This is a genomic window from Solimonas marina (assembly GCF_012241385.1).
GTDB classification, from domain to species: Bacteria; Pseudomonadota; Gammaproteobacteria; order Nevskiales; family Nevskiaceae; genus Solimonas; species Solimonas marina.
In genome coordinates this window covers 1-227,175 of record NZ_JAAVXB010000006.1, presented here as the reverse complement: position 1 = coordinate 227,175, position 227,175 = coordinate 1, and the positions used below count along the sequence as shown (strand labels likewise).

204 protein-coding genes, 3 tRNA genes and 1 other RNA gene (1 of these 208 only partly in view) are annotated in these 227,175 nt (G+C 65.5%); 118 read left to right on the top strand and 90 right to left on the bottom strand.

What is annotated here, in order from left to right; genetic code table 11:
- From ispH to G7Y82_RS12660, 3 genes are all read left to right on the top strand, one after another.
- Positions 1-162: the final stretch of a 4-hydroxy-3-methylbut-2-enyl diphosphate reductase gene (ispH, locus tag G7Y82_RS12670; RefSeq protein WP_168148491.1), read on the top strand. Its footprint begins 798 nt before the window's first position; only the last 162 of its 960 coding nucleotides appear in the window; its start codon lies beyond the left edge, outside the window; its stop codon occupies positions 160-162.
- Positions 163-197: 35 nt separating this feature from the next.
- Entirely contained in the window at positions 198-1,151 is a 954-nt protein-coding gene (locus G7Y82_RS12665; RefSeq protein ID WP_168148490.1) for an NAD(P)/FAD-dependent oxidoreductase, read from the top strand.
- Positions 1,152-1,344: 193 nt separating this feature from the next.
- Positions 1,345-1,875 (top strand): GspH/FimT family protein, encoded by a 531-nt coding sequence (locus tag G7Y82_RS12660; protein WP_168148489.1) that lies wholly within the window; start codon positions 1,345-1,347, stop codon positions 1,873-1,875.
- A gap of 47 nt (positions 1,876-1,922) precedes the next feature.
- On the opposite strand, the gene G7Y82_RS21725 is transcribed toward G7Y82_RS12660, so the two are convergent.
- From G7Y82_RS21725 to smpB, 8 genes are all read right to left on the bottom strand, one after another.
- A complete protein-coding gene (locus G7Y82_RS21725; RefSeq protein WP_168148488.1) occupies positions 1,923-2,378 on the bottom strand; it encodes a type IV pilin protein in 456 nt (151 codons plus the stop codon).
- Positions 2,378-6,229 (bottom strand): pilus assembly protein, encoded by a 3,852-nt coding sequence (locus G7Y82_RS12650; protein ID WP_206370644.1) that lies wholly within the window; start codon positions 6,227-6,229, stop codon positions 2,378-2,380. Before G7Y82_RS12650 ends, G7Y82_RS21725 begins: the two co-directional genes overlap by 1 nt.
- A gap of 11 nt (positions 6,230-6,240) precedes the next feature.
- Entirely contained in the window at positions 6,241-6,804 is a 564-nt protein-coding gene (locus G7Y82_RS12645) for a pilus assembly PilX family protein (RefSeq protein WP_168148487.1), read from the bottom strand.
- 26 nt (positions 6,805-6,830) lie between these two features.
- Entirely contained in the window at positions 6,831-7,877 is a 1,047-nt protein-coding gene (locus G7Y82_RS12640) for a PilW family protein (protein WP_168148486.1), read from the bottom strand.
- A complete protein-coding gene (gene pilV / locus G7Y82_RS12635) occupies positions 7,874-8,323 on the bottom strand; it encodes a type IV pilus modification protein PilV (protein WP_206370642.1) in 450 nt (149 codons plus the stop codon). Before pilV ends, G7Y82_RS12640 begins: the two co-directional genes overlap by 4 nt.
- Before the next feature lie 16 nt (positions 8,324-8,339).
- On the bottom strand, positions 8,340-8,912 hold the full coding sequence (locus G7Y82_RS12630; protein ID WP_240954273.1) for a GspH/FimT family pseudopilin: 573 nt from the start codon (positions 8,910-8,912) through the stop codon (positions 8,340-8,342).
- Positions 8,913-9,331: 419 nt separating this feature from the next.
- Positions 9,332-9,687: a transfer-messenger RNA gene (gene ssrA, locus G7Y82_RS12625) on the bottom strand.
- A gap of 227 nt (positions 9,688-9,914) precedes the next feature.
- A complete protein-coding gene (smpB, locus tag G7Y82_RS12620; RefSeq protein ID WP_168148483.1) occupies positions 9,915-10,391 on the bottom strand; it encodes an SsrA-binding protein SmpB in 477 nt (158 codons plus the stop codon).
- A gap of 75 nt (positions 10,392-10,466) precedes the next feature.
- On the opposite strand from smpB, the gene G7Y82_RS12615 reads away from it, so the two are divergent.
- Genes G7Y82_RS12615 through G7Y82_RS12605 form a run of 3 tightly spaced genes read left to right on the top strand, consistent with a single transcriptional unit; the run spans position 10,467 to position 12,581 of the window.
- A complete protein-coding gene (locus tag G7Y82_RS12615; protein ID WP_168148482.1) occupies positions 10,467-11,852 on the top strand; it encodes a sodium-dependent transporter in 1,386 nt (461 codons plus the stop codon).
- Between the two features lie 6 nt (positions 11,853-11,858).
- Complete coding sequence (locus tag G7Y82_RS12610) at positions 11,859-12,293, top strand: type II toxin-antitoxin system RatA family toxin (RefSeq protein WP_168148481.1); 435 nt, start codon at positions 11,859-11,861, stop codon at positions 12,291-12,293.
- Positions 12,294-12,296: 3 nt separating this feature from the next.
- On the top strand, positions 12,297-12,581 hold the full coding sequence (locus G7Y82_RS12605; protein WP_168148480.1) for an RnfH family protein: 285 nt from the start codon (positions 12,297-12,299) through the stop codon (positions 12,579-12,581).
- 24 nt (positions 12,582-12,605) lie between these two features.
- On the opposite strand, the gene G7Y82_RS12600 is transcribed toward G7Y82_RS12605, so the two are convergent.
- Entirely contained in the window at positions 12,606-13,049 is a 444-nt protein-coding gene (locus tag G7Y82_RS12600) for an outer membrane protein assembly factor BamE (RefSeq protein WP_168148479.1), read from the bottom strand.
- Between the two features lie 84 nt (positions 13,050-13,133).
- Here G7Y82_RS12600 and fur point away from each other — a divergent pair, with 84 nt between their 5' ends.
- Positions 13,134-13,544, top strand: coding sequence for a ferric iron uptake transcriptional regulator (gene fur, locus G7Y82_RS12595; RefSeq protein WP_168148478.1), 411 nt, complete (start codon positions 13,134-13,136; stop codon positions 13,542-13,544).
- Positions 13,545-13,603: 59 nt separating this feature from the next.
- Here the strand turns inward: fur and recN are convergent, their stop codons facing one another.
- Positions 13,604-15,283 (bottom strand): DNA repair protein RecN, encoded by a 1,680-nt coding sequence (gene recN / locus G7Y82_RS12590; RefSeq protein WP_168148477.1) that lies wholly within the window; start codon positions 15,281-15,283, stop codon positions 13,604-13,606.
- Between the two features lie 27 nt (positions 15,284-15,310).
- On the bottom strand, positions 15,311-16,213 hold the full coding sequence (locus G7Y82_RS12585) for an NAD(+)/NADH kinase (protein WP_168148476.1): 903 nt from the start codon (positions 16,211-16,213) through the stop codon (positions 15,311-15,313).
- A gap of 115 nt (positions 16,214-16,328) precedes the next feature.
- Between G7Y82_RS12585 and hrcA the strand changes: the two genes are divergently transcribed.
- The 5 genes from hrcA (at position 16,329) to dnaJ (ending at position 21,846) form a co-directional block, all read left to right on the top strand.
- Positions 16,329-17,372 carry a heat-inducible transcriptional repressor HrcA gene (gene hrcA / locus G7Y82_RS12580; protein ID WP_168148475.1) on the top strand — a complete coding sequence of 348 codons (1,044 nt, stop codon included), beginning with the start codon at positions 16,329-16,331 and terminating at the stop codon, positions 17,370-17,372.
- A 98-nt stretch (positions 17,373-17,470) separates the two neighbouring features.
- The gene (gene grpE / locus G7Y82_RS12575; RefSeq protein WP_168148474.1) at positions 17,471-17,998 is read left to right on the top strand and encodes a nucleotide exchange factor GrpE; all 528 of its coding nucleotides are present in this window, start codon (positions 17,471-17,473) and stop codon (positions 17,996-17,998) included.
- A 111-nt stretch (positions 17,999-18,109) separates the two neighbouring features.
- Positions 18,110-20,047 (top strand): molecular chaperone DnaK, encoded by a 1,938-nt coding sequence (gene dnaK / locus G7Y82_RS12570; protein WP_168148473.1) that lies wholly within the window; start codon positions 18,110-18,112, stop codon positions 20,045-20,047.
- Between the two features lie 77 nt (positions 20,048-20,124).
- The gene (locus tag G7Y82_RS12565) at positions 20,125-20,694 is read left to right on the top strand and encodes a TMEM175 family protein (protein ID WP_168148521.1); all 570 of its coding nucleotides are present in this window, start codon (positions 20,125-20,127) and stop codon (positions 20,692-20,694) included.
- Between the two features lie 21 nt (positions 20,695-20,715).
- Positions 20,716-21,846, top strand: a complete 1,131-nt coding sequence (dnaJ, locus tag G7Y82_RS12560; RefSeq protein WP_168148472.1) for a molecular chaperone DnaJ — start codon at positions 20,716-20,718, stop codon at positions 21,844-21,846.
- A gap of 129 nt (positions 21,847-21,975) precedes the next feature.
- Here the strand turns inward: dnaJ and G7Y82_RS12555 are convergent, their stop codons facing one another.
- The gene (locus G7Y82_RS12555) at positions 21,976-22,743 is read right to left on the bottom strand and encodes a ParA family protein (RefSeq protein WP_168148471.1); all 768 of its coding nucleotides are present in this window, start codon (positions 22,741-22,743) and stop codon (positions 21,976-21,978) included.
- 179 nt (positions 22,744-22,922) lie between these two features.
- Here G7Y82_RS12555 and G7Y82_RS12550 point away from each other — a divergent pair, with 179 nt between their 5' ends.
- Positions 22,923-23,663, top strand: coding sequence for an SDR family oxidoreductase (locus G7Y82_RS12550; protein WP_168148470.1), 741 nt, complete (start codon positions 22,923-22,925; stop codon positions 23,661-23,663).
- A gap of 72 nt (positions 23,664-23,735) precedes the next feature.
- Here G7Y82_RS12550 and G7Y82_RS12545 read toward each other — a convergent pair whose 3' ends face one another.
- The 13 genes from G7Y82_RS12545 to gspG form a co-directional block, all read right to left on the bottom strand.
- Positions 23,736-25,109, bottom strand: coding sequence for a hypothetical protein (locus tag G7Y82_RS12545; RefSeq protein WP_168148469.1), 1,374 nt, complete (start codon positions 25,107-25,109; stop codon positions 23,736-23,738).
- A 112-nt stretch (positions 25,110-25,221) separates the two neighbouring features.
- Positions 25,222-27,888 (bottom strand): aconitate hydratase AcnA, encoded by a 2,667-nt coding sequence (gene acnA, locus G7Y82_RS12540; protein WP_168148468.1) that lies wholly within the window; start codon positions 27,886-27,888, stop codon positions 25,222-25,224.
- A 225-nt stretch (positions 27,889-28,113) separates the two neighbouring features.
- Positions 28,114-30,708, bottom strand: a complete 2,595-nt coding sequence (acnB, locus tag G7Y82_RS12535) for a bifunctional aconitate hydratase 2/2-methylisocitrate dehydratase (protein ID WP_168148467.1) — start codon at positions 30,706-30,708, stop codon at positions 28,114-28,116.
- A gap of 204 nt (positions 30,709-30,912) precedes the next feature.
- Entirely contained in the window at positions 30,913-32,001 is a 1,089-nt protein-coding gene (gene mnmA, locus G7Y82_RS12530) for a tRNA 2-thiouridine(34) synthase MnmA (protein WP_168148466.1), read from the bottom strand.
- Between the two features lie 3 nt (positions 32,002-32,004).
- Positions 32,005-32,457, bottom strand: coding sequence for an NUDIX hydrolase (locus tag G7Y82_RS12525; RefSeq protein WP_168148465.1), 453 nt, complete (start codon positions 32,455-32,457; stop codon positions 32,005-32,007).
- A 43-nt stretch (positions 32,458-32,500) separates the two neighbouring features.
- The gene (locus tag G7Y82_RS12520) at positions 32,501-33,253 is read right to left on the bottom strand and encodes a type II secretion system protein N (protein WP_168148464.1); all 753 of its coding nucleotides are present in this window, start codon (positions 33,251-33,253) and stop codon (positions 32,501-32,503) included.
- Entirely contained in the window at positions 33,253-33,771 is a 519-nt protein-coding gene (locus tag G7Y82_RS12515; RefSeq protein ID WP_168148463.1) for a type II secretion system protein M, read from the bottom strand. Before G7Y82_RS12515 ends, G7Y82_RS12520 begins: the two co-directional genes overlap by 1 nt.
- Positions 33,768-34,970 (bottom strand): type II secretion system protein GspL, encoded by a 1,203-nt coding sequence (gene gspL / locus G7Y82_RS12510; protein ID WP_168148462.1) that lies wholly within the window; start codon positions 34,968-34,970, stop codon positions 33,768-33,770. Before gspL ends, G7Y82_RS12515 begins: the two co-directional genes overlap by 4 nt.
- Positions 34,971-35,921 (bottom strand): type II secretion system minor pseudopilin GspK, encoded by a 951-nt coding sequence (gspK, locus tag G7Y82_RS12505; RefSeq protein ID WP_168148461.1) that lies wholly within the window; start codon positions 35,919-35,921, stop codon positions 34,971-34,973.
- Entirely contained in the window at positions 35,918-36,619 is a 702-nt protein-coding gene (gspJ, locus tag G7Y82_RS12500) for a type II secretion system minor pseudopilin GspJ (RefSeq protein ID WP_168148460.1), read from the bottom strand. Before gspJ ends, gspK begins: the two co-directional genes overlap by 4 nt.
- A complete protein-coding gene (gene gspI / locus G7Y82_RS12495) occupies positions 36,619-37,023 on the bottom strand; it encodes a type II secretion system minor pseudopilin GspI (RefSeq protein WP_168148459.1) in 405 nt (134 codons plus the stop codon). Before gspI ends, gspJ begins: the two co-directional genes overlap by 1 nt.
- Complete coding sequence (locus G7Y82_RS12490) at positions 37,020-37,769, bottom strand: prepilin-type N-terminal cleavage/methylation domain-containing protein (protein ID WP_168148458.1); 750 nt, start codon at positions 37,767-37,769, stop codon at positions 37,020-37,022. Before G7Y82_RS12490 ends, gspI begins: the two co-directional genes overlap by 4 nt.
- Before the next feature lie 5 nt (positions 37,770-37,774).
- Entirely contained in the window at positions 37,775-38,230 is a 456-nt protein-coding gene (gene gspG, locus G7Y82_RS12485; protein ID WP_168148457.1) for a type II secretion system major pseudopilin GspG, read from the bottom strand.
- A gap of 54 nt (positions 38,231-38,284) precedes the next feature.
- On the opposite strand from gspG, the gene rrtA reads away from it, so the two are divergent.
- From rrtA to G7Y82_RS12430, 11 genes are all read left to right on the top strand, one after another.
- Positions 38,285-38,914 (top strand): rhombosortase, encoded by a 630-nt coding sequence (rrtA, locus tag G7Y82_RS12480; protein WP_240954256.1) that lies wholly within the window; start codon positions 38,285-38,287, stop codon positions 38,912-38,914.
- A 3-nt stretch (positions 38,915-38,917) separates the two neighbouring features.
- A complete protein-coding gene (gene fabD / locus G7Y82_RS12475) occupies positions 38,918-39,853 on the top strand; it encodes an ACP S-malonyltransferase (RefSeq protein ID WP_168148456.1) in 936 nt (311 codons plus the stop codon).
- 117 nt (positions 39,854-39,970) lie between these two features.
- A complete protein-coding gene (gene fabG, locus G7Y82_RS12470; protein ID WP_168148455.1) occupies positions 39,971-40,717 on the top strand; it encodes a 3-oxoacyl-ACP reductase FabG in 747 nt (248 codons plus the stop codon).
- Between the two features lie 147 nt (positions 40,718-40,864).
- Positions 40,865-41,113 carry an acyl carrier protein gene (gene acpP / locus G7Y82_RS12465; protein WP_168148454.1) on the top strand — a complete coding sequence of 83 codons (249 nt, stop codon included), beginning with the start codon at positions 40,865-40,867 and terminating at the stop codon, positions 41,111-41,113.
- 34 nt (positions 41,114-41,147) lie between these two features.
- On the top strand, positions 41,148-42,383 hold the full coding sequence (gene fabF, locus G7Y82_RS12460) for a beta-ketoacyl-ACP synthase II (protein ID WP_168148453.1): 1,236 nt from the start codon (positions 41,148-41,150) through the stop codon (positions 42,381-42,383).
- An 11-nt stretch (positions 42,384-42,394) separates the two neighbouring features.
- Positions 42,395-43,735 (top strand): aminodeoxychorismate synthase component I, encoded by a 1,341-nt coding sequence (locus G7Y82_RS12455; RefSeq protein ID WP_168148452.1) that lies wholly within the window; start codon positions 42,395-42,397, stop codon positions 43,733-43,735.
- Entirely contained in the window at positions 43,732-44,538 is an 807-nt protein-coding gene (gene pabC, locus G7Y82_RS12450) for an aminodeoxychorismate lyase (protein WP_168148451.1), read from the top strand. The genes G7Y82_RS12455 and pabC overlap by 4 nt, the downstream gene beginning before the upstream one ends.
- Before the next feature lie 10 nt (positions 44,539-44,548).
- Positions 44,549-45,565 (top strand): endolytic transglycosylase MltG, encoded by a 1,017-nt coding sequence (mltG, locus tag G7Y82_RS12445; RefSeq protein WP_168148450.1) that lies wholly within the window; start codon positions 44,549-44,551, stop codon positions 45,563-45,565.
- Between the two features lie 10 nt (positions 45,566-45,575).
- Positions 45,576-46,205 carry a dTMP kinase gene (tmk, locus tag G7Y82_RS12440; protein WP_436286674.1) on the top strand — a complete coding sequence of 210 codons (630 nt, stop codon included), beginning with the start codon at positions 45,576-45,578 and terminating at the stop codon, positions 46,203-46,205.
- Complete coding sequence (locus G7Y82_RS12435; protein WP_168148448.1) at positions 46,202-47,233, top strand: DNA polymerase III delta subunit-related protein; 1,032 nt, start codon at positions 46,202-46,204, stop codon at positions 47,231-47,233. The genes tmk and G7Y82_RS12435 overlap by 4 nt, the downstream gene beginning before the upstream one ends.
- Positions 47,234-47,280: 47 nt before the next feature.
- The gene (locus G7Y82_RS12430) at positions 47,281-47,646 is read left to right on the top strand and encodes a PilZ domain-containing protein (protein ID WP_168148447.1); all 366 of its coding nucleotides are present in this window, start codon (positions 47,281-47,283) and stop codon (positions 47,644-47,646) included.
- Between the two features lie 65 nt (positions 47,647-47,711).
- Here G7Y82_RS12430 and G7Y82_RS12425 read toward each other — a convergent pair whose 3' ends face one another.
- From G7Y82_RS12425 to G7Y82_RS12410, 4 genes are all read right to left on the bottom strand, one after another.
- Entirely contained in the window at positions 47,712-49,061 is a 1,350-nt protein-coding gene (locus G7Y82_RS12425) for a M28 family metallopeptidase (RefSeq protein WP_168148446.1), read from the bottom strand.
- Between the two features lie 68 nt (positions 49,062-49,129).
- Positions 49,130-50,176, bottom strand: coding sequence for a cyclic nucleotide-binding domain-containing protein (locus tag G7Y82_RS12420; RefSeq protein ID WP_168148445.1), 1,047 nt, complete (start codon positions 50,174-50,176; stop codon positions 49,130-49,132).
- Between the two features lie 100 nt (positions 50,177-50,276).
- Positions 50,277-52,154, bottom strand: a complete 1,878-nt coding sequence (locus G7Y82_RS12415) for an ATP-binding cassette domain-containing protein (RefSeq protein ID WP_168148444.1) — start codon at positions 52,152-52,154, stop codon at positions 50,277-50,279.
- Between the two features lie 50 nt (positions 52,155-52,204).
- Positions 52,205-53,470: a GGDEF domain-containing protein gene (locus tag G7Y82_RS12410; protein ID WP_168148443.1), complete on the bottom strand. Its 1,266-nt coding sequence runs from the start codon at positions 53,468-53,470 to the stop codon at positions 52,205-52,207.
- A gap of 196 nt (positions 53,471-53,666) precedes the next feature.
- Here G7Y82_RS12410 and glgP point away from each other — a divergent pair, with 196 nt between their 5' ends.
- Both glgP and G7Y82_RS12400 read left to right on the top strand, forming a co-directional pair.
- Entirely contained in the window at positions 53,667-56,240 is a 2,574-nt protein-coding gene (glgP, locus tag G7Y82_RS12405; protein ID WP_168148442.1) for an alpha-glucan family phosphorylase, read from the top strand.
- Entirely contained in the window at positions 56,237-56,584 is a 348-nt protein-coding gene (locus G7Y82_RS12400; RefSeq protein ID WP_206370639.1) for a DUF2834 domain-containing protein, read from the top strand. The genes glgP and G7Y82_RS12400 overlap by 4 nt, the downstream gene beginning before the upstream one ends.
- Positions 56,585-56,618: 34 nt before the next feature.
- Here G7Y82_RS12400 and G7Y82_RS12395 read toward each other — a convergent pair whose 3' ends face one another.
- Positions 56,619-57,581 (bottom strand): IS110 family RNA-guided transposase, encoded by a 963-nt coding sequence (locus tag G7Y82_RS12395; protein WP_168148441.1) that lies wholly within the window; start codon positions 57,579-57,581, stop codon positions 56,619-56,621.
- A gap of 494 nt (positions 57,582-58,075) precedes the next feature.
- Here G7Y82_RS12395 and G7Y82_RS12390 point away from each other — a divergent pair, with 494 nt between their 5' ends.
- Positions 58,076-58,384 (top strand): VOC family protein, encoded by a 309-nt coding sequence (locus tag G7Y82_RS12390; protein ID WP_206370638.1) that lies wholly within the window; start codon positions 58,076-58,078, stop codon positions 58,382-58,384.
- 149 nt (positions 58,385-58,533) lie between these two features.
- Here the strand turns inward: G7Y82_RS12390 and G7Y82_RS12385 are convergent, their stop codons facing one another.
- On the bottom strand, positions 58,534-60,822 hold the full coding sequence (locus G7Y82_RS12385) for a transferrin receptor-like dimerization domain-containing protein (protein ID WP_168148439.1): 2,289 nt from the start codon (positions 60,820-60,822) through the stop codon (positions 58,534-58,536).
- Positions 60,823-60,933: 111 nt separating this feature from the next.
- Here G7Y82_RS12385 and G7Y82_RS12380 point away from each other — a divergent pair, with 111 nt between their 5' ends.
- Positions 60,934-61,350 carry a hypothetical protein gene (locus tag G7Y82_RS12380; protein ID WP_168148438.1) on the top strand — a complete coding sequence of 139 codons (417 nt, stop codon included), beginning with the start codon at positions 60,934-60,936 and terminating at the stop codon, positions 61,348-61,350.
- 147 nt (positions 61,351-61,497) lie between these two features.
- Positions 61,498-62,127 carry an HD domain-containing protein gene (locus G7Y82_RS12375; RefSeq protein ID WP_168148437.1) on the top strand — a complete coding sequence of 210 codons (630 nt, stop codon included), beginning with the start codon at positions 61,498-61,500 and terminating at the stop codon, positions 62,125-62,127.
- Between the two features lie 56 nt (positions 62,128-62,183).
- Here G7Y82_RS12375 and G7Y82_RS12370 read toward each other — a convergent pair whose 3' ends face one another.
- From G7Y82_RS12370 to G7Y82_RS12360, 3 genes are all read right to left on the bottom strand, one after another.
- Positions 62,184-64,334 (bottom strand): phosphocholine-specific phospholipase C, encoded by a 2,151-nt coding sequence (locus G7Y82_RS12370; RefSeq protein ID WP_168148436.1) that lies wholly within the window; start codon positions 64,332-64,334, stop codon positions 62,184-62,186.
- Between the two features lie 336 nt (positions 64,335-64,670).
- A complete protein-coding gene (locus G7Y82_RS12365; protein WP_168148435.1) occupies positions 64,671-65,378 on the bottom strand; it encodes an LrgB family protein in 708 nt (235 codons plus the stop codon).
- The gene (locus G7Y82_RS12360; RefSeq protein WP_168148434.1) at positions 65,362-65,790 is read right to left on the bottom strand and encodes a CidA/LrgA family protein; all 429 of its coding nucleotides are present in this window, start codon (positions 65,788-65,790) and stop codon (positions 65,362-65,364) included. Before G7Y82_RS12360 ends, G7Y82_RS12365 begins: the two co-directional genes overlap by 17 nt.
- 74 nt (positions 65,791-65,864) lie before the next feature.
- On the opposite strand from G7Y82_RS12360, the gene G7Y82_RS12355 reads away from it, so the two are divergent.
- Complete coding sequence (locus G7Y82_RS12355; RefSeq protein ID WP_168148433.1) at positions 65,865-66,767, top strand: LysR family transcriptional regulator; 903 nt, start codon at positions 65,865-65,867, stop codon at positions 66,765-66,767.
- Here G7Y82_RS12355 and malQ read toward each other — a convergent pair.
- From malQ to glgC, 5 genes are all read right to left on the bottom strand, one after another.
- Positions 66,749-68,845, bottom strand: a complete 2,097-nt coding sequence (gene malQ / locus G7Y82_RS12350) for a 4-alpha-glucanotransferase (protein WP_168148432.1) — start codon at positions 68,843-68,845, stop codon at positions 66,749-66,751. The two genes, G7Y82_RS12355 and malQ, sit on opposite strands and share 19 nt — an antisense overlap.
- Positions 68,842-70,644 (bottom strand): malto-oligosyltrehalose trehalohydrolase, encoded by a 1,803-nt coding sequence (gene treZ, locus G7Y82_RS12345; protein ID WP_168148431.1) that lies wholly within the window; start codon positions 70,642-70,644, stop codon positions 68,842-68,844. Before treZ ends, malQ begins: the two co-directional genes overlap by 4 nt.
- On the bottom strand, positions 70,641-72,854 hold the full coding sequence (gene glgX / locus G7Y82_RS12340; protein WP_168148430.1) for a glycogen debranching protein GlgX: 2,214 nt from the start codon (positions 72,852-72,854) through the stop codon (positions 70,641-70,643). Before glgX ends, treZ begins: the two co-directional genes overlap by 4 nt.
- A 7-nt stretch (positions 72,855-72,861) precedes the next feature.
- Entirely contained in the window at positions 72,862-75,081 is a 2,220-nt protein-coding gene (gene glgB, locus G7Y82_RS12335) for a 1,4-alpha-glucan branching protein GlgB (protein WP_206370667.1), read from the bottom strand.
- Positions 75,082-75,244: 163 nt separating this feature from the next.
- Positions 75,245-76,504: a glucose-1-phosphate adenylyltransferase gene (gene glgC, locus G7Y82_RS12330; protein ID WP_168148428.1), complete on the bottom strand. Its 1,260-nt coding sequence runs from the start codon at positions 76,502-76,504 to the stop codon at positions 75,245-75,247.
- 239 nt (positions 76,505-76,743) lie between these two features.
- On the opposite strand from glgC, the gene glgA reads away from it, so the two are divergent.
- Both glgA and G7Y82_RS12320 read left to right on the top strand, forming a co-directional pair.
- Positions 76,744-78,204 (top strand): glycogen synthase GlgA, encoded by a 1,461-nt coding sequence (gene glgA / locus G7Y82_RS12325; protein WP_168148427.1) that lies wholly within the window; start codon positions 76,744-76,746, stop codon positions 78,202-78,204.
- The gene (locus G7Y82_RS12320; protein ID WP_168148518.1) at positions 78,204-79,181 is read left to right on the top strand and encodes a quinone oxidoreductase family protein; all 978 of its coding nucleotides are present in this window, start codon (positions 78,204-78,206) and stop codon (positions 79,179-79,181) included. The genes glgA and G7Y82_RS12320 overlap by 1 nt, the downstream gene beginning before the upstream one ends.
- A 176-nt stretch (positions 79,182-79,357) precedes the next feature.
- Here the strand turns inward: G7Y82_RS12320 and G7Y82_RS12315 are convergent, their stop codons facing one another.
- The 4 genes from G7Y82_RS12315 to G7Y82_RS12300 all read right to left on the bottom strand — a co-directional run bounded on the left by G7Y82_RS12315 (position 79,358) and on the right by G7Y82_RS12300 (position 82,721).
- Positions 79,358-80,134, bottom strand: a complete 777-nt coding sequence (locus G7Y82_RS12315; RefSeq protein WP_168148426.1) for an SDR family oxidoreductase — start codon at positions 80,132-80,134, stop codon at positions 79,358-79,360.
- A gap of 69 nt (positions 80,135-80,203) precedes the next feature.
- Positions 80,204-80,644, bottom strand: a complete 441-nt coding sequence (locus G7Y82_RS12310; RefSeq protein ID WP_168148425.1) for an ACT domain-containing protein — start codon at positions 80,642-80,644, stop codon at positions 80,204-80,206.
- Positions 80,637-81,701, bottom strand: coding sequence for a lactate/malate family dehydrogenase (locus G7Y82_RS12305; RefSeq protein ID WP_168148424.1), 1,065 nt, complete (start codon positions 81,699-81,701; stop codon positions 80,637-80,639). The genes G7Y82_RS12310 and G7Y82_RS12305 overlap by 8 nt, the downstream gene beginning before the upstream one ends.
- A 171-nt stretch (positions 81,702-81,872) precedes the next feature.
- Entirely contained in the window at positions 81,873-82,721 is an 849-nt protein-coding gene (locus G7Y82_RS12300; RefSeq protein ID WP_168148423.1) for a hypothetical protein, read from the bottom strand.
- Between the two features lie 317 nt (positions 82,722-83,038).
- Here G7Y82_RS12300 and G7Y82_RS12295 point away from each other — a divergent pair, with 317 nt between their 5' ends.
- From G7Y82_RS12295 to G7Y82_RS12250, 10 genes are all read left to right on the top strand, one after another.
- A complete protein-coding gene (locus tag G7Y82_RS12295) occupies positions 83,039-84,457 on the top strand; it encodes a 3-oxoacyl-ACP reductase (RefSeq protein WP_168148422.1) in 1,419 nt (472 codons plus the stop codon).
- A gap of 233 nt (positions 84,458-84,690) precedes the next feature.
- On the top strand, positions 84,691-85,293 hold the full coding sequence (ribA, locus tag G7Y82_RS12290; protein ID WP_206370637.1) for a GTP cyclohydrolase II: 603 nt from the start codon (positions 84,691-84,693) through the stop codon (positions 85,291-85,293).
- Between the two features lie 40 nt (positions 85,294-85,333).
- The gene (locus G7Y82_RS12285; RefSeq protein WP_168148421.1) at positions 85,334-86,356 is read left to right on the top strand and encodes a quinone-dependent dihydroorotate dehydrogenase; all 1,023 of its coding nucleotides are present in this window, start codon (positions 85,334-85,336) and stop codon (positions 86,354-86,356) included.
- A gap of 167 nt (positions 86,357-86,523) precedes the next feature.
- Entirely contained in the window at positions 86,524-87,777 is a 1,254-nt protein-coding gene (locus tag G7Y82_RS12280) for an OmpA family protein (protein WP_168148420.1), read from the top strand.
- A gap of 128 nt (positions 87,778-87,905) precedes the next feature.
- A complete protein-coding gene (locus tag G7Y82_RS12275) occupies positions 87,906-88,121 on the top strand; it encodes a DUF1289 domain-containing protein (protein WP_168148419.1) in 216 nt (71 codons plus the stop codon).
- On the top strand, positions 88,118-88,564 hold the full coding sequence (locus tag G7Y82_RS12270; RefSeq protein ID WP_168148418.1) for an acyl-CoA thioesterase: 447 nt from the start codon (positions 88,118-88,120) through the stop codon (positions 88,562-88,564). The genes G7Y82_RS12275 and G7Y82_RS12270 overlap by 4 nt, the downstream gene beginning before the upstream one ends.
- A 90-nt stretch (positions 88,565-88,654) precedes the next feature.
- On the top strand, positions 88,655-88,855 hold the full coding sequence (locus G7Y82_RS12265) for a hypothetical protein (protein WP_168148417.1): 201 nt from the start codon (positions 88,655-88,657) through the stop codon (positions 88,853-88,855).
- A complete protein-coding gene (locus G7Y82_RS12260; RefSeq protein ID WP_168148416.1) occupies positions 88,852-89,085 on the top strand; it encodes a hypothetical protein in 234 nt (77 codons plus the stop codon). Before G7Y82_RS12265 ends, G7Y82_RS12260 begins: the two co-directional genes overlap by 4 nt.
- 94 nt (positions 89,086-89,179) lie before the next feature.
- The gene (locus tag G7Y82_RS12255) at positions 89,180-89,605 is read left to right on the top strand and encodes a GNAT family N-acetyltransferase (protein ID WP_168148415.1); all 426 of its coding nucleotides are present in this window, start codon (positions 89,180-89,182) and stop codon (positions 89,603-89,605) included.
- A gap of 32 nt (positions 89,606-89,637) precedes the next feature.
- Complete coding sequence (locus G7Y82_RS12250; RefSeq protein ID WP_168148414.1) at positions 89,638-90,126, top strand: GNAT family N-acetyltransferase; 489 nt, start codon at positions 89,638-89,640, stop codon at positions 90,124-90,126.
- Positions 90,127-90,146: 20 nt separating this feature from the next.
- Here G7Y82_RS12250 and G7Y82_RS12245 read toward each other — a convergent pair whose 3' ends face one another.
- Together G7Y82_RS12245 and purB are read right to left on the bottom strand one after the other, a co-directional pair.
- A complete protein-coding gene (locus G7Y82_RS12245) occupies positions 90,147-90,668 on the bottom strand; it encodes a DUF7931 domain-containing protein (RefSeq protein ID WP_168148413.1) in 522 nt (173 codons plus the stop codon).
- A gap of 21 nt (positions 90,669-90,689) precedes the next feature.
- Positions 90,690-92,057: an adenylosuccinate lyase gene (purB, locus tag G7Y82_RS12240; RefSeq protein ID WP_168148412.1), complete on the bottom strand. Its 1,368-nt coding sequence runs from the start codon at positions 92,055-92,057 to the stop codon at positions 90,690-90,692.
- Positions 92,058-92,189: 132 nt separating this feature from the next.
- On the opposite strand from purB, the gene G7Y82_RS12235 reads away from it, so the two are divergent.
- The 4 genes from G7Y82_RS12235 (at position 92,190) to G7Y82_RS12220 (ending at position 96,858) form a co-directional block, all read left to right on the top strand.
- Positions 92,190-93,584 (top strand): class II fumarate hydratase, encoded by a 1,395-nt coding sequence (locus tag G7Y82_RS12235; protein WP_168148411.1) that lies wholly within the window; start codon positions 92,190-92,192, stop codon positions 93,582-93,584.
- Positions 93,585-93,599: 15 nt separating this feature from the next.
- Positions 93,600-94,016 (top strand): VOC family protein, encoded by a 417-nt coding sequence (locus G7Y82_RS12230; protein WP_168148410.1) that lies wholly within the window; start codon positions 93,600-93,602, stop codon positions 94,014-94,016.
- Positions 94,006-95,361: a glutathione-disulfide reductase gene (gorA, locus tag G7Y82_RS12225; RefSeq protein WP_168148409.1), complete on the top strand. Its 1,356-nt coding sequence runs from the start codon at positions 94,006-94,008 to the stop codon at positions 95,359-95,361. Before G7Y82_RS12230 ends, gorA begins: the two co-directional genes overlap by 11 nt.
- 177 nt (positions 95,362-95,538) lie before the next feature.
- A complete protein-coding gene (locus G7Y82_RS12220) occupies positions 95,539-96,858 on the top strand; it encodes a sigma 54-interacting transcriptional regulator (protein WP_168148408.1) in 1,320 nt (439 codons plus the stop codon).
- A 75-nt stretch (positions 96,859-96,933) separates the two neighbouring features.
- Here G7Y82_RS12220 and G7Y82_RS12215 read toward each other — a convergent pair whose 3' ends face one another.
- Both G7Y82_RS12215 and G7Y82_RS12210 read right to left on the bottom strand, forming a co-directional pair.
- Positions 96,934-98,199 carry a cytochrome-c peroxidase gene (locus G7Y82_RS12215; RefSeq protein WP_168148407.1) on the bottom strand — a complete coding sequence of 422 codons (1,266 nt, stop codon included), beginning with the start codon at positions 98,197-98,199 and terminating at the stop codon, positions 96,934-96,936.
- A gap of 6 nt (positions 98,200-98,205) precedes the next feature.
- Positions 98,206-99,465 (bottom strand): alkaline phosphatase family protein, encoded by a 1,260-nt coding sequence (locus G7Y82_RS12210; RefSeq protein WP_168148406.1) that lies wholly within the window; start codon positions 99,463-99,465, stop codon positions 98,206-98,208.
- 246 nt (positions 99,466-99,711) lie between these two features.
- On the opposite strand from G7Y82_RS12210, the gene G7Y82_RS12205 reads away from it, so the two are divergent.
- The 21 genes from G7Y82_RS12205 to G7Y82_RS12105 all read left to right on the top strand — a co-directional run bounded on the left by G7Y82_RS12205 (position 99,712) and on the right by G7Y82_RS12105 (position 122,655).
- On the top strand, positions 99,712-100,491 hold the full coding sequence (locus G7Y82_RS12205; RefSeq protein WP_168148405.1) for an SDR family NAD(P)-dependent oxidoreductase: 780 nt from the start codon (positions 99,712-99,714) through the stop codon (positions 100,489-100,491).
- Positions 100,492-100,536: 45 nt separating this feature from the next.
- Positions 100,537-100,884, top strand: a complete 348-nt coding sequence (locus tag G7Y82_RS12200) for a YciI family protein (protein ID WP_168148404.1) — start codon at positions 100,537-100,539, stop codon at positions 100,882-100,884.
- 139 nt (positions 100,885-101,023) lie between these two features.
- Positions 101,024-102,556, top strand: a complete 1,533-nt coding sequence (locus G7Y82_RS12195) for a fumarate hydratase (protein WP_168148403.1) — start codon at positions 101,024-101,026, stop codon at positions 102,554-102,556.
- A 22-nt stretch (positions 102,557-102,578) separates the two neighbouring features.
- Positions 102,579-103,094 (top strand): disulfide bond formation protein B, encoded by a 516-nt coding sequence (locus G7Y82_RS12190; protein ID WP_168148402.1) that lies wholly within the window; start codon positions 102,579-102,581, stop codon positions 103,092-103,094.
- On the top strand, positions 103,091-103,579 hold the full coding sequence (rraA, locus tag G7Y82_RS12185; RefSeq protein ID WP_168148401.1) for a ribonuclease E activity regulator RraA: 489 nt from the start codon (positions 103,091-103,093) through the stop codon (positions 103,577-103,579). Before G7Y82_RS12190 ends, rraA begins: the two co-directional genes overlap by 4 nt.
- 107 nt (positions 103,580-103,686) lie before the next feature.
- Positions 103,687-104,961 (top strand): CE1 family esterase, encoded by a 1,275-nt coding sequence (locus tag G7Y82_RS21195; RefSeq protein ID WP_206370636.1) that lies wholly within the window; start codon positions 103,687-103,689, stop codon positions 104,959-104,961.
- 68 nt (positions 104,962-105,029) lie between these two features.
- The gene (locus G7Y82_RS12175) at positions 105,030-106,397 is read left to right on the top strand and encodes an MATE family efflux transporter (RefSeq protein WP_168148400.1); all 1,368 of its coding nucleotides are present in this window, start codon (positions 105,030-105,032) and stop codon (positions 106,395-106,397) included.
- A gap of 344 nt (positions 106,398-106,741) precedes the next feature.
- A complete protein-coding gene (gene aceA, locus G7Y82_RS12170; protein ID WP_168148399.1) occupies positions 106,742-108,049 on the top strand; it encodes an isocitrate lyase in 1,308 nt (435 codons plus the stop codon).
- 475 nt (positions 108,050-108,524) lie between these two features.
- Complete coding sequence (uvrY, locus tag G7Y82_RS12165) at positions 108,525-109,184, top strand: UvrY/SirA/GacA family response regulator transcription factor (protein ID WP_168148398.1); 660 nt, start codon at positions 108,525-108,527, stop codon at positions 109,182-109,184.
- A gap of 101 nt (positions 109,185-109,285) precedes the next feature.
- Positions 109,286-110,482 (top strand): SH3 domain-containing protein, encoded by a 1,197-nt coding sequence (locus tag G7Y82_RS12160; RefSeq protein ID WP_168148306.1) that lies wholly within the window; start codon positions 109,286-109,288, stop codon positions 110,480-110,482.
- 67 nt (positions 110,483-110,549) lie between these two features.
- On the top strand, positions 110,550-112,358 hold the full coding sequence (uvrC, locus tag G7Y82_RS12155; protein WP_168148397.1) for an excinuclease ABC subunit UvrC: 1,809 nt from the start codon (positions 110,550-110,552) through the stop codon (positions 112,356-112,358).
- 52 nt (positions 112,359-112,410) lie between these two features.
- On the top strand, positions 112,411-112,974 hold the full coding sequence (pgsA, locus tag G7Y82_RS12150; protein WP_168148516.1) for a CDP-diacylglycerol--glycerol-3-phosphate 3-phosphatidyltransferase: 564 nt from the start codon (positions 112,411-112,413) through the stop codon (positions 112,972-112,974).
- Positions 112,975-113,069: 95 nt separating this feature from the next.
- Positions 113,070-113,145 (top strand) — tRNA-Gly (locus tag G7Y82_RS12145).
- A gap of 78 nt (positions 113,146-113,223) precedes the next feature.
- Positions 113,224-113,297 (top strand) — tRNA-Cys (locus G7Y82_RS12140).
- Positions 113,298-113,470: 173 nt separating this feature from the next.
- Complete coding sequence (locus tag G7Y82_RS12135) at positions 113,471-114,709, top strand: tyrosine-type recombinase/integrase (protein WP_168148396.1); 1,239 nt, start codon at positions 113,471-113,473, stop codon at positions 114,707-114,709.
- A 175-nt stretch (positions 114,710-114,884) separates the two neighbouring features.
- Positions 114,885-115,358, top strand: a complete 474-nt coding sequence (locus G7Y82_RS12130; RefSeq protein ID WP_206370635.1) for a JAB domain-containing protein — start codon at positions 114,885-114,887, stop codon at positions 115,356-115,358.
- A gap of 103 nt (positions 115,359-115,461) precedes the next feature.
- Positions 115,462-116,127 carry a hypothetical protein gene (locus tag G7Y82_RS12125; protein ID WP_168148394.1) on the top strand — a complete coding sequence of 222 codons (666 nt, stop codon included), beginning with the start codon at positions 115,462-115,464 and terminating at the stop codon, positions 116,125-116,127.
- 79 nt (positions 116,128-116,206) lie between these two features.
- Positions 116,207-116,410, top strand: coding sequence for a helix-turn-helix transcriptional regulator (locus G7Y82_RS12120; RefSeq protein ID WP_168148393.1), 204 nt, complete (start codon positions 116,207-116,209; stop codon positions 116,408-116,410).
- Between the two features lie 172 nt (positions 116,411-116,582).
- Positions 116,583-116,873: a hypothetical protein gene (locus tag G7Y82_RS12115; protein WP_168148392.1), complete on the top strand. Its 291-nt coding sequence runs from the start codon at positions 116,583-116,585 to the stop codon at positions 116,871-116,873.
- Positions 116,821-119,730, top strand: coding sequence for a DUF927 domain-containing protein (locus G7Y82_RS12110; protein WP_168148391.1), 2,910 nt, complete (start codon positions 116,821-116,823; stop codon positions 119,728-119,730). The genes G7Y82_RS12115 and G7Y82_RS12110 overlap by 53 nt, the downstream gene beginning before the upstream one ends.
- Positions 119,731-120,351: 621 nt before the next feature.
- Complete coding sequence (locus tag G7Y82_RS12105) at positions 120,352-122,655, top strand: phage tail tape measure protein (protein ID WP_168148390.1); 2,304 nt, start codon at positions 120,352-120,354, stop codon at positions 122,653-122,655.
- 47 nt (positions 122,656-122,702) lie between these two features.
- On the opposite strand, the gene G7Y82_RS12100 is transcribed toward G7Y82_RS12105, so the two are convergent.
- Positions 122,703-123,257 (bottom strand): DUF2939 domain-containing protein, encoded by a 555-nt coding sequence (locus tag G7Y82_RS12100; protein WP_168148389.1) that lies wholly within the window; start codon positions 123,255-123,257, stop codon positions 122,703-122,705.
- Positions 123,258-123,487: 230 nt separating this feature from the next.
- Between G7Y82_RS12100 and G7Y82_RS12095 the strand changes: the two genes are divergently transcribed.
- Positions 123,488-124,027: a hypothetical protein gene (locus G7Y82_RS12095; protein WP_168148388.1), complete on the top strand. Its 540-nt coding sequence runs from the start codon at positions 123,488-123,490 to the stop codon at positions 124,025-124,027.
- Between the two features lie 59 nt (positions 124,028-124,086).
- Here G7Y82_RS12095 and G7Y82_RS12090 read toward each other — a convergent pair whose 3' ends face one another.
- Positions 124,087-124,908: a type I restriction enzyme HsdR N-terminal domain-containing protein gene (locus G7Y82_RS12090; RefSeq protein ID WP_168148387.1), complete on the bottom strand. Its 822-nt coding sequence runs from the start codon at positions 124,906-124,908 to the stop codon at positions 124,087-124,089.
- A gap of 518 nt (positions 124,909-125,426) precedes the next feature.
- Positions 125,427-126,422: an aldo/keto reductase gene (locus tag G7Y82_RS12085; RefSeq protein WP_168148386.1), complete on the bottom strand. Its 996-nt coding sequence runs from the start codon at positions 126,420-126,422 to the stop codon at positions 125,427-125,429.
- 165 nt (positions 126,423-126,587) lie between these two features.
- On the opposite strand from G7Y82_RS12085, the gene G7Y82_RS12080 reads away from it, so the two are divergent.
- Positions 126,588-126,674, top strand: a tRNA-Leu gene (locus G7Y82_RS12080).
- A gap of 7 nt (positions 126,675-126,681) precedes the next feature.
- Here G7Y82_RS12080 and G7Y82_RS12075 read toward each other — a convergent pair.
- Positions 126,682-128,082 carry an aminotransferase-like domain-containing protein gene (locus G7Y82_RS12075; protein WP_168148385.1) on the bottom strand — a complete coding sequence of 467 codons (1,401 nt, stop codon included), beginning with the start codon at positions 128,080-128,082 and terminating at the stop codon, positions 126,682-126,684.
- A 337-nt stretch (positions 128,083-128,419) separates the two neighbouring features.
- Between G7Y82_RS12075 and G7Y82_RS12070 the strand changes: the two genes are divergently transcribed.
- The 8 genes from G7Y82_RS12070 (at position 128,420) to G7Y82_RS12035 (ending at position 135,009) form a co-directional block, all read left to right on the top strand.
- Positions 128,420-128,902, top strand: a complete 483-nt coding sequence (locus G7Y82_RS12070) for an MSMEG_0572/Sll0783 family nitrogen starvation response protein (RefSeq protein WP_168148384.1) — start codon at positions 128,420-128,422, stop codon at positions 128,900-128,902.
- A gap of 24 nt (positions 128,903-128,926) precedes the next feature.
- Entirely contained in the window at positions 128,927-129,973 is a 1,047-nt protein-coding gene (locus tag G7Y82_RS12065) for a Nit6803 family nitrilase (RefSeq protein WP_168148383.1), read from the top strand.
- Positions 129,973-131,127 (top strand): MSMEG_0568 family radical SAM protein, encoded by a 1,155-nt coding sequence (locus G7Y82_RS12060; protein WP_206370634.1) that lies wholly within the window; start codon positions 129,973-129,975, stop codon positions 131,125-131,127. The genes G7Y82_RS12065 and G7Y82_RS12060 overlap by 1 nt, the downstream gene beginning before the upstream one ends.
- Positions 131,128-131,236: 109 nt before the next feature.
- Complete coding sequence (locus G7Y82_RS12055; RefSeq protein ID WP_168148382.1) at positions 131,237-131,662, top strand: nuclear transport factor 2 family protein; 426 nt, start codon at positions 131,237-131,239, stop codon at positions 131,660-131,662.
- Between the two features lie 151 nt (positions 131,663-131,813).
- Positions 131,814-132,359 (top strand): MSMEG_0567/Sll0786 family nitrogen starvation N-acetyltransferase, encoded by a 546-nt coding sequence (locus G7Y82_RS12050; RefSeq protein ID WP_168148381.1) that lies wholly within the window; start codon positions 131,814-131,816, stop codon positions 132,357-132,359.
- Positions 132,360-132,456: 97 nt separating this feature from the next.
- Entirely contained in the window at positions 132,457-133,452 is a 996-nt protein-coding gene (locus tag G7Y82_RS12045; RefSeq protein ID WP_168148380.1) for a sll0787 family AIR synthase-like protein, read from the top strand.
- Positions 133,445-133,732, top strand: a complete 288-nt coding sequence (locus G7Y82_RS12040) for an MSMEG_0570 family nitrogen starvation response protein (RefSeq protein ID WP_168148379.1) — start codon at positions 133,445-133,447, stop codon at positions 133,730-133,732. The genes G7Y82_RS12045 and G7Y82_RS12040 overlap by 8 nt, the downstream gene beginning before the upstream one ends.
- Positions 133,733-133,740: 8 nt before the next feature.
- A complete protein-coding gene (locus tag G7Y82_RS12035) occupies positions 133,741-135,009 on the top strand; it encodes an MSMEG_0569 family flavin-dependent oxidoreductase (RefSeq protein ID WP_168148378.1) in 1,269 nt (422 codons plus the stop codon).
- Positions 135,010-135,066: 57 nt separating this feature from the next.
- On the opposite strand, the gene G7Y82_RS12030 is transcribed toward G7Y82_RS12035, so the two are convergent.
- From G7Y82_RS12030 to G7Y82_RS11980, 11 genes are all read right to left on the bottom strand, one after another.
- Positions 135,067-135,777, bottom strand: a complete 711-nt coding sequence (locus tag G7Y82_RS12030) for an SDR family oxidoreductase (RefSeq protein WP_168148377.1) — start codon at positions 135,775-135,777, stop codon at positions 135,067-135,069.
- 172 nt (positions 135,778-135,949) lie between these two features.
- Entirely contained in the window at positions 135,950-136,876 is a 927-nt protein-coding gene (locus G7Y82_RS12025; RefSeq protein ID WP_168148376.1) for a response regulator, read from the bottom strand.
- Positions 136,873-140,322 (bottom strand): ATP-binding protein, encoded by a 3,450-nt coding sequence (locus G7Y82_RS12020; protein WP_168148375.1) that lies wholly within the window; start codon positions 140,320-140,322, stop codon positions 136,873-136,875. The genes G7Y82_RS12025 and G7Y82_RS12020 overlap by 4 nt, the downstream gene beginning before the upstream one ends.
- Before the next feature lie 16 nt (positions 140,323-140,338).
- Positions 140,339-140,917: a HupE/UreJ family protein gene (locus G7Y82_RS12015; protein WP_168148374.1), complete on the bottom strand. Its 579-nt coding sequence runs from the start codon at positions 140,915-140,917 to the stop codon at positions 140,339-140,341.
- Positions 140,917-141,579 carry an urease accessory protein UreG gene (ureG, locus tag G7Y82_RS12010; RefSeq protein WP_168148373.1) on the bottom strand — a complete coding sequence of 221 codons (663 nt, stop codon included), beginning with the start codon at positions 141,577-141,579 and terminating at the stop codon, positions 140,917-140,919. Before ureG ends, G7Y82_RS12015 begins: the two co-directional genes overlap by 1 nt.
- The gene (locus G7Y82_RS12005; RefSeq protein WP_168148372.1) at positions 141,576-142,271 is read right to left on the bottom strand and encodes an urease accessory protein UreF; all 696 of its coding nucleotides are present in this window, start codon (positions 142,269-142,271) and stop codon (positions 141,576-141,578) included. Before G7Y82_RS12005 ends, ureG begins: the two co-directional genes overlap by 4 nt.
- A gap of 4 nt (positions 142,272-142,275) precedes the next feature.
- Positions 142,276-142,776, bottom strand: coding sequence for an urease accessory protein UreE (gene ureE / locus G7Y82_RS12000; protein ID WP_168148371.1), 501 nt, complete (start codon positions 142,774-142,776; stop codon positions 142,276-142,278).
- Between the two features lie 197 nt (positions 142,777-142,973).
- Entirely contained in the window at positions 142,974-144,686 is a 1,713-nt protein-coding gene (gene ureC / locus G7Y82_RS11995) for an urease subunit alpha (protein WP_168148370.1), read from the bottom strand.
- A complete protein-coding gene (locus tag G7Y82_RS11990) occupies positions 144,686-145,003 on the bottom strand; it encodes an urease subunit beta (RefSeq protein ID WP_168148369.1) in 318 nt (105 codons plus the stop codon). The genes ureC and G7Y82_RS11990 overlap by 1 nt, the downstream gene beginning before the upstream one ends.
- Positions 145,004-145,007: 4 nt before the next feature.
- Positions 145,008-145,310 carry an urease subunit gamma gene (locus tag G7Y82_RS11985; RefSeq protein ID WP_168148368.1) on the bottom strand — a complete coding sequence of 101 codons (303 nt, stop codon included), beginning with the start codon at positions 145,308-145,310 and terminating at the stop codon, positions 145,008-145,010.
- A 31-nt stretch (positions 145,311-145,341) separates the two neighbouring features.
- Entirely contained in the window at positions 145,342-146,220 is an 879-nt protein-coding gene (locus G7Y82_RS11980) for an urease accessory protein UreD (RefSeq protein ID WP_168148367.1), read from the bottom strand.
- A gap of 246 nt (positions 146,221-146,466) precedes the next feature.
- Here G7Y82_RS11980 and G7Y82_RS11975 point away from each other — a divergent pair, with 246 nt between their 5' ends.
- The 6 genes from G7Y82_RS11975 (at position 146,467) to urtE (ending at position 153,983) form a co-directional block, all read left to right on the top strand.
- Entirely contained in the window at positions 146,467-147,567 is a 1,101-nt protein-coding gene (locus G7Y82_RS11975; protein WP_168148366.1) for a porin family protein, read from the top strand.
- 91 nt (positions 147,568-147,658) lie between these two features.
- Positions 147,659-148,897: an urea ABC transporter substrate-binding protein gene (urtA, locus tag G7Y82_RS11970; protein ID WP_366515660.1), complete on the top strand. Its 1,239-nt coding sequence runs from the start codon at positions 147,659-147,661 to the stop codon at positions 148,895-148,897.
- Between the two features lie 241 nt (positions 148,898-149,138).
- Entirely contained in the window at positions 149,139-150,653 is a 1,515-nt protein-coding gene (urtB, locus tag G7Y82_RS11965) for an urea ABC transporter permease subunit UrtB (protein WP_436286673.1), read from the top strand.
- Between the two features lie 690 nt (positions 150,654-151,343).
- Positions 151,344-152,444, top strand: coding sequence for an urea ABC transporter permease subunit UrtC (gene urtC / locus G7Y82_RS11960; protein WP_168148363.1), 1,101 nt, complete (start codon positions 151,344-151,346; stop codon positions 152,442-152,444).
- Positions 152,441-153,250 carry an urea ABC transporter ATP-binding protein UrtD gene (gene urtD / locus G7Y82_RS11955; RefSeq protein ID WP_168148362.1) on the top strand — a complete coding sequence of 270 codons (810 nt, stop codon included), beginning with the start codon at positions 152,441-152,443 and terminating at the stop codon, positions 153,248-153,250. The genes urtC and urtD overlap by 4 nt, the downstream gene beginning before the upstream one ends.
- 31 nt (positions 153,251-153,281) lie before the next feature.
- Complete coding sequence (urtE, locus tag G7Y82_RS11950; protein ID WP_168148514.1) at positions 153,282-153,983, top strand: urea ABC transporter ATP-binding subunit UrtE; 702 nt, start codon at positions 153,282-153,284, stop codon at positions 153,981-153,983.
- A gap of 192 nt (positions 153,984-154,175) precedes the next feature.
- Here urtE and G7Y82_RS11945 read toward each other — a convergent pair whose 3' ends face one another.
- The 5 genes from G7Y82_RS11945 to G7Y82_RS11925 form a co-directional block, all read right to left on the bottom strand.
- Positions 154,176-156,413 (bottom strand): TonB-dependent receptor, encoded by a 2,238-nt coding sequence (locus G7Y82_RS11945; protein ID WP_168148361.1) that lies wholly within the window; start codon positions 156,411-156,413, stop codon positions 154,176-154,178.
- A gap of 500 nt (positions 156,414-156,913) precedes the next feature.
- The gene (locus G7Y82_RS11940) at positions 156,914-158,467 is read right to left on the bottom strand and encodes a carboxylesterase/lipase family protein (RefSeq protein ID WP_168148360.1); all 1,554 of its coding nucleotides are present in this window, start codon (positions 158,465-158,467) and stop codon (positions 156,914-156,916) included.
- 60 nt (positions 158,468-158,527) lie between these two features.
- Positions 158,528-159,301 carry a Crp/Fnr family transcriptional regulator gene (locus tag G7Y82_RS11935; RefSeq protein WP_168148359.1) on the bottom strand — a complete coding sequence of 258 codons (774 nt, stop codon included), beginning with the start codon at positions 159,299-159,301 and terminating at the stop codon, positions 158,528-158,530.
- A 122-nt stretch (positions 159,302-159,423) separates the two neighbouring features.
- Positions 159,424-160,584, bottom strand: a complete 1,161-nt coding sequence (locus tag G7Y82_RS11930) for a metallophosphoesterase (RefSeq protein ID WP_168148358.1) — start codon at positions 160,582-160,584, stop codon at positions 159,424-159,426.
- A 50-nt stretch (positions 160,585-160,634) separates the two neighbouring features.
- Positions 160,635-161,654 carry an SDR family oxidoreductase gene (locus G7Y82_RS11925; RefSeq protein WP_168148357.1) on the bottom strand — a complete coding sequence of 340 codons (1,020 nt, stop codon included), beginning with the start codon at positions 161,652-161,654 and terminating at the stop codon, positions 160,635-160,637.
- A gap of 111 nt (positions 161,655-161,765) precedes the next feature.
- On the opposite strand from G7Y82_RS11925, the gene G7Y82_RS11920 reads away from it, so the two are divergent.
- The 3 genes from G7Y82_RS11920 (at position 161,766) to G7Y82_RS21190 (ending at position 167,682) form a co-directional block, all read left to right on the top strand.
- Complete coding sequence (locus tag G7Y82_RS11920; RefSeq protein ID WP_168148356.1) at positions 161,766-162,185, top strand: winged helix-turn-helix transcriptional regulator; 420 nt, start codon at positions 161,766-161,768, stop codon at positions 162,183-162,185.
- A 158-nt stretch (positions 162,186-162,343) separates the two neighbouring features.
- Positions 162,344-164,506, top strand: coding sequence for a TonB-dependent receptor (locus G7Y82_RS11915; protein WP_168148355.1), 2,163 nt, complete (start codon positions 162,344-162,346; stop codon positions 164,504-164,506).
- A gap of 56 nt (positions 164,507-164,562) precedes the next feature.
- Positions 164,563-167,682, top strand: coding sequence for a WD40/YVTN/BNR-like repeat-containing protein (locus G7Y82_RS21190; RefSeq protein WP_206370632.1), 3,120 nt, complete (start codon positions 164,563-164,565; stop codon positions 167,680-167,682).
- Between the two features lie 66 nt (positions 167,683-167,748).
- Here the strand turns inward: G7Y82_RS21190 and G7Y82_RS11905 are convergent, their stop codons facing one another.
- Both G7Y82_RS11905 and G7Y82_RS11900 read right to left on the bottom strand, forming a co-directional pair.
- Positions 167,749-168,378 (bottom strand): response regulator transcription factor, encoded by a 630-nt coding sequence (locus G7Y82_RS11905; protein ID WP_168148354.1) that lies wholly within the window; start codon positions 168,376-168,378, stop codon positions 167,749-167,751.
- Positions 168,375-169,577, bottom strand: coding sequence for an ATP-binding protein (locus G7Y82_RS11900; RefSeq protein ID WP_168148353.1), 1,203 nt, complete (start codon positions 169,575-169,577; stop codon positions 168,375-168,377). Before G7Y82_RS11900 ends, G7Y82_RS11905 begins: the two co-directional genes overlap by 4 nt.
- 216 nt (positions 169,578-169,793) lie before the next feature.
- Between G7Y82_RS11900 and G7Y82_RS11895 the strand changes: the two genes are divergently transcribed.
- From G7Y82_RS11895 to G7Y82_RS11865, 7 genes are read left to right on the top strand one after another with little or no spacing between them, the layout of a single operon-like run.
- Positions 169,794-170,447 carry a hydrolase gene (locus tag G7Y82_RS11895; protein WP_168148352.1) on the top strand — a complete coding sequence of 218 codons (654 nt, stop codon included), beginning with the start codon at positions 169,794-169,796 and terminating at the stop codon, positions 170,445-170,447.
- Between the two features lie 21 nt (positions 170,448-170,468).
- The gene (locus G7Y82_RS11890; RefSeq protein WP_168148351.1) at positions 170,469-170,738 is read left to right on the top strand and encodes a DUF1427 family protein; all 270 of its coding nucleotides are present in this window, start codon (positions 170,469-170,471) and stop codon (positions 170,736-170,738) included.
- Complete coding sequence (locus tag G7Y82_RS11885) at positions 170,735-172,606, top strand: amidohydrolase (RefSeq protein WP_168148350.1); 1,872 nt, start codon at positions 170,735-170,737, stop codon at positions 172,604-172,606. The genes G7Y82_RS11890 and G7Y82_RS11885 overlap by 4 nt, the downstream gene beginning before the upstream one ends.
- Positions 172,606-173,034: a DoxX family protein gene (locus tag G7Y82_RS11880; protein ID WP_168148513.1), complete on the top strand. Its 429-nt coding sequence runs from the start codon at positions 172,606-172,608 to the stop codon at positions 173,032-173,034. The genes G7Y82_RS11885 and G7Y82_RS11880 overlap by 1 nt, the downstream gene beginning before the upstream one ends.
- The gene (locus G7Y82_RS11875) at positions 173,031-174,626 is read left to right on the top strand and encodes an MFS transporter (RefSeq protein WP_168148349.1); all 1,596 of its coding nucleotides are present in this window, start codon (positions 173,031-173,033) and stop codon (positions 174,624-174,626) included. The genes G7Y82_RS11880 and G7Y82_RS11875 overlap by 4 nt, the downstream gene beginning before the upstream one ends.
- 18 nt (positions 174,627-174,644) lie before the next feature.
- Positions 174,645-175,511: a hypothetical protein gene (locus G7Y82_RS11870; RefSeq protein ID WP_206370631.1), complete on the top strand. Its 867-nt coding sequence runs from the start codon at positions 174,645-174,647 to the stop codon at positions 175,509-175,511.
- A 16-nt stretch (positions 175,512-175,527) separates the two neighbouring features.
- The gene (locus tag G7Y82_RS11865; protein WP_206370628.1) at positions 175,528-176,916 is read left to right on the top strand and encodes an alginate export family protein; all 1,389 of its coding nucleotides are present in this window, start codon (positions 175,528-175,530) and stop codon (positions 176,914-176,916) included.
- Positions 176,917-176,927: 11 nt separating this feature from the next.
- Here the strand turns inward: G7Y82_RS11865 and G7Y82_RS11860 are convergent, their stop codons facing one another.
- Entirely contained in the window at positions 176,928-177,839 is a 912-nt protein-coding gene (locus G7Y82_RS11860; RefSeq protein ID WP_168148348.1) for a LysR family transcriptional regulator, read from the bottom strand.
- A gap of 117 nt (positions 177,840-177,956) precedes the next feature.
- On the opposite strand from G7Y82_RS11860, the gene G7Y82_RS11855 reads away from it, so the two are divergent.
- Together G7Y82_RS11855 and G7Y82_RS11850 are read left to right on the top strand one after the other, a co-directional pair.
- Positions 177,957-178,679 (top strand): pirin family protein, encoded by a 723-nt coding sequence (locus G7Y82_RS11855; protein WP_168148347.1) that lies wholly within the window; start codon positions 177,957-177,959, stop codon positions 178,677-178,679.
- Positions 178,680-178,747: 68 nt separating this feature from the next.
- Positions 178,748-179,569 (top strand): alpha/beta fold hydrolase, encoded by an 822-nt coding sequence (locus G7Y82_RS11850; RefSeq protein ID WP_168148346.1) that lies wholly within the window; start codon positions 178,748-178,750, stop codon positions 179,567-179,569.
- Positions 179,570-179,626: 57 nt separating this feature from the next.
- On the opposite strand, the gene G7Y82_RS11845 is transcribed toward G7Y82_RS11850, so the two are convergent.
- Positions 179,627-182,572: a sensor histidine kinase gene (locus tag G7Y82_RS11845; protein WP_168148345.1), complete on the bottom strand. Its 2,946-nt coding sequence runs from the start codon at positions 182,570-182,572 to the stop codon at positions 179,627-179,629.
- On the opposite strand from G7Y82_RS11845, the gene G7Y82_RS11840 reads away from it, so the two are divergent.
- From G7Y82_RS11840 to arsH, 5 genes are read left to right on the top strand one after another with little or no spacing between them, the layout of a single operon-like run.
- Positions 182,558-182,866 carry a hypothetical protein gene (locus G7Y82_RS11840; RefSeq protein WP_168148344.1) on the top strand — a complete coding sequence of 103 codons (309 nt, stop codon included), beginning with the start codon at positions 182,558-182,560 and terminating at the stop codon, positions 182,864-182,866. The genes G7Y82_RS11845 and G7Y82_RS11840 overlap by 15 nt on opposite strands.
- 4 nt (positions 182,867-182,870) lie before the next feature.
- Complete coding sequence (locus G7Y82_RS11835) at positions 182,871-183,203, top strand: ArsR/SmtB family transcription factor (RefSeq protein ID WP_168148343.1); 333 nt, start codon at positions 182,871-182,873, stop codon at positions 183,201-183,203.
- 2 nt (positions 183,204-183,205) lie between these two features.
- Positions 183,206-184,258, top strand: coding sequence for an ACR3 family arsenite efflux transporter (arsB, locus tag G7Y82_RS11830; RefSeq protein WP_168148342.1), 1,053 nt, complete (start codon positions 183,206-183,208; stop codon positions 184,256-184,258).
- 8 nt (positions 184,259-184,266) lie between these two features.
- Positions 184,267-184,707 (top strand): arsenate reductase (glutaredoxin), encoded by a 441-nt coding sequence (gene arsC, locus G7Y82_RS11825; protein ID WP_168148341.1) that lies wholly within the window; start codon positions 184,267-184,269, stop codon positions 184,705-184,707.
- The gene (arsH, locus tag G7Y82_RS11820) at positions 184,704-185,447 is read left to right on the top strand and encodes an arsenical resistance protein ArsH (RefSeq protein ID WP_168148340.1); all 744 of its coding nucleotides are present in this window, start codon (positions 184,704-184,706) and stop codon (positions 185,445-185,447) included. Before arsC ends, arsH begins: the two co-directional genes overlap by 4 nt.
- A 99-nt stretch (positions 185,448-185,546) precedes the next feature.
- Here the strand turns inward: arsH and G7Y82_RS11815 are convergent, their stop codons facing one another.
- The 3 genes from G7Y82_RS11815 to G7Y82_RS11805 all read right to left on the bottom strand — a co-directional run bounded on the left by G7Y82_RS11815 (position 185,547) and on the right by G7Y82_RS11805 (position 188,688).
- The gene (locus G7Y82_RS11815) at positions 185,547-186,002 is read right to left on the bottom strand and encodes a c-type cytochrome (RefSeq protein ID WP_168148339.1); all 456 of its coding nucleotides are present in this window, start codon (positions 186,000-186,002) and stop codon (positions 185,547-185,549) included.
- On the bottom strand, positions 185,999-187,603 hold the full coding sequence (locus G7Y82_RS11810; protein ID WP_436286672.1) for a flavin monoamine oxidase family protein: 1,605 nt from the start codon (positions 187,601-187,603) through the stop codon (positions 185,999-186,001). Before G7Y82_RS11810 ends, G7Y82_RS11815 begins: the two co-directional genes overlap by 4 nt.
- 83 nt (positions 187,604-187,686) lie before the next feature.
- Complete coding sequence (locus tag G7Y82_RS11805; protein ID WP_168148337.1) at positions 187,687-188,688, bottom strand: AraC family transcriptional regulator ligand-binding domain-containing protein; 1,002 nt, start codon at positions 188,686-188,688, stop codon at positions 187,687-187,689.
- A 145-nt stretch (positions 188,689-188,833) separates the two neighbouring features.
- Between G7Y82_RS11805 and G7Y82_RS11800 the strand changes: the two genes are divergently transcribed.
- The 6 genes from G7Y82_RS11800 to G7Y82_RS11775 all read left to right on the top strand — a co-directional run bounded on the left by G7Y82_RS11800 (position 188,834) and on the right by G7Y82_RS11775 (position 195,061).
- Positions 188,834-189,334 carry a 2,4'-dihydroxyacetophenone dioxygenase family protein gene (locus G7Y82_RS11800; RefSeq protein ID WP_168148336.1) on the top strand — a complete coding sequence of 167 codons (501 nt, stop codon included), beginning with the start codon at positions 188,834-188,836 and terminating at the stop codon, positions 189,332-189,334.
- A 33-nt stretch (positions 189,335-189,367) separates the two neighbouring features.
- Positions 189,368-190,396 carry an NAD-dependent epimerase/dehydratase family protein gene (locus G7Y82_RS11795; protein ID WP_206370624.1) on the top strand — a complete coding sequence of 343 codons (1,029 nt, stop codon included), beginning with the start codon at positions 189,368-189,370 and terminating at the stop codon, positions 190,394-190,396.
- Complete coding sequence (locus G7Y82_RS11790) at positions 190,396-191,202, top strand: SDR family NAD(P)-dependent oxidoreductase (RefSeq protein ID WP_168148335.1); 807 nt, start codon at positions 190,396-190,398, stop codon at positions 191,200-191,202. Before G7Y82_RS11795 ends, G7Y82_RS11790 begins: the two co-directional genes overlap by 1 nt.
- Positions 191,203-191,303: 101 nt before the next feature.
- Positions 191,304-192,224 (top strand): ABC transporter ATP-binding protein, encoded by a 921-nt coding sequence (locus G7Y82_RS11785; RefSeq protein ID WP_168148334.1) that lies wholly within the window; start codon positions 191,304-191,306, stop codon positions 192,222-192,224.
- Positions 192,221-193,555, top strand: coding sequence for a hypothetical protein (locus G7Y82_RS11780; RefSeq protein ID WP_168148333.1), 1,335 nt, complete (start codon positions 192,221-192,223; stop codon positions 193,553-193,555). Before G7Y82_RS11785 ends, G7Y82_RS11780 begins: the two co-directional genes overlap by 4 nt.
- 231 nt (positions 193,556-193,786) lie before the next feature.
- Positions 193,787-195,061, top strand: a complete 1,275-nt coding sequence (locus G7Y82_RS11775) for an acetyl-CoA C-acyltransferase (RefSeq protein ID WP_168148332.1) — start codon at positions 193,787-193,789, stop codon at positions 195,059-195,061.
- Positions 195,062-195,071: 10 nt separating this feature from the next.
- Here G7Y82_RS11775 and G7Y82_RS11770 read toward each other — a convergent pair whose 3' ends face one another.
- The 6 genes from G7Y82_RS11770 to G7Y82_RS11745 form a co-directional block, all read right to left on the bottom strand.
- Complete coding sequence (locus tag G7Y82_RS11770) at positions 195,072-196,439, bottom strand: FAD-binding oxidoreductase (RefSeq protein ID WP_168148331.1); 1,368 nt, start codon at positions 196,437-196,439, stop codon at positions 195,072-195,074.
- Between the two features lie 13 nt (positions 196,440-196,452).
- Complete coding sequence (locus tag G7Y82_RS11765) at positions 196,453-197,721, bottom strand: dihydrolipoamide acetyltransferase family protein (protein WP_168148330.1); 1,269 nt, start codon at positions 197,719-197,721, stop codon at positions 196,453-196,455.
- A gap of 151 nt (positions 197,722-197,872) precedes the next feature.
- Positions 197,873-198,889 (bottom strand): alpha-ketoacid dehydrogenase subunit beta, encoded by a 1,017-nt coding sequence (locus G7Y82_RS11760; RefSeq protein ID WP_206370622.1) that lies wholly within the window; start codon positions 198,887-198,889, stop codon positions 197,873-197,875.
- A 2-nt stretch (positions 198,890-198,891) separates the two neighbouring features.
- Complete coding sequence (locus tag G7Y82_RS11755) at positions 198,892-200,124, bottom strand: thiamine pyrophosphate-dependent enzyme (RefSeq protein ID WP_206370620.1); 1,233 nt, start codon at positions 200,122-200,124, stop codon at positions 198,892-198,894.
- Between the two features lie 115 nt (positions 200,125-200,239).
- Positions 200,240-202,453, bottom strand: coding sequence for a TonB-dependent receptor (locus tag G7Y82_RS11750; RefSeq protein ID WP_168148328.1), 2,214 nt, complete (start codon positions 202,451-202,453; stop codon positions 200,240-200,242).
- Between the two features lie 66 nt (positions 202,454-202,519).
- Positions 202,520-204,142, bottom strand: coding sequence for an alpha/beta hydrolase (locus G7Y82_RS11745; protein ID WP_168148327.1), 1,623 nt, complete (start codon positions 204,140-204,142; stop codon positions 202,520-202,522).
- A 215-nt stretch (positions 204,143-204,357) separates the two neighbouring features.
- Between G7Y82_RS11745 and G7Y82_RS11740 the strand changes: the two genes are divergently transcribed.
- The 4 genes from G7Y82_RS11740 to G7Y82_RS11725 are packed head-to-tail and all read left to right on the top strand — an operon-like array spanning position 204,358 to position 208,680.
- Positions 204,358-204,912 carry a TetR/AcrR family transcriptional regulator gene (locus G7Y82_RS11740; protein WP_168148326.1) on the top strand — a complete coding sequence of 185 codons (555 nt, stop codon included), beginning with the start codon at positions 204,358-204,360 and terminating at the stop codon, positions 204,910-204,912.
- A 53-nt stretch (positions 204,913-204,965) separates the two neighbouring features.
- Positions 204,966-205,862, top strand: coding sequence for an alpha/beta hydrolase (locus G7Y82_RS11735; RefSeq protein ID WP_168148325.1), 897 nt, complete (start codon positions 204,966-204,968; stop codon positions 205,860-205,862).
- A complete protein-coding gene (locus tag G7Y82_RS11730; protein WP_168148324.1) occupies positions 205,859-207,367 on the top strand; it encodes a mannitol dehydrogenase family protein in 1,509 nt (502 codons plus the stop codon). Before G7Y82_RS11735 ends, G7Y82_RS11730 begins: the two co-directional genes overlap by 4 nt.
- Positions 207,364-208,680: an MFS transporter gene (locus G7Y82_RS11725; RefSeq protein ID WP_168148323.1), complete on the top strand. Its 1,317-nt coding sequence runs from the start codon at positions 207,364-207,366 to the stop codon at positions 208,678-208,680. Before G7Y82_RS11730 ends, G7Y82_RS11725 begins: the two co-directional genes overlap by 4 nt.
- Positions 208,681-208,686: 6 nt before the next feature.
- Here the strand turns inward: G7Y82_RS11725 and G7Y82_RS11720 are convergent, their stop codons facing one another.
- Entirely contained in the window at positions 208,687-209,613 is a 927-nt protein-coding gene (locus G7Y82_RS11720; protein ID WP_168148322.1) for a carbohydrate kinase family protein, read from the bottom strand.
- An 11-nt stretch (positions 209,614-209,624) separates the two neighbouring features.
- Positions 209,625-211,091, bottom strand: a complete 1,467-nt coding sequence (locus G7Y82_RS11715; RefSeq protein ID WP_168148321.1) for a glycosyltransferase family 2 protein — start codon at positions 211,089-211,091, stop codon at positions 209,625-209,627.
- Between the two features lie 151 nt (positions 211,092-211,242).
- Here G7Y82_RS11715 and G7Y82_RS11710 point away from each other — a divergent pair, with 151 nt between their 5' ends.
- Positions 211,243-211,806, top strand: coding sequence for a cytochrome b (locus G7Y82_RS11710; protein ID WP_168148320.1), 564 nt, complete (start codon positions 211,243-211,245; stop codon positions 211,804-211,806).
- A gap of 9 nt (positions 211,807-211,815) precedes the next feature.
- On the opposite strand, the gene G7Y82_RS11705 is transcribed toward G7Y82_RS11710, so the two are convergent.
- The gene (locus tag G7Y82_RS11705; protein ID WP_168148319.1) at positions 211,816-213,000 is read right to left on the bottom strand and encodes an acetyl-CoA C-acyltransferase family protein; all 1,185 of its coding nucleotides are present in this window, start codon (positions 212,998-213,000) and stop codon (positions 211,816-211,818) included.
- Between the two features lie 233 nt (positions 213,001-213,233).
- On the opposite strand from G7Y82_RS11705, the gene G7Y82_RS11700 reads away from it, so the two are divergent.
- Together G7Y82_RS11700 and G7Y82_RS11695 are read left to right on the top strand one after the other, a co-directional pair.
- Positions 213,234-213,581 carry a c-type cytochrome gene (locus tag G7Y82_RS11700; protein ID WP_168148318.1) on the top strand — a complete coding sequence of 116 codons (348 nt, stop codon included), beginning with the start codon at positions 213,234-213,236 and terminating at the stop codon, positions 213,579-213,581.
- 57 nt (positions 213,582-213,638) lie between these two features.
- Positions 213,639-214,379: a hypothetical protein gene (locus G7Y82_RS11695; protein WP_168148317.1), complete on the top strand. Its 741-nt coding sequence runs from the start codon at positions 213,639-213,641 to the stop codon at positions 214,377-214,379.
- Between the two features lie 498 nt (positions 214,380-214,877).
- Here G7Y82_RS11695 and G7Y82_RS11690 read toward each other — a convergent pair whose 3' ends face one another.
- The 3 genes from G7Y82_RS11690 to G7Y82_RS11680 all read right to left on the bottom strand — a co-directional run bounded on the left by G7Y82_RS11690 (position 214,878) and on the right by G7Y82_RS11680 (position 220,193).
- The gene (locus G7Y82_RS11690; RefSeq protein ID WP_206370618.1) at positions 214,878-217,514 is read right to left on the bottom strand and encodes a hypothetical protein; all 2,637 of its coding nucleotides are present in this window, start codon (positions 217,512-217,514) and stop codon (positions 214,878-214,880) included.
- Between the two features lie 123 nt (positions 217,515-217,637).
- Entirely contained in the window at positions 217,638-218,888 is a 1,251-nt protein-coding gene (locus tag G7Y82_RS11685) for an MFS transporter (RefSeq protein WP_168148316.1), read from the bottom strand.
- 96 nt (positions 218,889-218,984) lie between these two features.
- On the bottom strand, positions 218,985-220,193 hold the full coding sequence (locus tag G7Y82_RS11680) for a permease (RefSeq protein WP_206370616.1): 1,209 nt from the start codon (positions 220,191-220,193) through the stop codon (positions 218,985-218,987).
- Positions 220,194-220,416: 223 nt separating this feature from the next.
- Between G7Y82_RS11680 and G7Y82_RS11675 the strand changes: the two genes are divergently transcribed.
- Positions 220,417-220,989, top strand: coding sequence for a DUF4142 domain-containing protein (locus tag G7Y82_RS11675; protein WP_168148315.1), 573 nt, complete (start codon positions 220,417-220,419; stop codon positions 220,987-220,989).
- On the opposite strand, the gene G7Y82_RS11670 is transcribed toward G7Y82_RS11675, so the two are convergent.
- The 4 genes from G7Y82_RS11670 to G7Y82_RS11655 all read right to left on the bottom strand — a co-directional run bounded on the left by G7Y82_RS11670 (position 220,990) and on the right by G7Y82_RS11655 (position 224,595).
- Entirely contained in the window at positions 220,990-221,181 is a 192-nt protein-coding gene (locus G7Y82_RS11670; protein ID WP_168148314.1) for a hypothetical protein, read from the bottom strand. It abuts the gene before it with no gap.
- Positions 221,182-221,272: 91 nt separating this feature from the next.
- The gene (locus tag G7Y82_RS11665) at positions 221,273-222,037 is read right to left on the bottom strand and encodes a copper resistance protein B (protein WP_168148313.1); all 765 of its coding nucleotides are present in this window, start codon (positions 222,035-222,037) and stop codon (positions 221,273-221,275) included.
- Positions 222,037-223,989: a copper resistance system multicopper oxidase gene (locus tag G7Y82_RS11660; RefSeq protein ID WP_168148312.1), complete on the bottom strand. Its 1,953-nt coding sequence runs from the start codon at positions 223,987-223,989 to the stop codon at positions 222,037-222,039. The genes G7Y82_RS11665 and G7Y82_RS11660 overlap by 1 nt, the downstream gene beginning before the upstream one ends.
- 66 nt (positions 223,990-224,055) lie before the next feature.
- Positions 224,056-224,595, bottom strand: coding sequence for a hypothetical protein (locus G7Y82_RS11655; protein ID WP_168148311.1), 540 nt, complete (start codon positions 224,593-224,595; stop codon positions 224,056-224,058).
- A 369-nt stretch (positions 224,596-224,964) separates the two neighbouring features.
- Between G7Y82_RS11655 and G7Y82_RS11650 the strand changes: the two genes are divergently transcribed.
- The 4 genes from G7Y82_RS11650 to G7Y82_RS11635 all read left to right on the top strand — a co-directional run bounded on the left by G7Y82_RS11650 (position 224,965) and on the right by G7Y82_RS11635 (position 227,058).
- Positions 224,965-225,435, top strand: coding sequence for a hypothetical protein (locus G7Y82_RS11650; protein ID WP_168148310.1), 471 nt, complete (start codon positions 224,965-224,967; stop codon positions 225,433-225,435).
- A gap of 304 nt (positions 225,436-225,739) precedes the next feature.
- Positions 225,740-226,366 (top strand): rolling circle replication-associated protein, encoded by a 627-nt coding sequence (locus G7Y82_RS11645; protein WP_168148309.1) that lies wholly within the window; start codon positions 225,740-225,742, stop codon positions 226,364-226,366.
- A 141-nt stretch (positions 226,367-226,507) separates the two neighbouring features.
- The gene (locus G7Y82_RS11640; RefSeq protein ID WP_168148308.1) at positions 226,508-226,783 is read left to right on the top strand and encodes a single-stranded DNA-binding protein; all 276 of its coding nucleotides are present in this window, start codon (positions 226,508-226,510) and stop codon (positions 226,781-226,783) included.
- An 11-nt stretch (positions 226,784-226,794) separates the two neighbouring features.
- Positions 226,795-227,058 (top strand): hypothetical protein, encoded by a 264-nt coding sequence (locus tag G7Y82_RS11635; protein ID WP_168148307.1) that lies wholly within the window; start codon positions 226,795-226,797, stop codon positions 227,056-227,058.
- The last annotated feature ends 117 nt before the right edge of the window (positions 227,059-227,175 follow it).

Below are 227,175 nucleotides of genomic sequence, written 5' to 3'. Positions count from 1 at the left end.
GCCGGCGCGTCGGCGCCCGAAGTGCTGGTACGCGATGTCGTCGAGAAGCTCAAAACCTACGGTGGCCTGCGCGTCAACGAGCTGAAGGGGCGCGAGGAGCATGTGGTGTTCTCGCTGCCACCGGCGCTGCGTCGCGCAACCAAGCCGGCTGTGTCGTCGTGAGCGGCGCCGCACGGGTGCGCTGAGCGGGCCGGACGGTGCGCGAAACCTTCGATGTCGCCATTGTCGGCGGCGGCGTGATCGGCATGGCTTGCGCCGAAGCGCTGAGCCGTGACGGTCGGCACCGTATCGGCCTCATCGAGCGCGACGAGCTCGGCCGTGCCGCATCGTGGGCCGGCGGCGGCATGCTGACGCCGCTGCCGCCTGACCACATTCCCGAGGCGGTGCGCGATCTGCTCGCAGAGAGTCTGGCGCTATACCCGCAGTGGTGCGCGCGGCTCCACGCCGAGTCCGGCATCGACCCCGAGTACTGGGACTGCGGTGCGCGCTATCGCAAGGACGACGGCACGCAGGTCGACTATCCGCGCATGGCGCAGGTTCGTAATCCGCGGCTGGTCAAGGCGCTGGCAGGCACGCTGCGGCGGCGCCGCGGCGTGACGATCTTCGAGCGAACTGCCGCCAGGGGCTGGGTGCTCGACGGCGATACAGTGATCGGCGTGCGCACCGACGACAAGGAGATTGCCTGCCGTCAGGCCGTGCTCGCCGCCGGGGCTTGGTCCGCGCCGCTCGGAGCCGACGGCGTCGGGCCGGCCAAGGGGCAGATGCTGTTGCTCGGGCCCGGCGAGCCGGTGCTGACGCGACTGCTGATCGGCGAGGACGTCTATCTGATCCCGCGCCGCGACGGCCAGATTCTGGTCGGCAGTACGCTGGAGGACGCCGGCTTCGACACGACCCCGACCGCCGCCGCCCGGCAGTCGCTGTTGGCGCGAGCGGCGCAGTTGTGGCCAGCGGTTCACGCTCGTCGCGTGGTGGCGCATTGGGCGGGCCTGCGACCGAGACCGGCCGGCGAGGGGCCACTGCTCGGCCCGCATCCGCGGCTGTCGGGCTTGCTGCTGGCGACCGGCCATTTCCGCATCGGCCTGACTCTGGCGCCCGGCACGGCGGCGCGGGTTGCGCATGCCCTGAGCCCCGAAAACGCCGTTCAGATTTGATCTACGTCACAGTTGGCGCCGTCAACTGAGAACTGGCGCACGGTTTTGACACGACTCGCTGCTTAGCATCTAAGCCATCGCCGGTCCGCAAGCGCGTCGCGCTGCAGTCGTCCGGCGCCGGGGAAGGTGGGCAATGCTAGAGAGGCGATTGAGGCCGCAGCGTGCCTCACAGATGTCTTGGCGCGGTGTGACCTTGTTAGAGCTGCTGGTCACACTGGCGGTGACGGCAGTTGTTGTCGCTATCGTCGTGCCTGCTTACTCGGCCCTCCTGTCTAGGTCGCGGTTGACGGCACAGACGAATCGGTTATTGGTGGCGATGGCACATGCACGGCAGGTCGCGGTCACGCATGGCACGTGGGTGACGTTCTGCGCTGGCAGCGTTGCTGGTGGTTGCGATGGCGACTGGAGTCGAGGGACGTGGATGGTCTTCATCGACCGCAACCATGACGGAGAGCTGGATTATGACGATCGTCCGCAATCGACGCGCTCGCAGCCATCGTGGCCGACCGACCTCAAGGTCGCTGGAAACGGACCGTTCCGCACTGCCGTAGTGTTCGGCCCCAGTGGGGCCGCCGCCTGGCGCAGTGGTGCGTTCGCGGCTGGTCGGCTACGGGTCTGCGTTGACGATGACATTGATCGCAATGCCCGCGATCTGGTGCTGATTGGCAGCGGTCGGGTCGTCAGCGAGCCGCATGACTTCGACGGCAGCTGCCCGCAGCCTTAGCTTAGGGTCGGAGCTGGTGCGCGGTACAGAAAAAAGCTGTACATCTGCTACCAACAGGTCGACAGGGCCGCGTCGCCGAGATTGTCCCGAGCGCCGGTCTGATCGAGCGTCAACGTCCCACAGGCGGAGTCCCGGCTCTGCTGGGCGCCGGCCGGCGCGGCCTGCAGCACGTACGTCGATGCGGTCGGTGTACCGCTGAAACCGTACTGGTAGTCGCCGCCCGTGTTGTCCGCCGACGCACAGTCAAGCGTCGGCAGGTCGATGGCATTGCCGTCGGCGTCGACGTAACGCAGATTGGTTGTGTAGTAGCGCTCCATGTACGTCGCGTAGCTCGACAGGCAGGCCTCCGCCGCACGGCGCTTCGACTTCGTGATCGAGCCGACGTAGGACGGATAGGCGATCGCCGCGAGGATGCCGACGATCAGCACGGCGATCATCAGTTCGATCAGCGTGAAACCGCATTGCAGGCGGTCACTGGATGTACGTTGGCTTCGCATGTCCATCACTGTGATTGTCCGAACAGCTCGCGCCAGGACAGCCGATCCAGCGCGTTCGGATTGCCAGCGGTGCCGATGCTGCTGGTCGTGGCGTTGTCGAAGCTGACGAGCATGGTATTGCCGACGAATATCGGATTGTTCGGCACCGATGAGAAGCCGACGCCGGCGACCACGTACTTGTTGCCATCGGCGTCGGTGATCATGTCGTCGTCGTCGAAGTCGCCGTCGCCGTTGGTATCGAAGAACGTTGAACCAGGAGCGGCGCCGGTGAACGGACTGATCGCCATGATCCAGCCGCTGCCGGATGGGTTGCAGGGGTCGCTCGATTCCGGGATGCGGGTGGTACCGAGCAGTAGACTGCCCTGGAACTGGTTCGGCGTCACCATGCGTTCGCCTTGCGCGCCGCTGGTCGGCGAAGTGAGATCGATGTACCAGCCCGAATAGCCGGCCATATCGTCGGGGTTGTCCGTCGAGATTGCGCGTGCGCCGAGTGATTCGGTATCCGTGTCGACCTCCTGTTCGGCGACGATGCTGCGTTGCCTGAGTGCATCGCGCCCGTTCGACAGATTCGTGACCAGGGTGCCTGGCTGTCCGGCACCGGCCTGAACGATGATGCCCCACCAGGTCTGCGTCGATTCGTCCTCGAGCTCGGATTGCGTGAGATAGCGTCCGGTGCCGAAGAACAGCCAGACATTGCCGGTGTCCGGATCCTTGCCGGCGAGCATGCCGGCGGTAATCGGCTGTGCCGCACTGCCGCTGCTCTCGGCGGTGAACAGCAACGATCCGGTGCTAGTGCCAGAGCTCAGATCGAATGACCAGACATGCCCTTTCAGATCGCCGGCATAGGCGGTCGTGCTGATGCCGTTTGTGGCACTGGCCATCCACACGGCTGGCGGGGCAAGGCCGTTGTCGGTGCTGCTATCCGTTGTCGTGTGGACGTTGAGGCTGCCGTCGCTGATCGCGAACTGCAGCAGCGCAGCCTTGCCCTGCGTACTGTTGTAGCCATTGCCGATCAGCACCGCCCAGCTGCCGTCGGCGACCTGGGCGATGACCGGTTTGCCCGTGATCTGGCCGATGTAGCTGCTGCCGCTCAAGCCGTCGCCAGAGCGACGCTCCCATAGCAGCGTCGGCGATGCCGGATTGGTGACGTCGAGCGCGTAGACGGCCTTCGACAGGCCGCGGCCGGTGGTGCCGACGACGACGCTGCGCCAGCCCTGGGTGCTGTCGAGATAGACGTCGGCGGCGGTGATTTCGCCGTCGTTGAAGTATTCGTGCGGGACGCTGTTGCCGCCGTAATTCGGATCCGACAGATCGGCAATACCGTCGAGAATGGTCGCTTCTGGCATGTAGGCGAACAGTTCCACGCCATCACTAGCGCGGAACGCGTGGAGCATGCCGTCATTGGCAGCGACCCAGATTGCGGCAGTGCGGGTGGCCTGCGTCGCGGCGAATGTCGCATAGGCGCTCGAACCGGTGAATGTCTTGCCGATGTAAAGGTTGGCATCTGGGGCGCCGACGTAAACCGGCTGTGAATCGACGATGTCGCCAAGCACGGCTTCACGAGTTCGGAAGGTGCCGCCGGTCTTGTTCTCTTCTTTACTGCTGTCGCCGCGCAAATAGCTAATGACGTTTTGCTGGATCGTCGATGTCGAGCCGAGGGCCGTCTGCTCGGCTGTCGACAGTGAACTGGGCAGCTTGAATTCAACGAATTTCGCGCCGCTGGCGCCACTGGAATTGTAGGTCCAGATATTGCGGCTGCCGGCGGCCGGCAGCGCATTCGACGCGGTCCACGATGCCGTCGATGCGATCGCGCCCGAGTCCGGATCGACGTTGAACGCCTTGAGATCGCCGCGCCAGGTGCCGGTGTAGTAGACCGCCTGATAGGTGACGGTACCGGTCTCGAGCTTGGTGCTGTTCGAGGCCAGGCTCGCGCCGGTGCCGACACGGGTGGCGACGCGCTTCAGCGCATCGGCGATGCCGCTCGAGAATGCCTGCGGACTTGTTGCTGAGTAGAATCCGCCATGGCCGTTGACCGCTGCGTGGGCCAGATCGGCGATGTTGGCGAGCGTACCGCCTGACCCGCGATTGTTGCCGTAATCCGGCTCTGGCCAGACGAAGTTCTGAATTGCCGTGCCGCCATTGGCCCAGGCGAAGACCTGATCGACTGGAATCGGCGTTGTATTGTCGGAATAGACCGGTGTGAAGCCGAGGCCGACGGTGAAGGTAGCCATATGCTGCCAGAACGCCGAATCCTCGGTGCTGGTTGGCACTTCATTGGCCATACCGGTACGGAGGTCAGAGTTCCAGTATTTCATCGCCACATCAGCCAGCGTATCGCTGTATGTCGTGCCGGTACTGGTTTCGGTATGCGTGCACTTGCCGGTACTGCTGCTGTATGCGTCGCCGTTATCGCAACTGGGCGTTGGGCTTCGGTCTGAATGTCCGTTTCGATGGCATAGGCCGTCGCTACCCAACGAATATCGATTCGGGCAATCGAGCTCGGGATCGTAGGTCGTCGTGGTTGTTGACGTGCCAATATTGCCACTGTCGGTATAAGGCTGGACCGGCGAATACGCATAGCTCTGGCTGTTGGGGCCGGTGATCGTTGCGCCGGCGCTGCCGTCGACGTCGCCGACGCCGGATGGATCGGGGCCATTGGCGAAGCCGTCGGTGGTCAGGATCGAATAGGCTTGACGGCAGGCGAGCTGCTCGGTGTTACTGCTCGATGTCTGCCAGGGCTGGTCGGTCATGTAGTACTGACCGATAGCGTTGAGCGCCTGACGCAGCGGCGTGCCGCCGGACACGCTGGCATTGACCAGCCAGTTCCAGAATTGGGCTTTTTGCGTCGAACTCGTCGAGCCATCACCGAATGGCTGGACCTTTGCAATATAGTTCGAGCCGCCGTTGAGGTTGTCCGTGTAGCTGTAGCGCGAGCTTGGGAGGCTCGAGTAGTTGCCGTTGCCGCTGCTGCCTCCGTCGATCGAGCCGAAGCCGAAGCGGATCGTCGGATCGAGTGACGAGAACGCACTCATCAGGCCGCTCTTGGCCATCAGGATGCGGGTGCGGTAGTACGAGAACCAGTTGGCGACGTTCTGCTGCGTCGCGGCGCTGTCGTCGCAGACCGCCTGATTTGCGGTCGACAGCAGGGCGCAATCGCCGGTCTGGCCGACGTAGTGGCGGGTATTGCCGGAGCCGGTCGTGTAGGTGAAGAAATACTTGTAGCTGCTGGCCGTGCAGGTGCCGCTCGACGAGCTGTAGCTGTAGCCGCTTGGACAGCTGGGTGTGGGCGTGTAATAGCTGTTATAGCAATAAGAACCGTAGCAATCTCTGCATTGTCCGGCGTGGGAGCCGGACGTCACCAGCTGGTCCCCGGTATCGCAAACGGCTGCCCCGGCGCCCGTCTGCGTCGTCACTGTGAACCGTGTGTAATACGGAAAGCTTCCGGATGGCGACGTGTAGGTCGTGATGTTCGTTGCTGTCGTGTCGAGGAAGCCGTCCTTGTAGGCGTTCGTCAACCCGGGGGAGTTCGAATAGCTGCCGCCGGCGGCATTCGGTGGCGGCGTGTAGGTCGTGTTCGGGTCGTAATAGACCTGATTGATGCTGGCGTTGCGTACGCCGTCATCGCTGGTATCGCTGAGGTAGCCCCAGTCCGGCATGTAGTCCCAGGCCATCGAGCCGGAGTCGTCGAGCATCAGCACGATGTTCGGTGCCAGCGATTGCTGGACGGTCAGCGGGCTCTGATCGATGGCGACGGCGGCCGAGGCGGACGGCGCGGTGATGATCGCGGCCAGCGCGGCGAGCCACCAGCGCGCGGCGCGTCCGGCTATCTTGTGTGCGCTGAGGTCGGAACGCTTCATGGCGACTCCCATCATTGCTTGTACATTGCCTGCAGAGTGACGACGGCACGCTCGCCGATCTCGTCCGGATCGCCGCTGCGCGCGGTGATCCGGTAATAGACGGCGGTCGTCGTGACGCCCTGCGCGCCGTATTGGGCGGCGTTGGCTGTTTGCCCAAAGCCCGTATTCGAATTCGGGTCCGAGTAGTTGCCCATGTTTTCGATGACGAACTGTGGCTGGCCCGTCGCATTCGCGGCATGCTCGAACTCACCGGTCGAGACGGTCTGTATCGAGTCCGATGGCAGATTGGGGTCGGCGAACGGGTTGGCCTGGCACACGGAGCCACCCTGTGCGCAATTCCTGGTGTACGAAGGCGCTCCAGCTGCCAGTGCAGCGGCGCCGGCCTCGAGGCCGGCCTCGGCGCTCTGGAAGGCCGTTTCGCGATCGTAGAAGTTCGCGGTCATTTTCTGCTGCGTCGTCGCACCGCGAATCGCCGCAAGGCCGATCAAGGTCACTAGAATCAGCAGGATCAGCGCCACGACAAGGGCGACGCCGGACTGCCGGTCGAGCGGTCGCCGGGGGCAAGTGCCCCACATGGAAACCGAGCTGGTGGAGCCTGGAGTCATATCCGATTGCGCAGCGTGACGGTGTACTGCAGCTGCCGGGACAGCGGGGCGGCGTCGGTACCGGCCTGTTCGGTACTGCTGAACTTCAGCGACAGCCGCACGGCGTCGACGGCAGCCCAGTCGCTCGTGCTCAGCGTGCTGGCGTCGGCGAAGGCGGTCTGGCCGTTGACGTGATACTGGATCTGCATGCCGGTGACCTCGCGCACCATTTCCTGGGCGACGGTCGTCGCATCACCACCGCTGGTGGTCAGCGCCATCCGGTACAGCGAGGTCGTGCCGACCGGGTTGTTGCCGACGTACCAGTCGACGGACTGCAGCTTCGAGACCTGCGAATTCGCAGCGAACTGATAGCTGTTGCCGGTCGCCGTGCATTGCGTCGGAAACCCGAGACCCTGCGAGCAGTTGCCCGGCGCTTGCGCATTCGGACTATTGTGCTCGACGGTTTGCGAGGAAGCTGTGTAGGCGCTGATCTGCGTGATTGCCGCGTGATCCGGATCGCAGACGATCACGATATCGCCGGCTTCCAGATCGGCCGATGACTCGTTCAGCGTGAACTTGTAATCGGCGGGCGTATCCGTGGCGATGCTCCAGCCGGTATTCGATGCGCCGATCAGTTGGACCGAATCGGTACCGTCGACGCGGTCCGCGGAACCGCTGCCGACGGCGACGGCCGGATCGGTCTGGTCACCGTCGTAGCCGTGCAGCGCATTGTCGAAATCGGCCCACCAGTCGGCCGTGCCGCCCGACTCGGCAGCTTTGGCGGTCCCGTTGTTCAGTGTGTTGCCGATACGTGCCGCGTTGCCGCATCCGGTCAGACCGGCCTGCCGGATGTCGCGCGCCATCAGCTCGAATGCGATGCGCGAGTTTTCCTGGATCTGGCTGAGCGCCGAGTTGGAACGGTACGACTGGCTGTTCGACAGGAACACCGCAGTGGCGGCGCCGATGACGAGCAGGCCGAGCACCATCGCGATCATCAGCTCGATCAGGCTGAAGCCGCGTTGCCAGCAAGGTGCGGGCGACGAAGTGCGGATCGGCGTCTTCACAGCATCGCCTTGGTGATGACGGACGTGGTCTGCTGCGTGCCGCTGCCGTTCTCGGCGGCCTTGCTGTCATCGAACTGCACGGTCACCGTGCAGATGCCCGTGTCGGCGCAGGCGATCGTGCCCTTCGTCGTGTCGGCGATACCCAGTGTCTGCCCGAGCTCGGCGCACCACTTGTGCAACTGCGTCTCGGCGAACGACCCTTCGTCCGGGCAGTCGTCCGCAGTGATGGTGCCGTTGTAGGTGCCGGCCGTGACGGCGTTGTCGCGGTCGGCGCGCATCGCATCGAGAATCGAGTAGCTTGCAACCGTCGCCATCGAACGGCCCATGGCGCTGTTGTTGTTGGCCAGCGCGCGGGTTTGCACCATCGCGATCCCCAACAGGCCGATCGACAGAATCAGTACGGCGACCAGCACCTCGATGAGGCCGATGCCTCGCTGGTTCCGCAAATGCAAATAACGGTAATCAGTGGCAGGTCGTCGGCTCACTGCTGGGGCACCCCTGATCAGTGCTGCTGAAGCTGCAGCTCGAAATGCTGCTGCCGGTCGCCATGTAGAGGCAACGATGATTGTTGTCGCTGATGCGCGACGAGGAGATGTCGGCAATCAAGCCACTGTAGGGCGCGCCGTCGCCGACAAGCGAGGCCAGTCCGTTGCCGCTGTAGGTGAGGGCGGTGACGGCATCATCGCCGGTCCCCAGCGAGAGATCGTCCGGTATGAGCGGTGCTTCGTACAGCGCTACAGGCATGGCGTCACTGTCGAGCACATACACCGCGCCCGCCTGGGAAATACAGGCGTTGCCGAGCACGCTAGTGCCGTTTTCGGCGCTGCTGTTGCTGCAGAAAATAACGGTCGTGTTGCGCCGCACCGCCTCGGCTCGCGCCTGATTGAGCGCCGCAACGAAGTCGTTGGCCGTGGTCGTCAGGCGCCCCGAGACCATGAGGTTCGTATACGCGGGCACGGCCACGGCGAGCAGAATCGCGGCGACCGCCAGCGTCACGACCAGCTCCACCAAGGTCAGGCCATTTTGTGTCGTCATGCCGTGCACGCTAGGGCCAGCGCGGTCAGGGAACTCCATGACATGCCGGCCGACGGCAACGGCCGGCCGATGAAAGGCGCACCTTCCCTGAGCTTTCCCCTCCCTGCGCATCTCGCAACGCTCCCCTGAGCGGCACTCGTGCCGATGTCATCGCGTAGTTTCAAAAGGTAGCACAAGCCGATGACTTGTATGGACTTGTACCGCAAGCTTTGTTCAAGGAACGTCCATGCGTCCTGGCGGATGGCAGCCGGGCGCACGCTTTGTTCATTTTTTGTTCGGATCGACGGCGTAGTCTCGAACCCGAGTCATTCCCAAGGACTCTTCTCAACTCTATTTGGCCCGCGCCGATCGGCGCGGGCTTTTTTTATCGCCAGAATGATCGAGACCCCACCGGCACTGCCGGCGGGGTCTCTTGGTGTTGGTGGAGCTGGCGGGAATTGAACCCGCGTCCGCCAGATCGTAGCCCTCAGATCTACATGCTTAGCCTCGTCTTTATTTTTCGTCGCCGGCTCCCGAACAGGCACGGATCGCCAGCGCTTATCCCCTTAAGGATTTAGCAGATCAGCCAAGGGCGGGCGTCACCACGAGCCGATAAGAGTCGACGCCCATTCCAGCCAGTATCGGCACTGAAAGGATGGACGCTCACCGGAGTTTAGGCGGCGAGGGCGTAGTTGGAATCGTTCGCAACTAGCTTGGTTGCCAAGAGTTTTACGAGGACCTGACACCTCGGCATGCACTTCGGGTTCCGTAGCCGGCGTCGAAACCGGTCAGCCCCGTTGTGAACCTTCAGTGTATCTCAGATGCGGCAGTTGGTGATGAATTCAAGCGGCGAGCGAGTCGGCGAAAGGGACTGGCGGGATGGACCTGTTCGGGAGACTCAGGCCGAGTGGCGCATGATCCGGTCTTTTTGGCGCTGCCAGTATCGCCGCGAGCCGCCAAGCCGCGTAGCAGCGGCGAGCGAGTCGGCGAAAGGGACTGGCGGGATGGACCTGTTCGGGAGGCTCAGGCCGAGTGGCGCATGATCCGGTCTTTCTGGCGCTGCCAGTCCCGCTCCTTGATGTCCGCGCGCTTGTCGTGTTGCTTCTTGCCCTTGGCGAGGCCCACCTCGAGCTTGGCGCGACCTTTCTCCCAGTGCAGGTCGAGCGGCACCAGGGTGTAGCCGGCGCGCTCGACCTTGCCGATCAGCGTCGCCAGCTCGCGTTCGTGCAGCAACAGCTTGCGCGTGCGCGTGGCATCGGCGATCTCGTGCGTCGACGTTTGCTTGAGTGGCGTCAGGTGCGCGCCGATCAGCCAGGCTTCGCCGCCCTTGATGACGACGTAGGCCTCGGCGATCTGCGCGCGGCCGGCGCGCAGGCTCTTGACCTCCCAGCCTTTCAGCACGAGGCCGGCCTCGTAGCGCTCTTCAATGAAGTATTCGTGGCGCGCCCGGCGATTGACGGCGATCGTCCGTTCCTGGCTGGCCGCTTCTTTTTTGCTCATGAGTCAATTATATAGTGCGCCCCCAACGGCAACGCAGTGATCGTCCAAGCTGCCAACAGGCCCTAGACTACGCCGATGAATATTCGCGAAAGCAGTTACGGCTACTGGAGTTCGCACCGCGCCTTCATGTGGGTGGCGGTTGGCGCGATGCTGGGCATCGGCAATGCGATCCGTCTGCCGTCGCTGATGGCCGAATATGGTGGTGTGCTGTTTCTGGCCGTGTACCTGCTTGGTCTGCTGCTGGTCAGCGCGCCGCTGCTGATTGCGGAGTGGATGCTGGGACGCTGGATGCGCGACGATCTGATCGCCGGCTTCGGGCGCCTGGTCGAGTCGGCGCACGCCAAGCGCATCTGGATCCTGATCGGCGGTTTGGCGCTGATCACGGCAGGCCTGGTGCTGTCGTATTACAGCGTCATCGCCGGCTGGAGCATCGCCTACGCGCTGCGTGCCGGCAGCGGCATGTTCGGCCATCTGACATCCGATGGGGCCAGCCAGGTGTTCTTGCATCTGGCCAAGGACCCCGAGCGCAGCCTGTCTTGGCACACCCTGTTTCTGCTCGCGGCCTGCGTGGTCGTGTCGCACGGCTTTCGCGAAGGCGTCGAGCGTGCGTCGCGGCGCTTGGTGCCGTTTGTGCTGGTGCTCGTGCTGCTGCTGTGTTGGTACGCGGTACGCCGCGGCGACGCCGGCGGGGCCCTTGATCTGGTCTTCACGCCGCGTTTCGACAATCTCGGCTGGCGCGGCGTCATGGAAGCGCTGCACCACGCGTTTTTCACGATGGGCCTGGGCATGGGCGTGATGATGGGCGTCGGCAGCTATTTGCCGATCGACGCCCCATTGCGCCGCGTGGCGCTGGTGGTGGTGATCGTCGACACGCTCTTCAGCCTGCTGGTCGGCCTGGCGGTGATGGCCGTGGTGCTGGCCGCCGGCCTGCAACCGACGTCCGGCATCACCCTGATGTTCCAGACTTTGCCGCGCGCGATCGGCGGTGATTTCGGCGGCTCGCTGTTCGCGGCCGGGGTCTATCTGATGACGTTCATCGTGACGATGACCTCGGCCACGGCGATGCTCGAGCCGCTGAGCCGTTACCTGATGGACCGGCTGCGCTGGACGCGCGTGTTTGCGGCAACCACTGCCGCACTGCTGATCTGGTTCATCGGGCTCGGCACGCTGGCGTCGTTCAGCGTGCTGGAGGATGCACGCCTCTGGGGGCGCAACTTCTTCGAATGGATACAGTGGCTGACCAGCAGCTGGTTCGCGCCGCTCGATGGGCTGCTGATCTGCGTCTTCGTCGTCAGCATCATGCCGCGCGACCTGCTGCGCCATCTGTGGGGCGACGGTCGGCAGTGGCTGTACCCCGTGTGGTTCTCGGCGCTGCGCTATCCGGCGCGCCTGGGACTGATCGCCGTACTCGTTTATTCGACCGGTCTGCTCGACTGGCTCGTCTCGTTGTGGGAGGGTTGAATCGCAATGCCGTCGTTGGAACGTTCCGCGCTACTCCGGCACTCGGCCCGCGACATGTTCGCGCTGGTCGGAGACGTCGAGGCCTATCCGCAATTCCTGCCGGGCTGCACGTCGGCGCGGATCGAGCATGCGCAGGGCCAGCAGGTCAGGGCGCGTCTGGGGTTTCGCGTGCGCGGCCTCAGCGACAGCTTCGCGACGCAGAACGAGCTGGGCGAACACGACATCCGCATGCGTCTGCTCGACGGGCCATTTCGTCAGCTGTGCGGGCAATGGCATTTCACGGCGCTCGACGAGCGCGCCTGCAAGGTCTCGCTGCAGTTGAGCCTGGAGTTCGGCAACCGTTTGCTGGAAATGACGCTGTCGCCGTGGATCGATCGCGCCGTCAACAACGTGATGGACGCCTTCCGTATCCGCGCCGATACGGTTTACGGCCGGGCCTGAGCGATGCGCGTGACGTGCGTCTACGCCACCCCGGAGCAGCAGTCGTTGCTTGATCTGGAGTTGCCGGACGGCTGCACGGTCGGGCAGGCCCTGCGCTACATCGACGCCGCCGCGTTTGGCTTGCAATCGATCGATGGCCTGCCGGTCGGGATATTCGGCGAGCGCGTGGAACTGGCGCAGCGGCTGCAAGACGGCGATCGTCTGGAGTTCTATCGGCCATTGCAGGCCGACCCCAAGCATGCGCGCCGCGAGCGTGTGCGCAGCGCAAGACAGGGCCGGGCGCGCTGAGCGTCCGGCCCTTGGCTTTGTGATTTAGCTCTGCTGGCCCGGCGGGGTGATCTTCACGCCGCCCGCCGGCGGCGCCGAGGTGTCGCGCTCATTCTTCTTGGAGCCCTTCTTCTCGCTGTCGACGACGCCAGTCACATCGGAGTTGTCGATGGCCTTGGTGTCGCCGTGCTGTTCCATGCCGTCCATGCGCGCCAGCACGTCGCCCTGGAAGTAGAGGCTGACGACACGTTCGGTGACCTGACCGCGCGGCGATTTGTAGTAGCCGACGTAGTCCCAGCGATCCGGCCGGAAGGCGCTGGCGGCGATCGGCGTGCCCATCAGGTAGTGCACCTGTTCGTGCGTCATGCCGAGCTTGAGCTGGTCAAGCTGCTTCTGTTCGATGATGTTGCCCTGGCGGGTCGGCAGCTTGTAAATGATCGAGCAGGCCGACAGCGCGAGCGCTGTCGAGAGAAGAAAAAGAAGACGCATCAGGATTGCCAGGCTTGCCGCGGGAAGTAGAGCAGCGATAATAACGGAAATCCCCGCCTCTAAAAGCGCCCAACGCCCCCGGACATGGAATCCGCTGACTTACGAAACGCCGGCCTGAAGGTGACGCTGCCGCGCCTGAAGATTCTCGAGATGCTCGAGACCAGCCAGGAGCGCCACCTTTCCGCAGAAGACATCTATCGCCGGTTGATCGATCTCAACGAAGACGTCGGCCTGGCAACGGTATACCGCGTGCTGACGCAGTTCGAGGCGGCGGGGCTGGTCCAGCGCCATAACTTCGAGGGCGGCCACGCTGTCTTCGAGCTCGATCGCGGCCCGCATCACGACCACATGGTTCGCCTCGACACCGGTGAGGTCATCGAGTTCGTCAGCGAGGAAATCGAGGCGCTGCAGAACAAGATCGCCGAAAAGCACGGCTTTCTTGTCGAAGAGCACAGCCTCGTGCTCTACGTCCGGCCGAAGCCGACCAAGGCCTGACGCCGGCGGCCCCAGGCCGCCGCTTCGGTATCCAGAAGGCCCGCCGTGCCGTCGGCCGTTCAGGCGCCGGCGCGCTGCAGCAACTCTCGCGCATGGTCGAGCGCCGCCTTGCCGATCTCCACTCCGCCTTGCATGCGCGCCAGCTCGGCGACGCGCGCATCGGTGTTCAGCGCCGTGATCCGCGTGTAGGTCTGCTGCTTTTGCACTTCCTTGTGGATCGCCAGGTGCGCGTGGCCTTGCGCGGCGACTTGCGCCAGATGCGTGACGCTCATGACCTGGCGGCTGGCGCCGAGCGTGCGCAGCTGCTGGCCAACGATTTCGGCGACGCCGCCGCTGATGCCGGCGTCGACCTCGTCGAAGATCATGGTTTGCGCGCCGTGCTGAGCCATTGCGGCGACCTGAATGGCCAGGGAGACGCGTGACAGCTCGCCGCCGGAGGCGACCTTGGCCAGTGGCCGCGGCGCTTGCCCGGGGTTGGCGGAGAAATCGTAGCGCACCGTGTCGCGACCGCTGGCGCGCGGCGGCGCTTCGGCATCGTGTTCGACGGCGACAATCAATTGCGCATTCGGCATGCCCAGCGTGCGCACGATCGCGCTGACCGCCTCGCCGAAGCGCTTGCCGGCTTTGCTGCGCTCGCTGCTGAGTTTGGCTGCCGCCTCGCTGTAGCGCTTCATTGCAGCCTCGCGCTCGCGCGCCAGCGCGTCCAGGCGATCAGCGGCATGCGTTGCTTCGTCGAGCTGCTCGCGCAGTGCGCGCAGATGCGCCGGCAGCTCGGCCGGCTTGAGGCGGTGCTTGCGCGCCAGATCGTGAATGGCGCCGAGCCGGCGTTCGAGCTCGTCGAGGCGTTCCGGGTCCAGATCCATGCGGTCGAGCACGCGGCGCGTGCCGTCGGCCGCTTCGCGGACCTGGGCCAATGCCGAATTGATCGCCTCCAGCGGATCGCGGAAGCCCTCGTGCAGTGGCAGCAGGCCTTCGATCAAACCCTGTGCGGTGCTGAGCTGGTCGTAGACGCTGTTTTCGCCGCCGTAGAGCAGCTCCTCGGCCTGCGCGCCCTCGCCAAGTAGACGCCCGGCATGCGCAAGCTGACGATGTTCGGCCTCCAGCGTGTCGAGCTCGTCGTCGCCGAGCGCCAGCGCTTCGAGCTCGGTGATCTGGAACTGCAGGAATTCGAGTTGCGCCGGGTCGCGGCTGCCGGCCGCACGCAGTCGTTCGAGTGCCGAATCGGCATCGGCGACCGCCTGTGCGGCAGCGGCCACGGACTTGAGTGTCGCGGCGCTGCTGCCGTAGTCGTCGAGCGCCTGGCGCTGGACGTCGCCGCGCAGCAGGGTCTGGCTCTCGGATTGACCGAAGACGTCGATCAGCATCTCGCCCAGCTCGCGCAGCGGGCCGGCATTGACCGGGCTGCCGTTGACGAAGGCGCGCGTGCGGCCTTCCGCATAAACGACGCGGCGTATCACCAGCAGGGCATCGTCGTCGGCGTCGATCAGCTCATGTTCGGCCAGCCAGCGCCGCGCCGGTGCATCGGCGGCCAGCTCGAAGCTGGCGCTGATCTCGGCCTTCTCCTGGCCGCTGCGGACCAGTCCGGCATCGGCGCGCAGGCCGATCACCAGGCCGATCGCGTCGATCAGGATGGACTTGCCGGCGCCGGTCTCGCCGGTCAGCACTGTGAAGCCGGCGGTGAAGTCGAGATCGACAGCGTCGATGATTGCGAGGTTCTTAATTGAAAGTGTTTTCAGCATCTTGTCGTGCTTTATTAAAGTACTTTCTCAGGTGTTTTCGAGTCGGTCGGACGATGCGGGGCCGCGGCCCCAGTGCAGCTTGTTACGCAGAATATTGAAGTACGAATAGTGCCGCGGGTGCACCAGCTGCAAGCGGAACGGCGCGGCACTGACCTCGACGGACTCGCCGGCGTGCAGGGTTTCGGCGGTCTGGCCGTCACCGGTCAGCATCGCCACGGTGTTCGGTGCGCCGCGCAGCGTGATTCGCACGCGCTGGCGGCTGTTGATGACGATCGGCCGGTCGGACAGCGTATGGGGACAGATCGGCACCAGGGTCAGCGCGTCGAGCCCCGGATGTACGACCGGGCCGCCGCCGGACAGCGCATAGGCGGTCGAGCCGGTCGGGCTGGCAACGATGAAACCGTCGGCGCGGTGCTGCGAGATGAATTCGTCGTCCAGCCAGCTCTCGAATTCGAGCATGCGGATCGCTGCCTGATTGCGGATCACGACGTCGTTCATCGCCAGAAAGGTTTGCGGCCGCTTTTCGCGCAGCAGCGTTGCCTGCAGCATCAGGCGGTCTTCGCGCACGTATTCGCCGGCAAAGATCGCCGCCAGCGTCTCGCGCATGTCGGCGGGTGGGACGTCGACCATGAAGCCAAGCCGGCCCTGGTTGACGCCGACCAGGGCGACGCCAGCCGGCGCCAGATCGCGCGCTGCCGACAGCAGGGTGCCATCGCCGCCGACCACGACCGCCAGGTCGCAGCGCCGCGCCAGTTCGGCGCGCGGCAGGCGCGGCACGCCCGCCGGCAGTTCAGCGCCGCTCAGTGTCATGTCCTCGACGCAGACCTCGCGGCCGAGCGTGCGCAGGATGTCGAGCAATTCCAGCAGCGTCGGCACGGCATTCGGGTCGCGCCTTTTGCCGATGATGCCAACAGTCGAAAACGTGGGCATGGGTGGGTCCGGAAAGTCGGCGCGCAAGGTATCACGAAAGCCACGACGCGCTGTGGACGTCACAGTAGCAAAATCACTATTGAAAACATCCGGAAAAAGCTTCATGTTGCCGCGCATGTCGCAACCCTTGGACGCACGCGCCGCAGAGCTGCTGAAGCTGCTGGTGGAGCGCTACATCAACGACGGCCAGCCCGTGGGCTCTCGCACTTTGTCGCGAATGGCCCAGCTCGGCCTGTCGTCGGCGACGATCCGCAATGTCATGGCCGATCTCGACGAACTGGGCTTCGTCGCGTCGCCGCATACGTCCGCCGGACGCATCCCGACCACGCGCGGCTACCGCTACTTCGTCGATGCGCTGCTGTCGCCGGAGCCGCTGAGCGACGAGGAGCATTCGCTGATCGCTGGCGAGCTGCTGCCGGGCAACCGCAGCGAGGCCGATCTGGTACGGGCGGCGTCGTCGCTGCTGTCGCGGATGTCGCGCATGGCCGGGGTCGTCACCGTGCCGCGTCGTAATCTGGCGGTGCTGCGCCGTATCGAGTTTTTGCCGCTGTCCGGCAACCGCGTGCTGACGATCCTGGTCGTCAATCAGCACGAAGTGCAGAACCGCATCATCAATACCGACCGCCCGTACGGTGCCGATGAGCTGGAGCGTTACGCGAATCTGCTCAACGAGCACTTCGCTGGCCGCGACCTCGTCGATCTGCGCAACGCGCTGGTCCAGGAAACGGCCGATGCGCAGGCGCGCGTCAACATGCTGCTGCGCGACGCGGTGGCGATTGCCGAGCAGGCACTGCGGCCCAGCGCCGGCGAGGCTGGGGACTACGTGTTTGCGGGCCGGCCGAATCTGATGGGTTTCCAGGAGCTGGCCGACGTACACCGCCTGCGCGGGCTGTTCGAGGCCATCGATACCAAGCGCGATTTGCTCGATCTGTTCGATCAGTGCCTGAATGCCGACCGCGTGCAGCTGTTCATCGGCGACGAATCCGGCTACCGAGTGCTCGACGAGTGCACCGTCGTCACCGCGCCGTACTACGTCGACGGCAAGGTTGCGGGCACCCTGGGCGTCATCGGCCCGACGCGCATGGCCTACCACCGCATCATCCCCATCGTCAGTGAAACGGCGCGCCTGCTGTCGGCGGGCTTGAAAGGCGAAAGCTGAGGCCCACATAGCGTCTAAGGGCGTGCGTGGCTATCATGTCGCCCCTTCGCGATCCGCCGTCCTGGCGGATTTTTGTCAAATCAGCCAAGCATTTCGACATGACGGATACGCCGGAACCCGCCGAAACCCCGACCGAACCGGGCTTCGACGAACTTGAAGCACTGCGCCAGCAGATCAACGACGCCGAAGCGCGCGCCGCGGCCGCCCAGGACGCGCAGCTGCGCGCCGTGGCCGATCTGGAAAATACCCGTCGCCGCCTCGAGCGCGACGCCGCCAACAGCCTCAAGTACGCGGCCGAAAAGCTGCTCGGCGAGTTGCTGGCGGTGGCCGACAGCCTGGAGCTGGGCCTGAAGGCCGCCGAAGGTGCCGATGGCTCGGTCAAGGCCATGGGCGAGGGCATGGAGCTGACCTATCGTCAGCTGATGAGCGTGCTCGAAAAGAACGGCGTCAAGCAGCTCGATCCGACGGGCCAGCCGTTCAATCCGGACTTCCATCAGGCGATGTCGATGGCGCCGAGCGCCGACGTGCCGGCCAACCACGTGCTGGCCGTCATGCAGAAGGGCTACAGCCTGCACGAGCGTCTGCTGCGCCCGGCGATGGTCGTCGTCGCGCGCGCGCCGGAATGAGTGGGCGATTGCCCGAAAATCCGCGGCAGATTGCCTAAACCTCTTGAATCCCTGCGACTTGCCTTCAGTTAGGCGGCAGGACTGAATTACAGAATTTTGGAGTCACCCATCATGGCAAAGATCATCGGTATCGACCTCGGCACGACCAACAGCTGTGTCGCGATCCTCGACGGCAACAACACCAAGGTCATCGAGAACAGCGAAGGCGAGCGCACCACGCCGTCGATCGTCGCGTACACCGACGACGGCCAGACCCTGGTCGGCCGCTCGGCCAAGCGCCAGGCGGTGACCAACCCGCACAACACGCTGTTTGCGGTCAAGCGTCTGATCGGCCGTCGCTTCGAAGACGCCGAGGTGCAGAAGGCGATCAAGCATTCGCCGTTCAAGATCATCAAGGCTGACAACGGCGACGCCTGGGTGCAGGCCAAGGACAACAAGCTCGCGCCGCAGCAGGTGTCGGCCGAGATCCTGATGAAGATGAAGAAGACCGCCGAGGACTACCTGGGCGAGAAGGTCACGGAAGCGGTCATCACCGTGCCGGCCTACTTCAACGACAGCCAGCGCCAGGCGACCAAGGACGCCGGCCGCATCGCCGGTCTCGAGGTCAAGCGCATCATCAACGAGCCGACCGCCGCGGCGCTGGCCTTCGGTCTCGACAAGGTGTCGGGCAGCGACAAGAAGGTCGCGGTCTACGATCTCGGCGGCGGTACCTTCGACATCTCGATCATCGAGATCGCCGATGTCGACGGCGAGAAGCAGTTCGAAGTGCTGGCCACCAACGGCGACACCTTCCTCGGCGGTGAGGACTTCGATCTGCGCGTGATCGAATACATCGCCAGCGAGTTCCAGAAGGAGCAGGGCATCGACCTGCACAAGGATCCGCTCGCGCTGCAGCGCCTCAAGGAAGCGGCGGAAAAGGCCAAGATCGAGCTGTCGAGCTCGACGCAGACCGACGTCAACCTGCCGTACATCACGGCCGACGCCAGCGGTCCGAAGCATCTGAACATGAAGCTGACGCGCGCCAAGCTTGAAGCGCTGGTCGACGATCTGATCGCCAACTCGCTGGAGCCGTGCAAGATCGCGCTGAAGGACGCGGGCCTGAAGGCCGGCGAGATCGACGAGGTCATCCTCGTCGGCGGCCAGACGCGCATGCCCAAGGTGCAGGAAGCGGTCAAGGAGTTCTTCGGCAAGGAGCCGCGCAAGGACATCAACCCGGACGAAGCCGTCGCCGTCGGCGCGGCCGTGCAGGGTGCGGTGCTGGCCGGTGACCGCAAGGACGTGCTGCTGCTCGACGTGACGCCGCTGTCGCTGGGCATCGAGACGCTGGGCGGCAAGATGACCAAGCTGATCGAGAAGAACACGACGATCCCGACCAAGAAATCGGAAACGTTCACGACCGCCGACGACAACCAGACGGCCGTGACGATTCAGGTTTTCCAGGGCGAGCGCGAGATCGCCAATGCCAACAAGTCGCTGGGCCGCTTCGATCTGACCGGCATTGCGCCGGCGCCGCGCGGCGTGCCGCAGGTCGAGGTCATCTTCGACATCGACGCCAACGGCATCCTGCACGTTACCGCCAAGGACAAGGCGACCGGCAAGGAGCAGAGCATCCGCATCACCGCCAACTCGGGTCTGTCGGAAGACGAGATCAACAAGATGGTGAAGGACGCCGAGGCGCATGCCGAGGACGACAAGAAGTTCAACGAGCTGATCGCGGCGCGCAATCAGGCCGACCAGATGATTCACGCCGTCGAGAAGTCGCTGAAGGACCTCGGCGACAAGGTCGAGGCGGACGAGAAGAAGGCCATCGAAGATGCCGTGGCCGGCGCCCGCGAAGCGGTGAAGGGCGACGACAAGGACGCCATCACGGCCAAGACCGAAGCGCTGGCGCAGGCCTCGGCGAAGCTGATGGAGCGCGTCTATGCCGAGCAGGGCGCGGCAGCCGGTGGGGCCGAAGGTGCGGCGCCGGGTGGCGCGCCGGGTGCAGGCGGCGCGCCGGAAGGCGATGTCGTCGACGCCGAGTTCACCGAAGTGAAGGACAAGAAGTAAGGCGTTGTGATCGCCATGCAGGACCCGAGCGCCCGGACCATCCGGGCGCTCGTCTTATTGGGGACGGACACGCGATGATCGGGAAGGGAAGACTGGAAGCGTTCAGCGACGGCGTGATCGCGATCATCATCACGATCATGGTGCTGGAGCTGAAAGTACCGCACGAGCCGACGCTTGAAGCCTTGCACGAGCTGTGGCCGACATTTCTCAGCTACGTGTTGAGCTTTGTCTACGTCGGCATCTACTGGAACAACCATCACCACCTGATGCACACCGCGCAGTCGGTCAGCGGCGGTGTGATGTGGGCCAATCTGCACTTCCTGTTCTGGCTGTCGTTGTTCCCGTTTACGACGGCCTGGATGGGCGAGAACCACTTCGAGGCGCTGCCGACGGCGCTGTACGGTGTGGTGTTGTTGATGGCGGCGGCTTCCTGGGTCGTGCTGCAGTTCGCGATCATGCGGCATGATGGTTGCGAATCGCCGCTGCGACGGGCTTTGGGGCGCGACCTCAAGGGCAAGCTGTCGCCGCTGTTGTATCTGAGTGCCATCGCGCTGTCGTTCTACCAGCGCTGGATCGCCGATCTGATCTATGTGGCGGTGGCGATGATGTGGCTCGTTCCGGATCGCCGGATCGAGTCCCCGGACTGACAAAGGCATGAGCAAGCGCCCGTGAGTAAACGTGATTACTACGAAGTGCTGATGGTCGAGAAGACCATCAGCGAAGATGGCCTGAAAAAGGCCTATCGCAAGCTGGCGATGAAGTATCACCCCGACCGCAATCCGGGCGACAAGGCGGCCGAGGATCAGTTCAAGGAAGTCAGCGAGGCCTATGAGGTTCTCAGCGACGAACAGAAGCGTGCGATCTACGATCAGTACGGTCACGAAGGGCTGAGTCGCGGCGGCGCTGGTGGTGGTGGCTTTGGTGGCGCCGGTGGCTTTGCCGACATCTTCGGCGACGTCTTCGCCGATATCTTCGGTGGTGGTGGTGGCGGCGGACGCGGTGGCCCGCGACGCGGCGCCGACCTGCGTTTCATCATGGAGCTGTCGCTGGAGCAGGCGGTGTTCGGTTCGGCCGAAAGCATCCGTATCCCGACCTGGGACGAATGCGAGAGCTGCAACGGCTACGGCACCGCAGACGGCAAGAAGGCGCCGACCTGTGCGACCTGCCATGGCAGTGGCCAGGTGCGCGTGCAGCAGGGCTTTTTCGTGCTGCAACAGACCTGCCCGAAGTGCCGCGGTAGCGGCACGCTGGTCACCGATCCGTGCCGCAGCTGCCGCGGTGTCGGCAAGACGCGGCGCGAGAAGACGTTGGAGGTCAAGGTGCCGGCCGGCGTCGATACCGGCGACCGCATCCGCCTGAATGGCGAGGGCGAGCCGGGCGATGCCGGCGCGCCGAACGGCGATCTGTATGTGCAGATCAACGTCAAACCGCACGAGATCTTCGAACGCGACGGCAATGACCTGCATTGCTCGGTGCCGATCTCGGTGGTCACCGCGGCGCTCGGCGGTCCGCTCGAAGTGCCGACGCTGGAAGGCAAGGTCGAGGTCGAAGTACCGGAAGGTTCGCAGAGCGGCAAGCAGTTCCGCCTGCGCGGTCGCGGCGTGCGCTCGGTGCGCACCTCAGGCCCGGGCGACCTGTATTGCACGGTCTACGTGGAAACCCCGGTGCGTCTGACCAAGCAGCAGAAAGATCTGCTCAAGCAGTTCGGCGAGACCCTGGGCCACGACAACAAGCACCACCCGGAAGGATCGAGCTGGCTCGGCAAGGCGAAGAAGTTCTTCGACAACCTGACGGCCTGAAGCCGAACGCAACAGCGCTTTAACCGCAGATTTCACGGATTGCACAGAAATGAAGGGCGAATACCTTCTATATCTGCGTAATCCGTGAAATCTGTGGTTCTGAAGCTTTTCCGCAGGGGACGGCGGGGCTCAGGCGCCGCTGAGGGCTTCGTACAGCGCGACGTATTCCTGCGTGACGCGATGGCTGCGGTCGAGGTAGATCATCGGCTTGTGCTGCTCGTGCGATTCCTTGACGCGCACCGAGCTCGAGATCGTTTGTTCCAGCACCGGCTTGCCCTCGGCGCGCAGTTCTTCGATCAACCGTGTCGGCAGCTTCGAGCGCGAGGTGTACTGGCTGGCGACGATGCCTTCGATGCGCAGATCCTCGTTGTGGTCTTCGCGAATCTCTTCGATATTGGTCAGCAGCGTGTACAAGGCCTGACGCGCGAATTCGTCGCAGTCGAACGGGATCAGCACGCTGTCGGCGGCGATCAGCGCTGAGCGCGCGTAGAAGTTCAGCGCCGGGGGTGTGTCGATGAAAATCGCGTCGTAGCCCTTGAGCTTGCGTAGCGCGTCGCGGAACTTGTAGATCTTCTGCTTGGCTTCGAGCTTGATCGCCAGCTCTTCGAGCTTGGGGTCGGCGGCAACGACGTCGAGGTTCTCGTAGGGCGTGTTCGTCACATAGGTCACGAATGGCGCCGGTGCCAGCGAAAAGCTCAGCGTCGATTCGAAGAAGTCGGCAATGGTCCGGTCGGTGCGCGAGGCGCGCTCGCCCAGCAGGTACTGCGTCGAGTTGCCCTGCGTGTCGAGGTCGATGACCAGTGTGCGCAGGCCGTTGGCGGCGGCGATCGCCGCAAGATTGCAGACGATGGTGGTCTTGCCGACACCGCCCTTCTGGTTGAACACGACGCGCTTCATGAACCCTCCATAGCCGCATGCCGCCGTCGCGGCTTGCATTCCCTGACAGCATCGATCATGCCAGTGACCGATGAATGAATGGCAAAATGCTAGCCGAAGCGCGGCGCCGCGGAACTGGCCGTACGGCCAGACGCCTCGCCGTTCGTCATTTGCTTACCCATTTCGATATGAGATCCCCCATGAACATCCTCGTCACCGGTGCCACGTCTGGCTTCGGCGCCGCCATTGCGCGTCGCTTCGTTCACGAAGGCCACCGCGTGGTCGCTACCGGCCGACGTGCCGAGCGTCTCGATGCGCTGGCGACCGAATGCGGCGAGCGCCTGCACCCGCTGGTGCTCGATGTGCGCGACCGCGCGGCCGTCGAGGCCGCGGTCGCGGCGCTACCGGCCGAATTCGCCCAGGTCGACGTACTGGTCAACAACGCGGGGCTGGCGCTGGGTCTGAAACCGGCCCACGAGACCGACATGGCTGATTGGGAGCAGATGGTCGATACCAACATCAAAGGTCTGCTCTATATCACGCGGGCGCTGACGCCAGGCATGGTCGATCGCGGCCGCGGGCACGTCATCAACCTGGGCTCGGTCGCTGGCGAGTGGCCGTATCCGGGCGGCAACGTCTATGGCGGCACGAAGGCCTTCGTTCGCCAGTTCTCGTTGAACCTGCGGGCCGATCTGGTCGGACTTGGCGTCCGCGTCAGCAATATCGAACCCGGCATGGCCGAAACCGAGTTTTCACTGGTGCGCTTTCAGGGCGACGCCGAGCGCGCAAAATCGGTCTATGCCGGCGTCCAGCCGCTGACAGCCGATGACATCGCCGACACGGTGTACTGGATCGCGACGCGCCCGGCGCACGTCAACGTCAACACGATCTCGTTGATGCCGGAGTGCCAGGCGTTCTCGCCGTTCAACGTCAAGCGCTAGAGCTGAAAGCCGCCACGACCATCACGCCGACGAACGGCGTGATGGTCCGCGCATGATGCGGCGTTGGCCCGGCTATGGCGTGCTTGGGACGGCCGCTGCGGGGGGCGCCTCGGTCTGGTCGGCCAGGCCGTCCTTGAGCAAGCTCTGCGGAGTACGCGGCGTCGACAGCAGCGTGAAGAACCAGCGCCAGCGCTCGGCTTCGGTTGCGTCCTTGCCGGCGCTGCGGTCGATCGCCTGCGCCACGACCTGTTTGCCGTAGCTGTAGTTGATGATGTAGGCGCCGTAGCGGTCAAAGAAGCGCAGGCGCTGCTGCGCGCGTGACGGCGTCGCCAGCGAGTAGGTCTGCAGCCACTGCAGGGTCTGCTCGGCCGTGGCCTGGCCATCGCGGTAACGGCGCGCGGCTTCGAGCGTCGCCGCTCCGGCTGGCTGCGCGGCGTCGACGATGGCGTTGTAGGTCGCGGCCTGGTCGGGATCGAAGCCCGCCGCCTCGAACAGCTTGCGCGTCAGTTCGTGGCGCGCGGCCGGCGGAAACGCCAAGTCGACACCATAGTCAGCCGAGCCCTCGGCGATGAACGACTGCGGCGAGAACAGCGCGTAAATCGAGAACTCCTGCCAGTGCCGGCCCTTCAGCAACTGATCTTCGAGCAGGCTGTTGTAGACGTGATGGCCCGGATAGCCTTCGTGCGAGGCCAGCTCGATCGCGCGCGAAATCGTGATCGGCTGGTCGGTATTGATCTCGATGCGGCTGACGGCCTTGCCCTGGTACCAGTTGTACGCGCTCCATGGCTGGTCGTGGACCAGCTCCAGATCGAAGTGCTCGCCGTTCGGTAGCTTGAACCAGTGCAGTGTGCGTGCGCGCGCCGCTTCAGTGGCGATCTTCATCACCGGCTCGATGCGATCGGCGGGAATCGCGAACTGCTCGGTGTAGCGGTTGTAGCGCTCGGACACGCTGCCGGGGCCGGGCGGCAGCAGCTTGTCGAGCGTCGCCAGCATCGGTTTGAAGTCGTCTTCCTTGTAATGCGGTGCGGCGATGTCGTAGAGCGCCAGCGACTCATCGTCGAACGACGGCTTCCAGCCCTGCAGCATGCGCACACGTGCGTCGAGCGCGGCGATCAAATCCTTCAGATTGCGGCGCCGCAGCTCGAACAAGGCGGCCGGCACTTTCGGGTCGGCCGGCGCCGTCTCGGCGTTCTGATAGAGGCGCGTGATGATGTTGCGCAGCGCGATCAGCGAGCGCTGCTCCTTGTGCGCCTGTTCGCGCCATTGCGCGGGCCCGTAGTAGGCGTCGACCTCATTAGGGTCGTGTTCGCCCACCGCCAAGACGGCGCGAACGTAGCCTTCTGCAATTTCATCGAATGTCATCGGCGGCGGCTGAACGGGGTGGCTGGCGCAACCACCAGCGAGCAACGCGACGAGCGCGGCCCAGATGCGCAGGGGACGTTTCAATGCGAATCCTCTCGTGGTTGGGTGTAAAAGTGTAAGACATGAAAAAGGCGGCTTGCGCCGCCTTCGTCGAAAACGGATGGGGCGGATCAGCCGATCCGCCCCATCGCGGCGATCAGGCCGCCATCTGTCGCAGCATGTACTGCAGCACGCCGCCGTTTTCGTAGTACTGCCATTCCATCGGCGTATTGATGCGGACCTTTGCCTTGAACTTGACGGTGCTACCGTCGGCTTTGGTCGCCGTCACGTCGACTTCGGCCGCGCCGGTCTTGAGGCCGTCGATATCGAAGGTTTCGGTGCCGTCAAAGCCCAAGCTCTGCGCGCTCTGGCCGTCGGTGAAGTTCAGCGGCAGGACGCCCATGCCGACCAGATTCGAGCGGTGGATGCGCTCGAAGCTCTCGGAAATCACGGCCTTGACGCCGAGCAGGATCGTGCCCTTGGCCGCCCAGTCGCGCGACGAGCCGGTGCCGTATTCCTTGCCAGCCAGCACCACCAGCGGCGTACCGTCCTTCTGATACTTCATCGCCACGTCGTAGATCGACTCGACGTCGCCGGCCTTGCCGCTGCTGTCGATGTACTTCGACACGCCACCTTCGACGCCCGGCGTCATCGCGTTCTTGATGCGCGTGTTGGCGAAGGTGCCACGCATCATGATCTCGTGATTGCCGCGCCGCGAGCCGAAGCTGTTGAAGTCGGCCTTCTGCACGCCGTGCGCTTCGAGGAACTTACCGGCCGGGCCGTCCTTCTTGATGTCGCCGGCCGGGCTGATGTGGTCGGTCGTGATCGAGTCGCCAAGCAACGCCAGCACGCGCGCACGCTTGATCGTCGGAATGCCGGGGACGTCCTTGGTCATGCCGACGAAGTACGGCGGGTTCTGGATGTAGGTCGATTTCTCGTCCCACGGATACGTCTCGGACTTGGCGACCTTGATGCCCTGCCAGCGCTCGTCGCCCTTCAGCACATCGGCGTAGCTGCTCTTGAACAGGTCGGCAGTGACGGCCTTGGCGATGGTGTCCTGGATTTCCTTGCTGCTCGGCCAGATGTCCTTGAGGAACACGTCCTTGCCGTCCTTCGACTTGCCGATCGGCTCCGACGTCAGGTCGATGTTGGTGCTGCCGGCGATCGCGAACGCGACGACCAGCGGCGGCGAGGCGAGGTAGTTCATGCGCACGTCCTGATGGACGCGGCCCTCGAAGTTGCGATTGCCCGACAGTACCGCCGAAACCGACAGCTTGCTGTCCTGAATGGCCTTGCTGATCGGCTCGTTGAGCGGGCCGGAGTTGCCGATACAGGTCGTGCAGCCGTAGGCGCTGACGTAGAAGCCCAGCGCTTCCAGATCGTCGATCAGGCCAGCTTTCTTCAGATACTCGGTGACGACCTTGGAGCCCGGCGCCAGCGACGTCTTGACCCACGGCTGCGAGCGCAGGCCCAGCTCGCGGGCCTTCTTGGCCAGCAGGCCGGCGCCAATCAGCACCGCCGGATTTGAGGTGTTGGTGCACGACGTGATGGCGGCGATGACGACCGCGCCGTCCTTCAGCGTGAAGGTCTTGTCGCCATCGACGACCTCGGTCGGACCGGCCGACGGGCGCAGCTTCTGCTCGCCGTCGAAGGCCGTCTGAAAATTGCCCTTGACGTCCGACAGCAGCACGCGATCCTGCGGACGTTTCGGGCCGGCCAGCGACGGCTGGATCGAGCCGAGGTCGAGGTGCAGCACGTCGGTGTATTCGGCTTCCGGCGCCTCCGGCGTCCACCACATGCCCTGCGCCTCGGCATAGGCTTTGACGACGGCGATCTGGTCTTCGCTGCGGCCGGTCAGGCGCAGGTAGTTCAGCGTCTCGTTGTCGATCGGGAAGATGCCGCAGGTGGCGCCGTATTCCGGTGCCATATTGCCGATCGTGGTGCGGTCGGCGGCGGCGAGGTTGGCCAGGCCGGGGCCGAAGAACTCGACGAACTTCTCGACCACGCCGCGCTTGCGCAGCATCTCGGTGACCGTCAGCACCAGGTCGGTGGCGGTGGCGCCTTCGGCGAGCTTGCCGGTGACGCGCACACCGATCACTTCCGGAATCAGCATCGACGACGGTTGACCGAGCATCGCGGCCTCGGCCTCGATACCGCCGACGCCCCAGCCGAGCACGCCGATGCCGTTGACCATGGTCGTGTGCGAGTCGGTGCCAAAGCAGCTGTCCGGGTAGAGCACGCCGTCGTCGTTCTCGAAGACCACGCGCGCCAGATACTCGATGTTGACCTGATGCACGATGCCGGTGTCGGGCGGCACCGCCTTGAAGTTCTTTAGGCCTTCCTGACCCCAGCGCAGGAAGCTGTAGCGCTCCTGGTTACGCTTGAATTCGACCTTGGCGTTGAGGTCCAGCGCGTCCTTGGAGCCGTAGTAGTCGATCATCACCGAGTGATCGATGACCAGCTCGACCGGGCACAGCGGGTTGACCTTGCCCATGTCGCCGCCGAGGGTCTTCATCGCGTCGCGCATCGCCGCGAGGTCGACGACACACGGCACGCCGGTGAAATCCTGGAGCACCACGCGCGCCGGCGTGAAGTTGATGTCCTGATTCGGAAGCTTCTTCAGATCGGCGCCGGCCAGAGCCTCGATGTCTTCCTTGGTGGTGTTCTCGCCGTCCTCGTAACGCAGGAGGTTTTCCAGAAGAATCTTGTGCGAGTAGGGGATGCGCGCGATGTCGAACTTCGATTCGAGCGCCTTGAGGCTGAAATACGAGTACGTCTTGGACCCGACTTTCAAGCTGGCTTTACTGTTGAAACTGTCCGTCATGGTTCGTTTCTCGGTATGGCTGCCTGCGCCTGCTGACTCGAGGCAGCGGTGGCTGGATTCGCAGGAGTTCTCGCGTCCTGCGAGCTGCAATCATCTTTCACATTATCGCCGATGCTGACGACTGGTGAAATGAAAGATGCCCGCCGAGCAGCTCGGCGGGCATCTTTTTGACTCGCTAGCTGAGCGGCAGCTTTCTGGGAAAGCCGTCGCCCGTGCATAAACCGCTTACGCCGTCGCAGCCGACTGGGCGGTCTGCGCGTACTCTTCGATCTGATCGAAGTTCATGTAGCGGTAGATCTCGGCAGCGCTCTTGGTCACGACGCCGATCTCGGCCAGGTACTCGGCCGGTGTCGGCAGCTGGCCCATCTTCGAGGCGACCGCCGCGAGTTCGGCCGAACCCAGGAACACGTTCGAGTTCTTGCCGAGGCGGTTGGGGAAGTTGCGCGTCGACGTCGAGATCACCGTCGCGCCTTCCTTGACCTGCGCCTGGTTGCCCATGCACAGCGAGCAGCCCGGCATTTCGGTGCGCGCGCCGGCGGCGCCGAAGGTGTTGTAGTAACCCTCCTTGGTCAGCTCGGCGGCGTCCATCTTGGTCGGCGGCGCGACCCACAGGCGCACCGGAATGTCCTTCTTGCCTTCGAGCAGCTTGCCGGCGGCACGGAAGTGACCGATGTTGGTCATGCACGAGCCGATGAAGGCCTCGTCGATCTTGGTGCCGGACACCTCGGACAGGAACTTGGCGTCGTCCGGATCGTTCGGGCAGCAGACGATCGGCTCCTTGATGTCGGCCAGGTCGATGTCGATGACGGCGGCGTACTCGGCATCCTTGTCGGCTTCGAGCAGTTCCGGCTTGGCCAGCCAGGCTTCCATCGACTGGATGCGGCGCTCCAGCGTGCGCGCGTCCTTGTAGCCGTTGGCGATCATGTTCTTCATCAGCACGATGTTCGAGTTCATGTACTCGATGATCGGCTCCTTATCGAGCTTGATCGTGCAACCGGCGGCCGAGCGCTCGGCCGAGGCGTCGGACAACTCGAACGCCTGTTCGACCTTGAGCGTCGGCAGACCTTCGATTTCGAGCACGCGGCCCGAGAAGATGTTCTTCTTGCCCTTCTTCTCGACCGTCAGCAGGCCGGCCTTGATCGCGTACAGCGGAATCGCGTGGACCAGGTCGCGCAGCGTCACGCCCGGCTGCATTTCGCCCTTGAAGCGGACCAGCACCGACTCCGGCATGTCGAGCGGCATGACGCCGGTGGCGGCGGCGAAGGCGACCAGGCCGGAGCCGGCCGGGAACGAAATGCCGATCGGGAAGCGGGTGTGCGAGTCGCCGCCGGTGCCGACCGTGTCCGGCAGCAGCAGGCGGTTCAGCCACGAGTGGATGACGCCGTCGCCCGGGCGCAGCGCGACACCGCCGCGGTTGCTGATGAACGCCGGCAGCTCGCGGTGCGTCTTGACGTCGACCGGCTTCGGGTAGGCGGCGGTGTGGCAGAACGACTGCATGACCAGGTCAGCGGAGAAGCCGAGGCAGGCCAGATCCTTGAGCTCGTCGCGCGTCATCGGGCCGGTGGTGTCCTGCGAGCCGACCGTGGTCATCTTCGGTTCGCAGTAGGTGCCCGGACGGATGCCGTGACCTTCCGGCATGCCGCAGGCGCGGCCGACCATCTTCTGCGCCAGCGTGTAGCCCTTGCCGGTATCGGTCGGCTGCTGCGGCAGACGGAACAGCGTCGACGCCGGCAGACCGAGGAATTCGCGCGCCTTGCTGGTCAGCGAGCGGCCGATGATCAGGTTGATACGGCCACCGGCGCGCACTTCGTCGAGGAGCACCGGGCTCTTCAGTGCGAATTCGGCGGCAACGGCGCCGTCCTTCTCGATCTTGCCGTCGTACGGGTAGATGTCGATGACGTCGCCCATCTCGAATGCCGAGACGTCGACTTCGATCGGCAGCGAGCCGGAGTCTTCCTGGGTGTTGAAGAAGATCGGTGCGATCTTGCCACCCAGCGTGACGCCGCCGAAGCGCTTGTTGGGCACGAACGGGATGTCGTCGCCGGTGGCCCAGATCACGCTGTTGGTCGCCGATTTGCGCGACGAGCCGGTGCCGACCACGTCGCCGACGTAGGCGACGGTGTGGCCCTTCTTCTTCAGGTCTTCGATGAACTGGATCGGGCCACGCTTGCCGTCTTCTTCCGGCTTGAAAGCGGCTTCGGCGCGCGTGTTCTTCAGCATCGCCAGGTAATGCAGCGGGATGTCCGGACGGCTCCAGGCATCCGGCGCCGGCGACAGGTCGTCGGTATTGGTTTCGCCCGGCACCTTGAACACGGTGACGGTGATCTTCTTGGCCACTTCCGGACGGCTGGTGAACCACTCGGCATCGGCCCACGACTGCACGACGGCTTTGGCGTTGGCGTTGCCGGCCTTGGCCAGCTCGGCGACGTCGTGGAAGGCGTCGAACATCAGCAGTGTCTTCTTCAGCGCTTCGGCGGCAACGGTGCCGACTTCGGCATCACCGAGCAGGTCGATCAGCGGCTTGACGTTGTAGCCGCCCACCATGGTGCCGAGCAGTTCGGTCGCCTTGGCCTTGGAAATCAGTGCAACGCCGAGATCGCCATGCGCGACGGCGGCGAGGAACGAGGCCTTGACCTTGGCAGCGTCGTCGACGCCCGGCGGCACGCGGTTGACCAGCAGATCCAGCAGGAAAGCCTCTTCGCCAGCCGGCGGATTCTTGATCAGCTCGATCAGCTCGGCGGTCTGCGCAGCGGTGAGCGGCAGCGGCGGAATGCCGAGGGCGGCGCGCTCGGCAACGTGTTGGCGGTAGGCTTGCAGCATGTGTTGGCGTTCCGATAGTGGTGAAAGATCAGGGGCCAGCCGCCGCCGCACGAAACCTTGCGATCCGCGTAAGTCCGGTAGAAGGGTTCGGAAGTGGTCGGCGCCTGGAGCGCCGCATATTCTAGCATTTGCGGCCCTCGCCGAAATGACGGTGGCGACACAATTTGCACGCCAATACCGCCATCGACGGCGGTCGTTGTTGGGCTAGGCCAGGGTTTTGACGTTGCCGATCTCACCGCCGCCGAGGCACCGCGCACCGTCATAGAGCACACAGAACTGGCCGTCGACCGCGGCGCGCTGCGGTTCGAGGAATTCCACGCGCAGGCCATCACGTTCGGCGCTGATCCGGCAGTCGGCGAGGGCGCCGCGGTGGCGGATGCGGGCCTGCAGCGGGCGCCCATCGGTCGGTAAAGGTCCCAGCGCATTGAACGGCGCGGCGAGCAGGCTGCGGGCCATCAGCTGCGGATGGGCCGGATCCTGCGCGACGATCAGCGCCTTGTCCGCCGGCGCTTTGCCGACCACGTACCACGGCGCCTCGCTGGCGCCCTTGGTGCCGCCGATGCCGAGACCGCGGCGCTGGCCCAGCGTGTAGTACATCAGCCCCTGATGGCGGCCGATCTCGCGACCGCGATCGTCGACGATCGGCCCGGGATCGGGCTTCAGGTAGTTCGCCAGAAAGTCGCGGAACTCGCGCTCGCCGATGAAGCAGATACCGGTCGAGTCCTTCTTGCGATGGACCGTCAGGCCGGCGCGCGTCGCGATCTGCCGGACCTCAGGCTTGCGCAAGCCGCCGAGCGGAAACAGTACGCGCTCGAACTGCGCGCGCTCGACGCCGGCCAAAAAATAGGTCTGATCCTTGTTGTCGTCGACGGCGCGTAGCAGCTGCGGACCGTCGTCGCGATGTTCGATCGACGCGTAATGGCCGGTGGCGATGTAGTCGGCGCCGAGGCGCAGCGCGTGCTCGCGAAACGGCGCGAACTTGACCTCGCGGTTGCACAGCACGTCGGGGTTCGGCGTCTTGCCGGCGGCGTAGTCGGCGAGGAAGTGCGCGAACACGCGCTCGCGGTACTCGCGCGAGAAATCGACGCGGTGCAGCGCAATGTCGAGCTCGGCGCAGACCGCGCGCGCATCCTGAAAGTCGTCGGCGGACGTGCAGTAGCCCTGTTCGTCCTCGGTCCAGTTGACCATGAACAGACCGGATACGCGGTAGCCCTGCTCCTTGAGCAAGTAGGCCGTGACCGACGAGTCGACGCCGCCCGACAGGCCGACGATGACGTGGGGAGCCGCCGCCACCGTTTACTCCGGCGACAGATGCGCGATGACGTCCAGCGGCAGGCGACGCCCGGCGAGGTAGTCGTCGACGCAGCGCATCAGCATCGGGCTGCGGTGACGCGCGCGGGTCGCCACGAGTTCGTCGCGGGTCATCCACACGGCACGCTCGATGCCCTTGTCGAGCGTGAAGTTGTCGCGTTCGCCAAGCGCTTCGGCGACAAAGGCGATGCGCAGAAAACCGTAGCCGAGCCCGATCGGCTCATGGTGGTAGATGCCGAGCACGTGGGTCAGGCGCACGTCCCAGCCGGTTTCCTCGAGCGCTTCGCGCACCGCCGCCTCGGGCAGGGTTTCGCCATGCTCCCAGTGGCCGGCCGGCTGGTTGAGCATCGGCGCACCGTTGATGCGCTCCTCGACGATCAGGAAGCGGCCGTCGCGCTCGACGACGCTGGCGACGACGATGTGGGTCGGTTCGCTCATGTGCCAACCCGCGCCCGGACTTCCACTGTGGCCATTGGCATGCTCATGGCTGGAGCTTGCCTTGCTGGCGCAGGTGGTAATAGCCCTGCGGATCCGGCTGGCCGAGCGAATGCAGCAAATTGACGATCAGCGGCGGCGCGTCGGGCTTGGCGCGCAGCTGCAGGTGCAGCTCATAGCTGTGGTCGGACTTGGCGCGGGCATCGCCGTTGACGTCGAGTGGGCCGCCCAGCGTGTGCACCAGCGCGACGATGTCATTGCCGTCGCGCTGAATGTCGGCCTGGTAGTCGCCGAGCACCAGCGGGTCGCGTGCCAGGGTCCAGGCCAGGTTCTGCACACGCAGCGTGCCGTCGGCGTCGCTGGGCCAGTTGCCGAGCAACTTGAGGTGCTTGAGGTCGAGGCTGGCCTGACCGTCGATCGGTGCGTACGCCTGACCGGCAACGGCCAGCAAGGGCTTGAGGCCGGACGACACCAGCAGGTTCGACGCGCGCAGCGCGCCGAAGCCGCGGCTGACATGGCCGGACAAGGTCACGGCGCCACGGCTGTCGAGGTCGACGCCAAGACGACCGAGCAGCAGCTCGCCGATGCTCAGGTGCCAGTGCAGGTCTTGCAGCAGCGGGCTGCCGCCGACCATGACCGCCGCCGCATCGCCTTCGTGCACGGTGCCGGTGACGCCGGCCAGTGCCACTTGACCGCCAAGTCGTGGGGCGATCCAGCCGTACAGCGTCGCCGCCGGTGCGAGGAGGATCAGGCCGGCGACGAAGGTCAGCGCGGCCGCGATGAGGTAGTACTTGCGCATCAGCGACTCAGCGTGAAACGGGCATTGACCAGGCCCGGCGCCGAGCCGGTGTCGATCTCGGTGCTGCTGACGTGGATGCCGTAGTGCGATTGCAGCTCGCCCAGCCAGCGCATGCAGTTGTCGAACGGCACGTCGTCGAACCACACGCGCACCTCGTGCTCGCCGCTGCCTTCCGGCTGGACCCGCGACGGCGCCTTGCCGAGCGTGCCGCTGCGCGTGGTCTGATCGACGACCGACAGCAGCGTCGCACTGCGGTCGACTTTGCCCTGGCTGTGGCTTTGCGCAAGGCTCGCCGCCATTTCGATGCGTGTCGCCAGTGCCCGCGACGACTGCAGCGCTTCGATGTCCTGCTTGCGCGAAACGACCAGCGGCTCCCAGATCGCCAGGTACAGGATCATGACGATGAGGACGGCGGCGCCGCTGAGCACGATGATGCGCTCGCGCGGTTGCAGCTGCTCATATGCCGCGGTGGCGCGGCTCTGCCACTGTTCGAGCGTGGCGTTGAATTTGGCGTTCATGCGGGTGACAGGCGAATACGGATTTGCACGCCGTCACTGCCGGAGTTGGCCGAGTCGACGCTGAACTGCGCGCCGCGGTCGGTGCCGAACCAGGTCTTGAGGCGGTCGAGCAGTTCGAGATTGGCGGCGGACAGGCCGGCGAACAGCGCACCATCGCGGAACTGCAGGGTCTGGACCTTGAGACCCGGCACCGCGCGCAGCGCCTGCGTCAGTACATCGACCATGGCCATGAACGGGTCGCCGTTGCCGCCGCGCAGTGCGGTGAGCTGCTGGTCGAGCTGATTCGTCAGATCGACGATGCGCTTTTCTTCGGGAAAGATCTGCTGGTAGCGCGTCACGTTGGCACTGTCCTGCGCGTCGATCGCGTGGCGCAGGCGCACGACGTCGAGGGTCTGCACGACCAGGCCGAGCGCAATGGCGACGCCGGCCAGGATCGCCGCGTTCTTCCACGGCGCCAGCCAGCGCATGCGGTTGCGCTTCTGCGAATAGCGGCCTTGCAGCAGGTCGATGGCATCGGCACTGCGCAGCTGCTGCAGCAGTGCTTCGAGCGGGCTGGCGAAGCCGTGCCGCGGCTCCAGCGGCCAGCCGATGCGGCTCAGGTCGAGGGGATTGCCACGCGGCACGACGACGCTGATGGTGCGGGCCTTGTCCGGATCGGCGATTTCCAGGCACAGCGGCAGGTCCTCGATCTGGCAGACGAAGCCGCTGCTGCGCTCGCTGCGCACCAGCACCTGGTCATCATCGATCAACGCTGTCGCGTGCTGCTCGTCCGGCACCTGCAGGGCCAGCAGGTCGGGGATCATCGCGTCAACGTGCAGCTGGCACTCGGCGAGCAGCGACAGCCAGGCCTGCATGCGCACATGCGAGATGATCGCCAGCGGCCAGCGGTTGTCCGGTTGGCGCGCGCCGAGCGCGAAGTGCAGGGCGTCGACGTCCTCGGCCAGCTGCTCTTCGAGCACGAACGGCGCAGCCTGCAGGACCTTGGCCGGTTGGCGTGCCGGAATCTCGGCCGCGGCCAGGCGCACGTCGGCCGACGGCACCAGGACCACGACGCGGCGATGGCTGCCGAGCGGGGCGATGGCGTCGAGCGTGCCGCGCTGGACGACGAACGAGGCAATCGCATCGGCCCGTGCCACGCAGTAGTCGACCGGTTCGGCCGGATCGGCCGAACGCAGGCGGATATAAAGGGTTTCTCGCATTTATTCGGTGAAGGTGCTGCGCCCGTAGACCTGCGGGTGGCCGCTCCCCGGGCGGTAATAGAAACTATACAGCTCGACCCGGCCGCTGCCTATGTAAGCCTCGACGTGCAGCTCGAAGAAGTTGCTGTCGACGCTCATCGCCGAGTTCTTCACGGCCTTGGCGTCAAAGACCTTGCGATCGTTGAACAGTTCGGAAACGCTCTCGGCTGGATCGCTGACCCGGTCGCTGATGAATTTCTCGAGGCCATCGCCGGGGCTGGACGTCAGCGACTGCAGCAGCAGCGGCGAGGCGGTGTTGACGTTGATCTTGGTGCCGATCTGCGGCAGGGCGCAGACGTAGGGCGCCAGCTTGGCATAGACCTTGGGCGTCATGCCCTTGACCGCGAGCAACTCGGTGGGCGAGGCCATCGGTCGGTTCGGCACACGGCGCGGCGGGTCCATGCCGAGATATTCGGCGTCTTCGCCGCCGTCGGTGCCGGTCGGGTCGCTGTCGGCGTCGACGTAGTCGCGGATCGCCGAGGCCAGCGCCTTCGCCTGATATTCGTCGCCTTCGGTGGCGGCTTCGTAAAGGCGCGTGAAGATGGTCAGCTGTTCCTGGTACGACTCGGTGTTGCTGACCGCCAGATTGTTGAGGTTGTAGCGGCCCTGCAGATCCGAAATGCCGCCGCGCAGGCCGCCCTGGTCGACCGGCAGAAAATCGACCGGCATCGCCCAGATATCGGCAAGCGAATCGTATTTGTTCATCTGCGTGTCGCGCTCGAGGATGGTTCGTCCCCAGGACTCGACACCGTCGTCATACCACCAGCCCAGCTCGGATTCGTTGAGGTTCTGCGTGCGGTGGATCGCCAGGCTGCCGGACGTCAGGATCGCCGCCGCGGCGATCGCCGCCAAGGCCACGACCAGGATCGCGGTGATCAGCACCACGCCGCGCTGCCGCTGGCGCCGGCTCATTGGCTGGTCTCCGTCGTGGTGGTGGTCGTGGTGGTCGTCTGGGTCGAATTGCTGAACGTGACCGGATCGACGCCGAGCCGGAACAGGAAGCGCAGCTTGCCGTAGTCTTTGGTCGTCAGGCTGATCTCGATGCCCAGCGGCGGCGGTACCGATACAGCCTGGGATTGCGTGGTCGCGGTGTTCAAGCTTGGCCAGCGGGTTTGCCACTGGCGCTGCTGATCCATGAAGCGCCATTGCAGGTCGGTGACGCCGGTCAGCAGCACCAGGTCGACCGGCTGGGTGTCCTGGGCTCGGTCGAGGATGCGCCAGCTCAGGCGGTGCAGGGCGCCATCTTCAAGTCGGTAGGAAACGCGCTGCAGCGACGCGCGCGGCAGATACAGCGGGTTCGGCCAGCCGCCGCGCGTGAATTCGACGGCGGCGTTGTCGGCGCCCTCGAAGCCCGGTTCGGTATCGCCATAGTTGTCGCGCACCGGTCGGTCGCGAACCTGCTGGAAGTCGTCGCGCAGGCGCACATAGGCCTTCTGCACCTCGGCCAGCCGCTGCTGCGCCGCCTCGACGCGCGTGCGCGTCTGCAGCACCGAGTCGAGGCCACCGTAGGCCAGCACCGCGAAGATCGCGAAGATCGCGACGACGATGATGATTTCGAGCAGCGTGAAGCCGCGCTGCCGGATCGGGGGGCGCTGTCGGGCGATGATCATCATTGGCGCCCGCTGTCCGCCAGGAAGCTGGACAGCTTCACCAGCGGCTCCTTGTCCGGGTCCGGCGTCTTGCCGTCGCGCGCCGGCTGGGCGACAACGATGTCGACGCGCCGCAGATGCTCGTCCTGAGTCTTCTGGATGGTCACACGCCACTTCCAGGTGACGCCGGCCATGTCGTTTTCGCCGTTGGTCGTGCCGACGTCGGGCCAGGCCTTCTGCATCTCGAGTTCGGTCAGCTGGTTGTGCGCGACCCACAGTGCGACGGTTTTTTCGCGCAGGTACGCGGCATTGGCGGCGTACCGTCCCATGCCGGCGATGATCGCGCCCATGGCGATCGCCACCACGGCGACCGCGACCAGCATCTCGATCAAGGTGAAGCCGCGCGTGCGGAGCCGGGCGCTCATTTCGTCTTGCTCGTGCCGCCAAGCATCGTCAGCTTGCTGCGCCCGAGGTTGTCGACATCGAGCTGGTAGCCGGTCGCCACGCCGGGCGCGGTGACCGTCAGGCTGACCGATGTCGCTTCGCCGCTGGACAGGAACAGGGCCTGTGGCTTCAGCGCCTCGGTGTCTTTGTCCTGGTCGCTGCTGTCGTCTTTCTTGTCCTGTGCGGCGGCCGCGGTGCCGCCCATCTTCACGCCGGACAGGTCGCTGCCCGCCGTGCTGCTGTCGCTGCTCTTGCTGTCGTCATCGGATGATGTGCCGGCGTCGGCTTCCTTCAGGGCTGCCTTGCCGGCTGCAACGAGGTCGGCGACCGGTGTCGGCGGCACGCTGCGGCCCTCGACCTTGAGCGTCAGCTCGATCGGCTCCTTGACCTTGCGCGGCCGCAGCGGACCGCTGGTAATGGGCACCCAGCGGCCGCTGGCGCCAGTCGTGACGAAGGCGTAGCCCTGGTCGGTGTAGACAAAGCCGATCTGCATGCCCTGCATCTCCGCGTCCTCTCCGGCCATCGCGAACAGCTGCTGCAGGCGCTTGGCCTCGGTCTCGATCTGGTCGGACTGCACGCGGTCGCCGATCGACAAGGTTGCGAACGTGACGATGATGCCGATGATGAAGATCACCACCAGAATTTCGATCAGCGTGAAGCCCCGCTGGGCGGCCTGACGGCCGCCGGCGGCGCGGGCGTTGCCGCCGGATAGCGGCAGCGTCGACATCGGACTTACTGGGACTGGGCCAGATCCCAGTTGCCGATGTCGGCATCGATCCCCTGACCACCGGGTTTGCCGTCGCGGCCCAGCGAGTAGATGTCGATTTCGCCGTGCGTGCCCGGGTCCAGATACTGGTAGTCGTTACCCCAGGGATCCTTGGGCAGGGACTTGATGTAGCCGCCGGTCTTGTAGTTCTTCGGCTCCGGATCGCCGCTGGGCTTGCGCACCAGTGCGTCCAGGCCCTGCTGGGTCGACGGATAGCTGAAGTTGTCGAGCTTGTAGAGCTCGAGCGACGACTCCAGCACGCGGATGTCCTGCTTGGCCTTGGTGACGCGGGCCTTGTCCGGGTTGTCCATGATGCGCGGGACGACGACCGCCGCGAGGATACCGAGAATGACCACGACCACCATGATTTCAATCAGGGTGAAGCCGCCCTGACGACGGCGGCGCGCGCAATGTGCGTTCATTAGGAGATAATGTCGAAACTTCGAAAGATTGAGAGGCGTCGTACGCCTTTCGCGATGATAACAAACTCGATTCGTCAAGCCCGTGACACCTGGGGCTGGCCCGTCGTCCTGATGCTGCTGCTGGTGATCCTCGAGGCGTTCGGTGCGCCGGTTCGTGCTGCGCTGCAGTTCGACCACGCGCAAATCGCCGACGGCCAGTGGTGGCGGCTGCTGAGCGGCAGCTTCGTGCACCTGGGCTGGTACCACCTGATGCTCAACGAGATCGGCATTGCCGTGCTCGTGCTGCTGTGCCCCGATCCGCTGCCGCTGAAGATCTGGCTGCGGCGCCTGCTGATCCTGTGCCTGGGCATGAGCCTGGGACTCTATTTTCTGGTGCCGGACCTGACGACCTACGTCGGGATGTCCGGCGTCATCCACGGCCTGTTCGTGCTCGGCCTGCTGCCGCAGGCGCGCAAGCGCGACTGGATCGCAATCGCCTGCCTGGCCTACCTGCTCGGCAAGCTCGGCTGGGAGGTCATCACCGGCACGCCGGTGTCCGACGAGCGCGAGATCGGCGGTCATGTGGTGACGCAGGCGCATCTGTTCGGCTCGATCGTCGCTTTCTTCTATGGTCTTGTCTTCGGCACGTTCAGCGGGCGCGAGATGCCCGCGAAAACGGCCGATCCATCCACCGCAACGACCTGAACCATGTCATCAAAGTACGTACTCCTATTCCCCGGCCAGGGCTCACAGTCGGTCGGTATGCTCTCCGGCCATTCGGACCCGCTGATTGCACAAACGTTCCAGGAAGCGTCCGACGCGCTGGGCTGGGACCTTGCCGGCCTGGTCCGTGAAGGTCCGGCCGAATCCCTCAATCAGACGGCGCGCACGCAGCCGGCGCTACTCGCCGCCGGCATCGCCGTCTGGCGCTTGTGGCAAGCGCAGGACTTGCCGGCGCCGGCGGCGCTGGCCGGGCACAGCCTCGGCGAATACACGGCGCTGGTCGCGGCCGGTGCGCTGGACTTCGCCGACGCGCTGAGGCTCGTCGAACTGCGCGGCCAGTTGATGCAGGCCGCGGTGCCGGAAGGCGTTGGCGGCATGGCGGCGGTCGTCGGCCTCGACGACGCGGCGGTCGAGGCGTTCTGCGCCGAGCATCCGGGCGAGGGCGTACTGGAGCCGGCCAATTACAATGCGCCGGGGCAGGTGGTCGTCGCCGGCAATGTGCCGGCGCTGGAGTGGCTGGAGGCGAACGGCAAGGCGCGCGGTGCGCGCATGATCGTGCGCCTGCCGATGTCGGTGCCGTCGCATTGCTCGCTGCTGCGCGGCGCCGCCGACAAGTTGGCCGAGCGCCTGGCGACGACGACGATTCACACGCCTGCAATCGAGGTTCGTCACAATCTCGACGCTACGTCGCGCGGCGACGCCGCCGCAATCCGCGACGCACTGCATCAGCAGCTGTTCCGCCCGGTGCGCTGGTCGATGACGATTGCGCAGCTGCGCGATGCCGGCATCGCGCAGGCGTTTGAATGTGGCCCCGGCAAGGTGCTGAGCGGTCTCAACAAGCGTATTGCCAAGGATTTGACGTCGATCGCCCTCGAGGACGCCGACGGCATGGCCAAAGCGACCGCGACTGTCAAGGCTTGACGCGCCATGGGGGCGCCCGGCTAAATGCGCTCCACGCACAAGACATACAACGCCTTCGGGCTGCCGTGATATGGCCGACGCGCCAGTTCCGGCCTTCAATGGATTCCCCAACCTGCAATGACCGAAACCTCCAAGACTCCTGATCCGCAAGCGACGGTAGCCTTGATTACCGGTGCCAGCCGTGGCATCGGCAAAGCCATCGCCCAGCGCCTTGCGCAGGACGGCGCCAAGGTCTACGGCACCGCGACCAGCGAGTCCGGTGCGGCGAAGATCAGCGAGGCGCTGGCGCCGTTCGGTGGCGAGGGCCTGGTGCTCGACGTGCGTGACGCCGCGGCCGTCGATGCAGCCCTGGCCAAGGTCGGAACGGTTTCGGTGCTCGTCAACAACGCCGGTGTCACGCGTGACACGCTGATGCTGCGCATGAAGGACGAGGACTGGGCGGATGTCATCGAGACCGATCTGACGTCGGTGTTCCGCCTGTCGCGCGCGGTGCTGCGCGGCATGATGAAGGCACGGTTCGGCCGCATCATCAGCATCGGCTCGGTGGTCGGCAGCATGGGCAATCCGGGCCAGGCCAACTACTGTGCGGCCAAGGCCGGCCTGATCGGCTTTTCGAAGTCGTTGGCGCAGGAGATTGGCTCGCGCGGCATCACCGTCAATGTCGTGGCGCCGGGCTTCATCGACACCGACATGACGCAGGCCCTGCCGGAGGAAACGCGCAAGGCGCTGATGGAGCGGGTGCCGGTACAGCGCCTCGGCGCGCCGGACGACATCGCCGCCGCGGTGGCCTTCCTGGCGTCGCGCGAAGCTGGCTATGTCACCGGCACGACGCTGCACGTCAACGGCGGTCTGTACATGGACTAAGGGCGCAGGTTTGCCGTCCGATTCGCCTGATCTCGCATTAAGGCACTGAATTTGCTTTTGTTATCGTTGGTGCTGTGACCATCTCGGCGTTTGTCTACAATACGCCGGCTTTATTTACTGACAACACGTTGTCCCCAGGAGTATTGAATGAGTACGTTGGAAGAGAAGGTCAAGAAGATCATCGCTGAGCAGCTGTCCGTGAGCGAAGATCAGATCACGCCGGAAGCTTCGTTCGTCGAGGATCTGGGCGCCGACTCCCTGGACACCGTGGAGCTCGTCATGGCGCTGGAAGAAGAGTTCGAGATCGACATCCCGGACGAAGAAGCCGAGAAGATCGTCACGTTCCAGGACGTGCTGACGTACATCAAGGCGCACGCTCCGCAGCAGGGCGGCTAATCGCGCCTTTTCCACCCCGTCCATAGGTATTCCGATGAGCCGTAGGCGCGTTGTCGTCACCGGCCTGGGCGTCATTTCCCCTGTAGGAAATGATGTGACCACGGCCTGGAACAACATCATCGCAGGCAAGTCCGGTATCGGGCCGATCACGTATTACGACGTGTCGGCCTATACCACTCGCTTCGGTGGCATGGTCAAGGACTTCAAGCCGGCCGACTGGCTGAGCGTGAAGGACGTCAAGCGGACCGATCCGTTCATCCACTATGGTGTGGCGGCGGCCAAACAGGCCGTCCGCGATGCCGGAGTCGAAATCAACGACGAGACGCGTGAGCGGATCGGCGTCTGCGTCGGCTCCGGCATCGGTGGTATCGGCACGATCGACGAGGAATGCACGGCGCTGCATAACGGCGGCCCCAAGCGCGTTTCGCCGTTCTTCGTGCCGAGCTCGATCATCAACATGATCTCGGGCTATATCTCCATCGACCTCGGCATCACCGGGCCCAACCTCGCGGTGGTCTCGGCCTGCACGACGGGTACGCACGCCATTGGTCTGGGCGCGCGCATGATTCAGGCCGGCGACGCCGAGATGTTTGTCGTCGGCGGCGCGGAAGCCGGTTCGGCGCCGGCGGGCATGGCGGGTTTCTGCCAGGCTCGTGCGCTGTCGACGCGCAACGACGATCCGGAACGGGCCAGCCGTCCGTGGGACAAGGACCGCGACGGTTTCGTACTCGGCGATGGCGCTGGCGTACTGTTCCTCGAGGAACTCGAGCACGCCAAGAAGCGCGGCGCCAAGATTTATGCGGAGCTGATTGGCTTCGGCATGTCGGGCGACGCGTACCACATCACGCTGCCAGGCAATAACGGTGCGCGCCGCGCGATGGCCAACACCCTGCGCGACGCGGGCCTGAACGCCGATCAGGTCGACTACGTCAACGCGCATGCGACCTCGACCAATGCCGGCGACGTCGGCGAGTCGAACGCGATCAAGGAAGTGTTCGGTGAGCACGCCTACAAGCTGTCGGTCAGCGGCACCAAGTCGATGACCGGGCATCTGCTCGGCGCGGCGGGCGGCATTGAGGCGATCTTCTCGATTCTTGCGCTGCGCGACCAGATCGTTCCGCCGACCATCAATCTCGACAACCCCGACGAGGGCTGCGACCTGGATTACACGCCGCACAAGGCGAAGGAACGCAAACTCGACATCGCCATCTCGAATTCATTCGGGTTCGGCGGTACCAACGGCAGCGTCGCCTTCAAGCGTTTCAGCTGAAGTCGGCCGCCGTGTGGCGCGCCGAACTCGCGCAGGCCGCGGACCTGCTGGCGTTGCATCGCCAGCATCCGCGGCTTTTTCCTTTTCTGCTGCAAAGTGTCGCCGGCCATCCGCGCTCAGGGCGTTGGGACATCCTGTTCGCAGGTCCCGGTGCTGCCTTGCGGCTCGACGCCGCTGGTCTGCAGCGGCCGGCCGGCGTCGATGGTGCGGACTTCTTCTCGGCGCTGGATGACTGGGCGGCGCAGAGCGGCCCGATGTCGCGTGACGCGCTGCCGTTCTGCGGAGGCTGGTTCCTCTATCTCGGCTATGAGGCGGTGCGCGACGTCGAGCCAACGCTGCGCCTGCCGCCTTCACCGTATCCGTTGCCGGACGCCTTGGCCGTACGATGCACGGCGGCCATCGTTCACGACCGTGAGACCGGCGCGTCGTACGCCGTCAGCGAGCGGAGCGCTGCGCAGCTTGATGAGCTGATCGCGCTGGCTGCGCAGGCGCCGCAGTCGCTGTCGGACGCCGCAGGTGGGCCGGTATCGCTGCACGAGGAGCCGGCCGATCGCTATCTCGGCGGCGTGACGCGCATCCTCGATTACCTGCGTGCCGGCGATGTGTTCCAGGTGAATTTGTCGCGCCGCTGGACGGCCGAGGTGGACGCGACACTCGATCCGGCGACCTTGTTCGCGCGGTTGCGGCGCAGCAATCCGGCGCCGTTCGCGGGCTTGATGCGCTGGGGCGATGCGGCGGTGGTCAGCTCGTCGCCGGAGCGTTTGCTGCAGATCGACGAGGGCATTGCGCAGACGCGCCCCATCGCCGGGACGCGGCGGCGCAGCCAAGCCGTCGACGAAGACGCGCAGTTGCGCGCCGTGCTGCGCGACAACCTCAAGGAGCGCGCTGAGCACGTCATGCTGCTCGATCTCGAGCGTAACGACCTCGGCCGGGTCTGCGTGCCGGGTACGATCGAAGTCGACGAGCTGATGGTGCTCGAAAGCTATGCGCATGTTCATCACATCGTCTCCAACGTTCGTGGTCGCCTGCGTGACGACGTGGGTCCGGGGGCTGCGCTGCGCGCGGTGTTTCCGGGCGGCACCATCACCGGTTGCCCGAAGGTGCGTGTGATGCAGATCATCACCGAGCTCGAAGGCGAGGGGCGCGGGCCGTACACCGGTGCGTTCGGCTATCTGTCGCGCGACGGTCGGCTCGATACCAATATCCTGATCCGCACCATGGTCTGGCAGCCGGGGCAGCTGTCGTTTCGCGCCGGCGCCGGCATCGTCGCCGATTCGCAGCCGCAGGCCGAGCTCGAAGAAACGCGAGCCAAGGCGCGCGGCATGCTGCTGGCGCTGGAGTCGGACGCGTGACGCCCGCCAGCCTCGTCGACGGCGCGCCGGCCGATACGGTCGGCATCGACAGCCGCGGCCTGGCCTACGGCGACGGTGTGTTTCGTACGCTGCGTCTGCAAGACGGTGGCGTGCTGCATGCTGACGAGCAGTGGCGCAAGCTTGCTGCGGACGCGCAGCGTCTCGATCTCGAAGTGCCGCCGCTCGACGTCTGGCTTGCCGATACGGCCATGCTGAATCACGGGCAGGCCACCGGCGTTGCCAAATGGCTGCTGGTCCGCCGCAGCGAGGGGCGTGGCTATCGGCCGACGACCCGCGCCGCGCAGCGCATCGTCCAGGTCTCGTCCTTGCCGCCGCGTGTGGCGAGCGCGGCGCTGACGATAGCGGCGCTGCGGCTCGCTGCGCAGCCGGCGCTGGCCGGCATCAAGCACTTGAACCGACTCGAGCAGGTGCTCGCCGCCCGCGAGCTGCGTCCCGGCACTGACGAATTGCTGATGTGCGATCATGACGGCTTCCTCGTCGGTGGCCTGCGCAGCAACCTGTTCTGGGTGCACGACGGTCGCCTGCTGACGCCGTTCGTCGATCGCTGCGGCATCGCCGGGACCATGCGCGCCCGTGTGTTGCGAATCGCCGCTGGGCTCGGCGTCGCGCAGGCCGAAGTGCGCGAGGGCGGCGCTGCGCTGATGGCGGCCGACGAGATATTCGTGACCAATGCGCTGGTCGGGATCTGGCCCGCGCATCGAGTCGAAACACGCGGCCTGCAGGCGCCGGGGCCGCTGACGCAGCGACTCGCGCGTGAACTCGGCCCCCCATTTTTGATCTGAACGCCTACCGATGCGTCCGCTACGTCATTTCTTTCGCGCTGTACTGCTGGTCCTGATCATTGCCGGCGCCTTGCTGTTCGACGGCTACCGCCAGCTGCATGCGCCGCTGGCCAAGGTCGAACCTGGCGCGACGCTGGTGCTCGTGCCCGGTGAAACGCTGTCGGGCGTACTGGTCGACATCGGCCAGCGGGGCTGGCTGCCGAGTGCCCGTGCCGCCAGCTATCTCAAGCTCTACGTGCGCTGGCACGGCGTCGGCGCGCGCATCCGCAGTGGCGAATACGCGATCAACGACCAGATGACGTTGATCGAACTGCTCGATCACTTCCTGGCCGGCGATGTCATCGTCCATGAATTGCGCATCGTCGAAGGCTGGACCTTCGCCCAGGCACTGGAGGCGATCCGTGCCGACCCGAAGATCAAGCAGACGCTCGCGCAGGCGACGCCGGACGAGATCATGACGGCGATCGGTCATCCCGGTGAAGCCGCCGAGGGTCGTTTCTTTCCCGATACCTATCGCTTCTCGATGGGCACGACCGACGTCACCCTGCTGCGCGAGGCCTATGCCCGGATGGCCAAGATCCTCGCCGAGGAATGGGCGCAGCGCGCAGCGGATCTGCCGTACGCCAGCCCCGACGATGCGCTGACGATGGCCTCGATCATCGAAAAGGAAACCGGTGCGCCGGTCGAGCGCGCGCAGATTGCCGGGGTGTTCGTGCGCCGCTTGCGGCTCGGCATGCGCCTGCAGACCGACCCGACGGTGATCTACGGACTCGGTTCGGCTTTCGACGGCAACCTGCACGTCAAGGATTTGCGCACCGACACGCCGTACAACACCTATACCCGCGCCGGCCTGCCGCCGACGCCGATCGCGCTGCCGGGGCGCGCGTCGCTGCATGCGGCGCTGCATCCGGACGACGGCAAGGCGCTATTCTTCGTTTCCAAGGGCGACGGTACGCACGCGTTCTCCGAAACGATCGAACAGCACGATGCGGCGGTGCGCCGCTACCAGCTGAAAAAGACCAAATGACGCCATGACCATGCGCGGACGTTTCATTACGCTCGAAGGCGGCGAGGGGGCCGGCAAGTCGACACAGGCCACCTATGTCCGCGACTGGTTGCTCGCGCAGGGCCGCGAGGTCGTGCTGACGCGCGAGCCCGGCGGTTCGCCGATGGCCGAGGCCATTCGTGCGATCGTGCTCGGCGACTGGGCCGAAGGCGTCACGCCACAGACCGAAGTGCTGCTGATGTTCGCGGCGCGCGCCGCGCACTGGCATGCCACCATCGAGCCCGCGCTGGCGGCGGGCAAAGACGTGGTCTGCGACCGCTTCGTCGATTCCAGTCATGCTTATCAGGGGGCCGGCAAGGGCATCGCCGCCGAGGGCATGGCGGCGCTCGAAACGCTGGCGATCGGCCGTCATCGTCCGGATCTGACGCTGTTGCTCGACCTGCCGCCGGACGAAGGTCTGAAGCGCACGCAGGCGCGCGGTGAGCAGAATCGTTTCGAATTCGAGACGCTCGAATTCATGCAACGCGTCCGCGAGGGCTTTCTGGAGCGCGCCCGTGCCGAGCCGGGGCGCTTTCGCATCATCGACGCGTCGCGCGATGCCGCCGCGATCAGTGCTGAAATCGCCGGCCTGCTCGCCGGCCTGCCGGACCAGGGCGCATGACCTCTGCACTGTGGCGGCCGCTGCCGTGGCAGGACGCGCTGTGGCTGGACCTCAGTGCGCTGGTCCTGCAGAAGCGCTTGCCGCACGCAATGCTGATGGTCGGCAGCGCCGGTGTCGGTAAGCGCTGGTTCGCGCGGGCGCTGGTCGCTTTCGCGCTCTGCGAGCAGCCCAGCGGCTACGCCTGCGGCCAATGCCGCAGCTGCGTGCAGCTTGCGGCTGGCAGCCATCCGAATGCCTTCGTGCTGAGCACGAGCGGCAATCTCGGCATGGCGATGACCGAAGACAGCATTGGCGAGCAGAGCCTGGTGCATTGGCAGCCGGACGGCGATCGCAAGCGGCGCGATATCTCGATCGAGGGCGCGCGCAGTCTGATCGGGCGCTTCGGGGTCGCCAGTCACTACGGCAAGGCACGCTTCGCGCTGATCGATCCGGCCGATCTGCTCAACGCCTCCAGCGCCAACGCGCTGCTGAAGACCATTGAGGAACCGCCGCCGGATACGCATCTGCTACTGGTCAGCGAGCGGCCGCAGGCGCTGTTGCCGACCTTGCGCAGTCGCTGCCAGCGTGTGCGCTTCCCGCTGCCTGAGACCGCCGCGGCGCAGGCCTGGATGGCCGCGCAGGACGTGCGTGACGACGACGCACTGGAGCTGGCGCTCGGGGCGCCTTTGCGTGCACTGGCGCTGGCGCGCGAAGACGGCATCGCCATCCGCCGCCAGTGGGCCGAACTGTGGACGGCCGTGGCCGGGTCCAAGAAAGACCCGCTGACCGCGGCGGCGGCGATCGACAAGGAACAGATCGGCGAGCATCTGCAATGGGCACAGCAGTGGCTGAACACCCAGCTACGCGGCCTGCTCCAGCGACGCGCCGCGGCCGCGCCGCGCGAGGCGGTGGCGTTGATGATGCAGGACGTCGGCGACGCGCAGCGTCGCGCCGCCGGCAATGCGCACCCGCAGTTGCTGATGGAATCGCTGTTCGTGCGCTGGCTGCGACTCGGCCGCGGCGTGCTCGGCAGTGCCGAGCTGCGTTAGAGTGTCAAACGAAACAACGTGATCGAAACGAGACGCCAGAGCGACTGATGAGTTCTTTGCCTCCACGCGCGGGCGGTGCGCCGCCGGGCATTCTGACGCTGCACATCAAGGACAAGTCCGCGCTCTATGTCGCGTATATGCCGTTCGTGAAGAACGGCGGCCTGTTCATTCCGACCAACAAGGAATACCGGCTCGGCGACGAGGTGTTCATGCTGTTGACGCTGATCGAAGACCCCGAGCGGCTGCCGGTGGCCGGCAAGGTCATCTGGATCACCCCGCGCGGCGCGCAAAACAAGCGCGTGCAGGGCATCGGCGTGCAGTTCAGCGCCCAGGATAACGGCGCCACGCAGAAGAAGATCGAAACGCTGCTGGCCGGCGCGCTCGGCGCCGACCGGCCGACGCATACGATGTAGTCGAGCGTCAGCGGATATCGCTGCGCAGAACGCCGCCTGTAGGCGGCGTTCTGCTGGGTGGGGTTTCAGAAACTGCCGGCGACACCCGGAAACACGACGGGACTGGCATAGCCTTCCGGCGAGACGCTGCTGACGCCGAAGAAATAATCGTCGATGACGACGTGCTTGAGCACGAGTTGGGTATCGTCGGCACCGGCGTCGCGGTGGTATTGCCACTGCGGTGCGGTGGTGTCGCGCCACCACACTCGATATGCGGCGGCGCCGGGCACGGCGGTCCACTTGACGGTGGTGTCGTCGGAGACCGCGCCTGCGATGTCGATGCCGCTCGGCGGTGCCGGCGCCCAGGCCATCTGCGCCATGGTGATGGCGTTCAGGCGCGTGACGTTGGCCAGATAGAGGAAGTCGACGCCGTCGATGGTGTCGCCGTAGCGAATCCCGTTTTCGGTACGCAGATCCTGATGCTGGCGCGTGTAGTTTTCGTGCGACTCGGTGACGCGTACCGCCGGGTAGCCTTTCTGCAGGAACGGCACCTGATCGCCGCCGCGGCCGTAGCGGTCGGTGCGGTAGACCATGCGCACGTGGAAGTTCGGCAGATAGCGTTCGGCCAGATCGGCCATGTAGCGTGCGACATTGCGCGACGGCGAATCGACCTCGCCGCCGTGATAGCGGCGGTACTTGGCCTCGTCGAGCGTCTCGTTGCTTTTCGTGCCCTCAGAGAACACGCGGACCACGGTCGTTTCGCGCGTGCCGTCCAGGCCTTCGCTGTTGCCGACGATGTCGTTGTTCAGGTCGGCCTCGACCTTCCAGCCCTGGGCTTGGGCATAGTCGGCGATGACCTTGCCGCCGTAGAGGCCCTGCTCCTCGCCGGACAGCGCGGCATAGACCAGCGTCGCGCGGAATCGGTATTTCGACAGCACCCGTGCGGTTTCGATGACGGCGGATACCCCGGAGGCGTCGTCGTTGGCGCCCGGTGCGTCGCTGGTGGTGTTCATGACATCGGTGACGCGCGAATCCATGTGGCCGGTGATGACGATGACGCGATCGGGATCGGTGGTGCCGCGCTGGATCGCCACCACGTCCATGACCTCGGCCGGCTGCGGAATGCGCTTGCCGGTAAAGGTTTGCGACGGCGTGACGACCTGCAGGCAACCGCCGCAGTCCTTGCCGATCGTCTCGAAGCGCTGTTTGACCCAACGCCGTGCAGCGCCGATGCCGCGGGTGTCTGACTGTGTGTCGGACAGCGTGTGCCGGGTGCCGAAGCCGACCAGCGTACTGATGGTGTCGCGCTGCTGCACTGGATCGACGGCGTCGGCGATGTCGAACAACACGTCGGGTTTGGGGATGGCCGGAGCGTTCTTTGCGAACGCGGCGGACGACACAGTGCAGAGCAGGGCGACGGTAAACCAGCGGATCATGGTGGACGCTTCGGCGTGAACGTGAAGCCGCAAAGATCGCGCGATCCGGCGCGCGACGCAATGCGTGTTCAGCGTTGCGGCGGCAGACCGCCGTCGAGCGTGCAGGCGTCGTAGCCGTGCTGGGCGAGGACGAATGCGGCCGCGGCGCTGCGGCGGCCGTCGCTGCAACAGACAATGTAGTGCTGCGCGCGATCGAGCTGCGCGAGCTTGGGGCGCAGCAGATGCAGTGGCAATTCGACGGCGCCGGGCAGGGGCTGTGCGCGGCATTCGCCGGGCAGGCGCACGTCGAGCCAGACGCTAAACCCGTCGCGTACGCGACGCTGCGCGCCGTCCCAGTTCAGACGCCACTCGACCGGCGCGCTCAGCAGCATGCGGAAATCGGCGCGCGACAGCCGCATCAGTTGTGTCGGTTTCAGCGCACGGACGCTGGCATTGCGAGGCTCATCGGCAAGCAGTGCTTCCTCGCCGAAACCCGCGCCAGGACCCAGCTCGGCGAGGTGCAAGGGTGACAGGCCCGGACGTTCGCGGATCACTTGGCAGCGCCCTGTGATGACGATGTAGAAGTAGTCGCCGATTGCCGCCTGTTCGACGATGTGGGCGCCAGTTTCGACGTCGATGGCTTGCATGCGTTCGAACAGGGTCTGCAGCTGCGCCGCCGGGATGCGGCGAAAGACGGGCTGCTGCAACAGGTGCGCCATCCAGTCGTCGTCAGCATCGACCGGTGCATCGTCAAGCTCGCGGACGACCAGGGCTTCATCGTGCTGGTCGTTGAGCAGGACATCGAGCAGATGGGCATCGACGGTGAGAATCCTGCACGGGGTTCGGCAGCGGGCGCTACAGCGGCGTGGCGATTCCGGGGCGAGCTGACGCGTGCTGCTGTCGTCGCCGGCGCGCACGGTCGCCATGAGGGCGCCGTCGGCATGCTCGAGCTGCAGCTCGCCCTCGATCAGAAACAGCGCGTCGCGCGCGTCGTCGCCACAGCGAAAGAGCTGGCTACCGGCCGGCACGCGCCGCAGGCGTGCATGGCGCGCCAGCTCTCGCTGGCGTCGGACATGCAGCGTGTTCAGCGGCTCCAGAGGCCGGAACAGCGTCGGATCGATGGCGTGCGGTCTCATGCGGCGACGGGGTCGGGCGGATGAAAGGCACGTCCGATGCTAGCGACGATGCGTCGGTCATTTTGTGATCAAAGTCCGCTCAGGCGCCACGATTTGCCGTTCAGGCACCGGCTTCGAGGCTTTCGAGCTGTTCGCTGGCGTCCAGCCACTGCGTTTCGGCATCGTCGAGTTGCTGGCGCAGTTGCGACTGACGCTGCTGCAGCTCGCGCAGCTCGGGGGCGCGCGCCGCTTCGTAGAGCGCATTGTCGGCCAGCTTGTCGTCGAGCTTGGACAGTTCGCTCTGCAGCTTGGCCATCTGCTTGTCGAGCTTGTTGATGGTATCGCGCAGGGGCTTGGTCAGCGTGCGCAATTCGGCGGTATCACGGCGCGGCGACGCCGCAGCGTTCGGGGTGCCGGCCGGGGCCGCGCTGTCGCGGTTGCGCAGCCAGCGCGTGTACTCGTCGAGATCGCCGTCGAACGGCTGTGCTTCGCCGTTGGCGACCAGCCAGAAATCTTCACAGGTGCTGGTCAGCAAGTGGCGATCGTGCGAGACCACGACCAGCGCCCCCGGATAGTCGAGCAGCGCCTGTTCGAGCGCATGGCGCATGTCGAGGTCGAGGTGATTGGTTGGCTCGTCGAGCAGCAGCAGATTGGGGCGCTGATAGACGACCAGCGCCAGCGCCAGCCGCGCTTTTTCGCCGCCGGAGAACGGGCCGACCGCTTCAAGCGCGCGGTCGCCGCGGAAGTTGAAGCTGCCGAGGAAGTTGCGCAAAGCCTGTTCGTTGGCCTGCGGGTCGACGCGCTTCAGGTGCAGCATCGGCGAGGCCTGCGGATCGAGGCTGTCGGTGGTGTGCTGTGCGAAGTAGCCGACGCGCAGATGCGGGTCGCGCATCGCGGTACCGGCTAGTGGCGGGATGGCGCCAGCCAGGGTTTGCACCAGCGTCGACTTGCCGGCGCCGTTGGGTCCGAGCAGGCCGATGCGGTCGCCTGGGCCGACCAGCAGTTTCAGGCCGCGCAGGATCACGGTCTCGCCGTAGCCGGCCTGTGCCTTGTCGAGCCGCACCAGTGGCGCCGGCAAGCGCTCCGGCTCCGGGAAGCTGAACGAGAACTCGGAGTCGGCGTGGACCGCGGCAACCAGTTCCATGCGTTCCAGCGCCTTGACGCGGCTCTGCGCCTGCGTCGCTTTGCTGGCCTTGGCCTTGAAGCGGCGAATGAAGTTCTGCAAGTGCGCAATCTCGCGCTGCTGGCGCTCGAACTGCGCGGCCTGCAGGGTCAGCTGTTCGGCGCGCTGGCGTTCGAACTGCGAGTAATTGCCGGTGTACAAGGTCGCCTTCTGGTTTTCCAGATGCAGCGTCTGCGTTGTGACGGCGTCGAGAAATTCGCGGTCGTGCGAGATCACCAGCAGCGTGCCGGGATAGGACTTCAGCCAGTCCTGCAACCAGATCACCGCGTCGAGGTCGAGGTGATTGGTCGGTTCGTCGAGCAGCAGCAGGTCGGAGCGGCACATCAGCGCACGCGCCAGATTCAGGCGCATGCGCCAGCCGCCGGAAAAACTGGCCACCGGTCGCGACTCGGCGCCGGGCGCGAACCCCAGGCCGTGCATCAGCGTCGCCGCCCGCGACCGTGCCGCATAGCCGCCGATCGTCGCCAGCCGCTCGTGGATGGCGGCGATCTTTTCGACGTCGCCGTTCGCTTCGGCCTTGCTCAGTCGACTTTCCAGTTCGCGCAATTCGACATCACCGTCGAGCACGAACTCGATCGCCAGGTCCGGCAGCGACGGGGTTTCCTGGGCGACGGTGGCAATGGCCAGTTCTTTGGGACGCGACAGCGAGCCCTGATCGGCGTCGAGTTCGCCGTGGATGGCGGCGAACAGTGTCGATTTGCCGGTGCCGTTGCGGCCGATGACGCCGACCCGCCAGCCGGGGTAGATCGTCAGTGTCGCGTTTTCGAGCAGGGTCCGGGCGCCGCGACGCAGCGTAAGGGCGTTGAGGGAAATCATGGGCGCGCAGTGTAACGGCGCGGCATCACCGTTGTGGCCGGCAGCGGCAATCAGATCGGTGGCAGCGGGTGCGCGTGAATGTCGAGGTCGTCGTAGCGCGCCGCCGCGTCGGGGTCTGCTTCGGGGTCGACGATCGCGGCATCGGCGATAGTGTCGGAGAACGCCGCCAGCCGGGCGCAGTTACGACCCTGCTGCTTGGCGCGGTATAGCAGGACGTCGGCCGCGCGCAGCAGGCGTTCGGGTGTTTCACCTTCGCGCGGCGTGGTCCAGCACAGCCCGGCGCTGGCGGTCACCGGTACCCGCACGCCGCTGCGCGGTTCGATGAAGTCGAGGTGGCGAATGCCGTCCAGCACGGTTTCCATCATCACCGGCAGAGACTCGACCTTGGGGTCATACCAGACCAGCGCGATTTCCTCGCCGCCGTAGCGCGCGCGCAGATCGAAGGGGCGCCGCGCGACTTTGGTCGTCAGCAAACGGCCGATTTCGCGCAGCACGTGATCGCCGAACAGGTGGCCGAAACGGTCGTTGATCGACTTGAAGTGGTCGAGGTCCAGCAGCGCCACCGCGACCGGCCGTTGGTCGCGAATGCCCTGCGCCAGCACGCGCTGCAGCATGCGGTGAAACTCATGGTGATTCGACAGGCCGGTGAGGCCGTCGGTCGAGGCCAGGGCGTCGGCATATCGCCAGTTCAGCCAGGCAAGGCGGAACAACAGTTCCTGGGTGTAAGAGCCGGCGACGGCGATGATGGCCGAGGCGATCAGCGTGTAGAGCGCAAACGCGATGTCGTCACCCGGCGACTGCAACTTGAGCTCGATGACGATGGTGGCAAAGCTGTAGATGAGGACACCCGCGACGATACGGTGCCAGGTGAAGCCACCGAACGTCGAAATGGCGATCAGCACCAGACCGACGATGCACGCCGGAAAGCGGTAACCATAGCTCAACGACAGCGCGTGCATGCCGACGATCGCGCACCAGTACAGGTTGACGAAGACGGTCATCAGCGCCCGGTGCAGAGAACCGGGCAGGCGGCTGCGCGCCAGCACGGCGCCAGCGACGGTGACGGGTACGATCACGCCCCAGGCGAGTAGCGACATGAGCGGCTGGGCCGCCGCCGGCGTCGCAAACAGCACGGAGCCGAAGAGGTCGCTCAGGATCGCGACGACGGCCAGTACGGCAAACAGGGCCGTGCGGCTCGTCGCATAGCGTCGGCGTTGCCAGTCGCGAAACGATGTTTCGAGTGCCAGCGTGCCGAACCGCAGTCGATAAAGGCGCAAGCCCCGCTGTTCAAGGCGCAGGCTGCTGAGCAAGTCCATTCCGGCCCTCCTGTCCGGACTGCTACTGCAAATTGCAGCATGCACCGATTGCGCCCGTGCAGAAAGGGGGAAAATTGACCACATCCCCGGTCCGGTTCGTGCTTGTCGATTTTCAGGCCGCTTGACGCCCGCGGGGCGGCCGCATGTACTCGGATCCGCGACGAGCTGCACGGCCTTATCACCACAGGAAACACCCGTGACGACGACACTGAGCCTGGAAACGCGACCGACCCTGCCGCCCGCACTGGCCCGGCTGGACGAGCTGGCCGGCAACCTCGCGTATGCCTGGGATCGCGACATCCGCCGCGTGTTCTGGCGGCTCGACCACCGCCTCTGGCTCGAGTGTGAGAACAACCCCAAGCTGGTGCTGCGCCGCATTCCGCAGGCGGTGCTCGAGCAGTTCGCCGAGGACCGTGACTTTCTCGAGGACTACTACCGTGCGCTGACTTCGTTCGACACCTACATGAGCAGCGGCGCCGGTGCCGACGTCGACGCGCAGCTCGATCCCGAGCGCGATCTGGTCGCTTACTTCTGCGCTGAATTCGGCTTGCACGAGAGCCTGCCGATCTATTCCGGCGGCCTCGGCATTCTCGCCGGCGACCACTGCAAGGCCGTGTCGGACCTCGGTGTGCCGTTCGTCGCGGTCGGCCTGTTGTATCGCCAGGGCTATTTCACGCAGACCATCGATGCCCAAGGCCGGCAGCAGGCCAATGCGCACACCGTCGACTTCGACGAGCTGCCGATCACCCTGTGTCGCGGTGGCGATGGCGCGGAACTGCGGGTTGGCGTCGAAATCGGCGAGCGCGATGTCCAGCTCCGCATCTGGCAGGCGCGCATCGGCAAGGCCACGCTCTACCTGCTCGACAGCGATGTCGACGGTAACGACGAGGCCGATCGCGCGATCACCTACCAGCTCTACGGTGGTGATTCGGACACCCGCATCCAGCAGGAAACCGTGCTCGGCGTCGGTGGCGTGCGTGCGCTACGTGCGGTCGGCCGGCAGCCGACCGTCTGGCATATCAACGAAGGCCATGCTGCCTTCCAGATTCTGGAGCGTATCCGCGAGCGGGTCGCAGGTGGCTTGCCGTTCGACGTCGCGCTCGAAGCCGTCGCCGCCGGCACCGTGTTCACCACACATACGCCAGTGCCGGCGGGGCACGACATTTTCCATCACGCGCAGATGCGCTGGTTCCTTGGCCGGCTGCTCGGCCAGTTCGGCGTCGACGAGTCGGTGCTGCTCGGCCTGGGCGTCGACCACAACGGTGGCGATCGCTTCAACATGACGACGCTGGCGTTGCGCGGCAGCCGCTTCCACAACGGCGTCTCGAAGATTCACGGCGGCGTCGCCAGCCGCATGGAAAGCTATCTGTGGCCGCAGGTTTCGGCCACCGAGAATCCGATTCGCTACGTCACCAACGGCGTACATCTGCACACCTTCATCGCACGCGCGTGGACGCGGTTGTTTCATGACAGCTTCCGCGGCTGGCGCATGCAGCTGCTGAGCACCGACCACTGGCAGTGCATCGACAGCATTGCCTATGACCGCTACGTCGCGGTGCGCCGCCAGCTCAAGCGCGACCTGCTGACCGATATCGCCGCGCGCGTGCGGCGCCAGCTACGACGCAATGGCGTGCCCGAAACCATCGTCTCCAAGGCCACGCGTTATGTCGATGACGGCAACAGCAAGGCCTTGGTGCTGGGTTTTGCACGGCGTTTCGCCACCTACAAGCGGGCGACGCTGATCCTCAAGGACGAAGCGCGCCTGGCACGCCTGCTCAACGATCCGCAGCGGCCGGCGATCCTGATTTTTGCCGGCAAGGCGCATCCCAAGGATCAGCCGGGGCAAGAGCTGATCCGCAAGCTCTACGAAACCAGCATGAAGCCGGAATTCATCGGCCGGCTGATCATGATCGAAGGCTACGACATGCTGCTCGCACGCAACTTGGTGCAGGGCTGCGATGTCTGGCTCAATAATCCCGAATATCCGATGGAGGCCAGCGGCACCTCGGGCGAAAAGGCCGGTGTCAACGGCGTGGTCAATGTTTCCGTGCTCGACGGCTGGTGGGACGAGGGCTATGTCGCCGACGGCCATGACGGCCCCAACGGGTATGCCATCGAACCGATCGACCCGCGCTATTGGTATTCTCTGCTCGGCGACGAGGTCGCGCGCCAGAAGCGTGACGAAGAGGAGGCCAAGCAACTGCTCGGCATTCTCGAAGAGCAGGTCATTCCGACTTATTACGGCGACGACAACGCCGGCTATGCGCCCGAGTGGATTCGTATCAGCAAGAATTCGATGAAGACCCTGATCCCGCGCTTCAATGCCGCGCGCATGGTCATGGATTATGTCCGTGGCTTCTATGGACCCGCCGCGCGGCAGACCGCACGTTTCACGGCCGACGATTGCGCGGTCGCCAAGACCTACGCTGCGTGGAAGCAGAAGGTCCGTCAGTGCTGGAACGGTGTCGGTCTCGACGTGCCGCAGGCACCCAAAATCTTGCCGCAAGGCGCAGCGCTGGAGCTGAGCGTCGGCGCCCGACTCAATGGGCTGTCACCGGACGACGTCATCGTCGAATGCCTGATCGGCCAGATGGACGGCGAGCGTTTCATCACCGAGCGCACATGCCCGTTACAAGCGACCGGTGACGGCACGGGGTTTCGCGCCAGCATCGATCCGCTGCCGGGCTTGCAACACCTGCGCGTCCGCATCCGACCGATACACCCGGCGATGTCGCATCCGTTCGAGCTGGGCGCCGCCGTCTGGGCATGACGCAGCCGGTGCGCGTCGCCATGCCGTTGTACGCGACGTTGTGTGTCGCGGGCACTGTGCTGCCACTGTTGTCGTTTGCCCCGTGGCTACGTGAACACGGCCTCGCCATCCCCTTGTTGTTGCAGCAAGCATTCGCCGAGCCGATCTCGGCCTTCGCCTGGATGGATGTGCTGGTCTCCGCCGCCGCACTGCTGGCGCTGATCGTCGTCGAAGGGCGCCGGCTCGGCATGCGCCACCTCTGGCTGCCCATCGTCGGCCTGTTCGCCGTCGGCGTCTCGCTGGGCCTGCCGCTGTTTCTGTTGCTGCGCGAGCTGCACCTGTGCGGCCTGAGGAAATCCGATTAAAGGGCCGCTGACCCCTCGTAGCAACCATATCGTCTCAGCCCCGGTTTTCAAGTAGCGAGGGGTCCCAGACAGCGCCATCGCGGACCATTGCATTGAGCGCAGTGAGGAGTTTTCTGGCAACGGCGACAACTGCAACCTTGTGTGGCTTTCCAGCGGCACGCAAGCGATCGTAGAACGCCTTGAGAGGCGGGTTCCAACGGCTGGCAATGAAGGCCGTCATGTAGAGCTGGTTGCGCACGTTTTGTCGTCCGCCCCAGATTCGGCGTGTGCCGCGATGTTTGCCGGAATCGGCGTTGAGCGGTGCAACGCCAACGAGCTTTGCGATGGCTTTCCGCTTGAGCGTGCCGAGTTCGGGCAGCTCGATCAGCAGTTGCCGCAAGGTTTGCGGCCCGACGCCTTTGACACCTTCAAGCAATGCGGCCTTCTCGGCCCAAACCGGGCTCTTGCGCAAGGTGCCATCGAGGTCGTCGTCGAGCTGTGCGATCTCGCGGTCCAGCCAGGCAATGTGCTTGTTGATGTTCTTGGCCACAGCAGGATTGGCACGGTGCAGTCGGTTCTTCTCGCCAGCCCGCATCTCGATCAACTGCCCACGCCGGGCCAAGCGATCCGACAACAGCAAGGCTTGCTCGCTCGGCAACACACGCACCTGCGGCTGCATGCGCAGGCCGAACAAGGCCAACACCTCGGCATCCAGGCGGTCCGTCTTGGCCAGCTGGCCGCTGGCTTTGGCGAAATCGCGAACCTGCCGGGGATTGACCACTGCAACCGCCTGACCCGCCGCAGCCAGCTTGGCGGCGATCCGTCGCTGCAATCCCCCGGTGGCTTCGAGCACGGCCAGATCCGGGCGCTCCGAGCGCACCGTTTCGAGTAGGCGATGGATGCCTGCTTCGTTGTACTCGACCGATTCCACGCGATGACTCGGCAACCAACAGAGATCCAGCCGCTCGGCACAGACATCGATGCCCAACGCTGACTGATATAGAGCTTGCGTATCCATTGCGCCCATCCTTGTAGAACGTGCGGACTCTCGCGTCCGACCAACCATTCGGGCTTCAATGGAAAAGAACAGCCTGATGCTCCACGTGCTACGCGACGGCCTCGTGTTAGGCCCAGGGCGGGTCAGGCTATCAGGCTGCAAGCCCTGCATCAACGACAATCACGATACGCTCGTTCTGATACACAAGGGCGGGATTCATCCCGCCTGTCGAGCCCCTCTGCTTCACGCTGTTGCCGACAACCCGAGCCAAGGCTCTCGTGACGGACATCACACACCACGGCGCCGGATCCGAATACAAAGCCGATGTATTTCGGCATAGTGAGGCGAGCTGGCCCGGCTTCATGTGTCGGCGAACAGGGCAAGGAAAATGAAAATCAAAAGCTCGACGATATTCGACGTCACATTTGGGAGGCACCGTGGCTAGCCCTGCGCGTAGCGGCGTGCTCATATACGCCAAGCAACTTGAAAGAGTCTCCCTTTTCTACGAGCAGGTATTGGGCGCCAGCCTGCTGCACGCCGATGACGAACACCGGGTTCTGCAATCGCCGGACGTGCAATTGATCATTCATGCCATCCCGCTGCAATTCTCCGAACGAATTGTCATCGCCAATCCGCCGGTGCCGCGCCAGGAACAGGCAATCAAGCCGTTCTTTACGGTCGAAAGTCTCGAGGCGATCGAGCGTGTCGTCGAGGAACATGGCGGCCAGCTGTGTGGGCCGCTATGGCCTGGGCCGGGGCTTCGTGTCCGCAATGTCTGTGACCCGGAAGGCAATATCGTGCACTTGCGAGAGCGCGTTGCCTGATGCGCGCCGCAAGGTCTGCGGCAGGGGATTCATTGCGCCGGTCGAGTCCAGCGGATCAAGCGCAATCCAGCCACGAGCGACTCTGCATGAGCGGCATCGCATGGCGCATCCTTGCGCCTCTGCGATTCAGGCCTCGAGTGCGCTCCGGCTTATTTCAACAGTGCCGTCGCCTGATCCAGTTGATGCGCATAGGCCTTGAGCACGTCGGCGTCGACCACCGCGTAGCGCTGCGCGTCGTCCCACTGCGCTTCCTCGATGGCTTCGCGCACGCCGGGTAGGGTCTTGACGCCATAGCCGGTGTACATGCCGGGCGCGTAGATCATGTGCTGGTACCAGGGGCGGCCGGGCAGACCTTGCTTGGCGATCAGTGTCTGCTCCATCCCCAGCAGCAAGGCGTTGAGCTGCTTGCGTGCCTGCGGCGCCGGAAGCGCTGCTTTGACTGCGGCGTCGTCATAGGCTTTTGCGCTGGCCTTCAATGCGACGACGGCGTTGTCCAGCGGCGCCAGGTCGAGATAGGGCACCGTGTCCTCGGCCAGCGGCGGCAACAGGGTCTTGGTCGGGTCGGCGGCGAGCTTGAAGTCGCCATTCTTGAGCAACTCATCCAGTGCCACGCTGTGCTCGCGCTTGTGATCGGCCAGCTCGTGCAGCTCGGTGACGTAGCGGCCGATGGTGTCGGCGAACTCGGTGAAGTGCATGGGCACGACATCGGCATCGGCCACGCGCAGCATCACATGGCCGGCGACCTTGGCCAGGGCGACACCGTAGGCGAAGCTCGGATCGCCGAAGCGCGCGTAGTGCTCGTAGGAGTCGTAGACCGAGTGGTAGATGCCGCCGTCGTCGTCCTCGCCACCAAAACCGAGGTCCAGCGAGGCCACACCCAGATGCTGCAGGAAGGGCGTGAAATCGGAGCCGGAGCCCAGCGCTTCGAGTGGAACGTCCTTGTCGCCCTTGACCTGTTTGGCCAGCATGCGCGCTTGCTCACTCGCGTTCTTGGCGAAACCGTCGACCAGGATCTTGGCGCGCATCCGTTCCAGGACGCTGACGCCGGTCTCCGGATCCTTGACGCCGCTGGCGACCTGGTTGACCAGCGCCTGCAGATCGTGGCTGCCGCCGGCGAACATGAAGCCGCGTCCGTTGGTGTCGGAGTTGACGTAGACGACCGCCTTGCGACGCAGCTCGTCGGCATGTTCTTCGGCCCATTCCGACGAGCCGAGCAGGCCCGGTTCTTCACCGTCCCAACTGGCGTAGACCAGCGTGCGCTTCGGCCGCCAGCCGCGCTTGAGCAGGGCGCCGATCGACTTGGCTTCGGCCATCAGGGCGACGTTGCCGGCCAGTGGATCCCAGGCGCCGAACACCCAGCCGTCGTGATGATTGCCGCGCAGCACCCATTCGTCCGGATACTCGCTGCCCTTGATCATGGCGATGACATCGTAGATCGGCTTCAGGCTCCAGTCCGAGGCGATCTTCATGTGCGCCTTGGCGTCGCCGTCGCCGCCGATGTGATAGGTCAGCGGCAGGCCGCCGCGCCAGCCTTGCGGTGCGACCGGGCCACCCAGCGCGGCGAGCAGCGGCTGCGCGTCGGCATACGAGATCGGCATCACCGGGATTTTCAGGATCACCTTGGCGTCGGCGATCTTCAGGCGTTTCGCCTTGGCGGTGGCGCCGACGCCGGGCGTCAGCGGGTCGCCGGAGTAAAGCGTCATGTCTTCGACCGAGCCGCGTTGCACGCCTTCGGGCGGGCGAAAGCCGCCTTTCGGATAGATATCGCCGGCGCCATAACCGTCGTTGGCCGGATCGGAATAAATCAGGCAGCCGACCGCGCCATGTTCCTGCGCGAGTTTGGGCTTGAGGCCGCGCCAGCCGCCGCCGTAACGGGTGATGACGATCTTGCCTTTGACGTCGATGCCGCGGCGCGCGAGCGCCTTGTAGTCGTCCGGCATGCCGTAGTTGACGTAGACCAGCGGCGCACTGACGTCGCCGTCGGCGCCGTAGACGTTGTAAGGCGGCAGGGCGTTCGCGGTATTCGCCGAGCTGGCATCGCCGGCCACCGGCGGCTCATGCAAGGCCGCCGTGAAATGCGTCGGCGCGATCAGCTCCAGCGACGTGCTCTTGGGCGTGGGGTAGAGCACCTGGAAGGTTTCGATATGCGCGTCCCAACCCCAGTTCTTGAACTGCTGGAGCATGAATTCGGCATTGGCCTTGTCGTGCGCCGATCCGACCTGGTTGGGTTCGGCGGCCATCTGCTTCATCCAGCCGCGCAGGTCTTCGGCATTCAGGCCGGCATCGAAGGCTTGCTCCAACTGGTGCTGGGCGGTGGCGTCGGCCGCGCCGTAGCCCGGCATCGTGGCGCTTGAGGCATCGGCAGCAGACGCGCTGCCCGCCATTACCGCGACGACGAACCCCAGCACGCCCGAGGCGCAGATCTTCTGATTGATCATTTCGAAACCCTCCCTTGCCAGCACGGTAAATCGCCGTGCTCAGCGAATCAAACGTGCCGGCATCGCGCGGCGGCAATGCGAGTGAGGGAAACGCGCGATAGGCTAGCGACCATGAACCGGATTCCGCTCGCAGTCGCTTGCCTGAGCCTTGCCGCATCATTGCCATGCTCGGCTGGCGGGACGTTGCGCACCGACGCGCTGAATCCGCTGCTGCAACAGAAGCCGGAGGTCTTCGCGGCGTTACACGATGCTTTCGAGCTTCGTGATTCTGCCTGGGCATGGATACGGATCGGCGATGCATACCCGGCACTCAGCGGCACGCGTCTCGGCCCTTATGAAATCGAGGCGACCAGCAGGCCGTCGCAGCAGCGGGTCGACGTCGTGCTTTGCACGAAAGCAACCTACTACGATTCGGCAGGCCGGGTGTTGTCGGGTGTCGCGGTCGAACAGGCCGTGCGCGTGACCGAGGTGCTGACAGCCGTCATGCTGCGCATGTGGCACTCCGATCAACCGCCCGTGTGCCCTTGATGCGCAACGCGTCGAAGCGTGGATGTTTACGCCGGGTCGTCGTGATCGCTGGGCGCTCCTCATCCTCAGAAGAACCAAAAAATTCCGCGAGCCCATAAGATCTTTGCGCGATGACAGTCCGGCGCGAAGCTGGATGGGAGGGATGCTATGAATTTTCTGGAAAGCTGGCGGCGATCATGGCGGGAGCTCGGGGTCGGCGAACCAGACGAGCCCTTGTTCAATCGGCTGCTGGACTGCTACGCCGAACCGCAGCGTCACTACCATACACAGCAGCACCTTGCGGAGTGTCTGCAGAACTTCGGCGTCGTTCGACAGCTTGCGGCGCGTCCGGCTGAAGTGGAGTTGGCGCTGTGGTTCCATGACGCCATCTACGACACGCGCGCGCATGACAACGAGGCGCGCAGTGCGGCATGGGCTCGCGAGCATGCCCTGTCGAGCGGATGTTCGGCGGCTGGTGCGGACCGCCTCTATCGGCTGGTGATGGCGACCCGGCACGATGCGGTTCCGGACGGCTTCGATGCGCAGATACTGGTCGACGTTGATCTGTCGATTTTGGGCGCGGCGCCGGCGCGCTTTGCCGAATACGAGCATCAGGTTCGAGCGGAATACGCATGGGTTCCCGACGCGGAATTCCGTGCTGGGCGGCGCAGGATTCTTCAAGCGTTTGCCCGCCGGCCGGTCCTCTACAGCACCGAGGCATTTCGTGCGAAGTACGAGCTGCAGGCTCGCGACAATCTGACGAGATCGCTCGCGGCGCTACTGGCGGACGCGCCTTAGCCCAGGCTGTGCGGCGCTAGGCGATTCCGGTCCGTGTGGACGTGTTGAAGGCCGAGCTAGGAGCCCCCTGAGGCTTGCCCCATCTCCGGATCCGAAACCGACGGTTCGCCGGTTTCGACGCGGCCGGCGAAGCGGCGGCTGAAGCGGCTGTCGTCTTCCAGGGTCACGGTGAAATCGTACCAGCGGAAGCTGTCGGTGAGCTCGCGTCGCCAGGTACCGCTGTCGCCGGCGGCGACCTCGATCGTGGCGGGCGCATCGTCGAAGTAGGCATTCGGCGTGACGATGAAGCGGCAGGCGCTGTCGCCGTGGTTGCGCAGGTCGAGATGTACGCCGCCCTGTTCGACGTCGTAGCAGATGCGGATTTCGGGATCGGCGCCGCTGGCGGTGGTTCGAAGGCCCGTGAAGTGGCGATGCCAGCCGTTGGGCCCGAGCAGCCAGAGGTCGTATTGGCCGTTGTCGGCGGCCAGCGACCATTCGGCTTCGAGTGCGGTGCCGGGCGCCAGGCCGTAGCGGCGCGGCGGCGCTTCGAGGTGCAGACGATCGTAGGCGTGGAACACGGCGGCGGCGCTGCCGCTGTTGGCGAACAGCAGCTTCAGCGTGTTCGTGCCGGTGTCGACGCGCGAGGTGGCGTGCAGCTCGTACGGCAGCGCGCGCGATGGGCGGGCCAGGCGTTGCTGCGTCGGTGCCTGCTGCACGGCTTCGTCGGGCACGGCGACCTGCGGGCGCAATTCCTGGGCGTAGCGCAGCGCGTCCGATTCGAGCTTGCTGCGCGCCGGTAGCGACGGCAGCGCCTCGTCGTTCGGGTTGACGAAGTTGAAGGCCGAGGTGAGGTCGCCGCAGACCGCGCGGCGCCACGGCGACTGATTCGGTTCGGCGACGCCGAAGCGCTTTTCGAGAAAGCGCAGCACCGAGGTGTGGCTGAAGGTTTCGCTGCAGACCCAGCCGCCGCGGCTCCACGGCGAAATCACGTACATCGGCACGCGCGGGCCGGGGCCGTAGATCAGGCCGTCGCTGTGGGTCTCGCCGTCGATGGCGATGGTCGCGCCACCGAGGCGTGTGCCGTTGTCGTCCAGCGACGGTGCGCACGGCGGCGGCACGTGGTCGAAGAAGCCGTCGTTTTCGTCGAAGTTCACGATCAGCGCGGTCTTGCTCCACAGCTCGGGATCCGCGGTCAGTGCGTCGAGCACCTGCTGCGTGTACCAGGCGCCCTGCACCGGACTCGACGGGCCGGGGTGCTCCGAATACGCGTCCGGCGCGACGATCCACGTCACCTGCGGCAGCGCGCCGGCGGCGATGTCGGCACGAAACTGCGCGAGCATGTTCGGGTTGGCGACATTGCCGCCGGGCAGGGTATTGGCGATGCCCTTGTACAGCGGATTGCCGACGTTGTCCGCGTCCTGATAGGCCGGATACGGCGAGCCGTCCGCATTGTTGCCATGCGCCTCATTGGCCTGGCGATACGGGACGAAGCCGGCCAGCGGATTGTCGGTGAAGTTGTTCGGCAGGTTCTGGTAGAGCTTCCAACTGACGCCGGCCGCTTCGAGCCGCTCCGGATAAGTCGTCCAGGTGTAACCCTCGGTCGACGCGGCCAGCCCGTCCCAGGTGTTGTCGATCGCCGGGCCGCCGTGGGTGCCGCGCGGATCGTTGCTGCCGGTCCAGTGGAAGATGCGGTTGGGGTTGGTGCTGCTGTGGATCGCGCAGAAGTACGCGTCGCAGACCGTGAAGGCGTTGGCCAGCGCGAACTGGAACGGCAGTTCGGCTTCGCTGTAATGGCCCATCGACTGTGGCTTCTTGTACGTCGGCCAGCGGCTCAGACGACCGCGGTCCCAGGCGCCGTGCGCGTCGGCCCAGCCGTGTGGCGTGCCGTCGACGCGCTGCGCGTTGCCCTGCGTCTGGTCGAGGTGGTAGGGCTGGATCAGGCGCGTGGCGCCGTCGCTTTCGTATTGCTGCTGCCAGACGCTGCGGCCGTCCGGCAGCGGAATCGTGAAACGGTCGCCGAAACCGCGCACGCCGGGCAGGGTGCCGAGGTAATGGTCGAACGCGCGGTTTTCCTGCATCAGGATCACGACGTGTTCGACGTCGTTGATCGTGCCGCTGCGGTTGTTGGCGGGAATCGCCAGCGCGCGGCGGATGCTGGCGGGCAGCGCGGCGGCGGCGGTGGCGCCGCCGGCGAGCTTGAGGAAGCGGCGACGGTCGATGCCGTTCATGCGCGCATCCCCGGCGCCGGGCCGCAGGCATGCGCGAGGCTGACGTTCGTTCCCGGTTCCGGTGCGCAGTGCAGCGCACTCGGGGTTGCCGGCGTTTCCGGTGCTGGCGAACTGCCGTCGTCGCGGATCGTACTGTTGTCGCAGGCGGCGAGGCCCAGTAAGCCAACGAAGGCGACAAGACACAGCGAGCGGTGGCAGCCACGGCGGTTACCCCGGCTCGAATGCAAGTGCGGCACGACCTGATCTCCTGCTGACGTGTGGCGCGCCCCCTGCGCGTACATCGTCGGCGGGAGCTTAGGGTCGCTATGGGTCAGGCGTATGAAACGCCGGCGACACTCAAGCCAGAACGTGCGAGATCAGCGGGGCGGAAAGTACACAGAGCAGGCCGGCCAGGACCATCGCCAGGCTGGCGATGGTGCCTTCCTCGGTGCCGACGGTGAAGGCCTTGGCGGTACCGGCGCCGTGCGCGCCGACGCCGAACAGCGTGCCGCGCGCCAGTGCCGAACGCAGCGGCAGGATCGCCAGCAGGATTTCGCCGAGCGCGGCGCCGGCGATGCCGGTGACGACGACGAACAGCGCGGTCAGTTCCGGCACGCCGCCGACATCGGCCGACACCACCATCGCCAGCGGCGTGGTGATCGAGCGGGCGACGAGGCTGCGGCGAATGTCTTCGTCGAGACCGAACAGCGAGGCCAGCAGCCAGGAGGTGGTCATGGCGATCGCGCAGCCGCCGATCACGCCGACGGTCAGCGCCAGCCAGTTGCGACGGATCAGCTGGCGATAGCGGAACACCGGCAGTGCGAACGCGACGGTGGCCGGGCCGAGCATCATCAGCAGCCAGTGCGTGTCACGGATGTAGGCGTCGTAGTTGTTGCCGATGATCAGACCCAGCACGAGCAGCACGATCGGTACGGTCAGCAGCGGCGAGGTCCACCAGCGCGGCAGGCGCGCGTAGACCGGCTTGAGCAGGTAGTAGCTGCCCACTGTGACGGCCAGCCACAGCAGCGACAGCCACTCCGGATGCCATTCAGTGGGCGACGGCACGCTGTGCCTCCCGGCGGCGGCTGAGGCGGAACACCATGTCGACCAGCAGCGCGGTGGCGACCATCACCATTGCGGTGCTGATCAGAATCACGGCGAAGATGCGCGGGCCGTCGAGGCGCACCAGCGGCAGATGCTTCCAGATCGCCATGACCGCCGGCACGAAGAACAGCAGCATATTGGCGAGCAGCCAGTCGGCGCCGAGGCGCAGGGCGCTGTGATGGATGCAGCCACTCAGGAGCAGCAACAGCAGGCTGCCCAGCGCGAGGATGCTGCCCGGAATCGGCAAGCCGAGCGCGCGTGACAGCGCGTCCCAGGCGTACCACCAGACCAGCATCGCGAAAATCTGCGTGACGCGCGCCAACTGCGGATGCTGACGGCTCGACAGGCGGATGGCGGCGTTGATCGTTGACATGCCGCCATCGTAGAGGCTTCCAATGAATTCCAGTAATGAATAGTATTCATTGTAAATATTCACATATCGAATAGATGGACGACCGCACGCTGCGCTATTTCGTACAGGTGGTTCGCCACGGCGCGTTTGCCCGCGCCGCCGAGCACGCACATGCCACGCAGCCGACGCTGAGCAAGGCCATCGCCCAGCTCGAATTGCTGTGCGGCGGACGCTTGCTGGAGCGCAGCCGCAGCGGCGTGCGGCTGACCCCGGAGGGCGAGGTCGTTTACCGTCATGCGCAACTGATCCTCGACGGCATGGACCGCATGCGCGCCGAACTGGACGCACTGCGCGGTTTGCAACGCGGCGAGCTGCGCCTGGGGCTGGCGCAACTCGGCAGCGAAATGCTGTTCGCACCGCTGCTGGCGCGCTATCGCCAGTTGTATCCGGACATCGTCATTACCTTGCGCGAGCGCGGTAGCCGCTTGCTCGAACAGGCGGTCGCCAGCGGCGAACTGGACGTGGCGACGACGCTGCCGCCGACCGATCCGGCACTGGACTGGCTGTGCGTACGCGACGATCCGCTGCTGGCCTGCCTGCCGGTCAGCCATCCGCACGCGCACGCCAAGGTCTTCCAGCTCAAATGGCTGACCGAGATGCCGCTGATCCTGTTCGAGGAGGGTTTTGCGCTGAACCAACTGATCCGCAAGGCGCTGGAACGCCGCGGTATCGCGCCGCGCGAGGTGATCCACAGCGCGCAGGCAGATTTCATCCTGGCGATGGTCGCATCCGGCAGCGGCGTCGTGCTGCTGCCCAAGCTGTCGGCCGCCGGCCGCTCGCTCAGCGGCGTGGTGACGATGCCGGTCGCCGACGCCAGCCTGCGCTGGCGCATGGGCGTCGCGTGGCGACGCGAATCGCAGTCGCCGGCCGCGCGCGCCTGGCTGGCACTGGTGCGCAGCACGGTCGAGGAACGCGCCGCTCAGTCGCCGGCGGCCTGACGCGCCTGCCCGATGGCATCGAGACGACGCCGGGCATCCGGCGTCGCCAGCAGGGTGGCGGCATCGGCCGGCAGACGCCGGCACCAGTTCGGGTGCTCGTCGACGGTGCCGGGCACATTCGGCTGTTCGACGAGGCCGGCGATGTCCTCGATCGGTACGATCGCCAGCGGTGACGGCGTTTTGCCGACGAAGCGTACGGCGGCGTCGATGGCGGCATCGGCATGTTCCGGGGCCGGCGGCACCGGCAGGTCGGTGACGCCGGCGTACTGGAACGCGCCCCACAGCCGCTTGCGGTCCTCATCGCGCTCGGCGCGGTCCTGTGCCTCGTCCATGCCCGGCGCATAAAGCTTGAGCCGGGCGCGCCAATCGATGTCGCGGCCTTGCCACCAACCGGCGACGGTCGGCAGATCGTGCGTCGTGGTGGTCGCCATCGCGCCGGTCGGCCAGCGTGACGGTTCGACGAACAGTCCGTAGTCGCGTTCGAACCACAGCACGCGCATGCCCATGATGCCGAGCCGGTAGAGCTCGTCGCGAAAGCCGTCAGGTACCGTGCCGAGATCCTCGCCGACGATCACCGCGCGGTGCCGATGCGATTCGAGCGCGATCAGCTGCAGCATGTCGTGCAGCGGAAATTGCAGATATGCGCCTTCAATCGGATCGGCGCCTTGTGGCACCAGCCACATGCGGCGCATGCCGAGAATGTGGTCGACGCGCAGGCCACCGGCGTGGCGCAGATTGGCGCGCAGCATTTCGATGAACGCGCCGTAGCCGTGCTGGCGCAGCGCGCGCGGCGAGAACGTCGACAGGCCCCAGCTCTGGCCGAGGGCATTGAGCAGGTCGGGCGGCGCGCCGACCGACAGGCCCGTGAGCATTTCACGCTGTCGGCTCCAGGCGTGGCTGCCGCCGTTCGAGGTGCCGACCGCCAGGTCGGCGATCAGGCCGATCGCCATGCCCGACTCGCGGGCGCTGGTCTGCACCGCGGCCAGGCCGCGTGCAGCCAGCCATTGCGCGTACAAATGGAATTGCACGGTGTCGGCGTGCGCATCGGCGAATGCGGCGACCGCTGCCGCGCGCGGATCGCGCAGTGCCGCCGGCCAGTCCAGCCACGACCAGCGGCCGTCGCGCACCTGCTCGGCATGCAAGGCCTCGAAGCGCGCGTGGTCGAGCAGGGCCTCGCCGCCATCGACGACAAAGCGGGCGAACGACGCACCGAGCGGATCGGTTGCATCGGCCAGCCGCGGCGCCAGCTGTGCGTGGCTGGCGCGCAGCAGCGCGAGGCGGGTGCGGCTGGCCGCCGGCCAGTCGACCATCGCCTGCGATTCCAGCCGCTGCAGCGTGTCGCCGACGCCAAGCTCGTCGATCAGTGCGCGCAAGGTATCGCTGCCGATCGCCAGCGCCGGGTCGGCGTGGAGGATGTTGAGGAACAGCCGGCTCGACGGCGAATACGGACTGAAATGCCCGGGGTCGGCGGCGAACAGCGCATGCACGGGACTGATGGCCAGCGCATCACCGCCGCGTGCCGCGACCTGCTCGACGAGATCACGCAGGGCCGTGAAGTCGCCCAGTCCGCCACCGCCGTCACGACGCAGGCCGTAGAGTTGGGCGGCGAGTCCCCAGACGCGACGTCCGCCACTGGCGTCCCGGACGCCGAACGCCTGGTTCGGTGCCACGGCCAGCGTCGATTCGCGTTCGCCGATGTGCAGGCGGTGATAGCCCGGTGGCAGATCGACCTGAGCGATGCGCAAGCCGCCATCGCGGGCTTCGGCCTGCAGTGCCTGCGTGCCTCCGTCTTCCCGCGTGACGGTCAGAGCCCCGCCGCCGTGCGCGGTGCCGCCGATCTGCAGACTCTGCCCATGGACCGCCGTCAGCAGCGGCGGAATGCCGTCGCGCTGCTGCTCGTTGGCGAGCCGCGCCTCGCTATCGGCGATCTGTGCGTCGCTTCCGCACGGCAGCTCCATGGCGTCGAGCACGGTGCGCAGCGTCTGTACGCCGACCACCCGCGGCACGCCACGGTAGTCGGTCCAGTTCGAAGCGATACCGGCACGTTCGGCCAGACGGCGCAGGGCGTCGTCGCTCATTCGGAGTCTCCGCGGGAGTCAGGCAGCAACAGACAGGCACATGCGCTGAGGCCGGGCATGCTGCCCGTGTTGACGACGGCGGACGCGACCCCGTCGCGGGTTTCGATCAAGGGGTGTCCTTCGACCGGCCATGCGACCGGCGCTGCGTCGGCGCCGATGTTGGCGACGATCGTCAGCAGTGCGCCATCACCCAGCGTCCACTGCGCAGCGACCGCGTGGCTGCCGAGTGCGTCCGCGCGCCGCGCACGCGCACCCACCAGTCGAGGAATGAGTTGCGCGTGGCGCAGCTGTAGCAGCTGGCGATACCAGGCCAGCCAGTCGGCGTGATCGCCGTGTGCGCTCTCGCGGGCGTCGGGCACGGAGTGGTGAAAGCTCAGCGGATCGTTCGGGTCGGGGATGCGTTCGCGTTGCGCGGGATCGCTGAATGCCGAGAAGCGCGCGAATTCGCGGCGGCGGCCGGCGGTGACTTTGGGCGCCAGCTCGGCGTTGTGATCGGTGAAGAACAGAAATGGGGTACGCGTTCCCCATTCCTCACCCATGAACAACAGCGGGATTTGCGGGCATAGCAGCTGCAGCAGCGTGGCGGCCCGCAGCGCCTGCGGATCGGCGAGTTCGATCAGACGCTGACCGAAGGCGCGATTGCCAATCTGGTCATGGTTCTGCAGGAAGAAGACGAAAGACGTCGGTGGCAACCGCCCACTCGGTGAGCCGCGCGGCTTGCCGTCGAGCGACGGCATCGGCTCGCCTTGATAGCAAAAGCCTTCGGCGAGCACGCGCGCGAGCTGGTCGGCCGGACGTTCGGCGTAGCTCAGGTAATAGCCTTCATGCTCGCCGGTCAGGAGCACATGCAGGGCGTTGTGTGCATCGTCGTTCCACTGCGCGTCGTAGCGGTCGCCGCCGAGCAGCTCGGCGCGGTTGTCCTCGTTTTCCAGTACCAGATGAACATGCCGGTGCGGCGCGATCGTGGCGCGGATGCGCTGGACCATTTCGGCGAGAAAGCCATCGTCCTCGATCGCATGCACGGCATCGAAGCGCAGGCCGTCGAGGCGATATTCGTGTAGCCAGTACAGCGCGTTGTAGATGAAGTAGTCGCGCACCTGCGGCCGACGAAAATCGATCGCCGCGCCCCACGGCGTGTGCCGGTCTTCACGAAAGAAGCGGGGTGCGTAGGCGTGCAGATAGGCGCCGTCGGGGCCGAAGTGGTTGTAGACCACATCGAGGAAGACCGACAGCCCGAGACCGTGCGCAGTGTCGATCAATTGCTTGAAATCATGCGGCGCGCCGTAGACCGCGTCAGGCGCATACGGCAGCACGCCGTCGTAGCCCCAGTTGCGCGCGCCCGGAAAGTCGTTGACCGGCATCAGCTCGATCGCGGTGATGCCCAGCGCGGCGAGTGCCGGCAGGCGCTCGATGATGCCGCGAAAGCCGCCGCAGGCGCCGGGGTGCAATTCGTAGAGCACCGTTTCGTGCCACGGCCGACCTTGCCACTGCGGGTGCTGCCAATCGTAATCGCGCGGATCGATGACGACGCTGTCGCCGTGCACGTCATCGGCCTGCGCGCGTGAAGCCGGATCCGGTACCGCCACGCCGTTGTCGAGGCGGTAGTGATAGCACGCGCCGGCGCCGCAAGATCCATAAGCCTCGAACCAGCCATCGTCGCTGCGCGTCATCGGCTGCGGCGGCTGTCCTTCGATCTCCAGCTGCAGCTGCGCTTCATCTGGCGCCCAGATGCGAAAGCGCGTGCGCCGTTCGTCGAGCACGGTGGCACCGAACGGCAGCGGGTAGGCGGCGCGCGTCATGCCGCCTGCTCCGCGCCATCGTCGGCTGCAGTGTTGTCGGGCTCGTCATCGGTCAGCGACTGGTTCGCGGCGCGGCGGCGTTCGCTGCTCAGTGCCGCACGCTCGGTCCGTGCGGCCAGCAACATCACGCTGTGCCCGGCAAGCTCGACGCTGCCGTCGATGGCATGCAGCTCGGTGCTCGACGGGTCGTTGCTGTCGAGCAACAGGCGGTAGTCCAGCATCGGCGGCGGCAACTCGAAGCGGAAGGCCGCGCCGTCGGCGTTGAACAACGCGACGACCACCTCGACCGTATCATCGTCCGCGGCCGGACCGACGCGACGCAGGCCGAGCAGGCGGGCGTTCGGATTGTTCCAGTCGTCCTCGGTCAGATCCTTGCCGTCTTCGTCGAACCAGAACACATCGCGCACGCCGGGTGCCAGTTCCAGCTGCGCATGCTGGAAGTACAGGCCCTGCAGCAACGGCTGCTCGCGACGCAAGGCGATCAGGCGCGCGACGAAGTCGTGCAGACAGGCGCCGCGCTCGCCGTCGAGCAGCGACCAGTCCAGCCACGCGATCTCGTTGTCCTGGCAGTAGACGTTGTTGTTGCCGTGCTGGGTCTGGCCGAACTCGTCACCGGCCAGCAGCATCGGCGTGCCGTGCGAGATCATCATCGTCGCCAGCATCGCGCGCTTGAGCCGATCGCGCTGGGCGACGATCGCGGTGTCGTCGGTCGGTCCTTCGACGCCCCAGTTGCTGCTGTCGTTATGGTCGCTGCCGTCGCGATTGTCCTCGCCGTTGGCGTCGTTGTGCTTGGCGTTGTAGCTGACCAGATCTTCGAGCGTGAAGCCGTCGTGCGCGGTGATGAAGTTGATGCCGGCCCACGGACGACGGCGGTGATGGTCGAACATTTCCGCCGATCCCTGCAGGCGCGCCGACAGCGCCGGCCGCAGGCCAGCGTCGCCTTTCCAGTAGCGACGGATATCGTCTCGGAACTTGCCGTTCCATTCGCTCATGCCGGCCGGGTGATTGCCGATCTGGTAGCCGCCGGGGCCGATGTCCCAGGGCTCGGAAATCAGTTTGACGCGCGACAGCATCGGGTCCTGCATCAGCGCGTCGAAGAAGCCCGCGCCAGGGTCGAAGCCGCCCGGCTCGCGGCCGAGCGTGACGCCGAGGTCGAAGCGGAAGCCGTCGATATGGAATTCCTGCACCCAGTAGCGCAGCGAATCCATGACCATGCGGATCACCGCCGGATGGCTGAAGTTGACGGTATTGCCGCAGCCGGTGTCGTTGATGTGATGGCGCGGCTGATCCGGCAGCAGGCGATAGTAGGCCTGGTTGTCGAGACCGCGAAACGACAGCGTCGGTCCGAGTTCGCTGCCTTCGCAGGTGTGGTTGTAGACGACGTCGAGAATCACTTCGATGCCGGCTGCATGCAGCTGGCGCACCGCCCATTTGATCTGGCCGAGCGTGCCGTCGGACAGATAGGCGTTGTCCGGCGCGAAGTAGGCGAGGGTGTTGTAGCCCCAGTAATTGGTCAGCTGCTGTTCGACCAGATAGCGGTCGCGTGCGAACGCATGGATCGGAAGCAGCTCGACGGCGGTGATGCCGAGGTGCTTGAGGTATTCGATGTTCCGTGCGTGACCGAGCGCCCCAAAGGTGCCGCGATCGTGTTCGAGAAACGCGTCGCGACGCTGGGTCAGCCCCTTGAGGTGTGCCTCGTAGATGACGGTTTCGCTCCACGGCACGCGCGGCGGCCGGTCGCCCGCCCAGTCGAAGCGATCGTGAACGACGATGCCCTTGGGGACGTAGGCGGCGCTGTCGCGGCGGTCGAACGACAGATCGCCGCGCGGTGAACCGACGCGATAGCCGTACAGCGCGTCATGCCAACGAATCTCGCCGGCCAGACGCCGCGCGTAGGGGTCGATCAGCAGCTTGTGCGGATTGAAGCGCAGGCCGTGCTTGGGATCGTAAGGGCCATACGCGCGGTAACCGTAGAGCTGTCCTGGTCCGACATTCGGCAGATAGCCGCGCCAGACCCCGTCGACGCAATCCGGCATCTCGAGGCGGGTCTCATGGCGGCCCGCGGCGTCGAACAGGCACAGCTCGATGAGTTCGGCGGACTCGGAAAAGATCGAAAAGTACGTGCCGCGCCCGTCCCAGTGCGCACCGAGTGGCCCCTGATCGTGATGCGGGTCGGGCGGCAGGAGTCGGTCGGGGAGGTCGTTCGACATGGAGCGTTCAGGGTTCGTGCCGCAGCCATACCACCGCCAACGGCGGCAGCATCAGCTGCACAGAGAAGGGCTGACCATGCGACGGCTGCGGCGCGGCATTGAGCATGCCGAGGTTGCCGCTGCCACTGCCGTCGTAATGTTGCGAGTCGGTGTTCAAGACTTCGCGCCAGCGACCGCTGCGCGGCACGCCGACACGGTAGCCGTTGCGCGGCACCGGCGTGAAATTGCAGATGGCGATCAGCGGCGGTTGCGCGTCGCTGCCGTAGCGTACGTAAGCGAACACGCTGTTGCCGGCGTCGTCGCCGATCAGCCAGTGAAAGCCTGCGCCGTCGCCGTCTTTTTTATGCAGGGCGGGTGTTTCGCGATAGAGCCGGTTGAGATCGCCGATCAGTCGCTGCATGCCAGCGTGCCGTGGATCACGCAATGCCGCCCAGTCGAGCTGGGTGTCGTGATCCCATTCGCGCTGTTGCGCAAGTTCGCCGCCCATGAACAGCAGCTTCTTGCCGGGGTGCGACCACATGAAAGCGTAGTACGCACGTAAATTGGCGTAGCGCTGCCAATCGTCGCCGGGCATCTTGCCGATCAGTGAGCCCTTGCCGTGTACGACTTCGTCGTGCGACAGCGGCAGGACGAAATGCTCGGAAAACGCGTAGACCAGGCCGAAGGTGATCTGGTTGTGGTGATAGCGGCGATGCACCGGGTCGCTGCGCATGTAGTGCAGCGTGTCGTGCATCCAGCCCATGTTCCACTTGTAGGTGAAGCCGAGACCGCCGTCGTGCGCCGGCCGCGTGACGCCGGGCCAGGCGGTCGACTCCTCGGCGATCATCAGCACGCCGGGACAGCGGTCGCCGACCACGGTATTGAGGTGACGCAGGAAGTCGACGTTCTCGAGATTTTCGCGCCCGCCATAGCGGTTCGGAATCCACTCGCCGGGTTGTCGCGAATAATCGCGATAGAGCATCGAGGCGACGGCGTCCACGCGCAGGCCGTCGATGTGGTAATGCTCGATCCAGTGCAGCGCGCTGGCCAGCATGAAGCCATGGACCTCGCGGCGGCCGAGGTTGTAGATCAGCGTGTTCCAGTCCTGGTGAAAGCCTTCGCGCGGATCTTCGTGCTCGTACAGCGCGGTGCCGTCGAAGCGCGCCAGGCCGTGTTCGTCGGTCGGGAAGTGCGCCGGCACCCAGTCGAGGATGACGCCGATGCCGGCCTGGTGCGCGCGGTCGACGAAGCGGCGGAACGCGTCCGGTGTGCCGAACGATGCCTGCGGCGCGAACAGGCCCAGCGGCTGGTAGCCCCAGGAGCCGCCGAACGGGTGCGACATCACCGGCAGCAGCTCGATGTGCGTGAAACCGAGCTCGGCAACATACGCAATCAGCTGATCGCCCAGCTCGTCCCAGCTCAGCGACGAATGCCCTGCATCCCAGCGACGACGCCATGAGCCGGCATGGACTTCGTAGATCGACAGCGGCGCCGACACCGCGGCGCGTTCACGGCGCGATTGCAGCCAGCCGTCGTCGGTCCATGCGAACGGCTGCGGTTCGGCGACGATCGACGCGGTCATCGGCGCCACCTGCGACTGCAGGGCGACCGGATCGGCCTTCAGCGGCAACAGGCCCTGCGGCCCGAGGATTTCGTATTTGTAGACGCTGCCCGGCTGCAGATGCGGGACGAAGATTTCCCAGACACCGGAGGGGCGTCGCACCCGCATGGAATGACGGCGGCCGTCCCAGCTGTTGAAGTCGCCCACCACCGACACGCGTCGAGCGTTCGGCGCCCAGACCGCAAAGCGCACGCCAGGCACCCCGTCGACGGTCAACGCTTGTGCGCCAAGGCAGCGACCGAGTTCGCGATGGCTGCCTTCGCCGATCAGATACAGGTCAAAGTCGCTGAGCAACGGACCGAACGCGTAGGGGTCTTCGGTTTCCTGCAGGCTGTCGCCCGGCCAGCGAATGCGCAGCCGGTAAGCTTGCCCGGCGCCGATATGGCCGGCGTACAAACCCGGCACTTGTAACGGCTGCAGCGTGCTCAGCAAGCGGCCGTCTTCGCGCGCCAGCACGTCCACGGCTTCGGCCTGAGGCAGATAGCAGCGAATCCGCACACGGCCGGCGCCTATCGAATGCGGGCCGAGTACGGCGAATGGATCGTCGCAGTGGCCGTCGACCAGCGCCGCCAGCGTCAGGGCATCCAGTTCGAGCGCCGGCGGCTCACGCATGCGCATCACCGTCATGGCAGACATCGAGCATGCTCCAATCTGATGGGCTGGCGCGCTCTACCGATGCGCCGGCCGGGCCGTGCAATGGGAGCGGTCTATGCATGATCCGCAAGGTGGCCGGCTCGTCGATGAATGCCTGCAGTGCGAGCGCTGCGGATCGCGGGACGTGTCGCACCGCTCAGGCTCGCAGCATCTCGCGTGTCACCAGCGTCACGCCGCCATCGCTGACGTGAAACAGCTGGCTGTCGCGCTCACGGTGCTCGCCGATCACCGTGCCGTCGGGGATGACGCAGCCCTCATCGATGATCGCCTTGCGGATGCGACAGTCGTGGCCGACGCGCACGCCGGGCAGCAACAGGCTCTCGCTGATCTCGCTGCCGGTGTCGACGCGTGTGTCGGAGAACAGCACGCTGCGGTTGACCTGGGCGCCGGAGACGATGCAGCCACCGCTGACGATGGAGTCCGTCGCGCAGCCGCGGCGATTCGGCTCGTCGAACACGAACTTGGCGGGTGGTGCATGCGGCGTGTGCGTCCAGATCGGCCAGTCCTCGTCGTACAGGTTGAGCTCGGGGGTGACGTCGATCAGTTCGAGATTGGCTTTCCAGTAGGCGTCGACGGTGCCGACGTCGCGCCAATAGCCTTGCTTCGTATAGTCGTACAGATCGGTCAGCTCATAGGCGTAGACGGCGCCATCCTCGATCGCCGACGGCACCACGTCCTTGCCGAAGTCATGGCTGGAATGGGCGAGCCCGGCATCGCGCTTCAGCCAGTTGAGCAGAAACATCGCGTCGAAGACGTAGATGCCCATGCTGGCCAGCGCGCTACCGGGCTTGCCCGGCATCGGTCGGGGTTGCCGCGGCTTTTCGTCGAAGCGCACGACGCGGGTGTTCTCATCAATGTCCATGACGCCGAAGGCGGTCGCCTCGGCGATCGGCACTTCGAGGCAGCCGACGGTGAGCTTGGCGCCGGTGCTGGCGTGGTGGGCGAGCATGCGACCGTAGTCCATCTTGTAGATGTGATCGCCGGCGAGAATCAGCACATAGGCGGGCTGGTGCTCGAGGATGAAGTCGATGTTCTGATAGACGGCATCGGCCGTGCCCGAATACCAGGACGGAATGTCGGAGCGCTGCTCGGCCGGCAGCAACTCGACGAACTCGCCGAACTGTCCGCGCAGAAAGCTCCAGCCCAGCTGCAACGGCCGGATCAGCGAATTGCTCTTGTACTGGGTGAGCACGCCGACGCGGCGGATGCCGCTATTGATGCAGTTGGATAGCGTGAAGTCGATGATGCGGAACTTGCCGCCGAACGGCACCGCCGGTTTGGCGCGTGCGGCGGTGAGCTGCATGAGGCGAGAGCCGCGCCCTCCGGCCATGACCAATGCCAGGGTTTCACGCGTCAACCGGCTGACGAAACGCGTATCGCGGGAAGTGCCGCTCATGCTGCCGCTCTCCATCTTGGGATTCCCGCTGCATCGATCGACGTCGCGGGTACAGCGACCGGTACCTTCCATGGCACCGTCAAGCCTCATCTTGATTCATGCCCCACGTTTGCATTGTGACGGGCGTCATCTGAAGGCGTCGTGAACTCGTTCCCCCTCACTTCGAATTCATCGTCACCGCCTACACTAGTCCAAGCACCGCATGGCACCGCCATGCACATTTCGAACCAAAGGCCGCGATGAAGATTCTGCATGCTGCATCCGAATGTCAGCCCCTGGCCAAGACGGGTGGTCTGGCTGATGTGGTCGGTGCCCTGCCGTCGGCTCAGCGAGTGCTGGGGCATGATGCGCGCGTCGCCATTCCCGGCTATCGCGGCCTTCGCGAGCGCTTGCACAAGCCAAAATTGATCGGTCGTTTAGATGCGCATGCCCAGCCGCTCGAAATCGTTAGCGGCGAATTACCGGATGGACTGCCGGTCTATCTGATCTGCAACGCGGCCTTGTTCGAGCGTGACGGTGATCCGTACCGGGCGCCGGACGGCCGCGAGTTCGTCGACAACATGCTGCGCTTCTCGGCATTCTGCGTGGCGGTGCGCGAGTTGGCGCTGGGCCTGGACCGTGACACGGGCTTCGTGGCCGATGTCGCTCATCTCCATGACTGGCAGAGCGCGCTGGCCGCCGCCTGGTTGCACGAGCAAGCCGTACGCCCGCGTATCGTCTACACCATCCACAATCTGGCGTATCAGGGCAGCTTCGAGCGCACACAGTTCGATGCGCTGAAGCTGCCACCACGCTGGTGGTCGATGGACGGCCTGGAGTTCTGGGGGCGCGCGTCGTGCATGAAGGCCGGCCTGGTCTACGCCGATGTGATCACCACGGTCAGTCCCAGCTACGCCGAGGAAATCCAGACGCCGGCCTATGGCTGCGGATTTGACGGCGTGCTGCGCTGGCGTCGCGGGGTGTTGCACGGCATCGTCAACGGTATCGACGAGCGCAGCTGGGACCCGGCGACCGACGCGCTGATCGACCGGCATTACAGCGCAGCCGATGTCGCGATCGGCAAGGCGGCCAACAAATACCTGCTACAGGCCGAACTGGGACTGGCGCCGGGCGACTGGCCGCTGATCGTTTTCATCGGCCGGCTCGCCGAACAGAAGGGCGCCGATCTGATCATCGCTGCCGCGAGCGAACTGCTGGCGCTGCCGGCGCAGTACGCGATTCTGGCGAATGGCGAGGCGCATCTGGAGGACGGGCTCAGGCGCTTTGCGGCCAACGCGCCGGCCGGACGTGTGGGCCTGCGGCTGGCGCACGACGAACGTCTCGCGCATCGCTTCAATGCCGCTGCCGATCTACAGCTGATGCCGTCGCGCTTCGAACCCTGTGGCCTCAACCAGATGTATGCGCAGCGCTATGGCGCGATCCCGGTCGTGCGCCGGACCGGTGGTCTGGCCGACACCGTGGTCGATGCCACCCCATTGACGCTCGCGGCCGGTACCGCGACCGGCGTGCAGTTCAACGATGCCGACGTCGGTGGCCTGTTGTACGGCGTACGTCGCGGGCTGGAATTGTTCGACGCCGCCGCGACGCGCGCGCAGCTGCGCGCCACCGGCATGGCCCGTGATTTTTCCTGGGGCGGTTCGGCACGTGCCTATCTCGATCTGTATGCTGCCCGGCCCGCCATCACGACGAGCAAGGCATGATGAAGACCGGCCAGATCCGCATCCACGAAACGGGTGGTCCCGACAAGCTGATCTGGGACCAGCAGACGCTCGGCACGCCCGGTGCCGGCGAGGCGCTGGTGCGGCAGACGGCGGTGGGTCTGAACTTCATCGACACCTACTATCGCAGCGGTCTGTACAAGGCGCCGCTGCCGAGCGGTATCGGCTCGGAGGGTGCGGGTGAGATTCTGGCGGTCGGCGAGGGCGTCGAAGGTCTGACGGTCGGCGATCGTGTTGCCTATGCGTCCGGTCCGCTCGGTGCGTATGCCGAGGCGCGGGTGATGCCGGCGCGCGTGCTGGTCAAGCTGCCGCCGGCGATCGACGAGCGCACTGCGGCGGCGATGATGCTGCAAGGCACGACCGTCGAATATCTGATCCGCCGCCTGTATCCGGTCCAGGCCGGGCAAACGGTGTTGCTGCACGCCGCGGCCGGTGGCGTTGGCCTGATCGCCGCGCAATGGCTGCGCCACCTCGGCGTCACCGTGATCGGCACCGCTGGCGGCCCGGAGAAAGCGGCGATCGCCCGCGCTCACGGCTGCACACATGTCATCGACTATCGCCACGAAGACGTCGCCAGGAAAGTTCGTGAACTGACCGGCGGCGAGGGCGTGCCGGTGGTCTACGACGGCGTCGGTCGCGACACCTTTGTCGGTTCGCTCGACAGCCTGGCGCGCCGCGGCTTGATGGTCAGCTTCGGCAATGCCTCGGGTGCGGTCGAACCGTTCGCGCCGGCCATGCTATCGGCGCGCGGTTCGCTGTTCGTCACACGCCCGACGCTATTCGACTACATCGCCACGCGCGCCGAACTGGAGGCCAGCGCGCAGGCGCTGTTCGACGTCGTCGCCTCCGGCGCGGTGCGCATCAACATCGGCCAGACCTATGCGCTGCGCGATGCTGCACAGGCGCACCGCGACCTCGAAGCACGCAAGACGACCGGCGCGACGGTGTTGCTGCCGTAGGTGCCGCGGTCGCGGTTCGCGCCGCGCCTACAAGACCGAGCCGTCTCCAGGCGCGGCGCAAGCCGCGACCTCGATCCGCCAGCGCAATCCCGACCCGTCTCGACGGGACCACAACCGATCGCGGCATTTTCATCCGCGAAATCTGCGGTTAACGCGCTTTTCGACCTCGCGGTTCGCTACAGCCCGCCGCAGCCGAGCAGGCCGCCGTCGACGGTCAGCGTGGTGCCGGTTACATAGCTCGCCGCGTCGGACGCCAGGTACAGCACGGCCGGTGCGATTTCCGTGGGCTGTGCGACCCGCGCGAGCGGAATGTGGGCGAGTGCCGGTTTGAGGATGGCGTCGTTCTGGGTCAGTGCCGAGGCGAACTTGGTTTCGGTCAGGCCCGGCAGCACGGCGTTGACGCGCACGTTCCACGGCGCGCATTCCTTGGCGAACGACTGCGTCATGTTGATGACGGCCGCCTTGGTCATCGAATAGATGCCCTGGAACAGGCCCGGCTTGATGCCGTTGACGCTGGCGATATTGACGATCGCGCCGCCGCCGTTGCCTTTCATCTGTTTGGCGGCCAGCGCCGACAATTCGAAGTAGCCGCGCAGATTGACCTGCACGGTCTTGTCGATCATTTCCATCGGCGTTTCGGTGACGTGGCCGAAGTGCGGATTGGTCGCGGCATTGTTGACGAGAATATCGAGGCGGCCGAGTTCGGCGACGCTGTCGGCGACCAGCTTGTGCAGATCGGCGCTGACGCCGGCGTGGGCGGCGATGACGCTGGCCTTGCCGCCGGACGCGACGATTTCGTCACGTACTTTTTCCAGATCGGCGGCCTTGCGTGATGCGAGCACGACGTGCGCCCCCTGTTCGGCCAGCAGTCGCGCGGTGGCGGCGCCGATGCCGCGCGATGCGCCGGTGACGATGGCCACGCGGCCGTCCAGATCGAATAGGCGGGTTGCCATTCGTATTCTCCTCATTGATGGGTCTGCCGCCTATTGTGGCAGCAGCGGCCCGGTGCCGCCGCGCGTCGTTCAGAGCACGGCGACGGTATGAAAGACGTCGAGCAGCGTGTCGTCGCGACGCAGCTGTTCGATCGCCCGTTCGATGTCGCCGTAGCTGCCGCTCAGTACCCACCGATCACCGGCGGCGTGAATGTCGATGCCGGGCAGATCCGGCGGCGGTGTCGCGAGGCTGCAGACGGCGCTGGCGCGCAGTTCCGGCGCGTCGGCCGGCAGCACGCGCAGATCACGCACGTGATGCAGGCGCGCGATGACTTGCTCGACCATCGTGCACTGGCGCTCGCTGCCGATGAACGGCACGAGGATGCGCGCCGGCTGGCGACTGGCGTCGGCGATCAGCGCGCGCATCGACAGACCGCGATGGGCGAAGACAGCGGCGATCGCATGCACGGTGCCAGGCCGGTCGGCGACTTCGGCGACGTAGACGACATGACGCATGTTCGATTCAGTCACGGCTCCAGTCCTCGATCTGACGCTGGATGCGGGCGGCGACGTCGAGCAACGTGCGATGTTCGTCGTCGTCCATGTCGAGATCGGTCGGGCGCGACCAGCCGCGCAGGCCGAACATCACCGGCACGCCGAGCACGCCCGGCGGTCCGAACCAGTCATGCGAGCCGAGCTGGACCTGCGCCGGAATCACGCTCTGGCCGCCGGACAGAATGGTTTCGACCAGTTCGGTGGTGACCGACGCCGTCGATACCGCGGTCTTGGCGCCGGAAACATGCGTCAGCACCGGCATCAGCACCGCGCGCAGATCGGCGGGCAGCGCTTCGGCGTGCAGGAAGGCTTCGGCAACGCGATTGTCGGCGAGGAAGCCACGCAGCACCTGCTTTTCGCTGGCGAGCCGTTCGGCAAAGGCGGCAACGCTGCGGCCGCCGCGCAGGCGGTCGCGTGCGAGCGCGTTCTCGGCATCGTCGAAGCCGTAAATCCAGACGCGCGACAGAATCGGCACCAGCGCATCGCCGTGCTCGCCGAGTGCGTAGGCCTGCACGCGCTGGCGGCGCACGCCGAGGTCGGTGGCGATCTCGCGGCGCAGGCGCATCGAGTCCTGATAGGCGCCCATGCCGATCACGCGGTGCGGGTCGAGGTGGCGCGCGAACACCGATACGCCGAGTTCGACCGGGTTGGTGACGACGACGACGATTTCCTCACCGTGGCCGCGCTGTGCGAGCGAACGCGCGTAGGACTCGAACACCGCGCGATTGGTCTTGGCCAGCTCGCGGCGATCGACCGAGCCATGCGGCGACGCGGCCGGTGTTGCGCCGGCGGCGAACAAAATGAGGTCGGCGGCGACGTCTTCGGGCGCGAGGCCGACGTCGATCTCCGGCGTGATTTCGGCGAAGGCGTCATAAAGATCGGCGCGCAGGCCGTGCAGCGCGCGTTCGCTGGCGCCGCCGCGGCGGCCGATCAGCTGTAAGCGGGCGCGCGGCGTGAGCAGGCGGCGGCCGACGATCTGCACGGCAAGCTGCCGGCCGACGTCGCCGTTGGCGCCGACGATGGCGATGTCCACGAGAGGAAAATCCCGAAAAAAGTGAGAGCCCCTAGCCATGCAAGGCGCGCGCCGCTCGGCGCGGGCAGGGAACACGACGGGCGGGGTGCCGCGTGGGCGGCACTGCCGGCGAAAAGGTCGGGATGGTACCGCGAGCGGGCCGGCCGCGCGTGGCGGCCGGCCCGCGTTCCGTCACTGAACGTAGACGACGCCCTGCATCGACGAGCCGACGGTCTTGCCCTGCGCATCGCGCAGCGTGCCGTCGATCTTGACGGTGTAGTTGCCGAGCGACTTGACCGGGAACAGCAGCATGCGCGGGTTCTTGTCGTTGAGCTTCCAGGTGCCGAACACCGCCTTGCCGCCGCTGCTGATATGCACCGACTGCTGGGCACTGTCGGCGCTGGCAAATGCCGAACCGGCGAGGATGGCGATGGCGCGCTCGAATGACGCCGAGCCAACGTAAACCACGTCGAGGCCGCCACTGGCGCCGGTCCACCAGACCTTGGGCGCAGCGGGCTTCTTCGGCGCCGGCTTGGGCTTGGCGACCGGTTTGGGTTTCGGCATCGGCTTCGGTGCGGCTGCTGCGGGCGCAGGTTCCGGCGCCGGCGCGGCGGCGGGCTCCGGTTCCGGTGCCGGTTCGGGCTCGGCCGCGGGTTCTGGCGCCGCAGCCGGCGCTGCACTGTCGGTGCTGGCGGCAGCGGCCGTTGCGTCGGCGGGCGGCTCGGCACTGCTGGCGTCGGCCGTATCAGCCGGGGCCGACGTACCGGTGGCCGGCGTGGCCGTGCTGTCGGCCATCGCGTCGTCGGTGCTCGGCGCGGCTTCGGCCGGAGCGCCGGCGGTACCGTCGGTGGCGCCCGGCGTCGCCGCGTCCGCGGCGGCGAGCTGCTCCGGCGCCTTTTCGCTGCTGCCGAACACCTTCTCAGACGGTACCAGACCGCTGAGCTTGACCTCGACCTCGTGGTGCGGAAGCAACAACTCCAACCCGAAATACGTGCCGACGCCGACCACGATGGCGGCAACCAAGATTTTCCAACCCTTCATGATGTAGATCCCAAGCGACTCGTTGGCATTTTGAATGATCTTCTAGGACGAATCCTTGTGCGGCCCTGGACCGTTTCCCCCGCTGCGGTCCTATTTTCGTCCCCCTGTTGCGCTCGGCGCGGTCTCCTCCTTGGATTCTCCGCGTCGCGAAGAACCCGACCGGCCATGGGCGCCTCACTATCGGTTCACCCAGCGTGTGCGTCAATGGCGTTTGCGTCGTGGCGCTCTGGTCAATCCGCGATGTTGATTGCCGTCGGAGGCGTCCATAATCACGATCCGACTTTTTTGCTATTCACGCGTCTCATTCGGGAACGAAGATGAACGACCGCTATTTCGAATTCACCCATTCCTCGCTCGGCAAGACCATTTCGGGCTTGATCGGGCTGCCGACGCCGCCGCGCCTGCGCCGTGCCGACGCCCCGTGGGCGATGCAGCCGCTCGACGGCCGCTACGTCCTGGTCGGTGCCTCCAGCGGCGCGACGCTCAGCCAGCCGATCCTGCGCGCCATCGCCGGTGCCGGCGGTGAAGTGCGCGTCATCACCGATCACGCCGGCCTGGGCCCGGTCAAGGCGGCCGGCGCGGCGCTGAACGTCAAGCTGCATACCAACCCGGGCGCCGAAGGTGGCACGCGCAACAATGCCATCGTCTTCGATGCCTCGGGCCTGAGCTCGCCGGCGCAGCTGCGCGAGCTATACGACTTCGTGCAGCCGGTCGTTCGCGGTGTGGCCAGCAATGGCCGCGTGCTGCTCGTGTCGCGCGCGCCGGAGTCGATTTCCGACGTCAAGGCCAAGACCGCGTCGACCGCGCTGCGCGGCTTCATCCGCTCGCTGGGCAAGGAAGTCGGCAAGAACGGTACGACCGCCAACCTGATCGAAGTGCCGGCCGGCGCCGACGATGCGATCGACGCGGTCCTGCGTTTCTTCCTGTCCGAGCATTCGGCGTTCGTTTCCGGTCAGGTGCTGCCGCTGAGCAAGCCGGTGACCGGTGCCGTGGCGCTGCCGGGCAGCCTCGAAGGCAAGATCGCACTGGTGACGGGCGCGGCGCGCGGCATCGGCGCATCGATCGCCGAGACGCTGGCCCGTGAGGGTGCCAAGGTGGTCGGCATGGACCATCCGTCGGCCGAGGGCGGGCTGGGCGAGACCATGGCGAAGATCGGCGGCGTCGGTCTGGCCATCGACGTGACGGCCCCGGACGCCGCCGCGCGCATCGCCTCGGAAGTCGGCAAGGACTTCGGCGGCCTCGATATCGTCGTCCACAACGCCGGCGTCACGCGCGACAAGATGCTGCGCAACATGCCCGCGCATTTCTGGGACATGGTCATCAACATCAATCTGGCGGCCATCCTCAACATCAACGAAGGGCTGCTGAAGAAGGGCTTCAACGACGGGGCACGCGTGGTCTGCATCTCGTCGATCGGCGGCATCAGCGGCAACGCCGGCCAGACCAACTACGGTGCGACCAAGGCCGGCATCATCGGCTACGTCGACACGATGGCGCCGGTGTTCGCCCAGCGTGGCGGCGCGATCAATGCCGTGGCGCCGGGTTTCATCGAGACCGCGATGACGGCGGCCATGCCGTTCGGCCCGCGTGAAGTCGGCCGCCGCCTGAACTCGCTGTCGCAGGGTGGTCTGCCGCAGGACATCGCCGAGGCGGTGACGTTCTTCGCCTCGCCGGCAGCCAGCGCCGTCAACGGCCGCACCATGCGCGTCTGCGGCCAGAACTACTTCGGCGCGTAATAGCAGGTCAGGCGGGCCCGCCGCGGCGGGGCTGTGATCGCGGTCTGTGTCGTCCCGATGAACAACGGGTAGGGGCGGCGCAGGCCGCGGTCGTTTCGGCTCGTTGCCGCCGGCGGTCGCAGGCCGGGCCATGCCGGCGAAATGCCGGCTTCGGGTATGATTTGCGCCCCCGGGCCGGGCGCGCCGGTGAAGGCCTGCCTTTTCCGCCGCCGTCCGCCGCACCAGAGAGTGTTTTGAAGTCCTCCGATTACCAGTTGGAGCGGATCGCGGAAGCGAAGCTGCCGACCCCATTCGCCGAGTTCCGGATCACGGTGTTCAAAGCACCGGACGGCAAGGAACATGTCGTGATCGCACTCGGCGATCTGTCCGGCGCGCCGCCGCTGATTCGTGTCCATTCCGAGTGCCTGACCGGCGATGCGCTGTTCTCGCTGCGCTGCGACTGCGGCGCACAGCTCAACATCGCGCTGCAGAAGATTGCCGCCGAAGGCCGCGGCGCGGTCCTTTATCTGCGCCAGGAAGGCCGCGGCATCGGGCTTGGCAACAAGATCCGCGCTTACGAGTTGCAGGATCTGGGCGCCGACACCGTCGAAGCCAACCACCAACTCGGCTTTCCGGCCGACGCGCGTGAATACGGTCTGGCCATTGAGCTGCTGCACCAGCTCGGCCTGTGTCATATCCGCCTGATGACGAACAATCCGCGCAAGCTCGATGCGCTGACGAAGGAAGGCATCGTCATCGACGAGCGGGTGCCGATCGAAAGCGGACGCAACCCGTACAACGAGAAGTACCTGGACGCCAAGGCCGCCAAGCTCGGCCATTTGTTCGAGTCACACTGAGGCGCCGCGCGGCGCCGCTCGCCCGACCGGGAGCCGGACGATGATCTACGACCTCGCGCGCTCGTTGCTGTTCACGCTCGACGCCGAGCGTGCGCACGAGCTGACGCTGGAAACCTTTGCGCGCCTGCCGAAGCTGGCGACCTTGCCGTTTTCGGCGCGAGCGGTCGACGATCCGGTCGAACTGCTCGGCCTGCGCTTCGCCAATCGCGTCGGCCTGGCGGCCGGCCTCGACAAGAACGGTGAATGCCTCGATGCCTGGGCGCGCCTCGGCTTCGGTTTCGTCGAAGTCGGCACGGTGACGCCGCGGCCGCAGCCGGGCAATCCGCGCCCGCGCATGTTTCGCCTGCCAGCGCAGCGCGCGATCATCAATCGCCTCGGCTTCAACAACAAGGGTGTCGACCATTTGCTGGCGCGCGTCGCCGAGAGCGATTACGCCGGCGTGCTGGGTATCAACATCGGCAAGAATTTCGACACGCCGATCGAGCGTGCTGCTGACGATTACCTGATCTGTCTGCGCAAGGTCTATGCCCGCGCCAGCTACGTGACGGTGAACATTTCGTCGCCGAACACCAAGAACCTGCGTGAATTGCAGGACGAGGCGAATCTGCGCGCGCTGTTGCAGCAGATCAAGCGCGAGGCCGAGGCGCTGGCACAGCAGCACGGCAAGCGCACGCCGATCCTCGTCAAGATCGCACCGGACGTCGACGACGAGCAGCTCGATGCCATTGCCCGCGTTGCACGTGAGTCGGGCATCGACGGACTGATTGCGACCAATACGACCATCACCCGGCCAGGGCTTGATGCCGAGCCGCTTGCACGCGAAACCGGCGGCTTGTCGGGCGCGCCGCTGGCGCCGCTGGCGGAACGCACGCTGCGCGGCCTGCGTCAGCGCGTCGGCGATGATTTCTTGTTGATTGGCGTTGGCGGCATCGGTGATGCAACGACGGCTGCGGCGCGGCGCGGCGCCGGCGCTGACCTGCTGCAGGTCTACACCGGCTTCATCTACCGCGGACCGACCTTGATCGGCGAGTGCGCCCGCGCAGCACAAAGCGGCGTGACCTAAAAATCCGCCACGTCACGGTTGTTGCTGTAAGGTTCTGTCTATAGAGTCGTGTCTTTCACGGGGCCGCAGGTCACTGGCCCTTCGTCCGGTGTGGGGAAGCTGTAGGTGCGCATAACGGGGATGCGTGCGGCGCCGGTCGTTCCATCGCAAGCAACGGGAGTCGAAGCATGCGTTTCAACGGTGGTCTCGCGGGCAAAGGCGCCTGCGTTCTCGCATTCGGGGCATTGCTGTGGGCGGGCACCGCGGCAGCCGTGACCAGTGACGACTACGACGATATTCCGTATGTCGGCGCCGGTTACCTTTACGAAATTCCGGACCCGACGCGTCATTCCGATGATGGCCAGGGCGCGCAGGTCCAGTTCGGCTTGCCGCTGTCGCAGTACGGTTATCCGGGCTGGTCGGCGGAAGCGACGCTACATCGTCTGGTGCGCGAGCGTGACATCGACGGCAAGAACGACTATCAGTCCGGCCTGATGTTCGACCTGGTCTACGACTTTGGTCACCAGGGCTTCGGCATGCTCGGCAACTATCGCTTCAAGCCGTTCGTGCTCGGCGGTCTCGGCGTCGTGCAGAACGACGTCCAGGGACATCGCAACGAGCATTTCGGCATTGACGTCGGTGGCGGTGCGCTGCTGCCGCTCGGTCCGCTCAGCTGGCACGGCTTGGCGGCACGCGTCGAGGCACGGGCGCTCGGACAGTTCGACCCCGATGACACCAACCGTAACTTCGTGATCGATTATCGCTTCACGGTGGGCCTGCAGATGCCGTTGTTCTTCCTGCACTCATCGGGTCACAGCGCGCCGCCGGAGCCGGCCCAGGAATGCCCGCTGGCGGTGGTCGACCCGGTTACGGGTCGCAGCGACTGCAAGGTCGACTCCGATCACGACGGCGTTCCGGACAGTGCCGATCTGTGCCCGGATACCCCGAGCGGCACGCCGGTCGACGGCACCGGTTGCCCGGTCTCGCAGGACGGCAAGTCGGCCGGCGACGAGGACGGCGACGGCGTGCCGGATGCGACCGACAAGTGTCCGGCGACGTATCACGACCTCGCTGTCGATGCGAACGGCTGCATGATCTCGCAGACGCTCAAGGTCGGGACCGTGCAGTTCGACACTGACACGGCCGTGTTGACCGATGCGGCGCGGTCGGTCCTCGATTCGCTGGCACAGACACTGAAGAATCAAGAGAACGTCGACGTACTGATCACTGGTAATACCGACACGGTCGGTACCGCCAACTACAATCAGGCTCTGTCGCTGCAGCGTGCGGAATCGGTGCGTCAGCATCTGATCCGTCGCGGCATTGCAGCGGCCCGGATGAAGGCGGTCGGCGCCGGCGATACCAACCCGGTGGCGCCGAACGACACCGAAGCCGGCCGTGCGCGCAATCGTCGTGTCGACTTTACGATGACGGTCAAATAAGCACGCCGTCAGGCTGTTCGTCGAAGGCGCGGTGACCGGGAGTCGCCGCGCCTTTTTTGCTGCGGAGCCTCGCTGTGTCGACCGCAATGCTTTCTCCGCGCGCCTGGGGATGCTAGCGTCGCGCGGATATGAAGCAGAACCCGATCATCGCCGACGACGTCGACGTGCCTTCGCCGTGCATCAAGCTGTGCCGGCTCGGCGCGCACGGTCATTGCCTGGGTTGCGGCCGCGATCTCGACGAGATTGCGGCATGGGCACGGGCGACATCGGCGCAGCGGCGACAGATTCGCGATCGTGCCGCTGCGCGCCTGCTGGATTTTCCAAACGACGAGGACGCTGCATGAGCGAACGCCCGACCGAGGCCGACTTCGGCTACTTCTTCGAGATTCCGACCCGCTGGTCGGATTGCGACATGCTCGGCCACGTCAACAACGCGCGCTATTTCACTTTCGATGAGTCGGCGCGGCTCGACTACTTTGCACCGCTGATCGGCAACGACGCGGCGTTCTGGCGCAAGGCGGGTTTCATCCTCGCGCGTATCGAATGCGATTTCATTGCGCAGGTGCATCATCCGGCGCAGATCCGCTTCGGTTTTCGCCTGCGCCGTATTGGCCGCAGCAGCATGAATACCGAGGGCGGCATGTTCATCGACGGCAAGCTGGTCGCGGTCACACGCGGCGTGCTGGTGTGGTTCGACTACGAGAACGCGAAAGCGGTGTCGGTGCCGGAGCACGTCAAGGCCTTTATTCGCTCGCGTGAGCGCATCGCGCCGGAAGAAGCGAGCTGACGCTGGCCTTGCATCGCAGCGGATGCGTCGCGAGGCCGCCGGGCGTAATCTGATGTCATGCTCGAGTGCCCGAGCCAAAGGAGGCGAGCCATGACCCGAGTCGTGATGCTGATGGCGCTGCTGTTGGCGGCGCTGTGCTGCTACGCGGTGGCCAGTACCACCGGGCTGCTGGCGGTGCTGGTGGCCGGTGTGCTGCTTGAAGTCGGTTTCTGGAGTGGTGTGCTGTCGTCGCGCCGATCGCTGCCACTGTACCTGCGCGTGCCGCGCGAGCAGCGTCGCCGCCGGCCATGAACGCGCGTTCCGATTACTGGTTTCCGCGCCGGCGCTTTGGCTGGGGCTGGGGCATGCCGGTGCGCTGGCAGGGTTGGATCGTGCTGGCGCTCAGTCTGGCGCTGTTGTTCTTGGGACTCACTTGGCTGCGGCCGCTCTACGGGCAGACCTTGTTTGTCGGCTACACCGCGCTGGTCTGCGCTGCGCTCGTCTTCATCTGCTGGCTCAAGGGCGCACCACCTGGGCACTGATGCCACGGCGCTGACGATACGCGCGGCGACAGTCGATGACGCGGCTGCGATCGCGGACGTACAGGTCCGCTCGTGGCGCGCGGCCTATCGTGGCGTGGTCGATGATGCCTACCTGGCGGCGATGTCGGTCGAGCAATACGCCGAACAATGGCGTCACGGGATCGCACGGCCGGGCTCGACGGTCTTGCTCGGCCTGCGCGATGGGGGCTTGCACGGCTGGGCCGCGTTCGGCGCCTGTCGCGACCCAGATGTTGCTGCCGATGTCGGCGAGTTGTGGGCGCTCTATGTGGCCCCCGAACATTGGTCGTCGGGCGCCGGCCGCGCGCTGTGGACGCAGGCGCGCGCACAACTGGCTGCGCATTACCGCAGTGTCCGGCTCTGGGTGCTGGCCGGCAACGCGCGTGCGCTGCGTTTCTATACGGCTGTCGGCTTCGTCGTCGAAATGGACAGCGTGCAGTCGTTCGAGCTTGGCGGTCAGACCCTGCAGGAGATTCGCTGCGTCATGGGCCTGCGCGCATGAGGCCATCCTGATGACCATACGATCCACCGCCAATGCCCACGACTGAAGCCGAAGCCGCACAGACTTTGAGCGTCCATTCCGCCGATCCCGCTGACGAGGACGCACGTGGTTTACTCGTCGCGCTGAGCCACGCGCTGCTGCACCTGACCGGTGATGGCGGGACATCGTCTTTCGCCGACGACGACGTACGAGTCGACGGTGCGGCGTTCGTGGTTGCGCGGGACGCGTCCGGCCGCGCGTGCGGCTGCGGCGCCTTGCGGCCGCAGGCCGACGGCGTTGCCGAAATCAAGCGCATGTATGCCGCGCCGGGAACGCGCGGTGTTGGCGCCGCTCTGTTGTTGGGGTTGGAGACTCGCGCGCGGGCCTGCGGATACCGCGCGATCGTGCTGTCGACGCGCATCGTCAACGAGCGCGCCGTGGCGTTCTATCACCGGCATGGCTATGCGGAGGTTGCGCCGTGGGGGAAATACATCGATAACCCGCGATCGATCTGTCTCGGCAAGACCCTGGCGGCGGTCTGAGGGCGCTGTTCGCTGCGCCGTCAGATGCGCAGCTCGGCGAGCTCACGTGCCGGCAGCGATTCGTCCCATAGCGCGTCGAAGCGGCGCCGCAAGCGGCGCGCTTCCATCGGGGCGTGGTCGTACCATTGTGCTTCGGCGTCGTCGTGACGACGCTTGCGCAGCACCGCCAGTTCGTCGCCGATCACATACTCCTCGAGGAACGAACGACGCTCTTCGCTGACTTCACGGATCCGGATACGGCTCGGCAGCCGCCGCGCCAACTCGACCAGTCGGTGCGAGGCCTGCGCGATGCGCTGCGGTCGGTGCACGAGAATACGAATCTCCGCGTGCGCCGACCGCAGGGCGAAGGCGCGCAATAGCTCAACCAGGCCGGGGTGGCCCCAGACACGACGGTCGAGTTCCGGGCTGAACAGGCACAGGCGCAGGTGCGTGCGCGTGATCAGCTTCAGCGCCGTCTGCGTGTACTCGGCATGCCCGTACAGGGCCGTCGCCGGCGGCGTCAGCCCCGTGCGTCCGGCATCCGGATCGCGAGCGTCGACCATGCCGGTTCGTCGGCAAGCCGTTTAGAGCTGTTGTGCTTGCGACACCGCGTTGCCGGTGTAGCTGCCCGGCGTCATGTCCAGCAGGCGCTGCTTCTCGGCGTCCGGCAGGTCGAGGCCGGACACGAAGTCGCGGATCGCTTCGCGGCCGACCTTCTGGCCGCGCGTCAGGCGCTTGAGTTGTTCGTACGGTTCCGGCAGGCCGTAGCGGCGCATGACGGTCTGGATCGCTTCGCCGAGCACTTCCCAGTTCTGATCGAGGTCCTGGCCCATCTTCCAGGCGTCGGCTTCGAGCTTGCCGATGCCCTTGAGCGCCGACTGGTAGGCGATCAGCGAATGCGCGGCGCCGACGCCGAGATTGCGCAGCACCGTCGAGTCGGTGAGGTCGCGCTGCCAGCGCGAGATCGGCAGCTTCTCGGCCAGATGCTGGAGCAGGGCATTGGCGATGCCGAGATTGCCTTCGGCGTTTTCGAAGTCGATCGGGTTGACCTTGTGCGGCATCGTCGAGCTGCCGACTTCGCCGGCGACGGTGCGCTGCTTGAAATAGCCGACCGAGATATAGCTCCAGACGTCGCGGCAGAAGTCGATCAGGATGGTGTTGAAGCGCGACAGTGCGTGGAAGTATTCGGCGATGTAGTCGTGCGGCTCGATCTGCGTCGTTGCCGGGCTCTGTTCGATGCCCAGGTCGGCGATGAAGGCCTGCGTGACGGCCGGCCAGTCGACGTCCGGATACGCCGCCAGATGCGCGTTCCAGTTGCCGACCGCACCATTCATTTTGCCGAGCAGCGGCACTGCGGCGAACTGTTCGCGCTGGCGGCGCATGCGCTGTGCGAATACCGCCATCTCCTTGCCGAGCGTGGTCGGCGAGGCCGGCTGGCCGTGGGTGCGCGACAGCATCGGCTGCTCGGCATAGGTCTGCGCGAGCTGGCCGATCGCGGTGATGACCTGGTCGATCATCGGCAGCAGCACCGCTTCGCGGGCTTCCTTGAGCATCATCGCGTGCGAGAGGTTGTTGACGTCCTCGGATGTGCACGCGAAATGGATGAACTCCTTGATGCCGGACAGCTCCGGGTGCGAGTTGATCTTTTCCTTGAGGTAGTACTCGACGGCCTTGACGTCGTGATTGGTCGTGTCCTCGATCGCCTTGACGCGCTGCGCCTCGGTCAGATTGAAGCCGGACGCGATCTTTTCGAGCTTGTCGCGCGACGATTCCGACAAGGCGTCGACCTCGGGGATGTCGGCGCGCGCGGCCAGCGCTTCGAGCCAGCGGATCTCGGCGAGGATGCGGTAGCGCATCAGGCCGTACTCGCTGAAGATCGCGCGCAGGCGCACGGTCTTCTCGGCGTAACGGCCGTCGATCGGCGAAATGGCGGATAAGGACGTCAGATTCATTAGCGGTTCGACTCGAATGTCGACGATGCGGCGGCGTGGTCCCCGGGCCAGCGTCGTCGGTGTAGGCTGGGGCGGCATTTTATCCGAGGCGGGGCCTGCTGCGCCGCCACGATCGACCATAAGGACAGCTCCATGGCCAAAAGCAGGGCGCAATTCCGCATCGAACACGACAGTCTGGGCGAGCTCAAGGTGCCCGCCGACGCGCTGTGGGGCGCGCAGACCCAGCGCGCGGTCGACAACTTCCCGGTGTCCGGCATCCCCATGCCGCGCGCCTTCATTCGCGCGCTGGGCCTGGTCAAGGCGACTGCGGCGCAGGTCAACCGGGAGCTGGGTCTGCTCGATGCCGGCCGCGCCGAAGCGATCGCGGTCTGCGCGCTGGACGTGGCGGACGGCCGGTACGACGCACATTTTCCGATCGACGTGTTCCAGACCGGCTCCGGCACGTCGACCAACATGAACGCCAACGAGGTCATCGCGCACCTGGCGACGAAGCGCCTGAAAAAGACCGTGCACCCCAACGATCACGTCAACTACGGGCAGAGTTCGAACGACGTGATCCCGACCACCATTCACGTTGCCGCCGCGTTGCTGGTGCACGCCGAACTCAAGCCGGCGCTCAAGTTTCTGGCGACGACCATCGAAAAGCGCGCGCGTCAGCTCAAGGGCGTGACCAAGACCGGCCGTACGCATTTGATGGACGCGATGCCGGTGCGCTTCGATCAGGAGCTGTCGGGTTGGGCGACGCAGATCCGCCACGGGATCGAGCGACTCGACGCAGTGCAGCCGCGGCTGCTGCAGCTGGCGCTCGGCGGCACCGCGGTCGGTACCGGCATCAATGCCGATCCGCGCTTCGGCAAGCGCTTCGCACGGGCACTGGCTGCGCGCACCGGCATCAAGTTCACGACCGCGACCAACTACTTCGAGGCCTTGTCGGCGCAGGACACCGCGGCCGAGCTGTCCGGCCAGTTGAAGACCATCGCCGTGTCGCTGATGAAGATCGCCAACGATCTGCGCTGGATGAATTCCGGTCCGCTGGCCGGCCTCGGCGAGATCGAGCTGCCGACGCTGCAGCCCGGCTCGTCGATCATGCCGGGCAAGGTCAATCCGGTCATTCCGGAGGCGACTGCGCAGGTCGCGGCGCAGGTGATCGGCAACGATGCGACGATCACCGTTGCCGCGCAGGCCGGCAATTTCCAGCTCAACGTCATGCTGCCGGTGATCGCGCTCAATCTGCTGCAGAGCATTTCGCTGGAAGCGAAGGTGTCGCGGCTGTTGGCGGAGCGCGCCATCGCCGGCTTTCGCGTGCGCAAGCAACACATTGGCGAGGCGCTGGCCAAGAATCCGATCCTGATCACGGCGCTCAATGCGCGGATCGGCTATGAAAAGGGCGCGGCGATCGCCAAGCGGGCCTACAAGGAAGGCCGGCCGATCCTCGATGTCGCTGCCGAGGCCACTGGCCTGCCGCGCGCCGAGCTGGCCACACTGCTGGACCCGGCGAAGCTGACGCTGGGTGGCGTTGGGCACTGACGAGAAAGGACAGACATGTATATCGAGAGGCTGGACCATCTGGTGCTGACAGTGCGCGACATCGACGCCACCGTCGCCTTCTACGTCGACGTGTTGGGCATGCGCGCGCTGAGCTTCGACGACGGGCGCCGCGCGCTCGGTTTCGGGCGGCACAAGATCAATCTGCATGCGGCCGACGCGCTGGGCACGCCGCACGCCAGGCACGCGATGGCCGGCACCGCCGATCTGTGTTTCGTCAGCACCACGCCGATGAAGGAAATCATCAGCCAGCTCGGCCGCTTCGGCGTCGCCGTCGAGCAGGGGCCGGTGGCGCGCACCGGCGTGCTCGGACCGATGATGTCGGTCTATTTCCGCGACCCGGACGGCAATCTGATCGAGGTAGCCAACGACGCGCAGCCGACCGACATGCCGGGGATCGCCGATGGCGCATGACCTCGATCTGTTCGTGATCGGCGCCGGCTCGGCCGGCGTGCGCGCGGCGCGCTTCGCCGCCAACTTCGGGGCGCGCGTTGCCGTTGCCGAGGACCGAGACCTGGGCGGCACCTGCGTCAATCTCGGCTGCGTACCGAAGAAGATGTTCGTTTATGGCGCCAGCTATGCCGACGACTTCGCGCAGGCCGCCAGCTACGGCTGGTCGGTCGATGATCCCGCGTTCGAATGGTCGACGCTGCTTGCCAACAAGAACCGCGAGATCGCGCGGCTCAATGGCATCTACGACAGCATCCTGCAAAAGGCCGGTGCGCGCCTGATCCGCGGTCGCGCGCGCATCGTCGGACCGCATGCGGTCGAGGTGGCCGGCGAACGCGTGACGGCCGACAACATCCTCGTCGCGACCGGTTGTCGACCGCTGCGGCCGGATATTCCCGGCGCCGAACTGGGCATCGTTTCGGACGACGTCTTTCACTTACCCGAACTGCCACGTCGCGCGCTGGTCGTCGGTGGCGGCTATATCGCTGTCGAGCTGGCCTCGGTGTTTCGCGGCCTCGGCGTCGATGTCGTGCAGATCTATCGCCGCGAGCTGTTCATGCGCGGCTTCGATGACGGCATCCGTGAGCATCTGCGCGATCAACTCAGGCTCAAGGGCCTCGATTTGCGCTTCAACACCGATCTGACGCGCATCGAGCGTCAGAACGACGGCGCGCTGCTGGCACACCTGAACACCGGCGAGACCTTGACGACCGATTGCGTGCTGTTCGCGACCGGCCGCGGACCGACCGAAACCGATCTGGGCCTCGACACCACGCGCGCGACGCGCGATGCACATGGTTTCGTCGAAGTCGACGATCACTACCGTACGGCCGAGCCGTCGATTTATGCGGTCGGCGACCTGATCGGCCGCGCGCAGCTGACGCCGGTGGCGCTGGCCGAGGGCATGGCGGTGGCTCGTCATCTGTTTCGCCCGAGCGAATATGCACCGGTCGACTACGAGCTGATCCCGACCGCCGTGTTCAGCCTGCCGAATGTCGGCACGGTCGGGCTCGGTGAGCAGGACGCCGTGCGTCGCGGGCACCGTATCGAGGTCTATGAGAGCCGCTTCAAGCCGTTGAAGCTGACGCTGACCGACGCCAAGGAGAGCTGTCTGCTGAAACTGGTCGTCGATGCCGACGACAACCGCGTGCTCGGTGCGCACATGGTCGGCGCGGATGCCGGCGAGATCATCCAGGGACTGGCGGTCGCGCTCAAGGCCGGCGCCACCAAGCGCCAGTTCGACGAGACCATCGCCATCCACCCGACCACCGCCGAGGAATTCGTGACGATGCGCCAGCCGCGCGCCTGAGCCGCGGGGCGGGGACGAGCGGTAGCCTGAAGACGATAAGCGTGCGCCTTGCAAGTCTCGGGCCGGGCCTGAATGCCGCCTGTCGGCAGCGTGGCCAGTTTCATCGGCCCTGGCGCGCTCTGGTACCGGCGGCGGCCTAAGGTGACGGTACGTACAGCGTATGAAGGGACTCGTCACATGTTCGGCATCACTCGCAAGGCGGATATCCAGTCGATGGTCGCGGATCGCGCCGCCGCACCATTCCTGCAGGTCTATGCATCGGAATTCCACGCGCGCGATCCGGAGTTGGGCCAGGGACTGGCCGAGTTGTCGCCGGACGACCGGCCGCTGCAGATGCGCAGCGCCGCCGAGCTCGGTCCGCAGATGCCGGCACCCGAGGCCGACTTCGTGCTCAGCATGCTGCTCGCACCGAGTCTGCTCGATGGCCTGGCCGATGCGGTCCTCGCGGCGCGTGCCAGTGGCCGCCGCACGACGCTGATCGTCGCCATCACGCATGCGCAGCTGACCGCCCTCGGCCAGTGGTTGACCAAGCGCGGCAACGAGAACCGGCTCGGCGGCATGCGCCTGCTGTTGGCCCCGAATGCCGAATCCGTGGTGCGCCAGCTGCCGCAGCGCCTCGGCGCGGTGATCGAGGAAAATTTGATCCGCATGCCGGTCTCGACCGAGGTCGAGAATTCGCCGATGCGCAATTTCTACGCTTTCAGCCCCGAGCTGCAGGCCTTGACCGCCCGTATCCGCGGTTACGCCGCCAACGGCATCCATCGTACTTACCTGCTCGGCGGGCCCGGCAGTGGCAAGACCACGTTGGCTTATTACTACTATCTGGTGCGTGATCGCGGCCGCTTCGTGTCGGTGAACCTCGCTGCTGAAAACACCGGCGACAAGGCAGCGGTCAAATCGCTGCTCTGCGGTCACGTGTCCGGCGCATTTCCGGGCGCCGGCAGCCGCACCGGTGCGTTCTCGCACGCGCGCGACGGCGTCTGCTTCATCGACGAATCGCACGGCATCACCGGTCCGGTGATGGAAGTGCTGATGGAAGCCTTCGACAATGGCCAGTTCCTGCCGTTTGGCGCCAGCGCCAAGCAGTCGCTGGAATGCGCCATCGTGTTCGCCACCAACCGCAGCTGGGAGTCGCTGCAGAACTCGGTGAACATCGACGAATTCACGCGTATCGGCGCAGCGACCTTGTCGGTGCCGGAGTTGTACAAGCGCGAAGAAGACATGATCGCCGTGGTCGCGACCACGCTGTCCAAGCTGGCGTCGCGCTGCACGACCTGGGCCGAGCCCAAGGGGCTGTCCGAGGACGCCTGGATGCGCGTCAAGAACTGCCGCTGGCACGGCAACATCCGTGCGCTGGTGCGCGTGCTCGAGTCGGCGTTCGTCGATTACGGCGTGCGCGGCGGCGACACGCTGTTGCAGGTCGACGAAATCGATGCCGGTATCCGCCTCTGGGAGCCGGCCAATCATCACAGCCATCAGATCTACGCGGTGGCTTGACGCTTGCAGTCCGTGGGAGCGGCGTGAGGCCGCGTCAAGGGCGGGCGGGGGCGTGTCCTCGCGGCGCCGCCGCTCCTACGGGGCTGCTCTTGCGACGTCTGCGTCGCTCAGGGTCTTCAGAAACGCGACGATGTCGTCGACCTCGGCGTCGTTGAGCGTCGCGCCGTGGCGGCGCTGGCCGGCGAACGGCACATTGACGATATCGACGTTGTCGCGCAGCGCAACCGGCAGATCGTCGTAACGCTCTACCTTGCCATCGTGCTCCGGGTACCAGCGCCCGGGGTCGCTGTCGCGCGTCGCATAAAAGGCGACGGCATCGCGCAGTGAACGGATGGCCCCGTTGTGGAAGAACGCGGCACGCGTCGCGACGTTGCGCAGACTCGGCGTTCTGAACATGCCGCAGTAGTCGCGGCGTTGCGTCTGGTCGCTGCGGATCGGCCCGCACAGCCCGAGATCGTAGTAATGCGCATCGACATTGGCGGCAATGCGAGCGTTGCGCGGCACGCCGAGCACATGAAAGCTGAAGTCCGTGAACAAAGGGTGTGAACCGTCGGCGCCCGGCGTGGCGATATGGCAGGACGCGCAGTTTCCCTTGTTCGGATCGACGAACAACGCATAGCCGCGCTGTTCGGCGTCGTTGAGTGTGGCCTTGCCGTCGAGAAACGCGTCGAAGCGGCTGCTGTATGGATGAAAGCTCGGATCGTCGAGCTCGAAGCGCGCCAGCGCGCGGCCGGCAGCGGCGAGCGTTTGCGTGGCGTCGTCCAGCGCGCCGGTCCCGAACAAGGCGGTGAAGCGCGATGCGTACGGCGCCCGACGAATCGCCGCCGCCACGGTCGCCGCATCGTGGTTGGCCATCTCGTTCGGCGCCAGCAACGGGAACGCGGCCTGCGCCGCGAGGCTGTCATAGCGTCCGTCCCAGGTGTAACCGCCGACCGGCTGATTGTCGCGGTCGGTCATGCGTTCGACTGCGCTCGACTGATATTCCTGCGCCCAGTGCGGGACGCGCGCCAGGTCGTAGCGCAGCGACGGTACGGCGCGCAGTCCGGATTGTTCCAGGCCCGGGCCGCCGCGTTCGAGCACACGGCCATCGGCCGGTGCGTAGGCGTGTGCCGGGTCGTGGCAAGTGGCGCAGGCGAGCCGGCCCGACGCGGACAGCGCCGGATCGAAGAACAATGTGCGGCCGAGAGCGGCCAGGGCTGCGCGGTCGGGGTGCGTCGCGGAGCGGGCGTCGGGCGCCGGCGCGGGCGCGCCGTCGGCGTCGTGTCGCTGGCAGGCGACGAGCGACAGAAGAAAACACAGCGCCGGCACGAGGCCGGCGCCTTGGGCATTGCGCAAGCGCATGCGACGTCAGAAGTTGTTGAAGATGTCGCTGCCGAACGGCGTCAGATCGGCCTGATCGGCGTAGCCGAGGTGGGCGAGGCCGAAGATGTCCTCGACGCTGCGCAGCATCGCGTAGTGGTTGTACGGCACGTCCGAGGTGGTATCGGCCTTGATGTACGGCGACAGCAGCAGCGCGCCGATGCGATCACCACCAACGCCCACGGTCTTCAGCACGTAAGTCAGCGACGACGAGGCCTCGAAGGTCTCCTCGCTCGGCCGCGTGATGTTCGGTCCGATCTGCTGGTTGCAGCACGACGCGCCGTCGAAGGTCAGCGTGTAGGTCGTCTTGCCGGTGTCCGCATCGGTGCTGACGTCGGTCGAGGCGTAGCTGCTCTCGTCGAAAGTGATGATCAGCAGGCCGTTCTGCTTGTAGGCATCGGATGCCATGATCTTCGGCACCCAGGTCTGCAGGAACGCGTCGGCGGACGACAGGCCGCCCGGCGCTCCGCCAACACAGCCTTTGCCGGCCGCACCGGTGCCGTCGCCATCGTGACCGTCGTTGCAGACGTTCGGCGTGATGAAGACGAAGTTCGGCGTGGTGTCGGCCGACGCCAGGTCGGTGTCGAGCTGGTCGAGGTTGACGACATTGGCGTCGCAGGTCGGCGAGTCGATGATCGAATGAAAGTAGACGAACGGATCGTGGCGCGTCGCGTACTGGTCCCCGGCCGGTACGCTCTCGCTGGCCGCCTCCGGGGTGTTGGTCAGATCGGCGCTGCCGATCTCGGGGTGGCCACAGGTCGCCGATTCGCGCGTCGGGTCATTGCCCATGTCTTGCATGTAGCCCTTCCAGCTCAGGCCGGCGGCCGTCATCTGGTCGGGCAGGGTCTTGATCGACGCCGGGTAGACGCAGCCGTCGCCGATCGCCTGGCCGTCCTCGGTCGTGCCGCTCATCGTGAAGTCGCTGTAGGTCGTGCAGTCGCTTTCGGTCGACTTCGATGAGGCCTGGCCGCTGATCATCGCAATGTAGTTGTCGAGGCTGACGTGGCCGGTGCCGAAATACTGCGTCAGCAGCGCACCCTGCGGCCGCAGGGTGTTGCGCAGATACGGATCCTGCGTGCTGGTTTCCCAGGTGTCCTGGTAGTTCTTGTTCTCCAGCACGATGACGAAGACATGCTTGATGTCCTGCTGGGTCGTGGCGTGATGGTTGTTGCTGCAGGCGGCGAACAGACTGACGCCGAGACTCAACGACAACGCGGCCAGCGCCGCAGTTTTCAGGTTCCTGATCATTTCGAGCGGTCTTCGGGATAGATGGCGGCGGAACCTTAATGAGGCTGGGTGACGGTTCCATGAAATCGATCTATCACGGGACATGCGCTTGGCTGACGGGCCGGAAAGCTGAATGCCATCAAGGTCGGCGCGCGCGAAATTGACGCAGCGCAATTTTGTGTCCGGCCTGCGCCTTTAAGCTGGCCGTGGCCGCCGCGGACGATGCTCCGCAGGCCATTGATCAGAATGGGATTTCAAGGAATTCAGATGCTCGACTTGCAGAATCGCGTGGCGGTCGTGACCGGCGCGGGCAATGGAATCGGTGCGGCGATCGCGCGTGAGCTGGCGCGCCGCGGGGCGGCGGTCGTGATCGCCGACATCGATGTGGTGGCCGCCGACCAGATCGCGGCCGAGGTGATCGCCGGCGGCGGCCGTGCCGCCGTCGCCGAGCATGACGTGACGAGTTGGGATTCGGCCTTTGCACTGGCGGCGTTCGTCGAGCGTGAATTCGGCGCCGCCGATATCGTCGTCAACAATGCTGGCGTCTCGCGGCGCATGCCGCTGACCGAAATGAGCGAGGACGAGTGGGACCGCGTGCTCGACATCAATCTCAAAGGCCAGTTCCTGACCTTGCGCGCATTGGTGCCGCAGATGATCGCGCGTGGCTATGGGCGCGTCGTCAACCTGTCGTCGGTGGTCGGCAAGATGGGTTACCCGAATTTTTCGCACTACTGCACGTCGAAGTTCGGTGTCATCGGCTTGACGCAAAGCCTGGCGATGGAATTGATCCCGCATGGCATCACGGTGAATGCCGTGTGCCCCGGCATCGTCATGACCCCTTTGCACGACCGCATCGTCGAGGAAATGGCGGCGGCCGACGGCCTGTCGTTCGATGAGGCTTTGCGCCGCTTCGTGTCGAACGTGCCGCAGGGCCGTCCGCAACAGCCCCTCGATGTCGCAAGGATGGTTGCATTCCTCGCCGACGAGAAGGCGGCGAACATGACGGGCGGCTCCTATCACGTTGACGGCGGCATGGTGATGGATTGACAGGCCATGGACGAGATGACGCCAGACGCGGAAGTCGAAGCGCTGATGCAGCAGATGCTGCGCCTGCCGCTGTACGTCGTACAAAGCCGGCCGCTCGGCGATGTGGCGGCGATGCGTGCGAAATTGCACGCGCATCTACGCTACATGATCGACCTCGAGGCCGCCGGTGTGCTGTTCGCATCGGGGCCTTATGTCGATGAAGCCGGCGGTATGGACGGCGCAGGGATGACCATCCTGCGCGCCATCAATCTTGAGGCCGCGACGGCCATTGCCCGCCGCGATCCGATGGTGGTTGCCGGCCTGCGCACCGTCGAGGTTCGTCGCTGGTTGATCAACGAGGGGGTGATCAGCCTCAACGTGCGATTTTCCCAGGGCAGCGCGTCGCTCAGTTAGCAGAGACTGCGGGCGAGGGTGAATGGCAGTTGGATGAAAGCGGCTTCATCCAGCGTGGCGGGCGATGTCAGGTCACGGATAGCGGTTTTCCGGTAGCATTCGCGCCCTGAAAACCCATCCCACGAACGCTCCGAGCCTCATGACCACGATTCGCCAGGAAGACTTCGTTCAGTCGATTGCCGACGCCTTTCAGTACATCAGCTATTACCATCCGCTCGATTACGTGACCGCGCTGGGCGAGGCCTACGAGCGTGAGGAAAACCCGGCGGCAAAGGATGCGATTGCGCAGATTTTGACCAATTCGCGCATGAGCGCCGAAGGGCATCGGCCGATCTGCCAGGACACCGGCATCGCCACCGTGTTTCTGAAGGTGGGCATGGACGTGCGCTGGGATTCGACGATGTCGGTGACCGACATGGTCAACGAAGGCGTGCGCCGCGCCTACAACGACGCCAACAACAAGCTGCGCGCCTCGGTGCTGGCCGACCCGGCCGGCAAGCGCCAGAACACCAAGGACAACACGCCGGCGGTGATCCATTACGAGATCGTCCCGGGCCATCACCTCGAAGTGATCTGCGCCGCCAAGGGCGGCGGTTCGGAAGCCAAGTCGAAGATGGTGATGCTCAATCCGTCCGACTCGATCGTCGACTGGGTGCTGAAGACGCTGCCGACGATGGGTGCCGGCTGGTGTCCGCCGGGCATTCTTGGCATCGGCATCGGCGGCACGCCGGAAAAAGCGATGCTGCTGGCCAAGGAATCGCTGATGGCGCCGGTCGACATTCACGACCTGAAGGCGCGCGGCGCGCAGAACCGCGCCGAGGAACTGCGCCTGGAGCTTTACGAGAAGGTCAACCAGCTCGGCATCGGCGCCCAGGGTCTCGGCGGTCTGACGACGGTGGTCGACGTCAAGGTCCTCGACTATCCGACGCATGCCGCCAACCTGCCGGTGGCGATGATCCCGAACTGCGCGGCGACCCGTCATGTGCACTTCCACCTCGACGGCACGGGCCCGGCCGAGCTGCCGGTGCCGACGCTTGAGGACTGGCCGAACGTCACCTGGGAGGCGAACACCGAGGTCGCGACGCGCGTCAACCTCGATACGCTGACCCAGGAAGAAGTGGCCAGCTGGAAGCCGGGCCAGACGCTGCTGCTCAACGGCAAGATGCTGACCGGCCGCGATGCCGCACACAAGCGCATTCAGGACATGCTCGCCAAGGGCGAGAAACTGCCGGTGGACTTCACCAATCGCGTGATCTACTACGTCGGCCCGGTCGATCCGGTCGGCGACGAGGTCGTCGGTCCGGCCGGTCCGACCACGGCGACGCGCATGGACAAGTTCACCGATATGATGCTGGCGCAGACCGGTCTGATCGCGATGGTCGGCAAGGCCGAGCGCGGTCCGACGGCGATCGAAGCGATCAAGAAGCACAAGAGCGCCTACCTGATGGCGGTCGGTGGTTCGGCCTATCTGGTCGCCAAGGCGATCAAGGCGTCGAAGGTCGTCGGCTTCGAGGACCTCGGCATGGAAGCGATCTACGAGTTCGACGTCAAGGACATGCCGGTGACCGTGGCGGTCGACGCCGGCGGCGAATCGGTGCACGAGACCGGGCCGAAGCTGTGGAAACAGAAGATCGCCGGCAAGATCGGCAATATTCCGGTGGCCCTGGCCTGAAGGCTCGACGCGGACGCACGACGTGAACCTGCTCAATTTTCGCTTGTTGTGCCTGCTCGGGTTTCTGGCGTGCTACGGGGCGCTGGGGTTCGCGATCCTGTATCTGCAGCAGACGCTGGGCTACGAGCCGTGCCCGTTCTGCATCTTCCAGCGCGTCGTCATGGCGGTGCTGGGACTGGTATTCCTGGTCGGTGTGATTCATGGCCCCAAGGCCGCGGGCCGCTGGGCGTATGCCGGGCTGGCGGCGCTGGTCGCCGTGGTCGGCATCGGAATTGCTTGGCGTCACGTCTGGCTGCAGGGATTGCCGCCAGATCAGGTGCCGGCCTGCGGGCCGACGCTGGACTACCTGCGTGAGATCATGCCGATCAACCAGGTGATCATCACCGTGCTCAAGGGTGACGGCAGCTGCGCCAAGATCGACGCGCAGTGGCTGGGCATCACCCTGCCGGGCTGGGTGTTGGTCAGTTTCATCGGATTTACGCTGTATTCATTGTTTCTGCCTTTGCTGGCACGGAAGCCGACTAGGAGCTTTTCATGACGTATGCGACAACCGATCTGTCCGACGCCCACCCCGAGGCGCAGGTCGCCGAGCCGATTTTCGGTGATTTCGGTGGTGCCACCGAGTTCTATGGCCAGGTCGTGACCGTCAAGGTCTTCGAGGACAACACCATGGTGCGCGCGCTGCTCGAAGAGCGCGGCAATGGCCAGGTTCTGGTGGTCGACGGTGGCGGCTCGGCGCGCTGTGCGCTAGTCGGCGGCAATCTCGGCCAGCTTGGCGTCGACAACGGCTGGGCCGGCATCGTCGTCAACGGCTTCATTCGCGATTCCGGCGAGATCGTCGAGCAGGCGATCGGCGTCAAGGCGCTGGGCACGCATCCGCGCAAGTCGGAAAAAGGTCTGCACAGCGGCCATCGCAATCGCACGGTGACGTTCGCCGGCGTGACATTCAAGTCCGGCCAGTGGCTGTACGCCGATGCGGACGGCATCGTCGTGTCGGACACCCCGATTCACGACGAGAAGTAGGACGGGATTTAGGGCGCCGCATCGGGGAGGGCCGACGGCGATCCGGTACATATCGACTTCACCATGAGCGCGCGGCGAGGCGCAGGTGGAGATAGCAGGGGTTGGGGATGATCAAGAGGTTGATGTGGGCCGCCGGATTGGCGCTGCTGCTGCTGGTCGCGGCCTGCGGTGGTTCGGGCGGCAGTGATGACGGCGGTGGCTCGAGCACCGGCGGCGAGACCACAGGTGGTGCGACGACGGGTGGCGATACGACCGGTGGCGACACCACGGGTGGTGATACCACCGGTGGTGACACGACCGGCGGCGATACCACGGGTGGAGACACGACGGGCGGTGACACCACCGGTGGCGACACGACGGGTGGCGAGACCGGCACCGAGACCAGTTGCCAGAGCGGCTTCTCTCCGGAAAAGGCTGCGGCCGACGTTGCCGACGGTACGGAAAATTGCGCGCCACTGGCCGGCACGATCTGCCCGGTCGACGCCGACGCCAATCTGTTGCAGCGTGATCCGATCGCCTGCGATGGCGTCGAGTACGCCGAGTACACCGCCAGTACGTCGGACTACACCTCGACCTACTACGCGATCAAGGCCAGCACGACCACCAGCTACGACGCGATCTACGTCGGCTTGCACTACCTGCTGGCCAACAAGGGAGCGTTTACCAACATCGTGCGCTTCCAGGAGCTGGCCAAAGCGCGTCATGTGCTGGTCCTGGTGCCGCAGGCTCCGTCGCTGACGCCGGGCGTGCAGACGTCGCGCTGGCCCAGCGGGACCGCGCTCGACAAGGGACAGGTTGACCCGACGATCACCTGGCTCAATCAGGTGGTCACCGACGCGCGGAGCAACTACAACATCGACAGCTCGGTGCCGATCTACGTCTCCGGCCTGTCGAACGGCGCGACCATGGCTTACCTGTATGGCTGCACGTACAAGCAGGTCAAGGCGGTGCTGGCGGTGTCGAGCGAAATCACCGAGAACTCGATGACCGGGCGCTGCACGAGCAGTCATCCACTCGGCTCGGTCATCGTGCACGGCACCAACGACACGACGACGCCTTATAACGGCGTGGCGCTGCTGACGACGGTGTCGATTCCGGATATCCACACGCACTTCAACAGCATCGATGGCTGCACCGCCACGGACGACAACGTGCAGATGCTGAACTACGTCGACGACATGACGGTGACGATCGACTACACACCGGCCGATACCTGCACTTACCGCAACTTCCTGGTGACCATCGATGGCGGCGGCCACAACTGGCCGGGCAGCGACCGCGAAACCAACGTCGGCCAGCTGGTGTTCGGCAGTCATACCGCCAACTTCGATGCGACGCTGGAGGGCTACGACCTGCTGCGTCTGGCCGCCGGCGACGAGTAAGCGCGCCCGCTGAGGGCGTGTGAAGCGTCGTCGGTGCGCTGCAGCAGCGCGATCGAGGCGATCCGAACATGGCGGCACAGGATCTGACCAGCGGCCCGGTACGCGGGCATCTGCTGCGCATGAGCGGCTTCATGCTGCTGACGATGCTGATGCAGACGCTGTACAGCATCATCGATCTGTTCTGGGTTGGTCGCCTCGGCCGCGAAGCGATCGCGGCCGTCGCGCTCGGCGGCAACCTGATGATGGTGGTGATGGCGGTCGGGCAGACGCTGGCGATCGGCGCTGCCGCGCTCATTGCCCAGGCTGCCGGGCGCAAGGACATGGCCGAGGCGCGGCGGCTGTTCACGCAGGCACAGAGCGTCTCCGGCGTGCTCGCCGTGCTGCTGTTGCTGCTGATGTACGCCGGCCGCGGCCTCTACGGCGACACGCTGGCTGGCGATCTGCGCACGGCGGCGTTGACGCGCGAATTCCTCGGTCCGTTCATTCCGGCGCTGGCCTTGCAGGTGCCGATGTTCGTGCTGTCCGCGGCGCTGCGCGGTGTCGGCGACGTGCGTACCGCGTCGATCGCGCAGCTGGTGACGGTCGTCCTCAACATGATGCTGGCGCCGGTGCTCATCTTCGGCTGGGGCAGCGGCCATCCCCTCGGTGTCGCCGGTGCGGCGCTGGCCACGTTGATTTCGATCGCGCTCGGCGTCGCGGGTTTGCTCTTGCACGTCGTGCGCAAGACGCAGTTCTTCAGTAGCGAATGGCGTCTGGCACCGCGGCTGGCCTGGCGCATGATGCGCATTGGCCTGCCGTCCGGTGCAGAACTGGCGCTGATGGCGGTCTACATGAGCTTCATCATGGCCATGCTGCAGCGCTTCGGGCCGGCGCCGCAGGCCGCATTCGGTATCGGCATGCGCATTTTGCAGGCCGGCATGATGCCGTGCATGGCGGTGACCTTCGCCACCGCCGCGATCGTCGGCCAGAACTACGGTGCCGGACATGGCGCGCGGATACGCGAGGCGTTCATGCATGCGCTGCGCTTCAATCTGGTGGTCGCAACCTTGTTCTGCATCGCCTTCCATGTGGCGCCGGCGGCGCTGATCCGGCCGTTCTCGCATGATCCCCAGGTGCTGGTGGCGGGCGCCGACTTCCTGCGCTGGATTGCCTGGAACCAGATCGCCGTTGCGGTGATCTTTGCCTGCAGCGGCGTATTTTCCGGCTTCGGCAACACGCTGCCATCGCTGATCGGCTCGGCGACCCGCATCGGAGCGGTGATGGGCGGCGGCCTGCTGCTGTCGCGCGATCCGCGCTTCTCGCCGGTCTGGCTCTGGGTGCTGTCGGTGAGCGCATCGGTCGGGCAGCTGATCATCAATGTCGTCCTGTTGCGGCGCGAGTTGCACCGGCGGTTGCCGCCGGCGCCCGAGGCGACGACGGCGGACGCGCCGCTCTGAATATCCGGCGGCCGCTGCCGCCGCGCCCTGAAAGCGTCGCGTGCGAGCCGCCGCGACCCGGTTGTGTAGCGTGCGTGACGCCTTGTCGCGTCGCCGATTCAGCGCTGTTTCATCGGCGTGACGCCCGCAAGCGCCGGGAAAATAAGGAAATCATGATTTCTCATTGCGCAGTGGCCGAAGTGACAACGGACACCTGATTCCTGAGTGCTGTGCTGCAACATGACGGTTTCTATAATTGCGGCCCCCAAGGGTCCGCCGCCTGATTCGACGCGACTTGCAACATCCGTCGGGCACCGCGCGGGCACTGAGGCCCCGTTTCTTTCATCCCCGTGAGGATCGATTCAATGACGCGCGAAGAGCAGATCAAGGCCCTTGAGCAGGACTGGGCGACCAACCCCCGCTGGAAGAACGTCAAGCGTGCATACACCGCTGCCGACGTCGTCCGTCTGCGCGGCAGCATGCAGCCGGAATACACGCTGGCCAAGCGTGGCGCCGAAAAGCTCTGGGACGCCATCAATGGCAGCGCCAAGAAGGGTTACGTGAACGCGTTCGGCGCGATCACCGCCGGTCAGGCGATGCAGCAGGCCAAGGCCGGCCTCGAAGCCGTCTACCTGTCGGGCTGGCAGGTCGCCGCCGACGGCAACACGTCGGAAACGATGTACCCCGACCAGTCGCTGTACGCGTATGACTCGGTGCCGACGATGGTTCGTCGCATCAACAACACGTTCAAGCGCGCCGACGAAATCCAGTGGGCCAAGGGCGTCAACCCGGGCGACAAGGAATTCGTCGACTACTTCCTGCCGATCGTGGCCGACGCCGAAGCCGGCTTCGGTGGCGTGCTCAACGCCTTCGAGCTGATGAAGAACATGATTGCCGCCGGTGCCTCGGGCGTGCATTTCGAAGATCAGCTGGCCGCCGTCAAGAAGTGCGGCCACATGGGCGGCAAGGTGCTGGTGCCGACCCAGGAAGCGGTCGAGAAGCTGGTTGCCGCGCGTTTCGCGGCCGACGTCATGGGCGTGCCGACCATCGTCCTGGCGCGTACCGACGCCGAAGCGGCCAACCTGCTGACTTCGGATCATGATCCGAACGACAAGCCGTTCATCACCGGCGAGCGCACCGCGGAAGGCTTCTACCGCGTCAAGAACGGCCTCGAGCAGGCGATCAGCCGCGGCGTCGCCTACGCGCCGTACGCCGACCTCGTCTGGTGCGAAACCGGCACGCCGGACCTCGGCTTCGCCCGCGAGTTCGCGCAGGCCGTGCTCAAGGAGAACCCGGGCCAGTTGCTCAGCTACAACTGCTCGCCGTCGTTCAACTGGAAGAAGAACCTCGACGACAAGACCATCGCCAAGTTCCAGGAAGAACTGTCGGCGCTGGGCTACAAGTTCCAGTTCATCACGCTGGCCGGCATTCACATCAACTGGTACAACACCTTCCAGTTCGCGTACAACTACGCGCGCGGTGAAGGCATGCGCCACTACACCGAAATGGTCCAGCAGCCGGAATTCGAGGCGCGCGAGAAGGGCTACACCTTCGTCTCGCACCAGCAGGAAGTCGGCGCCGGCTACTTCGACGATGTGACCACGGTCATCCAGGGCGGCGTTTCCAGCGTCAAGGCGCTGACCGGCTCGACGGAAGAAGAGCAGTTTCACTAAGCGGGTGTGTGGCGCGAGGCGCTCCGCCAGCGGGGCACCTCGTGTCGCAGCCCTGTTGAGATGAAACTTGAAAAGGGCCGCTTCGCGCGGCCCTTTTCGCTGATGAGAGAGGCCGCTTTCGGGCGGCCTCTTTCTATTGGGCCGCGATCGCCTTCGTCCGTGGCGCGGGGCTGTCGCATTTTGTTTGATGGCGAAGCGCGTGCAGTCCTTCACGGCACTGGAACGTCGGCATGGCTTCTGCACAGCCTGGGGTCCAGGTGCCGGTCAGGGGCGCTGCCGAATCCTGTTCGCGGCGCGTTAAACGCTCATCGAGGGGCGGCGACGCTGAGTTGTCGGGCGTCTTGACCGCTGGTCATGCCTTGACCACCCGCCGTCTGCCGGCAAGCTGGACGACGAATTTTTTTCGCACAGTGCGTACGAAAGTTCTTGTGTGCGTTGCAACAACGACTATCATGAATTGATCCAAGGAGTTCAAATGATTCGAATCATGCTGGTCGACGACCACCGTCTGGTTCGCGCCGGATTGCGTCGCGTATTGCAGGAAACTGCGGACATGGAAGTGGTCGCCGAAGCGAGCAGCGGCGAAGAAGCGCTGGAGCTGGTCCGCAATCAGGCGCCGGACGTGGTGCTGATGGACATCAACATGCCGGGCATCGGCGGTCTGGAAGCGACGCGGCGGATGATCCAGCGCAATCCCGAAATCAAGGTCATCGTGGTCTCGATGCACCTTGAAGAGCCGTATCCGAGCCGCATGCTCGCGGCCGGCGCGGCCGGCTACATCAGCAAGGACTCGGCAGCCGAAGAAGTGGTGGCGGCGATTCGTCGCGTGCACACCGGCGGTCACTATGTGGCGGCCGATGTGGCCGGCAATCTGGCTGCGAGCCTGGTCAAGGGGCCGAGTGGTGCGTCGCCGTTCGACCAGCTCTCGCAGCGCGAGACGCAGGTCATGCTGATGGTGACCAAGGGTTATTCAACGCAGGAAATCTCCGACCGCCTGCATCTGTCGCCGAAGACGGTCAGCACCTATCGCTATCGTCTGTTCGAGAAGCTCAATGTCTCGAATGACGTCGAGCTGACGCGCATGGCCATGCGCTATGGTCTGCTGGAAGACAAGGTCGAGCCGCCGACGCCATAAGTCGGTGTTGTGAGAAACCGCTGCAAGGTCGCGGCGGACGCGAATATTGGGGAAAGGTCATGTTGTTCGCGAAGCCAATGAAGGCTGGGGATCGTGGGTCTGTGATGGTTGTGGCGGTGTTGCTGGCGATGCTTGGCATCGGCGGTTGCGCATCGCAGGACGTGCTCGACGAAAAAGTCGCCAGCCGTATCCGCACGGTGGCACTGCTGCAGATCAGCGAACCGCAGGTCGAGCAGATCGACCATTACGGCAAGGACAACGAGAGCCATTCGACCGCTTACGCGCAGCTGCTGGCCAGTGCCGGCATCCAGTTCGCGCCGCTGCTGGCGGAGTCGATCAGCCGGCGCCTCGGCGACAGCGGCTATCACGTCAACTACCTCACCCAGGACTACAGTGGTTATGGCGGGCAGGTGACACCGGATTCGGCTGCCGCCCGCTCCGGCGCCGACGCGATCCTGTTGGTGCGCCTCAAGCGCATCGCTTACGTGTCGCCGGGCAAGGACGGAGCCCTGCAGCCCTGGGTGCAAGTCGACGTCCAACTGTTCGATCCCAATACGCACGACTCGCTTTACGCCCGTCAATTCAACGCGGGCTATGCCGGTGACGCCGGCAAGGCCGTGCGCCTGCCGGTCGACCCGAAGTATCGCTATCTGACGGCGTCCGCGCTGCACGCCGATGTCGACGCGTCGGCTGGTGGCTTGAAGGACGCGATGCTGGCGATCGGCGCCGCAATCGGCGAGGACTTCGCCAAGGGCACGCGGCCCATGCTGAAACCGAGCGAGGCGGCAATGGCCGCTGCGCAGGCCGCGCCCGCCGCGCCGCCGCAGACCGCCGAAGATCGCGATCGGGCGACGGCCGAGGCGCTGGCCGCGCAGTGGTCTGATCGCGCGCCGCCGGTTCCGGCGGCCCCGCCGCCCGTGGCGCCACCGGCCGATACGCTCAATGCGGTGCAGGCCGATGCGCAGGCCGACGAGGTGCCGACGCCTGCTGCTGTGCCTGCCGCACCGGTACAGCCTCCGGCTGCCGCTCCGCTGCCTGAAGCGCCGGTCCCGACCGCGCCGCCGCCCGTCGTCGCTGCGGCGGCGCCTGCCGAGCCGATCAGCGGCGCCTTCACCTTGCCGCAGGCGATCACGGTGCATGCGCAACCGCTCGATACCGCCGAGACCGTCGGCGAGTTGCCGGCCGGCGCCGCGGTCAAGGTCGATCCGCGCGTCATTCACAATCCGCTCGGCGACTGGCGCTACGTCACCGGCGACGGCGCCAGCGGTTGGGTGCAACAGTCGGCTCTGCAACCCTGAGGCGCGGCGCCGGCGGCGCCGTGCAGTCCGCTACCATGGCGGGCTTGCCGCAACCGCCGCCGATTCGATGTCCGAGCCTTTCGATCACCGACCGTTTCTACAGCAGCTGACGACGCAACCCGGCGTCTACCGCATGTTCGGCGCCGGCGACGAACTGCTGTACGTCGGCAAGGCGCGCAACCTGAAGAAGCGCGTCAGCACGTATTTTCTGCGCGCCAGCGGCAACCCGCGCATCGAGTCGATGGTCTCGCAGATTCGCCGCGTCGAAGTCACGGTGACGCGCACCGAAGACGAGGCGCTGCTGCTCGAAGCCAATCTGATCAAGGAGTTCGGGCCGCGGTACAACGTCATGTACCGCGACGACAAGAGCTATCCGTACGTGCGCTTTTCGGCGCATCGCTATCCGCGGATCAGCTACTACCGCGGCGCCAAGATCAACGGCGAGCGCTACTTCGGACCGTTTCCGTCCGCCAGTGCGGTGCGCGAGACGCTCAACACTCTGCAGAAACTCTTTCAGCTGCGACCGTGCCGCGACAGCTTCTTCGCACACCGTGACCGTCCGTGTCTGCAGCACCAGATCAAACGCTGCTCGGCGCCGTGCGTCGGCCTGATCAGCGAGGACGACTATCGCGCCGAACTGCGCAACGCTGCGCGCTTGCTGGAAGGCAAGGCCGATGAGCTGGCCGACGAACTCGGCACCTCGATGCAGAAAGCATCGGACGATCTCGAATTCGAGCTGGCGGCGCGCATCCGCGACCAGATCGCCGCCTTGAAGCGCGTGCGCGAGAGTCGCGTGATCAGCGGCGGTGCCGACGACCTTGATCTCATTGTCGTCGCCGAGCATCCCTCGACGAGTTGCGTCGTCGTCATGAGCGTGCGCGACGGCGTCAACCTCGGCCATCGCAGCCACTTTCCCAAGCATGCCGCCCATACCGGCGCCGAGGAATTGCTGGAGAGCTTCATCAGCCAGCACTATCTCGAGCAGCCGGCGCCGCCGGAGATTCTCATCAGTCATCCGGTCGGTGAGTCGGCGCTGCTTGAAGAAGCGCTGGGTCATCGTGCCGGGCGCAAGGTGTCGATCGCCGTGCCGCAGCGCGGCAGCAAGCGGCGCCTGCTCGACATGGCGATGAACAGCGCGACGCAGGCCCTGTCGACACGCCTGGTCGAGGCGGCGAGCATGGACGAGCGCTTGCTCGAATTGCAGCGCGCGCTCGATCTGGAAACGCCGCCGCGCCGTCTCGAATGCTTCGACATCTCGCACACCGGCGGCGAGAAAGCCGTCGCGTCGTGTGTGGTGTTCAACGAGGAAGGGCCGCTGAAAGCGGCCTACCGCAAGTTCAACATCGACGGCATCACGCCCGGTGACGACTACGCGGCGATTCGTCAGGCGGTGTCGCGACGCTTCGCGCGGGTCAAGAGTGGGGAAGTGCAGGCGCCCGACGTGCTGTTCATCGACGGTGGCCTCGGGCAGCTCAACTCGGCGCTCGAAGCGTTGGACGAACTGGAGATGACCGATCTGCGCGTGGTCGGTATCGCCAAGGGGCCGACGCGCCGTCCCGGCCTGGAAGAACTGATCGTACCCGAGCAGGACAGGGCCCTGCGCTTGCCGCCGGATTCGCCGGCGTTGCACCTGATCCAGCGCATCCGCGACGAGGCGCATCGCTTCGCGATCACCGGCCATCGGGGTCGGCGCGACAAGGCGCGCATCAGTTCCGACCTCGAATCGATCGAAGGCCTGGGGCCGACCCGCCGTCGAGCACTGCTCAAGGCTTTCGGTGGGCTGGCACAAATCAAACGTGCCGCGGTCGACGATCTGGCGCGCGTCGAAGGTGTATCCCGCACCCTGGCCGAGCGTGTTTACGCTCACTTCCATTGATTGGTTACTATCGACGCATCGACTCGACGGCACCAACAAGGAAAGCAACGGAGTGCGCCTCAATCTGCCGCTGATATTGACGATGGCACGCGTCGCCGTGATTCCCGTCGTCCTTGCGCTGTTTTACGTGCCGTGGGCGCACGCACGGCAGGTGGCGTGCGTGCTCTACGCCGCGGCCGCTTTCACCGATTGGCTGGACGGCTATCTGGCACGGCGCTGGAAACAGACCACGCGCTTCGGCGCGTTTCTCGATCCGGTCGCCGACAAGCTGCTGGTCGCAGTCTGTCTGGTGATGCTGCTGCGCGACGCGCCGGGTAGTGTGCTCGGCATCCTGGTTGCCATCATCATCGGTCGTGAAATCACGATCTCGGCGCTGCGCGAATGGATGGCCGAGCTGGGCGCACGCACCAGTGTCGCCGTCAGCTGGATCGGCAAATGGAAGACCGGCTTTCAGATGACGGCGATCGGCATGATGATCTGGAAGATCCCGCTGTTCGGCGTCCCGTGGTACGACATCGGCTATTGGCTGCTGTTCGTTGCCGCGGCGCTGACCATCTGGAGCATGGTGAACTACCTGCGCGCGGCCTGGCCGATGATGCGCGAGACCGGCGCCTGAGGCGCCGAAATCGAGGTCATGCGCAATTGCGCAAAAAATGACCTAATAAAATGCTTGACTTAGCGCCGGGCGCCCCTAAAATACGCGTCCTCGATGCGGGAATAGCTCAGTTGGTAGAGCGCAACCTTGCCAAGGTTGAGGTCGCGAGTTCGAGCCTCGTTTCCCGCTCCAAATCGAATAACCCCGGCGGTTCCGACCACGGGGTTTTTTAGTCTGAGGCGACAGCATCGCTGTCGTGTTCGGTTCAGAGGCTAGGTGGCAGAGTGGTCATGCAGCGGACTGCAAATCCGCGTACGCCGGTTCAATTCCGACCCTAGCCTCCATTTTAACGTTCGCCAACGTTCCAGTACGTCCGAAAACCTCGCTTTTTGCGGGGTTTTTTGTTGTTCTGTCGTTTTTTAACGTTCGCCAACGTGCGGGTACATCCGGCACTTGCAGCGGGTAACTTTGCGGGTAACTTGATTCGGGAGCACAGACGCCCCGGAAAGTTACCCGCATGTTCACCGATACGCAGATCCGCAACGCCAAACCGAAGGCGAAGCCGTACAAGCTGCCCCGCGAACGCGGCCTGATCCTCCTGATCAACCCGAACGGGGCCAAGTGGTGGCGATTCGCGTACCGCTTTGCTGGTCGTGAGCAGTTGCTGTCGTTCGGAACCTATCCTGAGGTGCCGTTGAGCCTGGCGCGAGAACGCCGAGACGACGCACGACGGCAGCTCGCGGTGGGTGTGAACCCCAGCGATGCACGCAAGGAGGCTCGCCGCGTTTCCGCTACCGCAACGCTCAGTGCTTTTGCCGCCGTCGTCGAGCGCTGGAAGGCTGACGAACTGTCGGGCGGGACGGCGGACTACCAGAAGCGAGTGATGCGTATGCTCGAACGTGACGTGCTGCCGCACATTGGCCAGCGCCCGATCGCCGACATCAAGCCGCGTGAGCTGATCGCCGTGTTCGACCGCATCCGGGAGCGTGGCGTCGAGGAAACCGCGCGCCGGGCTCGCACGGTGGTGGGCCAGGTCTTTCGCTACGCCATCCGTCGCGGCATCGCCGAGCTGGACCCCACGCAGCCATTGCGCGGCGAGCGGCGGGTAAAGCCGGTGAAGCACTTCGCGGCGTTCACCGATCCGGCCGACGTGGCGCGGCTGATGCAAGCGATCTACGGCTACCGCGGCACGATCGAGGTCCGCGCCGCGCTGAAGCTCTCCGCGCTTCTATTCCAGCGGCCCGGCGAGATTCGACAGATGCAGTGGAATGAACTGGACCTGGACGCGGCGCAGTGGCGCTACGTGGTCAGCAAGAGCCGGCGGCATACCTCGCACAGCCATATCGTGCCGCTGCCGGCGCAGGCGGTGGAGATCCTGCGCGAGCTGCAGCCGCTGACGGGGCAGGCTGTGAGCCTGCGGCCGGATGCGCCGCTCTACGTCTTCCCGTCGACCAAGACCCGCATGCGGCCCATGTCGAACAACGCGGTACGCACCGCGCTGCGAAACATGGGCTTCACCAATGACGAGATGACCGCCCACGGCTTCCGTGCCACGGCGCGCAGCCTGCTGGCGGAGCTGGGTTGGAAGACAGATGCGATCGAGCGCCAGCTATCGCACAAGGCCGCCGGTCCACTCGGCGCCGCCTATGACCGTGCCGCGTACCTCGATGAGCGCAAGGCCATGATGCAGGCGTGGGCGGACTACCTGGATGCGCTGCGCAGGCGCACAAGCGTGGTGCCGCTGCGCGCCGCCTGACGATTCACCGCGAAGCCCGGCGGCGGATCTCGGCCGGGCACTGAGGCGGGCCGGTGGCGTGCTGGAACCACGCTGCCGGCCCTGACTCGCAACATGGAGAGTGACCATGGCACGAGCTGCACAGAAGCGTAGCACCGCAAGAACGGTTACACCGCCCCCACCACCGCCGCAGAGCATGCTTCCGTCCGCATTGCCGGAAGACGCGACGCGTGAGGACAGAGCGATTTATCGGGCGCTCAAGATATTGGATAAACGCCTGCGAAAGCCCGGTCCAACGATGTGCGATCCTCTGGCAGTAGAGAGATACCTTCATCTTTGCTTGGCTGATGGGGATGTCGAGAAATTCGCATGCCTGTTCGTGAATGCTCAGCACCAAGTCATTGCTTTCGAAATTCTCGCGACGGGCACGCTCGACGGTGCTGCGGTATATCCGCGTGAGGTCGTAAAGCGCGCGCTGGCGAACAGCGCGGCCGCCGTGATTTTCGCGCACAACCATCCATCAGGGGTGACCAAACCATCGGTAAACGACCGCGTGCTTACTGATCGTCTGCGCCAAGCTCTGGCAACGATCGACGTACGGGTGCTTGATCACCTTGTCGTTGGCGGGCGTAATAGCCCCACGTCATTCGCAGCACATGGATGGCTATAGCTGACAACGATCACCACCACGCCTAGCCCGACGGGGCGAAAGGCCGGACCACCTTCACCGGCTTGGCGTGGCGGCTTTATGAAGGCGCGCATGAGGGTGCGCGATGAATGGGAAAAATCCAGATGGGTGGTTGGATTTCTATCCGGAGTTTGTGCGAGAGGCCACAGCCCGCCTTCTATCGCATGAAGACACAAAGGGATTTTGGCCTCTTGGCATAGATGATCCTGGTTTGCGCATGATCGCTGGTCAACTTGAGGTTGCTTTGTACGACAGCCCTTGGGACAAAAAAACCCAACGCGAGCGCCAACAATGGCTAACAAAGTTTGAGAAGACGCTCGACACACTGCTTCAACTGATGGATGAGGCGCCTTACCCGCCGAAGGATTGGGGGTTTCCAGTTCGAGATATTGTATTAATGGAAGCCGCATCCAAAATGGGCGTCTCGATTCCTCGTCGAGATGATGTTCCTGAGTTTTTTAGGGAAATGCTACGGCTTGAGGACGCAGTTTCCGCTGTAGATTGGACGCTTCGAGACTCACTTCAACATTACCGCGAACAACAGCTTAGCGATGCACGCGTGCGTCAAGCTTTGAAGAAGCCCCGAGACGCAAAGGCGAGCCGCGCGCTCTTCATTTTGAATATCAAAAGCAAGCGCACCGCACGCGAGGTCGCAGCCATAGCATCTGTTGCGTTCAACGATGATGCCATTGACGAGAGGTTGGTTCGCAGACTGGCATCGACGCGGGCAGATTCCTCAAAAATCAAATAAATCTGCCCTAGGCCGGTAGTACCCGCGCGCCCCATCGTTGCCACCGTCCGCACGCAAGCGGGCTCACTGGAACGCAACGATGACCGCAGAAGTCCACCTTCTCAGGCTGCCTGATGTCTGCCAGCGCACCGGCCTCAGTAAGACCACCGTCTACCAGCGCGAACGGGACGGAGCTTTCCCGAAAAGGCTGAAGCTGGGTGCGCGCCTGAGCGTCTGGCGCTCCGACGAGATTGCCGCCTACATTGAGAAGTGCACGGCCTCTGCACGTGGCGATGCGCAATGAATTGGCTCAAGCGCTGGATGCGCGGTCGCGCACCCAAGTCACGCGGACAGCTACCGCCGAAGGCGCCACCGACGCCGCGCGAGCAGCTTTTGCCGGCGCACACCTCGCCACCGTGCTCGTCTGCTGATGAGGCGTGCGCGAACTGCAAAGCAGCTGCGCATGGTGATGTGTCATGAGCAGCCAGCGCATGTTGCCTCTGCAGCGCGGAGCTTGGGACGCCGTATGGCGCGCGCTTCTTAATCGGCCGGCGCACACGCAACCGGAGCACGAACGCCAGAACGGCGAGCGTTGCGGCACGTGCAGTGAGCGCGAGTATTACCACTCAGACGACCATAGCTTCGTTTGTGGCCGGAAGCGCCGCGAAGGACAGCGCGATCTGTTCGCTGCGGCTGGCGATGAGTTCAAGGTCGATGCCGGTGGCTGGTGCAAGGGTTACCAGCATGACAACGCGCCCCATGACTGACCGCTCGCTGTCCCTTGGGGAGATCGTCGACCAGTTCATTGGAGCGATGTGCTCGGCCGGCGTGGTGCTGTCCGATCGCTCGGTCGTGACAGCCGATGGCGCGCTGCATCGCTTCCACGTGGAGGGCGATAAACGCGGCAGCCGCAATGGCTGGTTTGTGCTCTACGGTGATGGCTTGCCTGCCGGGGAATTTGGCTCATGGCGAGACGGCGGCACCTCGCATACCTGGCACGCCAACATCGGCCGAGAGCTGAGCACCACCGAGCGCGAGCAGCTGCGTAAGCGTATGGAAGCGGCGCGCGCCGAGCGTGCCGCAGCGCTCGAAGCCGAGCGCGCCAAGGCGAAGGCCAAGGCCGCGAAGCTGTGGGAACAGGCAAACCCGCGCGTTTCCGCCAAGCATCAGTACCTCATGGACAAGGGCGTCCGTGCATTCGGCATCCGCCAGCTACGCGAGCAGCTGCTGATCCCACTGCGCGACACAGCCGGCGAACTCCATGGCTGCCAGTTCATTCAGCCGAACGGCTCGAAGATGTTCGGCACCGGCACGGCGAAGGCCGGCCATTACCACGGCATCGGCAAGCCAACCGCTGACGGGGTGCTCGGCATCGTCGAGGGCTACGCCACGGGTGCCACCGTTCACGCGCTGACCGGCTGGCCTGTCGCGGTGGCATTCGACGCCGGCAACCTACGCCCTGTTGCAGAGGCGCTACGCGCGAAGTTCCCCGCTGCCCGCCTCGTGATCCTCGCCGACAACGATCACGGTTCCAGCGTCAATGCAGGCTTGACGAAGGGCCGCGAAGCCGCGGCCGCCGTCGATGGCCTGTTGTTGTTTCCCGCCTTCGAGCCCGGCGAGTCCGGCACGGACTGGAACGACTACGCGGCGGCGTGCGGCGCTGGCGCAGCGCGTGAGGCGCTTTTGCGTGGGGTAGAAGCATCAGCGGCCGCCGATACGTCAGACGTGCCGCAGACGGCCGCTGCGGTGCCCTCCGCCGCGCCCGCCGGCAAGGGGCGGAGCGCAGCCGCCCGCGTCGTGCAGCTCGACGAACACCGGGCCAAGCCAAACGCCAACAAGCGGATATCCCGCGACGACTACCCGGCCGGCTTCACACTTGATGAGGTCGGTGTGTGGTTTCGCGGTCGGCAGAAACAGGGCGACGACCTAGAGCCCCCTTTTCGCGTCTGCCCGCCACTGCGCGTCCTGGCCTACCTGCGCGACACCGATCAAGAGAACTGGGGGATCTTGCTGTCCTTCGACGACAAGGACCGCATTGAACATCGTTGGGCCTTGCCCTGGCGCATGCTCAGCGGCTCAGGCGAAGAGATGCGCAGCGAGCTGCTGCGACAGGGTTTCTTCGTTCCGCCTTCACAGCGCGCCCGCAATCTGCTGGTCACCTATCTGGCGGATGCGAAGCCGCCACAGCTCGCCCGCAGCGTGGAGCGCACCGGCTGGCACGGCGAAGGCGTGCATCGTGTGTTCGTACTGCCCGACCGCGCAATCGGCGATGCCGTCGAGCCGGTGTACTTCCAGTCCGAGAGCCTGCGCGATCGGGTCTACAAGCAAGCCGGCGAGCTGGCCGACTGGCGTAGCGACGTTGCCGATCTGTGCCGTGGCAATTCACGGCTGGCATTCGCCGTGTCGACGGCCTTTGCATCGATGCTGCTGCAGATCACCGGTGAAGAGCCTGGCGGCTTTCACTTCCGCGGCGGATCGAGCACCGGCAAGACGACCGCGCTACGTGTGGCCGCCAGCATTTTCGGGGGTACCGACTATCTGCGTCGCTGGCGCGCCACCGACAACGCGCTAGAGGCCGTGGCGTCGATGCACAACGACGCGCTGCTGATCCTCGATGAGCTGGCACAGGTTGACCCGAAGGTGGCCGGCAACGCGGCTTACATGCTCGGCAACGGCGAGGGAAAACAGCGCGCGCACCGCACGGGCACTGCGCGCCCCGTCCTGCGTTGGCGGCTGCTGTTCCTGAGCGCGGGCGAGATCAGCCTCGCTGAGCACATGCGCCAGGATGGCAAGACCGCGCAGGCCGGACAGGAGACGCGTCTGGCCGAGATCGGCGCCGATGCCGGTGCCGGCCTGGGCCTTTTCGAAGACATTCACGGCTACGCCGATGCGGCCGCGTTCTCGCGAGCAATCACCGCCGCCGCCGCGCAGCACCACGGGGCGGCAGCGCCCGCCTTTATCGAGGGGGTGATTCGCCAAGGCGACGAGCTGGCCGAGCGCCTGCGTGCCGAGCGTGCCGCCTTCTGCAAGCGCGAGCTGCCACCGCAGGCCGACGGCCAGGCATGGCGTGTGGCATCGCGCTTTGCGCTGGTTGCCGCTGCCGGTGAGCTGGCCACGCGGATGGGGATTACCGGCTGGGAATCCGGCGAGGCCGAGCGTGCGGCGCAGACCTGTTTCCGCGCTTGGATCGAGCAGCGCGGCGGTGCCCGCAATCTGGAGCCGGCGCGCATGGTTGCGCAGGTGCGCCAGTTCCTCGAACGGCACGGCGAGTCGCGCTTTGCGCCGTGGACCGACGACGGCGACAGCCAGTGGATCACCAAGGACCGCGCCGGCTTTCGCAAGGCGTTCGTGCAGAGCGGCACGCTCGAATCGGCAGACGGTTTCTACGTGCTGCGCGAGACCTTCCGCGAAGAGATGTGCACCGGCTTCGACCATCGCGACGTGGCGCGGGCACTGGCAGCGGCCGGCGCTTTGGAGCGCGACGAGAAGAGCCGCAAATTCACCAAGCGCGTACGGCTACCCCGCCTCGGCCTCACCTGGTGCTACGTGATCCTACCGAGCATCTGGCAGACCAGCGAGACCAGCGAAGGCGCCGACACCCCGAAGAGTGAGGCCGCGCAATGACGAGCTATCAAACGTGCGGGGTCAGCGGGGACAGCGGGGACACTCTGTGTTTCACCATGAATTCATTAAGGTTTTTTGTCCCCGCTTCTTGTCCCTGCTTTGTCCCCGCAAAACACAAAGCGGGGACAAATGATGCGCCGCGCATCTGTCCCCGCAGTCCCCGCACTGTCCCGCTGCGGTGTCAGCCATGCGGGGACAGAACAGCCTCATCCAATCAATGGGTTACGCGATCTGTCCCCGCTGTCCACGCTGACCCCGCAGATTCAAAGCAAGGCCCCATGGGGATCAAAAAACTTTCCAGGCCTATGAGCGGAAACCGTCGCCCAATCTTCGTGTGCAAAACCGCGAAATTAAGAGGGGGGGGTATTAACGCGCTCAGGGGTAGCGCCGCGATCACCCTCGCGATGTTGAGACGCGATGGATCTCGCGGATACCTCGACCGACAAGGCAGCGCCACTCATGTGGAGGAGCGGGCGTTCGTCTATCAATTTTCGGCGCGTCTAAAGCGGCCGCGCATGCCGCCGCGCTGCCCGCACGTAACCGCGACGCCTCCGCTGTCGCGGCTCATCGCTTGTTAACCACAGCCGCAGTTAATCAATCACGCATCAGGAGATACGCAACATGAATCTAGGGTCATTGGGATCGCTCTTCATCGACATGCGCGCGGACACCGCGCAGTTCGAAACCGATATGGGGCGTGCGCAGCGTGTGTCGCAGCAGCGCGCCGAAGCCATACAGAAAGGCATTCAGAACGCGGCGAAGAACATCGCGGCGGCACTCGCTGCGATCGATGTTGGCCGCAGGATGGGTGATGGGATCAAGAACGCTATCGATCAGGCTGACCAGCTCAGCAAGTCGTCACAGAAGCTCGGCATCGGCATCAAGGAATTGTCCGGGCTGAAGTTCGCTGCCGACTTCTCGGACGTTGATTTCGGATCGCTTGAGACCGGCCTGGCCAAGTTCAATCAGACCGTGCACATGGCGATCGAAGGCAGCCGAGAACAGAAGTCCGCCTTCGATGCGCTCGGCATTTCGTTGACCGATGCCGCCGGCCACTACAAGTCGACAGATCAGTACGTCAACGAGGTAGCCGACGCGTTTCAGCACAGCCAGGACACGGCGTCCAAGACTGCCGTTGCCATGGCACTGTTCGGCCGTGCCGGCGCCGACATGATTCCACTGCTCAATGGCGGGAGCCAGGGCATCGCCGACATGACGGCACAAGCTGAGCGCCTGGGACTCGTGATCGAGAAGACGACAGGCAAAGCCGCCGAGGACTACAACGATCATCTGAACATGATTGCCAAGACCACGGAAGGCCTCTACAACCGAGTGGCCGACAACCTGTTACCGACGCTCAATGACCTGGCGACGCAATATCAGGCGTGGGCCACGGACTCCAAGAATGTCGCGAACGCCACGGAGGTAATCAACACGGGGGTTCGCCTGGTCATCGTGTCGGCACTCGTCGCGAAGGGCGCATTCGTTGACCTGGGAACCGTGATCGGCGGCCTCGCAGCTGCCGGCCAACAGCTGCACCTGAACTGGTCCGACATGGTTGTTCCGGGCAAAGCAATCTACAAGTTCGCCAAAAACGGCGACGCGGCAATGGCCGTGATGAAGGAAGCCTTCAGCGACGCGCGCGACTCGACGTCGAAAGACATCGAGGCGATCGTCAAAGCATGGGAAGCTGGCAACAAAGCGATCGACAAAGCGAGCCAGACGCCAGCAGGCAAACCGCCGGGCAGCAAGGATGACGGGCGCAAGGTCATCAACTTCGGAAACAGCACTGCGGCATATCAAGCAGTAACTGATCAGGCGGCGCAAAAGAAGCGTGTCGACGACATGATTGCGTCGTTGGCCGACCAGTCCGCGACGCTCGGCTACAACGCTCGGGCGCTTGATCTGTATCGCGCCGCGGCCGAAGGGGCATCAAACGCACAGCTCGACATGATCAATCAGCTGCACGACAACATCGACGCGTTCAACGCCGCACAGAAAGCAGTCGAGGACTACCAGAAACAACAGGAACAGCTTCAGCAGATGGTGTCGAGCTTCAAGGATGCCCCTCAATACAGTGGCATCGATGCGGTCGTCGGCGGCTCATTCGGCGAGCTGGGCAAGATCGACGACGCCGGGCAACAGCTAGAAAAGTGGTACGACAACCAGTTGCAGATGCTCGACGAGTTCCGCAAGGACAGAGCGGACCTGCAGAGCCTATGGGACGACAAAGAAGCTCAGCTTGAACAAGAGCATCAAGACCACTTATTGGCGCTTGAGAAGGCACGCCAGATCGCGCGCCTCGACGTGCTGAGCGAGACGTTCAGCAACATTGCCACACTGAGTGAATCGGGGAACAAGAAGCTGGCCGCGATCGGCAAGGCGTCTGCCATCGCACAGGCCACGATCGACGGAATCCTTGCGGTGCAGAAGGCATTGGCGGCTGCGCCACCTCCGCTGAATTTCGTTCTCGCTGGGGCCGTGGGCGTCGCGCAAGCCGTCAACGTCGCCAAGATTTCAGGCGTTGGCTTCGAGTCTGGCGGCTATACCGGTGACTTCGGAACCAAGCAGGTAGCGGGCGTCGTGCACGGCCGCGAGTTCGTCGTCAATGCAGCGGCGACGGCACGCTATCGTGGCGTGCTTGAGGCGATGAACAGTGCGCCCAATGTGCCCGGTATGAGCGCCATGGCGAGCGGCGGCGGGAACCGTGATGTACGCGTGATCAGCGAGCTTGGCTTCCCGGTGCAGCCCGTACCGTTCGTGCGGCATGGAGAGCTGGCCGTGCGGCTCCGTTACACAGAAGATGTCGCTTCGGTCCGAGGCTACGCAATGGCTGTTCACGATGCGGAGAACAACGGCCCAATGACGAAAGCGCAAAACGACCGAACCGGCGTGCGGAGACTTCCGAAGGTGGCGCGGCGCTGAAGCGCCACATTGACCGGGGCGCCCCTCAGTGATGAGCGGCGCCCTTTTTATTGCTCAAACAACCCAGGCGGAAGCTGTATCGCGGTGAGTCGCCAGGTCAAATCCTGCCGGCGCAGGACCAGCCCAAGATCTTTGCCTTTGTCTCCGTGGATCGTCACCAGAAAACGGCTAGGTGTCTGAAAGCTCCAATCCGTTCGGCCACCGCGAATGAGATGGACGCGCTTGTCGGGCTCATCGTCGTGTTGCGTCTGGTCTGCCGGTGCCGCCGATCGTGCATCGTTCGCGAGCAGCGCAGTCAAACCTTCCGGCGTCACGAACTGATCAACTGCCTTGTCGACCATCAGCATCGCGAGGCCTGCGCCCAGCGCGGCAAACCCGTTGCTCTCGGTGTCGCTCTGCTTCATCTGCTGAGTCATCGCCGCCGTGAACTGCCCCTTCACGCTCTCGCGCAGCGCCGGAAAGTCGACATTGTCCCGTAGCGCTTCCGCATCCTTGTCGTTCACCGCCTGCTGGATGCCGTACAACGTAACGAACGGGCCAACGGCGACGTAGCCGACGACCAGCACCACGGCTACAGCTACGATTGCGAAGACTTTATTCATGCGCGCCACCCCTCCGGTTAACTTACACCGCCCGCCACATGACGGTCCGGCGGGATCGGGCCGCCTCTGACGCAATCTCGGACCGCTGTGCCGTTGCTGCAGCAATTGTCTGACGGCCACTGCCAAGTGATGTGATCTGGATCACAGACACCGGTGGATCTTGACCGGATTCTATATGCGCTTTTCCTTTCGGAAAGCATGGTGGCTGGGGAGCCAAGGGGAGGCTGACGATGTTCAAGGCAATCATCTTGTCGTGCTGCGCGATCACGCTGTCACAGCAGGCCATCGCCCAGTGCGTGCCGGTAACGCATGCTCTAGACGATCAACAGGCCCTCAACCAGTTTTGGGGCACGTCTGTTCCCATGTGCCAGGCCCCCGGGTCAAACGGAGCCTTTGCGAACCGAAGCGCTGGCGTCGTCCTGGTTGATCAAAACTGGCTGGACTATATGGCAAACACCTTCGGGCCTTGGGCCGCCTCCGGGATTGTTGCCCACGAATGGGGACATATGATTCAGGGCAACGTTTCCGGAACGGCAGCAGAGCTGCAGGCCGACTGCTTGGCCGGTGTATTTCTACGCGGCGCCGGAGTTTCTTGGGTCGCGGCAGAGCAGTTCGCGCGGTCGAACTGGTTTGCCGGGGATGCCGAATGGAGCTTCGGCGGTCATGGACTTCCGGCACAGCGTGCTAACGCAGCGCACCGTGGCTACTACGGATTCTCAGGGCAACCGCCGTATTTGCTGGCCGCACTTTGCCCCCTGAGCGCGTTCTGATCGAAGGCTGCAAGCGTGCATATGCGGGTGCGACATGTCGGCCGCGCTTGGTCGAAAACTTAGCCGGCCGGCGGTTCCTTGGACACTTCCTCGACGACTGTCTGGGGGATCACGATTTCCGCCTCTACCGATTTTTTCGGCGCTGCGAGCTTCTTGTGCACGCGGACGATGGTCTTCCTCGCTTCGGTCGCCTTCTCGCCGTCCAGGGTTTCGCGCTTCAGCACCTCAGCCTGCAGCACCTCGGAAATCTGCTCATTGGTGATCTTGATCCCGTTGTGAAGCCGCCGAAGCTCCTTTCGTAGGGAATCGACGATCGGGGCACTCATGATGAGCGCCGCGATGGTGTAGCGATTGACGGCCTGCCGCTGAGCGTGAAACTCACCGATCCGAGCTTTCTGCCACCCTTCCTTTGCGAGTAGCCATAGCAGTTCGAGGTGGTCTGAATTTCTTGGTGAGAGTTCGAGCGCTCGAATCTCGACGACAAGGTCGAATTGAAGTGGTTGCGCGAACACCACGCGGTAGACGCGCCAGACGACGCCATTGGTCAGCAACGCCCATTCGACCCCGAGGTGCGCTGCGTAGTCGACAGCCTGCTTCACGTGCTGGTCTTTGAGGTCGAGACCGATCGCCTTGACCTCGATTAGAAACGACACCTGTCCATCGAGCTTGATCGCGAGATCACAATATGTGCCGCGAATCGCGTGCTCGGACGTGACCTCCATGTACTTGTCGTACCCGAAGAGGTCCGCGAGAAGATCCTTGACGATCGTGACCGTGTCGGCCTCGTTGACGTCTCGCGCTTTTGCTTGCTCCAAGATGGGCTGGAAACGCTTCAATCCCGCGATCAGCCGGCTCTCTACCTTGCTCGGTATTCCTGCCATGGTGTGCTCCCCCTTGTTCCCTCGTCGAGGTTTACCGCGCCAAGCTGATATTGGCAACAGCGGTCGGCGGCGAAAATGAGCACTCGTTCACGAAGTCAGCTCAGAGGCAGGGCCGCTGCAAGATTCACGGCAAATCGGGAAAAGCTCCGGCTGGATACCGCGACGCTGCGCCACGGCACCGCGCAAAATAGGCCGCCATGTCGCGCATCTTTCGACCGTTCGTCGGAAAAGTGAAGGAAGAATGCCTATGGCGATCGAACGCCGGAGCGCCGAGTTAACCGAAAAATCCGGATCACTGCGAATAATGCGGGTAACTTTTCGGGTACGCCCCGTGTTATAAATTAAAAATTCCTTTTTTATTCAAAGGAATTTTATAACTTTTCGTGTGAGACCCTATTCGAACCCTGCCAGGCTTTTTGAAACCACGCCCATCGCGTGGTTTTTTGCTTTCTGGCATTTGCTTTCCGCCATGATGCTCACCACCCCGGCCGGGTCGGCCGGGGTGGTGATGCCACGTTTTAGCGATTGAGCGCGCGCATGCCGGCTTCCGGATAACGCGTACCGGCCGCGGCCCCGGCCGGGAACACGGCATCGATCGCGGCCAGGTGGTCGGCGCTGAGTTTGATGTCGAGCGCCGCCAGGTTTTCGTCGAGATACGCGATGCGCTTGGTGCCGGGAATCGGTACCAGATCGTCGCCCTGGGCGAGCACCCAGGCCAACGCCAGCTGACCCGGCGTGACGCCTTTGTCTGCGGCGATCGCGCGGACTTTCTCGACAAGCGCCAGATTGGCGGCGAAGTTGTCGCCCTGAAAACGCGGGTGATTGCGACGGTTGTCGTCGGCGTCGAAGTCGTCCGGCGTGCGGATCGCGCCGGTCAGAAAGCCGCGTCCGAGCGGCGAGTACGGCACGAAGCCGATGCCGAGCTCGCGCACGGTGGCGAAGATGCCGTTGTCCTCGGGATCGCGCGACCACAGCGAGTATTCGGTCTGCAGCGCCGTGATCGGGTGCACGGCATGTGCGCGGCGCAAGGTGTCCGGCGCGGCTTCGGACAGGCCCAGGTAGCGCACCTTGCCGGCCTCGACGGCGCGTGACATCTCGCCGACGGTATCCTCGATCGGCACGTCCGGATCGACGCGGTGCTGGTACCACAGGTCGATGTGATCGACGCCGAGGCGCTTGAGACTCGCATCGAGGCTGGCACGCACATAATCGGGCTTGCCGCTGACGCCGGTCGGACGCGCGGCACCGGGCGCGAACACGAAACCGAACTTGGTGGCGAGGAAGACCTGGTTGCGGCGGCCGGCGATGGCCTGGCCGACCAGCATCTCATTGGTGTGCGGGCCGTACATGTCGGACGTGTCGAGCAGGGTCACGCCGCGATCGAGCGCGTGATGAACGACCTTGATCGCACTCGCATCGTCGACACGGTTGCCATACGACATGCTCATGCCCATGCAGCCGAGGCCCAGTGCCGAAACGCTGGGGCCGTTGCGGCCGAGGTGACGAATTTCCATCGCGAAAACTCCTGGTCTGATGGAACGGGGGAGGGTTGCCGGCATAGCCGACCTCCACATTATCGGCTGATCTTCCACATCTACCGTGAACGTCGGCGATGTGTCGCGATGCGATGCGACGTCACGCTAGGCGCTGCCGCCACATCCGCGTAAGATCGCGGCCGCGCGCCCGTGGCGAAATTGGTAGACGCTGGAGACTTAAAATTTCCCGCCCGCAAGGGCATGCCGGTTCGACCCCGGCCGGGCGCACCATCTCCTCTCAGAAGACCGACGACGCGACCTCAGGTAGCTGATCCAACGCTTCGGCGATCAGTTCCAGCGAGTGCCGGCATTCGCGTCGCGTCGCGACACCGCCGAGGCAGACGCGGACCGCTTCGAGCGGCGTGGAACTGACGGTGAACGCGTCGCTGCCGACCACGCCGACGCCGCGTGCGCGCAGGTAGTTGGCGAACTCGCCACGGTTCCACGGCGGTGGCAACTTCAACCACAGGTGAAAGGCGTCGGGCTGCGTCGCGCAGTCTTCGATCGGCAGCAGCTCGGCGGCCAGTTTTTGTCGTGCCTGCGATTCGCGGCGGATGGCGTGCAATACCTGGTCGGCGCTGCCGTCGTTGATCCAGCGCGTCGCCAGCGACACGGTCAGCGGTGCGGCCATGATGGTGGTCACCCGCAGCGTCGACGTCAGGCGCTTGGCCGCGCGCACGTCGGGCGCGACGAGATAGGCGATACGCAGGCCGGCGCCGAGGTGCTTGGCCAGGCCGCTCAGGTAATAGGTCAACTCCGGGGCGCGCGTGGCGATCGGCGCGATCGGCGAGGTCGGCAGCAGGCCGTAGGCATCGTCCTCGATGATGGTCAGCCCGTACTGACGTGCGATGGCGGCGATGGTGTCGCGCCGCGCCGGCGACATCGTCATCGTCGTCGGGTTCTGGTAGGTCGGATTGCAGTACAGCACCTTGGGCCGATGGAGCCTGCAAGCTGCCTCCAGTTCCTGCGGGACGATGCCTTCTGCATCCATCGGCAGGCCGTGCAGGCGGATACCGAACTGCGCCGACAGCGCCTTGACGCCGGGATAGGTGATCTCCTCGCAGCACATCACTTCGCCGGGTCGCACCAGCGTACTGAACAGCGCCACCAGTCCGCTCTGAATGCCGGGGCAGACCAGTAATTGGTCCATCAACACGCCCGGCAGCAGCGGCGCCAGCCAGCGTGCGCCAGCGTCGCGGTCCTCGGCGCTGCCGCCGAACTCCTGATAGCGCAGCAGCGTCGGCAGATCCTCGTGCTCGGCCAGCTGGGTGAAGCCGCGGCGCAGGCGCGCCTGCAGCGTGCCGTCCTCCGGTTCCGGCGGCAGGTTCATGGTCATTTCGACGAGGCCGACGTTGCGCACGCTGCGGCTCGACAGCGCGGCGGTCGTGGCGCGGATGAAGGTGCCCTGGCCGGCTTTGCTGTCGATCAGGCCACGCGCCTGGGCCTCGGCGTAGCCGCGTGCGGCGGTCGTGTAGTGCAGCTCGAGTTCGGCGGCCAGCGTGCGCAGCGGCGGCAGTCGATCCATGGCCGACAGGCGGCCGCCGCGAATGTCTTCGGCAATGGCGTCGGCGAGCGCCAGGTAGGTCGGTTTGTCGCTTTCCTGCAGCGCGCGCTTCCAGCGGCGGACCTTGTCGGGCATGGCGACTCCTTGAGGTAATGATCGGATGCTATCCGATCATTGATGGTCGGTGTGTCTGATCCAGAAGCAAGCACGATGCCGTTCAATGTGGTGCAAATCCCCACGGGCAAACTGCAATGTCTGCACCGACATTGATCTGATGATGATCTTGATTGATCGCATTTATATCAGATCAATTGGGGTGCCGCGATCGCGGCGCCGACGAAAAATCGAGCAAAAGCACGCACTCAGCGCGTTGATCGGAAATTGATCGCATCGCCTTGGCATTGCGCGGTACAGCGGTTGCGGCAGCTAGCGGCGTTGCTCTCGTTTCCATTCGCTTCCGAGGAGTTTCGCTATGCCTGCAGTCTCGATGCCCGCCACCAAGAAAGGCGATTTCTTTGTCGACTACGAAGAGAAGGTCTTCGAGGACGTCAAAGCCAAGCCCGGCGAGAAGGCGCTGGTCACCTTCCACACCGTCGCGTTCGAAGGTTCGATCGGTCTCGTCAACATCCTTCAGGCCAAGCGTCTCATGCGCAAAGGCTTCGAGACGTCGATCCTGCTCTATGGCCCGGGCGTGACGCTCGGCATTCAGCGCGGCTTTCCGACGATCGGCGACGAAGCCTTCCCGGGCGCGCAGAACTTCGCCAAGCAACTCGAAGCGTTCATGGGCGAGGGCGGCAAGGTCTATTGCTGCCGCTTCGCGCTGCAGATGCTCTACGGTCACGGCGAGCATTCGCTGGTGCCGGGCATCCGTCCGATCAACCCGCTCGACGTGCTCGACCTGATCCTCATCCATCGCAACGACAACGCGTTCCAGATGCACACCTGGACGCTTTAAATCGTTCGCCACGAGGAAGCTGCCATGAGCGCAAAGCAGATCGTTCGTGCCGCCGCCGTCCAGCTCAATCCGGTGCTGGACAGTGCGGACGGCACGGTCGACAAGGTGCTCGATGCGATCGCCGCCGCCGCCGTGCAGGGCGTGCGGCTGATCGTGTTCCCGGAAACGGTCGTGCCGTACTACCCGTACTTCTCCTTCGTCACGCCGGCGGTGTCGATGGGCGCGGCGCACCTGCGTCTGTACGAGCAGGCGCCGACCGTGCCGGGACCGGTCTGCGATGCGGTCGCGGCAGCGGCGCGCGCGTACGGCATGGTCGTCGTGCTCGGCGTCAACGAGCGCGACCACGGCACGCTGTACAACACGCAGTTGATCTTCGACGCCGACGGCACGCTGGGGCTGAAGCGACGCAAGATCACGCCGACCTATCACGAGCGCATGGTCTGGGGCATGGGCGACGGCTCCGGCCTCAAGACCGTGTCGACCGCAGTCGGCACCGTCGGCGCGCTGGCGTGCTGGGAGCACTACAACCCGCTGGCACGTTATGCGTTGATGGCGCAGCACGAGCAGATTCACTGCAGCCAGTTCCCGGGTTCGCTGGTCGGGCCGATCTTCGCCGAGCAGATGGAAGTGACGATGCGTCACCACGCGCTCGAGTCCGGCTGCTTCGTCGTCAACGCCACGGCGTGGCTGACGCCGGAGCAGTGCAAAGCGCAGGCGCCGACGCCCGAACTCGAACGCGCGTTCGCCGGCGGTTGCTACACCGCGATCATCTCGCCGGAAGGCAAGCATCTGGCCGAGCCCTTGCGCGACGGCGAGGGCATGGTGATCGCCGATCTCGACTTCGCGTTGATCACCAAGCGCAAGCGCATGATGGATTCGGTTGGTCATTACGCCCGGCCCGAGCTGTTGAGCCTGCAACTCGACAGCCGCAGCGCTGCGCCGTTGCATGCCACCGCGGCCGATGCCGCCCATTCCGCCGCCCATTCCGCCACCGCGCCGACGACACGTGAGAGCGGCGGCATCGAGGCGGCGTACATGAGTGCGATCGCCTCGCTAATGGAGAAAAGCTGATGGACATGACGCTCGTCGAAGCGACGGCACAGGATGAGGCGCGCCGTTTGATCACCGAGCTGCAGGCCAGCGGCCTGCGTCTCGAAGATCCGAACGCCGGTGCCGCCGCACGTCGCGGCGGCGCCGGCCCGACCGACCACAAGGCCGTCACGGTCGGCGGACGCACGGTGATGGTGCCGGTGCACAGCGACCGCGCAACGCACTCGCCGTACATCGCCCGCGCGCCGGACGCGCGTGGACACAGCGTGCTTGAACGCAACGGCCTGACCGTCGCGCGCATCGAGTTCCCGCGCCAGCCGCGCTTCTACGGGCTGCAGACGCTGGACGGCGTGCCGTATTCGAAGATCGCGCAATTGCATGGTCGCGACGTGCTGGCGACGACGGTGCTGCAGACCTGCATCCGCTATGGCCGGCGCAGCACGTCATGCCAGTTCTGCGCGATCGGCGAATCGCTCAAAGGCGGCCGTACGATCAACCGCAAGACGCCGGAACAGCTCGGCGAAGTGGCACGCGCCGCGCTGCTGCTCGACGGCGTCAAGCACATGGTGATGACGACCGGCACGCCGAACTTCACCGATCGCGGCGCACAGCTGCTTTGTGAAAGTGCGTTCGGCGTCAAGGCGGCGGTCGCCCATCACGGCGGTCTGCCGATCCAGGGCCAGTGCGAACCGCCGGACGACGCACGCTGGTTCGCACGCATGAAGGACGCCGGTATCGACGCGCTGGGCATGCATCTCGAAGCGGTCACCCCCGAGGTGCGGGCGCGCATCATGCCGGGCAAGGCCAGCGTCGGCATTGATGAATATCTGCGCGCGTTCGCCGACGCCGTCGCCGTGTTCGGTCGCGGCCAGGTCAGCACCTACATCCTCGCTGGGCTCGGCGACAGCGATGAAGCGATCCTGGCGATGTGCGAAACGCTGATCGGCCTTGGCGTCTATCCGTTCGTGGTGCCGTTCGTGCCGGTCGGCGGCACGCCGCTGGCCGATCACCCGACGCCCGACGCGGCCCGCATGCGCGGCCTGCTCGCGCCGCTGGGGCGCATGCTGGTCGATGGCGGCCTGCGTTCGGCCGACATCAAGGCCGGCTGCGGCAAGTGCGGCGCGTGCTCGTCGCTGTCCGCATACGAGAACGACGCGCGGGAGCTTGCGGCATGAGCATGAGCATGAGCATGCGACACGGTGTGTTGCGCGTAGCGCAAACGGGTGCGGGAGCAGGCGCTCTCATGAGAACGACTGCGCTTGAAGTCACCGCGAGGGTGGACGCATGAGCGCGCCCCGTCCGCCGCTGCCGCCGTTCACCGCCGAGACCGCCGCGCAGAAGGTGCAGATGGCCGAGGACGCCTGGAACAGCCGCGACCCCGAACGCGTCGCGCTGGCGTACACCGAGGATTCGGAATGGCGCAATCGCGTCGAATTCCTCAGCGGCCGCGAGGCGATCAAGGACTTCCTGCGCCGCAAGTGGGCGCGCGAGCACGATTACCGCTTGAAGAAGACGCTGTGGGCCTACCTGGACCATCGCATCGCCGTGCGCTTCGAGTACGAATTCCATGACGCCAACGGCCAGTGGTATCGCGCGCACGGCAACGAGAACTGGGAGTTCACGGCCGACGGCCTGATGGCCAGGCGCTACGCCAGCATCAACGATCAGCGCATCGAGGAAGCGGAGCGCAAGTTCCGCTGGGCACGATGAACGTGGGGCTTTGCTCGGTTCTTCCTTCCGCTGCGGGGCGTGACGTGTCACGCGGCTGCAGCGTGCCTCGATACACCGCCTTCGGCGGCACTCGGCATGAACGGGCGGCCGGAACGTCATGCGGCCGCCGTGATGACGCGGGAGCACGGTCATGCTGATCGCCAGCACGCCCTTCGTGCCCAGCGAATACCGCGTCAAGCTGATCACCGAAGCGTGGGAGCAGCGCGAGGCAGCGGCTTTACGCGTTGCCGTGTTCTGCGACGAACAAGGAATCTTCGAACACGACGATCGCGATGCGCTCGACCGCAGCGCGACGACGCTGGTCGCGGTGTCCTGCCTGCACGGCATGCCCGAACAAGTGGTCGGCACCGTGCGCATTCATCAGCGACGCGACGACGCGACGCACTGGCAGGGCTCGCGCCTGGCCGTGCGTCCTGAATATCGCCGCGTCGCCTGGCTCGGCAGTGCGCTGATCCGTCTCGCGGTCTGCACCGCCCATGCACGTGGCGCGCGCTGCTTCACCGCGCACGTGCAGGCGGCGAATGTGCCGCTGTTCGAGCGCCTGCACTGGCACACGCTGGAGACGATCACGCTGTTCGGTCGGCCGCATCACCGCATGCAGGCGGACCTGGCGCACTACCCACCGTTCGCCGCCGGCGATTGGGGCTTCGTCGCCGGCGCGAGGTTGGCGGCATGAGCATGCGACACGGTGCTTTGCGCGCAGCGCAAATGGGTGCGGGAGCAGGCTCTCTCATGCGAACGGCTGCGCCTGAAGTCAGTGCGAGGGGGGATGCATGAGCACGCTGGCATCACTGATCGAAGGCCTGCACGCGTCTCGTGGCGTCGCGCACAAGCAGGATATCGCCGATGTGGTCGCGACCCTCGGCATCGCCGATCCGCAGGCAGCGATCGCGGTCGGCGACGACTGCGCGGCGATCCGCGATGGCGACGGCTGGCTGTTGCTGGCGATCGAAGGTTTTCTCAACGAGTTCGTCGCTGCCGAGCCGTACTTCGCCGGCTGGTGCGGCGTGATGGTCAATCTCAGCGACATCTACGCCATGGGTGGCCGGCCGATCGCGGTCGTCGATGCGCTGTGGAGTGCCGGCGCGGCGCGCGGCCGCACGGTGCTTGAAGGACTGGCCGACGCGGGACGTATCTATGGCGTGCCGGTGGTCGGTGGCCACAGCAACGCGCATTGCGACCGCGAGCAGCTGTCGGTGGCGGTGCTCGGTCGTGCCCGCGCCTTGTTGACCAGCTTCGACGCGCAACCTGGCGACGTGCTGTTGGCGGCGGTCGACCTGCGCGGCGGCTACCGCGCGCATTTTTCGAACTGGGACGCCAGCTCCGCCGCGCCGGCCCCACGCCTGCGCGGCGATCTCGAGCTGTTGCCGCAGCTGGCCGAAGCGGGGTTGTGCCGCGCGGCCAAGGACATCTCGCAGGCCGGTGTGCTCGGCACGCTGTTGATGCTGCTCGAATGTTCGGGCGTGGGCGCCGTCGTCGACGTCGGTGCGGTGCCCATGCCAGACGGTGTCGAACGTGCGCGCTGGCTGTTGCAGACGTTCCCGAGCTACGGCTTTCTGCTGTCGGTACGCGCGGCCGACGTGGCCGCCGTCCAGGCGCGCTTCGCCGCGCGCGGGATTGCCTGTGCCGCCATCGGCCGCGTCGACGCCTCGCCGCGACTGACGTTGCGCGATGCCTCAGAGGAGCGCACTGCCTGGGATTTTTCCGCACAAACGCTACTCGGCTGTGGACCTTCCGCCGCCACGCCCTATCGGAGTCTCCATGCCTGAAGTCCGTTTCGTGGTCCGCTGGCCGGACGCGCAGCGCGAGCGTTGCTACTCGCCGTCGTCGACCGTGCGTGATTTCTTCACGCCCGGCATCGCCTATCCGCTCGCCGAATTCGTCACCCGCAGCCGCAACGCATTGACGCTGGCCAGCGAGCGCGTGCGTCAGCGCTACGGCTATGCCTGTAGCAGTGCCGCCGAGCAACTGGCACAGATCGAACAAACCGCCGCGCGTTTCGCCGGGCAGCAAGATGCCCAGGTCACCGTCGAGGCCTTCGAAGAATGAGGATCGTCATGAGTCACGCATCACCGCGTCCCGCGGTTCACGTCAGCGTCGCCGTCATCGGCGGCGGTCAGGCCGGCCTGTCGATGAGCTGGCATCTGAAGCAGGCCGGCATCGACCACGTCGTGTTCGAGAAACGCGAGGCCTGCCACGAGTGGCGGCACGCGCGCTGGGACTCGTTCTGCCTGGTCACGCCCAACTGGCAGTGCCGGCTGCCGGGCTTTGCCTATGCCGGCGACGACCCGCACGGCTTCATGCTCAAGGATCAGATCGTCGAATACCTTGACGCCTATATCGCCAGCTTCGACCCGCCGCTGCACCAGGGCGTCGAGGTCACGCACGTCGCGCGCCGCGCCGAAGGCGGGTTCACGCTGCGCACCAGCGAGGGCGACTACAGCGCCGACCAGGTGGTCATTGCCAACGGTGTTTATTCGCAGCCGGTCATTCCGCGCGCCGCCGAGCGCCTGCCGAGCGATATCGCACAACTGCACTCATCGAACTACCGCAATCCGCAGCAGCTACCGGATGGCGCGACCTTGGTGGTCGGCAGCGGCCAGTCCGGCTGCCAGATCGCCGAGGATCTGCATCTGGCCGGACGCAAGGTGCATCTGTGCGTCGGCCGCGCGCCGCGATCGCCGCGTGTCTATCGCGGCCGCGAGGTCACCGACTGGCTGACCGAGTCCGGCTACTACGACATTGCGTACGAGTCGCACCCGCAGAAGGCGACGGTGCGCGAGAAGACCAATCACTACCTGACCGGCCGCGACGGCGGGCGCGAGATCGACCTGCGTCGCCGTGCGCTGGAAGGTATGGATCTGTACGGCGCGTTTCGCGACATCGACGGCACGACATTGCGGTTCGCGCCGGACCTGACGCGCAATCTCGACGAGGCGGACCGCTCGTACAACAACATCCGTCAGCTGGTCGATCAGCACATCGCCGCGCAGGCCATCGACGCGCCGATGGAGCCGCCGTACACGCCGCCGTGGGCGCCCCCGGCCGAGCGCGAGGCCCTGGATTTTCGCGACGCCGGTATTACCGGCATCGTCTGGGCGATCGGCTTCACGCCGGACTACCGCTGGATCGACCTGCCGCTGTTCGACGGTCGCGGCCATCCGGTGCATCGCCGCGGCGTATCGCCGGTGTCGGGAGCGTACTTCCTCGGCCTGTCGTGGCAGAACACCTGGGGCTCGGGCCGCTTCGCCGACGTCGGCAAGGATGCCGAGTATCTGCTCGGCGAGATTCAGGCGGTCCGTCAGGCGCCGCGCGCGGCGGCGTAGTGCGCCGACGACGACGATTCAGGTCGCGGTCAGCGCCGCGACCTGAGTGCGTGTCGCTCAGCCCTGATCCGGTGGATACAGATAGGCCGCCCGTGCGGACCCCAGGCTGACCTTGACCGTGCGTGTCGTACCGTCGGCCAGAACCTCCAGGTCGCCGTCTTCGAGGCTCTCGACCACTTGCGTGGCGACGTCCGCCGGCGAGACCTTGGGTACGTCGATGCCGGCGGTCATGTCGGTATCGACAAAGCCCATGTGCAGGCCGAGTACTTGCGTGTTCTGCGATGCCAGTTCGCTGCGAATGCCGTTGGTGAAGGCCCACACCGCGGCCTTGCTGGCGCTGTAGGCGGCGCTGCCAGAGATCGTCAGCCAGCTGAGCACGGAGTGCACATTGACCACAGCGCCGCCGCCATTGCGCTTCAAAATCGGCGCGAACGCACGCGTCATGCGTAGCGGCCCGAGCACATTGACCTCGACCTGCGACAGGAAGGTCTGCTCGACATCGTCGGCGAGGGTGGAGCCAGACAGCATGATGCCAGCGTTGTTGACGACGATCGTGACGTCGCCGCAGGCCGCTGCCGCGGCGAGAATGTCGGCGGGCTGGGTGACGTCGAGCTGCAGCGGCACCACGCCATCAGTCTTGATGCTGTCGACGGAACGAGCGGCGGCGTAGATCTTGGCCGCGCCGGCGACCTGAAAGGCTTGAACCAGCGCTGCGCCGATACCGCGATTGGCGCCGGTGACGAGCACGACAGCGTCTTTGACTTGCATGGGATCACTCCTCGATGAACGAACGGGCATGGGTCGATTCGCGATCGTTTCCATGATGTTTATAATATTATAATCGTCATTTTACAATTTCAAGCCGGGCAACAGGGAGCGCGTTTGGAAATGCAAGGCGGTGACATCGTCGCTGGCGCGCGTGCACGCCGCGGATCGCAATTCAACCGCTCAGCGCCCGTACCGCCTTGGCGGCGGCGGCGGCGCGGTTTTCGACGCCGAGTTTTTCGAAGACCTGTTCGAGATGCTTGTTCACGGTGCGGTGGCTGATGCCGAGAATCTCGCTCATGTCGCGGTTCGATTTGCCGCGGCTGACCCACAACAGGACTTCGGCCTCGCGGGCGGTCAGCATCAGATGTTGCTGCAACAGTTCGGCCTGCTGGCGCAACGCGTCTTCGCTGTCGCTGCTGGTTTCGGTCAGACGGAACAGGAACTCGTCGGCGCCGGTGGCGCTGACGAATGCGAACTCCAGCCGTCGCGGGCCGTTGTCGACCGTCGCGGTGCCGCCGTCGCTGCCGAGACGTGCCAGCTGTGCTTCGAGGGCTTCCGGCAGGCGCAACGGCGCCCCGTCGCCGGCGGCGAAGGCAGTGCGCAACAGTTGCTCGGCGCGCGGCGTACTCCAGCGCAGGCGGCCGTTGCGGTCGGTCGACAGCAGAAAGCGGCCGGTGGCGTCGAGGGCGACGCGCGAAGCCTGCGCGGTGCGCGCATTGGCCAGATGCACGCGGATGCGCGCCAGTAATTCCTCGACGACGATGGGCTTGGTCACGTAGTCGACACCGCCGGCCTCGAGTCCGCGCAGCACGTGCTCGGTTTCCGACAGGCCGGTCATGAAGATCACCGGCACGTGCGTCAGCATCTTGTCGTGCTTGAGTCGGCGGCAGGTCTCGAAGCCGTCGATGCCGGGCATCAAGGCGTCCATCAGAATCAGATCCGGCGTGATTTCGTCGACCAGCGCCAGCGCGCTTTCGCCGTCGATGGCGACCAGTACCGTGACGCCGGCACCGTCGAGCGTGTCGGTCAGAAAGCTCAGGCTGTCCGGCGTGTCGTCGACGACCAGCACGGTATCGCGGCGGCGGGTGGCGTCATTCACGTCGGAGTCTCCGCCGGCGGCTCGTCGAGCAGCGTCATGTATCCCTTCAGATCGAAATTGGCGACCATGCGCTGCAGGCGCGAGACGAAGCCGGCGTGCATGGGTTCGCTTTGCGCGATCTCGCGCAGCCTGGTTTCGATGGCGCGCACGTGGCCGATGCGGCCGAGCTGACGCAGCTCGTCGAGGTGTCGGACGAATCCGGACGGCATGCCGGCCTGCGGCTGCGGGGTTTCGCCGCCGCCGGCCTGATCGGCGTGCAGCCAGTCGAGACGCAGCAGCTCGCCGACGCGCTCCAGCAGGAAGTCGAAATCCCAGGGCTTCATCAGGAAGGCGTCGTGCGGGGCGTCGCCGTCGCCGCCGGCCTGATAGTCGTGGGCGTTGGCCGAGACCATCATGATGCGCGCGGTCGCGCCGTCGGTACGCAGCCGGCGCGCGACTTCCCAGCCGTCGATGCCGGGCAGGGCGATGTCCAGTGTCACCAGATCCGGCTTGAAGCGCGCCGCCAGTTCCAGCGCGCTTTCGCCGTCGCGCGCGGCCTGCATCTCGAAGCCGAGCCGCCGCAGTGGCTGCAGCAGCAGATCCAGGTGAGTGGGATCGTCGTCGACGATCAACACGCGGCGGCGGCGGCCGCCATAGCCGACCACACGGCGCCGCTCAGCCGGCTCTTCGCTGCCGCCCTGCGCCTCCGACAGCAGCAGACGCACGATGAAGGTGCTGCCTTTGCCCGGCTCGCTGTGCACGATGATCTCGCCGCCCATGATCTGCACCAGCACCTTGGTGATCGCCAGGCCCAGGCCGGCGCCGGGCGCGGCACGCGCCGCCGGCATGCCGCCGCGCTCGAAGGGCTTGAAGATCGCATCGAGGTCTTCGTGGCGAATGCCGATGCCGGTGTCGCTGATTTCGAACTCGGCGACCTGGCTGCGGTAGCGCAGCGTGAAGCTGACCTTGCCGTGGTCGGTGAACTTGATGGCATTCGACAGCAGGTTGATCAGCAACTGGCGCAGGCGCTTTTGATCGGTGTGTACGTAGAGTGGCAGGCGCGCCGGGCGCTGCCACTCGAAGTCGATGCCCTTGGCCGCTGCCTGCGGACGGAACATGTCGGCGATCTGTTCGAGGAAGTCCGGCAGGCGCACGCGGTCGCGTGACAGGCGCAGCAGGCCGCTTTCGATCTTGGAAATGTCGAGCAGGCCGTCGACCAGGTTAGACAGATGCTCGGCGCTGCGGCGGATGATGCGTACGGCGTTCTGCGGCGGCGCCGACGGCTCGCGTTCCAGCAGCTGCGCATAGCCGAAGATGGCGTTGAGCGGCGAGCGGATTTCGTGACTGATGCCGACCACGTAGCGGCTCTTGGCTTCGTTGGCCGACTCCGCCACTTCCTTGGCCTTCTGCAAGGCCGCGTCGGTGCGCTCGTGCGCCTCGATCTCGTCCATCAGCATCGCCGTCTGGCGCATCGTCTCCTGCTGCGCGGCATTGCGGCTCTGGTGGGCGAGCGCGATCAGCCACGAGGCGACGCCGGACAACATGAACAGGCTGACGAAGACGATCCACAGCGTCGTGCCGATCGCCGCCTGCGACGTCGCCGGCATGGTCGTGCCGAACTGCAGATAGATCAGCGACAGCAGCGCGCCGATGACGATGGTGATCAGCAGTTGGATGCCGATGAAGTGGCCGAGCGTGGTGTTGATCGAGCGCGACAGGCGCTGCGGCATGAGTCGCGCCAGCAGCGCGGAGATCTGCTGGCCGAAGCGGCTGTTGTCCTTGCAGATGTCGTGGCAGCGCGCTTCGAGCGTGCAGCACAGCGAGCAGATCGGCCCGTCGTAGGCCGGACACATCGCCATGTCGCTGCGCTCGAAATGGTTCTCGCAGATCACGCAGCGGATTTCCGAGGTCTCGGACGGCAGCGGATCGGCTTCGCGTGCCAGATACCAGCGGCCGCGCGTGGCGATCGCGATCAGCGGTGCCGCCACGAAGGCCGTGACCAGGCCGATGAACGGCGACAGCGCCTGCGACAGATCGCCGAGCAGGCCGACGAAGGCCGCCGACGAGGCCATGATCGACAGCGCCATCGCGCCGACGCCGACCGGATTGATGTCGTAGAGATGCGCGCGCTTGAACTCGATGTATGACGGCGACAGGCCCAGCGGTTTGTTGATGACGAGGTCGGCGGTCAGTGCGCCGATCCAGCTCACCGCGAAGTTGGCGTACAGCACCAGCACCGCTTCGATGACGCTGAAGATGCCCAGTTCCATCAGCAGCAGCGCCAGCAGCACGTTGAACACCAGCCAGACCACGCGGCCCGGATGCGCGTGCGTCAGGCGCGAGAAGAAATTCGACCAGGCGATCGAACCGGCGTAGGCATTGGTGACGTTGATCTTGAGCTGGCAGGTGACGATGAACAGCGCGGTGATCGCCAGCGCGATGCCGGGTGAACCGAGCATTTCGTTGAACGCCACGTAGAACATCTGCATCGGCTGCGTGGCGTCGGCGGCCGGCACGCCGTGGCGCAGCGCGAAGTACGCGAGGAAGGAGCCGGCGATGAGCTTGAGTCCGCCCATGAACACCCAGCCGGGGCCGCTGCTGAGCAGCGCGCTCCACCACGACCAGCCGCTGACGCGGCGTCGGTCGGGCAGAAAGCGCAGATAGTCCGCCTGCTCGCCGATCTGCGGCAGCAGCGACAGCAGTGTCGACGCGGCAAGTGCGAACAGCAGCAGATCGGGATGACCGTCGGCGCGGCCGCGCACGCCGCCGAATTGTGTCCAGTCATGCAGCTCGGTGCGGCCGGCGAACACGGTCTGCCAGACGATGTAGACGATCGGCGCCAGCTGCAGCAGCAACCAGATCGGCTGCGTCGCGATCTGCATGCGGTTGATCAGCGTGATGCCGTAGATGGCGATCGGAATCACGACCAGGGCGCTGATCAGGTGCGCGATCCATAGTGGGATGTGCAGCGCCATTTGCAGCGCCGCCGACATGATGCTGGCCTCGATCGAGAACAGCAGGAAGGTGAATGAGGCGTAGATCAGCGAGGTGATCGTCGAGCCCATGTAGCCGAAGCCGGCACCGCGCGTCAGCAGGTCGATGTCGAGCCCGTACTTCGCCGCATAGCGGGTGATCGGCAGGCCGATCAGGAACATCAGCACGCAGACCGCGATGATCGCCGGCACCACGTTGGCGAAGCCGAGCTGCAGCGTCAGGCCGCCACCGATCGCCTCGCAGGCCAGGAACGAGATCGCACCGATCGCGGTGTTGGCGATGCGAAAGCTCGACCAGCGCCGCGCCTTGTCGGCGGTATAGCGCAGCGCATAGTCCTCCAGCGTCTGCTCGGCCGCCCACTTGTTGTATTGGCGTCGTTCGCGAACGATGCGTTGATGACGGCCGCGCGCCGCCGGCGACCGCGAACCGGCGGCCGGCAAGGCATCGAGGCGCAGCGGCGCGTCGGCCGTCATCGTCGAGCGCGCGGCGTCAGGCGAACGCGAACGCGACGCCGGCGGCGGCCGTCAGCGCACCGGCGAGACGCGCGACATGGCCGTGATGGCGGCGCGACGCCAGGCCGATGCCGAGGCCGGCGCCGTGCAGCGCCGCGGTGGCGAGCACGAAGCCGATCGCATACGCCGCCGGGCTGGCCAGCGACGGCAGTTCCTGGCCATGCGCGGCGCCGTGGAACAGCGCGAACGCCGCGGTCAGCGACATCGCCGCCGGGGTCGGCATCTGGCCGCGCATCGCGACGAGGACGCCGAGCACCAGCAGCGACGCGGCGATGCCGGCTTCGATGTGCGGCGGCACGAAGCCGTTCATCGCGGCGATGCCGCCGACCGCCATCAGTGTCACGAAGCTGGTCGGCAACAGCCACAGCGCGCGGCCGCCGAGCTGCGCGGCCCAGACGCCGACGATGGTCATCGCCAGCAGATGGTCGATGCCGAGCAGCGGATGCAGCAGGCCGGCAACGAAACCGGCGCTGGCCGGGTCATGACCGGGGTGGGCGAGCGCCGGTGCGGCGAAGGCGAGCAGGGCGACGGCGAGGGCAGGACGGGCGAGGCGCATCAGATGGTCTCCGGCAGCGGACGGGCTTCGAGCCCGCCGGTTTCGATGATGAAGCCCGCGATCTCGTGCAGACCGCGGTTCTCCTTGAGGTTGCTGAACAAAAACGGTCGCGCACCGCGCATCCTCGATGCGTCGCGGTCCATGATCTCCAACGACGCGCCGACGATCGGAGCCAGGTCGATTTTGTTGATGACCAGCAGATCCGAGCGCGTGATGCCGGGGCCGCCCTTGCGCGGAATCTTGTCGCCGGCGGACACATCGATGACGTAGATCGTGATGTCGGCCAGCTCCGGCGAGAACGTTGCGGCGAGGTTGTCGCCGCCGCTTTCGATGAAGATCACTTCGAGCGTCGGGAAGCGCTCGACCATGTCGTCGATCGCCGCGAGGTTGATGCTGGCGTCCTCGCGGATCGCCGTATGCGGGCAGCCGCCGGTTTCGACGCCCATGATGCGCTCGGGCACCAGCGCGCCGGAGCGCGTCAGGATCTCGGCATCTTCCTTGGTGTAGATGTCGTTGGTGATGGCGGCGATGTCGTAGTGCTCGCGCAGCAGCTTGCAGAGGCGCTCGGTCAGCGAGGTCTTGCCGGAGCCGACCGGGCCGCCGATGCCGACGCGCAGCGGGCCGTGGCCGCGGGGAGCTTGAGGATTGACGGGAAGGTTCATGAGCGGAACAACCTCGTGTACTGGGTTTCGTGATGCATGGAGAAAAGGTCGAGCATCGGCGCCGCGCTGCCGAGATCGTCGAGTTCGCAGGCCGGTGCCCGGCGCGCGACGTCGGCGACGATCGGTGCCAGCCGTGCGGTCGCGATCTGGCCGTCGGTCTGACCGAGCGGCACCAGACGGACGCCGGCCGAGACCAGGTTGGCGGCGAAGCCGTGCAGATAGGCATGCAGGGCGGCCGTTAGCGCGATGCCGTGCGCGGCGCAGGCCAGCGCCATCACGACGGCGTGCGACAAGTGCCGACCGCGCTGACGTTCGGCGAACGCATCGAGCCAGGGATGCGGCCAGGCGCGACGCGTGACCTGCAAAAAAGCCTGCGCCTGCTGGCGGCTTTCGAGCGCGGTCTCGGCGGTGCCGCGCAGCGCCGCGGCCAGTTCGGAGATCTCGTCGAACGCCGCGTCGTCGTCGGCCGCCTGCCAGGCGTGCGAAAACAACACCGCGTCCATCCAGGCGCCGCCGTGTCGCAACACCGTTTCGATGTAGGCGACCAGGGTCGCGACGTCGCGCACGTCACCGCACTCGATCGCCCATTCCAGGCCGTGGCTGTAGCTGAACGCACCGACCGGGTAGCTCGGCGACGTCCAGGCCAACAGGCGATAGAGCGTGTCGCTGCCGGGGTCGAAGTCGGCGCTCATGCGCTCAATGCCCCTGACCATGGCCGTGATCGCCGACGAACACGAACGACGCCGTATCGCCGTGCGAGTGACCGCCGGCATAGGCGCCGGACTCCGGCGTGAACGGCGCCGACACCGCGCGCGTGGTCGCGCCGAGGCCGTGCAGCATCGCGACGATGACGTGATCGTCGCGAATCAGGATGCGCTCGGCCGACAACTGCGCCGGCAGATGGCGGTTGCCGATGTGCCAGGCCAGCCGCAGCAGCTCATGCGGGTTCGCCGCCGTGACTTCGATCAGTGCTTCGGGCGCCGCATCGACACGCACCACGCGGCCGTCGTCGAGCAGCAAACCGTCGCCATCGTGGATGACCGCGGCACGCGGCAGGTCGAGCAGGAATTCGGTGCCGGCGTCGGCGGTGTAGCGGAAGCGGCGGCGATGGCGCGCGTCGTAATCGAGGGCGATGTGATCGCAGGCGGTGGCGGCGGGCCAGGTGCCGGCGGGGAGGATTTGGTGAGCGTGGTTCATGAGGCAATGGGATCGATGGTGGCGATCAGGACGCCTCGATGGGGGAGTGCTGCGCGCACTGCTGCGTCTGGAGTTCGATTGAGCCTTGCCTTTCGCCTTGTGAGGCGACCTGCTGGGGAGCTTTCACAGGTCGCCCGACAGGGCGAAACAAAAAGCCCAACCGAGAGATGTCGATGACGTGCATGTACGCCATCACGTCAAAACAGAAAATACCGCTGTGCCATCGGCAGCACCTTCGCCGGCTCGCAAGTCAAAAGCTCGCCATCCGCGCGCACCTCATACGTTTCCGGGTTGACCTCGATGTTCGGCATCGCGTCGTTGAGCACCATCGAACGCTTGCCGATGCCGCCGCGGGTGTTCTTGACCGCGGCCATTGGCCTTGAGAGGCCGATGCGGCTGGCGCCGCCGACGTCGATGAAGGCCTGGCTGACGAACAGCAACGACGATTCGAGGCCGGCGCGGCCGAAGGCGCCGAACATCGGCCGGTAGTGAATCGGCTGCGGCGTCGGGATGCTGGCGTTCGGATCGCCCATGGGCGCCAGCACGATGCTGCCGGACTTCAGCACCATGTCCGGCTTGACGCCGAAGAAGGCGGGTGACCAGACCACGAGATCGGCGAGTTTGCCCGGTTCGACCGAGCCGACGTGCTCGCTGATGCCGTGCGCGATCGCCGGGTTGATCGTGTACTTGGCGATGTAGCGCCGCGCGCGGAAGTTGTCGGCACCGTTGCCGTCGGGACCGAGGCTGCCGCGCTGCACCTTCATCTTGTGCGCGGTCTGCCAGCAGCGGATCACCGTTTCACCGACGCGGCCCATGGCCTGCGAGTCCGAGCTCATCATCGAGAACGCGCCGAGATCGTGGAGGATGTCCTCGGCGGCGATGGTCTCCTTGCGGATGCGGCTTTCGGCGAACGCGACATCCTCGGCGATCTTCGGGTCGAGGTGGTGGCAGACCATCAGCATGTCGAGATGTTCGTCGAGCGTGTTGACGGTATACGGTCGTGTCGGGTTGGTGCTCGACGGCAGCACGTTCGGCAGGCCGGCGACGCGGATGATGTCCGGCGCATGGCCACCGCCGGCGCCTTCGGTGTGGAAGGCGTGGATGGTGCGGCCCTTGAACGCGGCGATGGTGCTTTCGACGAAACCCGATTCGTTGAGGGTGTCGGTGTGCAGCGTGACCTGCACATCGAGCGCGTCGGCGACCGTCATGCAGCAGTCGATCGCCGCCGGCGTCGTGCCCCAGTCCTCGTGCAGCTTCAGGCCGCAGGCGCCGGCCAGCACCATTTCCTCGAGCGCCGCCGGCCGGCTCGCATTGCCCTTGCCGAAGAAGCCGAGATTCATCGGGAAGCTCTCGGCGGCCTGCAGCATGCGCATCATGTGCCAGGGGCCGGGGGTGCAGGTGGTCGCCAGCGTGCCGTGCGCGGGGCCGGTGCCGCCGCCGAGCATGGTGGTGATACCGGCGGCCAGCGCCTCGTCGATCTGCTGCGGGCAGATGAAGTGAATGTGCGCGTCGATGCCGCCGGCGGTGATGATCTTGCCTTCGCCGGCGATCACTTCGGTGCCGGGGCCGATGACGATGTCGACACCCGGCTGCACGTCGGGGTTGCCGGCCTTGCCGAGCTTGACGATGCGGCCGTCACGAATGCCGATGTCGGCCTTGATGACGCCCCAGTGGTCAAGGATCACGGCGTTGGTGATGACGGTGTCGACGGTGCCGTCGCCGCGGCTGGCCTGCGACTGGCCCATGCCGTCGCGGATGACCTTGCCGCCGCCGAACTTGACCTCCTCGCCGTAGATCGTGCGGTCCTCGTCGACGCGAATGAACAGCTCGGTGTCGGCGAGGCGGATGCGGTCGCCCGTGGTCGGGCCATACATGCCGGCATAGGCGCGGCGGTTGATCGTTGTCGCCATTACTTGCCCCCGTCCAGTGCGCCCATGATCTCGCCGCGAAAGCCGAAGATGCGGCGCGCGCCGGTGTAGGCGACCAGCCGCACCTCGCGCGTTTGCCCCGGCTCGAAGCGCATCGCGGTGCCGGCGGCGATGTCGAGGCGCATGCCGCGCGCCGCGTCGCGGTCGAAGGCCAGCGCCGGATTGGTTTCGGCGAAGTGGTAGTGGCTGCCGACCTGCACCGGCCGGTCGCCGGTGTTCGACACGTTCATGGTCCGCGTCGGACGGTCGGCGTTGAGCGTGATGTCGCCGTCGGCGGGGAGGATTTCACCTGGGATCATGGGTTCACCGGATCGGCTGGTGGACGGTGACGAGCTTGGTGCCGTCGGGGAAGGTCGCTTCGACCTGAATCTCGTGAATCATCTCGGCGACGCCTTCCATGACCTGATCGCGCGTGACGACCTGCGCGCCGGCCTGCATCAGCTCGGCGACGCTGCGGCCGTCGCGCGCGCCTTCGACGACGGTGTCGGTGATCAGCGCAATCGCTTCCGGGTGATTGAGTTTGACGCCGCGTTCGAGGCGGCGCCGCGCGACGATCGCCGCCATCGCGACCAGCAGCTTGTCTTTTTCCCGCGGCGTGAGATTCACGTAAGCGTCCTCATGTCATGTCCTTCGATATTCAGCAGTACCAGACCTGCGGCAAGCGCGCCGGCAGGCCGCCGGCACGGGCACGCAACAGGCCGGCGACGGTCACCGCCGCATCGCGCAGCGCCATCGCATCGGTGCCGAGCAGGCGCACGATCAACAGCCCGTCCAGCGTCGTCGCGCCGCCGGTGACGGGCAGGGCGCTCAAGGTGTCGCGCACCGCGTCGAGCTGCGCCGCGGCCGTGGGGCCGATCAGCAACAGGGTCGCGGCGGCGGCAGCGCCGTGGTAACCGAGCCGCGCGTCGAGTCGGTCCTGCACATGGCCCGCCAGATGCTGGGCGTCGGCCCAGATCAGACGGCCGTCGCGGCGAATGCGCCAGACATCGTGCAAGAGTCCGGCGTCGAAGCGCTCGTTCATCGCGCGGCGCCCGAACACCACGCTTTCCAGGGCCAGGACGTGGGCGTCGCCGCCGAGGTTCATCGTCACCGAGCGGCGCAGGCGCGCGCGGTCGAAGAGGATGGTCTCCTGCGCCAGCCATTCGGCCCAGGCGGCGGCGCCGACGTCGAGCGTGACGTCAATGCGCGTGTCGTCCTCGTCATCGAGCGCGCGGTAGAGCTTTTCGGCGGCCTGCGTGCTGAACGTGGCGCGGGCTCGCGCGCCGACCTGCAAGGCGATGTCGAGGCGGTCGCCGCCGGTCAGGCCGCCACTGGTCGTCAGCAGCACCGCCTGCGGCGGCTCGCCGGCGTCGACGTCGGGAAACAGCACGCGGCACGGCGCGCGCTGATACAGATCGGCCAGTCGTGTGATGCCGTCGCGGTCGGCGCGATACGACAGGCGCAGGGCGCCGTCGACGCGCTGGCGGCGCAGCGCCGGCGCGCGCGGCAGATGCAGGTTGGGGAGGCTGGCGGTCATCGGTCCGGCGTCATGGCATGACGCATCGTCGCGATCTTGGCCCGACAGGGCAAGCTGCACGTATACGTCAAATACCCCATGGCGGTTTCGCGCGCACCGGGCGCCGCCACCATCTCCCGCCGCCACTACGTCAAACGCCCCATACCGGCAGCTTGCCGCGATCCATAGCCTGCAATGGCACGGTCGTTCGACTTGGGATCGCGACCTGCATCACTTGGGCGGCTTCACGCAACGAGGGGATTCACTATGAAGATGGGAGCGACGGCGCCAGGGCAGCGCCGCGTGTCACGGATGATGATCTGCGCGCCGGCACTGCTGGCGGCGATCGGGACCGGGTCGGCCTTTGCGGCCGAGGTGACGATTCCGCCGGTATCGGTCGGTGCCGGCATCCGGTCGAGCTTCGTCCATACCGACGCCGACGGCGCCGCGGAGAAGACCAACGACTTCACGCTGAATAGCGCGCGTATCTACATCAGCGGCGGCATCACCGATAACATCAAGTTCAGCTTCGATACCGAATACACCGATCCGGACGGCGCCGATGATCGCGTGCGTGTCATCGATGCGATCGGCCGCTTCGAGTTCTCGCCGCAGTTCAACGTCTGGGCCGGCCGCTTCCTGCCGCCGAGCGATCGCGCCAACCTGCACGGTCCGTACTACGCCAACAACTGGGGCTTCGCCGTCGACGGCATCGAGGACGGCTATCCGTTCTACGCCGCCGGCCGCGACGATGGCATCGCCTACTGGGGCGACTTCGACAAACTGAAGTTGTCGTTCGGTGTGTTCGACGTGCCGGCCACCGACGCGTCGTCCGGCGACGGCAAGCATGTCGTGACCGCCGGCCGCATCCAGTACGACTTCTGGGATGCCGAGCCGGGCTATTACCTCAACAGCACCTACTACGGCGACAAGGACATTCTGGCGCTGGGCGTGGCCGCGCAGCACGGCAACGGCGATACCGCCGTGACCGTTGACGGCCTGATGGAAAAGAAGATCCCCAGCAACGGCGGCGTGGTCAGCCTGGAGGGCGAGTACGCCAAGTACGACTACCCGTTCAGTGGCTACGGCTACGCGGGCCAGAAGTCGAGCAGCGGCTTCTTCGGTCTGGCGGCCTACCTGTTCCCGCAGAAGGTCGGTATCGGCCAGTTCCAGCTGCTCGGCAAGTACGCGTCGAACACCTACGACGTGCCGGGCCAGGACGTCGATCTCGATACGACGGAGTTCAACATCAACTACGTCATCAAGAGCTTCAACGCGCGCCTGAGCCTGTTCTACATCGACAGCGACTACAAGCACGCCGCCGGCGACAGCAAGCAGGTCGGTCTCGGCATGCAGCTGCAGATCTGACGCGTCGCCTCAATCCATACGGAGTGATAACACCATGCAACGCAGAAATTTGATACGCACGATGATCGCGGCCGTTGCCGCGCCACTGCTGATGGCGACCAGCCTGCAGGCCTCCGCCTTCGACGGCGAGATCAAGGTCGGTGTCCTGCACTCGCTGTCGGGCACGATGGCGATCTCGGAATCGACGCTGAAGGACACGGTCCTGATGCTGATCGACGAGCAGAACGCCAAGGGCGGCGTGCTCGGCAAGAAGCTGGTGCCGGTGGTCGTCGACCCGGCGTCGAACTGGCCGCTGTTCGCCGAAAAGGCGGCGGAGCTGCTGGAGAAGGACAAGGTTTCCGTCGTGTTCGGCTGCTGGACCTCGGTGTCGCGCAAGAGCGTGCTGCCGGTGTTCGAGAAGGACAACGGCCTGCTGTTCTATCCGGTGCAGTATGAAGGTGAAGAATCGTCGAAGAACGTCTTCTACACCGGCGCCGCGCCGAATCAGCAGGCGATCCCGGCCGTCGACTATCTGATGAACGACGTCGGCGTGAAGCGCTGGGTGCTCGAAGGTACGGACTACGTCTATCCGCGTACGACCAATAAGATTCTCGAAGCGTATCTGAAGGCCAAGGGCGTCAAGTCCGACGACATCATGGTCAACTACACGCCGTTCGGCTTCTCCGACTGGCAGAGCGAAGTGGCCAAGATCAAGGCCTTCGGTTCGGCCGGCAAGAAGACCGCGGTGGTCTCGACGATCAACGGCGACGCCAACGTGCCGTTCTACAAGGAACTCGGCAACCAGAAGATTTCCGCCGAGGACATCCCGGTCGTCGCGTTCTCGGTCGGCGAGCAGGAACTGTCCGGTCTCGACACCAAGCCGCTGGTCGGCCATCTCGCCGCCTGGAACTACTTCGAGAGCGTGAAGTCGCCGGCCAACAAGGCCTTCATCAAGGAATGGCACGCCTACAAGAAGGATCCGAAGGCGGTGACCAACGATCCGATGGAAGCGACCTATATCGGCTTCAACCTGTGGGTGAAGGCGGTCGAGAAGGCCGGTACCACCGACACCACCAAGGTCATCGACACGCTGCCGGGCCTGGAAACGCCGAATCTGACGGGCGGCACTGCCAAGGTGCTGCCGAACCACCACATCACCAAGCCGGTGTACATCGGCGAGATCAACGACGACGGCCAGTTCGACGTGGTCTGGAAGACCAAGACCGAAGTGCCGGGCGACGCATGGTCGGACTACCTGCCGGGCAGCAAGGATCTGAAGAGCGACTGGGTCACGCTCAAGTGCGGCAACTACAACACCAAGACCAAGCAGTGCGTCGGTCAGAAGAACTGAGCCTGTGATGACACGGACAGACCAAGTGGCAGTCTTGACCCCGGGCGTTCAGCCCGGGGTCTCTCTTGCGCAGCGCCTGCAGCGCGGTCTGTCCGCGTTGCTGCTGGCTACGTCGTTCGTCGTGGCGGCGCCCGCGTTCGCACAGGACGTGCAGGCGGACGCCGGTACGGCAACGGGTGCGGACGGCGGGGGCGAGGCTGCACCCGCCGCTCCGCACGACTTTGCGGGTGACGTGCAGAGCATGGCCGACGCCGGATTCAGCGAGAAGGAAGACCTGGCCGGACAGATCGTGCAGTCCGGCAATCCGCGGGCGATGACGGTGCTGCAGGCCCTGCTCGACGGCAAGCTGTATTCGAATTCCGATGACGGCAAGGTCTACATCGTCGGCGACGCGCCGGATGATGCGACCAGTCTGCCGGTCAGCGATGCGATCACGGGCGAGACGCTCAAGCCGATGTCGCCGGACGACATCGACCGCATCGGCACCAACAACGGGCTGCGCAAGACACTCAAGGTGCTGATCGCGCAGCTCAAGCTCAACGACCCCAGCGCGACCGTACGTCGCCAGGCGGTCAAGGAAATGATGCGCGACCTCGACGACTCGACGATCGCCGCGCTACGCGAACGCAAGGCGCACGAAACCGATCCGGGGGTGCTCAAGCGCATCGACGCCGGCCTGGCGCTCGGCGATCTTGGCGGTGCCGATGCCGACAAGCAGCTCGCCGCGGCCACGCTGTTGTACGGCGATCTCGACGACGAGGTTTACAACGCGCTCAAGCCGCTGTCGACCGGCAAGGACACCGATCCTCGGGTGCGCGCGGCGGCGCTCAAAGCGGTTCAGCATGTCGACTTCTGGCGTGACATCTACAACGCCGCGCAGACCCTGTTCTTCGGCCTGTCGCTGGGCTCGGTGCTGGTGCTGTCGGCGATCGGCCTGGCCATCACCTTCGGCGTCATGGGTGTGATCAACATGGCGCACGGCGAGCTGATGATGCTCGGTGCCTATACCGCCTACGTCATGCAGCTGCTGATGCCGAATCACATCACCGCCGCCGTATTGCTGGCGATACCGGCGGCGTTCTGCGTCTCCGGCCTGGCCGGCGTCGCGATCGAACGCGGCATCGTGCGCTTCCTTTATGGCCGGCCGCTGGAGACGCTGCTGGCAACCTTCGGCCTGTCGCTGGTGCTGCAGCAGTTGGTGCGCTCGATCTTCTCGCCGCTGAACCGTTCGGTGTCGACGCCGGACTTCATGAGTGGCGTCTGGCAGCTCAACGACCTGTTTTCGCTGACCTGGAACCGGCTCTACATCGTGCTGTTCGCGCTGATCGTGTTCGCCGCGCTGCAACTGGTGATGAAGCGCACGTCGCTGGGCCTCAAGGTCCGCGCAGTCTCGCAGAACCGCGCGATGGCGCGCGCCATGGGCGTACGCAGTCAGTGGGTCGACGCGGCAACCTTCGGCCTCGGTTCCGGTATCGCCGGCATCGCCGGCGTGGCGCTGTCGCAGCTGACCAATGTCGGTCCCAATCTCGGCCAGTCCTACATCATTGATTCGTTCATGGTCGTGGTGTTCGGCGGCGTCGGCAATCTGTGGGGCACGTTGATCAGCGGCATGTCGCTGGGTGTGGTCAACAAGCTGCTCGAACCGTATGCCGGCGCCGTGCTCGCGAAGATTTTCGTCCTGGTCTTCCTGATCCTCTTCATCCAGCGCCGGCCGCGCGGTTTGTTCCCGCAAAAGGGCCGGGCGGCGGAGGGCTGAAGGGATGAATCTCCACTTTCAGCCTTGCGGTGCGCGCATCGCTCCCACCTCACCCAACCCTCTCCGCCCCCGAGGGCGGAGAGGGCTCCATGCCGCGGACGACATCATCGACGCGCCTGCGCGACGTTGGCGATATGACTTTCCTTCATCGCCAGGCACGGATCGGATTTCGCTGCACGGCGACTCCCCGCCGCCCGTACACGGGGGGAGGGGCTGGGGGAGGTGGGCGCCCGCTCGCCGCACCGAGGTGAAAGCAACCATGCAACCATCATTCACCGACCGCCCGCGGCAAAGCGATCGCGACATCTTTCTCATAGCGCATTCGAAGTGTCTGCGCGGCGCCGGCGATGTGACTTTCCTTCGTCGCCAGGCGCGGATCGGATTTCGCTGCACGGCGACGCCCCTCCGCCCGCGTGCCGGGGGAAGGGGTTGGGGGAGGTGGGCGCCCGCTCGCCGCACTGAGGTGAAAGCAACCATGCAACCATCATTCGCCGGCTACCCGCGGCAAAGCGATCGCGACATCTTTCTCATAGCGCATTCGAAGTGTCTGCGCGGCGTTGGCGATGCGGCGCCCGTTCGTCGCCAGGCTCGGATCGGATTTCGCTGCACGGCGACTCCCCTCCGCCCGCACACGGGGGGAGGGGCTGGGGGAGGTGGGCGCCCGCTCGCCGCGCCGAGGTCGATGCGCCCATGAAGACTTCATTCATCAATCGCCTCCTGCAAAGCGACCGCGGCAGCGGCATTTTCCTTGGCGTGCTGCTGCTCGCCGCAATCCTGGTGCCGCTGCTCAATCTCGCGGTGCCGGAAGGCTCGGCGCTGCACGTGCCGACCTACACCGTGACGCTGCTCGGCAAATACCTGTGCTATGCCTTGCTCGCGATCGCCGTCGATCTGGTCTGGGGCTATTGCGGCATTCTGAGCCTCGGCCATACCGCGTTCTTCGCGCTCGGCGGCTACGCCATGGGCATGTATTTGATGCGCCAGATCGGCACGCGCGGCGTCTACGGTAATCCGATCCTGCCGGACTTCATGGTGTTCCTGAACTGGAAGGAACTGCCGTGGTTCTGGCACGGCATGAACCACTTTCCGTTGGCGATGCTGATGGTGGTTCTGGCGCCGGGTGTATTGGCCTTCGTATTCGGCTGGCTGGCGTTCCGCTCGCGTGTCACCGGCGTCTACCTGTCGATCATCACGCAGGCGCTGACCTATGCGCTGATGCTGGCGTTCTTCCGCAACGAGATGGGCTTCGGCGGCAACAACGGCCTGACCGACTTCAAGGATCTGCTCGGCTTCGATCTGCAAAAGGGCAGTACGCATGTCGCGCTGTTCCTGGCGACGGTCATCGCGCTGGCGCTGGGTTTCCTGGCCTGCCGCTACATCGTCAACTCGCGCTTCGGCCGCGTCATCGAAGCAGTGCGCGACGCCGAAAGCCGCGCGCGGTTCATCGGCTACAAGGTCGAGTCGTACAAGCTGTGGCTGTGGGTGTTCTCGGCGATGCTGGCCGGGATCGCCGGCGCGCTGTACGTGCCACAGATCGGCATCATCAATCCCGGCGAGTTCGCGCCGCTGAACTCGATCGAGGTGGTCGTTTGGGTCGCGGTCGGTGGGCGCGGCACGCTGTATGGCGCAGCGCTCGGCGCGGTGCTGGTCAATTACGCCAAGACCTATCTGACCGCGGCCTTGCCGGAGGTGTGGCTGTACGCGCTCGGCGGTCTGTTCGTGCTCGTCACGCTGCTGCTGCCGCAGGGTATCGTCGGTCTGCTGCGCAAGCTTCGGAAGCAATCATCATGACGGCCCGCCTTATCGACCGTGCGCTCGGCCGCGGCATCCGCTCGCAGCCGCTCAAGCCCGATGTGTCGCACAACATCATTTTGTATCTCGAAGACATCACCGTCAGCTTCGATGGCTTTCGCGCGCTCAACGCGCTGAACCTGTACATCGAAGCCGGCGAGCTGCGCTGCATCATCGGACCCAATGGTGCCGGCAAGACGACGATGATGGACGTCATCACCGGCAAGACGCGGCCAGACGCCGGGTCGGCCTGGTTCGGCCAGACCATCGACCTGTTGGCGATGCGCGAGCCGGCCATCGCCGAAGCCGGCATCGGCCGCAAATTCCAGAAGCCGACCGTGTTTGGCAGCCACACGGTGTTCGAGAATCTCGAACTGGCGATGGCCGGCGACAAGTCGCCGTGGAAGATTCTGTTCGCCAAGCTCAGCGGTGAGCAACTGGGCCGCATCGAGCAGGTGCTGGAAACCATTGGCCTGACGCACGAGCGCGACCGCGATGCCGGCAGTCTGTCGCACGGCCAGAAGCAATGGCTGGAGATCGGCATGCTGCTGATGCAAGACCCGCAGTTGCTGTTGGTCGACGAGCCGGTGGCCGGCATGACGCCGCAGGAAACCGAGCGCACCGCCGAGCTGCTGGTGTCGCTGGCCGGGCAACGCTCGGTGGTCGTCGTCGAACACGACATGGATTTCGTCCGCTCGATCGCGCGCAAGGTCACCGTGCTGCATGAAGGCAGCGTGTTGGCCGAAGGTTCGATCGACCAGGTGCAGAACGACCAGAAGGTCGTCGAGGTGTATCTCGGTGAATGATCCGATGAGCGAAACGACCCCGAACGACGCGCTGCTCGCGGTGCGCGGCCTTAACCAGTTCTACGGCGGCAGCCACACACTGTGGGATGTCGACATGCTGGTGCCGCGCGGCTCGCGCACGGTGCTGATGGGCCGCAACGGCATGGGCAAGACCACGCTGCTACGCACCGTCATGGGCCTGGTGCCGGCGGTCAGCGGCGAGATCGTCTACGACGGTCGCGAGCTGCGCGGCATCGCCGCCGAAACCCGCGCCGGCCTGCGCATCGGCTTCGTGCCGCAGGGCCGCGAGATCTTCTCGCAGCTGTCGGTCGAGGAAAACCTGCGCATCGGCATCTACGCACGCGCCGACAAAGCCAGGTTCGCCGACGTCATCGAGCGTATCTACGCAACCTTTCCGGTGCTCAAGCAGATGTCACGGCGGCGCGGCGGCGATCTGTCCGGCGGCCAGCAGCAGCAGCTGGCGATCGGCCGGGCCATGGTCCTCGACCCGCAGCTATTGATCCTCGACGAACCCTGCGAAGGCATTCAGCCCAACATCGTCCACGAGATCGGCGATCTGCTGCTGCGCCTCAACGAGGAACAGGGCCTGACGGTGCTGCTGGTCGAGCAGAAGCTGCCGTTCGCGCGCCGCGTCGGCAGCGAGTTCCGCATCATCGACAAAGGTCGGATGGTCGCCACCGGCGCGATCGGCGATCTTAGCGACGAGCTGATTCGCACGCATCTGACCGTCTGATTTGGCCGTATCAGCGTCACGATCCGGCACCCAACCGTGTTTCAAGGGGGAACGGCCTGGGCCGTCCTCGCAGCTGGGCACTGCGAGGGCGGCACAGTCTTGATCCTGCGCAGCGATGATCGGCTCCGGTCATCAGTTGCGGCGAGCGAAGTGGCCAGTCCTCCGCCGTGTGCGCTCGGTATGGCATCAAGTTCAGAACGAAAGGCTCAAACGTGCCGAGTACGCGCGTGGCATGTTGAGCTGGTATGAGGTGACCGAGGTCTGGACGATGGATATGTCCGTACCTCCGCCGACCACGGCGGTTTTGTCGAGGATGTTCGAGACATTGAACGCCAGCATCGGCTGCAGTGCCCAAGCACTGGAGCCCAAGGTAATGCCGGCGTTGAGCGTTCCATAATCATTGATGGTGACGCTGTGCACGATGTCGCTGTACCCCTTGCCGATATAGACGTAATTGAGACGGGCGCCGAGATCGAAGCTGCCGATGGGCACGAAGTAGTTGAGCTCGGCCGAGTACTGTGACTTCGCCGCGCCGGGCATCTGTGTGCCTGGCGACACTTCGTCGCCGTTGGACGCGGTGAACGGCTTGGTGGTTCGCGAGTCGGTCAGCGCGCCGTCCAGCGACAGCATCAGTCCGGGGATCGGTGTCAGCCATAGCACGCTTGCTTCAAGGCCCTTGCTGCGTGCACCGCCTACATTGTCGGTGTAATTGAATGGCAGGCCGGTCGTTGTCTGGCCGAGTTGCGGGTTCTTGTATTCGATGTCGAATGCGGTGAGGTCGGCGTGCAGGCGATTGCGCAGCCAAGCGGTTCGCAAGCCGATCTCGTAGTTCCACAAGGAATCCGATTTGTAGACCGGCGGCACATGGTTGGTCGGGGTTGACGGGACGCTCTGCAGACCGCCGAAGCGAAAACCACGTGCCGCCTGCGTGTAGACGGAAATATCGTGGGTGAAGTGCCAGGTCGCCGTGAATTTCGGGCTGATGCCGTTTTCCTTGATTTCGTTGTTCTCGTAGTGGATATCCTGGCCGCGGTTTTCGGCCAGCGCCAACAAGCCGGTGCCGTAGAACCCGCCTTTGACCTGCGTTGAGTAGATGCGCGCACCGGCCTCCAGTTCCAGCGTGTCCCAGAATGTGTCGCTGATGTCGAAGAACAGTGCGCGCTCCTGCGCCTTCGGCTTGCTCGATGCGTACAGCAGCGAGCTTTTGTTGTAGAGCTCATTGGGATCGAGGCTACCGCCTGCCAGCAGCGTGTCGAGAACGCTGTCATGGCCGATCAGAGTCTGGTGCAAAATCGTGTCGGCCAGAATGTCGAAGCGCACCGAGTAATCGTAGAAATAGGCGCCGATCAACCAGTCAAGCGGGCCGCTGCCGTTCGACTGCAGACGCAATTCCTGAGCGAAGGCCTTGGAGTCGTCGTGAAAGGTGCTAAAAGCCCCGAGCGCGGCGGGATAGCCCGGCGGCGGTTGACCAATGAGCGCAGACGTGGCGTCGGCCATCACCGATGCGTTCTTGGTCGTATACGAGCTGAGCGAGACGGCGCGCACGCTGTCGATGATGTCCCAGTTGATCTGCAGGCTGTCGAGCTGGAACTTGTTGTGGATCGGTGCCGGCAACACCTGATGGCTGTTCTCGCGACGATCGGGGTTGTCTGTGATGGGCGACGCGTTCGGCGCACCGTACGTCTGGCTGAGGTGCGTCAGCTTGAATTCCAATGCGTCGATGGGTTGCCAGGCCAGGATGGCGCGGTACTGGTTGCCGCTGCCGTGATCGACATTCTTCTCGGGCGTCGGATCGGTCAGGTCGATCACACCGGGGTAGTGACGCCTTACATAGCCCAGCCGCAATGCGAGGCTGTCTCGGTACAAGGGCAGATTGGCCATGACACCGCTACTCAGCGCGGAGCTGCCGCCCTTTGGTCGGTCGTACTGCGTGAACGCCCGGCCTTGCCACTCGCCGTAAACGGGATCGTTGAGGACGTAGCGGATCGCGCCGGCGAGCGCAGCGCCGCCGAACAGCGTGCCTTGTGGGCCTTTGAGTACATCGACGCTCGCCAGATCGAAGGCGGCAAGATCGGGCTGCACGTTGGAAATGTAAGGGTCGCTGAACGCGACATCACCGATAAAGATGCCGGTCGGCGAGGGCAGTGGCGACAGGCCGCTGGTATCGGTGCTGATGCCACGCATGGAAATGCGCGGGAAGCTCGGCGCGATCGACGTCAGCGTCACGCCCGGCGCCTGTTGCAGATAGTCGGTCAGATTCTGCTTGCCCTGTTCTTCGAGCGTGCTGCCGTCGAACTCGGTGATCGACGCCGGAATGTCGCGCAGTGACTTCTTGCGCTTGGTCGCCGTGACCACGACCTCGGCGATCTGATCATTGGCCGGCGGCGCGCGCTCGATCGACACCGGCGGCGGTGTGTCGGCGCCCGACACGGAAATCGTTGCGAGCGACTCGGAGGTCGCCGACGCCGCGTCCGCTGGATCATTCGTTTCAGCCGGGGATTCCCCGGGGGCCGTGCTCTCCTCGGGTGTCGACGCGGCAGTTTGTGCTGGTTCGGCCGACGCTGCGTCCATCGGCTGTGCCAGCACGTCCCGCGCATCGAGCGCCGTGCCGGCCAAAATCAAAATCGACATCAGGCCGCTAGCGGCCGTTCGTATGCTCTTTGGCATGTGGGTCTCCTCCCGATATGGGGCGGAGTCTGTGCCGTCGCGATGGCTAGCGCTGTCTCACTTGTGACAGGCAGAGTGGATTCATCATCGGCACATTCGGTGCGCCGGCGGAAGCGCAGGCAGCGCAGGCTGAAACGGCAGGCTCGCGGCAAGACGGAGCTGGGGTGTTGCGGCGCGGGCGTGCAGTCGTTCGCTGATGCCGGCCTGACGCCCGACGCCCTGGAAATAGCGGCATACGCACAACGCCGAGTGTGCCGAGCCGTTCAGGCCGTTGCCCAAAACGGGCGGAACTGACCCGCCCAGTCGCGCTCGACGCGGGTCGTGGCATCGAACACCATCGTCGCGCGGTCTACCTCATCGTACGCGGGCCAGGGCAGGTCGGGACTTTGCGGCGAGCCGCTGCGCGCGAAACGTGTCCAGGCGTCGAGCATCTGCTCGGATACGGCGCGCGTCTGCTCGTCGTCGTAGAGCGCGCGACGTGCCGGTGAGTCGAGTCCGAACAGCAGTGCGACATCGATGCCATGAATGGCGCGCAAACCGGGGATAGCGCACTGCAGACCGATTTCATAGAGCCAGGTACGGCCTGGATGGCCGATCGCATGCGCTTCCGCCGCGCGAATGGTCGGCATTCGGTAAAACGCGTCGTTGTTGATCTGATCGTAGCGACGCAGTCGGTCTGCACCCACCATCTGTCGGCGGTAGAACGCGCGTGCCGGGGCGGTCTTGTGTTGCGGAAACAGCCCGGAAAGGACGCTCATGAATACGCGTGCCGACAGCATTCGGAACGGGGGCAGCATCATGGAGAACAGCTGCCCGTCGTCAGCGCAGGTGCCGATCATCAAATCGATGTCGTTGGGCGTTCCGTCGCGATAGGTATCGAGCAGCGGCCGGGGCTGGAAGGGCGTGCCGACGGCAGTGCCCATGGCCCCGACCCGGGTCCGGCCTAGTGCGCCGTAGCGTTGCGGATCGCGGTTGAAGTAGATCGAACGCGTGATCAGGTCCTGCAGGCGCATGAGTTGCGGTTTTTCGAGCGCCGTCAATGCCTGTCGGTCGCCGACGGCAACCCCGACCTTGGGCAGCAATTCCCTTGTCAGTGCGTGATAGTCCTGTGCCGGTGCGCAGGTCGTGATCGAGCCGCCCATGGCGATGGCACGGTGCAACAGGCCCTTCGCCATCGGGCTCACGGATAGAGGATAGACGCTGAAGGCGCCGGCCGATTCGCCGAAGACCGTGACGCAGCCTGGATCACCGCCGAAGCGCTCGATATGTTCCTGAACCCACTGCAGGGCCAGCAACTGATCGAGGAAAGCACGGTTGTCGGCACAGAAATCGCCATCGAACAGGCCGCTGCCGTGCAGGAAGCCGGGCGGACCCAGACGATACTGGATGGCCACCAGCACGATGCCCTTCGCAGCATAGCGTTCGCCTGTATAGACCTCGTTGGCGCTGCCGATCGTAAAGCCGCCGCCGTGGATATAGACCATCACCGGCAGGCGTGCGTTGCGGTCGATGCTGGGCGTCCAGATGTTCAGCAGCAGGCTGTCGTCGCTTTCCGTCTGGGTCGGCCGCTCGCCGATCGCATTCAGGAACTCACGATGCACGCGTGACAGGAAGGGCGGCATCGGCTTGCGGAACTGCATGCCGCACGGACCGAAGTGGCGGGCGTCGAAAGTGCCGCTCCAGCGCGCCCGCGGTTGCGGGGGCAACCAGCGCGCGGCCCCCGAGAGTGCTTGTGCGTACGGGATGCCGCGGAACACATGCTGCTGGTCCTCGAGCGTGCCGCGCACGTCGCCGCAGGACAGATGAACGATGGTCATGAAGCGGCCCGGCAGGTATCGACCGCTACGGTAAGCGCTGTGCCCCGCAATGCGCTGTCACTATCGCGACACGTTCTGCAGTGCGTTGCCCTGCCAGCCGTAGTGCCACGCCGAAAGATAGCCATCCAGATCGAAGCCGGTCTTGCAGGCTTCGCTGCGTAGCGTGGCGACATCGCGCACCAAGATGCAGTCCTTGCTCACTTCGATGATGCCGCGACGCGTCCAGCTCGCGATCACGCCGTTGACGCGCTGGCGGGTGGCGCCGATGCGCGAGCCGATCTCCGACTGGCTTTCGTCATGGTCGATACGCACGCTACCGTCGGCCTCGGCACGGCCTCGTACCCGCGCCATGCGCAGCAGGTAAACGGCAAAACGCACATTCGTGTTGTGCAAGCTCAACAGTTCCAAGCGTGCGAAGACCGCAATCGCGCGAGCCGTGAATTCGTCGTACAGACCCTTGTAGTACTGCGGCCAGCGCTCGGCGAACTCGACGAGGACGAGGTGCGGGGCGACCACGACACGACCGGCGTGCTGACAAACGCAATGCAACAGGTGTCGGGGCTGCGGCTGCGGCGCGTAGTGGCTGAACCAGCCGCCGGCGACGACCTCCTCCATGGTGATTTCGTCACCGCGATGATTGATGAGGTAGATGCGAAACGAGCCGCTGATCACGCCGAACACGGCTTCCACGGCGTCGCCCGGTGAAAAGATCATCTTGCCCTTGGCGATCTCCCGCACGCTCGCGCGCTCGGCGAGCCACTGCCTGGCCTCGGGCGGCACATAAGCGAACCACTGCCATCCCTCGATGGTCTTGAGCACGATGTCGTCGGACATAGCGGCCGCGATGCTAGCCGAGTTTTGCTGCTGTGGACATCCTGACGGGCAGAACGGCTCGCTCATCCGTCGCCGGCTATCAGTACTGCCTCAAGCACCCGCCACAGTCCTGACGCGCGACATCAGCCCGCCGCCGGCACCAGCTTCAGCCGGGTGATTTCCGATGGCGCGCCGAAGCGTAGCGGCGGGCCCCAATAGCCGGTGCCGCGACTGACGTAGACCCACAGTTTTCCGACGCGGTGCAGGCCGGCGACGATGGGCTGTTGCATCGGCACGAACAGGTTCCACGGCCAGATCTGGCCGCCGTGCGTGTGGCCCGACAGTTGCACGTCGAAGCCGGCTTCGGCGGCAGCCTTCATCGACAAGGGCTGGTGTGCGAGCAGTAGTTTGACGGCGGCGGCCGATTCGCTGCGCACGGCGGCGGCCGGGTCGCTGCGATGCGACTCGCCGAAGTGATGGCCGTTGTAGTCGGTGACGCCACCAACCAGCAGTTGCGCGCCGTCGTGATCGACGACGACGTTTTCATTGAGCAACACACGCAGGCCGAGGCGTCGCGCTTCATCCAGCCAGTGATCGACGTCGCCGTGGTAGTACTCATGGTTGCCCGTCACGTAGTACGCGCCGTGTCGTGCCTGCAGTTCGGCCAGCGGTGTAACGTGGCGGCGGATGCGGTCGACGTGCGCGTCGGTGATGTCGCCGGTCAGCGCGACCAGATCGGCACCGAGCGCATTGACGCGGCGGACAATGGCGGCCAGGTAGCCGCGCTTGATCGTCGGTCCGACGTGGACGTCGCTGAGCTGCACGATGGTGAAGCCGTGCAAGGCCGCCGGCAGGCCGGCCAGGGGCAGTTCAACGTCGACCACGCGCGCGGTGCGCCGCGCATTGAACAGGCCGACGAGGCTGACCGCCGCCGCCAGCGCGACGACGATTTCGGCACTGTCGTGGCGCAGGCTCAGCACATTGAAGGTGCCGGGGCGCAACCATTCCGCAGTCAGCCAGCCGACCATCAGTACGTCGCGCAAGAGCGTGAACACGAACAGCGACGAAAACGCGCCCATGAACAGATAGCCGATCCACGCCAGGGTATCGGCGCCGCGCTCGGACAAACGTGTGAGGCGAACCAACAGCGGTGCCGGCATCAGTGCGGCGGACAGGACGAGATAGAACACGCCGGCCGTCGTCGCCCAACCGGGCCACGCCAGCGCCGGCAGCAGCCGGCAGCCGACATAGAGGTGGAGCAGGGCGATCAGGGCGGCGGCAACAAGCTGGGCATTTCGGCGCATCGCCGAGTTGTGGGCACGATTCCGCCCATTTCAAGAGCGATCAAACCCGATCAAACGCGTTCGGCGAGCAGGCTCTCGGCGGTGGCGATCAAGGCGGCCTCGCTGTTGCGCGGTGTCCAGCCGAGGCGTTGCCGGGCCTTGTCGGCCGTCGATTCACGGCGGATGCCGAGTTGCGGCAGGACGCCGCGCAAGGCGGCTTGCCGTCGCGCGGCGAGACGCACGAGCCCGTCCGGCATCTGCCAGCGCGGCACCTGGCGCGCCCGCGCGCCGAAATGCCGGCGCAGCAGACGCGCAACGTCGTGCATTGACAGCGTCGGACCGGCGACGGCGATGAAGCGTTCGCCGGCTGCGCCGGGATCGGTCATCGCCCGCAGGTGCAGATCGACGACGTCGCGCACGTCGACGACGCCGAAATAGATCCTCGGCACGGCCGGCATGCGGCCGTCGAGCAACTGTTCGACGAGCCCGATCGACGTGGCATGATCGCGGCTCAGTACCGGGCCGAAAATACCGACCGGATTGACGACGGCGAGTTGCAAGGCGCCACCTTCCCGGGCGATGAAGTCCCAGGCCGCGCGCTCGGCCAGCGTCTTCGACTTGATGTAGGGCTGGACGTCCGCTTGTGTGGGATCGGTCCAATTGCTTTCGTCGAACGGTGTGCTGCGTGGCGCGTGGCCGTAGCCGACGGCGGCGAACGACGAAGTCATGACGACGCGCCGCACGCCGGCATCGCGCGATGCGCGCAGTACGCGTAGTGCGCCGTCGCGTGCAGGTGCGATCAGCTCGTTTTCGTCGCGCGGCACGCTGGCCGGAAACGGCGACGCCACGTGCAGGACGGCGTCGCAGCCCTGGACGGCTTCCGGCCAGCCGTTGTCGTGCGTCAGATCGGCCATCACGAACGACAGGCGCCCCTCGGCAGCGACGCCGGCGCGTTCGAGCATGGCGTGCACGTCGTCGACGCGGCGCGGATCGCGCACTGTCGTGCGCACTTGATGACCGTTCTGCAGCAATGCCGCGATGGACCATGCGCCCACGAACCCGCTGCCGCCGGTGACCAGTACCGTACTCATCCGTTGCTCCATGATTCAAAGACGCCGCCGTTGTTGGCCAAGGCGCCGGGTGGGCGTAGGGTGTGAGCTCAGCCGAAGGGCATTCAAGTAGGACGAAAAAAGAGACCTGGTATGGAAAACCAGACCATTGCGACGGCGGGCACGCCGACGGCAGACCTGATCCGGGCGTCGGCCGGAAACTGCGACGACTGTGGACCGAACGGCGCTGACACGCGCGCCCTGCGCGTCGTTGCCCGGGCGATCACCGGCAAGTGGAAAATGGAGATCATCTCCTGCCTGATGGATGGTGCAATGCGCTTCGGCGCATTGCGGCGCGCATTGCCCGGCATCACCCAGCACATGCTCAGTGCCCAGCTACGCGAGATGACGGCCGATGGCTTGGTCATGCGCAACGCGTTTGCGGAAATTCCCCTGCGCGTCGAATACCAGCTCAGCGAGGCGGCGTGGTCGTTGATTCCGGTCCTGCGCCAGCTGCTCGCATGGGCGCGTGAGCATCAGGTCGCGGCGGCGCCGGGTCGCGACGGCAGTTGAGCCGCGCCTCCTGATCGACTCGCAGCGTGCGACCCTCGGTAATACCTTTGCGCAAACTCAAATAAGAATCTTTCTTTTTGAGGGTCTTGGGTGTTTTCCCGTCAATCCAGACAGGATTTTGTCATTTATCATGACATCTGGGTTCGGGGGAACTTTCAGTGTCAATCAATTTGCGCGCCTGGCTCGTGCCGGGCGGTTTTGCGGTGTCTGCGGCGCTTCCTGGGGCAGTGCTGGCGGCCGAGGCGGAGTCGAAGCCCGCCGATCTGGGTAAATACGTGGTCACGGCCAGCCGGGTCTCGAACGATCTCGGCTTCGTGCCGGCGTCGGTGACGGTGGTCGATGGCGATACGCTGCGGGCGCGCGGGGCGACGACGCTCAGCGAAGCGCTCGCTGGCGTTGCCGGCGTCGAGGTTTCGCCGGGCGGCGACGGTGGTCCGGCCGGTTCGGTGCCCGCACTCTGGGGACTGCGGGAGGTCGATGCCTTCCTGTTGGTGATCGACGGTGTACCGGCCGGTGGGGCGTTCAATCCGGCGCTGACCACGGTCGATCTCAATAACGTCGAGCGCATCGAGATCATGCGCGGGGCCGCGCCGGTCATGTACGGCGCGACCTCGTTCGTTGGCGTGATTCACATCATTCATTATCCGGCCGGCGAGTCGGCGCAGCGCGCCTGGATCAGCGGCGGCGGACCGGCTGGGCACCTCGGTTCGTTTTCGGTCGGCGGCACCACCGCCTTGCGCAATCGTGGGGCGACGCGACGCTCGATCAGTGGCTCGGTCGAGCAGACCAATCTGGCCGACGACGATGCCGGCTATCTGCGTGCGCATACGAACTATCGTTCGAGCCGCGACACCGATCAGGGTTCGAAGTGGATGGACGTGGACCTGGGGCTGGTGCACCAGAAGCCGGATAGTCCGGTGGTCTTCGAAAACGGCAAGCCCACGACCGCCACGCCGCTCGACGCCAACCACAATCCATCCGATGCGGTCTATGACGAGGCCCGGGCGCAGTTCAATTTCGGACGATCACGCCGCGAAGGCGATCGCAGCCACGAGAGCATGGTGTCGGTGGCGCTGAGCGGCGCGCACATCATCCGCGGCTTTCTCGAATCGCCGGAGAACCCGGCACCGAATGCCGACGGCTACGAACAGACGCGTGGCGAAGTCGATGTCTATCTCGATCACCACACCAGCTTGCCTTGGGGTCGCAAGGCACATCTCGTCTACGGCGCCGACGCGCTGCTCGGTTACGCCGGACAGAAGAATGATCTGTACGAGTACACGGTGTCGCTCGACGGCGGCGACCGTCCTTCGCTCAAGAGCGGCAACAAGACCAAGGGCGGCGAGGCCTATGATGGCCGAGCGTTCGGTGGCCTGTACGCGCAGTCCGACTGGCAGATCGCGCCCGAGCTGTCGCTGTTCACCGGCCTGCGCCTCAACCTGACGTACGAGGCGCGCAAGGGCGAGCGCGAGGAAGAACTCGACGGCAACGGCGTCGTCGACAAGCCGGACGGGGAGATCGAAGAAGAGGTGCACGACACCAATCTTCGGCTGACCGGTACGCTCGGCAGCAGCTGGCGCTTCTGGCACGACGGCCGTGATCAGCTCGTCGCCTTCGCCGATTACCGCAACAGCTTCAAGCCGGCGGCCTTCGAGTTCGCGCCGGAATCGGAAGCCGAGATTCTCAGCCCGGAGACCGCGAACAGCTACGAGCTCGGCCTGCATTCGCAGCTCGCCGGCGGCCGTCTCGGAATCGAGACGTCGGCGTTCTGGATGGACTTCGACAATGTGCTGGTGGCTGAATCCGGCGGCGCCTTCAATCTCGGCGCGACGCGTTTGCGTGGTGCCGAAATCGAGATCGACTGGCATTTGACCGAGCGCTGGCGCGTGCTCGGCAGCTATTCGTATCACGATGCGCAGATTCGCCGCGGCATGTCGCCGGACGGCGACGATCTGTCCGGCAAGCAGATGCCGATGTCGCCGCATCAACTGGCGTCCGCCGGCCTGATGTACGAGGGCGCCACCGGGTTGTTCGGCAACGTGATGATGAATTACGTCGGTGCGCGCGAGTTGGACGAGGACAACAGCGGCAAGGCCGGCGCCTACAAGACCGTCGATGCGCGCCTGGGCTATCGCCGCGGCGCGTGGACACTGGCATTGACCGGCCGCAACCTGTCCGACCGCCGCGATCTGGTGTCGCAAAGTGAATTCAGCGAGGTGACGACCACCGAAGCGCCGGAGACGCAACCGGCGGAAGGGGTCACCGCGCATTACCGTCTGCCGGCCCGCTCGGTCGAGCTGGGCCTGACGATGGCGTTCTAGACGTGCATCGCCGCAATACGTTTTCCAACACAGTTTCAGGGATCAGGGGATTTTTCATGGCTGAAACGAAAAACAGGTGGCTGTTGCCGGCCACCGCCGTCGTTATCATCGGCGGTATCGCCGCCGCAACAGCATGGTGGGCACCGCGCCACGGCGTGCACAACCCGGTGCAGGCCTATCAGCTGGCGCGCTTCGCCGTCACCGGTCTGTGCCCGGACGGCTACCGTCGCGAAGGTGGGGTACGCGAAGCCAACGGCGAGATGGAATCCGCCGCCTGCGTCCGCGGCCGCACCTTCGAATCGCCGCACGAGCGCATGGCCATGGAGCGCGACCGTTCGGCGCGCTTCGGCAACGATCCCAAGCCCGGCGCGATGCTGGCGGCAGTGCAGCGCAAGAGCGAACTGGTCTCCAAGCAGGATGCGGTGACCGGTGCCGCCGGCCAGTGGTCGGCCTACGGCAGCGGCCCGGTGATCTCCAATGACAGCCGTTATCCGGCCGTCAACGGCGAAGGCCTGGTCAACGTCAGCGGCCGTATCGACAGCTTCGACTACGATGCCGTCAACAAGCGTCTGTTCGCCAGCGTCGGTAACGGCGGCGTCTGGATGAGCCCGGACAAGGGCCAGACCTGGCAGTCGATCGGCGACAGCTTGCCATCGCAGACCATCGGCGCGGTCGCCTGGAGCTCGGCCGGCGGCGGCACCGTCATTGCCCTCGGCGGCGAGCCGAGCATGGGCGGCGGCACCTTCGTCGGTCTCGGTGCGTTCTGGTCGAACGACATGGGCAAGACCTGGACGCTGGCGTCGGGGGTGCCGGACGGCATCATGGGCTTCAAGGTCGCGGTCGATCATTCCGATCCGAACAAGGTCTATCTGGGCACCAGCAAGGGCCTTTACCGCTCGACCGACGCCGGTCGCAGCTACACGCTGATCAGCCTGCCGGTCGGCGGAAACTGCGACGGCCGTTACGACGCGGAGTGCGAGTTCGCCAACTTCGTCACCGACGTCATCGTCAAGGAGCCGGGCGGTACGACCGACGAAACCGGCGGCCAGGTGCTCGCCGCGGTCGGCTATCGCGCCGGCAACGGCGCCACCTTCCCGGACGCCGCGAGCACGCCGCATGCGCCGGGCAACGGCCTGTATTACTCGGATACCGGTGCCGACGGCAGCTTCACGCGCTGGGATACCGACACGATCAACACGCTGTCGCCCGCCGGCTTCGCCGTGCAGAATCGCATCGGCCGCATCGCCCTGGGACCGGTGATCGGCGCCGATCAGAACCACAACTACGTCTACGCGATGGTCGAGGACGCGGTGCTGTTCAACGGCGGCTATCCGATCCTCGACGCGCCGGAAGCGCTGTACGATCCGACCGGTCTGACCTCGCTGCTGAATTCGTCGCTGTTCAACGGCATCTACGTCTCGCCGGACTTCGGCAAGACCTGGACGCGGATGGCCGACACCACCGAAATCACCGCGCCGGGTACCGGCTCGGCACTGCTCGTCGAAAGCGCGCTCGGCTATGCGCCGGGCGTGCAGGCTTACTACAACCTGTGGGTCAACCCCGATCCCACGCGCCAGCTCAACGGTGTGCCGACGCGCCTGTTGTTCGGCCTCGAAGAAGTGTGGATGAACCGACTCACCAATGTGCCGCTCAACGGTCTGCTGCAGGCCGGCCCGAGCGACTTCAAGGTGATTGCCGACTACTTTGCCGGCGATACCTGCGGTGCGCTGACGCTGGGCCTGCCGATCTGCCCGCTGAGCAACGATCCGCTGCCGCACAACACTGCGCATCCCGACCAGCACGCCGGCATCTTCATTCCGGATGACGACGGTAGTGGCGGCGTGACGGTGGTGATCGGCAACGACGGCGGCGCCTACACGCAGCACGTCGATTCGAGCTCGGACTTCGGCAATGCCAACTGGGGCGATGGCGCCAACAACGGCTTCAACACCACGCTGCCATACGGCATTGCTGCGGCCAAGGACGGCGTCGTCTGGTGGGGACTGCAGGACAATGGTTCCGGCAAGATCGACACCGACGGCAAGTACTACATGACGTACGGTGGCGACGGCTTCTACGCCGCCGTCGATCCGGACAACAGCCAGACGGCCTACACCGAGTACACCTACGGCGACATTCGCGTCACGCAGGACGGCGGTGCCAGCTGGACCAGCATCGCGCCGTCGCTGACCAATGCGATGTTCGACACCGTATTCGTCATGGACCCGCTGAACGCCAACCACCTGATGACGGGCGGCCAGGAAATCGTCGAGCGCCTCGAAGGTCCGAGCGGCAGCTGGACGCAGGTCTTCGATCTCGGTACCGCGGACAGCGGCGCGACCAACACCATGTCGACCGTCGCGCTGCACGGCGATGCGGCCTACGTCGGTTATTGCGGCGTGTGCGACATCCTCAATCACACCGACCAGGGCTTCAAGAGCGGCATCGCGACCAACGTCGGCGGCGACGCCGCACCGCAGGCCGGCACCAGCGACGGCTGGCATTTCGCCACCGGCACCGGCCTGCCGAACCGCTATATCAGCGGCATCGCCATCGACCCCAACGATCCGAAGACGGTCTACGTGGCGCTGGCCGGCTACGCCAATCGCCAGTGGGTGACGCCGGATTCGTACCTCGATACCAACACGGACATCGGCAGCGGCCATGTCTACAAGTCCACCGACGCGGGCGAGACCTTCACCGATATTTCGGGCGATCTGCCGGACGTGCCGTTCCAGTCGATTGCGCTGCACGACGGCCAGGTGATTGTCGGTACCGATATCGGTGCCTTCATCTCGTCCGACGCCAACGGCAGCAGCTGGACCGTCCTGGGCGACGGCCTGCCGAGCACCGTCATCAGCTGGCTGCAGGTGGATCCGGCGGACGACACCGGGCTCTACGCGGCGGTCTACGGTCGTGGGGTCTATCGCTATACGTTCGGCGACAGCACCAGCGGCGGCAGTACCGGTGGCGACACCACAGGCGGTAGCACCACAGGCGGTAGCACCACGGGCGGCAGCACCACGGGCGGCAGCACGACTGGCGGCAGCACGACTGGCGGTACGACCAGCGGCGGCAACGGTGGCGGTGCGATGGAACCGGCAATGCTGGTGCTGCTGATGCTCGCGGCGGCGCTGCGCCGGCGCCGCTTCATCGGCCGGGCGCGCCGCGCCTGAGGCGAAAGCGGTTGAAGTGACGGGGCGGCGGTGCGCAGGCACCGCCGCCCCTTTTTTATGCGTCGCTCAAATCTGCAGGATTCCCCGCTTGAGCGCGAGCATGACCGCGTGCGTCCGGTCCTTGGCGCTGAGCTTGGCGAAGAGGTTCTTGAGATGCGCCTTGACGGTTTCCTCGGAAATGCCGAGCTGCCGTGCGACCTCGCGGTTGGTGTTGCCGACTGCGACGCGGCCGAGTACGTCGATCTCGCGCAGGCTCAGCGCGTCGTCGGCGACGTGCTCGGCGATCTCGCAGGCGATCTCGGCCGGCACGTGGCGGCGCCCGGCGTGCACGCTGCGAATCGTTTCGACCATCTCCTTGCGCAGCGTGCTTTTCAGCAGATAACCGGTGGCGCCGGCCTTGATCGCGCGTAGTGCCTGCGCGTCGCCTTTGTACGTCGTCAACACGACCATGCGCGCCGCCGGATGGTCGCGACGGATCGCAGCGATCGCGTCGATGCCGTTCATGCGCGGCATCTGCAGGTCCATCAGCGTCACGTCCGGACGATGCTGGCGGAACTGTTCGATCGCCTCGAGACCATCGGCCGCTTCAGCGACCAGCTCGATGTCGGTCTGCCGCGCCAGCACCGCGGCGATGCCTTCGCGCAGCAGCGGATGGTCGTCGACGACCATCACGCGGATCCGGGCCGGCCCGTTCATGGCAGCACGTCGTGGGCGACCGCGCGCCCGGCCAGCTCGCGCAGCCAGCGCCGCGCCGAGCGGTTGCAGTAGGCGGCCGCGGCCGGCACCCGGACCGTGACTTCGGTGCCGACGCCCGACTCGCTGCGGATCACAAACGTCGCTCCGATCTTGTCTGCCCGTTCGCGCATGTTCGACAACCCCCAGTGTCCCGGCCGTCCACCGGCCGCAAGAATAGCCCGATCGATGCCGCGGCCGTCATCGCGGATCAGCAGTTCCAGCTCCTTGCGACCGTAAGCGATCAGCACGTCGATGTGCCGGGCCTGGGCGTGCTGGAAGGCATTATTGAGCGCTTCGCGTCCAAGCTGCAGCAACTCGTCGCGCACCAGCGGATTCAACGGCCGGCGATGCTCGCGATCCGGCGTGACCCGGAACGGTACCGGGCGCAGCAACGCCAGCTCGTCTGCAATCTGCGTGTAAGCCTCCTCGAGCTCCTGAGCCGGCAGCGCCATCTCGCGCAGCAGACGGACACGCTCTCGGCCTTCGACGAGTACCGCGTCGGCGCGGTCCAGCGTCCGCTCGAACTGCGCTCGGGTGGCTGGATCGCGAATGTCCGCGGCAAAGGCCTCGAAGCGCAGGAGCAGTCCCTGGATGCTCTGCAGCAGGGTGTCGTGCAGTTCGCGGGCGATGCGTTCGCGCTCGCCGTAGCGTTCTTCAAGCCGCACGCGCAGGCGCAGCGTCATCTGCCGCAGGCGCAGCAGGTAGAGCAGCCACAAAGCCGCCAGCGCCGCGATCGTGCAGGCGAGCCGGAACCACCAGGTCTGGAAGTAGCGCGGCGCGATGCGAAAGTCGAGACGCGCCGCCTCGAACGGATCGCTGCCGTCGGCGTCGGTCACGGCGATGCGGAAGCGGTAGCTGCCCGGTTCGAGATTCGTGTAGGCCGCCTGCAGACGGCCGCCGGCAATGCGCCACTGCGGATCGACGTTGTCGAGCCGGTAGGCGAAATGCGCCAGCGGGTCGGTCAGCTCGTAGTCGATGCGCAGGCTGCGCGTCCCTGGCGGTAGCAGCAGGCCGCTGTGTGCCGCGTAGACATGGTCGCCGACGGTGACGGCGCGGATCGTCGCGCTGCCGAACACGGCGGGCGACGCGCCGGCGAGGCCGCAGAGCCAGAGGCCCAGCAGTCCGATCACGCCGGGAATGCCGACAGCTTCACGTTGCATTGCGTTCACCGCATGGGCCAGTGCTCCTTATCTCGTGCCGGCCGCGGCGGCGCATCCCCCGATCGGGTAATTCGGTGTCCGGTGGCAGCGACTCCCCCGGATGGGGGAGCGCAGCGTGGCCCGATCCGGGATGTTGCGCGCGGCGCCGACCGCTCAGCATTGCTCCAAGCCGCCGTCACCACCGGGGCTACCGCCACGCCAATCAGGGGAACCCAGATGACTGTCAATGCCACGCCGACGCCCGGCGCCAAACTGATCTCGCCGCAGGACCACGCGCTGATCCTGATCGACTTCCAGTCGCAGATGTCGTTTGCCACGCATTCGATCGACGCCGTCAATCTGCGCAACAATGCGGCGCTGATTGCCAGCGCCGCCGCCGGCTTCAAGGTGCCGACGATCCTGACGACGGTCGCCGAGAAAAGTTTCTCCGGGCCGATGTTCGACGAGGTGACCGCGCCGTTTCCGGGGCAGGCGCTGCTCGATCGCACGTCGATGAACACCTGGGAGGACGCACAGGTCATCGCCGAGGTCAACCGCATCGGCAAGAAGCGGCTGGTCTTCGCCGGCTTGTGGACGTCGGTCTGCATCGTCGGGCCGACGCTGTCGGCGCTCGATCAGGGCTTCGAGGTCTACGTCATCGCCGACGCCTGCGGCGACGTTTCGAGCGAGGCGCACGAACGCGCGATGCAGCGCATGGTGCAAGCCGGCGTGACGCCGATGACCTCGCTTCAGTATCTGTTGGAACTGCAGCGTGACTGGGCGCGCTCCGGCACCTACGACATGACGACCGGCATCGCCCGCAAGTATGGCGGCTCTTACGGCCTCGGCATCATTTACGCCAAGAGCATGTTCGGCGCCCACGAAGGCTGAGCCGGAGCGTCGGAGCCCACCATGAAACCGTATCTGCTGTCGCTGGCCGTCGGCGTCTTCGTCGGCCTGATCTACGGCCTGTTCGGGGTGCGATCGCCGGCGCCGCCGGTGATCGCGCTGCTCGGCCTGCTCGGCATCCTGCTCGGCGAGCAGGTGCCGCCGCTGGCGCGCCAACTGTGGTCGCGCGACACGCAGGTGTCGTGGATCGGTGAACAGGTCCGTCCCCACATTTTCGGCCAGATGCCGCAGGCCAGACGGCGCGCGGCCGTCGATGAGGAATCCCAACCATGAGTGAAACCCCCACAGCCGATCTGATCCTGCATCACGGCCTGTTCGCGACACTCGACCCCGAGCAGCCGCGCGCCACGGCGGTGGCGATCAAGGACGGCCGCTTTCTCGCCGTCGGCGACGACTACGACGCGATGCGTCACGCCGGCAGCCACACGCGCGTCATCGATCTGCACGGCCGCCGCGTGCTGCCGGGCCTGATCGACAACCATCTGCACCTGATCCGCGGCGGCCTGAACTTCAACCTCGAACTGCGCTGGGACGGCGTGCGCTCGCTGTCCGACGCGATGGCGATGCTCAAGGCCCAGGTGGCGATCACGCCGGCCCCACAATGGGTGCGCGTGGTCGGCGGCTTCACCGAACACCAGTTCGCCGAGAAGCGCCTGCCGACCATCGACGAACTCAATGCCGCGGCGCCGGATACACCGGTCTTCATCCTGCATCTGTACGACCGCGCCCTGCTCAATGGCGCGGCGCTGCGTGCGGTCGGCTACACGAAAGACACGCCGCAGCCGCCGGGCGGGGAGATCACACGAGACGCGCACGGCAATCCCACGGGCCTGCTGCTGGCCAGGCCGAATGCCGCGATTCTCTACGCGACGCTGGCCAAGGGGCCGAAGTTGCCGCCGGAATACCAGCTCAACTCGACGCGCCACTTCATGCGCGAGCTCAACCGGCTCGGCGTGACCGGCGCGATCGACGCCGGCGGCGGCTTTCAGAATTACCCCGAGGACTACGAGGTCATCCGCCAGCTCGCGGACGCCGGCCAACTGACGATCCGTCTGGCCTACAACCTGTTCACGCAGAAGCCGAAGCAAGAGAAGGACGACTTCCTGAAATGGACGCAGTCGGTCACCTATCAGCAGGGCGACGACTACTTCCGCCACAACGGCGCCGGCGAGATGCTGGTGTTTTCGGCGGCGGACTTCGAGGACTTCCGCCAGCCGCGCCCCGACATGGCGCCGGAGATGGAAGGCGAGCTGGAGGCGGTTGTGCGCATTCTCGCGCAGAACCGCTGGCCGTGGCGCCTGCATGCGACCTACGACGAGACGATCAGTCGTGCGCTCGACGTCTTCGAGCGCGTCAATCAGGACATTCCGCTCGACGGTCTGAACTGGTTCTTCGACCATGCCGAGACCATCTCCGCGCATTCGATCGACCGCATCGCCGCGCTCGGCGGCGGCATCGCGTTGCAGCACCGCATGGCCTATCAGGGTGAATACTTCGTCGAGCGCTACGGGCGCGGCGCCGCCGAAGAGACGCCGCCGGTGGCGCGCATCCTCAACGCCGGCGTCAAGGTCTCGGCCGGCACCGACGCCACGCGTGTGGCGTCGTACAACCCCTGGGTCTCGCTGGCCTGGCTGATCACCGGCAAGACCGTCGGGGGGCTGCAGATCTATCCGCGCATGAACTGCCTCGAGCGCGAGACGGCGCTGCGCATGTGGACCGAGAACGTCACCTGGTTCTCGAACGAGGAAGGTCGCAAGGGCCGCATCGCCGCCGGCCAGCTCGCTGATCTGATCGTGCCGGATCGCGATTTCTTTGCCTGCGCCGAGGACGAGATCGCCGACACCAGCTCGTTGCTGACGCTGGTCGGCGGCAAGGTCGTCTATGCCGCCGGCGACTTCGCACGCTACGACGAGGACAGCCCACCGCCAGCGATGCCGGACTGGTCGCCGGTGCGTCGCTACGGCGGCTACGCCGCCTGGGCCGCGCCGGACGTGCAGCCGCGCATGGCCGCCGCTTGCGCCTGCACGAAGCAGTGCGCCGTGCACGGCCACGACCACGCGCGTGCCTGGAACAACAGCGTGCCGGTCTCCGACTATCAGGGCTTCTGGGGCGCGCTGGGCTGCGCGTGCTGGGCAGTCTGATGCGTGCGCCGCCGTCATGGGCGGGGCGTCTCGCCACAAGGGCCGCGTCACCGCCGGTACATGCCATAGCGCTGCTGTGTCTGTGCTCGGCGTACCTGCAGGGCGGGCTGGTGAAGCTGTTCGCCTTTCCGGCAGCGATCGACGAGATGCACAGCTTCGGTCTGGCGCCAGCGGCGCTGTTCGCGGCACTGACGCTGAGCGTCGAACTACTCGCATCGGTTCTGGTGCTCAGCGGCCGCCTGCGCTGGTTCGGTGCGCTGACGCTGGCGGCGTTCACGCTGATGGCGACGTTGATCGCCAACCGCGACTGGCACGCCGCCGACGGCATACGTGGTCCGGTCGCCAACGCGTTCTTCGAGCACCTGGGCCTGACCGGTGGATTCTTGCTCGTCGCCTGGCAGGATCTGCAAGCGCGGTCCGCACCATGAGCGACGATAGCGCCTCGGGCTTCGCGCCGCTGCGGCAGCGAACGTTCGCCGTACTGTGGGCGGCGACGGTGCTGGGCAATACCGGCACGTTCATGCGTGACGTCGCCAGCGCCTGGATGGTCACCGAGTTGTCGCCGAGCGCGACCGCGGTGGCGCTGATCCAGACCGCCGCGACCCTGCCGGTCTTCCTGCTGGCGATTCCGGCCGGCGTGTTGTCGGATCTGCTCGACCGACGTCGCTTTCTGATTGCCGTGCAATTGATGCTGGCGCTGGTCAGCCTGACGCTCTCGGCGTTGACCGCGAGCGGCCATCTGACCGTGCCGGCGCTGGTGGCGCTGACGTTTGCCGGCGGCGCCGGCATGGCGCTGATTTCGCCGAGCTGGCAAGCCATCGTTCCCGAGTTGGTGCCGCGTCGCGACCTGCGCGAAGCGGTGGCGCTCAATTCGCTCGGCTTCAACATCGCCCGCGCGATTGGTCCGGCGCTCGGCGGGGCGCTGCTGCTGGCCTTCGGCGCGGCGCTGACCTATGCCGTCGACGTGCTCAGCTACGCGGCCGTCATCGCGGCGTTGCTGTGGTGGCGTCGTGCGCCGTCCGAGCAGGCCTTGCCCGAACATTTCGGCGGCGCCTTCCGCGCCGGTATGCGCTACGTGCGTGCCAGTCCGGCACTGCATATCGTGCTGCTGCGCGTCGCCTTGTTCTTCGTTTTTGCCAGCGCGATCTGGGCACTGCTGCCACTGGTCGCACGACAGTTGCTGGGGGGAGGCGCCGGCTTCTACGGCCTGCTGCTCGGCGCCATCGGTCTCGGGGCCATCGCCGGGGCGGTGTGGATGCCGCGGATCCGCCATCGGCTGGGGATCGAACGCCTGCTGCTCGGCGCCGCATGGCTGGTCGCCGCCGTGATCGCGACGCTGACACTGCGCCCGCCGCCGCTGGTGGCGGTTGTCCTGCTGTTCGCGATGGGTGGCGCGTGGATCGCGGCGCTGACCACGCTCAACGGCATCGCGCAAAGCGTGTTGCCGAACTGGGTGCGCGGCCGCGGCCTGGCCGTCTATCTGACCGTGTTCAACGGCGCGATGGCAATCGGCAGCTTCGGCTGGGGCATCGTCGCACAACACTTCGGCCTGACCGCCGCGTTGCTGGCCGCCACGCTCGGGCTGGTGGCGGTGGCACTGCTGGCGCTGCGCTGGCGGCTGCCGAGCGGCGACGTCGATCTGCAGGCCGCGCATCACTGGGCGGAGCCGGCGCTGGCAGCACCGGTCGAGCACGAGCGCGGCCCGGTGCTGGTGCAGATCGAGTACCGCGTCGACACCGCCGACCGCGCCGCCTTCCATTCGATGGCGCGCGAGCTGTCGTGGGCGCGCCGCCGCGACGGCGCCTATCTCTGGGGCCTGAGCGAGGACACCGCCGATCCGCAGCGCATCGTCGAGTGGTTCTTCGTCGAGTCATGGGTTGAACACTTGCGTCAGCACCAACGCGTCTCGAACGCTGATGCCGATCTGCAGCGCGGGGCGCTGCGCTTCCACCGCGGCTCCGAACCGCCGTTGGTCCGCCATCTGCTGGCGCTCGACGCGCGTTCACTTCCGCCTTCCTGAATTCACCGGAGTTTTGTCATGACCGCCTTGTTCCGTTCACTGCTGGCGCTGGGCCTCGTACTGCTGGCGATGCAGGCCCGGGCCGCGCCGATCGCCGTGGGGCCGCAGTACGACACCACGCATGTCTACGTCGCCGCTCAAGACTTCGACGCTTTCGTCGAAGCGTTCACGGCCACGTTCGGCGGCAAGCCGTCGCCGCGCATCACCGCGACCGTGACGCCGACGCCCAGCAGCGCTGAACTGCAGTATGTGTGGACGCCGGCCGGCACCTTGTCGACGTTCGCGTTCACGACGCCGATTCCATATCCGTTCGGTCAGGAACGGACCGGCTACCTGGTCACCGATCTCGACGCGGCGCTGGCGGCGGCCCGTCGCGCCGGCGCCGACGTGATCGTCGAGCCGTTCAAGGATCCGGTCGGTCGTGACGCGGTGGTCGAGTGGCCGGGTGGGGTGAAGATGCAGTTCTACTGGCACTTCAAGGCGCCGTCGTACGCAGCGCTCCAGCACGTACCGGAGAATCGCGTCTATCTGTCCGCCGACCGCGTCGACGCGTTCGTCCACAGCTTCCTGAAATTCTCCGGTGGCAGTGTCGTGCGCGACGAGCGCGAAGCCGATGCCGCCGAGATCGGCCGACCCGGCGACCGTTATCGCCGCATCGACCTGACGTCCGGGTTCGGCGCGATGCGGGTCATCGTCAGCGACGGACATCTGCCGTATCCGTACGGCCACGAGCTGACCGGCTACGCCGTCGACGATCTGGCGGCGACGCTGACCAAGGGCAAATCCAAGGGCCTACGCGAACTGACGCCGGTGCTCGCCAGCGGCGGCCGGCACAGCACCATCGTCGAATTCCCGGGCGGCTATATCGCCGAGCTGCACAGCTAGAACTGAAGAGCCGCAGGTGCGCCATCCTTCGACCCTGGCCGCGCTGATCGCGGGCGCGCTGCTGCTGTCAGCGCCGGCGAACCAGGCGTTGGCCGATGCTGCGGCGCGGCCGGCACGTGACGTCGATCGCTGGCAGGAAGACTGGTCGGCGCTGCTTGATCCGGCGCGGCGCACGCAACCGCTCGATACGCTGAAAGCACTGTCGATCACCGACGCGATGTGGCTGTCGACCGGCTTGTCCGTGCGCGAGCGCTACGAATCGAACGCCGCGGCGCATCTCGGTGCCGGCGGCCGGCACGCGGACGGCGATCTGCTGCAGCGCGTGCAAGCGCATGCCGAGTTGCACGTCGACGACTGGCGCGCGTTCGTGCAACTCGAAGACGCGCGCGCCTATGGCAAGCGGCAGCCTGGGCCGGCCGATGCCAATCGGCTCGATCTGCGCAATGCGTTTGTCGAATACAAGGGACGCGCGGGCGACGCCGTGCTCAAGCTGCGCGCCGGGCGTCAGGACTTCGCGTTCGATCTGCAGCGTTTCGTATCGCTGCGTGAAGGCCCGAACGTGCGCCAGTCGTTCGACGCCGCATGGTTCGATTTCGAGTGGACGCGCTGGCGCGTGCTCGGCTTCATCAGTCAGCCGGTGCAGTATCGCGACGGCGCAGACTTCGACGATCGCTCCAACGGCCGACTGCGCTTTCATACCCTGCGTGTCGAGCGGCGCGTGTTCGGCGACGGTGAGCTGTCGGCGTACTACGCGCGCTATGAGGCGGCAGACGCGCACTACACGACCGTCGACGGTGACGAGTGGCGCAACATTGTCGACCTGCGTTTTGCGGCAGCCGTCGGCGGCTTCGACTGGGATCTCGAAGCGATGGGCCAGCAGGGCCGTGTCGGCGGGCTTGACGTGCGGGCCTGGGCACTCGGCGCGCGGAGCGGCTATCGCATGGCGACGATGTGGTCGCAGCCACGGCTGGGCGTACAGCTCGATCTTGCTTCCGGTGACCGCGATCCGACAGACCGACGGCTCGAAGCACTCAACCCGCTGTTCCCGAACGGCAGCTACTTCACGCGCGGCGGCTACACCGGCGACGTCAATCTGGTTCACATCAAACCGTCGCTGACGCTGACGCCAGCGACCGGGCTCAGCGTGATGCTGTCCGGTGCCCTGCAATGGCGTCAGACCGTCCACGACGCCGTCTATGTGCAGCCGGACCTGCCGATCGCCGGCACCGCCGGCAACGGTGGCCGCTGGACGGGCGCCTATGGACAGCTGCGCGTGTCGTGGCAGGCGACGGCGGGCCTGAACGCGGCGTTTGAAGCGGTGCATTTCGATGCCGGCCGCACCGTCGAACGCGCCGGTGGCCGCGACAGCGACTACCTCGGCATCGAACTGCAATGGCTGTGGTGAGCAGTCTGCCTTCAGTTCGCCGGCCGCGGTGCGCCGCGCGTCGCCGCGGCGAAGGTGCTGCGCATGAAGTCGGCAAATGCGCGCACCGCCAGTGACGCCTGGCGATGGCTGGGATAGACCGTGTGCACGCCAGCCGCCGGCGGCCGCCAACCGTCGAGTACCGTGACCAGCTCGCCGCGCGCGATCGCGTCGCCGACGATGAAGGTCGGCAGATGCGCGTAACCGAGTCCGGCGCAGGCAGCGTCGCGGATCACCTCGCCGTTGTTCGCGCACAAGCGCCCGGCGACACTGATCGCCAGCGGCTTGCCGGCCTGTGCGAAGCGCCATTCAACGCGGCGCTGATGGCCGTAGAGCAGGCAGTCGAAGCGCGCCAGCTCGGCCGGCCTTTGCGGCGCGCCGCGGCGCTGGCGATAGTCGGGACTGCAGCAGGTGACCATTTCCATCGTCGCCACCTGCTGCGCGACCAGCGTCGAGTCGGGCAGGGCGCCGATGCGCACGCCGACGTCGAAGCCTTCGCCGATCAGGTCGATGGTGCGATCGTTGAGCGTCAGCTCCAGCGCCACGTCCGGATGCGCGCCGAGAAAGCGCGGCAGGGCTGGCGACAAGTGCATGGTGCCGAAGGTCATCGGCGCGGCGACACGCAGCAGGCCGCGCGGCGAGGCGTTCTGCTCGGCGATCTCCGCATCGATCTGCTCGACCTCGTCGATGACGCGCTGCGCCTGCTCGTAGTAGCGCTGACCGATGTCGGTGGTCCGCAGGCTGCGCGTGGTGCGGATCAGCAGCCGGACGTGCAGACGCGACTCCAGTGCCATCAGCCGCTTGCTGACGTATTGCTTGGACAGGCCGAGTTGGTCGGCGGCCTCGGTCAACGTGCCGGCATCGACCACGGCGACGTAGATGCGCATATCTTCGAGCTGATTCATTGTCATCTAGTTGGAGACGATGAATCGCATATTAGGCGATTTATCGAATCGAATGGCGACATTACGATGGCTCCATCAGATCGGGAATCCGATCGATCCACGAAAAGGAGCCTCACCATGTTCGACATCAGCACTGCCAACACCCGCGGCGTCGCCAACCACGGCTGGCTGCGCTCGCGCCACACGTTCTCGTTCGGTAGCTACTACAACCCGGAAGCGGTCGGCTTCTCCGACCTGCGCGTGATCAACGACGATCAGGTCGATGCGGGCGAGGGCTTCGGCACACACCCGCACCGCGACATGGAGATCTTCTCGTACGTGCTCGACGGCGCGCTCGCGCACCGTGACTCGATGGGCAGCGGCTCGGTGATTCGCCCGGGTGACGTGCAGATCATGAGTGCCGGCACCGGCGTCTCACACAGCGAGTTCAACAACTCGCGCGTCGAGGACGTGCACTTCCTGCAGATCTGGATCGTGCCGAACGTACTCGGTGCCAAGCCGGACTATCAGGAGCGCTATTTCAGCGACGAGGAAAAGCGCGGTCGCCTGCGCCTGATCCTGTCGCCGGACGGCATCGACGAGTCGCTGCGCATCCGTCAGGACACGCGCGTCTATGCCGGCCTGTTCGACGGCGACGAGACCGCGACCTTCGAGATGCCGAAGGATCGTTACGCCTACGTCCACGTCGCCCGCGGCAGCGTCGAGCTCAACGGTCAGCGCTTGCAGACCGGCGACAGCGCCCGCATCCGCGAGTCGCAGGCGCTGACGTTCTCCGGCGGCGAAGAGGCGGAGGTCCTGCTGTTCGACCTGCGTCCGAACGAACTGCCGGTCATGAACTGAAAGTTTGAAGTCACTGGCGGCGCGACATCCGGTCGCGCCGCTTTCCACACGCAAAGGAGTGTTTCGAGATGGCCACGATCAAAACGCAGGACGGCACCACGATCTATTACAAGGACTGGGGCAAAGGGCAGCCCGTCGTGTTCAGCCATGGCTGGCCGCTGTCGGCCGACGCCTGGGACACGCAGATGCAGTTTCTGGCCAGCAAGGGCTATCGCGTGATCGCCCACGACCGCCGCAGCCACGGCCGCTCGGAGCAGACATGGGACGGCAACGACATGGATCATTACGCCGACGATCTGGCGGCCCTGATCAACGCGCTGGATCTGAAGGACGCGATGCTGGTCGGTCACTCGACCGGCGGCGGTGAAGTCGCGCATTACATCGGCCGTCACGGCGGCGCCCGCGTCGCCAAGGCGGTGCTGATCGGCGCCGTGCCGCCGCTGATGCTGAAGACCGAGGCCAATCCCGACGGCCTGCCGCTCGAGGTCTTCGACGGTATTCGCAAGGCGACCTACGAAGACCGCTCGCAGTTCTTCAAGGATTTGACGATGCCGTTCTTCGGCTACAACCGCGAAGGCGCGACGATCTCTGAAGGCGCGCGCGATTCGTTCTGGCTGCAGGGCATGATGGGCGGCATCAAGGGCCTGATCGACTGCATTCACGAATTCTCGGAAGTCGACTACACCGAGGATCTGAAGAAGATGGACATGCCGACCCTGTTCCTGCACGGCGACGACGACCAGATCGTGCCGATCCAGGCCTCGGCGATCCCGGCGGCCAAGCTGGTCAAGAACGGCACGCTGAAGATCTACAAGGGCGGCAGCCACGGCCTGCCGGTCACGCACCGCGACGAGATCAACGCCGACCTGCTGGCGTTCCTGCAGAGCTGAAGCCGTTTGATGTGCGAAGCCGGGCACTGCATGCAGTGCCCGGTACTTTCTGGCATCTCATTTCGGTTTTTCGTTGCGCGGCCAGCTGCGGCGCAGCCAAGCTCGCAGCGACGGACGACCCCGCAGATAGGCGCGGGCAGCGGGGACGTCGACTTCCACGGTGGTGCCACCCGCGCTGCTGCGCAGCAACCACTGGCCGCCAATCGCCGATGCCCGTTCGCGCATGCCGGGCAAGCCCCAGTGGCCGGGGCGGCCGAGTTGCAGGACGGTCGGATCGTCGATGCCGCGACCGTCGTCGGCGACAAGCAGGCGCAGCCGGCGCGGTTCGTAATGCAGGGTAACGGCGATATGTGCGGCCGCGGCATGGCGAAACGCGTTGTGCAGCGCTTCGACCGCGATGCAGAACAACGCCTCATCGATCGCCGCGCACAGCGGCCGACGGTTGCCGTACACGTGCAGCGCGAAACTTGGCGCTGCTTCGTCGCCCGCGAACGATATGCCAGCGACGGCGGCAGCGATGGCCTCCGGCAGGTCATCGCCTCGATCGTCGTCGCGGAGTTGCGCAATACGGTCGCGGCCTTCCTCAATGGCCAGATTGGCGCGGTCCAGCGTGCCAAGCAGGGCATCGTGCGCCGGGTCGCCGGTGGGCAGTGCTGAAAGCGCGGCCTGAAAGCGCAGAACCAGCCCCTGTACGCTTTGCAGCATCGTGTCGTGCAATTCACGGGCGATACGCTGCCGTTCGTCAAGGCGTTCACGGTGCAGCAGGTCCAGCTTGCGCGTGATCTGGCGCAGACGGAGGCGGTGCAATGCCCATAGCAGCAGTATCGCGAGGAGTGCGCAGAGCAGTGCGAACCAGCGGGTTTGATAGAACGCCGGCGCGATGCTGAACGCCCAAGTCGAGGCTTGCGGGCTCCAGACGCCGTCGCCGTTGGCGGCCATGACCTCGAATCGGTAATGACCTGGCCCGAGGTTGGTGTAGACCGCTTCGCGTCGATCGCCGGCGTCCTGCCAGTCGCGATCGACGCCGACGAGCCGATAGCGAAAGCGCACCCGTTCCGGAATGCTGAGGCTGGGCGCGGTGTAGTCGATACGGACCTCGTGGGTTGCCGGCGGCATGCGGGTCGCGGCCATCGGCGTCTGCGTGCGTCCACCAGCGGTGACGCTACGCCACAAAACCTGGGGTGCGACGGAATTGCGGGGCAGATGCAGAGGATCGACCCAGGCCAAGCCGTTGATCGTCGAGAACCACAGACGGCCGTCGCTGCCGCGAATCGCCGCCGGATGCAGCGACGCCTGCTGGATGGCGCCTGGCAGGCCGTCGAGATGATCGAAGCGCCGCATCGGCACGACGGACGCCGGATCGTCGACGAAACGCGCGACGTCTCGCGCTGCAATCCGCACGATGCCGGCACCGTCGGCGATCCACAGTGAGCCGTCGTTGGCCTCGACGACGCCGATGACGTCGGCGAGTTTCATGCCGAGTGCCGGCGTCAGCCGGTGGAAGGTGTCGTGCGCGAACAAGGCAACACCCTGGCTGCCCCCGATCCAGGTGTGCCGGTCGCCGCCGATGACGCGGAGCGTGCCGATGTCGAGTCCGTCGTCCCGACCGTAGCGACGGGTCTGCGAGCCGTCGGTCACCACCACATGGCCGTCGGCGTAGGCGATCCAGACGCGTCCGTCACGGCCGCGATGCGCGGCCGGCGCCGTGCCCGCGGGAGCGCCGTCGACTGCGTCGAGATGACGCCAGCGCCCGTCGGCGCGGACGAAGGCGCCAGCGCCGGGAATCCCGATCCAGGGGCGGTTGTGCCCATCGACGGTGATCCACTGCAGCGTCGAGCCGGCAATGCTGTCGGGCAAGCGAATGCGGGACACCGCATCACCGGACTGATGCAATAGCCAGGGTTCGTTGCTCCACCACAGGCTGCCGTCGTCGCTGCGGTAGGCGGCGTTGAGTGCGATATCGCGGCCGGTGTCGTGCACGTTGCCGTGCGCGTCGACGTGCGCCAGCGGCCGGCTGGCGCTACCCAGCCAGACGCCGCCATCATCGTCAGCTTGCATCAACAATGCGTGATAGTCGGATGGCAACGGGACGGCCACGATCGGAGCCGGACGGAAGCGGTCGAGTCCGCGTGCGGTACCGACCCAGATGTCGCCCTCGCGGTCCTCGACGATGGAATACGTGAAGTTCGCGCTGAGTCCGTCGTGCTGGCTGAACCGCCCGACTTCGCTGCCGAACTGCGCGACCTCGCGGCCCTGCAGCGCATCAGGGTGGACGCTGCGGCGTAAACCGTCGCCGAGCGTCGTCACCCAGAGCGTGCCGTCGCGGTCGAACAGCAAGGCATTGGAGCCCACTCGAATTTCCGATGATTCGTCCCGGCCATCGGGGCCCCAGATCCGGCGTGCCGAGCGGCTGGTCTCGGCGATCCAGATCGAGCCGTCGCGAGCCTGCGCGAACTGCGCGACGACGCCGACACGGATACCCGTGTCCTCGAAGCTCCGGCCGCCTGCCGGTCTCATCCAGATATGCCCCGCGCCGGCAAGCCATACGCGCCCCTGACGGTCGACAAACACCGCTTGCGCCCCGACGGAGGCGAGGCCAGGTTGCGCTTGCCAGCGTCGGCCGTCGAAGCGCATCACCGCCTTGGTGGTCGCGGCCCAGAGCGTACCGTCGGCTTCGGTTGCCAGTGACTTGACGGTGGCGTGGGCAAAGCCCTGCGCCTCGCTGTACGACGTCAGGCGGCCGTTGGCGTAACGCGCCACGCCGTGCTCGCCAAGGCCGATCCACAGCGCGCCGTCCGCGGTCGCCAGCAGGGAGTAGATGTCGTTCGATTTCAGGGCATCGGACGTCAGCGCCGACAGCGGTTCGAAGCGGATCCCGTCGAAGCGGACCAGCCCGATCGGCGTGCCGAGCCACAGATAGCCGTCGCGGGTCTGCGCCATCGTGAAGATTTCGCCCGGTGCACCGTTGCGATTGGTCCAGCGGGTGTGATGGAACTGTTGCATCGTGCGCTGTGGATCGAGCGCGAGGCTGGTGGTGCTGAAGCCGAGGCCGAGCAGGAGCAGTGCCAGTCGGGCACAGGCGGGCAGCCACGACGCGCACACGGCGAAGCAGCGCTCGAGGGGCGAGCAGCAAAGCATGACAGGGCAATTTCCGAGGGGGAGCAGCAGGGCGCCTCGATAGCATTGATCGGCGCGCATCGGCAAGTCCTCGCCTTGCCGGGCACCTTGATCACCAGTATCGGCGGCATCGACATTTCAATCGTTGTTGACACGTCTATTTATTTCAATAATCATTGAAATAATGAAGATCGAAACGGCCGTGACTCGACTGACCGCGCTGGCGCAGGTACACCGGCTCGCGGTATTCCGTCTGCTGGTGCGCAAGGGCGCCGACGGTATGCCGGCCGGCGAGATCGCCGCCGCGCTGAAGCTGGCGCCAAATGCGCTGTCGTTTCACCTCAAGGGCCTGAGCGCCGCAGGTCTGATCACGTCGCGGCAGGACGGGCGTTATGTGATCTACAGCCCGGACTTCAAGGCGATGAACGGCCTGCTCGATTACCTCACCGAAAACTGCTGCGCCGACGGCGCGCTCGACGCCGCATGCGCGCCGCCCCAAAACTGCCAAGATTGCTGACGATGTCGAGGCCCTCCGTTGCCGGCCGTCTCGGCTTTCTCGATCGCTACCTGACGCTGTGGATCGTGCTGGCGATGGTCGCCGGCGTGGTACTCGCGACCACGGTCGGCGGCCTGCCGAAAGCGCTCAGTGCGCTGTCGATCGGCCACACCAATATTCCGATCGCGATCGGCCTGATCGTGATGCTTTATCCGCCGCTGGCACGCGTGCGCTATCAAGCGCTGCCGACGGTATTCAAGGACAGCCGCATCCTGCTGCTGTCGCTGGTGCAGAACTGGCTGATCGGGCCGCTGCTGATGTTCGCCCTGGCGGTGATTTTCCTGCGTGATCAGCCGGCCTACATGACCGGGCTGATTCTGATCGGCCTGGCACGCTGCATCGCCATGGTGCTGATCTGGAATCAGCTGGCCTGCGGCAGCGGTACCTACGCCGCTGGCCTGGTCGCGTTCAATTCTTTGTTCCAGATTCTGTTCTTCAGTACCTATGCGTGGCTGTTCCTGTCGGTACTGCCGCCGCTGTTCGGTCTGCACGGGCAGGTGCTCGATGTCGGTTATGGCGTCGTCACCCAGGCGGTGCTGACCTATCTGGGCATTCCGTTCGTCGCCGGTTTTGCGACGCGCTGGTGGCTGATCCGCGTGCGCGGCGACGAGTGGTACGAGCAGCATTTCGTGCCGCGCATCGCGCCGCTGACCTTGATCGCATTGCTGTTCACGATTGTGGCGATGTTCAGTCTCAAGGGTGACCAGCTGTTGGCGCTGCCGTTCGATGCGCTGCGCATCGCGGTGCCCTTGGCGATCTACTTTCTGCTGATGTTCGCGATCAGCTACGCCATGGGCCGTCTGATCGATGCCGACTATCCGCGCACCACGGCGATTGCATTCACCGCCGCCAGTAACAACTTCGAGCTGGCGATTGCCGTCGCCATTGCCAGCTACGGTCTGGCATCACCGGTCGCGTTCGCGACGGTGATCGGGCCGCTGGTCGAAGTGCCGGTGCTGCTGGCGCTGGTCCATGTCGCGCTGCGTCTGCGTCGCGCGACTCCCATTTCCGAATGAGCACGCCGATGACGTCCGATCTCGTCATTTATCACAACCCGAACTGCGGCACGTCACGCAATACACTGGCGATGATTCGCAACGCCGGTCTCGAACCGCATGTCGTCGAATATCTGAAGACACCGCCGAGCCGGGCGATGCTCGAATCGCTGCTGGCGCGCATGGCGATCGCGCCACGCGAGTTGCTGCGCGCCAAGGAGCCGCTGGTCGCCGAGCTGGGACTCGACGCGGCCGATATCACGAACACTGCGCTGCTCGACGCGATGCTCGCGCACCCGATCCTGATCAACCGACCGATCGTCGTCAGCCCGCTCGGCGTGCGGCTGTGCCGGCCGTCGGAGCAGGTGCTCGATCTGCTGCCGGCCTCGCAGCGTGGCGCGTTCACCAAGGAAGATGGCGAGCGCGTCATCGACGCCGACGGCCGACGTGTGCAGGGCATGTCGTCGTGACGCGCTTGCGCACGTTGCCGGACCCGGATCATCTGCCGGCGCTCGATCCGGCGTACGCGTATCAGCGGCCGGCGGCGGGGCTGGGCGCCGATCAGCCGGCGCCGCGCATCCTGCTGCTCTACGGTTCGCTGCGCACCCGTTCGTACTCGCGCCTGGCGGTCGAGGAAGCCGCGCGGCTGCTGCGCTACTTTGGGGCCGAGACGCGAATCTTCGATCCGTCCGATCTGCCGCTGCCGGACCAGGTGGCTGGCGACGATCATCCGGCCGTGCAGGAACTGCGCGCGCTGTCGATGTGGTCGGAGGGGCAGGTCTGGTGCAGCCCCGAGCGGCATGGCCAGATCACCGGCGTGATGAAAGCGCAGATCGACCACCTGCCGCTGAACATGGGCGGCATGCGGCCGACGCAGGGGCGCACACTGGCGGTCATGCAGGTGTCGGGCGGCTCGCAGTCGTTCAACGCAGTCAACACGCTGCGCCTGCTCGGCCGCTGGATGCGCATGATGACGATCCCCAATCAATCGAGCGTGGCCAAGGCTTACGAGGAGTTCGACGAAGCCGGCCGCATGAAGCCGTCGTCGTATTACGACCGCATCGTCGACGTCATGGAAGAACTGCTGCGCTTCACGGTGCTGATGCGGCCGCACGCGGCGCAGCTGGTCGACCGTTACTCGGAGCGTCGCGAGCAGCAGCGGCCGGTCGACGCCAACAACGATCTTGCGACACGGGCGATCCGCGGCTGAGCGCCGCCGAAATCGACAGAGCGGCCGCCCCGACGGCGAGGGGAATCGGGGCGGCCGATGCCGTGGCTTTCTCCTCCAGAAAACCCCGAACCGTGATGCTCAGTCTTGCGCCGGCGGTGCACTCGGATGCGGCAGCGCCTTGACCTGTGCGGCGGTGATCGCTTCGCCGTCGTTGTTGCCGAAATGCGTGCGGATATAGTTGACGACATCGGCGACCTGTTCGTCGCTCAGATGCACGGTGCGCGTTTCCCAGACCTGATCGGGCGGCAGGCCGAACGGCGGCATGCCGTTGCGGCCGTTGAGCACGGTGAACGCGGCGTACTGCCACGACGACAGCTTGGGGTCGCCCGCCAGCTTCGGATAATGTCCAGCACCGATCGCGCCGAGCCCGCCGGGCATGTGGCAGCCCTGGCAAATGTGCGTGTAGATCGATGCACCGTCGGCGTGTTCTATGCCTTCCTTCGATGTGAACAGTGAGTCGTCGGCGCGCGCAAGACCGGACAGGCCAAGACTCAGCGCGGCGAGGGCGAGCGTCAATGCGAGCCGGGTTTTCATGCCTTGCTCCCCTGCGCGACAGCACGCTGGTGGATGCGGCCGATCGCGTCGAGTGCCGACGTCACGCCACCCTCCTGCCAGCCGCCGAGGTAGGACGCATGCTCGCCGGCCAGCGCGATGCGGCCGTCGATCCTGCACAGATCCTCGTAATGCTTGGCGCGTGCGTCGGAACTCCACATGCCGTAGCAGCCCATCGTGAACGGCGAGCGATGCCAGGCAACGGCAACGCCGTTGTCGAACTCCTGCTTGTACTGCGGATGGATCTGGCTGCCGTATTCGACCGCCTTCATGACCCGCTCCGGCGGCGTCATCGCCGTGAATTCCATGGCGTTCAAGCCCCAGATGTAGGCACCGAGCAGCACGCCCTTGCCGGGGCTGTGATAGTCGCAGTTCGGATAGCCGATGTTGGTGATCGGCAGGTCGGTATAGCTGATGCCGCCGTAGATGTGATCGTCCTCTTCCCAGAAGCGGCGTTTGAACTGCAGGCCGACCTTGATCGCCGACGCGTACGGCACGGCCGAGATCGCCGCCGCCATCTTCTGGCCGACGTTCATCGGGATCTGCGCCAGCACCGGCAGCGGGATGGTGCACAGGCACCAGTCGGCGCTGGCGCTGTGTGTGGCACCGGTCGCGGTGTCGACATAAGTCGCGGTGACGCCGCGCTCGCTCTGTTCGATCTTGGTGACCTTGCTGTTGTAGCGAATCACCGAGCCCAGCTCGCGGCCGAAGGCCTCGCCGATACGGCCCATGCCGCCGACCGGCTGGAACAGCGCGGTCTGCATGTCGTAATTGTCGCCGCTCGGAATGCCTTGCCAGAGGCCGGAATCGAGCACGTCGCTCAGCCCCATCGGCTGCGACGGAATCGGCACTGCCGTCAGGCCGCCGCCGGGGTCTTTCTCGTAGCCGCGGCGCTCGCTGCTGGTGAGGTTCTTGCCGTACTTGAAGTCCTTGTCGAGCGCGCCCCAACTGCGCAACGATTCGAGAAGCTTTTCGGCGTCTTCCTTGCTGATCGCGTCATCGAGCGAATGCTGGCGCGTCGCCTTCGACAGCAGTTCGGCGACATGGCCTTGATAGTCGGCCTTGATTTCGCGGTAGCGCTGCGGCTTGCCGCCAAACGCCTTGGAGCTATGCAGGTAAGCGTTGTAGTTGATCTGGAAGAACGCCTCGATCGGCACGCCGAGAATCTTGCAGTAATGCAGCAGGCCGCGATGGTGATACGGAATGCGCCAGGGGCCGGGGTTGATGTACAGGCCCTTGTCGAATTCGCAGTGCTGCGTATAGCCACCGAGCTCGGTGTACGAATCGCCGCCGCGGATGCTCCAGTTACGGCCGCCGGGGCGGTTGTTGTACTCGAGGATCTGCACCTTGTAGCCGGCGTTGCGCAGCTCGTAAGCCGCCGTCATGCCGGCGACGCCGGAACCGAGGATGAGCACCGACGCACCCTTGGGCGCACCGGACAGGTCGATCGGCCCCTTGAACGGCGATTCGGCGGCGTAGCCCAGCGTGCTCATCGCCTGGTACATCGCCGCGCCGCCGGCGGCCATGCCGATCATCTTGAAAAGCTCGCGCCGGGTCATCGGTCCGGCTCCTGCAGCGCTCATATAGCTCCCTTTCCCTGTGACTGCCGTCAATCTTGCGACGTAAGTGGATAATCAGATAACGGACAGAAAACACAAAGTGGAAATTAATTTGCATGAAGCCGTCGCCAGCTTCGCGGCGAGTGGCCTGTCCATTTGCGGAAACTACGGCTGAACACCGCCAGGTCGCCGTAGCCGAGCTGCATCGCCAGCTGCGTCAGGCGGGTGTCGCTGCGCGACAGATGCTCGCGCGCCAGACGCTCGCGGGCGCGGCGCAGGATGGCACCGAAGCTCAGGCCCTCGGCGCGCAGACGCGACTGCAATACGCGCGGGTGCAGGTCGACCATGCGCGCGACGTTGTCGAGGCCGCAGTCGCCGACCGGCAGCAGTGCGACGATGGCGCGCTCGACCTGCTGCGCCAGACTGAGCATGCCGGCGTCGCCATGGCCCAGCCGCCAATTGGCGCTCAGCTGTTCGCGCAGGCATGCGTCGACGCGAATCGGCAGATCCGTCAGCGCCGTTGGATAGTGCACGCGATCGGCCGGCGCGTTGTACTCGAGCTGCGCGCCGAACAGCTGCCGGTATTGTGCGGCGGCACGCGGGGCTGGCTGGCGCAGCTCGACGCGCTGCGGCGGCAACGGTTCGCCGTGCAGCTGCGTCAGGCTGCGTACCAGCAAGCCCATGCTCAGCGCGGTCAGCTGCGCGCAGTCGACCTGATGCGCGAACGCGAACGATATGCTCATGACGATGGACCCGCGGGCGGGCGTCGCTGTCAGCTCGATGCCACGCGCATGAAAATCGAGATGCCGTTGCATCATCTCCAGCGCCCGCGTCATCGACGGCTGCAGGCACAACTGCGTGCCGAGCGCGCCGGTCACGTCGAGCCCCTGACGCTGCGCCAGGCGCACGCCGAAGTCGTCGCGGCGGCAGGCCTGTGCCGCGTGCGTCAGGCAGCGTGCCAGCGCCGGGTAGGGCAGGTAGACGTCGGCGTCGTGCAGCGCCGCCGCTTCGATACCGACGGCATCGAGGATTGCCAGCGGATCGGCGCCCAGCGTACTGACCAGATCGGCGAACCCGGCCAACGAGCCGCTGCGGACCAGATAGTGCATCGAGTGTCCCGATGGAGTTATTCGTGAAAGATCAAATTATGCTCGCAAAAAATCAAGTATTGCGTGCGGCATATCCGGACACTGCGCAGCACGGCCGGGGCCAGATCGCCGGGCCGGCCACAAAAATCCAGACGAGGAGATCACCATGAAGCCGACCCCGTATGTCGATCACGCAGCGCTGCTGACGCTCAACTTTCACGAACTGCCGGTGTTCAAGGACGCGCTGCCGGGCGTCGATGCGCAGCCGCTGTTTCTCGACCCGCACAATGGCGCCTGGGTGTTGCGCGCGATGTTCCGTCCCGGCACTCGACTGCCGACGCACTACCACACCGGCGACGTGCATTTTTTCACCCTGAAGGGGCGTTGGAACTACGTCGAATACCCCGACCAGCCGCAGACCGCCGGCAGCTATCTGTATGAGCCGGGCGGTTCCATCCACACCTTCGCGGTGCCGGAGGACGCCGCCGAGGACGCCGAGGGCCTGATGATCGTGCGCGGCGCCAACATGAACTTCGACGACAACGGTCAGTACGTCGGTATCCTCGACGCCAGCTGGCTGATGCAGATGTTCGATCATCTGGTCAAGGAACGCGGCATGGAGCCTGCGCGCTACATCACGCCGCCGCCGGTCGGCTACACGGCCTGAGTGTCGCGGCCGCCTGACAGGCGAGGGGGCAACATGAGCATGACGATGCCAACCGGGGCCGGCGGACAGCAGCCGTCCACCCCGCGTTCGGTGTTCATCACCGGCGCCAATGGCTTCATCGGCCGCGCGCTGATGGCACGCTATCGGGCGCTGGGCTGTAAAGTCCGGGGCATGGACCTGCGCGGCGACGCGGCCGAGGGCATCGTCGCCGGCGAGCTGACCCAGCCACAGGACTGGGCCGCGCACGCGCAAGGCTGCGAGCTGTTCATCCATACCGCGGCGATCGTCTCGCAGGTCAGCGACTGGCCGGCGTATCGCGAGATCTCGGTGCGTGGTGTGCGCAGCGCGCTGGACGTGGCGATCGCCGCCGGCGCGCAGCGCTTCGTGCACTATTCCTCGATCGCGGCGATGGGCTGGGACTACGAGCCCGGCGCCGACGAGCGCGCCCCGGTGGTGATCGGCGAGCAGTACCGCTATGGCGTCGCCAAGGGCGCCAGCGAGCACGTGGTGCTGGCGGCTCACGCAGCCGGTGAGATCGACTGCACCATCATTCGCCCCGGCGATGTCTACGGGCCGGGTGGCCGGGCCTGGCTGCTGGAAGTGATGAAGCTCGCGCGGTCCGGTCAGTTGCTGCTGCCGGACGGCGGTCGCGGCGTGTTCACGCCGATCTATATCGACGATCTGGTCGACGGCACGCTGCTCGCCGCCGGACTGCCGCAGGCGCGCGGACAGATTTTCATTCTGTGGGGCGACGAGCCGATCAGTTGCCGCGAGTTCTTCGGCCACCACTGGCGCTGGGCCGGCCGGCGCGGCGATCCGCCGAGCCTGCCGCTGGCGGCGACGCTGGCGCTGACCCGCGCCTTGTTCCGCGTCAATCGCGCACTGGGCCGCAATAGCGAAATCACACCCGACGCGATGTACATGTTCGCGCGCCGCGGCGGCTATTCGATCGCCAAGGCGCGCCGGCTGCTCGGCTTTGCGCCGAAGATCGGCTTTCAGGAAGGCATGCGCCGCTGCGAAGCGTGGCTGCGCGAAACGGGCGAGATACCGGAGAGCACCTGATGATTCGATGCACCCATACCGTGATCAGCGGCGCCGGTTCGGGCCTCGGCCTGGGCCTGGCCTTGCGCCTGCTGCGGCGCGGCGCGCATGTCAGTGTGCTCGATCAGCGCGTCGGCGACGCCGCGCGACTGGCACTGGATGCGGCCGGCGGTAGCTGGTCGTTTCACCAAATCGATATTCGCGACGAGCATGCAGTGAAGGCTGCGGTGCAGGCGGCGGTCGATGCGCACGGCGCACCGGACCTGGCGATCAATTCGGCCGGCATCGTTCTCAACCGCACGCTGGGCGAAACCAGCGGCGAGGCGTTTCGCCGCGTCATCGACGTCAACCTCAACGGCAGCTTCCACTTCGCCGCGGCGGTGCTGCCGACGATGAAGCGCGACGCGCGTCTGGCGCTGATCGCGTCGCTGGCGGGCCTGACCAGCAACTACGCCTACAGCGCCTACGGCGCGTCGAAGTTCGGGGTGGTCGGTCTGGCGACGACGTTGCGCTACGAATACGAGTCGCGGGGGATTCACATCAGCTGCATCTGCCCACCGGAAGTGAAGACGCCGATGGTGGCCGAGGAACGCCGCGACGGCGACCCGATCTCGCTGTCGATCAAGAACGTCGCCGGCAGTCTCGACGCCGACGACGCCTGTGATCGCATCGTCGTCGGCCTCGATGCCGGACGCTGGCTGATCGTGCCGGGCATCAACGCCAAGATGAGTGCGATGATCGGCCGCCATCTGCCGGGCGTGTTCAACGCCTTCATGCAGTTCATGGTGAAGCGCGGCAGGCGCCGGGCCGGCGAAGCCTTGTCGTAGGGCGCCTACACACCGCACCCGTCAGGTGCGGTTCGAGGGCGGCTGCGGCCGACGCCAGGGCTGCGCGATCTGCGCCATACTGCGTGGACCATGGAGCCAACATGATCCGCACCAGCGAGCTGGTCTACGAATATCCGGGGCAACGTGCGCTCGACCGCGTCAGCTTTACGCTGGCGCCGGCGTCGATCACCGCGTTGGTCGGTCCCAACGGCGCCGGCAAGACCACCCTGTTGCGCTGTCTGGCGGCACTCGACGAGCCGTTCTCCGGCGAGATCGAGGTGGCCGGCATCGACGTCCTGCGCCAGCCGCGCGACGCGCATCGCCACATCGGCTATCTGCCCGATCACTTCGGCCTGTACGCCGAGCTGAGCGTGCGTCGCTGCCTGTTGTACGCCGGCCGTGCGCGTGGCCTCGGCGGTGCATCGCTGGAAGCGCGGATCGGCGAGGTGGCGACGCAACTGGAAATCGGCAGCAAGCTCGACGACAAGGCCGGTTCGCTGTCGCGCGGTCAGCGACAGCGTCTGGCGATCGCGCAGTCGATCATCCACCGGCCGCGCGTGCTGCTGCTCGACGAACCGGCATCCGGTCTCGATCCCGAATCGCGTGCGGCGCTGTCGGGATTGATGCGACGACTCGCCGCCGACGGCATGACACTGGTTGTCTCGTCGCACATCCTTGCCGAGCTGGAGGAATACTGCACCGGCATGCTGGTCATGCAGGGCGGTCGCATCGCCGAGCACCGGGTGCTGGATCAACCGGCCGAGACCACGATGCGCAGTGTACGTCTGCGCGTGGTGCAAACGAGCGAAGTGCTGGCTGCTGCTCTGGCCGATGTGGTCAGCGAGCTGCAGATCGACGGTACGCAGGCGCGTTTCAGCTTCAGCGGCGATGACACGGCCCTCGCGGCGCTGCTGGCCGGGCTGATCGGTCACGGTGTTGCGGTGTGCGAGTTCACCATCGAACAAACGACCTTGCAGGACGCGTATCTGCTGGCCGTCGAAGCGGGGAGGGCCCGCGCATGAACGTGTTGCGCAATCCCGAATTCCAGCGCAATGCCTGGCTGGAGCTGACCCCGCAGCGCCTGATGGCGATGCCCATCATCCTCGGTCTCGTCGCGCTGGTCGGGCACAAGCTCGACGGCTGGCTTGGCGGCCTGCCGATGATCAGCCTGTCGTTGTTCGTCATCATCACCGTGATGTACGGCGCCAAGCAGGCCGGCGAGTCCTTGAATCAGGAACTGGTGCAGGGCACCTGGGATCAGCAACGTCTGTCCGGCATGAGCCCGTGGACGATGACGCTCGGCAAGCTGATCGGCGGGCCGGTGTTCGCGTGGTACGGCGGTCTGATCTGCCTGCTGATCTATGCGCTGACGGCGACACCTGACCGCGCTTCGTTGTTCGCCGCGCTGACGGCCATCTTCACCGCCTTGACCTTCCATGCCCTGACGTTGCTGTCGGTACTGCTGTCGTGGCGCAAACTGTCGCGCAGCGTCGTCACGCCGCGGTCGCGCGGCGCGTCCATCCTGTTGCTGGTGATCTTCGCGCCGCAGCTGATTCGCCTGATTGTCGGTGCGCGCGGTGCGGGGATGATGAGCTGGTACGGCTGGCAGTTCAGCGACGTCGAGTTCGCGTTGCTGTGCGCGACGCTCGCGGCATTGTGGAGTGTGCTCGGTCTGTATCGCGCCATGCGCGAAGAGCTGGCGTTCCGCGATCCGCCGACGGCATGGATCGCGTTTCTGCTGTTCGTCTTCGCGTTCGCTGGCGGCTGGTTCTATGGCCATCCGTTGCCGGCATTGCCGTTCACCCGGTTCGGCCCCGTCACGGCGCACCTCGCGGTCTGCGCGATCGTTGCGCTGGGAGCCAGCTATTTGATGCTGTTCAGTGAGCGCAAGGACTGGGTGCGCCTGCGCCGTCTGTTGTCGTTGTGGAAAGACGGCGAGCGACGCCGCGCCTGGGAGCTGACGCCGAAGTGGCTGGCGTCGTCGCTGCTGGCGACCGCCGTCGGCCTGCTGTTCGCCGTCAGCGCGCTGGCCACGCAAAAGACCATGGAAGGCATCGCCCTGGCGAGCACCGCCGCTGCGTTCTTCGTGTTCCTGGTGCGCGACGGCGCCATCGTGCTCGGCCTCAACTTCGCACGCGATCAACGCCGTGCCGACGCTGCGGCGGCGATCTACCTGCTGGTGCTCTATGTGCTGCTGCCGTTCGTGCTGATCGCCCTGCATCTGGGCCTGATTGCGGCGACGTTCTGGGCGCCGCTCGTGCATGAGCAACCGGCCTGGCTGATCGTGATGCTGGCGCAGGCGGCGGCAGCGCTGGACTTCGCCCGCAGGCGTTGGCATCAGCTGCCGGCTTGATCGAAGCGGCCGTCGCTTCCCGGCTGACGGTCGCGCGGCAGGCGACGATGATTCGCCTTTGACGCGATCCATCGCTGCAGTCGGCGACCGTCGGCGGCACACCTTGATGACAGGCGCCTCCCTCGATAGGCGGGTGGGGTGTCGAGGCGCCATGATTCGCAACATCGTTGCAGTCTCATGGGCATCCCGGAGACACGGCGACCCGGCCCGACGATCACAAGGAGTGCGTTCATGAATACTCGTTCCGAAACCTGGCTGGCGGCTGGTCTGCGGACCCCGTTCGCGAAAGTCGATGGCGCGCTCGCCGCGCGCGATGCGATCGGCCTGTCGGTGCCGGTCGTCCAGGCCATGCTGGCCCAGGGCACCCGCCCCGATTTCGCCGTGTGGGGCAGCGTCGTACCGAATCTGACCTGGAGCAATCTGGCGCGCGAGGTGCTGATGGAAGCCGGCGCGCCGCCGACGATTCCCGCGTTCTCAACGATCATGGCCTGTTCGACCAGTATGGTCGGCAGCTTCGAAGCGGCCGGCATGCTCAACGATTCGAGCCGGCAGCTGGCGCTGGTCGGCGGCGTGGAAAGCATGAGCCGCGTACAGGTCGGCCTGACGCAGACGCTCAGCGACTGGCTGCGCAAATTCCAGAAAGCGAAGTCGATGAGTGACAAGCTCACCTCGATTCGCGACCTGAAGTTCGGTGACGTGCGGCTCTACATCCCGGCCGTGACCAATCGCACGACCGGTCTGAGCATGGGTGAGCACACCGAGATCACCGCCAAGGAATGGCAGATTTCGCGCGACGCGCAGGATGCCTCGGCGCTGGCCAGCCACCAGAACGCCGTCGCCGCCTGGGAGCGCGGCTTCTTCGACGACCTGGTGATCCCCGTCGACGGCGTCGCGCGCGACGGCATTCCGCGCAAGGCGACATCGCTGGAAAAACTTGCGAAGTTGCCGCCGGCCTTTGACCGCACGAGCGGGCTGGGCACGCTGACCGCCGGCAACTCGTCACCGCTGACCGACGGCGCCGCCGCCATCTGGGTCGGCACCCGGGCCGGTGTCGGCCGATTGCCGGCCGATACGCCGCGGGTGAAGCTGGTCGACTGGGAAATCGCCGCGATCGACTTTCGCCACGAAGGCCTGCTGATGGCGCCGGCCTTCGCGATTCCGCGACTGCTCGCGCGCCAGGGCCTGAGGTACGACGACATCGCGCTCTGGGAAATCCACGAAGCGTTCTCGGCGCAGGTGCTGTTCCACATCAAGGCGCTCGAGGACAAATCATTTCTGACGGACAAGGCCGGTGTCGATGTCGACTTCGGTGCGTTCCCGCGCGAGCGTGTCAATCCGAACGGCGGCAGCGTCGCCATCGGCCACCCGTTCGGCGCCACCGGCGCGCGCATCCTCAGTCAGGCGATCAAGGAACTGGCGGCGCTGCCGGCCGGCACACGCGCGATCGTCAGCATCTGCGCCGACGGCGGGCAGGGTAGCGTTGCCTTGCTGGAAAGCGCCGGCTGACGAGGCCGGCTTACAGCACCTTGCCCGGGTTGAGAATGCCCTTGGGGTCCAGGGTCTGCTTGAGCGTGTGCATCAATGCGATTTCCGCGGCCGAGCGCGAGATCGGCAAATGCCGGCGCTTTTCAGTGCCGATGCCATGCTCTGCGGAGATCGAACCGCCGATCGGCTGCAGCGGCGCGTAGACGTCTTCGTCGGACTGCTCGTGCAGGTGTTCGCCTTCGGCGCCGGGGTGAACGAAGAAGTGCAGGTTGCCGTCACCGATATGGCCGATGACGTCGCAGCGGCTGTTCGGCCAGCGCCGCTTGAGGCGCGCCTGGACTTCGGCGACATAGGCCGGCATCTCGCGGATCGGCAGGCTGACGTCGTAGAGGAAGATCGGTTGTCTCCGATACAGCGCCATGAAGTTCTCGCGAATCTCCCATAGGGTACGGCGCTCGGTCTCCGACTGCGGAATCACCGCATCGGCAACCAGCTCGTCGGCCAGTGCCCCTTCCATCACCGCCATGAAGCGTGCGGCGTCGGCGTCCGCGTCGGCGCCCTCGGCTTCTAGCATCACGTAATACGGGTGGCCGCGATCGAGCGGTGCGCGATGAAAGCCGGGTTCGGTGACGTCGCGGAAATAATCGCCCCACATCACTTCATACGCGCTGAGCTGACCGCCGAGCTCGCGCTGCAGGCGCTTGAGCAACTGCGTGACCTGCTCGAAGCTGGTCAGGGCAACCATCGCGCTGTTGCGGCTGCTCATCGCCTCGTCGAGTCGCACGACCACGCGCGTGACGATGCCGAGCGTGCCCTCGCTGCCGATGAACAGTTGCTTGAGGTCGTAGCCGGCGTTGTTCTTCAGCATGCGATTCATCGACGAAATCACGGTGCCGTCGGCGAGCACCGCTTCGAGCCCCAGGACATGCGCACGCATCATGCCGTAGCGGATGACGTTGATGCCGCCGGCATTGGTCGAGACGTTGCCGCCGATCGTGCACGAACCGCGCGCGCCCAGATCGACGGCGTACAGCAGCCCCTGTTCGCGTGCCGCTTCCTGCAGGTTCTGCATGGTCACGCCGGCACCGACGGTTGCCGTGCGGCCGATCGGATCGATTTCCTCGATGACGTTCATCCGCTCCAGCGAGATGATGACGCTCTGCGGATCGGCGATCGCGCCTTCCACGCAGCCGGTCAGCCCGCCGTGCGTGACGACCGCTTGACCGGCGGCATGACAGATGCGAAGCGCCGCAGCGACGTCGTCCGTGCTGCGTGGCCGCACCAGCGCAGCGCCTTGCATCGGCGCCTGGCTCCAGTAGCTGGTCGCGCGCTCGGCGACTTGCGCCGCATCGAACACGGCATCGGTACCGAGCGCGGCGCGCAGAGCTTCAAGGATCATCGGGAACCGCACCTCATGAGTCGATAAACAAAGTGGCTGGATGTTCGAGCAGTGCCTTGACGCGCTGAATGAACGAGGCGGCGTCGAAGCCGTCGACGATGCGGTGATCGAACGACGACGACAGGTTCATCATGGTCCGCACCGCGATCTGGCCGTTGCGCACCACCGGCCGTTCGACGAGCTTGTTGACGCCGACGATCGCCACTTCCGGTGCGTTGATGACCGGTGTCGTGACGATGCCGCCGAGCGCGCCGAGGCTGGTGATGGTGATCGTCGAGCCGGACAGCTCCTGGCGTGTGGCCTTGCCGTTGCGGGCGGCGTCGGCCAGGCGGCGGATCTCGCTGGCGCGTTCCCACATCGTCAGACGCTGTGCGTGCCGCAGCACCGGCACGATCAGACCGTTCGGCGTCTGCGCCGCGATGCCGACGTGCAGCGCGCGATGGCGCGTGACGATGCCGGCCTCGTCGTCGTAGGTGGCGTTGACCTGCGGGAACGCCGGCACCGCCTTGACCAGCGCCTGAATCAGCAGCGGCAGCAAGGTCAGCCTGGCGCGATCCTTGTGCGTTTCGTTGAGGTGCTGACGCAGCGTTTCGAGTTCGGTGACGTCCACTTCCTCGACATACGCGTAATGCGGAATGCGCTGCTTGGAACGCTGCATCGCCTCGGCGATCTTGCGCCGCAGACCGATGACCTTGATTTCCTCGGTGGCATCGTCGTCGCCGAAGCTCGGCGTGCGCGCGGTCGACACCGCCGGACCGCCAGCGGCGTGGCGCTCGACATCCTCGCGGCTGACGCGTCCGGCAGGGCCGGTGGCCTGCACCTGGGTGATGTCGACGCCGAGTTCGCGGGCGCGCTTGCGCGTCGCCGGCGACGCGGCGACCGAGCCGCGCGGTGACGAACTCGCCGGCCCATCGCCGACCGTCGAGACGGGCACGGTGGCCGTTTTCGATGATTCGGCCGCGGTCGGTACCGGCGCCGGCGGATCGGCGACCGCCACGGGGGCATCGTCGGCGACGGCACTGCCGTCTCCCTCGACCTCGATCGTGACCAGCGCGCTACCAACCGGCATTTTGTCGCCGACCGCGCCGTGGATTTTCGCGACCCGGCCCGAGACCGGCGACGACAGTTCGACCGCAGCCTTGTCGGTCAGCATGTCGATCAGCGGCTGATCTTCCTCGATGACATCGCCGAGCGCGACATGCAGTTGCGCGATCTCGGATTCGGTAATGCCTTCGCCGATGTCCGGCAGCTTGAAGACAAAGGTTTTGTTCAGAGCGCTCATGAAATGGCCCTCGCGTTTTGCGCGACGCGCAAAGCACCGTGTCGCATGCTCATGCACTGACCTTCGCGACTGGCTTCAAGTGCAGCCGTTCGCATGAGAGAGCATGCTCCCGCAACCGTTTGCGCTACGCGCAAAGCACCGTGTCGCATGCTCATGCAACCTCCATCGCGCGCTTGAGCGCGGCGGTTACGCGGGCGGGGCCGGGGAAGTACTCCCATTCCAGCGCATGCGGGTAGGGCGTATCCCAGCCGGTGACGCGTTCGATCGGTGCTTGCAGGTGCCAGAAGCAATGCTCCTGCACGATCGCCGATAGCTCGGCGCCGTAGCCGCCGGTGCGCGTCGCTTCATGGACGATGACGCAACGGCCGGTGCGCTTGACCGAGGCCTCGATGGTGTCGACGTCGACCGGCAGCAGCGTGCGCAGATCGATGATCTCGGCGTCGATGCCGGCTTCCTCGGCAGCGGCGAGGCAGACGTGGACCATCGTGCCGTAGCACAGCACGGTGACGTCATTGCCGGGCCGCACGATCGACGCCTTGCCGAGCTCGATACGGTAATGGCCTTCCGGCACATCGCTGGTCGGGTGTGAAGACCAGGCCTTCAGTGGCCGGTCGTGGTGGCCGTCGAACGGCCCGTTGTAGAGGCGCTTGGGCTCGAAGAAGACCACCGGGTCGTCGTCCTCGATGGCCGCGATCAGCAGGCCCTTGGCGTCGTACGGATTGCTCGGCATCACGGTCTTCAGACCGCAGACGTGCGTGAAGATGCCTTCCGGACTCTGGCTGTGCGTCTGGCCGCCGAAGATGCCGCCGCCGCACGGCGTGCGCACCACCAGCGGTGCCCAGAATTCGCCGGCCGAGCGGTAGCGCAGGCGCGCCGCCTCGGACACCAGCTGGTCGAAGGCCGGATAGATGTAGTCGGCGAACTGCACCTCGACAACCGGCCGCAGGCCGTAGGCGCCCATGCCGATCGCCGTGCCGAGAATGCCGCCTTCGGCGATCGGCGTGTCGAACACGCGAGTCTGGCCGTATTTCTTCTGCAGGCCGGCAGTGACGCGAAACACGCCGCCGAAGTAGCCGACGTCCTCGCCGAACACGACGACGTTGTCGTCGCGTTGCATCATCACATCCATCGCCGAGTTCAGCGCCTGGATCATGTTCATTGTCGGCATCTTCAGGCTCCGAGCATTTCGTCGCGCTGGCGACGCAGGTGGACGGGAAGATCCTTGAACACGTCTTCGAACAGCGTCGACGGATCGGGGTTGGCGCTACCCAGCGTGCCGATACGCTCGGCCTCGCGACCGGCGACCTTGACCTGATCCTCGACCTCTTTCTGCAGCGCCGCGTGCTGCTCGTCGGACCAGATGCCGCTGGCGATCAGGTGCTGCTTGAGGCGCAGGATGGGATCGCCCAGCGGCCAGTGTGCCGCCTCGTCGCTGGGACGGTAGGCGTTCGGATCGTCGCTGGTCGAATGCGGCGCCGCGCGATAGGTGTACAGCTCGATCATGGTCGGGCCGTGGTTGGTGCGCGCGCGCTCGGCGGCCCACTGCGTCGCCGCGTACACCGCGAGGAAATCGTTGCCGTCGACGCGCAGGCCCGGCATGCCGTAGCCGATGGCGCGCGCCGCAAAGGTCGCGCTCTCGCCACCGGCGATGCCTTGAAACGACGAGATCGCCCACTGGTTGTTGACGACGTTGAGGATCACCGGTGCGCGGTAAACCGTGGCAAAGGTCATCGCGTGGTGGAAGTCGGATTCGGCCGTAGTGCCGTCGCCGATCCAGCTCGCGGCGATGCGCGTATCGTTCTTGATCGCCGAGGCCATCGCCCAGCCCACCGCCTGCGGAAACTGCGTGCCGAGATTGCCGGAGATCGAGAAGAAGCCGACTTCGCGCACCGAGTACATCACCGGTAGCTGGCGGCCCTTCAGGCGGTCCGCCGAATTGCTGTAGAGCTGGCACATCATGTCGAGGATCGGCCAGTCGCGAGCGATCAGCAGGCCCTGCTGGCGATAGCTCGGAAACAGCATGTCGTCGGGGTGCAGCGCCATCGCCTGCGCCACGGCCACGGCTTCTTCGCCCGTGCACTTCATGTAGAAGCTGGTCTTGCCCTGGCGCTGCGCGCGCATCATGCGCTCGTCGAAAGCACGCGTCAGCATCATCGCGCGCAGCCCCTTCAACAGCGTTTCGGTCGGCAGCGCCGGCGCCCATTCACCACAGGCCTGACCGGCATCGTCGAGCACGCGGATCAGGCCGTACGGCAGCTCACGCAGCTTCGACTCCGCCGCATCGGCCGCCGGACGCGGTATCGCACCGGCCGGCGACAGATGCATCTCGCCGAAATCGGACGAGTGCCCGGGGCGGCTCTTCGGCTCGGGGACGTGCAGGCGTAGTGATTCAGGCTTCTTCATCTTTTTGCTCATTCGTTGTCCTCCATCAACTGCGACGACCACCATATCCCGCCTGCCCGCCGGGGGAATGAGGAAAGATACCGAGTGACAGCGGCCTGATTTCCGGTGTGGAGCCTTAGAAATAGACCCCCAAACGCACGCCAACCCGGCGCTCGTCGCCGATGATGCCGAGATTGTTGGCCAACGGCCCTACCAGGCCCGCGTCCTCGCTGATCGACTTGTCGATGTAAGTTGAAAAATACTTCTCGTTGAGCAGATTCGTTCCCCACAGCGCGAGGTCCCAATGGGCGTTGCGGTAGGTGATCGAACCGTTCACCAGGGAGTATGCCTCCAGCCGTGGCACGGAGTCGGCGCTCGACGTCGAGCCATTGCGCGATCCCTTGTAGGAATAGCTCGTGTCCAGGATCAGCTGGTCGTCTCCGATGTCGAAGGTGTAGCTGGTGCCGGCGAACGCGGTCCAGTCGGCCAGGAACAGAATCCGGTTGGACGGTAGCGGTTTGCCGGTGGTGTCTTCGTAATCGGAGCCGTCCGTGATGCGCGAGTGCAGATAGGTGAGGCCGGCGTTGACCGCCCAGTGCCGCGTGATATTGCCCTGCAGCTGCATCTCGGCGCCGGGGCTATGCACCGTTCCTGAATTGAGATTGATGGCGACCGGACCGACGCCGGTCGTGCTGGGCGCCAGTGCGTTTTGCCCGATGAAATGGCGGTAATCGTTATAGAACACCGCCACATCGAAGTTCAGGCGCCCATCGATCAACGAAGACTTCGAGCCCAGCTCGTAAGTCCAGACGGAATCGCCCTGGTAAGTCGGGTTCGGCGCGCCGGGCGGGTTGACACCACCACCACGGAAACCGCGCGCGATCGACGCATAGGTCATGAAGTTCGGTGTCCAGCTTTGCTTGACGGTGAGGCGTGGCTCCAGCTCCGACGCGCGGATTTCGCCGGTCGTATCGCCATTCGTCACGACCCGCTGGTGGTCGTAGCGAAGCCCGGCCGTCACTTCCATCGTCGAGATCGGGTTCCAGAACAGCGTGCCGTAGGCGGCGTAGACGTTGGTCTGGCTATGTTGATGCGCTTGCGCAGGAATCGGTGCACCCGGAACCAGGTAGATCTCGGTCGTGGCATCGCCCTTGTAGATGTTGCGATTCGTGAACAAGCCGATCAGCGACGAGAGTTGGTCGCTGTAGTGGGTATCGAAGCGGAGTTCGCCGCTGGTGGTGTCGAAGTCGTTGGTCGCCGAAGCGGTTCGGAAGAGATCGATGGGGCCGAAGTCTGCATCGCCGCTGCCGTTGCCATGGCGCGTGTCGTAAGCCGCCACGGCGGTGATCTGTGTGCTCAGGGACGGAACATCGAACTCGCCCTTCAGACTGCCGCCGGCATAGCGCAGCGTCGTCAGCGAATTCTGATTGGTGGTCACGTCTTCCTTGTAGTCGGTGGGACCCGCGACGTCCGCATAGGGTGTCGAGCCCCCGAAAACTCGGTTGTAGTAGCCGTTCAGGGTGAAATGTGCGGCCGCGATCGGTTCGAAGATCAGCGAGCCGTTGACGGCGCGTTGATCGAGCGGATTGGCGTCGCCACCCGCCAGCGTGTTCTTGAGAAAGCCGTCCTGCTTCTGGTAGGCACCGCCGATGCGCGCGCGCAGCACGCCGGGCAACACGGGACCGCTGATGCTGCCGAATACCTGACGATAGTGGTCGGTCCCCGCGTACGAGCCGCCGAGCTTGCCTTCGAAGCTGTCGGTGGGTTTGCGCGTGATGATGTTGATCGCACCGCCAAGCGTGTTCTGCCCGAACAGCGTTCCCTGAGGACCGCGCAGGACTTCGATGCGGTCGACGTCGACCAATGGGGTATTCAGATAGGACGTGTTGGGTTGATAGACCCCGTCGATGAAGATGCCGACGCCGGGCTGCACGGTGTCGATCAGCGTGGTGCCGACCCCGCGGATGTCGATGAATGAGCGTGAGACGGAGTCGGACGTGATGTTCAGGCCCGGTGTGATCGAGGCAATGTCCTTGGCCTGCGTAATGTGCTTTTCTTCAAGCTGCTGGCCGCTGATTGCCGTGACTGCGACCGGCACGTCCTGCAGGCGCTCGACACGCTTGCGCGCGGTGACCACCACCGTCGCGACACCTTCGGGGGATTCCGGCGGCGCATCGGATGCAGGGGAGGGCGTCGTCGGCGTTTCATCAGCCAGCGCAATCGTCGTGTAGGGCGTCGTGCTGTCCTGGTCTGCTGCGTGGTCCTGGCTGCCGGTCTGCGCCGTCGCGGGCGCTGAAGCAGCGAATGCGAGCGATGCACCGATCGCGATGGCCGAAAGTTTGTAAATCATGATGTTCTCTCCTCTGCGTATAGGCGTGCGCCTGGTTCGTGCCGGCGCCTCGTTGCAATGCAAGCTTCAAGTGGTCACGACTGCACTCCTGTCGGTGACCGGGTAGAGCCAGTCGAGTCCGGCCGGCAGTGCCGCCGGGAACACACTGGAATGGGTTTGGTGCGGCAGCGCACAGGTCTGCACGCGCAGGCCGGCGACGCCTTGCATGCGCGCGGCGAACGCTTCGCTGTCGGGGATGCCGGCGATGATGTTGAAGGCATTGCTGCGCTCTTCGTCGCCGATCGCGACGAACAGCGCAGCATCGCCACCGCCAGCAGGGAGCGGGCAGCGCATCAGCCACGAATCGCTGATACCGACGCCCGGGCTGATCGACAGCAGGCGCTTGAACGGATTGTCTGGCTGACACAGCGCATAGCCGACAAACGTGCCGGCCGCGGAATGGCCGACGATGCCGAGGGCGTCCGAATCGACCGGCAGGTCGCGCTGCAGCTGCGGCAGCAATTGCCGGGTAATGAAGCGATAAAACGCCGCGCCTTGGCCGAGCCGCTCGCGTGCGCGTTGTCCGCGCATCGCATAGAGCGAGCGCATGATGCGGCCCAGATCGTCGTCAAAGCGGTCCTCGCCCTGCGGTGGGAACAGTTCCTCGAAACGGCGGAAGCCGAATGCGGCGTGCCCTTCGATGCGCGGCGTGCCGATGCCGACGACAATCAGTTCCTCGATCCGGCCGTCTCGCGCAAGGCGCCTGGCCGTTTCGGTGACCATCGAGTACTCGATATTGGCGTCGAGGACGATCAGCAAAGGGCATGCGTGCCCGGCACGCGCCGCCGCCGGCAAGGAGATGAAGACCTCGAAGTCACGATCCAGCTCCGGCGCGGACATCCGGTACGGGTTGCCCGCCGGCTCGGTGGCCGGCCGGGGCTGCAGCCTGGCGAAGATCGGACGCAGCGTTTCCAGCAGCCGCACGATCGGGCGGCGGCGCAGCGGCACGACCTGATGGCCATAGGCACGGCCGGTCGCGAACAAGGTGCGCAGCGTGAACGCGACAGCGGGAGTCGCCAGCGCGGTACCGTGCAGTGCAGTGAAGCTGAAGTCGCGAACGACGGTCTGCGGCAAGCGAGCGCGGGCCTGCTCGTGACACTGCACGAAATGTTCGGAGTCGGTGCCGACCAGCAGCAATGAGCGACTGGCCGGGCCGGGATGTCGCGCAAACTCGAGTTGCCGTGGATCTGCGGCGAGCAAGTGGTCGATGCCCGAAGTGTCGGTGCGCAGGAGTTCGCTGGTGAGACGGCCGCGACTGTCGAGGTCACAGACCACGACGGCGCCGGGTTCGACCCGATAACGACGGGTGCACGCCGGCAGCAATTGCGTCGTCAGCATTCGCATCAGGGCCGCGACATCTTTCGCGGCTTCGGGCATGCGCAACGCGGCGACGATGCAGGGCCGCACTTCATCGGTGCTGTGCATCAGCCGCGCGATCTCGGCGACCGACCCGAACAGGTAGCCGGTATCGAGGACGAACAGCAGCGGATAGCGTGCGCGCCGGCGAGCGCGGTAGTCGGCCGGCAGGGCGATGTCGATGTCGCAAGGCAGCGGCCCCGGCACGCGGAAGCGACCGACATCGGACAGCCGCGAGGCGCCGCCCTCGGTCACGGCAGCGGCCGGTGGTGCCGTGCTCTGCATTATCGACATGGGCTCTCCTCCCGCGCGACCGTCAATTTGGTTGACGTTGTGTTTATAAATACATCGTGTATTTGAATATATGGTATCTTGCATTTGCGTTGCAACTCGTTTGATCGGCGAGTGCGGCGACAAATGAACAAGAAGGAGGAGCGGTCATGCCGAAAGCCAGTGCGAAACGCGTTCGCCTGAGCCGGTCTGAACAAAGCGCCAAGCGATCCGACGAATTGCTGGATGCCGCTTGGGCGATGTTCTGCAGCAAAGGCTACGAAGCAGTCACCATCGACGACGTTGCCGCGCACGCCGGCTATTCGCGCATGCCGATCTACTCGCTGTTCGGCGACAAGCAGAATCTGTTCTTCGCGCTGTGGCGCCGCGCCATTGCAGAGATGATGGAAACGCTGATGGCCGGGCTCGAGCGGGGCGTGCCACTACGCGACAACCTGCGACGCCTGGCGGAGGCCGCCGCCCAGTCGCGCCCGTTTGCGCCGGGCGCCGCAGAGCAGCTGTTTTTTGTCGTGCAGACCATCGCGCTCAGCCGGCCGGAAATCGAAGATGAATTGCAGGCCCTGTCGCGAACCGTCATAGGACGTTTTGCCGCCATGGTTGCGGATTCGACGCTGGCCAAGGGCGAGCAACTGCGGGCGACACCGGACACGATCGCCGCGCACCTGGTCGCGCATATCAATGGCATGTCGACGGTGCAATTTCAGACCGGCCGCGGTTACGTCAATGTCGATGATCTCGTTGCAATCTTCACGGCGATCGCCTTGAAGCGTTGAATCAGGACCGCGGACGACACCGCGGCCGAAAGACCCGGACACGGAGGAGCAACGTGCTGGAACGATTCAAGGTGGGCACGCTGCGCGTGCTGACCCGTGCGATGGTGGCTGCCAACTGGTGGCGTGCGCGCCCATCCGGTGTGCAGGTTGACGACGTCAGCCTGCAGGTCGACGGTGGCCGCATCGTTTTGCGTTGCTACCGTCCGGGCGGTGACAAGCCATTTCCGCTGCTGCTGTTCTTCCATGGCGGCGGTTGGGTCAGTGGCGACATCGGCACGCACGACGCGTTATGTCGAGGTCTTTGTCTGGCGAGCGGGCATCTGGTCGTTTCGGTCGACTATCGCCTGGCACCGGAGCGACGCTTCCCGACGGCGTTTCTCGACTGTCGCGCGGCGCTTGACTGGCTACACGAGCAGGCGCCGTTGTTGGGCGGCGACCCCACGCGCATCCGCATCTGCGGCGACAGTGCCGGTGGCAATCTTGCGGCGGCCATCGTGATTGATGCGCAGCGCCGGAGACCGGGGGGGATCGATCGTCAGGTCCTGATCTATCCGGTCGCCGATCAGCCCGACAGCAGCCGGCCGTCCTATGTCGCGTACGGCGGGCGCGGTCACGCGCTGAGTGGCGATGCCATGCAATGGCTGTGGCGGACCTATCTCGGTGACCGTGATCTGCCGGAGCCGGGAACGCCCGAGCACGACTGGCTGATGCCGCTGCGTGTCGACGATCTGCAAGGGCTGCCGCCGGCGTTGATCCTCCTTGCCGAGCTCGACGTGCTGCGCGATGAGGGACAGGCCTACGCCGATCGCCTGTGCGCGGCCGGCGTCGCGACGCAGATCAAGCTGCATCCGGGGCAGCAGCACGGCTTCGTCGGCCTGAAACCGTCGCCGGCGCACCGGCAAGCGGTTGCGCAAATCGCCGATTGGCTGTGCTGCGAGACCGCGTCATGATCGTTGGCGAACAGCGATTCGAGGCAGCGCAAGCGCCGTCGCTGGCGCCCGATGCTGCGACCGACATGCCGTCCTACGCGCGGCAGATCCGGCATCGCATCTGTCATATCGGCGTCGGCGCGTTTCATCGCGCCCATCAAGCCGTGTATCTGCATCGCCTGCGCGAGGCCGGACTCGCTGAGGGTTGGGGCATTTGCGGCATCGGATTGCGCGCCGCCGACCGCCCCGTGCTGGATGTCTTGCGACGCCAAAACGGCCTGTATTCGGTCTGGGAGCTTGAAGGCGACACGCGTCACGGCAGCGTGATCGGCAGCCTGATGTCGCTGATCGATGCCAGCGCCGATCCGCTGGCCGCCATCGACTGCATCGCAGATCCGGACACCGCCATCGTCTCGCTGACCGTTACCGAAGCCGGCTACTGCCTGGGCGCCGATGGACGCTTGCATCGCCAGCACCCGGATATCGAGCACGATCTCCGTTTTCCATCGCGGCCTCGCAGTGCGCCCGGACTGATGGTGCGCGCGCTGGCCAAGCGCCGTGCGTTGGCACACGGCGGATTGACGGCCTTGTCCTGCGACAACCTGATCGCAAACGGAAAGCGCCTGCGCGATGCGGTGCTGGATTTCGCCGCCGAAGTCGATCCGGCACTCGCGACCTGGATCGAGCGCGAGGTTTCGTTTCCGTGTTCCATGGTCGATCGCATCACCCCGGCGCTGTCCAACGAGCGACGCGCCACACTGGCTGCACGATGGGGCATTCGAGACGAAGCGCTGCTGATCTGCGAGCCGTGGCGGCAATGGGTCATCGAGGATCACTTCGTTGCCGGACGTCCGCCGTTCGAACGTGCCGGCGCGATGCTTTCCGAGCAGGTCGCCGTGTTTGAAGCGATGAAGGTGGGTCTGCTCAATGGTTCGCATTCGGCGCTCAGTCATATCGGCCTGATGCTCGGCTACGAGCAAGTCCACGCCGCACTCGGCGACGAACGCATCCGCGATTGGTTGCACGGCTACATGGGCGAGGTTGCGGCGGTGCTGTCGGTGCCGGACGGGGTCGATCTCGGTGACTACCGGCAATCGTTGCTAAGACGGTTCGCCAACGCCGCGATCGAGGATCGCCTTGCGCGGCTCGCGCAAGACACGTCGAGCAAGTTCCAGCAAACGCTGTTGCCGCCGCTGCTGCGCTGCCTGCAGAACCAATGGCCGAGCGCACACCTGTCGCTGGCTGTCGCATTGTGGATCTTCTATCTGGCGAGGCTTGCAGGCGACCGCACGAGGCAGCACGAATACCTGGATCGGGATGTCGACGCCCTGATGGCTTCGGCGTCCGCCGCACTGATCGGTGGCGACAGTGCTGACTTTCTGCAGGCCTATCTGCCGGTCGACGCGTCGATGCAGACGGCATTCCATCGAGCGGTCAGCACCTTCCTGCGCATCTTGCGCGATTCCGGCATCGATGCGGCGCTGATGGCCGTGCGCGTGCCAGGCCAAGCGGGGACGGCACGGTGAGCATCCCACAAGGCACGAGCGCCATTGGCGACGCGACGCACCTCGACAGCCGCTGGCGGACCGCTGCCGCACTGTTCGTGCTGTCGCTGGTGGTCGCCTGCAGCACCGCCGCGCAAGGCGTCTTCGGCATCCTGCAGGAGGCTGCCAAAGCCGAGCTGGGCATGAGCGATGTGCAGATCAGTTTGCTGCAAGGGCTGGCGACGTCGATTCCGGTGGCCGTGCTGTCGCTGCCGCTCGGCCGCCTGACGGACCGCGGCAACCGCATGCGCCTGCTGATATGGATGGCGCTGACCTGGACGGCGGGGACGCTGCTGACTGCATTCGCGCAAGGGTTCGCGATGATGTTTCTGGCGCGCACCTTGGCTGGCGTCGGCATGATGTGCGCGCTGCCTGTCGCCATTTCACTGGCGGCCGATCTCAGCGCCAAGGACCAGCGCGGTCGCGCGCTGTTGCCGCTGTCGGTGGGCAAGATCGTCGGTGCCGCGGCAGCGTTTGCCGTCGGCGGCGCGCTGCTCGGTCAGCTGGCGACCCACACACCGTCGTGGCTCGGATCCTTGTCTCCATGGCGCGGGGTCAATGTGCTGTTCGCGATCGGCAGTTCGCTGTTGTTCATTCCGCTCCTGCTGATGCGCGAGCCGGTACGCCATGAGCGCGACGGGCTGCAGAGCCCCGACCTGCGTGCTGCCCTCCGGGCGATCTGGCGCCGCCGCGCTCTGCTGCTGCCGCTGTTCATCGGCCAGGTGACGGTCATCATGGCGGACGCCTCCGCCGGCATCTGGGCATCGCCGGTGCTGATTCGCGATTACGGCCTGAAGGCCGAGCATTTCGGTGGCTGGCTCGGGGCCATCGTGCTGCTTTCCGGGCTGTTGGGTTCGATTTTCGGTGGTCTGTGCGCTGACTTTGGCCAGAAAGGCCGGATTCCCGGTGGGCTGTTGCTCGGTGCGGTGTTGGCGTCGCTGCTGTCGATTCCGGCGGCGTTCTTTCCCGTGATGCCCGGCGTGGTCGGTTTTGCCGTCCTGCTCAGCGCGCTGCTGTTGGCGGGGGCGATGACCGGGCTGATCACGGCCGCCGCTATCGCGGTGTACATGCCCAACGAGCTGCGAGGCATCTGTCTGGGCGCGTTCATCGTCGTCGGCGCCGTGTTCGGCTTCGGTGTCGCACCGACCGCGGTGACACTGGTCAGTCGTGCACTGGGCGGCGAGGGCTATCTGCGTATGGGCCTGACGGCGATCACCTTGTCGACCAGCGTCATTGCCACCTTCGGTTTCCTCTCCGCGATGCGCACGCTGCGCCGTGACGCCACGGCGGGTTGAGCCGCATCAGATGGCCTGTTCGGCCATCAACTGACGGACCTGCGCATCGCTGGGTGCGTAAGCTCCCGATCGGGTGCAGACCAACGCGGCGGTCGCGGCGGCGTAGCGCAGATGTGTTGCCGGATCGGCATCCGGTGACGAGAGCAGGCTGCAGACAAACGCGCCGAGGCAGGCGTCGCCGGCCCCGACCGTGTCCGCGACCTTGACCGCAAACGCGCGCTGCTCGAAGTGCTCGCCGCGCCGGTAAAGACTCAAGCCGTCGCTGCCACGGGTGTAGAGCAAGCTCGCATCCGGCCGCTGCTGCCGCAGGCGGGCGATCACATCTGCCGGCGCCAGTTCCGGGTAAATGCCGGCGGCGTCCTCGTCGGAAATCTTGATGACATCCGCGTATGCGGCGAGGCGCTCGAACTGCACGCGGTAATCCGGCCCCATCAGGTTGCGATGATTCGGATCGAAGCTGATCAGCGTGCCACGCGCACTCAGGGTTTGTGCAATGCGTTCGAGACGCGAGCCCAACGGTTCGCGCACGAGGCTGATGCAGCCGAAGTGCGCGGCACGACAGTGCGATTCCCAGCCTTTCGGCAGGCGCGCTTCGTCGAACGCAAGGTCCGCTGCATCGTTGCCGACGAAGAAATACTGTGGCGGATGGGTTTCGTGAACGATGGCCAGCAGTGGCGGCTTGGCAACGCGCTGCGCAAAGCGCATGTCGAGTCCGGCGGTTTCGGTCAGCTCCAGGATGTCGCGACCGAACGGATCGTCACCGACGGCGCCAGCCCAGGCGCTCGGCATGCCCAGCGTTGCGGCGACCCGCGCGACGTTCCAGCAGGATCCGCCGGCGACACTGCGCCAGGTTTGCGCATCGACGCGGACGAGATCGGTGAGCGCTTCGCCGAAGACGACGAAGCTCGGCCATGGTTGCGGTTCGATGGGCATCGTGCGGAGGTTCAGTGCGTGCTCGGATCGCTGCTGTTGAGCAGCCCGCTGCGATTCTGTCGGCTCCAGACGCGGCGGCCGCCCAGGAAGGCCCACCAGCCCATGGCGGCGCCACTGTGGCGCAGGAGCTGGAAGGTGAACGGTTCGGCCAGCGCGGCAAGCAGGGCGGCGATAAAGCTCGTGCGTCGGGCGTCGCCCACCCAGCGCCGATACCAGTGCACCGACGCCAGATGAAAGACCAGATCGACGGCGATCTTGGCGAGGATCACCGCCGAAACCGGCAGCAGCACGTTGAGCCGGCCGCTGACCAGATAGTTCACCAGCAGAACGAACGCAGCCAGGCCGTACAGCGGTTGCAGGGTGTCGATCGCCTTGACCGGTAGCATCCACAGGCCGAGCTTGCCGTAGCGACGGTCGCCGACCATGTCGCGATACCAGTACTGCGTCTGCAGAAAGCCGCCGAACCAGCGCTGCCGCTGACGCAGGAAGGCGGGCACCGAATTCGGCGCATCGGTGCGCGCCTGCGCGGCGCCGATCACGCGAAAGCGCCAGGATTCACCGCGCGCCAGCGCCGCGCGACGCAGCCGGTGGATCAGCTCGTAGTCTTCGACCAGGCAATCGGGATCGAAGCCGCCGACCGACAGCATCGACTTGCGGCGAAAGCCGGCGAACGCACCGGAAATCAGCAGCAGACTGTCGGCACGCATCCACGCGTAGCGCGACAGAAAATTGCGGATGTATTCGTAAGTCTGGAACCATTGCAGGATGCCGGCGCCCCAGGAATTGCCACAGATGGGCGTCAACACGCCGGTGGCGGCGACCAATTCCAGTTCGCCCGCAAACGCGTCGCGAAACGCTGCGACTGCGCCGGGTGCGAGCAGAGTGTCGGCATCGACGGTGATGACCACCTCCGTTTCGACGCACAGCGCCGCCGCATTGAGCGTGCGCGCCTTGCCGCCGTGCGGCGCGCGCAGCCAGCGCAAGGCCGGATGGACGCTGCCCGCCCCGCTCAGTTCGCCTTCGGCTGGCGCCTGCAGACCATAGCGCTGTTCCAGCATGGCGGCGGTGCCGTCATCGGAACCGTCGTCGGCGATGACGATTACATCCGGCATGTCGCGCTGCTTGAGCAGTGCCGATAGTGTCAGCGGCAGCGCGGCGGCCTCGTTATAAGCGGCGACGATCACGCCGACCGTGGGATGCCGAACGGTTGCGGGCCCTGACGCCGGCACGGTCGCCGGGTCGGTGCTGCGATACAGCGCGCGCAACTGCCAGGCGACAAAGCCCAGCAGCAGCGTGTCGTAGACGATGTAGGCGATACCGACCGACCATGCGAAGACGCCGCCGAGCATGAACGCGGCGCCGATCAGCAGCAGCCACAGACACAACACCGCGCCGTGAATGATCAGACTGCGCAGTGGCGTCGTGGTCGGCGTCAAGCGCGGCGAACTGGCAATCAGGGTCTGGGTCAGGGCATCCATGAGGGGCGGTGCGGGGGACGGGGGACTGCAACAGCTTGCCGACAGCGGCGACACATGATCTTCGAATACGCGCTAACGTTGCGCCCGGACGCACCGGACGGGAGTTGCGCATGTCGCGCATCGGAGCCGGTCCATCATCTCACGACTCGCCATGAACCAGACGCCACGCTACACCCGCACCGCCGTTACGCTGCACTGGCTGATTGCCCTGTTGATGATCGTCAACGTCGTGCTCGGCCTGGCCGCCGAGAGCCTGCCCGACAGTTGGGTGCGCACGACCATCGACACGCACAAGTCGATCGGCATCACTGTGCTCGGTCTGGCGTTGCTGCGCCTGTTGTGGCGCTTCTCGCATCGGCCACCGGCACTGCCGGCTGCATATCCGTCCTGGGAGCGACGGCTGTCCGGCGTCGTGCATGTGCTGCTCTATGTGCTGATCTTCGCCTTGCCACTGAGCGGCTGGATGCACGATTCGGCCTGGGAGGGCGCTGCGACGCACCCGATGGCGCTGTTCGGTATCGTGCCGTGGCCGCGCATCGGCTGGATCCAGAACGTTGCAGACCCGGCCACCAAGGAGTCGCTGCATACCTTGTTCGGTCATTGGCATGTCTGGTTCGGTTACGCGCTGTATGCGGCGTTCGCGCTGCATCTGCTCGGTGCGCTGAAGCATCAGTTCGTCGACCGCCACGCCGAGCTGCAGCGCATGGGCTGGTAGCGCGGTGCGTCAGAGTCGCTCGAAGATCGCCGCAATGCCCTGACCGCCGCCGATGCACATCGTCGCCAGCGCGTAGCGGCCACCGGTGCGGTGCAGTTCATGTATCGCCTTGGTGGCGATGATTGCGCCGGTCGCGCCGACCGGATGGCCGAGCGAGATACCCGAGCCGTTGGGGTTGACCCTGTCCGGATCCAGCCCCAGCTCGCGCATGACCGCGCAACCCTGCGCGGCGTATGACTCGTTGGACTCGATGACGTCGAGATCCTCGACGCGCAGCCCGGCGCGCTTCAACGCCAGACGCGTGGCTGGCACCGGCCCCATGCCCATGTATGCCGGCTCGACGCCGGCATGCGCGTATGACAGCAGACGCGCGACTGGCTGCAGGCCCGATTGCCGCGCACCGTCGGGCGAGGCCAGCACCAGCGCCGCAGCGCCGTCGTTGACGCCGGCGGTATTGCCGACCGTCACCACGCCACCGGCCTGGAACGCCGGCTTCAAGCGGGCCAGCGACTGCATCGTGGTCTTGCTGCGCACGTGTTCGTCGGTATCGAAACGGACCGCGCCATTCGCCGTCTCGATCTCGACCGGCACGATCTGCTCGGTGAAACGGCCCTCACGGATCGCCTGTGTGGCGCGCCGCTGGCTTTCGTTGACGAGCACATCCTGGTCCTCGCGGGTGATGCCGTAGCGACGCGCGATGTTTTCGGCGGTCACGCCCATGTGGCAGCGCTCGAACGGGTCGTGCAGGATCTCGGTCATGAAATCGCGCATTTTCTGCTCGCCGCATTTGTCGGCAAAACGGCCCATCGGCAGCAGATAGGGGCCGCGCGTCATCGATTCGGCACCGGCACCGATGGCGATGTCGGTGTCGCCCATGGCGATGGTTTGCGCGGCAGTGATGATGGCCTGCAGCCCCGAGCCACACAGCCGGTTGACGTTGAGCGCCGGCGTATCGAGCGGCACGCCGGCACGCACGGCGGCGATACGGCTCAGATAGGCATCGTGCGGTTCGGTCGGAATGACGTTGCCGATCACCACGTGACCGACCTGCTGCGCGCGCACCCCACTGCGTGCGATGGCGGCCAGCAGCACCGTCGTCGCCAGATCGGAAAGCGGAACTTCCTTGAGCGAACCACCAAAACTGCCGATCGCGGTCCTCGCGGCAGCGAGCACCCAGACCTCCGGCATTGACATGAAAACCTCTTGAGCCAGCTACTGCGTGAGTGCGACGCGTACATCGCGAACCGCGTCGTGACGCGGGCTCGATCCAGGTTCTCCTGATGGATCGCGGCGGATTTCCAATCCGCGGCCGAAGCGTACAAACGCGCTTCGACGCCGCACGCATTTGCGCAACAAACGGGCCAAGTGGACCGAGCGACGGCGGATTATCTGCCGTATTGGACCACTTCACCGCATAATCGATCCCCATGACACGAAATAAATTTCTCACCATCATCTCAGCGACCGTATTTCTGCTTGCGACGCCGCTGCTGGCGATGGCCGCTGAAGCAGTGCCCGACGGCGCCAAGGTCTACGATCAGGCCTGCGCCAAGTGCCATACCTCGGCGTTCGGCGCGTTCTTCTCCGGGGCACCGAAGACCGGCAAGCAGCAGACCTGGGATCGCCTGTTGCAACAGGCCGGTTCGGTCGACGCCTTAATTGCCAATGCCAACCAAGGCATCGGCAAGATGCCGGCGAAGGGCGGGGCGAATGACCTCAGCGACGAGGACGTCGCGGCTGCCGTTCATTACATGCTCAGCAAAAGTGGGCATTGATAACAGCGGCCCGCCGCATTGACGTGTCCGCAGGCTAGACTGGCGACCTGGAGTGCCATGCCCCCGACGCTGCAGATGCGAATACATCACCCCACGCTGATTTTCCCGATGCTGGCGATCACGCTGGCCCTGTCCGGCTGCGCCGGTTACGCGACACCGGGTGGACCCGCGCCGCTCGACCAGATCAAGGACGGCAGTATCGCTGGTGCCGGTACGCTGCAACCGGCACTGAACCTGCCGGCGCGGTTGGCCGTCGCACGCGTGCAGGCGCCGGGCTACAAATCACAGGTCGCCGAAGCCGGCGACGGCAAGCGCTACGGCTTCGTCGGCGGCGATCATTCGCCGTCGGCCGCGCAGCTGCAGATGCTTGAGCACTGGGCGTCGGTCGACGACGTCGACGCGCTGGCGCCGGCGCTGGTGCCTGCGTCGCTCGATTCGCTCGAGAGCGTGCGCTTCGCCGCCGCCAAGATCCAGGCCGACGTGCTGCTCGCGTACACCTATGACACGCACTTCGAGGTCGACGGCAAGCCGCAGGCACCGGCGTCGAAACTCAAGCTCGGCGACGCGCCGAAGAATGCCAGCATCGTCTCGACCGCCAGCGCACTGTTCGTCGACGTGCGCACCGGCTACGTGTTCGGGCGCGCCAGCGGCTCGGCGACAGTCGGCGATCTCGGCGACGCCTGGCACGACGCCGAAAGCCTCGACGCCAAGCGCATCGACGCCGAGAACGAGGCGTTCAAGGCGATGGCCACGCAGGCCGAACAGGTCTGGGCGAGGATCGCCGGTACGACGCCGTAGGCGATCGGCTGGCGCGCCGCCGCGACGGGCACTTCTGTCTACTCCGACCACGGCTGTCGCATCACGCACCCCACCTCACCCAAGCCCTTTCTGCTGCGCTGGCGGAGGGCGCTTTGACGAAGCTATGGCGCCGAGCGCGCTTCGACTCCCCTCCGCCCGCTTGCGGGGGGGAGGGGTTGGGGGAGGTGGGAGCCGGAAGGTGGCACCATTACTTCAAGCCACATCCGGGCCGTCGCGCACCCCACCTCACCTAACCCTCTCCGCCCCGCTGGCGGAGAGGGCTTTGACGACGCAATGGGCACGAATGTGCTTTGGCTCCCCTCTTGCCCGCCGGCGGGGGGAGGGGTTAGGGGAGGTGGGCGCCCGAAAGTGGTAGCGGCCGATCGGTGGCCGCTGCGCGTCGTCAGGGCGCGCTGGTCGATGCGCTGCCGCCGGTCTGAGTCTTTTGCGGGACGTCGACCGCGCTCGACGAATCCGCCGGCGGGTTCGCCGTCTCGTTCAGGGGGCGGTCTTGTCGCCGGTCTGGGCGCTGTCGGCCGGCGTCGCAGCGGCCGCATTCGAACCGCTGCCGTCGGGCGACGATGACGACGACGTTCCCGGCGCATCCGGGGCAGGGCTCGGCGGCGTCTGTTGCTGCCGGGCCTTTTCGGCATCGGCCTTCGCCTTCTCCGCGTCGGCACGGGCTTTCTGCGCGGCGAGTTCTTCCGGCGTCGGCGGCAGTTGCTGGACGTCGAGCGTGATGACGTTGGTCACCGACGGGTCGTCGCGCAGCTTCACATACAGGCGGCCGGCATCCGGGCGCGGTACCAGCAGGCTATAGCCCGGAAAGCCGTCGGGCACGGGCGACGCGTGCTTGAAACTCGGGTCGCTGGCCACGGAATCGATCAGGAACAGGTCGCTGCCGGACAGCTGGCAGGCGAGATCCGGCGTGGCCGGGCATTTGATCGTCTTCAGTGCCGGCAGGCGAACCAGTGTCGCCAGCGGTTGCCAGTCGCCGGCGACGCCGTCGTCGGTCATGCGGAACTGCAGTGGCCCGAACGCCGAGAAGCCGAAGGCCTTGGCCGGATCCAGTGTGACCAGTGCGACCTTCGAGTTCTCCAGGCGAATCGCGCCGCTGGCGACCGTCAGCACCGTCGAGAACGACTGGTCGGGCGAGGCGACCTCGATGGTCTGGTCGCGTGCGAAGCGTGCCGGACTGACCGCGCGGATCGAGAATGTCAGCCGCGCGTCTTGTGGCAGCTCGTCGGCATTGGCGAGGCGGATGTTGCTGGCGGCGCTGGACTGCGACGGCTGCACGCTCTTGTCCATGAGCTTCACGCTGGGGCGCGGCGCCTGCACGTTGATATTGAGCGTGCGGGTCCGGCCGTCGTTGAGCGTGACCTGCGCCTGCACCGACGCGCCGGGCTTCAGCGCCGCGGCGGTCGCGGCGTCCTGCGCCTGCATCGTCAGGCGGTCCTTGCCTTGATCGGTCTTCAGCTCGCCCGGTGTGAAGACCACGCCGTTGATCATCAGTTGTGAGACCAGATCGAGGCGCGTACCGACCAAGACGCCGCTGGCGTCGCCGGCGTGGATCGAGAAGGTGTCGAGGCTGCCGGCGTCGGAGAACGCACGGATCGAGATCGGCAGCGGCTGCTTGGCGCCGTACTGGTTGACGAGCAAGGTCATCGTGCCCGGCTGCGCATCCTGCAGCGGCACCTTGACCTCGACCTCGTCCGGCTTGACGGCCTTCCAGTCAGCCTTGATCTGCTTGCCGGACGGATCGCGCAGCATGATGCCGTCGACGCAACTGACGCTGTCGGCCTTCAGTCGTACCGTGTCCTGACGGCCGACGATCAGCGATTCATTGTCGCCGTCGGCCAGCGTCCAGTTCGCGGCGTGCGCATTGCGCAGCTGGAAGTCGGGCCCGCTGAACGGCTCGAAGCCCCAATAGCCACGCAATACCGCCTGTATCGATTCGCCGAGCTGGCCGGACTGCACGCGCGACATGTCGACGACGTAGCCGCCCTGCGTACCGTCGGCGCTGGCCGGTAGATAGACCGACTTTCCGTCGCTGCCGGTCAGCTGCAGCATCACGTTGTGTGCGTAGCCAGTCGAGAACACCAGCGGTGCGCCTTCGACCGGCAGCACCAGACTGTCACGACTCGCACAGTAGATTTCGTTGGGGTCGACGGCGTGCAGCGGCGGCAGCTGCGCTTTTTCGACGGCCGGCAGGCCTATGACGAGCACCGACTTCGGATCGTGGAACGACGGCGGCGAGTTCAGCGTCAGCTGCAGTGCCGCGCCTTTCTGTGAAGCCAGCGCCGGAATGTATTGGTACTGCGCCAGATGGAACGAGTCGAAGATGCGCGCGATGTCGATGATCGACGAGATATACGGGCTGTAATAGCCGTAACCGGCTTCCGGCGTCGAGCTGGCGGCCAGCGCCAGATCCGCGCCGGGGCCGGAGGTCAGCGCTTCGACGATGGACTGACTGTGACCGTCATTGAGGATCAGCGATTCCTGGCCCTGCATCAGGCAGGACGCTTGCAATTCCGGAATGCGGTCCAGGCATTTTTCGTCGACCTTGATGCCCAGGCTGCGCGCCAGCAGCGGCGTGATTTCCTTGATCTCGTACGGGTTGTGATCGTTGAGGTTGCGGATCGTCGCCAGGTAGCGATCCAGGCGCGAACGATCCAGTGCCGCCTGATTGAGATCCTGCGAGGCGCGCACGAACGCACCGGGGCGGCCGCGTACGGCATCGACCAGCGTGCGGAAATCGCCGTTGGTTTCCGGCGCCAGAAAGACCATGACCTGTTGGGCGCCCTTGGGCACCGTGACCGTCAGGCCGTCGCGCGCGCAATCGCCCTTCCAGGTCTTGCACGGGAAGAACCAGTCCTCGGGCGGCGGGTTGGTCGAGCCACTGAGGAACGCCGCCACCATCAGGTAATGCGCCGACTGCGACTTCGGAAAGTCCGCCTTGATCCACAGCTTGTCGCCGACCGCCAGATTCGGCACTTCGGACGCCGGCAGGATTTCCGAGCCACGCGTGACGACCACCCGCAATGTCGGACCGCTCAGGTCGAACGGGGCAGGGTTCGCGGTCGCGAGGCCGCAGAACAACAGCGCGCACAGCACGAATGCAGATCGCAATGCCATACCGAATGTCTTGAATAAGCCTCGAAAATTCAGGGTAACAAAAGCCGCCCGGCGGTCCCGATCCGCTTGCGCGCGAATGTAACCGGGCAAAACGAGCTTGCGGCTGAACGGCGCGAGCATACGTCAGCGCTGCACGGCCTCGCGTAGCGGCCGCGTCAGACGCGCCAGTGCCAGCGCGGCGATCAGCCCGACGGCGGCAAAGCCGGCGGTCATCGCGAAGACCTGATGAAACCCGGCGGCGCCAGGCGCGCGGTCGAGCAGCGCGCCGATCAGTGGTCCAGCGAAGATGTCGGGCGTGAAGCCGATCACCGAGACCAGGCCGGCCGCACTGCCGGTCATCGCCAGCGGCAGGCGCATTTCGTTCATGACCGAGAAGTAGACGCCGCGCACGCCGTAGATCCCCAGACTGGTTATCGCGAGCACCATCATCAGCACCGCCGGCACGGCCAGCGGCGACCAGCCCGCCGCCAGCGGCAGGGCGCCGACCCCGAGCAGCGCGAAGCCGCCGATGACAACCTGGCTGGCGCGCAGTCGGTCCGCCAACCATCCGGCGGCCAGGGCCGCGACCGGGCGTGCCCAGAACGTCAGCGATCCGAGCCGCGCAGCAGCGACGTCGTCGTAACCGAGTACGTCATGCGCGTAGAGCCCGAACACGTCGGTGACCTTGTAGGCGACGTACGCGCAGACAATGACCAGTGCCTGCAGCCACACACTGGGAAATCGTGCGGCGGCCCTGACGCCGGCCCAGCTCAAGCGCGGGCCGTCAGCGGTGGCGGCCGGCGGATTGCCTGGCAGCGCAAACCAGGCCAGCACTGCGGCCAGCGCGGTGAAGGCTGTCGTCGCGAGGATGATCGCGCGCATGCCGCGCGCCAGCTGAGCGGCATCGGCAGCGGCCGCCTGTGCCGGCAGTAGATGGCCGAACAGTGCGACGGCTGCCGTGGCCAGTATGGCCGCCAGCACGCCGCGGCCGCCGTCGAGCAATCCGTAGGCGCGGCCCTGTGCGGTGATACCGCCCCACTCGCGTGTGGCGCGGATCAGCGCGGCCCAAAACAGCAGCACGGTCGTGACACCCCAGAACCCGTAGAGCAGCGTCAAACCGGCGATCGACGGAATGCCGGCGAACACGATGCCGCCGAGGGAGGTTGCAAGCAGTGCGATGGCAATCAGGCTGCGCGCCGGGTAGCGGTCCGCCAGTGGCCCGCCGAGCAAATACGACACCATCGCGATCACGCCGTAGACCGAGAACGCACTCCCCAGCTGCAGATTGGTCAGATCGAAGACCGTCAGGAACGTGGCACGAAACACACGGGCGACCACGAACGGCAGCATGAATACCGCCTCGCCGGCGACGATCAGCGCCAGCATGGCCAGCATGGCCAGCGCCCGGCGTCCGGGCGAGGGGCCGTGGGCGGCGCGGCGTCGGGCGCTCGACGGTGCGTGGTCGCTCACGTGTGCTGCAGAGGCTGCGGCCTAGCCATGGGGAGCGTGATCGTGCGCGGCCTCGTGTTCGTGGTGTTGATGCGGGCCATGATGCGAGTGCGCGCCGGACGCCATCATGCGCATCATCTTGGGTCCGCCGCTGCGCATGAAGACGACTCCGAGAATCACCGCCACCAAACCGAACAAGGCGTTGAGGACCGCCGTGTAGTTGAGCCGAATCGACGCGCTGACGACCGTGGCGTGGCCACCTTGCGGGACCAGACCCAAAGGCGTGAACAGGGCTTCGACCGCCAGCGCCGCCAGCGCCATTGTCAGATAAAACGCCAGCAGCAGGCGCAGCGTGACACGGCCGCCGTAGTACTTGCGATAGATGTTGAGAATCGGCGGGATGATCAGATCGCCGAAGATGAACGCAATGACGCCACCGAAGGCGATGCCGCCGTTCCACAGCACCGATGCGAGTGGCACATTGCCGACCGAGCAGGTGAAGGAGAGCAGCGCGATGAAGGGGCCGATCAAGGCGCCCCAGACAGCGCTGAGCACGCCGTGACCTTCGAAGAACACAGTCTTCCAGGCCTGATCCGGAATCCAGCTGCCGAGCGCGCCGGCGATCAGCATGCCGATCAACACGTCGGTCCAGACCATGCTCCAGTTCATCACGTAGTTGTGACTGACGGCGATCCAGCCCTGGCGCGAGAACAGGCGATCGCGCCAGTTGCCGTCCTGCTGGGCCATGGCCATCTGTGCATGGCCTTCCATGCGTCCCATGGCATCGCCATGCGCGTGCTCGACGGCGTCGTCGCGCAACGCACGCGATACGAACAGGCGCAGTCCCAAGGCGATCAGCACGATCATGACGACTCCACCCACGAACTCGGCAAGCGCGAACTGCCAGCCGAGCAACAGCCACATCAGTACCCCAAGCTCGATCACCAGATTGGTCGCCGCGAACTGGAAACACATCGCGGCCGTGAAATCGCCGCCCTTGCGCACCACGGAGCGTGTCATCGCGACCGCCGCATACGAGCAGGACGACGAGACCATGCCGAGCACGCTGGCGCGAGCGATGCTGCCGAAGCGTGCGTCGGGCATCAGTCGCGACATCTGATCTTTGGAAACCATCACCTCGATGATGGCGCTCAGCGCAAAACCCAGGCTCAGCCCCCAGAACAGCTGCCAGAACATGCGTAGCGCCAACCACAGCGCGTCGCCAACGGCGTGCAATAGATCGAACAGCATGCGGCCTCCTTGCCGTCAGTACCGGGTGAGCGTAGGGCAGGCGCTGCGCCAATGCACGCCTGCGCTTAAATCATGCGGTGGTTTGATGCTCGACACATCGGCTGATGTCTGAACGAGCGCCTTCATGCTCATCTGCATGCCAAAGCGGTTCATCCCGAATTCACGCCCGCTGCGTTTTGATAGGCCTACTGCAATTGATTGACGGCCCTAGCGGAGGATCAACATGGGGAAGCCAGGCTATCCAGCCATCATGCTCGTCGGGCTGATGACGTTGGCGGCGCTGTTGGCGCCATCATTGGTGGCGGCAGACGACATGGTGCGCAAGACCGACAGCGGCATGACGACGTCGACGCAGCCGATGACGGAAGGCGATCTGACATTCATGGAGAAGGCGGCCGAGGACGGCCGTACCGAAATCGCCGCCGCCCAGTTGGCCGAGGTCAAATCGAGCGATCCGACGATTCGCCAGTTCGCGCAGCGCATCGTCAAGGATCACACGGCTGCCGCACAGAAGCTCGAGAAGCTGGCACAGGGCAAGGGCGTGACCTTGCCGGCCAGCCTAGATACCGCGCATCAGTCCGAGCTGGACGCTTTGCGCTCGGCCAACGGCAAGGAATTCGACGCGCAGTACAGCAAGATGGTCGCCGATGCGCACGCCGGTGCCGTGGCGTTATTCAATCGCACGGTCAAGGCGACGCGGGACACCGACATCAAGCTATTCGCGTCGACGACGCTGCCGGACCTGAAGGCACACCGCGCACTGGCCGACCAGCTCGAACAGAAATACCCCAGCTGATCAGCCCGCGGCCAGATAGGCCGATAGCGCCAGTAGCAGCACGAAGATCAACGCCACGCCCAAGGCTTTCTGCCATGGGCGTGGTATTTTGTCGTGTACAGCCAGATGTGCGAGCGGCGCGTCCATCTCGTCCAGGCTTTTGAGGCGCGGGCGGGTGGACGGACGTTCGGGCGACGATATCGGGCGATTCATGCGACGGCAGCGACGAGACGGGTTTCGCCGTATTAGAGGCACGCGCCCGGTAGAAGTTCGCCGGACGGCCCGCATCCGGCGAACTTTCCGTCTATAGCCAGAGCCGGATGCCGGCCACGAATAGCAGCTTGCTGCTGTCCTCGCCATCCGCTCTGGCGTATCGCCCCGTGTCGCCGTACAGCCGTTCGTAGCTGAGCCCGATGTACGGTGCGAACTCGCGGCGTATCTCGTAGCGCAGGCGCAGCCCGGCATCGAGATCGGACAGGCCAGAGCCCTGTCCGCGTCGCGCGTCGCGCTTGGCATAGGCGTTGAGCTCGAACTGCGGCTGCAGCACCAGGCGCTGCGTCAGATACAGATCGTAGGAGCCTTCCAGGCGTGCACCGTAGTGGCCGGCATCGCTGGCGTAGAGGTAGGCGCCGAGATCCCAGAACATCGGTGCCAGGCCTTCGAAGCCCAGCGTCGCCCAGCCGCGCGACGGGGCCGTTTTGATGTCGTAACGCACGCCGGCCTGCAGATCGAAGAACGGCGAGATGGCATGCGAGAGCAGGGCCTGCGCTTCGGTGTCGTCCAGCGTTCCGGTGTCGGTATCGAGGCTGCCTTCGGTCTTCAGCCATAGCCGGTTGAAGCTGCTGCCGTACCAGGCTTCGCCGTCCCACCGGTAGGTGTTACTGCCGTCGCCGCCGCGCCATTCGTTCTGGTTGAGTGCCGCATAGCCCACCGTCGGATCGGTGTGAATCGGCGGCACGGTGCCGAGCATGCCGGCCATGTGGTCGCCGGCGGCCAGTGCGGGCGCGGCGATCGCCGTCGCCAGGGCAGCGGCCAGCATCTGCGTCAGGTTCTTGTTTGCCGGTTTCATCACGCCACCTCCGCCGACGTGAACATGCCGGCTTCCATGTGGTACAGCAGGTGGCAGTGATAGGCCCAGCGGCCGCGTTCGTCGGCCGTTACCCAGTAGTGCAGCTTTTCGCCCGGCTTGACGCTGACGGTGTGCTTGAGTGGGCGGCGTCGGTGATCGGCACTGTTGTGCAGCTCCGTGAACATGCCATGCAGATGAATGGGATGTTCCATCATCGTGTCGTTGATCAGCGTCACCAGAATGCGCTGGCCGTAGGGCAGACGCACCGGCCGCGCCTGTTCGTAGGTCTGGCCGTTGAAGCCGAAGATGTAGCGGTCCATGTTGCCGGTCAGATGCAACAGCACCTCGGCCTGCGGGTCACGCGCGTCGAACGCAATGTTCTGCGGCCCACGATCCAGGCGCACCAGATCCGCATACGTGAGCACGCGCCGCCCGTTGCCATTGAGCCCGTCGCCGGGCTTGTCCAGACGTGTGGTTGGCGACGCGGCAATGTTGACCACCGCCGGACCGCGCTGCAGGTGTACATCCTTGGGCTGCGGATACGCGACGATACCGCTGGCATTGGTCGGCGCCGTGGCCGGGAGCGGGGGAGTCGGCGGCGGCATCCACCCGTGGTGGCCGCCGTGATGCATACCGCCCATGGCCATTCCTGACGCCGCCGCACCGTGCATGTCGTGCATGCCGGACATCTGATGCCCGCCGCCCATCGTCATCGCCGACGGTTGGTGCGCCATGCCGTCCATGCCGCCAGCAGACGACATATCCATGCCGTGCATCGCACCCATGCCCGACATGCTCATGCCCATGTCCGTCATCGTGCGGCTGAAGATCGGGTCCATCGGCGGTACCGGCGCCGTCAGGCCTTCACGTACTGCCAGCGTCGCGCGCGCATAGCCGCTACGATCCAGCGATTGCGCAAAGATCGTGTAGGCGTCGTCTTGCGGCTCGACGAGCACGTCATAGGTTTCGGCCACCCCGATGCGGAATTCGTCGACCGAAACCGGTTCGACGTTACTGCCGTCGGCAGCAACCACCGTCATTTTCAGGCCCGGGATGCGCACGTCGAAATAACTCATCGCCGAGCCGTTGATGAAGCGCAACCGGACCTTTTCGCCGCGCTGGAACAGGCCCGTCCAGTTCGCCGCCGGCGGCTGGCCGTTGATCAGATACGTATAGGTACCGCCCAGTTGCGCGCCGCTGACGTCGACGATGTCGCGCGGGTCCATACGCATCATGCCCCAGGCCCAGCGTTCCTTGAGCGTCGCCGCGAAGCCGTTTTTCGAGCTGTCGCGGAAGAAGTCGGCGAGGGTGCGCTTCTGATAGTTGTAGTAGCCGTCACCGGTCTTCAAATGCCGGACGATGGCGTGCGGATCCTCGTCGGTCCAGTCATTGAGCATCACTACATAATCGCGGTCCGCGGCGACCGGATCGGCTTCGCGCGGTTCGATGACCAGCGCACCGAACAGCCCGGTCTGCTCCTGAAAGCCGCTGTGGCTGTGATACCAGTACGTGCCGCTCTGACGCACCGGGAAGCGGTAGGTGAAAGTTTCGCCGGGGGCGATGCCGTTGAAACTCAGCCCCGGCACACCGTCCATCTCGGGCGGCACCAGCATGCCGTGCCAATGAATCGAGCTGGGCGTATTGAGACGGTTGGTGACGCGCATCGTCACCGTGTCGCCTTCGCGCCAGCGTAGTAGCGGCCCCGGCAGCGTGCCGTTGACCAGCGTTGCCAGACGCGGCGTACCCGTGACATTGACGGCCGTCGGCTCGATGGCCAGATCGAACTCGGTACCCGAAAGCTCCGGCAAGCCGTAAGAACCCGGACGCGGCACCGCGGCGCGCGCCAGCGGCAACATCGTGGGAGAAAACACCGTCACGGCCGCGCCAGCGGCCAGGCCTTGAACAAAACGCCGACGGCTGATGCCGCCAACGCCATGAGTCATCGAAGACATGATTCGCATGCTCCTGAAACAATGAACGAATCCCGGGCACGACAAAGCCCAGGGTCACGGTCACGCTCAGGCGAGGATCGGTGGCCTCAGCAGCGGGATCGGCGCGGATTGCGGCAACTGCCGGCCCGCAGGCGGCAGCCAGCGCTCAGCGTCGCTCGGCAATGACAGCGACAACGCGAACGCCATCAGCGGCAACTGGCCGCAAGACGCGCCGCAATGCATCGCAGAATGACAGCACTCGTCGCACGCCATCTGATGATGCAGATCGGCATCCGCAGCCGGATCAAGAGACGGCATCTGCTCGGCGCAATGCTCATCCGCCATCGCCATCATCTCGGACGACGACATCCCACGACGCTCGGACGAAAACCCGAACGCAGGCACGACCGCCTGAAACAGCAAGGCAATCAGCAGTGCAAGAGACGTGAAAAGGCGACGCGACATCCGGCCATGGTAGAACCCGATCCAGCGCAGCTCAAGAAAGCCGGAGTAGCTGCCCTGGCAAGGACGGCCATAATTGTTCATAATGTATATTGAGCGCCGAACCTCCGAATTCTGAAGTATTCGCTGCTTCTGCTCTAGGTAAATGCGTTGTGAATAGAGCAAGAAAAGCTATTGCGATAACCGCTATTTTCGATCCTGAATTTTGAAGTTTTCTGAGCCAGTATTCGCGCTCCGCTCCCTTTGCCTGTTGCGCTAAAGCTTCCCACGTCGCCGCGTCCTCATCCCGCCCTAGAAGTTTTGCAAGTTGTGCCGCTCTGTAGGCCGGCAATGGTCTTTTTCCGGCCTTTATTCCCGCGATTGCTCCCTTATCCCATTCGAGTTGTCGGGCTAGCTCGCTGATGCTGCCGACTTTCTTTGCAGCAGATTCAATGAGTTCGTGCGCTTCCATCGGAATCCCTATTGATATTCGTAGAGCGACGCTCTACGGTCCGCCCCAAGTAGAGCGATGCTCTACGACAAGGGGGCGGGAACATGACCGGCAGGCCGGCACAGCTAATCGGCGTCAGGACGAAAGACCTACGCATCAAATACACCTTCGGGCGATCTCAGCGCGGATTTTATGCCCGCTGGCGCCGTGGTCTGAATTGCTGGGAGTGTCAGCTTAGCGGGGCTGGCATGACGCCGCGTCAGTGGTTCGCCCCGACGCAGACGATGGCCCTTGCCGAACTCCGCCTGTTGCCGTCTCTTTTCCGCTGGTCACACAAGTTCGTCGATACCGCAATCGAGTGGGACGGCATCCCTGATCGTGGGTTCGCCGTTCGCCGTGGTGGCCACCAGCTCGACCTGTTCGCCGACTCCTCCCGGGGTGTGGGGCATAGCCCCACGGCAAACCAGGATCCTGAATGTGTTTCCGTTGATGGTCTCGTCGTCGATGAGTGCCCTTCGATAGGCGACGTCATTCTTTCTTCCTCGCACAACGCTTTTTCGGCGGTGTCGGCATGAACCAACCCGACGACGTGCTCTATGCGACCGTTGTGTTCGGTCTGCTCTCTCTCGTCTTTGCTCTCGGTTACTGCGCGGGCGCCTGCATCTGGGAGCTTTTCCAGTGCTTCCAGTGAGCGCGCCGACCGGTGCTGTTGAGGTCGCGCGGAGCGCGGCCTCTGGGCTTGTCAGTATTTCAACAAGTGACACGCCAGAGTCACCGCTTTTAGACATCGACACGGGCGAAGCCCGGATTAAGCGGATGCGTCGTCGCGTGTGCCGAGCCGCGCAGGTGCATGAGGCTTCAACGGCTCTGCGTCCGGCCATGGTGACGCTGACCTATCGCGATGTCGGCGACTGGTCGCCCCGTCACATCAGCGAAGCCATCAAGCGTGTACGGCAATGGATGGGTAGGCGAGGGCACAAGCTCCGTTACGTCTGGACCGCCGAACTTCAAGAGCGCGGCGCCATTCACTACCACATCGTTACCTGGCTACCACAAGGCAAAGACCGCGTACCGTTTTGGGACGCCATGGGCTGGTGGCCGCACGGTAGTACTCGCAGCGAATGGGCGCAGAACGGCGTCGGCTATATCGTCAAGTACGCGAGCAAAGTAGCTACCAAGGACAAGCTCCCTTGCGGCGCACGTATGCACGGTTCTGGCGGCTTCACCGCTGACGAGCGCAAGCGCATGAGCTTTGAGACCCGGCCCACCTGGGCACGCACCTTGAGCTACATCGGCCAGAAGCTGCAGCGTGCCAAGGGTGGCGGCTTTGTTCAGCACTTCGCTTGTGGTCTTCGTCGTCGTCTGCATTCCCCTTTTGTTCTCGTCGCACGCGTAAGCGGGCGAGTGGTGCTCGCACGTCGCGGCGCCGATTCCAACCACGTCAGGACCGCACTAGGTGATCTATGGGTACAGCTGCTCCAACCGAACACACCGGCACTCGCGTAGAGGCCGAAGCAGAAGGCCCCGCCGTGCTCCTGTCGATCTACGCACCTTTGATGTTCACGACCGTCGAATTTACCGCCCGCGACGCTCGTCGGCTCGCAGCCGAACTTACCCAAGCGGCGGACTTAGTGGAGGCCCAAGGCCATGCTTAACATTGAAGTCACTCGCAGCTACACCAAGGAAGTCACCAAGAAATCGACTGGTGAGCATTTCTCGATTCCGATGATCGAGGCGTACGTGTTGCTGCCCGGCGAGCGTTATCCGGTGAAGATCGAAGTCCCGGTTGCCAAGGGCGCCAAACCGGCGAATCCCGGTGACTACGTGCTCGGTCCCGGCTCGTTCTACGTCGATCAGTTCGGCCGCCTGAACGTCCGTCAGAACCTTGAGCTTTTGCCTGCGACGAAGGCGAAGGCCGCGTAACGAGTCTTGTAATGGCTACCGTCGCGATGTTCGTCTGCCCGTCGTCTTCTCTGTCCGTCGCTCAGGATGGCAACGGCAATGAGTTCGCCGTGTGCGCGCAGGGGGAGGGTGCTGTTCAAAACGTCGTCGTGGCGGAGCCTTTCGATCCTGCCGAGCTGAACAGCGACGAGCTGTCGCAGGCGCTCGCTGCTGGTTTTGTCGTCATGGCAACGGGTTTGGCTATTGTCTGGGCAGCCAAGCAAGTTATGCGCGCGATTCGTAGCGCGTTGGTTTGAGAGTTGTTGTACGGGGAAGCGTCCCGCCCGATCTCGGGATGCAGGCAACGTCGGGAGACAGCGCCATGTTGAAGGAAATCGCGCTCACGAAGCGCAATGTTGTGAAGGGTGCGGCTG

What these genes read in the sequence shown, in the direction of transcription:
- G7Y82_RS12525 (WP_168148465.1), bottom strand. Translation starts at nt 32,457, where the DNA reads ATGAGCGAACCGACCCACATCGTCGTCGCCAGCGTCGTCGAGCGCGAC.
- G7Y82_RS12045 (WP_168148380.1), top strand. Translation starts at nt 132,457, where the DNA reads ATGAGCACGCTGGCATCACTGATCGAAGGCCTGCACGCGTCTCGTGGC.
- dnaK (WP_168148473.1), top strand. Translation starts at nt 18,110, where the DNA reads ATGGCAAAGATCATCGGTATCGACCTCGGCACGACCAACAGCTGTGTC.
- G7Y82_RS12015 (WP_168148374.1), bottom strand. Translation starts at nt 140,917, where the DNA reads ATGCGCCTCGCCCGTCCTGCCCTCGCCGTCGCCCTGCTCGCCTTCGCC.
- G7Y82_RS12645 (WP_168148487.1), bottom strand. Translation starts at nt 6,804, where the DNA reads ATGTGGGGCACTTGCCCCCGGCGACCGCTCGACCGGCAGTCCGGCGTC.
- G7Y82_RS11975 (WP_168148366.1), top strand. Translation starts at nt 146,467, where the DNA reads ATGAAGATGGGAGCGACGGCGCCAGGGCAGCGCCGCGTGTCACGGATG.
- acnB (WP_168148467.1), bottom strand. Translation starts at nt 30,708, where the DNA reads ATGCTGCAAGCCTACCGCCAACACGTTGCCGAGCGCGCCGCCCTCGGC.
- G7Y82_RS12105 (WP_168148390.1), top strand. Translation starts at nt 120,352, where the DNA reads ATGAATCTAGGGTCATTGGGATCGCTCTTCATCGACATGCGCGCGGAC.
- G7Y82_RS12075 (WP_168148385.1), bottom strand. Translation starts at nt 128,082, where the DNA reads ATGCCCGACAAGGTCCGCCGCTGGAAGCGCGCGCTGCAGGAAAGCGAC.
- urtC (WP_168148363.1), top strand. Translation starts at nt 151,344, where the DNA reads ATGAAGACTTCATTCATCAATCGCCTCCTGCAAAGCGACCGCGGCAGC.
- G7Y82_RS11835 (WP_168148343.1), top strand. Translation starts at nt 182,871, where the DNA reads ATGAAGATCGAAACGGCCGTGACTCGACTGACCGCGCTGGCGCAGGTA.
- glgA (WP_168148427.1), top strand. Translation starts at nt 76,744, where the DNA reads ATGAAGATTCTGCATGCTGCATCCGAATGTCAGCCCCTGGCCAAGACG.
- G7Y82_RS11790 (WP_168148335.1), top strand. Translation starts at nt 190,396, where the DNA reads ATGATTCGATGCACCCATACCGTGATCAGCGGCGCCGGTTCGGGCCTC.
- G7Y82_RS12095 (WP_168148388.1), top strand. Translation starts at nt 123,488, where the DNA reads ATGTTCAAGGCAATCATCTTGTCGTGCTGCGCGATCACGCTGTCACAG.
- G7Y82_RS12030 (WP_168148377.1), bottom strand. Translation starts at nt 135,777, where the DNA reads ATGCAAGTCAAAGACGCTGTCGTGCTCGTCACCGGCGCCAATCGCGGT.
- G7Y82_RS11640 (WP_168148308.1), top strand. Translation starts at nt 226,508, where the DNA reads ATGCTTAACATTGAAGTCACTCGCAGCTACACCAAGGAAGTCACCAAG.
- recN (WP_168148477.1), bottom strand. Translation starts at nt 15,283, where the DNA reads ATGCTGAAAACACTTTCAATTAAGAACCTCGCAATCATCGACGCTGTC.
- urtD (WP_168148362.1), top strand. Translation starts at nt 152,441, where the DNA reads ATGACGGCCCGCCTTATCGACCGTGCGCTCGGCCGCGGCATCCGCTCG.
- G7Y82_RS12090 (WP_168148387.1), bottom strand. Translation starts at nt 124,908, where the DNA reads ATGGCAGGAATACCGAGCAAGGTAGAGAGCCGGCTGATCGCGGGATTG.
- G7Y82_RS12585 (WP_168148476.1), bottom strand. Translation starts at nt 16,213, where the DNA reads ATGCCCACGTTTTCGACTGTTGGCATCATCGGCAAAAGGCGCGACCCG.
- G7Y82_RS12270 (WP_168148418.1), top strand. Translation starts at nt 88,118, where the DNA reads ATGAGCGAACGCCCGACCGAGGCCGACTTCGGCTACTTCTTCGAGATT.
- G7Y82_RS11850 (WP_168148346.1), top strand. Translation starts at nt 178,748, where the DNA reads ATGGCCACGATCAAAACGCAGGACGGCACCACGATCTATTACAAGGAC.
- G7Y82_RS11800 (WP_168148336.1), top strand. Translation starts at nt 188,834, where the DNA reads ATGAAGCCGACCCCGTATGTCGATCACGCAGCGCTGCTGACGCTCAAC.
- G7Y82_RS12020 (WP_168148375.1), bottom strand. Translation starts at nt 140,322, where the DNA reads ATGACGGCCGACGCGCCGCTGCGCCTCGATGCCTTGCCGGCCGCCGGT.
- G7Y82_RS11980 (WP_168148367.1), bottom strand. Translation starts at nt 146,220, where the DNA reads ATGACCGCCAGCCTCCCCAACCTGCATCTGCCGCGCGCGCCGGCGCTG.
- glgB (WP_206370667.1), bottom strand. Translation starts at nt 75,081, where the DNA reads ATGACGGTGATGCGCATGCGTGAGCCGCCGGCGCTCGAACTGGATGCC.
- G7Y82_RS11780 (WP_168148333.1), top strand. Translation starts at nt 192,221, where the DNA reads ATGAACGTGTTGCGCAATCCCGAATTCCAGCGCAATGCCTGGCTGGAG.
- aceA (WP_168148399.1), top strand. Translation starts at nt 106,742, where the DNA reads ATGACGCGCGAAGAGCAGATCAAGGCCCTTGAGCAGGACTGGGCGACC.
- G7Y82_RS11890 (WP_168148351.1), top strand. Translation starts at nt 170,469, where the DNA reads ATGAAACCGTATCTGCTGTCGCTGGCCGTCGGCGTCTTCGTCGGCCTG.
- G7Y82_RS11720 (WP_168148322.1), bottom strand. Translation starts at nt 209,613, where the DNA reads ATGCCCATCGAACCGCAACCATGGCCGAGCTTCGTCGTCTTCGGCGAA.
- G7Y82_RS11760 (WP_206370622.1), bottom strand. Translation starts at nt 198,889, where the DNA reads ATGCCGACAATGAACATGATCCAGGCGCTGAACTCGGCGATGGATGTG.
- arsC (WP_168148341.1), top strand. Translation starts at nt 184,267, where the DNA reads ATGACGTCCGATCTCGTCATTTATCACAACCCGAACTGCGGCACGTCA.
- ureG (WP_168148373.1), bottom strand. Translation starts at nt 141,579, where the DNA reads ATGAACCTTCCCGTCAATCCTCAAGCTCCCCGCGGCCACGGCCCGCTG.
- G7Y82_RS12130 (WP_206370635.1), top strand. Translation starts at nt 114,885, where the DNA reads ATGCTTCCGTCCGCATTGCCGGAAGACGCGACGCGTGAGGACAGAGCG.
- G7Y82_RS12035 (WP_168148378.1), top strand. Translation starts at nt 133,741, where the DNA reads ATGAGTCACGCATCACCGCGTCCCGCGGTTCACGTCAGCGTCGCCGTC.
- treZ (WP_168148431.1), bottom strand. Translation starts at nt 70,644, where the DNA reads ATGACGCGCGCCGCCTACCCGCTGCCGTTCGGTGCCACCGTGCTCGAC.
- G7Y82_RS12435 (WP_168148448.1), top strand. Translation starts at nt 46,202, where the DNA reads ATGACCTCTGCACTGTGGCGGCCGCTGCCGTGGCAGGACGCGCTGTGG.
- gorA (WP_168148409.1), top strand. Translation starts at nt 94,006, where the DNA reads ATGGCGCATGACCTCGATCTGTTCGTGATCGGCGCCGGCTCGGCCGGC.
- G7Y82_RS11690 (WP_206370618.1), bottom strand. Translation starts at nt 217,514, where the DNA reads ATGGCATTGCGATCTGCATTCGTGCTGTGCGCGCTGTTGTTCTGCGGC.
- G7Y82_RS11680 (WP_206370616.1), bottom strand. Translation starts at nt 220,193, where the DNA reads ATGCTGTTCGATCTATTGCACGCCGTTGGCGACGCGCTGTGGTTGGCG.
- G7Y82_RS12285 (WP_168148421.1), top strand. Translation starts at nt 85,334, where the DNA reads ATGATCTACGACCTCGCGCGCTCGTTGCTGTTCACGCTCGACGCCGAG.
- G7Y82_RS12250 (WP_168148414.1), top strand. Translation starts at nt 89,638, where the DNA reads ATGCCCACGACTGAAGCCGAAGCCGCACAGACTTTGAGCGTCCATTCC.
- G7Y82_RS11870 (WP_206370631.1), top strand. Translation starts at nt 174,645, where the DNA reads ATGACCGCCTTGTTCCGTTCACTGCTGGCGCTGGGCCTCGTACTGCTG.
- G7Y82_RS11685 (WP_168148316.1), bottom strand. Translation starts at nt 218,888, where the DNA reads ATGCTGGCCATGCTGGCGCTGATCGTCGCCGGCGAGGCGGTATTCATG.
- G7Y82_RS11940 (WP_168148360.1), bottom strand. Translation starts at nt 158,467, where the DNA reads ATGACCATCGTTCATCTGTCCTGCGGCGACGTGCGCGGCACGCTCGAG.
- G7Y82_RS12005 (WP_168148372.1), bottom strand. Translation starts at nt 142,271, where the DNA reads ATGAGCGCCGACTTCGACCCCGGCAGCGACACGCTCTATCGCCTGTTG.
- acnA (WP_168148468.1), bottom strand. Translation starts at nt 27,888, where the DNA reads ATGACGGACAGTTTCAACAGTAAAGCCAGCTTGAAAGTCGGGTCCAAG.
- G7Y82_RS11930 (WP_168148358.1), bottom strand. Translation starts at nt 160,584, where the DNA reads ATGCGCCGAAATGCCCAGCTTGTTGCCGCCGCCCTGATCGCCCTGCTC.
- glgX (WP_168148430.1), bottom strand. Translation starts at nt 72,854, where the DNA reads ATGTCGAACGACCTCCCCGACCGACTCCTGCCGCCCGACCCGCATCAC.
- G7Y82_RS11675 (WP_168148315.1), top strand. Translation starts at nt 220,417, where the DNA reads ATGGGGAAGCCAGGCTATCCAGCCATCATGCTCGTCGGGCTGATGACG.
- G7Y82_RS12360 (WP_168148434.1), bottom strand. Translation starts at nt 65,790, where the DNA reads ATGTCAACGATCAACGCCGCCATCCGCCTGTCGAGCCGTCAGCATCCG.
- fabF (WP_168148453.1), top strand. Translation starts at nt 41,148, where the DNA reads ATGAGCCGTAGGCGCGTTGTCGTCACCGGCCTGGGCGTCATTTCCCCT.
- G7Y82_RS12115 (WP_168148392.1), top strand. Translation starts at nt 116,583, where the DNA reads ATGAGCAGCCAGCGCATGTTGCCTCTGCAGCGCGGAGCTTGGGACGCC.
- G7Y82_RS12220 (WP_168148408.1), top strand. Translation starts at nt 95,539, where the DNA reads ATGTTCGGCATCACTCGCAAGGCGGATATCCAGTCGATGGTCGCGGAT.
- G7Y82_RS12385 (WP_168148439.1), bottom strand. Translation starts at nt 60,822, where the DNA reads ATGATCAATCAGAAGATCTGCGCCTCGGGCGTGCTGGGGTTCGTCGTC.
- acpP (WP_168148454.1), top strand. Translation starts at nt 40,865, where the DNA reads ATGAGTACGTTGGAAGAGAAGGTCAAGAAGATCATCGCTGAGCAGCTG.
- G7Y82_RS12040 (WP_168148379.1), top strand. Translation starts at nt 133,445, where the DNA reads ATGCCTGAAGTCCGTTTCGTGGTCCGCTGGCCGGACGCGCAGCGCGAG.
- G7Y82_RS12650 (WP_206370644.1), bottom strand. Translation starts at nt 6,229, where the DNA reads ATGAAGCGTTCCGACCTCAGCGCACACAAGATAGCCGGACGCGCCGCG.
- G7Y82_RS12230 (WP_168148410.1), top strand. Translation starts at nt 93,600, where the DNA reads ATGTATATCGAGAGGCTGGACCATCTGGTGCTGACAGTGCGCGACATC.
- G7Y82_RS11815 (WP_168148339.1), bottom strand. Translation starts at nt 186,002, where the DNA reads ATGAAAACCCGGCTCGCATTGACGCTCGCCCTCGCCGCGCTGAGTCTT.
- G7Y82_RS12215 (WP_168148407.1), bottom strand. Translation starts at nt 98,199, where the DNA reads ATGCGCTTGCGCAATGCCCAAGGCGCCGGCCTCGTGCCGGCGCTGTGT.
- G7Y82_RS12605 (WP_168148480.1), top strand. Translation starts at nt 12,297, where the DNA reads ATGCGCGTGACGTGCGTCTACGCCACCCCGGAGCAGCAGTCGTTGCTT.
- G7Y82_RS12630 (WP_240954273.1), bottom strand. Translation starts at nt 8,912, where the DNA reads ATGACGACACAAAATGGCCTGACCTTGGTGGAGCTGGTCGTGACGCTG.
- gspL (WP_168148462.1), bottom strand. Translation starts at nt 34,970, where the DNA reads ATGCGAGAAACCCTTTATATCCGCCTGCGTTCGGCCGATCCGGCCGAA.
- G7Y82_RS12315 (WP_168148426.1), bottom strand. Translation starts at nt 80,134, where the DNA reads ATGGCAACCCGCCTATTCGATCTGGACGGCCGCGTGGCCATCGTCACC.
- glgC (WP_168148428.1), bottom strand. Translation starts at nt 76,504, where the DNA reads ATGAGCGGCACTTCCCGCGATACGCGTTTCGTCAGCCGGTTGACGCGT.
- G7Y82_RS11855 (WP_168148347.1), top strand. Translation starts at nt 177,957, where the DNA reads ATGTTCGACATCAGCACTGCCAACACCCGCGGCGTCGCCAACCACGGC.
- G7Y82_RS11775 (WP_168148332.1), top strand. Translation starts at nt 193,787, where the DNA reads ATGAATACTCGTTCCGAAACCTGGCTGGCGGCTGGTCTGCGGACCCCG.
- G7Y82_RS12060 (WP_206370634.1), top strand. Translation starts at nt 129,973, where the DNA reads ATGGACATGACGCTCGTCGAAGCGACGGCACAGGATGAGGCGCGCCGT.
- G7Y82_RS12610 (WP_168148481.1), top strand. Translation starts at nt 11,859, where the DNA reads ATGCCGTCGTTGGAACGTTCCGCGCTACTCCGGCACTCGGCCCGCGAC.
- G7Y82_RS12055 (WP_168148382.1), top strand. Translation starts at nt 131,237, where the DNA reads ATGAGCGCGCCCCGTCCGCCGCTGCCGCCGTTCACCGCCGAGACCGCC.
- G7Y82_RS12110 (WP_168148391.1), top strand. Translation starts at nt 116,821, where the DNA reads ATGCCGGTGGCTGGTGCAAGGGTTACCAGCATGACAACGCGCCCCATG.
- G7Y82_RS12430 (WP_168148447.1), top strand. Translation starts at nt 47,281, where the DNA reads ATGAGTTCTTTGCCTCCACGCGCGGGCGGTGCGCCGCCGGGCATTCTG.
- G7Y82_RS11880 (WP_168148513.1), top strand. Translation starts at nt 172,606, where the DNA reads ATGCGTGCGCCGCCGTCATGGGCGGGGCGTCTCGCCACAAGGGCCGCG.
- smpB (WP_168148483.1), bottom strand. Translation starts at nt 10,391, where the DNA reads ATGAGCAAAAAAGAAGCGGCCAGCCAGGAACGGACGATCGCCGTCAAT.
- G7Y82_RS12245 (WP_168148413.1), bottom strand. Translation starts at nt 90,668, where the DNA reads ATGGTCGACGCTCGCGATCCGGATGCCGGACGCACGGGGCTGACGCCG.
- G7Y82_RS11755 (WP_206370620.1), bottom strand. Translation starts at nt 200,124, where the DNA reads ATGAAGAAGCCTGAATCACTACGCCTGCACGTCCCCGAGCCGAAGAGC.
- G7Y82_RS11875 (WP_168148349.1), top strand. Translation starts at nt 173,031, where the DNA reads ATGAGCGACGATAGCGCCTCGGGCTTCGCGCCGCTGCGGCAGCGAACG.
- G7Y82_RS12300 (WP_168148423.1), bottom strand. Translation starts at nt 82,721, where the DNA reads ATGAAGGGTTGGAAAATCTTGGTTGCCGCCATCGTGGTCGGCGTCGGC.
- G7Y82_RS11700 (WP_168148318.1), top strand. Translation starts at nt 213,234, where the DNA reads ATGACACGAAATAAATTTCTCACCATCATCTCAGCGACCGTATTTCTG.
- G7Y82_RS12210 (WP_168148406.1), bottom strand. Translation starts at nt 99,465, where the DNA reads ATGATCAGGAACCTGAAAACTGCGGCGCTGGCCGCGTTGTCGTTGAGT.
- G7Y82_RS11745 (WP_168148327.1), bottom strand. Translation starts at nt 204,142, where the DNA reads ATGTCGATAATGCAGAGCACGGCACCACCGGCCGCTGCCGTGACCGAG.
- G7Y82_RS11645 (WP_168148309.1), top strand. Translation starts at nt 225,740, where the DNA reads ATGGTGACGCTGACCTATCGCGATGTCGGCGACTGGTCGCCCCGTCAC.
- urtA (WP_366515660.1), top strand. Translation starts at nt 147,659, where the DNA reads ATGGCGACCAGCCTGCAGGCCTCCGCCTTCGACGGCGAGATCAAGGTC.
- purB (WP_168148412.1), bottom strand. Translation starts at nt 92,057, where the DNA reads ATGAATCTGACGTCCTTATCCGCCATTTCGCCGATCGACGGCCGTTAC.
- G7Y82_RS11770 (WP_168148331.1), bottom strand. Translation starts at nt 196,439, where the DNA reads ATGATCCTTGAAGCTCTGCGCGCCGCGCTCGGTACCGATGCCGTGTTC.
- fur (WP_168148478.1), top strand. Translation starts at nt 13,134, where the DNA reads ATGGAATCCGCTGACTTACGAAACGCCGGCCTGAAGGTGACGCTGCCG.
- rraA (WP_168148401.1), top strand. Translation starts at nt 103,091, where the DNA reads ATGACGTATGCGACAACCGATCTGTCCGACGCCCACCCCGAGGCGCAG.
- G7Y82_RS11705 (WP_168148319.1), bottom strand. Translation starts at nt 213,000, where the DNA reads ATGTCAATGCCGGAGGTCTGGGTGCTCGCTGCCGCGAGGACCGCGATC.
- G7Y82_RS11670 (WP_168148314.1), bottom strand. Translation starts at nt 221,181, where the DNA reads ATGAATCGCCCGATATCGTCGCCCGAACGTCCGTCCACCCGCCCGCGC.
- G7Y82_RS12120 (WP_168148393.1), top strand. Translation starts at nt 116,207, where the DNA reads ATGACCGCAGAAGTCCACCTTCTCAGGCTGCCTGATGTCTGCCAGCGC.
- G7Y82_RS12070 (WP_168148384.1), top strand. Translation starts at nt 128,420, where the DNA reads ATGCCTGCAGTCTCGATGCCCGCCACCAAGAAAGGCGATTTCTTTGTC.
- G7Y82_RS11845 (WP_168148345.1), bottom strand. Translation starts at nt 182,572, where the DNA reads ATGCAACAGTTCCATCACACCCGCTGGACCAATCGCAACGGTGCACCG.
- G7Y82_RS12320 (WP_168148518.1), top strand. Translation starts at nt 78,204, where the DNA reads ATGAAGACCGGCCAGATCCGCATCCACGAAACGGGTGGTCCCGACAAG.
- G7Y82_RS12550 (WP_168148470.1), top strand. Translation starts at nt 22,923, where the DNA reads ATGAACATCCTCGTCACCGGTGCCACGTCTGGCTTCGGCGCCGCCATT.
- G7Y82_RS12395 (WP_168148441.1), bottom strand. Translation starts at nt 57,581, where the DNA reads ATGGATACGCAAGCTCTATATCAGTCAGCGTTGGGCATCGATGTCTGT.
- G7Y82_RS12410 (WP_168148443.1), bottom strand. Translation starts at nt 53,470, where the DNA reads ATGGACTTGCTCAGCAGCCTGCGCCTTGAACAGCGGGGCTTGCGCCTT.
- G7Y82_RS12085 (WP_168148386.1), bottom strand. Translation starts at nt 126,422, where the DNA reads ATGGAAATTCGTCACCTCGGCCGCAACGGCCCCAGCGTTTCGGCACTG.
- grpE (WP_168148474.1), top strand. Translation starts at nt 17,471, where the DNA reads ATGACGGATACGCCGGAACCCGCCGAAACCCCGACCGAACCGGGCTTC.
- G7Y82_RS12515 (WP_168148463.1), bottom strand. Translation starts at nt 33,771, where the DNA reads ATGAACGCCAAATTCAACGCCACGCTCGAACAGTGGCAGAGCCGCGCC.
- rrtA (WP_240954256.1), top strand. Translation starts at nt 38,285, where the DNA reads ATGATAACAAACTCGATTCGTCAAGCCCGTGACACCTGGGGCTGGCCC.
- uvrY (WP_168148398.1), top strand. Translation starts at nt 108,525, where the DNA reads ATGATTCGAATCATGCTGGTCGACGACCACCGTCTGGTTCGCGCCGGA.
- G7Y82_RS11765 (WP_168148330.1), bottom strand. Translation starts at nt 197,721, where the DNA reads ATGAGCGCTCTGAACAAAACCTTTGTCTTCAAGCTGCCGGACATCGGC.
- G7Y82_RS12400 (WP_206370639.1), top strand. Translation starts at nt 56,237, where the DNA reads ATGACGCAGCCGGTGCGCGTCGCCATGCCGTTGTACGCGACGTTGTGT.
- G7Y82_RS11920 (WP_168148356.1), top strand. Translation starts at nt 161,766, where the DNA reads ATGGAAAACCAGACCATTGCGACGGCGGGCACGCCGACGGCAGACCTG.
- G7Y82_RS12420 (WP_168148445.1), bottom strand. Translation starts at nt 50,176, where the DNA reads ATGAGACCGCACGCCATCGATCCGACGCTGTTCCGGCCTCTGGAGCCG.
- G7Y82_RS12355 (WP_168148433.1), top strand. Translation starts at nt 65,865, where the DNA reads ATGGACGACCGCACGCTGCGCTATTTCGTACAGGTGGTTCGCCACGGC.
- G7Y82_RS11860 (WP_168148348.1), bottom strand. Translation starts at nt 177,839, where the DNA reads ATGAATCAGCTCGAAGATATGCGCATCTACGTCGCCGTGGTCGATGCC.
- gspK (WP_168148461.1), bottom strand. Translation starts at nt 35,921, where the DNA reads ATGAGCCGGCGCCAGCGGCAGCGCGGCGTGGTGCTGATCACCGCGATC.
- G7Y82_RS12490 (WP_168148458.1), bottom strand. Translation starts at nt 37,769, where the DNA reads ATGTCGACGCTGCCGCTATCCGGCGGCAACGCCCGCGCCGCCGGCGGC.
- G7Y82_RS12555 (WP_168148471.1), bottom strand. Translation starts at nt 22,743, where the DNA reads ATGAAGCGCGTCGTGTTCAACCAGAAGGGCGGTGTCGGCAAGACCACC.
- G7Y82_RS11900 (WP_168148353.1), bottom strand. Translation starts at nt 169,577, where the DNA reads ATGCAACGTGAAGCTGTCGGCATTCCCGGCGTGATCGGACTGCTGGGC.
- gspJ (WP_168148460.1), bottom strand. Translation starts at nt 36,619, where the DNA reads ATGATCATCGCCCGACAGCGCCCCCCGATCCGGCAGCGCGGCTTCACG.
- G7Y82_RS11885 (WP_168148350.1), top strand. Translation starts at nt 170,735, where the DNA reads ATGAGTGAAACCCCCACAGCCGATCTGATCCTGCATCACGGCCTGTTC.
- G7Y82_RS11905 (WP_168148354.1), bottom strand. Translation starts at nt 168,378, where the DNA reads ATGAACGGGCCGGCCCGGATCCGCGTGATGGTCGTCGACGACCATCCG.
- G7Y82_RS11730 (WP_168148324.1), top strand. Translation starts at nt 205,859, where the DNA reads ATGATCGTTGGCGAACAGCGATTCGAGGCAGCGCAAGCGCCGTCGCTG.
- G7Y82_RS11715 (WP_168148321.1), bottom strand. Translation starts at nt 211,091, where the DNA reads ATGGATGCCCTGACCCAGACCCTGATTGCCAGTTCGCCGCGCTTGACG.
- G7Y82_RS11805 (WP_168148337.1), bottom strand. Translation starts at nt 188,688, where the DNA reads ATGCACTATCTGGTCCGCAGCGGCTCGTTGGCCGGGTTCGCCGATCTG.
- G7Y82_RS12200 (WP_168148404.1), top strand. Translation starts at nt 100,537, where the DNA reads ATGCAGCAGATGCTGCGCCTGCCGCTGTACGTCGTACAAAGCCGGCCG.
- gspG (WP_168148457.1), bottom strand. Translation starts at nt 38,230, where the DNA reads ATGAACGCACATTGCGCGCGCCGCCGTCGTCAGGGCGGCTTCACCCTG.
- hrcA (WP_168148475.1), top strand. Translation starts at nt 16,329, where the DNA reads ATGTCGCAACCCTTGGACGCACGCGCCGCAGAGCTGCTGAAGCTGCTG.
- G7Y82_RS11990 (WP_168148369.1), bottom strand. Translation starts at nt 145,003, where the DNA reads ATGATCCCAGGTGAAATCCTCCCCGCCGACGGCGACATCACGCTCAAC.
- G7Y82_RS21725 (WP_168148488.1), bottom strand. Translation starts at nt 2,378, where the DNA reads ATGGACATGCGAAGCCAACGTACATCCAGTGACCGCCTGCAATGCGGT.
- urtB (WP_436286673.1), top strand. Translation starts at nt 149,139, where the DNA reads ATGGCCGACGCCGGATTCAGCGAGAAGGAAGACCTGGCCGGACAGATC.
- G7Y82_RS12050 (WP_168148381.1), top strand. Translation starts at nt 131,814, where the DNA reads ATGCTGATCGCCAGCACGCCCTTCGTGCCCAGCGAATACCGCGTCAAG.
- G7Y82_RS11810 (WP_436286672.1), bottom strand. Translation starts at nt 187,603, where the DNA reads ATGAGCGCTGCAGGAGCCGGACCGATGACCCGGCGCGAGCTTTTCAAG.
- G7Y82_RS12280 (WP_168148420.1), top strand. Translation starts at nt 86,524, where the DNA reads ATGCGTTTCAACGGTGGTCTCGCGGGCAAAGGCGCCTGCGTTCTCGCA.
- G7Y82_RS12375 (WP_168148437.1), top strand. Translation starts at nt 61,498, where the DNA reads ATGAATTTTCTGGAAAGCTGGCGGCGATCATGGCGGGAGCTCGGGGTC.
- G7Y82_RS12205 (WP_168148405.1), top strand. Translation starts at nt 99,712, where the DNA reads ATGCTCGACTTGCAGAATCGCGTGGCGGTCGTGACCGGCGCGGGCAAT.
- G7Y82_RS21190 (WP_206370632.1), top strand. Translation starts at nt 164,563, where the DNA reads ATGGCTGAAACGAAAAACAGGTGGCTGTTGCCGGCCACCGCCGTCGTT.
- G7Y82_RS11935 (WP_168148359.1), bottom strand. Translation starts at nt 159,301, where the DNA reads ATGTCCGACGACATCGTGCTCAAGACCATCGAGGGATGGCAGTGGTTC.
- G7Y82_RS11650 (WP_168148310.1), top strand. Translation starts at nt 224,965, where the DNA reads ATGACCGGCAGGCCGGCACAGCTAATCGGCGTCAGGACGAAAGACCTA.
- fabD (WP_168148456.1), top strand. Translation starts at nt 38,918, where the DNA reads ATGTCATCAAAGTACGTACTCCTATTCCCCGGCCAGGGCTCACAGTCG.
- G7Y82_RS12125 (WP_168148394.1), top strand. Translation starts at nt 115,462, where the DNA reads ATGAATGGGAAAAATCCAGATGGGTGGTTGGATTTCTATCCGGAGTTT.
- G7Y82_RS11750 (WP_168148328.1), bottom strand. Translation starts at nt 202,453, where the DNA reads ATGATTTACAAACTTTCGGCCATCGCGATCGGTGCATCGCTCGCATTC.
- G7Y82_RS12195 (WP_168148403.1), top strand. Translation starts at nt 101,024, where the DNA reads ATGACCACGATTCGCCAGGAAGACTTCGTTCAGTCGATTGCCGACGCC.
- G7Y82_RS11710 (WP_168148320.1), top strand. Translation starts at nt 211,243, where the DNA reads ATGAACCAGACGCCACGCTACACCCGCACCGCCGTTACGCTGCACTGG.
- G7Y82_RS12295 (WP_168148422.1), top strand. Translation starts at nt 83,039, where the DNA reads ATGAACGACCGCTATTTCGAATTCACCCATTCCTCGCTCGGCAAGACC.
- G7Y82_RS12520 (WP_168148464.1), bottom strand. Translation starts at nt 33,253, where the DNA reads ATGCGCAAGTACTACCTCATCGCGGCCGCGCTGACCTTCGTCGCCGGC.
- G7Y82_RS12615 (WP_168148482.1), top strand. Translation starts at nt 10,467, where the DNA reads ATGAATATTCGCGAAAGCAGTTACGGCTACTGGAGTTCGCACCGCGCC.
- G7Y82_RS11660 (WP_168148312.1), bottom strand. Translation starts at nt 223,989, where the DNA reads ATGTCTTCGATGACTCATGGCGTTGGCGGCATCAGCCGTCGGCGTTTT.
- G7Y82_RS21195 (WP_206370636.1), top strand. Translation starts at nt 103,687, where the DNA reads ATGATCAAGAGGTTGATGTGGGCCGCCGGATTGGCGCTGCTGCTGCTG.
- uvrC (WP_168148397.1), top strand. Translation starts at nt 110,550, where the DNA reads ATGTCCGAGCCTTTCGATCACCGACCGTTTCTACAGCAGCTGACGACG.
- G7Y82_RS11795 (WP_206370624.1), top strand. Translation starts at nt 189,368, where the DNA reads ATGAGCATGACGATGCCAACCGGGGCCGGCGGACAGCAGCCGTCCACC.
- gspI (WP_168148459.1), bottom strand. Translation starts at nt 37,023, where the DNA reads ATGAGCGCCCGGCTCCGCACGCGCGGCTTCACCTTGATCGAGATGCTG.
- fabG (WP_168148455.1), top strand. Translation starts at nt 39,971, where the DNA reads ATGACCGAAACCTCCAAGACTCCTGATCCGCAAGCGACGGTAGCCTTG.
- G7Y82_RS12380 (WP_168148438.1), top strand. Translation starts at nt 60,934, where the DNA reads ATGAACCGGATTCCGCTCGCAGTCGCTTGCCTGAGCCTTGCCGCATCA.
- G7Y82_RS12415 (WP_168148444.1), bottom strand. Translation starts at nt 52,154, where the DNA reads ATGATTTCCCTCAACGCCCTTACGCTGCGTCGCGGCGCCCGGACCCTG.
- G7Y82_RS12425 (WP_168148446.1), bottom strand. Translation starts at nt 49,061, where the DNA reads ATGATCCGCTGGTTTACCGTCGCCCTGCTCTGCACTGTGTCGTCCGCC.
- ureE (WP_168148371.1), bottom strand. Translation starts at nt 142,776, where the DNA reads ATGAACCACGCTCACCAAATCCTCCCCGCCGGCACCTGGCCCGCCGCC.
- G7Y82_RS12370 (WP_168148436.1), bottom strand. Translation starts at nt 64,334, where the DNA reads ATGAACGGCATCGACCGTCGCCGCTTCCTCAAGCTCGCCGGCGGCGCC.
- G7Y82_RS12175 (WP_168148400.1), top strand. Translation starts at nt 105,030, where the DNA reads ATGGCGGCACAGGATCTGACCAGCGGCCCGGTACGCGGGCATCTGCTG.
- G7Y82_RS12265 (WP_168148417.1), top strand. Translation starts at nt 88,655, where the DNA reads ATGACCCGAGTCGTGATGCTGATGGCGCTGCTGTTGGCGGCGCTGTGC.
- arsB (WP_168148342.1), top strand. Translation starts at nt 183,206, where the DNA reads ATGTCGAGGCCCTCCGTTGCCGGCCGTCTCGGCTTTCTCGATCGCTAC.
- G7Y82_RS11635 (WP_168148307.1), top strand. Translation starts at nt 226,795, where the DNA reads ATGGCTACCGTCGCGATGTTCGTCTGCCCGTCGTCTTCTCTGTCCGTC.
- G7Y82_RS11665 (WP_168148313.1), bottom strand. Translation starts at nt 222,037, where the DNA reads ATGAAACCGGCAAACAAGAACCTGACGCAGATGCTGGCCGCTGCCCTG.
- G7Y82_RS12065 (WP_168148383.1), top strand. Translation starts at nt 128,927, where the DNA reads ATGAGCGCAAAGCAGATCGTTCGTGCCGCCGCCGTCCAGCTCAATCCG.
- tmk (WP_436286674.1), top strand. Translation starts at nt 45,576, where the DNA reads ATGCGCGGACGTTTCATTACGCTCGAAGGCGGCGAGGGGGCCGGCAAG.
- G7Y82_RS12275 (WP_168148419.1), top strand. Translation starts at nt 87,906, where the DNA reads ATGAAGCAGAACCCGATCATCGCCGACGACGTCGACGTGCCTTCGCCG.
- mltG (WP_168148450.1), top strand. Translation starts at nt 44,549, where the DNA reads ATGCGTCCGCTACGTCATTTCTTTCGCGCTGTACTGCTGGTCCTGATC.
- malQ (WP_168148432.1), bottom strand. Translation starts at nt 68,845, where the DNA reads ATGAGCGACGACGCCCTGCGCCGTCTGGCCGAACGTGCCGGTATCGCT.
- G7Y82_RS12260 (WP_168148416.1), top strand. Translation starts at nt 88,852, where the DNA reads ATGAACGCGCGTTCCGATTACTGGTTTCCGCGCCGGCGCTTTGGCTGG.
- G7Y82_RS11695 (WP_168148317.1), top strand. Translation starts at nt 213,639, where the DNA reads ATGCCCCCGACGCTGCAGATGCGAATACATCACCCCACGCTGATTTTC.
- G7Y82_RS11840 (WP_168148344.1), top strand. Translation starts at nt 182,558, where the DNA reads ATGGAACTGTTGCATCGTGCGCTGTGGATCGAGCGCGAGGCTGGTGGT.
- G7Y82_RS11785 (WP_168148334.1), top strand. Translation starts at nt 191,304, where the DNA reads ATGATCCGCACCAGCGAGCTGGTCTACGAATATCCGGGGCAACGTGCG.
- G7Y82_RS11925 (WP_168148357.1), bottom strand. Translation starts at nt 161,654, where the DNA reads ATGAGTACGGTACTGGTCACCGGCGGCAGCGGGTTCGTGGGCGCATGG.
- G7Y82_RS12100 (WP_168148389.1), bottom strand. Translation starts at nt 123,257, where the DNA reads ATGAATAAAGTCTTCGCAATCGTAGCTGTAGCCGTGGTGCTGGTCGTC.
- G7Y82_RS12600 (WP_168148479.1), bottom strand. Translation starts at nt 13,049, where the DNA reads ATGCGTCTTCTTTTTCTTCTCTCGACAGCGCTCGCGCTGTCGGCCTGC.
- ureC (WP_168148370.1), bottom strand. Translation starts at nt 144,686, where the DNA reads ATGGCGACAACGATCAACCGCCGCGCCTATGCCGGCATGTATGGCCCG.
- G7Y82_RS12235 (WP_168148411.1), top strand. Translation starts at nt 92,190, where the DNA reads ATGGCCAAAAGCAGGGCGCAATTCCGCATCGAACACGACAGTCTGGGC.
- G7Y82_RS11895 (WP_168148352.1), top strand. Translation starts at nt 169,794, where the DNA reads ATGACTGTCAATGCCACGCCGACGCCCGGCGCCAAACTGATCTCGCCG.
- G7Y82_RS12135 (WP_168148396.1), top strand. Translation starts at nt 113,471, where the DNA reads ATGTTCACCGATACGCAGATCCGCAACGCCAAACCGAAGGCGAAGCCG.